At 62.0% G+C, this 230,686-nt stretch carries 207 protein-coding genes, 2 tRNA genes and 2 pseudogenes (2 of these 211 running past the window's edge); 96 read left to right on the top strand and 115 right to left on the bottom strand.

The features are described from left to right. The 6 genes in view from tssM (DZG07_RS16025) to DZG07_RS16050 are tightly spaced (at most 9 nt apart) and all read left to right on the top strand, a layout consistent with a single transcriptional unit that may run on beyond the window. Positions 1-1,903: the 3' portion of a type VI secretion system membrane subunit TssM gene (gene tssM, locus DZG07_RS16025; RefSeq protein WP_119818578.1), read on the top strand. Its footprint begins 1,628 nt before the window's first position; only the last 1,903 of its 3,531 coding nucleotides appear in the window; the start codon falls outside the window, past its left edge; the stop codon is at positions 1,901-1,903. Continuing rightward, a complete protein-coding gene (tagF, locus tag DZG07_RS16030; protein ID WP_119818581.1) occupies positions 1,885-2,418 on the top strand; it encodes a type VI secretion system-associated protein TagF in 534 nt (177 codons plus the stop codon). Before tssM (DZG07_RS16025) ends, tagF begins: the two co-directional genes overlap by 19 nt. Continuing rightward, the gene (locus DZG07_RS16035; RefSeq protein WP_119821790.1) at positions 2,418-3,515 is read left to right on the top strand and encodes a DUF2169 domain-containing protein; all 1,098 of its coding nucleotides are present in this window, start codon (positions 2,418-2,420) and stop codon (positions 3,513-3,515) included. Before tagF ends, DZG07_RS16035 begins: the two co-directional genes overlap by 1 nt. Then, positions 3,512-4,528, top strand: coding sequence for a 3-oxoacyl-ACP synthase (locus DZG07_RS16040; RefSeq protein WP_091911928.1), 1,017 nt, complete (start codon positions 3,512-3,514; stop codon positions 4,526-4,528). Before DZG07_RS16035 ends, DZG07_RS16040 begins: the two co-directional genes overlap by 4 nt. Beyond that, the gene (locus tag DZG07_RS23915) at positions 4,528-5,535 is read left to right on the top strand and encodes a PAAR-like domain-containing protein (protein ID WP_162931637.1); all 1,008 of its coding nucleotides are present in this window, start codon (positions 4,528-4,530) and stop codon (positions 5,533-5,535) included. The genes DZG07_RS16040 and DZG07_RS23915 overlap by 1 nt, the downstream gene beginning before the upstream one ends. Positions 5,536-5,544: 9 nt before the next feature. After that, positions 5,545-6,396, top strand: coding sequence for a hypothetical protein (locus tag DZG07_RS16050; protein WP_133304754.1), 852 nt, complete (start codon positions 5,545-5,547; stop codon positions 6,394-6,396). Here the strand turns inward: DZG07_RS16050 and DZG07_RS16055 are convergent. The 4 genes from DZG07_RS16055 to DZG07_RS16070 all read right to left on the bottom strand — a co-directional run bounded on the left by DZG07_RS16055 (position 6,393) and on the right by DZG07_RS16070 (position 11,137). Continuing rightward, entirely contained in the window at positions 6,393-6,731 is a 339-nt protein-coding gene (locus tag DZG07_RS16055) for a hypothetical protein (RefSeq protein WP_091911931.1), read from the bottom strand. The two genes, DZG07_RS16050 and DZG07_RS16055, sit on opposite strands and share 4 nt — an antisense overlap. Continuing rightward, on the bottom strand, positions 6,731-7,156 hold the full coding sequence (locus tag DZG07_RS16060; protein ID WP_091911932.1) for a DUF6484 domain-containing protein: 426 nt from the start codon (positions 7,154-7,156) through the stop codon (positions 6,731-6,733). The genes DZG07_RS16055 and DZG07_RS16060 overlap by 1 nt, the downstream gene beginning before the upstream one ends. A 12-nt stretch (positions 7,157-7,168) precedes the next feature. Beyond that, complete coding sequence (gene tssI / locus DZG07_RS16065) at positions 7,169-9,493, bottom strand: type VI secretion system tip protein VgrG (protein WP_119818587.1); 2,325 nt, start codon at positions 9,491-9,493, stop codon at positions 7,169-7,171. Between the two features lie 186 nt (positions 9,494-9,679). After that, positions 9,680-11,137: a caspase family protein gene (locus tag DZG07_RS16070; RefSeq protein WP_245429495.1), complete on the bottom strand. Its 1,458-nt coding sequence runs from the start codon at positions 11,135-11,137 to the stop codon at positions 9,680-9,682. Positions 11,138-11,685: 548 nt separating this feature from the next. On the opposite strand from DZG07_RS16070, the gene DZG07_RS23920 reads away from it, so the two are divergent. The 8 genes from DZG07_RS23920 to DZG07_RS16105 all read left to right on the top strand — a co-directional run bounded on the left by DZG07_RS23920 (position 11,686) and on the right by DZG07_RS16105 (position 27,024). After that, the gene (locus DZG07_RS23920; RefSeq protein ID WP_162931638.1) at positions 11,686-15,399 is read left to right on the top strand and encodes an autotransporter; all 3,714 of its coding nucleotides are present in this window, start codon (positions 11,686-11,688) and stop codon (positions 15,397-15,399) included. A 38-nt stretch (positions 15,400-15,437) separates the two neighbouring features. Beyond that, entirely contained in the window at positions 15,438-15,971 is a 534-nt protein-coding gene (locus DZG07_RS24360) for an invasion associated locus B family protein (protein WP_162931639.1), read from the top strand. A gap of 198 nt (positions 15,972-16,169) precedes the next feature. Beyond that, positions 16,170-17,624: a type VI secretion system protein TssL, long form gene (tssL, locus tag DZG07_RS16080; protein ID WP_119818593.1), complete on the top strand. Its 1,455-nt coding sequence runs from the start codon at positions 16,170-16,172 to the stop codon at positions 17,622-17,624. 6 nt (positions 17,625-17,630) lie between these two features. Further along, positions 17,631-21,173 (top strand): type VI secretion system membrane subunit TssM, encoded by a 3,543-nt coding sequence (tssM, locus tag DZG07_RS16085; RefSeq protein WP_119818596.1) that lies wholly within the window; start codon positions 17,631-17,633, stop codon positions 21,171-21,173. An 8-nt stretch (positions 21,174-21,181) separates the two neighbouring features. Further along, positions 21,182-21,961 carry a protein phosphatase 2C domain-containing protein gene (locus DZG07_RS16090; RefSeq protein ID WP_091911944.1) on the top strand — a complete coding sequence of 260 codons (780 nt, stop codon included), beginning with the start codon at positions 21,182-21,184 and terminating at the stop codon, positions 21,959-21,961. 6 nt (positions 21,962-21,967) lie between these two features. Next, on the top strand, positions 21,968-24,172 hold the full coding sequence (locus DZG07_RS16095; RefSeq protein ID WP_119818599.1) for a serine/threonine-protein kinase: 2,205 nt from the start codon (positions 21,968-21,970) through the stop codon (positions 24,170-24,172). A gap of 209 nt (positions 24,173-24,381) precedes the next feature. Beyond that, the gene (locus DZG07_RS16100; protein WP_119818602.1) at positions 24,382-24,714 is read left to right on the top strand and encodes a hypothetical protein; all 333 of its coding nucleotides are present in this window, start codon (positions 24,382-24,384) and stop codon (positions 24,712-24,714) included. A gap of 45 nt (positions 24,715-24,759) precedes the next feature. After that, the gene (locus tag DZG07_RS16105) at positions 24,760-27,024 is read left to right on the top strand and encodes a glycosyltransferase (RefSeq protein WP_119818605.1); all 2,265 of its coding nucleotides are present in this window, start codon (positions 24,760-24,762) and stop codon (positions 27,022-27,024) included. On the opposite strand, the gene DZG07_RS16110 is transcribed toward DZG07_RS16105, so the two are convergent. Both DZG07_RS16110 and DZG07_RS16115 read right to left on the bottom strand, forming a co-directional pair. Beyond that, positions 26,957-27,517 carry a hypothetical protein gene (locus DZG07_RS16110; RefSeq protein WP_119818608.1) on the bottom strand — a complete coding sequence of 187 codons (561 nt, stop codon included), beginning with the start codon at positions 27,515-27,517 and terminating at the stop codon, positions 26,957-26,959. The genes DZG07_RS16105 and DZG07_RS16110 overlap by 68 nt on opposite strands. A gap of 60 nt (positions 27,518-27,577) precedes the next feature. Beyond that, positions 27,578-29,656 carry a caspase family protein gene (locus tag DZG07_RS16115; RefSeq protein WP_245429496.1) on the bottom strand — a complete coding sequence of 693 codons (2,079 nt, stop codon included), beginning with the start codon at positions 29,654-29,656 and terminating at the stop codon, positions 27,578-27,580. A gap of 271 nt (positions 29,657-29,927) precedes the next feature. Between DZG07_RS16115 and DZG07_RS16120 the strand changes: the two genes are divergently transcribed. Continuing rightward, entirely contained in the window at positions 29,928-30,365 is a 438-nt protein-coding gene (locus DZG07_RS16120; protein ID WP_245429497.1) for a DUF1036 domain-containing protein, read from the top strand. A 162-nt stretch (positions 30,366-30,527) separates the two neighbouring features. After that, positions 30,528-33,032, top strand: coding sequence for a peptidoglycan DD-metalloendopeptidase family protein (locus DZG07_RS16125; RefSeq protein WP_119818617.1), 2,505 nt, complete (start codon positions 30,528-30,530; stop codon positions 33,030-33,032). Positions 33,033-33,104: 72 nt separating this feature from the next. Here DZG07_RS16125 and DZG07_RS16130 read toward each other — a convergent pair whose 3' ends face one another. Continuing rightward, positions 33,105-33,629, bottom strand: coding sequence for an OmpA family protein (locus DZG07_RS16130; RefSeq protein WP_119818620.1), 525 nt, complete (start codon positions 33,627-33,629; stop codon positions 33,105-33,107). Between the two features lie 247 nt (positions 33,630-33,876). Here DZG07_RS16130 and tagH point away from each other — a divergent pair, with 247 nt between their 5' ends. After that, on the top strand, positions 33,877-35,100 hold the full coding sequence (gene tagH / locus DZG07_RS16135) for a type VI secretion system-associated FHA domain protein TagH (RefSeq protein WP_348626382.1): 1,224 nt from the start codon (positions 33,877-33,879) through the stop codon (positions 35,098-35,100). Positions 35,101-35,132: 32 nt separating this feature from the next. Here the strand turns inward: tagH and DZG07_RS16140 are convergent, their stop codons facing one another. The 14 genes from DZG07_RS16140 to DZG07_RS16205 all read right to left on the bottom strand — a co-directional run bounded on the left by DZG07_RS16140 (position 35,133) and on the right by DZG07_RS16205 (position 51,654). Further along, positions 35,133-36,401, bottom strand: a complete 1,269-nt coding sequence (locus DZG07_RS16140) for an RNA polymerase sigma factor (RefSeq protein WP_119818626.1) — start codon at positions 36,399-36,401, stop codon at positions 35,133-35,135. Then, positions 36,398-36,772: a YciI family protein gene (locus tag DZG07_RS16145; protein ID WP_091911962.1), complete on the bottom strand. Its 375-nt coding sequence runs from the start codon at positions 36,770-36,772 to the stop codon at positions 36,398-36,400. The genes DZG07_RS16140 and DZG07_RS16145 overlap by 4 nt, the downstream gene beginning before the upstream one ends. 155 nt (positions 36,773-36,927) lie before the next feature. Then, positions 36,928-38,892: an LTA synthase family protein gene (locus tag DZG07_RS16150; protein WP_197716863.1), complete on the bottom strand. Its 1,965-nt coding sequence runs from the start codon at positions 38,890-38,892 to the stop codon at positions 36,928-36,930. Positions 38,893-39,005: 113 nt separating this feature from the next. Continuing rightward, on the bottom strand, positions 39,006-40,274 hold the full coding sequence (locus tag DZG07_RS16155) for a branched-chain amino acid ABC transporter permease (RefSeq protein ID WP_162931640.1): 1,269 nt from the start codon (positions 40,272-40,274) through the stop codon (positions 39,006-39,008). Continuing rightward, positions 40,274-41,296, bottom strand: a complete 1,023-nt coding sequence (locus DZG07_RS16160) for a branched-chain amino acid ABC transporter permease (RefSeq protein ID WP_197716864.1) — start codon at positions 41,294-41,296, stop codon at positions 40,274-40,276. The genes DZG07_RS16155 and DZG07_RS16160 overlap by 1 nt, the downstream gene beginning before the upstream one ends. Further along, positions 41,296-42,012, bottom strand: a complete 717-nt coding sequence (locus DZG07_RS16165) for an ABC transporter ATP-binding protein (protein ID WP_119818635.1) — start codon at positions 42,010-42,012, stop codon at positions 41,296-41,298. Before DZG07_RS16165 ends, DZG07_RS16160 begins: the two co-directional genes overlap by 1 nt. Next, entirely contained in the window at positions 42,009-42,791 is a 783-nt protein-coding gene (locus DZG07_RS16170; RefSeq protein ID WP_091911970.1) for an ABC transporter ATP-binding protein, read from the bottom strand. The genes DZG07_RS16165 and DZG07_RS16170 overlap by 4 nt, the downstream gene beginning before the upstream one ends. A gap of 136 nt (positions 42,792-42,927) precedes the next feature. Beyond that, positions 42,928-44,136, bottom strand: coding sequence for an ABC transporter substrate-binding protein (locus DZG07_RS16175; protein WP_119818638.1), 1,209 nt, complete (start codon positions 44,134-44,136; stop codon positions 42,928-42,930). 378 nt (positions 44,137-44,514) lie between these two features. Further along, the gene (locus DZG07_RS16180) at positions 44,515-46,140 is read right to left on the bottom strand and encodes an AMP-binding protein (protein ID WP_119818640.1); all 1,626 of its coding nucleotides are present in this window, start codon (positions 46,138-46,140) and stop codon (positions 44,515-44,517) included. Between the two features lie 6 nt (positions 46,141-46,146). After that, the gene (locus DZG07_RS16185; RefSeq protein WP_119818643.1) at positions 46,147-47,304 is read right to left on the bottom strand and encodes an acyl-CoA dehydrogenase family protein; all 1,158 of its coding nucleotides are present in this window, start codon (positions 47,302-47,304) and stop codon (positions 46,147-46,149) included. Between the two features lies 1 nt (position 47,305). Next, positions 47,306-48,118 (bottom strand): enoyl-CoA hydratase family protein, encoded by an 813-nt coding sequence (locus tag DZG07_RS16190; protein ID WP_119821795.1) that lies wholly within the window; start codon positions 48,116-48,118, stop codon positions 47,306-47,308. Next, positions 48,111-48,599, bottom strand: coding sequence for a MarR family transcriptional regulator (locus DZG07_RS16195; RefSeq protein ID WP_119818646.1), 489 nt, complete (start codon positions 48,597-48,599; stop codon positions 48,111-48,113). The genes DZG07_RS16190 and DZG07_RS16195 overlap by 8 nt, the downstream gene beginning before the upstream one ends. After that, positions 48,596-49,357 (bottom strand): SDR family NAD(P)-dependent oxidoreductase, encoded by a 762-nt coding sequence (locus tag DZG07_RS16200; protein ID WP_119818649.1) that lies wholly within the window; start codon positions 49,355-49,357, stop codon positions 48,596-48,598. Before DZG07_RS16200 ends, DZG07_RS16195 begins: the two co-directional genes overlap by 4 nt. Then, positions 49,354-51,654, bottom strand: a complete 2,301-nt coding sequence (locus DZG07_RS16205) for a bifunctional salicylyl-CoA 5-hydroxylase/oxidoreductase (protein WP_119821797.1) — start codon at positions 51,652-51,654, stop codon at positions 49,354-49,356. The genes DZG07_RS16200 and DZG07_RS16205 overlap by 4 nt, the downstream gene beginning before the upstream one ends. Positions 51,655-51,867: 213 nt before the next feature. Between DZG07_RS16205 and DZG07_RS16210 the strand changes: the two genes are divergently transcribed. Both DZG07_RS16210 and DZG07_RS16215 read left to right on the top strand, forming a co-directional pair. Beyond that, positions 51,868-52,698, top strand: coding sequence for an alpha/beta hydrolase (locus DZG07_RS16210; protein WP_119818652.1), 831 nt, complete (start codon positions 51,868-51,870; stop codon positions 52,696-52,698). A gap of 48 nt (positions 52,699-52,746) precedes the next feature. After that, positions 52,747-52,983 carry an Lrp/AsnC ligand binding domain-containing protein gene (locus tag DZG07_RS16215; RefSeq protein ID WP_091911983.1) on the top strand — a complete coding sequence of 79 codons (237 nt, stop codon included), beginning with the start codon at positions 52,747-52,749 and terminating at the stop codon, positions 52,981-52,983. A gap of 230 nt (positions 52,984-53,213) precedes the next feature. Here DZG07_RS16215 and DZG07_RS16220 read toward each other — a convergent pair whose 3' ends face one another. The 4 genes from DZG07_RS16220 to DZG07_RS16235 all read right to left on the bottom strand — a co-directional run bounded on the left by DZG07_RS16220 (position 53,214) and on the right by DZG07_RS16235 (position 65,338). Continuing rightward, positions 53,214-53,978 (bottom strand): heme ABC transporter permease, encoded by a 765-nt coding sequence (locus DZG07_RS16220; RefSeq protein WP_091911985.1) that lies wholly within the window; start codon positions 53,976-53,978, stop codon positions 53,214-53,216. 82 nt (positions 53,979-54,060) lie between these two features. Beyond that, the gene (locus DZG07_RS16225) at positions 54,061-55,836 is read right to left on the bottom strand and encodes a glucan ABC transporter ATP-binding protein/ permease (RefSeq protein ID WP_091911986.1); all 1,776 of its coding nucleotides are present in this window, start codon (positions 55,834-55,836) and stop codon (positions 54,061-54,063) included. Between the two features lie 244 nt (positions 55,837-56,080). Continuing rightward, positions 56,081-64,633, bottom strand: a complete 8,553-nt coding sequence (locus DZG07_RS16230; RefSeq protein ID WP_119818654.1) for a glucoamylase family protein — start codon at positions 64,631-64,633, stop codon at positions 56,081-56,083. Between the two features lie 360 nt (positions 64,634-64,993). Then, positions 64,994-65,338 (bottom strand): RidA family protein, encoded by a 345-nt coding sequence (locus DZG07_RS16235; RefSeq protein ID WP_091911991.1) that lies wholly within the window; start codon positions 65,336-65,338, stop codon positions 64,994-64,996. A 282-nt stretch (positions 65,339-65,620) separates the two neighbouring features. On the opposite strand from DZG07_RS16235, the gene aztA reads away from it, so the two are divergent. The 7 genes from aztA to DZG07_RS16270 all read left to right on the top strand — a co-directional run bounded on the left by aztA (position 65,621) and on the right by DZG07_RS16270 (position 73,885). Beyond that, the gene (aztA, locus tag DZG07_RS16240) at positions 65,621-66,463 is read left to right on the top strand and encodes a zinc ABC transporter ATP-binding protein AztA (RefSeq protein ID WP_119818657.1); all 843 of its coding nucleotides are present in this window, start codon (positions 65,621-65,623) and stop codon (positions 66,461-66,463) included. A gap of 8 nt (positions 66,464-66,471) precedes the next feature. Then, positions 66,472-67,338 (top strand): zinc ABC transporter permease AztB, encoded by an 867-nt coding sequence (gene aztB / locus DZG07_RS16245; RefSeq protein WP_119818660.1) that lies wholly within the window; start codon positions 66,472-66,474, stop codon positions 67,336-67,338. A gap of 22 nt (positions 67,339-67,360) precedes the next feature. Next, a complete protein-coding gene (aztC, locus tag DZG07_RS16250) occupies positions 67,361-68,302 on the top strand; it encodes a zinc ABC transporter substrate-binding protein AztC (RefSeq protein ID WP_119818663.1) in 942 nt (313 codons plus the stop codon). A gap of 333 nt (positions 68,303-68,635) precedes the next feature. Beyond that, complete coding sequence (gene aztD / locus DZG07_RS16255) at positions 68,636-69,835, top strand: zinc metallochaperone AztD (RefSeq protein WP_119818666.1); 1,200 nt, start codon at positions 68,636-68,638, stop codon at positions 69,833-69,835. A gap of 245 nt (positions 69,836-70,080) precedes the next feature. Further along, positions 70,081-72,153 (top strand): 3-hydroxyacyl-CoA dehydrogenase NAD-binding domain-containing protein, encoded by a 2,073-nt coding sequence (locus DZG07_RS16260; RefSeq protein ID WP_119818669.1) that lies wholly within the window; start codon positions 70,081-70,083, stop codon positions 72,151-72,153. A 31-nt stretch (positions 72,154-72,184) separates the two neighbouring features. Beyond that, complete coding sequence (locus DZG07_RS16265) at positions 72,185-73,369, top strand: acetyl-CoA C-acyltransferase (RefSeq protein ID WP_119818671.1); 1,185 nt, start codon at positions 72,185-72,187, stop codon at positions 73,367-73,369. Between the two features lie 174 nt (positions 73,370-73,543). Further along, positions 73,544-73,885, top strand: a complete 342-nt coding sequence (locus tag DZG07_RS16270; RefSeq protein ID WP_119818674.1) for a TIGR01244 family sulfur transferase — start codon at positions 73,544-73,546, stop codon at positions 73,883-73,885. Positions 73,886-73,903: 18 nt separating this feature from the next. Here DZG07_RS16270 and DZG07_RS16275 read toward each other — a convergent pair whose 3' ends face one another. Then, the gene (locus DZG07_RS16275; protein WP_119818677.1) at positions 73,904-74,371 is read right to left on the bottom strand and encodes an Lrp/AsnC family transcriptional regulator; all 468 of its coding nucleotides are present in this window, start codon (positions 74,369-74,371) and stop codon (positions 73,904-73,906) included. 136 nt (positions 74,372-74,507) lie between these two features. On the opposite strand from DZG07_RS16275, the gene hppD reads away from it, so the two are divergent. From hppD to DZG07_RS16290, 3 genes are read left to right on the top strand one after another with little or no spacing between them, the layout of a single operon-like run. Then, a complete protein-coding gene (gene hppD / locus DZG07_RS16280) occupies positions 74,508-75,620 on the top strand; it encodes a 4-hydroxyphenylpyruvate dioxygenase (protein WP_119818680.1) in 1,113 nt (370 codons plus the stop codon). Between the two features lie 58 nt (positions 75,621-75,678). After that, positions 75,679-75,927, top strand: coding sequence for a type II toxin-antitoxin system prevent-host-death family antitoxin (locus DZG07_RS16285; RefSeq protein ID WP_119821799.1), 249 nt, complete (start codon positions 75,679-75,681; stop codon positions 75,925-75,927). Further along, a complete protein-coding gene (locus DZG07_RS16290) occupies positions 75,924-76,301 on the top strand; it encodes a type II toxin-antitoxin system VapC family toxin (RefSeq protein ID WP_119818683.1) in 378 nt (125 codons plus the stop codon). Before DZG07_RS16285 ends, DZG07_RS16290 begins: the two co-directional genes overlap by 4 nt. Here the strand turns inward: DZG07_RS16290 and DZG07_RS16295 are convergent, their stop codons facing one another. The 4 genes from DZG07_RS16295 to hmgA are packed head-to-tail and all read right to left on the bottom strand — an operon-like array spanning position 76,302 to position 80,075. Further along, on the bottom strand, positions 76,302-76,841 hold the full coding sequence (locus DZG07_RS16295) for a DinB family protein (RefSeq protein ID WP_119818686.1): 540 nt from the start codon (positions 76,839-76,841) through the stop codon (positions 76,302-76,304). It lies immediately after the preceding gene. 28 nt (positions 76,842-76,869) lie between these two features. Beyond that, positions 76,870-77,883 carry a fumarylacetoacetate hydrolase family protein gene (locus DZG07_RS16300; RefSeq protein ID WP_119818689.1) on the bottom strand — a complete coding sequence of 338 codons (1,014 nt, stop codon included), beginning with the start codon at positions 77,881-77,883 and terminating at the stop codon, positions 76,870-76,872. 12 nt (positions 77,884-77,895) lie between these two features. Then, positions 77,896-78,765: an MBL fold metallo-hydrolase gene (locus tag DZG07_RS16305; RefSeq protein WP_119818692.1), complete on the bottom strand. Its 870-nt coding sequence runs from the start codon at positions 78,763-78,765 to the stop codon at positions 77,896-77,898. Beyond that, positions 78,762-80,075 (bottom strand): homogentisate 1,2-dioxygenase, encoded by a 1,314-nt coding sequence (gene hmgA, locus DZG07_RS16310; protein ID WP_119818694.1) that lies wholly within the window; start codon positions 80,073-80,075, stop codon positions 78,762-78,764. Before hmgA ends, DZG07_RS16305 begins: the two co-directional genes overlap by 4 nt. A 97-nt stretch (positions 80,076-80,172) precedes the next feature. Between hmgA and DZG07_RS16315 the strand changes: the two genes are divergently transcribed. Continuing rightward, positions 80,173-80,691: a MarR family transcriptional regulator gene (locus DZG07_RS16315; protein WP_119818697.1), complete on the top strand. Its 519-nt coding sequence runs from the start codon at positions 80,173-80,175 to the stop codon at positions 80,689-80,691. A gap of 16 nt (positions 80,692-80,707) precedes the next feature. Here DZG07_RS16315 and tdh read toward each other — a convergent pair whose 3' ends face one another. Both tdh and DZG07_RS16325 read right to left on the bottom strand, forming a co-directional pair. Beyond that, positions 80,708-81,742, bottom strand: coding sequence for an L-threonine 3-dehydrogenase (gene tdh / locus DZG07_RS16320; RefSeq protein ID WP_091912020.1), 1,035 nt, complete (start codon positions 81,740-81,742; stop codon positions 80,708-80,710). 53 nt (positions 81,743-81,795) lie between these two features. Continuing rightward, positions 81,796-82,983: a glycine C-acetyltransferase gene (locus DZG07_RS16325; protein WP_119818700.1), complete on the bottom strand. Its 1,188-nt coding sequence runs from the start codon at positions 82,981-82,983 to the stop codon at positions 81,796-81,798. 167 nt (positions 82,984-83,150) lie between these two features. Between DZG07_RS16325 and DZG07_RS16330 the strand changes: the two genes are divergently transcribed. Both DZG07_RS16330 and DZG07_RS16335 read left to right on the top strand, forming a co-directional pair. Continuing rightward, entirely contained in the window at positions 83,151-84,131 is a 981-nt protein-coding gene (locus DZG07_RS16330) for a 2OG-Fe(II) oxygenase family protein (RefSeq protein ID WP_119818703.1), read from the top strand. A 118-nt stretch (positions 84,132-84,249) separates the two neighbouring features. Further along, on the top strand, positions 84,250-85,368 hold the full coding sequence (locus tag DZG07_RS16335; protein ID WP_119818705.1) for a mandelate racemase/muconate lactonizing enzyme family protein: 1,119 nt from the start codon (positions 84,250-84,252) through the stop codon (positions 85,366-85,368). A gap of 62 nt (positions 85,369-85,430) precedes the next feature. On the opposite strand, the gene DZG07_RS16340 is transcribed toward DZG07_RS16335, so the two are convergent. Further along, on the bottom strand, positions 85,431-86,636 hold the full coding sequence (locus tag DZG07_RS16340; protein ID WP_091912028.1) for an acyl-CoA dehydrogenase: 1,206 nt from the start codon (positions 86,634-86,636) through the stop codon (positions 85,431-85,433). Positions 86,637-86,879: 243 nt separating this feature from the next. On the opposite strand from DZG07_RS16340, the gene DZG07_RS16345 reads away from it, so the two are divergent. Then, positions 86,880-88,955, top strand: coding sequence for an EAL domain-containing protein (locus DZG07_RS16345; RefSeq protein ID WP_091912030.1), 2,076 nt, complete (start codon positions 86,880-86,882; stop codon positions 88,953-88,955). Between the two features lie 19 nt (positions 88,956-88,974). Here DZG07_RS16345 and DZG07_RS16350 read toward each other — a convergent pair whose 3' ends face one another. Further along, the gene (locus tag DZG07_RS16350) at positions 88,975-89,835 is read right to left on the bottom strand and encodes a DMT family transporter (RefSeq protein ID WP_119818708.1); all 861 of its coding nucleotides are present in this window, start codon (positions 89,833-89,835) and stop codon (positions 88,975-88,977) included. 105 nt (positions 89,836-89,940) lie between these two features. On the opposite strand from DZG07_RS16350, the gene DZG07_RS16355 reads away from it, so the two are divergent. Beyond that, on the top strand, positions 89,941-91,341 hold the full coding sequence (locus DZG07_RS16355; protein ID WP_119818711.1) for a PLP-dependent aminotransferase family protein: 1,401 nt from the start codon (positions 89,941-89,943) through the stop codon (positions 91,339-91,341). 7 nt (positions 91,342-91,348) lie between these two features. Here the strand turns inward: DZG07_RS16355 and DZG07_RS16360 are convergent, their stop codons facing one another. After that, positions 91,349-91,816, bottom strand: coding sequence for a MarR family transcriptional regulator (locus DZG07_RS16360; RefSeq protein WP_348626384.1), 468 nt, complete (start codon positions 91,814-91,816; stop codon positions 91,349-91,351). A gap of 80 nt (positions 91,817-91,896) precedes the next feature. Here DZG07_RS16360 and DZG07_RS16365 point away from each other — a divergent pair, with 80 nt between their 5' ends. From DZG07_RS16365 to DZG07_RS16375, 3 genes are all read left to right on the top strand, one after another. Next, positions 91,897-92,304 (top strand): hypothetical protein, encoded by a 408-nt coding sequence (locus DZG07_RS16365; protein WP_119821803.1) that lies wholly within the window; start codon positions 91,897-91,899, stop codon positions 92,302-92,304. Positions 92,305-92,335: 31 nt separating this feature from the next. After that, a complete protein-coding gene (locus DZG07_RS16370) occupies positions 92,336-92,680 on the top strand; it encodes an antibiotic biosynthesis monooxygenase (RefSeq protein WP_119818714.1) in 345 nt (114 codons plus the stop codon). Positions 92,681-92,861: 181 nt separating this feature from the next. Beyond that, the gene (locus DZG07_RS16375; protein WP_119818717.1) at positions 92,862-93,587 is read left to right on the top strand and encodes a DUF2270 domain-containing protein; all 726 of its coding nucleotides are present in this window, start codon (positions 92,862-92,864) and stop codon (positions 93,585-93,587) included. A gap of 6 nt (positions 93,588-93,593) precedes the next feature. On the opposite strand, the gene DZG07_RS16380 is transcribed toward DZG07_RS16375, so the two are convergent. Next, positions 93,594-95,639 carry an NADH:flavin oxidoreductase gene (locus tag DZG07_RS16380; protein WP_119818720.1) on the bottom strand — a complete coding sequence of 682 codons (2,046 nt, stop codon included), beginning with the start codon at positions 95,637-95,639 and terminating at the stop codon, positions 93,594-93,596. Between the two features lie 53 nt (positions 95,640-95,692). On the opposite strand from DZG07_RS16380, the gene queF reads away from it, so the two are divergent. Next, positions 95,693-96,154: a preQ(1) synthase gene (gene queF / locus DZG07_RS16385; protein ID WP_119821805.1), complete on the top strand. Its 462-nt coding sequence runs from the start codon at positions 95,693-95,695 to the stop codon at positions 96,152-96,154. A gap of 23 nt (positions 96,155-96,177) precedes the next feature. Here queF and DZG07_RS16390 read toward each other — a convergent pair whose 3' ends face one another. Together DZG07_RS16390 and DZG07_RS16395 are read right to left on the bottom strand one after the other, a co-directional pair. Further along, positions 96,178-96,651, bottom strand: a complete 474-nt coding sequence (locus tag DZG07_RS16390; protein WP_119920278.1) for a hypothetical protein — start codon at positions 96,649-96,651, stop codon at positions 96,178-96,180. Next, the gene (locus DZG07_RS16395) at positions 96,648-98,207 is read right to left on the bottom strand and encodes a trimethylamine methyltransferase family protein (RefSeq protein ID WP_119818726.1); all 1,560 of its coding nucleotides are present in this window, start codon (positions 98,205-98,207) and stop codon (positions 96,648-96,650) included. Before DZG07_RS16395 ends, DZG07_RS16390 begins: the two co-directional genes overlap by 4 nt. Positions 98,208-98,340: 133 nt before the next feature. Between DZG07_RS16395 and mutL the strand changes: the two genes are divergently transcribed. The 3 genes from mutL (at position 98,341) to DZG07_RS16410 (ending at position 101,842) form a co-directional block, all read left to right on the top strand. Continuing rightward, complete coding sequence (gene mutL, locus DZG07_RS16400; RefSeq protein ID WP_119821807.1) at positions 98,341-100,185, top strand: DNA mismatch repair endonuclease MutL; 1,845 nt, start codon at positions 98,341-98,343, stop codon at positions 100,183-100,185. 331 nt (positions 100,186-100,516) lie between these two features. Then, entirely contained in the window at positions 100,517-101,554 is a 1,038-nt protein-coding gene (locus tag DZG07_RS16405; protein WP_119818729.1) for a glycosyltransferase family 1 protein, read from the top strand. A 54-nt stretch (positions 101,555-101,608) separates the two neighbouring features. Beyond that, on the top strand, positions 101,609-101,842 hold the full coding sequence (locus DZG07_RS16410; protein ID WP_091912045.1) for a DUF2093 domain-containing protein: 234 nt from the start codon (positions 101,609-101,611) through the stop codon (positions 101,840-101,842). Here DZG07_RS16410 and lpxK read toward each other — a convergent pair. The 6 genes from lpxK to DZG07_RS16440 form a co-directional block, all read right to left on the bottom strand. After that, positions 101,839-102,864 carry a tetraacyldisaccharide 4'-kinase gene (lpxK, locus tag DZG07_RS16415; RefSeq protein ID WP_119818731.1) on the bottom strand — a complete coding sequence of 342 codons (1,026 nt, stop codon included), beginning with the start codon at positions 102,862-102,864 and terminating at the stop codon, positions 101,839-101,841. The two genes, DZG07_RS16410 and lpxK, sit on opposite strands and share 4 nt — an antisense overlap. Positions 102,865-102,866: 2 nt before the next feature. Then, entirely contained in the window at positions 102,867-104,183 is a 1,317-nt protein-coding gene (waaA, locus tag DZG07_RS16420; RefSeq protein ID WP_119818734.1) for a lipid IV(A) 3-deoxy-D-manno-octulosonic acid transferase, read from the bottom strand. Beyond that, positions 104,180-104,971, bottom strand: a complete 792-nt coding sequence (locus tag DZG07_RS16425; protein ID WP_091912051.1) for a lysophospholipid acyltransferase family protein — start codon at positions 104,969-104,971, stop codon at positions 104,180-104,182. The genes waaA and DZG07_RS16425 overlap by 4 nt, the downstream gene beginning before the upstream one ends. Further along, positions 104,971-105,222: a DUF4170 domain-containing protein gene (locus DZG07_RS16430; protein ID WP_091912053.1), complete on the bottom strand. Its 252-nt coding sequence runs from the start codon at positions 105,220-105,222 to the stop codon at positions 104,971-104,973. The genes DZG07_RS16425 and DZG07_RS16430 overlap by 1 nt, the downstream gene beginning before the upstream one ends. 80 nt (positions 105,223-105,302) lie before the next feature. Next, positions 105,303-106,109: a 3'(2'),5'-bisphosphate nucleotidase CysQ gene (locus DZG07_RS16435; RefSeq protein WP_119818737.1), complete on the bottom strand. Its 807-nt coding sequence runs from the start codon at positions 106,107-106,109 to the stop codon at positions 105,303-105,305. Beyond that, positions 106,096-107,451, bottom strand: coding sequence for a TldD/PmbA family protein (locus DZG07_RS16440; protein WP_119818740.1), 1,356 nt, complete (start codon positions 107,449-107,451; stop codon positions 106,096-106,098). The genes DZG07_RS16435 and DZG07_RS16440 overlap by 14 nt, the downstream gene beginning before the upstream one ends. Before the next feature lie 206 nt (positions 107,452-107,657). On the opposite strand from DZG07_RS16440, the gene DZG07_RS16445 reads away from it, so the two are divergent. Both DZG07_RS16445 and DZG07_RS16450 read left to right on the top strand, forming a co-directional pair. Further along, the gene (locus DZG07_RS16445) at positions 107,658-108,074 is read left to right on the top strand and encodes a VOC family protein (protein WP_119818743.1); all 417 of its coding nucleotides are present in this window, start codon (positions 107,658-107,660) and stop codon (positions 108,072-108,074) included. Between the two features lie 29 nt (positions 108,075-108,103). Next, on the top strand, positions 108,104-109,531 hold the full coding sequence (locus tag DZG07_RS16450; RefSeq protein ID WP_197716865.1) for an MATE family efflux transporter: 1,428 nt from the start codon (positions 108,104-108,106) through the stop codon (positions 109,529-109,531). A gap of 2 nt (positions 109,532-109,533) precedes the next feature. Here the strand turns inward: DZG07_RS16450 and DZG07_RS16455 are convergent, their stop codons facing one another. The 5 genes from DZG07_RS16455 to DZG07_RS16475 all read right to left on the bottom strand — a co-directional run bounded on the left by DZG07_RS16455 (position 109,534) and on the right by DZG07_RS16475 (position 115,951). Next, positions 109,534-110,379: a patatin-like phospholipase family protein gene (locus DZG07_RS16455; RefSeq protein ID WP_119818746.1), complete on the bottom strand. Its 846-nt coding sequence runs from the start codon at positions 110,377-110,379 to the stop codon at positions 109,534-109,536. After that, a complete protein-coding gene (locus DZG07_RS16460) occupies positions 110,379-111,734 on the bottom strand; it encodes a pitrilysin family protein (RefSeq protein ID WP_245429499.1) in 1,356 nt (451 codons plus the stop codon). The genes DZG07_RS16455 and DZG07_RS16460 overlap by 1 nt, the downstream gene beginning before the upstream one ends. 14 nt (positions 111,735-111,748) lie before the next feature. Continuing rightward, positions 111,749-113,155: a pitrilysin family protein gene (locus DZG07_RS16465; RefSeq protein WP_244537804.1), complete on the bottom strand. Its 1,407-nt coding sequence runs from the start codon at positions 113,153-113,155 to the stop codon at positions 111,749-111,751. A gap of 220 nt (positions 113,156-113,375) precedes the next feature. After that, on the bottom strand, positions 113,376-113,930 hold the full coding sequence (gene rsmD / locus DZG07_RS16470) for a 16S rRNA (guanine(966)-N(2))-methyltransferase RsmD (RefSeq protein ID WP_091912067.1): 555 nt from the start codon (positions 113,928-113,930) through the stop codon (positions 113,376-113,378). Next, on the bottom strand, positions 113,930-115,951 hold the full coding sequence (locus DZG07_RS16475) for a pseudouridine synthase (protein WP_119818752.1): 2,022 nt from the start codon (positions 115,949-115,951) through the stop codon (positions 113,930-113,932). Before DZG07_RS16475 ends, rsmD begins: the two co-directional genes overlap by 1 nt. A gap of 66 nt (positions 115,952-116,017) precedes the next feature. Between DZG07_RS16475 and DZG07_RS16480 the strand changes: the two genes are divergently transcribed. Then, positions 116,018-116,470 carry a nucleoside deaminase gene (locus DZG07_RS16480; RefSeq protein ID WP_119818755.1) on the top strand — a complete coding sequence of 151 codons (453 nt, stop codon included), beginning with the start codon at positions 116,018-116,020 and terminating at the stop codon, positions 116,468-116,470. A gap of 21 nt (positions 116,471-116,491) precedes the next feature. Here DZG07_RS16480 and DZG07_RS16485 read toward each other — a convergent pair whose 3' ends face one another. The 3 genes from DZG07_RS16485 to DZG07_RS16495 all read right to left on the bottom strand — a co-directional run bounded on the left by DZG07_RS16485 (position 116,492) and on the right by DZG07_RS16495 (position 121,381). Then, the gene (locus tag DZG07_RS16485; RefSeq protein WP_348272894.1) at positions 116,492-117,187 is read right to left on the bottom strand and encodes a hypothetical protein; all 696 of its coding nucleotides are present in this window, start codon (positions 117,185-117,187) and stop codon (positions 116,492-116,494) included. 162 nt (positions 117,188-117,349) lie between these two features. Next, positions 117,350-120,334: an isoleucine--tRNA ligase gene (gene ileS, locus DZG07_RS16490; RefSeq protein ID WP_119818758.1), complete on the bottom strand. Its 2,985-nt coding sequence runs from the start codon at positions 120,332-120,334 to the stop codon at positions 117,350-117,352. A 234-nt stretch (positions 120,335-120,568) separates the two neighbouring features. Next, positions 120,569-121,381 carry a MipA/OmpV family protein gene (locus DZG07_RS16495; protein ID WP_091912073.1) on the bottom strand — a complete coding sequence of 271 codons (813 nt, stop codon included), beginning with the start codon at positions 121,379-121,381 and terminating at the stop codon, positions 120,569-120,571. 193 nt (positions 121,382-121,574) lie between these two features. Here DZG07_RS16495 and DZG07_RS16500 point away from each other — a divergent pair, with 193 nt between their 5' ends. Next, positions 121,575-122,138, top strand: coding sequence for an HdeD family acid-resistance protein (locus DZG07_RS16500; RefSeq protein ID WP_119821809.1), 564 nt, complete (start codon positions 121,575-121,577; stop codon positions 122,136-122,138). A 135-nt stretch (positions 122,139-122,273) separates the two neighbouring features. On the opposite strand, the gene DZG07_RS16505 is transcribed toward DZG07_RS16500, so the two are convergent. Continuing rightward, positions 122,274-123,257, bottom strand: coding sequence for a bifunctional riboflavin kinase/FAD synthetase (locus DZG07_RS16505; protein ID WP_119818761.1), 984 nt, complete (start codon positions 123,255-123,257; stop codon positions 122,274-122,276). Between the two features lie 10 nt (positions 123,258-123,267). Beyond that, complete coding sequence (locus DZG07_RS16510) at positions 123,268-124,128, bottom strand: TIGR01459 family HAD-type hydrolase (RefSeq protein ID WP_119818764.1); 861 nt, start codon at positions 124,126-124,128, stop codon at positions 123,268-123,270. 210 nt (positions 124,129-124,338) lie between these two features. On the opposite strand from DZG07_RS16510, the gene DZG07_RS16515 reads away from it, so the two are divergent. Together DZG07_RS16515 and DZG07_RS16520 are read left to right on the top strand one after the other, a co-directional pair. After that, positions 124,339-125,544 (top strand): EAL domain-containing protein, encoded by a 1,206-nt coding sequence (locus tag DZG07_RS16515; protein WP_162931641.1) that lies wholly within the window; start codon positions 124,339-124,341, stop codon positions 125,542-125,544. 117 nt (positions 125,545-125,661) lie between these two features. Continuing rightward, complete coding sequence (locus DZG07_RS16520) at positions 125,662-126,294, top strand: LysE family translocator (RefSeq protein WP_091912079.1); 633 nt, start codon at positions 125,662-125,664, stop codon at positions 126,292-126,294. A gap of 27 nt (positions 126,295-126,321) precedes the next feature. Here DZG07_RS16520 and DZG07_RS16525 read toward each other — a convergent pair whose 3' ends face one another. The 3 genes from DZG07_RS16525 to DZG07_RS16535 form a co-directional block, all read right to left on the bottom strand. Continuing rightward, positions 126,322-127,854 (bottom strand): DHA2 family efflux MFS transporter permease subunit, encoded by a 1,533-nt coding sequence (locus tag DZG07_RS16525; protein ID WP_091912081.1) that lies wholly within the window; start codon positions 127,852-127,854, stop codon positions 126,322-126,324. An 84-nt stretch (positions 127,855-127,938) separates the two neighbouring features. After that, a complete protein-coding gene (locus tag DZG07_RS16530) occupies positions 127,939-129,123 on the bottom strand; it encodes an HlyD family secretion protein (protein ID WP_091912082.1) in 1,185 nt (394 codons plus the stop codon). After that, positions 129,120-129,590: a MarR family transcriptional regulator gene (locus DZG07_RS16535; protein ID WP_091912083.1), complete on the bottom strand. Its 471-nt coding sequence runs from the start codon at positions 129,588-129,590 to the stop codon at positions 129,120-129,122. The genes DZG07_RS16530 and DZG07_RS16535 overlap by 4 nt, the downstream gene beginning before the upstream one ends. A gap of 179 nt (positions 129,591-129,769) precedes the next feature. Between DZG07_RS16535 and DZG07_RS16540 the strand changes: the two genes are divergently transcribed. The 4 genes from DZG07_RS16540 (at position 129,770) to DZG07_RS16555 (ending at position 133,321) form a co-directional block, all read left to right on the top strand. After that, a complete protein-coding gene (locus DZG07_RS16540; RefSeq protein ID WP_245429500.1) occupies positions 129,770-130,531 on the top strand; it encodes a polysaccharide deacetylase family protein in 762 nt (253 codons plus the stop codon). A gap of 265 nt (positions 130,532-130,796) precedes the next feature. Further along, entirely contained in the window at positions 130,797-131,093 is a 297-nt protein-coding gene (gene groES, locus DZG07_RS16545) for a co-chaperone GroES (RefSeq protein ID WP_056100728.1), read from the top strand. A gap of 59 nt (positions 131,094-131,152) precedes the next feature. Beyond that, positions 131,153-132,805: a chaperonin GroEL gene (gene groL / locus DZG07_RS16550; protein ID WP_091912087.1), complete on the top strand. Its 1,653-nt coding sequence runs from the start codon at positions 131,153-131,155 to the stop codon at positions 132,803-132,805. Between the two features lie 336 nt (positions 132,806-133,141). Further along, positions 133,142-133,321: a CsbD family protein gene (locus tag DZG07_RS16555; protein ID WP_197716866.1), complete on the top strand. Its 180-nt coding sequence runs from the start codon at positions 133,142-133,144 to the stop codon at positions 133,319-133,321. Between the two features lie 134 nt (positions 133,322-133,455). Here DZG07_RS16555 and DZG07_RS16560 read toward each other — a convergent pair whose 3' ends face one another. After that, a complete protein-coding gene (locus tag DZG07_RS16560; RefSeq protein WP_119821815.1) occupies positions 133,456-134,016 on the bottom strand; it encodes a TetR/AcrR family transcriptional regulator in 561 nt (186 codons plus the stop codon). A gap of 91 nt (positions 134,017-134,107) precedes the next feature. On the opposite strand from DZG07_RS16560, the gene DZG07_RS16565 reads away from it, so the two are divergent. The 4 genes from DZG07_RS16565 (at position 134,108) to DZG07_RS16580 (ending at position 137,479) form a co-directional block, all read left to right on the top strand. Next, positions 134,108-134,935: an NIPSNAP family protein gene (locus DZG07_RS16565; protein WP_348626386.1), complete on the top strand. Its 828-nt coding sequence runs from the start codon at positions 134,108-134,110 to the stop codon at positions 134,933-134,935. Positions 134,936-135,034: 99 nt separating this feature from the next. After that, a complete protein-coding gene (fumC, locus tag DZG07_RS16570) occupies positions 135,035-136,432 on the top strand; it encodes a class II fumarate hydratase (protein WP_119818770.1) in 1,398 nt (465 codons plus the stop codon). A gap of 105 nt (positions 136,433-136,537) precedes the next feature. Further along, positions 136,538-136,960 carry a DoxX family protein gene (locus DZG07_RS16575; protein ID WP_119818773.1) on the top strand — a complete coding sequence of 141 codons (423 nt, stop codon included), beginning with the start codon at positions 136,538-136,540 and terminating at the stop codon, positions 136,958-136,960. 117 nt (positions 136,961-137,077) lie between these two features. After that, complete coding sequence (locus tag DZG07_RS16580) at positions 137,078-137,479, top strand: DoxX family protein (RefSeq protein WP_119818776.1); 402 nt, start codon at positions 137,078-137,080, stop codon at positions 137,477-137,479. Between the two features lie 37 nt (positions 137,480-137,516). Here DZG07_RS16580 and ppx read toward each other — a convergent pair whose 3' ends face one another. Both ppx and DZG07_RS16590 read right to left on the bottom strand, forming a co-directional pair. Continuing rightward, positions 137,517-139,055 (bottom strand): exopolyphosphatase, encoded by a 1,539-nt coding sequence (gene ppx, locus DZG07_RS16585; RefSeq protein ID WP_119818779.1) that lies wholly within the window; start codon positions 139,053-139,055, stop codon positions 137,517-137,519. Continuing rightward, positions 139,055-141,262 carry an RNA degradosome polyphosphate kinase gene (locus DZG07_RS16590; protein WP_119818782.1) on the bottom strand — a complete coding sequence of 736 codons (2,208 nt, stop codon included), beginning with the start codon at positions 141,260-141,262 and terminating at the stop codon, positions 139,055-139,057. The genes ppx and DZG07_RS16590 overlap by 1 nt, the downstream gene beginning before the upstream one ends. A gap of 156 nt (positions 141,263-141,418) precedes the next feature. Here DZG07_RS16590 and DZG07_RS16595 point away from each other — a divergent pair, with 156 nt between their 5' ends. Continuing rightward, positions 141,419-141,664, top strand: a complete 246-nt coding sequence (locus tag DZG07_RS16595; protein ID WP_119818785.1) for a zinc-finger domain-containing protein — start codon at positions 141,419-141,421, stop codon at positions 141,662-141,664. Between the two features lie 27 nt (positions 141,665-141,691). Then, on the top strand, positions 141,692-142,900 hold the full coding sequence (locus DZG07_RS16600) for an FAD-dependent monooxygenase (protein WP_119818788.1): 1,209 nt from the start codon (positions 141,692-141,694) through the stop codon (positions 142,898-142,900). Positions 142,901-142,903: 3 nt separating this feature from the next. Here DZG07_RS16600 and DZG07_RS16605 read toward each other — a convergent pair whose 3' ends face one another. The 5 genes from DZG07_RS16605 to DZG07_RS16625 form a co-directional block, all read right to left on the bottom strand. Continuing rightward, positions 142,904-143,572, bottom strand: coding sequence for a TIGR02117 family protein (locus tag DZG07_RS16605; protein WP_119821817.1), 669 nt, complete (start codon positions 143,570-143,572; stop codon positions 142,904-142,906). Positions 143,573-143,702: 130 nt separating this feature from the next. Further along, complete coding sequence (locus DZG07_RS16610) at positions 143,703-144,506, bottom strand: amino acid ABC transporter ATP-binding protein (RefSeq protein ID WP_091912106.1); 804 nt, start codon at positions 144,504-144,506, stop codon at positions 143,703-143,705. A gap of 16 nt (positions 144,507-144,522) precedes the next feature. After that, positions 144,523-145,680 (bottom strand): amino acid ABC transporter permease, encoded by a 1,158-nt coding sequence (locus DZG07_RS16615; protein ID WP_119818791.1) that lies wholly within the window; start codon positions 145,678-145,680, stop codon positions 144,523-144,525. A 4-nt stretch (positions 145,681-145,684) separates the two neighbouring features. Beyond that, positions 145,685-146,875, bottom strand: coding sequence for an amino acid ABC transporter permease (locus DZG07_RS16620; protein WP_091912109.1), 1,191 nt, complete (start codon positions 146,873-146,875; stop codon positions 145,685-145,687). A 62-nt stretch (positions 146,876-146,937) separates the two neighbouring features. Continuing rightward, positions 146,938-147,966, bottom strand: a complete 1,029-nt coding sequence (locus DZG07_RS16625) for an amino acid ABC transporter substrate-binding protein (protein ID WP_091912111.1) — start codon at positions 147,964-147,966, stop codon at positions 146,938-146,940. 386 nt (positions 147,967-148,352) lie between these two features. Between DZG07_RS16625 and DZG07_RS16630 the strand changes: the two genes are divergently transcribed. After that, positions 148,353-149,531, top strand: coding sequence for a cystathionine beta-lyase (locus DZG07_RS16630; protein ID WP_091912113.1), 1,179 nt, complete (start codon positions 148,353-148,355; stop codon positions 149,529-149,531). 18 nt (positions 149,532-149,549) lie between these two features. Here DZG07_RS16630 and DZG07_RS16635 read toward each other — a convergent pair whose 3' ends face one another. Then, entirely contained in the window at positions 149,550-150,065 is a 516-nt protein-coding gene (locus DZG07_RS16635; RefSeq protein ID WP_119818794.1) for a cupin domain-containing protein, read from the bottom strand. Between the two features lie 159 nt (positions 150,066-150,224). Between DZG07_RS16635 and DZG07_RS16640 the strand changes: the two genes are divergently transcribed. Then, positions 150,225-150,518, top strand: a complete 294-nt coding sequence (locus tag DZG07_RS16640; RefSeq protein WP_119818797.1) for a type II toxin-antitoxin system RelE/ParE family toxin — start codon at positions 150,225-150,227, stop codon at positions 150,516-150,518. After that, positions 150,519-150,815, top strand: coding sequence for an addiction module antidote protein (locus DZG07_RS16645; RefSeq protein WP_119818799.1), 297 nt, complete (start codon positions 150,519-150,521; stop codon positions 150,813-150,815). Positions 150,816-150,877: 62 nt separating this feature from the next. Here the strand turns inward: DZG07_RS16645 and DZG07_RS16650 are convergent. From DZG07_RS16650 to DZG07_RS16660, 3 genes are all read right to left on the bottom strand, one after another. After that, positions 150,878-150,954 (bottom strand) — tRNA-Arg (locus tag DZG07_RS16650). Between the two features lie 37 nt (positions 150,955-150,991). Next, complete coding sequence (locus tag DZG07_RS16655) at positions 150,992-151,297, bottom strand: ETC complex I subunit (RefSeq protein ID WP_091912119.1); 306 nt, start codon at positions 151,295-151,297, stop codon at positions 150,992-150,994. Positions 151,298-151,313: 16 nt separating this feature from the next. After that, positions 151,314-151,390: transfer RNA gene (locus tag DZG07_RS16660), tRNA-Pro, on the bottom strand. A 178-nt stretch (positions 151,391-151,568) separates the two neighbouring features. Here DZG07_RS16660 and DZG07_RS16665 point away from each other — a divergent pair. The 4 genes from DZG07_RS16665 to DZG07_RS16675 all read left to right on the top strand — a co-directional run bounded on the left by DZG07_RS16665 (position 151,569) and on the right by DZG07_RS16675 (position 153,033). Then, positions 151,569-151,736 (top strand): Thivi_2564 family membrane protein, encoded by a 168-nt coding sequence (locus DZG07_RS16665; RefSeq protein WP_091912120.1) that lies wholly within the window; start codon positions 151,569-151,571, stop codon positions 151,734-151,736. A gap of 87 nt (positions 151,737-151,823) precedes the next feature. Beyond that, positions 151,824-152,165 (top strand): hypothetical protein, encoded by a 342-nt coding sequence (locus DZG07_RS16670; RefSeq protein WP_119818801.1) that lies wholly within the window; start codon positions 151,824-151,826, stop codon positions 152,163-152,165. 77 nt (positions 152,166-152,242) lie between these two features. Continuing rightward, positions 152,243-152,389 (top strand): hypothetical protein, encoded by a 147-nt coding sequence (locus tag DZG07_RS23930; RefSeq protein WP_091912124.1) that lies wholly within the window; start codon positions 152,243-152,245, stop codon positions 152,387-152,389. 362 nt (positions 152,390-152,751) lie between these two features. Next, on the top strand, positions 152,752-153,033 hold the full coding sequence (locus tag DZG07_RS16675) for a hypothetical protein (protein WP_091912127.1): 282 nt from the start codon (positions 152,752-152,754) through the stop codon (positions 153,031-153,033). A gap of 7 nt (positions 153,034-153,040) precedes the next feature. Here DZG07_RS16675 and hdaA read toward each other — a convergent pair whose 3' ends face one another. Genes hdaA through DZG07_RS16690 form a run of 3 tightly spaced genes read right to left on the bottom strand, consistent with a single transcriptional unit; the run spans position 153,041 to position 155,454 of the window. Then, complete coding sequence (gene hdaA, locus DZG07_RS16680; RefSeq protein WP_119818804.1) at positions 153,041-153,742, bottom strand: DnaA regulatory inactivator HdaA; 702 nt, start codon at positions 153,740-153,742, stop codon at positions 153,041-153,043. A 13-nt stretch (positions 153,743-153,755) separates the two neighbouring features. Further along, positions 153,756-154,925 carry an AI-2E family transporter gene (locus tag DZG07_RS16685; RefSeq protein ID WP_162931756.1) on the bottom strand — a complete coding sequence of 390 codons (1,170 nt, stop codon included), beginning with the start codon at positions 154,923-154,925 and terminating at the stop codon, positions 153,756-153,758. Continuing rightward, entirely contained in the window at positions 154,897-155,454 is a 558-nt protein-coding gene (locus DZG07_RS16690; protein WP_091912133.1) for a CDP-alcohol phosphatidyltransferase family protein, read from the bottom strand. The genes DZG07_RS16685 and DZG07_RS16690 overlap by 29 nt, the downstream gene beginning before the upstream one ends. Before the next feature lie 208 nt (positions 155,455-155,662). Between DZG07_RS16690 and purM the strand changes: the two genes are divergently transcribed. From purM to DZG07_RS16705, 3 genes are read left to right on the top strand one after another with little or no spacing between them, the layout of a single operon-like run. Next, a complete protein-coding gene (gene purM / locus DZG07_RS16695; RefSeq protein WP_119818807.1) occupies positions 155,663-156,727 on the top strand; it encodes a phosphoribosylformylglycinamidine cyclo-ligase in 1,065 nt (354 codons plus the stop codon). After that, on the top strand, positions 156,724-157,431 hold the full coding sequence (gene purN / locus DZG07_RS16700; protein WP_119818810.1) for a phosphoribosylglycinamide formyltransferase: 708 nt from the start codon (positions 156,724-156,726) through the stop codon (positions 157,429-157,431). The genes purM and purN overlap by 4 nt, the downstream gene beginning before the upstream one ends. 31 nt (positions 157,432-157,462) lie before the next feature. Further along, positions 157,463-157,978: a histidine phosphatase family protein gene (locus DZG07_RS16705; RefSeq protein ID WP_119818813.1), complete on the top strand. Its 516-nt coding sequence runs from the start codon at positions 157,463-157,465 to the stop codon at positions 157,976-157,978. A gap of 13 nt (positions 157,979-157,991) precedes the next feature. Here DZG07_RS16705 and DZG07_RS16710 read toward each other — a convergent pair whose 3' ends face one another. Next, positions 157,992-158,885 carry a cation diffusion facilitator family transporter gene (locus DZG07_RS16710; protein WP_119821819.1) on the bottom strand — a complete coding sequence of 298 codons (894 nt, stop codon included), beginning with the start codon at positions 158,883-158,885 and terminating at the stop codon, positions 157,992-157,994. 42 nt (positions 158,886-158,927) lie between these two features. Between DZG07_RS16710 and DZG07_RS16715 the strand changes: the two genes are divergently transcribed. Continuing rightward, positions 158,928-159,221, top strand: a complete 294-nt coding sequence (locus DZG07_RS16715) for a type II toxin-antitoxin system HigB family toxin (RefSeq protein WP_119821821.1) — start codon at positions 158,928-158,930, stop codon at positions 159,219-159,221. Next, positions 159,221-159,601, top strand: coding sequence for a helix-turn-helix domain-containing protein (locus DZG07_RS16720; RefSeq protein ID WP_119818816.1), 381 nt, complete (start codon positions 159,221-159,223; stop codon positions 159,599-159,601). The genes DZG07_RS16715 and DZG07_RS16720 overlap by 1 nt, the downstream gene beginning before the upstream one ends. Here DZG07_RS16720 and DZG07_RS16725 read toward each other — a convergent pair whose 3' ends face one another. The 4 genes from DZG07_RS16725 to DZG07_RS16740 all read right to left on the bottom strand — a co-directional run bounded on the left by DZG07_RS16725 (position 159,602) and on the right by DZG07_RS16740 (position 165,496). Beyond that, positions 159,602-161,710: a molybdopterin oxidoreductase family protein gene (locus tag DZG07_RS16725; RefSeq protein WP_119818819.1), complete on the bottom strand. Its 2,109-nt coding sequence runs from the start codon at positions 161,708-161,710 to the stop codon at positions 159,602-159,604. It abuts the gene before it with no gap. Positions 161,711-161,964: 254 nt separating this feature from the next. Then, positions 161,965-163,842, bottom strand: coding sequence for an ABC-F family ATP-binding cassette domain-containing protein (locus DZG07_RS16730; RefSeq protein ID WP_119818822.1), 1,878 nt, complete (start codon positions 163,840-163,842; stop codon positions 161,965-161,967). Positions 163,843-164,008: 166 nt separating this feature from the next. Further along, positions 164,009-164,668, bottom strand: a complete 660-nt coding sequence (locus tag DZG07_RS16735; protein ID WP_245429501.1) for a hypothetical protein — start codon at positions 164,666-164,668, stop codon at positions 164,009-164,011. A gap of 315 nt (positions 164,669-164,983) precedes the next feature. Further along, complete coding sequence (locus DZG07_RS16740; protein WP_119818828.1) at positions 164,984-165,496, bottom strand: DinB family protein; 513 nt, start codon at positions 165,494-165,496, stop codon at positions 164,984-164,986. Between the two features lie 69 nt (positions 165,497-165,565). On the opposite strand from DZG07_RS16740, the gene DZG07_RS16745 reads away from it, so the two are divergent. After that, a complete protein-coding gene (locus DZG07_RS16745; protein ID WP_119818831.1) occupies positions 165,566-166,258 on the top strand; it encodes a glutathione S-transferase family protein in 693 nt (230 codons plus the stop codon). Positions 166,259-166,502: 244 nt separating this feature from the next. Further along, the gene (gene ndk, locus DZG07_RS16750) at positions 166,503-166,925 is read left to right on the top strand and encodes a nucleoside-diphosphate kinase (protein WP_091912154.1); all 423 of its coding nucleotides are present in this window, start codon (positions 166,503-166,505) and stop codon (positions 166,923-166,925) included. Between the two features lie 96 nt (positions 166,926-167,021). Here ndk and DZG07_RS16755 read toward each other — a convergent pair whose 3' ends face one another. The 6 genes from DZG07_RS16755 to DZG07_RS16780 all read right to left on the bottom strand — a co-directional run bounded on the left by DZG07_RS16755 (position 167,022) and on the right by DZG07_RS16780 (position 172,180). Next, positions 167,022-167,792 carry a YbaY family lipoprotein gene (locus tag DZG07_RS16755; RefSeq protein ID WP_119821823.1) on the bottom strand — a complete coding sequence of 257 codons (771 nt, stop codon included), beginning with the start codon at positions 167,790-167,792 and terminating at the stop codon, positions 167,022-167,024. A gap of 90 nt (positions 167,793-167,882) precedes the next feature. After that, a complete protein-coding gene (locus tag DZG07_RS16760) occupies positions 167,883-168,362 on the bottom strand; it encodes a molybdenum cofactor biosynthesis protein MoaE (RefSeq protein WP_119818834.1) in 480 nt (159 codons plus the stop codon). 6 nt (positions 168,363-168,368) lie between these two features. Then, positions 168,369-168,635: a molybdopterin converting factor subunit 1 gene (gene moaD, locus DZG07_RS16765; protein WP_091912165.1), complete on the bottom strand. Its 267-nt coding sequence runs from the start codon at positions 168,633-168,635 to the stop codon at positions 168,369-168,371. Then, complete coding sequence (pgsA, locus tag DZG07_RS16770; RefSeq protein ID WP_091912167.1) at positions 168,632-169,228, bottom strand: CDP-diacylglycerol--glycerol-3-phosphate 3-phosphatidyltransferase; 597 nt, start codon at positions 169,226-169,228, stop codon at positions 168,632-168,634. Before pgsA ends, moaD begins: the two co-directional genes overlap by 4 nt. Positions 169,229-169,334: 106 nt before the next feature. Further along, positions 169,335-171,419 carry an excinuclease ABC subunit UvrC gene (uvrC, locus tag DZG07_RS16775; protein ID WP_197716867.1) on the bottom strand — a complete coding sequence of 695 codons (2,085 nt, stop codon included), beginning with the start codon at positions 171,417-171,419 and terminating at the stop codon, positions 169,335-169,337. Further along, complete coding sequence (locus DZG07_RS16780) at positions 171,416-172,180, bottom strand: SDR family oxidoreductase (protein WP_119818837.1); 765 nt, start codon at positions 172,178-172,180, stop codon at positions 171,416-171,418. Before DZG07_RS16780 ends, uvrC begins: the two co-directional genes overlap by 4 nt. A 403-nt stretch (positions 172,181-172,583) precedes the next feature. Here DZG07_RS16780 and DZG07_RS16785 point away from each other — a divergent pair, with 403 nt between their 5' ends. Further along, entirely contained in the window at positions 172,584-173,240 is a 657-nt protein-coding gene (locus DZG07_RS16785; RefSeq protein WP_091912170.1) for an outer membrane protein, read from the top strand. Positions 173,241-173,307: 67 nt separating this feature from the next. Here DZG07_RS16785 and DZG07_RS16790 read toward each other — a convergent pair whose 3' ends face one another. The 3 genes from DZG07_RS16790 to DZG07_RS16800 all read right to left on the bottom strand — a co-directional run bounded on the left by DZG07_RS16790 (position 173,308) and on the right by DZG07_RS16800 (position 175,177). Beyond that, complete coding sequence (locus DZG07_RS16790; RefSeq protein ID WP_091912172.1) at positions 173,308-173,904, bottom strand: glutathione S-transferase; 597 nt, start codon at positions 173,902-173,904, stop codon at positions 173,308-173,310. Positions 173,905-173,981: 77 nt separating this feature from the next. Next, complete coding sequence (locus DZG07_RS16795; protein ID WP_119818839.1) at positions 173,982-174,722, bottom strand: ribonuclease T2; 741 nt, start codon at positions 174,720-174,722, stop codon at positions 173,982-173,984. Positions 174,723-174,736: 14 nt separating this feature from the next. After that, positions 174,737-175,177, bottom strand: coding sequence for a hypothetical protein (locus DZG07_RS16800; RefSeq protein ID WP_091912175.1), 441 nt, complete (start codon positions 175,175-175,177; stop codon positions 174,737-174,739). Between the two features lie 403 nt (positions 175,178-175,580). Here DZG07_RS16800 and DZG07_RS16805 point away from each other — a divergent pair, with 403 nt between their 5' ends. Further along, complete coding sequence (locus tag DZG07_RS16805) at positions 175,581-177,020, top strand: FAD-binding oxidoreductase (RefSeq protein ID WP_119818842.1); 1,440 nt, start codon at positions 175,581-175,583, stop codon at positions 177,018-177,020. A gap of 62 nt (positions 177,021-177,082) precedes the next feature. Here DZG07_RS16805 and DZG07_RS16810 read toward each other — a convergent pair whose 3' ends face one another. From DZG07_RS16810 to DZG07_RS16855, 10 genes and pseudogenes are all read right to left on the bottom strand, one after another. Beyond that, positions 177,083-177,505 (bottom strand): DMT family transporter, encoded by a 423-nt coding sequence (locus tag DZG07_RS16810; RefSeq protein ID WP_119818845.1) that lies wholly within the window; start codon positions 177,503-177,505, stop codon positions 177,083-177,085. Beyond that, positions 177,502-177,978, bottom strand: coding sequence for a DMT family transporter (locus DZG07_RS16815; RefSeq protein ID WP_119818848.1), 477 nt, complete (start codon positions 177,976-177,978; stop codon positions 177,502-177,504). The genes DZG07_RS16810 and DZG07_RS16815 overlap by 4 nt, the downstream gene beginning before the upstream one ends. Beyond that, positions 177,975-178,844: a 23S rRNA (adenine(2030)-N(6))-methyltransferase RlmJ gene (locus DZG07_RS16820; RefSeq protein WP_119818851.1), complete on the bottom strand. Its 870-nt coding sequence runs from the start codon at positions 178,842-178,844 to the stop codon at positions 177,975-177,977. Before DZG07_RS16820 ends, DZG07_RS16815 begins: the two co-directional genes overlap by 4 nt. A gap of 1 nt (position 178,845) precedes the next feature. Continuing rightward, positions 178,846-179,466, bottom strand: a complete 621-nt coding sequence (locus DZG07_RS16825; protein ID WP_091912183.1) for a hypothetical protein — start codon at positions 179,464-179,466, stop codon at positions 178,846-178,848. A gap of 187 nt (positions 179,467-179,653) precedes the next feature. Continuing rightward, entirely contained in the window at positions 179,654-180,235 is a 582-nt protein-coding gene (locus DZG07_RS16830; protein WP_245429650.1) for an AAA family ATPase, read from the bottom strand. Positions 180,236-180,237: 2 nt separating this feature from the next. Next, positions 180,238-180,687, bottom strand: coding sequence for a DNA polymerase III subunit chi (locus tag DZG07_RS16835; protein WP_091912184.1), 450 nt, complete (start codon positions 180,685-180,687; stop codon positions 180,238-180,240). 57 nt (positions 180,688-180,744) lie between these two features. Next, complete coding sequence (locus DZG07_RS16840; RefSeq protein WP_119821829.1) at positions 180,745-181,218, bottom strand: VOC family protein; 474 nt, start codon at positions 181,216-181,218, stop codon at positions 180,745-180,747. 141 nt (positions 181,219-181,359) lie between these two features. Next, positions 181,360-182,957: pseudogene (locus tag DZG07_RS16845) on the bottom strand (oleate hydratase). 234 nt (positions 182,958-183,191) lie between these two features. Continuing rightward, positions 183,192-183,686, bottom strand: a complete 495-nt coding sequence (locus DZG07_RS16850; protein WP_119818853.1) for a hypothetical protein — start codon at positions 183,684-183,686, stop codon at positions 183,192-183,194. Positions 183,687-183,749: 63 nt separating this feature from the next. Next, positions 183,750-185,243 carry a leucyl aminopeptidase gene (locus DZG07_RS16855; protein WP_119818856.1) on the bottom strand — a complete coding sequence of 498 codons (1,494 nt, stop codon included), beginning with the start codon at positions 185,241-185,243 and terminating at the stop codon, positions 183,750-183,752. Between the two features lie 397 nt (positions 185,244-185,640). Here DZG07_RS16855 and lptF point away from each other — a divergent pair, with 397 nt between their 5' ends. From lptF to DZG07_RS16890, 7 genes are all read left to right on the top strand, one after another. Then, complete coding sequence (gene lptF / locus DZG07_RS16860) at positions 185,641-186,837, top strand: LPS export ABC transporter permease LptF (RefSeq protein WP_091912190.1); 1,197 nt, start codon at positions 185,641-185,643, stop codon at positions 186,835-186,837. After that, entirely contained in the window at positions 186,834-187,922 is a 1,089-nt protein-coding gene (gene lptG, locus DZG07_RS16865; RefSeq protein ID WP_175544281.1) for an LPS export ABC transporter permease LptG, read from the top strand. The genes lptF and lptG overlap by 4 nt, the downstream gene beginning before the upstream one ends. Next, positions 187,923-190,325 carry an LPS-assembly protein LptD gene (locus DZG07_RS16870; RefSeq protein WP_119818859.1) on the top strand — a complete coding sequence of 801 codons (2,403 nt, stop codon included), beginning with the start codon at positions 187,923-187,925 and terminating at the stop codon, positions 190,323-190,325. A 95-nt stretch (positions 190,326-190,420) separates the two neighbouring features. Next, complete coding sequence (locus DZG07_RS16875; RefSeq protein ID WP_119818862.1) at positions 190,421-191,359, top strand: peptidylprolyl isomerase; 939 nt, start codon at positions 190,421-190,423, stop codon at positions 191,357-191,359. A 30-nt stretch (positions 191,360-191,389) separates the two neighbouring features. Beyond that, on the top strand, positions 191,390-192,394 hold the full coding sequence (pdxA, locus tag DZG07_RS16880) for a 4-hydroxythreonine-4-phosphate dehydrogenase PdxA (protein ID WP_119818865.1): 1,005 nt from the start codon (positions 191,390-191,392) through the stop codon (positions 192,392-192,394). Beyond that, on the top strand, positions 192,391-193,227 hold the full coding sequence (gene rsmA / locus DZG07_RS16885) for a 16S rRNA (adenine(1518)-N(6)/adenine(1519)-N(6))-dimethyltransferase RsmA (RefSeq protein WP_119818867.1): 837 nt from the start codon (positions 192,391-192,393) through the stop codon (positions 193,225-193,227). The genes pdxA and rsmA overlap by 4 nt, the downstream gene beginning before the upstream one ends. A 17-nt stretch (positions 193,228-193,244) precedes the next feature. Continuing rightward, the gene (locus tag DZG07_RS16890) at positions 193,245-193,571 is read left to right on the top strand and encodes an ASCH domain-containing protein (protein WP_245429502.1); all 327 of its coding nucleotides are present in this window, start codon (positions 193,245-193,247) and stop codon (positions 193,569-193,571) included. 15 nt (positions 193,572-193,586) lie between these two features. On the opposite strand, the gene gmk is transcribed toward DZG07_RS16890, so the two are convergent. The 9 genes from gmk to fabD all read right to left on the bottom strand — a co-directional run bounded on the left by gmk (position 193,587) and on the right by fabD (position 201,173). Beyond that, positions 193,587-194,231, bottom strand: coding sequence for a guanylate kinase (gene gmk / locus DZG07_RS16895; RefSeq protein ID WP_119818873.1), 645 nt, complete (start codon positions 194,229-194,231; stop codon positions 193,587-193,589). 6 nt (positions 194,232-194,237) lie between these two features. After that, positions 194,238-195,128 carry a YicC/YloC family endoribonuclease gene (locus tag DZG07_RS16900; RefSeq protein WP_119818875.1) on the bottom strand — a complete coding sequence of 297 codons (891 nt, stop codon included), beginning with the start codon at positions 195,126-195,128 and terminating at the stop codon, positions 194,238-194,240. A 216-nt stretch (positions 195,129-195,344) separates the two neighbouring features. Next, positions 195,345-196,544, bottom strand: a complete 1,200-nt coding sequence (gene mltG / locus DZG07_RS16905) for an endolytic transglycosylase MltG (protein WP_119818878.1) — start codon at positions 196,542-196,544, stop codon at positions 195,345-195,347. Positions 196,545-196,656: 112 nt separating this feature from the next. Next, positions 196,657-197,919: a beta-ketoacyl-ACP synthase II gene (gene fabF, locus DZG07_RS16910; RefSeq protein ID WP_091912208.1), complete on the bottom strand. Its 1,263-nt coding sequence runs from the start codon at positions 197,917-197,919 to the stop codon at positions 196,657-196,659. A 37-nt stretch (positions 197,920-197,956) separates the two neighbouring features. Beyond that, the gene (locus DZG07_RS16915; protein WP_019170544.1) at positions 197,957-198,193 is read right to left on the bottom strand and encodes an acyl carrier protein; all 237 of its coding nucleotides are present in this window, start codon (positions 198,191-198,193) and stop codon (positions 197,957-197,959) included. Between the two features lie 435 nt (positions 198,194-198,628). Beyond that, positions 198,629-198,943, bottom strand: a complete 315-nt coding sequence (locus DZG07_RS16920; RefSeq protein WP_119818881.1) for a type II toxin-antitoxin system YafQ family toxin — start codon at positions 198,941-198,943, stop codon at positions 198,629-198,631. Further along, positions 198,921-199,238, bottom strand: coding sequence for a type II toxin-antitoxin system RelB/DinJ family antitoxin (locus tag DZG07_RS16925; protein WP_197716869.1), 318 nt, complete (start codon positions 199,236-199,238; stop codon positions 198,921-198,923). Before DZG07_RS16925 ends, DZG07_RS16920 begins: the two co-directional genes overlap by 23 nt. A gap of 198 nt (positions 199,239-199,436) precedes the next feature. Then, on the bottom strand, positions 199,437-200,174 hold the full coding sequence (fabG, locus tag DZG07_RS16930; RefSeq protein ID WP_091912211.1) for a 3-oxoacyl-[acyl-carrier-protein] reductase: 738 nt from the start codon (positions 200,172-200,174) through the stop codon (positions 199,437-199,439). 57 nt (positions 200,175-200,231) lie between these two features. Then, the gene (gene fabD, locus DZG07_RS16935; protein ID WP_119818883.1) at positions 200,232-201,173 is read right to left on the bottom strand and encodes an ACP S-malonyltransferase; all 942 of its coding nucleotides are present in this window, start codon (positions 201,171-201,173) and stop codon (positions 200,232-200,234) included. Positions 201,174-201,469: 296 nt separating this feature from the next. Between fabD and DZG07_RS16940 the strand changes: the two genes are divergently transcribed. Beyond that, a complete protein-coding gene (locus DZG07_RS16940) occupies positions 201,470-203,317 on the top strand; it encodes an LTA synthase family protein (RefSeq protein WP_245429503.1) in 1,848 nt (615 codons plus the stop codon). Positions 203,318-203,391: 74 nt separating this feature from the next. Here DZG07_RS16940 and DZG07_RS16945 read toward each other — a convergent pair whose 3' ends face one another. Next, positions 203,392-205,044 carry a pilus assembly protein gene (locus DZG07_RS16945; protein WP_119818887.1) on the bottom strand — a complete coding sequence of 551 codons (1,653 nt, stop codon included), beginning with the start codon at positions 205,042-205,044 and terminating at the stop codon, positions 203,392-203,394. A 456-nt stretch (positions 205,045-205,500) separates the two neighbouring features. Here DZG07_RS16945 and rpsF point away from each other — a divergent pair, with 456 nt between their 5' ends. From rpsF to DZG07_RS16970, 5 genes are all read left to right on the top strand, one after another. Beyond that, positions 205,501-206,025 (top strand): 30S ribosomal protein S6, encoded by a 525-nt coding sequence (gene rpsF, locus DZG07_RS16950; protein WP_091912218.1) that lies wholly within the window; start codon positions 205,501-205,503, stop codon positions 206,023-206,025. Next, positions 206,025-206,273, top strand: a complete 249-nt coding sequence (gene rpsR, locus DZG07_RS16955) for a 30S ribosomal protein S18 (protein ID WP_019170551.1) — start codon at positions 206,025-206,027, stop codon at positions 206,271-206,273. The genes rpsF and rpsR overlap by 1 nt, the downstream gene beginning before the upstream one ends. A 211-nt stretch (positions 206,274-206,484) precedes the next feature. Further along, positions 206,485-207,060, top strand: a complete 576-nt coding sequence (gene rplI, locus DZG07_RS16960) for a 50S ribosomal protein L9 (protein ID WP_091912220.1) — start codon at positions 206,485-206,487, stop codon at positions 207,058-207,060. 155 nt (positions 207,061-207,215) lie between these two features. Continuing rightward, positions 207,216-208,511 (top strand): cyclopropane-fatty-acyl-phospholipid synthase family protein, encoded by a 1,296-nt coding sequence (locus tag DZG07_RS16965; protein WP_119818890.1) that lies wholly within the window; start codon positions 207,216-207,218, stop codon positions 208,509-208,511. A gap of 350 nt (positions 208,512-208,861) precedes the next feature. Continuing rightward, the gene (locus DZG07_RS16970; protein ID WP_119818892.1) at positions 208,862-209,185 is read left to right on the top strand and encodes a YnfA family protein; all 324 of its coding nucleotides are present in this window, start codon (positions 208,862-208,864) and stop codon (positions 209,183-209,185) included. 12 nt (positions 209,186-209,197) lie between these two features. Here DZG07_RS16970 and DZG07_RS16975 read toward each other — a convergent pair whose 3' ends face one another. From DZG07_RS16975 to DZG07_RS24250, 3 genes are all read right to left on the bottom strand, one after another. Further along, entirely contained in the window at positions 209,198-210,031 is an 834-nt protein-coding gene (locus DZG07_RS16975; RefSeq protein WP_119818895.1) for an AraC family transcriptional regulator, read from the bottom strand. Positions 210,032-210,117: 86 nt separating this feature from the next. After that, entirely contained in the window at positions 210,118-210,702 is a 585-nt protein-coding gene (locus DZG07_RS16980) for a hypothetical protein (protein WP_119818898.1), read from the bottom strand. A 74-nt stretch (positions 210,703-210,776) separates the two neighbouring features. Beyond that, positions 210,777-211,472 (bottom strand): DUF930 domain-containing protein, encoded by a 696-nt coding sequence (locus DZG07_RS24250; protein ID WP_245429504.1) that lies wholly within the window; start codon positions 211,470-211,472, stop codon positions 210,777-210,779. 188 nt (positions 211,473-211,660) lie between these two features. Here DZG07_RS24250 and DZG07_RS16990 point away from each other — a divergent pair, with 188 nt between their 5' ends. The 6 genes from DZG07_RS16990 (at position 211,661) to DZG07_RS17020 (ending at position 218,519) form a co-directional block, all read left to right on the top strand. Continuing rightward, the gene (locus DZG07_RS16990; protein ID WP_091912230.1) at positions 211,661-213,151 is read left to right on the top strand and encodes a replicative DNA helicase; all 1,491 of its coding nucleotides are present in this window, start codon (positions 211,661-211,663) and stop codon (positions 213,149-213,151) included. Between the two features lie 81 nt (positions 213,152-213,232). Then, positions 213,233-213,490 (top strand): type II toxin-antitoxin system Phd/YefM family antitoxin, encoded by a 258-nt coding sequence (locus DZG07_RS16995; protein WP_091912232.1) that lies wholly within the window; start codon positions 213,233-213,235, stop codon positions 213,488-213,490. A gap of 473 nt (positions 213,491-213,963) precedes the next feature. Beyond that, positions 213,964-215,361, top strand: a complete 1,398-nt coding sequence (radA, locus tag DZG07_RS17005) for a DNA repair protein RadA (RefSeq protein ID WP_119818904.1) — start codon at positions 213,964-213,966, stop codon at positions 215,359-215,361. 60 nt (positions 215,362-215,421) lie between these two features. Beyond that, the gene (locus DZG07_RS17010) at positions 215,422-216,042 is read left to right on the top strand and encodes a CvpA family protein (RefSeq protein ID WP_091912238.1); all 621 of its coding nucleotides are present in this window, start codon (positions 215,422-215,424) and stop codon (positions 216,040-216,042) included. A 58-nt stretch (positions 216,043-216,100) separates the two neighbouring features. After that, positions 216,101-217,570, top strand: coding sequence for an amidophosphoribosyltransferase (gene purF, locus DZG07_RS17015; protein ID WP_091912240.1), 1,470 nt, complete (start codon positions 216,101-216,103; stop codon positions 217,568-217,570). A gap of 202 nt (positions 217,571-217,772) precedes the next feature. After that, complete coding sequence (locus DZG07_RS17020) at positions 217,773-218,519, top strand: SDR family NAD(P)-dependent oxidoreductase (protein ID WP_119818907.1); 747 nt, start codon at positions 217,773-217,775, stop codon at positions 218,517-218,519. A gap of 13 nt (positions 218,520-218,532) precedes the next feature. Here DZG07_RS17020 and DZG07_RS17025 read toward each other — a convergent pair whose 3' ends face one another. Beyond that, a complete protein-coding gene (locus tag DZG07_RS17025; protein WP_119818910.1) occupies positions 218,533-219,060 on the bottom strand; it encodes an OsmC family protein in 528 nt (175 codons plus the stop codon). 191 nt (positions 219,061-219,251) lie between these two features. Between DZG07_RS17025 and DZG07_RS17030 the strand changes: the two genes are divergently transcribed. The 3 genes from DZG07_RS17030 to DZG07_RS17040 all read left to right on the top strand — a co-directional run bounded on the left by DZG07_RS17030 (position 219,252) and on the right by DZG07_RS17040 (position 224,781). Next, positions 219,252-220,139: a DMT family transporter gene (locus DZG07_RS17030; protein WP_119821835.1), complete on the top strand. Its 888-nt coding sequence runs from the start codon at positions 219,252-219,254 to the stop codon at positions 220,137-220,139. A 103-nt stretch (positions 220,140-220,242) separates the two neighbouring features. Beyond that, positions 220,243-221,097 (top strand): DMT family transporter, encoded by an 855-nt coding sequence (locus DZG07_RS17035; RefSeq protein WP_119818913.1) that lies wholly within the window; start codon positions 220,243-220,245, stop codon positions 221,095-221,097. Positions 221,098-222,561: 1,464 nt separating this feature from the next. Then, positions 222,562-224,781, top strand: a complete 2,220-nt coding sequence (locus DZG07_RS17040; protein ID WP_119818915.1) for an AMP-binding protein — start codon at positions 222,562-222,564, stop codon at positions 224,779-224,781. A gap of 4 nt (positions 224,782-224,785) precedes the next feature. On the opposite strand, the gene DZG07_RS17045 is transcribed toward DZG07_RS17040, so the two are convergent. From DZG07_RS17045 to DZG07_RS17065, 5 genes and pseudogenes are all read right to left on the bottom strand, one after another. After that, a complete protein-coding gene (locus DZG07_RS17045; protein WP_091914044.1) occupies positions 224,786-225,619 on the bottom strand; it encodes a phosphatidylcholine/phosphatidylserine synthase in 834 nt (277 codons plus the stop codon). Positions 225,620-225,621: 2 nt separating this feature from the next. Continuing rightward, positions 225,622-226,323: pseudogene (locus tag DZG07_RS17050) on the bottom strand (phosphatidylserine decarboxylase); the annotation flags it as partial. 90 nt (positions 226,324-226,413) lie between these two features. Continuing rightward, positions 226,414-228,297: an ABC transporter ATP-binding protein/permease gene (locus tag DZG07_RS17055; protein ID WP_091914040.1), complete on the bottom strand. Its 1,884-nt coding sequence runs from the start codon at positions 228,295-228,297 to the stop codon at positions 226,414-226,416. A gap of 5 nt (positions 228,298-228,302) precedes the next feature. Beyond that, positions 228,303-228,656, bottom strand: a complete 354-nt coding sequence (locus tag DZG07_RS17060; protein ID WP_119818918.1) for a metalloregulator ArsR/SmtB family transcription factor — start codon at positions 228,654-228,656, stop codon at positions 228,303-228,305. A 62-nt stretch (positions 228,657-228,718) separates the two neighbouring features. Next, complete coding sequence (locus tag DZG07_RS17065; protein WP_119818921.1) at positions 228,719-230,188, bottom strand: LysM peptidoglycan-binding domain-containing protein; 1,470 nt, start codon at positions 230,186-230,188, stop codon at positions 228,719-228,721. 115 nt (positions 230,189-230,303) lie between these two features. On the opposite strand from DZG07_RS17065, the gene DZG07_RS17070 reads away from it, so the two are divergent. Further along, positions 230,304-230,686: the 5' portion of a TIGR00730 family Rossman fold protein gene (locus DZG07_RS17070; RefSeq protein ID WP_091914034.1), read on the top strand. The gene runs 229 nt beyond the window's last position; the window shows 383 of its 612 coding nt (coding positions 1-383); the start codon lies at positions 230,304-230,306; its stop codon lies beyond the right edge, outside the window.

Here is a 230,686-nt window from a genome sequence, read left to right on the forward strand (position 1 = left end):
GCAGAACATCCTCGAACCGCGCATGGTGGCGTTGCTCGAGGCGACGATGTGGCGGCAGATCCGCGATCCGGAATTCCAGCTCGGGGCGCTGAAGACCTACCGCATGATGACCGGCCTGGCGCAGATGGATACCGACTTCGCGCAGCAATGGTGGGTGGAGCAGCTGCCGAAATTCGCGCCCATACCGCCCTTCCCCAACCAACCCGCTGCCGACCACCAGGTCGCGGCGATCGCCGCCATGGCAACCCAGGACAGCTACATCAAGCCCGACGACGCGCTGGTGGGTGAATCGCTGAAGAGCATCTGCTCGATCTCGCTGCCGCAGCGCGCCTACAACGCACTGCTGGCCGATCCGGCCGTCACGTCGCTGAAGGACTGGATACCGGCCAACTTTGCCGGCCCCAACGGCGCCAAGGTGTTCACCCGCCGTTCGGACAAGACGCTGCGCATCGGCCTGCCCGGCGTCTTCACCTATGCCGGCTTCCACGATGTGGTGTTGGACCGGCTGCAGGATACGGCAGCACAGGCCGCACTCGACCGAGCGGTGTTTGCCGGCGGCTGCACCGAAAACTCCGAAACCTCGGTGGCCGCACTCTCGGAGGATATTCTCAAGCTCTATTATGAGGATTTCATCGCCAAATGGGACGGCCTGCTGCGCGACATCCGGCTTTCGCCCCTGCCCGATCTCCAGACCGCCAACGACAATCTCAAGGATCTTTCCAGCGCCGATTCCGCCCTGCGCCGCCTGCTCAACGCGGTCGTGCGCGAGACCGAGCTTAACCGGCCCGACGATGATGGCGGCCCGGCTGTTCCGCCCAAAGGTGCATCGAAAATCCTCTCCAAGCTGGGCAAGATCGGCAAGCTCGCCTCCAGCGGGGCAAAGCTGCTGCCCAGCCTCGGGGCGTCGTCCAAGGTGGACATAACCGGCGGCCCGGTGGCCGAGCATTTCAAGCCGCTGAAGGGCGCGGTCGCAGAAGTCGACGGCAAGCCGCCGGCACTGGATGCGGCGACCGCGGCGATGACCGCACTTTCCAACGTGCTGCAGACCATCACCGCCAGCCCCAACCCGCAGGACGCCGTCAAGAAGCAAGGTGGGCTGGCCGAACTGACCGGCGCGGTGGCCAAGCAGGCGATGATACTGCCGCCACCCGTCGACGAATGGCTGTCGGGCATCGCCAGCGACACCACCGGCCTGACCGAAAAGGCGGTGACCTCCGAGCTCAACGCCATCTGGCGCGCTGACGTCATGCCTTTCTGCCAGGCAGCGCTCACCAACCGCTACCCGTTCGACCCCGCGAGCACGATCGACGTCAATGTTGCCGACTTCCAGCGCCTGTTCGCCCCCGGCGGGCTGATCGACGCCTTCATCAACACGCATCTCGTCAGCTATGTCGACACCACCGCCAAGCCGTGGAAGTGGCGTGCCGATTTCGGTCTCGATGCCTCCGCGCTCGCCGCTTTCGAACAGGCGCGACATATCCGCGACGACCTGTTTCCCGGAGGCACAGGGCCGGTGATGAATTTTACGCTGGAGCCCAAGGACCTGTCGCCGACGGTGATGCGCGTGACGCTGAATGTCGACGGGCAGAGCCTGATCTACTTCAACAACGCCACGCGCCCGCAGCCGATGACGTGGCCGGGCAAGGACGGCACCGGCGTGATTACGCTCGCCTTCCAGCCGATGGACGGTTCACCCGAAATCATGGTGAGCGAAACCGGCGCCTGGGCGTGGCTGAGAATGCTGCGCGGCGGCCAGTTCAGCCCCACCGGCCTGCCGGAAGCCTACAAGCTTCGGCTCACCACCCACGGCTTTTACGCCGACTTCGAGCTCAAGGCGGCAAGTGTCGAGAATCCCTACAATCTTCAGATGTTCGCGAGGTTCACATGCCCGACGAAGATCTGATCCTTCCGGGCTATTTCGGCAAGCTGCCGACCGCCGGCGACTTCGTCACCGGGGGGCTCGCGAGCGGCTTCGTTCAGCCCTGGGATCGCTGGCTATCCCGGCATCTGGCAAGGCACTTCGAGCCGCCGCATCCGCCGTTGCGGTTTCTGCTTGGCCCGGACGCCTTCGGGCCGATGGCCGGGGTCGTGATGCCGAGCACCGACCGTATCAGCCGCCGCTTTCCGCTGACGCTTGCAGCAGCCGTGCCGGAAGCTATCACCGGCATGACGATTGCCGCCGAAGACTGGTTCGAGGCACTCGAAGAAATCGGAGACCTGGCACGAAGCGGCAAGATCGATGCCAATGCGCTCGCGGCAAATCTGGCGACCCTGCCCTTCCCGGCGGCGACTGCTGAAGGCGAGCCGGTTCGGCGCATGGCATTCTGGAAGCCGTCGTCAGACCTCATCGACGTCGACCCCGAGGCTCCGCGCGCGGCACTCGATTATCTGCTGGCCGAATGCCGGGAGGCCGGCTGATGCAGGTATGGAACCAGAAGGGCTATCCGCACGAATTCACGATGGGGATGGACAAGGCCGGACACGAATACATCGTCATCGTGGTGAAGGGTACATTCGACTTTCCCAGCACACCGGGCGGCCCGGTGCGCAAGTCGGCCGAACAGGTGCCGCTGGTCATGGCCGACACGCAGACCGGCGAGCCCGGTTATTCGGCCACTCTGTGGGAAACCGATTTCGCCTTCCGCAAACCGCGATGCGACGTGGTTGCCAATGGCTGCGCATATGCTCCGGGCGGGCGCCCTGCCGAGCGTGTGCCGGTCGGGATCAAAGTCGGGAACTGGTCGAAGCTGTTCGAGGTCGTCGGCCACCGCGAATGGCGCGCGATCGGCGCTGTGTTTACCTCCACCGCGCCACGGCCTTTCCTCAAGATGCCGATCACCTACGACAATGCCTGGGGCGGCGTCGACAGGCTCAATCCCGAAGAACAGCTTCCCGGGGCCTATCTGCGCAACCCCGTTGGCGTCGGCTGGGCGCAGACGAAAAATCAACGTTTCATTCCAGGGCTTCGACTGCCCAACACGCAGGCTGTCGGCGAGGAGATCCGCTCGCCCTTTGGCGATTATTCGCCGATGAGTTTCGGCCCGATGGGGCGCGGCTGGCCCGGCCGCATCGAATATGGCGGCACCTACGATCAGAACTGGATCGACAACATCTTCCCGTTCCTGCCGCCGGATTTCGATGATCGCTATTATCAGATAGCGCCGGCTGACCAGCAGATCGACATGCCGCGCGGCGGCGAAGAGGTGCAACTGGTCAATCTGACGCCAGAGGGCCGCGTAAGCTTTCGCCTGCCTCCAACGGCGCTGCCGATGACGCTGTTCAAGGGCCGCGCCAAAACTTTCGAGGGCAATGTCTATCCCGACACAATCCTGTTCGATCCGGACAACCGGCGTTTCTCCCTGATCTGGAGAGTATCGCAGCGCATTCACCGCACCATTCTTGATTTTTCGGAATGTTGGGTTGGCCCACCCACGGAATCGATGCTGAGAGCGCGTGCGATGGGGCGCCGTTACATTCGCGCGCAGGCAGGGGCACAGAAGGAGGAAGACGCTTGAGCGCTTCCCTCGATATCGTCTCGATTGGCATGGTGACCGCAGTCGGCCTCGATGCGCCGTCCTCATGTGCCGCGATGCGGGCGCGGCTGGACGGTTTCCAGGAAACGCGCTTTATCGGCCCCGCCGGAGAGTGGCTGATCGGAGCACCCGTGCCGCTGCCGCGTAACTGGATTGGAGAGAAACGTCTCGCGCATATGGCGGCGGGCGCGATTTGTGAGGCTTTTGAAAAAGTTCCTGAGGCGCGTGGCCAGACGGCATTGATTCTGTGCCTGGCCGAGGAAGATCGGCCAGGACGTCCGGTGCTTGATGCTTCACGCCTGCTGCGCAGCATAGCCGAGATCGTCGAAGTCGAGCCGCATGCGCCATCGCGTATCGTGGCGCACGGCCGTCCTTCCGGACATGTAGCGCTCGACCAGGCGCGGAAGCTCCTCGCCTCGGGCGAGACGCCTTATGTCATGATCGCGGGAGTGGACAGTTACCTGACCACGAACACGGTTTCTCATTATGTTGGACAGTCCAGACTGCTCAATCAGAGCAATCCGAACGGGTTCATACCTGGAGAAGCGGCAGCCGCCGTTTTATGCTCGCGTAGTACGAGCGGTGGTTTTAGGCTTGGGGGACTAGGGCTTTCCCGGGAAACGGCGTCAATCTACAACAAACAAGACCTGCCCTTGCGTGGCGATGGTCTTGCCGAAGCCTACAAGGCAGCACTGCAGCAGACAGATCTCGGTGCTATCGGATATCGCATCTCCGACCTGATTGGAGAGCAATATTGGTTCAAGCAGAACGCCCTTGCAGTATTGCGCGTCCAGCGGGTCCGCAACGAGTTCCAGGACATTTGGTCGCCAAGCGAATCTCTGGGGAATGTTGGCGCGGCGGTTGTACCGGTCATGCTGGGGATTGCACATACAGCGGCATTGAAGGGTTACGCTGCGGGCAACCCTGTCCTCGTTGATGCTTCGAATGACTCAGGCGCCTGCGGAGCGGCGGTTTTCCTGGCAAGAGCTGCCTGATGTCTGGCGTTTTCGCAAATGGCCTCGAGATTTCGGGCAAAGCCGTCGGGGCCAAGACAATAGCGGCTCTTCCTGATGTGTGCTTCACGCCGCCTGAAAATCCAGCCACTCCACCCGGTGTTCCGATCCCCTATCCCAGTTTCGGCTTTGCCTCCGACACAGAACAAGGAACCGGGACGGTCACGATCGGCGGCAAGACGGTCAACATCAAGAACAAGTCGGACTTGACCAAAACCAGCGGTACGGAAGCTGGCTGCGCTGCCAAGAAGGGTGTCGTCACCTCAAAGAACACCGGTAAGGAATTCTTCAAATCGTGGTCACCAGACGTGAAATTCGACGGCGAGCCGGTTATCCGCATGAGCGATCTTGCCACCAACAATCACGCGTCTGACCCACCCAATGCCCCTCCATGGCCACATATTGCAGGGGTCAACCCGGCAACCGCGTCGTGTGCTGAGATTTTAGGTGCTCTCAATCTTCGGCTTCATCGGCACGAGGACAGCCCTTGTGAGCCGGAAGACCGCCTTGGCAAAACAAACAAGGATACATTCGAGCAATCCGACCACATTGTCCAAACCGCCTGCTTCACTGAGGGACGCGATGGGCCTCCGATACCCACGGCTGGGCCGAAAGCAAAATATGACATAAACAAGGCCCCCTGCGTTTGTCTAAAGGACGCCAGCAAGCGCGAGACACAGCACGGCGAAAAGTCGGCCACGCAGCGGCAATCGAAGCGCGATTGGGTGGCAAAGAAAAAGAACGACGCGTCCTGGCAGCCAACTTACAAGGATGCGCGGGAAGATAATCTCGACGCAATGAAGGACGCCCTTGATCCTCAGATCAACGATGGTCCGAATGGCGAAGAGCATCCTGCGGTAGGATGCTTGAGAACTGCTTGCGACGACTATTTCAAGGAGGAGTTGGGGATGACGGATGATACGCCCGTGAAAATCCCTCACAAGTCGTACCCCGCCCCCGCCGTACCCAGTGGCGCCCCGGTAAGCTAGAGGTGATCTATGCCCAAGTTCATTCCCAGTTGCGACTGCGCGTCTCCCGAATATGAAAACTCTGTTCTCACGCTTCTCGTTCAAACGGACTCGGAGGACTACTGGTCACGGATAATTCGAATTTCCGGTTTGCGCGAAACACCGCAGAGCTTAACGCTCACCGTGATTTCGGAAATACACTCTTGGCTCACGAGCTTCTGGAGAAGTCCCGCTGGCGTCCTCCATATCTCGGATGACACTGGCGAAGTGCACCAACAAAGCAACGCCGGCTTGGTCTCTCGCACGGTATCAGAACGTGCAATCACATATGTCTGGGGTGTTTCAGACCAAGAGGTATATGCCGTCGGCGACGCTGGAATCGTTTACCTATGGAACGGCGCGGATTGGACCGCAGTTTCGGAACCGCTCGGTCAAAAGCTTTTCGGAGTGGTACGCGCTGCCAACGGAACTCTCTATGCTTGCGGCAATAGAGGCTCCCTCTGGCGCTATGTCGCGCCCACATGGCAGCGCCTCGAACTACCGACCAACCGTCGCCTGACTTCAGTGCTCGCATTGCCTGACTCAACAATCTGGGTCTGCGGCGAGGCAGGCACGCTTTTTCGGGGCAGCGACGAAGAGTGGGAGGACTTACAGCTTACAGAAGCTGACCTTCACGGGCTTTGTTATTTCAAGAAAAACATCTACATAGCCGGCAGTACTGTGGGCGTCTATGTGTACAAGGAAGGCGGACTTGAGCTGATAAAATCAACGGTCATCAGCTACGGCGTCGTGGCGGATGACAAATATTTGGTTAGTTTCGGAGACAAGATCACCATTCGCTATGATGGCGAGACCTGGGCGGGATATCGTTTCGACAACTAGGGCTTGTTAGCGGCGAGATACTCGCGAACCTGCACCAAATTAAGATTCTCAATGCGCATAGATTTAGCCCTGGGCTGAAGCATCCGGATGACAAATAGCTCTCCTGCTTCCGGGTACTCTTGGTAGCGTTCGCCTGCTATCCTTAACCCCTCCTCGCCGGCCACCCTCAACCCATCCAAATGCGCTTCCAGCCGTTCCACCAGTCGGGCAAGGCGCACCTCATCCATTTCCGGGTTTTCATCCGGATACAGCAACGCACGGTCATAAACCGTCCACAGGAATGCCGCCTGTTCAGCATGCTGGCGGACGATCTCTTTGAGGATCGGGGCCGGCATCAGTTCAGGTTGATCGAGCCGCCGCGAATGCGGTTGGCGGCGCTGGCTTGGCTGGTCAGATAGGTACCGCGAATGGTGATGTGACCGTCTTTCTCCATGATGATAGTCGCCTTGCCGCAGCGAAGTTCGATGCGTTCTTCAGCGACGATCCTGACCGTCTCGCCGTCGCGCACGACATGAGGCGCCGATGATCTGCGCAACGGTTCCACGATTCGACCGACGATCAGCGGTCGGCCTGGATCACCTTCCTGGAAGAGCAGCGCCACTTCGGTACCGATCATTGTCGAGGTAAGTTCGGTGAGGCTGCGCGCCGGAATTGCCGTCTCTTCCGGATTGCCGGGAAAGACGACAAGTGGTGCCTCCCCATCGAAACCGAGGAACACGCCAATAACTACGCCTTCTATACGTTCCAGAACGTCGGTCATCGCCACATCCTGTCAGTTGTGATTGATCTTGCTGCCCTTCCAGGTGATCTCGCTTGAGGCCTTGCCGTTGATCTTGCCGGAAGCGGTTGTCGTAATGTCCTTGCCCTCTATCGAGATCGTTCCGTCTTTCTTTAGGCCGATCGCTGCAGAGCCGCATTTGATGATGATGGAGTCACCAGCTTCGATGATCAAATCCTTGCCGATCTTGATCAGCCCATCTTCAGTGATCTCGACCGCACTGCCTTTTTTGACCTTGACTACGCGTGAGCCACTTATCTCGGCTATGTCGTCTTCCTTGATCTTGGCGTCCCTGCCCTTGCTGACGTCGGTGCTGTGCTGGCCCTTGACCTTGAAGGTCTGGTCGCCGCCGATATCGACTGTCTGGTTCGATTTGACCTTCCAATCGTCGTTGGCGCCGATGTCGTGACTTTGCGCCGCCTTGACGGTCATGCTGCGCGTTGCGCCAATGGTATTTGTCTGGGCGAGCGCTACGCTGCGCGTCTCGGTCGCCATGACGGAATCGATGCGCGCCGCCTTGATCGTGACGGTCTGGATCGCGCCGACGGTCTGGGTGTGGTTGGAATCGATGTTTTCGGTCGAGTTCGCCTTGACGTGGATTTTTTCGTCCGCACCAACGGTCAGCGAGCGATTGATGCCGACGGTCTCGGTGTCGTTGGAGCCGATGTCCACCTTGCGGTCGACGCCGACCTTGGTCGTCTTGTTCTTGCCGACATCCTCGTCGAGATTGACGCCAACCGAGTGCTTGGCATTGTTGTCGATGCGGTCTGACTGGTCGTGCTGCACCAGCTTGTTGCGGTCGTTCTTGACCAGCAGCTTGTGGTCCTTCTGGGCCTGGAAATTGACCAGTTCGGAGCCGGCCTTGTCCTCGAACATCATCTCGTTGTAGCCGCCGCCGCCAGGCGACGAGTTGGTCTTCAAACCGGATTGTGTCGCATTGCCGGGCAACCCATAAGGCGGCATCTCGTTGGCGTTGTAGACCCTGCCGGTTATGACCGGGAGATCGGGATCGCCTTCGAGGAAATCGACGATCACCTCCTGGCCGATGCGCGGTATCTGGATGAAGCCCCAGCCGCCGCCGCCCCAGCTTTGCGAAACGCGCACGAAGCAGGAGCTGTTCTGGTCCTTCTTGCCTTCGCGGTCCCAATGGAACTGGACTTTTACGCGGGCATATTTGTCGGTGAAGATTTCCTCGCCCTTGGGCCCGACGACCGTCGCGGTCTGTGGACCGCGCATGATGGGGCGCGGGGTGATGCGGGGCGGACGATAGGTCACCGCGGTTGGCGCCACTTCCATCACGACCTGGTAGCTCTCGCCCTTGCTGTCGGTGCCGGAATGATAACTCGGGTCGTACATGCTGTAGTCGGCGCGCAATACGACATATTCCTGGTTCTGGTCCTTGCGCGGAAAGCCGTCGAGCTTGAACGTGGACCCTGAAAACAGGCCGCGAACCGTGCCGGCTGCGGCAATGCGCTGGTGCGCCGCCTGAAGCTCCTCGCGCCGGATCGCGGCTATCGCGTCGCCACGGCCGAGTTCCAGATGAGCGCCAGGCTGGCGATAGTGCTCGCCCTTCGCCCTTTCATGGGAAAATGGCTGCGCCGATTTCGTCTTCAGGTCGGCAGACGGCTTGGTGAAATCGTAGTCGGTATGCGCATAGGTTCCGGGCAGGACCGAGCGGCCGGGGATCCACTCGGTTATGTACTCCACGTCGCGGCGCGTCGCCTCGCCCTCGAAGTGATAGGGAACCGTTTCGGCGCCGGGCGCCGGCTTCAGCTTGCTCATCGCGTCCGCAAGGATCAGCGTGTGGTCGCCGTCGGCGTATTCGAAGAAATACATGATGCCTTCGTGCTCGAGCAGGCGCTGCACGAAATCCAGATCGCTCTCGTCATACTGCACGCAGTATTCGCGCGCCGGATAGGACCCCTGCAGGCGTTTTTCGAACTTTCCCGGCGCATGCTTGGCGAAAATCTTCTCGGCTATCTCGACAACGCTCAAGCCCTGGAAAATGCGGCAGTCGAATGTATGGCCGAGGAACCAGAGCCACGGTCGCACAGTGGCTTCATAATGCGCGAGCCGATCTTCGATGCGGGTCAGACGGAATTCCGAAACAATGCCGCTGAACCAGCGTTTCGGGCCGCCGGATTCGCCCTCAACGGACAAGACGCCGCCGAGCATCTTTAGGGGATCGATATCTGGATCCTTGCTGACGAAACCGACCGTGAAGGCAAAGCAGCGGCTGACCTCGTCGCGCCCGACGAGATGGGTGAAGATCAGCTTGTCCCCGCCGAGCGGTGTTCGAACGACAGTGGCTTCGGGCATTTTTGGGTGCGCCTTTCTAGAGCCTGCCGTGAGCGTCAGCCGCTATCTGCGGCAAAGGCATGGCGGCGAATTCGGCGAACCGCGTCTGACCGCACCATGCCGACGACACGTCTGACATACGAAATCGCACCCGACCTCCGATATGAAGCATGTCACACAGCCCCGCTGCCAATCGAAATCAATTCGTCAAAAAATGCCGCCAATGCCGATGCCCGCGCCGATATCCGGTGGGGGCGCAGCGGGCCTGGCCTTCTGCTGCCGCTGAACCTTCTCGCGCTGGGGCGCACGCCCCGAAGACCGGCTGGCTTTCGTACCGTCGCGAGCGCGGTCCATGGTGGCGGTCTTCACCGGCTTCGGTGCCACGACCGGCTGCCGGCAGACCCGGCCGGAGCGAAGGAACAGGTCGCCGAGAAGATCGAGATTGGGTTCGGGCACTGCATTCGCCTGCTTTGTCTGCCGGTAGTAATCGGAAAGCGCTTTCTGGGAGCCCTGCCCCCAGACGCCATCGATCGGCTTTCGATAGCAACCGAGCCTCGACAGTTCGGCCTGCACGCGGCGGCTGACGTCGGAAGCGTGCGGGTTTGCAATGTCACTGCCGGTCTGGTCGCTGCCCGATACGACCGATCCCAGGGCGGACGCCACGTTCTTTTCCAAATCCGCCGGAGCCAGGCTCGCCATCTGCTGCTGGCCGGCATCGTTCTGGCTGGCAGGATCGGCAGAACGGACAATTTCAGGCAATTGCCGGCCCAGAAGCAGGACCGTGCTTTGCAGGTCGCTGTCGGCCGATGCCAGCTGGGTCATCAGCTTTGCCTTGGCGCTCGGAATCTGGAGTATCCTGTTGAGGGTCGCACCGAGTTCCTGCGGGTCGATGACCTGCAACTCGGTGAAGTAGAACTGCTCGCGCAGGTTGGATTGATCCCACGGAACCTGATTACCGAGCGTGCTCGCCTCCGTCGCGTTGCGCACCCGGATCATCATGTCGGAGATGCTCAGGCCCGGAAACTCGATGTTCTCAAGCAAAGCCTTGGTGAACGGGCTGTTTTGCCCTGCCCCGTCGACCGTGACGTTGCCCGGTTGCGTAGCAAAGGCGATGAAGGTGTTCTCGCCGACTTCGACCTGCGCAAGACCGCGGCCGACGCCGGCGGAATCCAACCCCAGCGGGGTGTTGCGGCAAGCATCGAGGAATATGAATGTCGGCCGGTCGCGGCTGGCGAAGCGCGCAATCACGTCGTTCAGTTTCACCGCCTTGGCCGTCAGGTTGCCGACGTCGGTCGGATTGAGCGAATCCACCGGCAGCAGAAAGTTCTGGCCATCGACCTGCACGCCGTGACCGGCATAGAAGATCAGGACGGCGGTGTAGCCGTCCAGCTTGCCGTCGAAGCGTTCGAAGATCTTTTCGAATTGGTCCGATGTCTCATCGGTTCCGACCACGACTTCAAAATTCAGCCGACGCAGGCTTTCCGAGAGTTTGGTGGCGTCGTTGGCCGCGTTGGGCAGGTCCTCATAGCGGTCGCTCTGATAGTTCGAATTGCCGATGACGATAGCGAGACGCTTGGGTTGCGCGGGCGTGTTCTGGTTTTCCGCGGCGGCGAACACCGGAAGCGGAATCACGAGGCAAAGCGCCAGGAAAGACAGCAAGACCAAGAATTTCCTGGAAGGTTTCATATCAATAACCGCTTTGATGTCTCTGCAGTTAATTCCTTCAAAACAGCGTAACTTCCGCTGCTTGAAGATGATGGCACTAAATCGTTCGATTTTCTACAGAAACAATTTGCATTGACCGGCATCGCCCAGCCAGAAATGCAACGGGCGACCTTTCACCACCTCTACTCTTGGGAAGGTTATCCCCGGCGTCAAAATGCTCAACTCCCGAATTTGGTACTGAACCGATGCTCAGTATCGGCCAATTGAGGTATCCTCCGGCTAAATGTCCGTCAAAGATGATGAATGATTACTGTAAAGCATCAATTTTCAAAGAGATTTTGACACGAAGCAACCTAGAATTGTTCGTGTCTTTATTGCAACATTAAATCGATTATCTTCTCTACCTGCGGATGAGGTGTTGTAAGCAATGAGATGCTCGCCTAGCATTTCGACCATAAGCCTAACAAAAAATAGATAAGCCCGGGAGCGTTCAAAGAATCCATTTTCAGTGTGGCCGCTCCGCGTGTCGGGCCGGCCGGGATGGGCCAATGACCAGGGACACAAGAGCCGCTCACCTCGCCGGCGTTTCCATTTTAGCGCTTGCCATAGGCTATACGATCTACCCTTCCAGCGCCCAGGCGTGCGAAGCCACCCGGCAACCTGCTGACGGTCCGATCAATTCGATCGCCGTCGTTTGCGACGATGCCGAGACCGAAACCATCACCACCGATTATCCGACGTTTCTGCTCAGGCAGCTGGGCACGGAATATGACGGCGCCGGCAACGACACCTTCACGGTGACGGGCGACGTGGACATCCAGCAGGACGACAACAGCGAAGGCGAGCCGTTTTCGGACTTTTCGATCGACATGGGTGCCGGCACCGACAATTTCAGCATGAAGGGCGGAAGCTTCATCGGCCGGGACACCGAAGCTGGCGACGCCCCGATCATCCAGCTTCAGACCGGCGCGGGTGACGACATCATCACCATCGGAGCCGGTACATTTGGCGGCAGCATCTTTGCCGGATCGGGAAACGACACGATAGACGTTTCGGGCGGCACGGTGAACGGCGACATCTACGGCAACTCTGGCGTTGACACCATAACCGTTTCCGACGGAGCGGTAGACGGCAGCATCTTTGGCGGTGACGACGACGACACGATAGAGGTGTCGGGCGGCACGGTCAGCGGCTCGATCTTCGGCGACGATGCGGAAGCGACCGGCAACGATACAATCACCGTATCCGGCGGCACGGTCCAAGGCAGTATTTTTGGTGACACTGGCGACGACACCATAACCGTGTCCGGCGGAGTGGTTGAGAGCAGCGTCTTCGGCGATGATGGTGACGACACGATAGAGGTGTCCGGCGGTACGGTCGACGGCAACGTCTTTGGCGACGACGGTGTTGACACCATAACCGTTTCCGACGGCACGGTCGGGGGCAGTGTCTTTGGCGATGCCGGCAACGACAAGATAACCGTCTCAGGCGGCGAGGTCGAAGGCGTTGTATTCGGCGAGGCCGCAGTCGCCACAGACGGCGGCGTCTTTGGCGGCGCAGGCGATGACACGATAGACGTCTCCGGGGGACTGGTCGGTGGGTCGGTCTTCGGCGACGACGCGGAATCCATCGGAAACGACACCATAACCGTCTCCGGCGGCACGATCGTCGGCAGCGTATTCGCCGGCGGCGGCGCTGACACGGTTGTCGTCTCCGGCGACGCCCAAATCGGCGTGGCGGGCGATGGCCCGGATTCGGTTGGCCTCGAAGATGGAAACGACATTTTCCGCATGACCGGCGGCACGTTGGCCGGCTCCGTCAGCGGCAATGCCGGCAATGATTCAATCACGATATCGGGCGGCAGCGTCGGCACCTTCGTCGCCGGCAATGAAGGCGTCGATACGATCGACATATCGGGCACGGCAGTCATCGGCGAGCACATAACTGCCGGCGAAGGCAACGACATCGTGACCATTCGCGGCGGCACGGTGACGACTTTCATCAATGGCGAAACCGGCGATGACCGCATCACCGTCAGCGGTGGCTCCGTCGGAGGCGACATTTACGGCAATGACGGGAACGACACGCTAAACATTTCCGGAGGAACGATCGGCGGAACCGTTTTCGGCGACGGCGGCGAAGGCACAGGCAACAACACGTTTGCAATCTCGGGCGGCTCGATCACCGGTGGCGTTGTTGCCGGCAACGGCACCGACAACGTGACCGTCTCAGGCACGGCACAAATCGGCGCCCTGGATGCCACCTCCGTCGATCTCGGCGCCGGTGACGACACATTCAATATGAGTGGCGGGACGCTCACCGGATCGGTCGATGGCAATGCCGGGAACGACACCATGACGGTAAGCGGCGGCACGGTCGGCGGCGATGTTCTTGGCGGCGACGGCGACGATGCCGTCAACGTTTCAGGCGGCGCGGTAAACGGCTCGGTGATCGGCGGCGCAGGAACCGATGTCGTCACTATCAGCGGCGGAACCATTGCCGGTGGCGTGCAGGGCGAAACGGTCAATCTCAGCGGCGGCACGATCGGCGGCGACATTACCGGCATCTCCAGCGATACGCTGACGATTGAGAATGCCGGGACAAATCTCAATCTTCGTGACGGGGTGCTGTTCCAGGGCACAAACGTTGTCGGAACGATCACTGGTACCGACCTTGCGCGCGCCAGCGGAAACACTTTCCGAAGCCAGAACTTCGATAGATTTTCGAGCCTTACTCTCAGCGGTTCCAGCATCGGCTTCAGGGACAGCGTACAGACAATCGGCAATCTGGCGCTGCTGAACGGTTCGACCCTGTATGTCGCAGGCGATGTCAGTTTGCTCGCACCGGTCGACGGGGCCGCGTTGGCAGCGCTGGTGACCGGCACGGGCAATGTGTCGGCGACCAACTCCACCATATCCATGATCAACAACGACCCGACGGACCGCTTCAGTGTCGGCAATCTGACGCTCAACGGGGCAACGCTTGGCATCGACATCAACCAGCGGGACGGGCTGGGCGACCGCTTCATCCCGGCCGGGCAATTCCAGGCGAGCGGTACAAACACCGTTCTCGTCAATCTCCTGGGCACGCCGGTCTTCACCGGCGTCAGCATCATCCCGATTGCGCCGGTGGCCGGAGAGGTCGTGCCCACCGCTGGCGCGCCTTCGCCGATCTTTCTGGTTGGGGGAATACCGAACACGCCCGGCTCGCTGTTTGCCTATGACGTGATCACAGGCAGCAATGGCGGCATCTATCTGCGCGCACTGCCCTCGGATCTGGTTTCGCCGCAGGCAACGCGCGTTGCGATCGACTCGCAGCCGATCGAAACGGTGACCGCGGCCATCGAGCAGATCACCGACGACGCGCTTGCCTTTGCGCTCGATTTCCCGAAAGGCTCCGGCCGTTCGGATGCAGCGCCTGGCTTCGGCGTCTATGCGTCCGGGCAATTCGCGGCAGTGAGCCATGACGGCTTCACCGTGTCCGACGGCACCAACAGCCTTCAGGGCCCGCCGTTCACCGCGCACGACTTTTCCCTTGCCGGCAGCGTCGAACTGGACTTGGCGAAATACTACGGTTTCGACCAGACCTACGGGCTGAATGTCGGCCTCTTCGGCGGCTACGCCTCGTCCGACGTGACGATGGATTCCATTCAAGGGTTGGGGAGCATCGGCAACGCCGACAACAAGAGCGGAATGATCGGCACCTATGGCCTGTTCCGCACCGGCATGAGCTACGGGCTGGTTTCGGCCACCACCTTCATCGGCCAGACGGATATCAACAACGACATCCTCGCCTCGACGGGCAATTATGACACTGTCGGCTATGCCCTCACCGGCTCGGTCGGGCATATCTTCCCGCTTGGCGACAAATGGAAGTTCGACCTTCGCGGGGGCGCGCTCTGGGCTTCGTTCGAAGGCGACGCTTTCACCGACAGCCAGGGCAACGAGTTCGGCAAGTCGAAAGTGTCCTTCGGCGCGCTCAAGTTCGAGCCCGGTTTCTATGGCGACTTCGCCCTCGACAACGGCATGGCGATCAGCCCCTATGCCCGGCTGGAGCTGCAGCAGCGCATCGGCTACCGCAACACCGGAAGCATCGCCGGCCTGGACTTCGAGTTCGACGATGCCGATTTTTCCGTGGCCCTGTCGAGCGGCCTCAACCTCCAGCTCTCCAAGACGACGACGCTCAGCGGCGAGTTGAAGACCAAGTTCTCATCCGACAGCCAGTCGCTGGCCGGCAAGATCGGCATCAAGGCGAAGTTCTAAGCCATTGCGTCGGCATTCAATTGCGAGGGGGACAAGATTTGGCGCGAATCCGGGCAAGCAGGTTTGCGGCAATCGGCGTCGCTGCCGTCCTTTGCATTTGCGCAAGCCTGTCTTTCGCGACGGCGCAGACGAAGCCGCAAGCCAAGCCCACCGCCGATGAAAAGCCGCAGCCAGGCTGGCGGATAAGCTGCCAGGGCGACGCCGCATCAAAGAATCTTTCATGCACCCTTGAGCAATTGTTGCGGGAGAAGCAGACCGGCAAGCGCCTGCTTGCCGTTTCCATCTTCAGGAAAGACAAAAGCGCGCCCTACACGATGCGGCTGAACCTGCCGCACGGCTTGCTGCTGACAAATGGCGTCAAGGTCTGGATCGACGAGAAAACACAAACAACCTATCCGATCGTCACCGCCGACCAGCGCGGCAGCTACGCGGTCATCCCGCTCGATGCCGGAATGATCGACGGATTGAAGCAGGGAACCCTGCTGAATGTCGGCGTCAGTTCCTACACGGGCGGTGACATCATCTTTCAGTTGTCGCTGGCCGGATTTACCACCGGCCTTGCGAAAATCTGATGCAAGCCCTTGGATCATCAATAGATGATCCAGCCTGTTACCGAGCAACCCGGCAAAGATAAGAATGGGTTCAGCCTACGCCTATTTTCACCTCGACAAGTATTGTTGCTTGTGACCAGAATTTGTTCGGGCCGTTGGCGATGACCGAATATTTATGGAGGATCATCCAGATCTTAAGGCCATCATGGAAAGCCGAAGATGAGCGGAAAGAATGATCCGTTCGGAAGAGAAGGAAAAACCGTCATCGCCCCCTCCCCGGGCGGAGTGTCGAGGCGTGATTTTCGCGACGCCGCACCTCCGGCACCGGGTCTGCAGGCTTCGGCACGGCCGCCGGTCACCGGCACGATACTCAGCCCCGCATTCCCCATCGCCACTCCTGAAACGGGTGTGCGACAGCCCCAACAGGCGGCCCCGCGCTTTGCTCTCGACGTCGCGCTGAATGCAGCAAGCGGCGTAAAATTTCCATCGTCCAATCCGCTGATTGCGGCGGCGGCATCCTTGCTGATCCTGCTCGGCAGGCTGCGCCTGCACAGCACCGAAATCCAGCTGGCGCCGCTGATGAACCAGCTTTCCCGGCTGGTGACCGAGTTCGAGCAGAAGGCCACTGAGGCGGGCGTTGCGCAGGACGAGGCATCGGTCGCCAAATATGTGCTGTGCGGCACTGCCGACGAAATCGTGCAGAGCCTGCCGGGTGTCGATCGCGATGCCTGGACGCTGCACAGCCTGCTGGTGAAATTCTTTCAGGTCCGCTCCGCCAGCGTCGGGTTCTTCGAGGAACTGGACAAGGCGCTCGCCGACCCCGCGCAGCGATACGATCTGCTTGAACTGATGCATGCCTGCCTGCTGCTCGGCTTTCAGGGCCAGTATCGCGGCACACCGGGCGGAAGCGCGCTGTTGCAGCGCGTGACGGGCAACCTTCACCAGAGGATGCGGCAGATCAAGGCGCTGCCCGACGAGGAGATTTCGCCGCGCTGGCGGGGCATGGCGTTGCGCCGGGCGGGCGTTGGTCCGCGCGTGCCGCTGTGGGCGATCGCGAGCTTTGCCGGCGCCATTCTTGTCGGTGCGTTTTTCCTTTTGCGCTTCCTGATCGGCAACGAGGCCGATGCGCTGGAGACGCGGCTTGCGGGATTGAGCCCAACGACCGCGATAAAGATCGACCGGGTCGAGGCTGTTGCCTACACGCCACCGCCGCCGCAGGAAAGCACGCAGCTGCAGCGTGTTCGCACAGCGCTGGCCGACGAGATCGCCGCCGGCACGATGACGGTCGAGCCATCAGGCGACCAGATTGTGGTGAGCGTCAGCAACGCCGTGCTGTTTGCTTCCGGCAAAGTCGACGCCAGGAAGGAATTCGAGCCTATCGGCAAGAAGATCGCCGAGGCGCTGGACAAGGAGCCCGGCCCGATCAGCGTGATCGGCCACACCGACAATGTGAAGCCCAAGGTTTCGAGCCGATACAAGTCGAACCACGACCTGTCGCTGGCGCGCGCCGCATCCGTGCAGGCCGTGCTGGCAAAATCGCTGTCCGACGCGGCGCGGATCAAGGTCGACGGCAAGGGCGATCTCGAACCGATCGCAGACAACGGCACGCAGGAAGGGCGCGCGGCGAACCGGCGCGTGGAAATCATGATCCCGAAGGAAGAAACGCTGCAGTAGGAACGCATGGACCGCAAGCAACCGATATTCGCCTGGCTCGGGGCACTTCTCGCCCTGCTGGGCCTCGTTTGCTTCGGATTGGTCGTCTGGTTCGCCGGCCCGCTGATAACGTTCAACGGCTCGCAACCACTCGATTCAGTTTGGATTCGGACCGGCGTGATAGCGGCCGCCACCGTTCTGGTCGCCGGCGCTTACGCCGTCCGCGCATTGAGGGCGCGCGGCGCACAGAAGGCCATCGAGGCGGCGCTTCTTTCGAATGACGATCAAGGGAGCGACGGCCCGCTGCTCGCCAAGCGGATGGCCGATGCCATCGCGGTGCTCAAACGCGCGAGCGGCAAAAGCTCGTTCCTCTACGAAATGCCGTGGTATGTCGTCATCGGGCCGCCCGGCGCAGGCAAGACCACCGCGCTGGTCAATTCGGGACTGAAATTTCCGCTCGCCGAAAAAGAAGGGGCGGCACCCGTCGAGGGCGTCGGCGGCACCCGCAATTGCGACTTCTGGTTCACCGACGACGCCGTGCTGATCGATACTGCGGGCCGTTACACGACCCACGAATCCGACGCCGAGACGGACAAGAAAAGCTGGCTGTCGTTCCTTTCGCTGCTCAAGGCAAACCGGACAAGACAGCCGATCAACGGTGTCATTGTCGCCATCAGCGTGGAGGATTTGCTGACCTTGCCGGAATGGGAGCTGGCTTCTCACGCCAACGCCATCCGAAAACGCCTGTTCGAGCTTCTTCAGGAGCTGAAGGTCGATTTCCCGGTCTATGCTCTCTTCACAAAGGCCGATCTGATCGAGGGCTTTCGCGAGTATTTTGGCAGCTTCACCGAAGCGCGCCGCCGCAAGGTGTGGGGCGCGACCTTCCAGACCGAGAAGCGGAAGCAAAATCTCGTATCGCAAGTTCCGGTCGAGTTCGACGCGCTGGTCAGCCGCCTTACGGAGGAGCTTCCGGATCGCCTGCAGGAAGAACCGGACGCGACAGCACGCATCGCCATCTTCGGCTTTCCGGCGCAGGTCGGCGCGTTGCGGGAGCGTGTGGCCGACTTCCTCAACCAGATATTCGACCCGGCACGGCCGGAAAGCAGCGCCAGCCTGCGCGGCTTCTATTTCTCCTCGGGCACGCAGGAAGGCACGCCGATCGACCAGCTTATCGGTGCTATGGGCAGGAACCTTGCGGTCAGGCAGGCGAGCGAAAATCTCTCCGGGCGCGGCAAGAGTTTTTTCATCCACGATCTGCTGCAGGATTTGATATTTGCCGAGGCAGGATGGGGCTCTCTCGACAAGGGCATTGCCCGACGCAGCGCCATGCTGCGCTATGGCGGCATGGCGGCAATCGCATGCGTCTCAGCGCTGGTGCTCGGCACGCTGGGCTGGAGCTTTGCAGCCAACAAATCGCTGATCGCGGCGGGCGGAAACGCGATCGAGGCCTATCGCGCAGATGCCGGCCAGGAACTGACCAGACAGGACATGCCGGCGTCCGAACCGGTCACGGGAGCGGACCTCTCCGCAATTGCTGCCCTGCTCAGCCAGTTGCGCGAGATGCCGGCGGGCTATGCGCATCGCAACGAACCGACACCGGTGAACGAGACGTTTGGCCTGACGCAGCGCGAGACGTTGTCATCAGCAACGGAAGAGACCTACCGCAACGCACTGGAACGTATGCTGCGCCCGCGCCTCGTCCTGCGGACGGAACAGCAACTGGCTGCAAGCATCAACGAACCGACGGTCGCCTATCCGGCGCTGAAGACCTATCTGATGCTCGGCGGCAAGGCGCCCGGCGTCGAGGACGACTTTATCACTGGCTGGATGGAACGGGACTGGGAAGCCAACCTCCTGCCCGGTGCCGGCAACGAAGCCGCCCGACAGGAGCTTGCAACCGACCTGCGCGACATGCTGGAACTCGGGCGGTCACATGTGCCGGCAATCGAACTCGACGGCAAGCTGATCGCGCAGGCGCAGCAATCGCTCGCCGGCATGAAGCTCGCGGATCGCGCCGGGCTCGTCATGAGTTCCTCGGCCTATGCCAAGGGCTTGCGCGACCTGCCGCTCCTTAGCGGGGACGATGCCGCCAAGGTGTTTGAGACGCGCGACGGCACCCAGCTCGACCAGTTGAAAATCCCCGGCCTCTACACCAATGCCGGTTTTCACAAATTCTTCCTCGTGCAGCTCGCAGGCGTAGCAGACCGGCTCGCCGCCGAGCAATGGGTTATGGGCGATGCCGGGCAGAATGCCGAGCAGGTCAGCGGGCTTGAAGCGCTCGGCCCCGAACTCGTCGACCGCTACAGCAAGGACTTCATCGAGGCCTGGGAAAAGGTGCTGTCCAATCTCAAGCTGAAATCCATCACGCAGGATCAGCCTGACTATGGCGTTCTGGCAGCGGCATCGTCCGAGACGTCGCCGCTGCTCAAGCTGCTCGAAACCGTCGGCAACGAGACGACGCTCAGCCGGGGCGACGGCAGCCTCGACATGGAAAGCGCACAGATCTACGGCCTTGCCCGCATCGGGCTCATTCATCGGAAGTCGCAGCTGAGGGCTGGCGAAGCCGCAGGAAGCGCTGCGGGCGCGGTCAATCCCGGCGCCAATATCGAGGCCTATTTCAGGCTTTACCAGAACTGGATCGAAGGAGCCCCCGGCAGCCGCCCGGTCGATATCCTTCTGAAGAATCTCGGCGAAGTCCGGGAAAGCCTGAAGGTCATAACCGACTATCCGTCGCAATCAGGACCGGCCAACGAGAAGCTGCGGCTTCAGGTGGTCAATCTGCGCGGAACCATGTCGCGCCTTCCCAAGCCATTCGCCACGATGATCTCGGAAGTCGTCGAGGAGTTCGAGGGGGCGGAGGCCAGCAGTTCGAAATCGCAACTCAATCAGGCGCTGGCCGCAAACATCACCAAGCTGTGCCAGCGGATCGTTTCCGGCAAGTACCCCTTTGCGAGGGATGCCGATGGCGACGTCCAGATTGGCGAATTCACGCAGCTGTTCGGTCCCAATGGCCTGATGGACAAGTTCTTCGACGAGCATCTGGCGCCGCTGGCAAACATTACCGGCGATGCCTGGGACTGGCAGAAGGACACGCGGCTGGGGCGCGAGCTCTCCAGCGATACGCTTCGCCAGTTCCAGCGCGCAGCCGAAATCCGCAATGCCTTCTTTGCCGATGGCAGCCCGACACCTGCCGTGAAGGTGACGATCGCCCCGCACACCATCTCCAAGGACGCCGAGGCGCTGCTGGTGGTCAACCAGATCGTCATCCAGACCTCGATGGCCGGAAATACGCCGCAGACGATTGCATGGCCTGGCGACGGCGCCTCGAGCAGCGCCAAGCTCAGCATCTTCCCCGAAATAGCCGGGCGGGATTCGAGTATCGACAAGAACGGCCCCTGGGCGCTGATGCGCCTGATCGACACCGGCTCCATCGCCCAGGAAGGCGACGACCTGGTGGTGCGGTTCGTCGTCGGCGGCCGTGAAGTTTCCTACAGCATACGAACCGGATCTTCCTACAACCCGTTGTTTTTGCCGGCGCTTCGCGATTTCAACTGCCCCGCCGGCTTTTAGGAACCGTCATGATGAAGCATGTCTTCGACATCGACAGCGACGGCGCCACCCACACCGGCTGCATTCGCGAGCTTAACGAGGACCGCTTTCTGGTCCAGTCCGACAGCGGCCTGTTTGCGGTGGCCGACGGCATGGGCGGACACGACGGGGGCGAGCTTGCCAGCAACAGCATTGTCGAGAACCTGAAGTCGATCGGCGTTCCAAGCTCGGCGCGGGATTTGCGCGCGCGCTTCGAAGACCGGGTGACGACGGCCAATCGCGAAATCCGGGAGATCGCCTTGCGGCGCAATGCCGGCATGATCGGCTCGACGCTGGCGGCCCTTTTGACCTTCGAGCATCAATATGCCTGCCTGTGGGCCGGCGACAGCCGCATCTACATGCTGCGCGACGGAAACCTTTCACAGCTGTCTCGCGATCATACCGAGGTGCAGGACCTTCTCGATCGCGGCCTGCTGACGCCCGAGGAGGCGGCGGTATCGCCACGGCGCAACGTAATTACCCGCGCCATCGGCACGTTCGACAACCCGACACTTGATTTCACCTATGGGCGGATCCGCGCGCAGGACAAATTCCTGATCTGCAGCGACGGCCTGACGGCCCATGTTTCCGACGACGAGATGCGGCGGGTGCTCAGCCGTCATAGCGCGCGTGAAGCCTGCGCCATCCTTCTCAGGTTGACGCTCGACCGCGGCGCGGTCGACAATGTCACCGTCGTCGTCGTCCAGTTCCGCAATTCTCCGGCCAACATCACGCGCGGGCGACCGGGCGAATGGCCGAGCCAGATGTGAGTTGCCATGACTTCGGATGGAAAAACGCGCATCGCCGTCAACAGAACGACCCTTGAGCCGGGCACGCAGCTGAACGACACCTATGAGATCGACGCCCGCATCGCCTCGGGTGGGATGGGTGAGGTCTATCGCGGGCATAATATCCAGACCGGCGAGCCGGTCGCGATCAAGACCATCCTGCCCGAGCTTGCCGACGATGAGGCGATATTCGCGCTGTTCAAGAAGGAGGCGACCATTCTTGGCCGCCTGCATCATGAAACCATCGTGCGCTACTATTCCTTCTCGCGCGATCCTCGTCTTGGACGGCCCTATCTGGCGATGGAATTCGTCGATGGGCAGTCGCTGGCCGAACGCATCGCCATCAGCCCGCTGGATGCGAACGAGGCACGGCTGCTGTTCATCCGGGTGGCGGACGGGCTGGCGCTGGCGCATAAGGCTGGCGTGATCCACCGCGATCTTTCGCCCGACAATATCATCCTGCAGCATGGCGACGTCAGTCAGCCCAAGATCATCGACTTCGGCATAGCGCGCTCGGCAAATGTCGGCGGCGGGACCCTGATCGGCGGCAATTTCGCCGGCAAATACAATTTCGTCTCGCCCGAGCAACTGGGCATCAAGAACCTTGAAGTCACGGCGCGATCGGACCTCTACAGCCTCGGCCTGGTAATTGCCGCCGCCCTTCGCGGTGCGCCGCTCGACATGGGCGGCTCCCACGTCGAAGTTATCGACAAGCGCCGCACGGTTCCTGACCTGTCGGATATCGATGCCGGCCTGCGGCCACTCGTGCAGGCGATGCTGCAGCCCGAGGAGAACGACCGGCCCGACAGCGCCGAACAGGTGGCAGCATGGCTTCGCTCGGCAAGGATCGGATCGGCCAAACCGGCATCAACCGGCGCTGGATCAGCGGAGGCAGCCCCGCAGCCGCCCGATACGCTGGGCTCGCACTCGCCTTTTGGAAACTCTGCGCCCTCCTCCGGCTCGCTTGGCCGGCACGCAGCCGCGTTGGAAGGGCCTATCGCATCATCCGGCTTGGGCTCGCCACCGTCATCTGCCCCAGCTCACGCCACCGGCCGTCTGAACCTGGCCGGGAGCAGCACCGCGCCAAGACCGTCCAGAACTGCCCTGATGGGCGGCCTGCTGGTGCTGCTTCTGGCCGGCGGTGCAGGAGGCGCCTATTATCTCGGGCTGTTCGGGCAATCCACGACAAGCGAAACCACGAGCCAGCCGTCTGTGCCGCAAATTGTCGTGAAACAGGAACCGGAAAAGCAGCCGGCGGGGCCTAGCCTCGATGACATACTGAAGGAGGCGGAGTCGAAAACGCCATCGCAGAGTGTCGAGCCAAAGCCGCAGGAGGAGGCAAGAACCACGTCCGAGGAAAAGCCGGCTGAGTCTACGCCCGCCTCGCCTCCGGTCGCTATTACTCCGACTCCAACTGAAAGCGAGCCGAGCACCGAGCCCGGTGCTGCGACGCCGCCCGAAACCGGACCGGCCACCCCGCCGCAAGGCCAGCCGGCAGAGGCTGAGCCGACATTGCCCCAGCGCACGCCGACCGAAACGAAGGAAGCAGCACTCGACATGGTGGAAACCGCCGAGCAGAGCGTCTCATGGCTGCGCAACTATGATGGTGGCCGCTGCTTCTTCGCGGCCGTCACCACGGTCTCGGATCAGTCGATCGACATCAAAGGCTTCGGTCTGACGAAAGAGCCGTTCGAAAGGCTCTACAACACGCTGAAGCAGAAAAGCACCAAGGAGCCGGAGGTCAACGGGCAGTTGATAACGGACGCCCAGTGCGCCGTGACCGAGTTTCTGAATGCCGTCCAGCCAACGGCAATGGACAGCCCGTCGCTTACCTTGCTTGCCGACAGGCTGAAGCCCGGTGAAAATCTTGTCGCCACCGTCGGCAAGAAGGGAACGAGAAATCTCGACCTTCTGTTGGTCGACAGCGATGGCTTCGTCTACAACATGGGCAGCTTCGCCACCAAGGTCACCGAAGGCGACAAGGAGACCTTCGAGCTGAAATTCCAGAGCGCGCGGCTTCGGGATGTGTCTCCTGAAATGGTCATCGCGCTTGCCAGCGATCAGGACCTCGGTCTGCCGGCGGGAAGGACGGTCTCGCGAGCAGCCGACCTGTTTCCCAAACTCGCGCGAAAGATCGACGGCATGAACGGAAGCTTCGGCGTCGACTTCGGCTATTTTCTCGTGACCGAATAACCGCTCGCGGTTGTCCCACACCCCACGGTGCAGCCATCTATATTCGGCAACCAAGCGTTTATATTACCTCGATTTGCATCCGCCCTTTATTCGAAATGGGTATATCAGTTTTCTTCCGAAACTTTACAATCGACCGAAGATCAATTGATTTGACGCACTTTGCTTGCAGAGTTCTACTTGTCTTCTAATTGAAGAGGGGGCGTTGGCACATGCTCAAGCGCTTTTCTGTTCTTGGATCTGTGTTGCTTGCGGCGTGCGTGCCGTTTCAGCGCATGGCGGCACCCACCCCGGTTTCCAGGGTCGATACCTGCAATCCGGTGCCGTTCAATCTCGCGGAAAAACTCGCCTGGCATGCCGCCCTGAAGCAGAACACGTCTGCAGCCTATCGCAGCTTCATCAAGAACCATCCGCGCAGTTGCTATGTGCCCATGGCGAAAGCCAAGATGAGCAGAGCGGTCGTTGCCAAGCCGGTGACGATGCGGAACATACCCAAGGCGCCACGCCCGAAATCCCCAGCACCCCGCAGAGCGGCATACCCTTGAACTGCCCGCTTATGACACTGACAACAATGCTGGCAAGACCGATTCATGCATTTTGATATCATCCATGCCGCCGACCCCAGGTTCCCCGGAGGAACGTCCTCCGCCTTGCGGGCGGAACTGAAAGCTGCGGATCGGTTCGGACTGAGTTGTGCCTTCATTCCGTTCGTCGGCAGGCGCGGCCCTCTCATCGGCGGCTTCGAAAGGCGCACGGCAAAGCTGATCGACGAGCTGGGCGTGCCCTGGCTGACGGGCGAGGAAATCGTCACCTGCGACGTTCTGTTTGCCCATCATCCGCAGGTCTTCGAACACATGCCTGCCGCTTCGGTGAACATTCGCCCGCGCCATGTCGTCTGCGTTGCCCATCACCCGCCCTTCGACGGTGCATGGGCGCCTCAGTATGAGACAGCGATCGTGCAGCGCAATCTCGAGCGGCTGTTCGGCGCTCCGGTGTCGTTCGCGCCGGTCGGGCCCAAGGTTCGCCAACAGTTTGAGAAACTGGTCGGAGAAAAACCCCGGCTGCTGCGCCACGACCTGTGGAACATGATCGACATGGCGGACTGGCAGGATCGCCGCAGGCCGCCACCCGAACGCGACGCGACGCTCGGCCGTCATTCGCGTGCCGATCCGCTCAAATGGCCGGACACGCAGGACGATCTTCTGGCTGCCTATCCGGATGCGAAGCATCTGTCGATCGAAGTGCTGGGCGGTGTTCCCGAAGCGATCCGACCCTGGATCGGAGCCAACTGGAACGTCCTTCCCTATGCGGATGACGGTGTTTGCGAATTCCTTAGCCGGCTCGACTTCTATGTCTACTTTCACAGCCGCCGCTGGGTCGAGGCATTTGGGCTCGGCATTGCCGAGGCTATGGCTAGCGGACTGGTGACGATCGTAGACCCCTGCCACGCAGATCTGTTCGGGGAAGGCGCCATATATACCGACGTCAGGGATGTCGCGGCGGAAATCGATCGGCTGATTTCATCGCCGGCGTCCTACGCAGCACAGTCGACATTGGCTCGAAAAGCGGCTGCGGAGCGATTTTCGATAGAAACCTATCCGGCACGCATGGCCGAACTCTATGACGACCTTGAACTGCCAAGCTTGCCTGCGCTGAACGCCGCGCGGATAGCCAAGCTCAGGCGCCAGACGGCCGCAAGCGTATCTGTGACCGAGCAGCCGGCGGGAGCCCGGCGCCATGCATCGAAAAAACGCGTCCTGTTCGTCGCGACCAACGGCATCGGCCTTGGACACATTACCCGGCTGATGGCGATTGCCGAGCGCATGTCGCCGGACATCGAGCCCATATTCTTCACCCGCTCAGCGGGATCGGCATTGATCGCGATGCGCGGCCACGCGGTGGACTACATTCCCTGGGCGGTGAAAGTGGGCGTCACGGACGACAGCTGGAACATCGCCTACGCGCAGGAGCTGCTCGCCGCGATCGAAAGCATGGACATTGCGGCGGTCGTCTTCGATGGCACCTATCCATTTCCCGGTCTCGTCAACGTCGCGTCGGCGCGGCCCGACCTTTCCTGGGTATGGGTGCGGCGCGCCTTGTGGGTTCGCGGCCAGGCGCTGTCGGACGAGCTTCAATCCTGCTTCGACATGATCATCGAGCCGGGCGAATATGCGCATGACGAAGACCGGGGCCCGACCACGGACATGCCCGGTCAGGTCGCGGCCGTCTCACCGATCCTTCTCAACGATCCCGGCTCCGGCCTTTGCCGCACTGATGCGGCGGCACGGCTTGGCGTCGACCCCAAGCGCTTCACTGTCGCCATTCAGCTCGGTTCGCAACGCAATTTCGACTTCGAGGATTTGCCGGACCTGATCATCAAGGACCTGATCCGCCGGGACATTCAGGTGGTGCGGATCAACCATCCGCTCGCCCCTCCCATCGGCGATGAAACGCCGGGCGTCGTGCGCCGGAGCCTCTATCCGCTCTCGGATTGCCTGAGCGCGATCGATCTGATGATCACCAATGCGAGCTACAACAGCTTTCACGAATGCGTCTTCGGCGGCATCCCGGCGATCTTCGTTCCGAATGAAGCGCCGGAAATGGACGACCAGCATCTGCGCGCGACCTATGCCCACTCCACGCATGTCGGGCTACGCCTGCGCGCGTCCGAACTCGGCCGCGTGTCACAGACGATCGATATCGCGCTGTCGCAGGATTTTCGCGAAGAATTGCGCCGCCGCTCTGCCCGCCTCGAATTTATCAACGGCGGCCACGAAGCAGCCCGTCTTATCGAGCAGCTTGTGTTTTCGGTTCGAGCCGACGCGCCGCTTCATGCCGCTCTTGCACGGGTCTAGATGAAGAGCTTGCCTCGGCAGTGGTTTGCGCCGGCGCGGCCATCTGCGTTGCCAGGAATTCGTCGAAGGTCAGGGAGAGCTCGATCTCGCTGGCAAAATTCCACTTGGCCATGATGAGAGCCCACCGCCGCCGCACATAGCGCTGGTACTCGTCATCCCGCAACAGCCGAAGGTGACGGCGCGAGGGCATGAACTCGATCGGGGCGGCCGTGACGGCTATGAGATCCGGGCGCAGCTCCGACATGACGATCACCGGAAATTCCTGCGCCTCGCGACAGGCGGCCGCGACGGCGTCGAGGATTTCCGCAATGTTGGGCGGCGTATCTCCAAGCAGCGATATCAGGATGCGCGGCCTGGCCTCCTTGTCCCCATCGACCAGCACATAGCGAATTCCTTCCTGCCCGTCAGCGGCAGGCAGATCCGCTGGCGAAGCGGCATTGCCATGGCTCAGCCAGGGGATGGTCGTGCGGATATGATCGAACCAACGGCGCAAGAAAAAGACCCTAACCAACTGCGATGACAACGAAACTTTTCATTCCGGCGAAGCTCGCCACTACTTTCCGTTCTGCTGGATGAACAACTCGACATCCGCATCGATCTTCTTGCGTGCGTCCGCTTTCAGGCGGTCGCCTATCGCGTTCTTGATCTCCTCGGCATTGTCGGCCTTGAAGCGCACCGCCAGTGCTGCATTGAAATAGGCAAGGCGCAGATCAGGTTTTCCGCCGGAGAGGCTTCCATCCCGATAGCCTTTGGCGAGGTCGAGATAGGCGTCCTCGAAGCCGCGTCGGGCCGAGAGTTCCAGCAAGCTCAGCGCGCGCACGGAGTCGACCGGCACGCCATCGTCGCCCTTGAGGAAGACGCGCGCCGCGAAATATGGGGCGTATTGATTGCCCATGTCGGTCGCGCGCAGCATCAGGTCGAGGCCGCGCCGGACATCCTTGTCGACGCCCGAGCCACCGACATAGGCCCGGCCGAGATTGGCCATGGCGTCGATCTGCCCGGCATCGGATGCCGCCGCATAGAGCTTTGCCGCTTCAACGGGGTCTTTTCCGACGCCGACGCCTCGGTTGTAGGAATCGCCCAATGCGGTGATGGCGTTCGTCCAGCCGCTCGATGCGGCAAGCCTGTACCAGAGGATGCCCTCTTCGGGGTTTTTCGGCACGCCCTGCCCCTTGATATAGGCCGAGCCGACATTGGTGCGTGCCCGCAGATTTCCGAGTGCCGACGCCTGCATGTAAAAATCGAGAGCGCGATCGTAATCGACCTCGCGGCCCTGGCCGACGCGGGCCAAATAGCCAAGATTGACGAGTGCCGCGCTGTATTGCTGGCGGCCGGCCAGGGCGTAGAAATGCTCGGCCCAGTCGTAGCGGCCCGCGATCTCGAGCACGCGGCCGAGCTGGAACTGCAGGCGCGGATTGGTCAGATCGGCAGCGAGTGCGAAGGCGCAGGCCCGCAGGCCGTCGCGGACATTGACCATGCCGTTGGTCACGCCGGGAACCGCGCGTTGTGGATCGTTGGGATCGGCGGCGTAGAGATCGCAATCCGATACCATCGCCTTCATGCCATGCGCCGTGTCCGGCAGCTTGCGCGGCCAGACACGGAACGTCTCACTCACCGCGCGCTCGCCAGCCTGCTGAAAGACGAATTCCTCGCCGGCGGCCTCGGTGCTGGCGTCTGCCGGCGGCGGGGCGGAAATCGCCGTGGAAGCCAGCGCGCCGTTTATGTAGAGGCCGCGCTGGTTCAATTCCGCGACCTGGACGCTGCTGCGGCTTTTGGCTTCCGGCGCGTATTTGCTGTTTGGAAACACGCTGGCGAAGCGGGCGAAATCTTCCGGGTCCGGGCTTTCGCGAATGAAGGCCCAGAGCACCTCATCGACGGTCAGTTCGCTGCCCGCTTGCGGCGCTGCCGGTTCTTTGGAAGCGCTCGCATCGCCTGTCCTGAAAATGAATTTCGTTTCGATGGAGCCTGTGATCCAGGGGATCTGCGATCCGCCGGTAGCCATGCGCACGTCGCCACGCACGGTGCGGAAGGTGTCGTAGATGTCGAGATTGGGCTGCAGGAACGCATTGGCCAGTGCGGAGGAATACGGGCTGTTGACGCCGGTGCCGTCATAGGCGACCTCGCCGGCGCTGGTCGCAAAGGCAATCAGCACCTGCCCGGTACCGGACTCGGTGTTTGCCAGGCCCTGTTGCAACCCCTCCTCTGTCGCGACCGGGTTGGTGCGACAGGCATCGAGGATGATGAGCTTTATGCCGACAGGATCGTCCTTGACGATGTCGATGAGCGTGTTGAGCGCAATCGCGTCGTCAACGACCTGCTTGACCGAGCCGGTGCGCACATCGACGGGCAGAAGCAGGTTCTGACCCTTGTACTGCACCGCATGCCCCGCATAATACAGCACCGCCATGTCGGCTCCGACGAGATGCTTGCGGATCGCATCCTGCAAATCTTTCCCCGCCGCTTTGTTCACGTCGTAGAAAAGCAGCACGTCGAAACCGAGTTCGGTCAGAGTGGAGGCAATGAGCTTGGCGTCGTTCTTCGGATTTGTCAGGGGTGCGAATTTGTACTCGCCGTTGCCGACCACGATGGCCGCACGGCGCTCAGCCTGAGCCGCGCTCGCAAAAATCTGCACGAGAAATACGACAAGTATGGCGAAGCAAATTTTCGCCCGTCGAAACAAGGAACGTTCCCGTATCATGTTTCCAGGAGTCCAATTGTTCGCGGATTCAATCCAGTTCTTTTGGATAGCGCAAAAGCGCGTGGGATTCTATTGTAAAAGCGGGTTTCGAGTGTCCCCGGCAGTACCCAATCCGTAGTAATCGACGGCTTGCAAAATAGTCTGTATCAACTGCACTTCGAAGGTTGGCGATGTCGAGCCCATGAGGAACTCAGCTTCCGCCCTGTTGGCCAATGCTTTTTGGAAAGGGTGCGCCCTGCCCGCTTTCGCCGTCTTCTGTGCCAGCTTTGCCGGCGCTGCTCATGCCCAGTTCGCCATCTGCAACCAGACGATCGACGCGATCAACGTTTCGGTGGCCAAGGAAACCAGCGGCACTTTCGGCACCGAAGGGTGGTGGACCATTGGCGCCAATCGCTGCGTAGACGTCATCAAGGAGGAACTCACCGGCCGCTACGTCTATGTCTATGCCACCGACGTCTTTGGCCAGCCGATCCTGACCGGCGACTATGAAGGTCACGACATGTGCATCGGCACCAGGCGATTTTCCATTCAAGGCACCGATTCCTGTTGGCAGCGCGGCTACCAATCCGCCCGCTTCAGGCTGGTCGACACCAAGGAAATGTCGCGCTGGACTTTTTTCCTGAAAGATCCCGAGGCGAACTGAATACAAACAACGCACGAAATAACTTGGGCGTCTGTGATGTTGATCTCATCACGACACCTCCATTCATTGTAATCTAGCAATGTCACTAAGCTTTTCCGGCGGCTGTTTTGTCGTCATCACTTGTGGCGTATTCTTCGTCAGCGGCATCCAGGCCCATTTCCGATGCACCAGTTGGACGACAGCTTTCGCAAGAAGCGGAAGCAGCAGGAGGTAGAGCGCAAGCGCACGCTGCGCCGCCAGATCGCGCTTGCCGTCTCGGCTGGGCTCGTTCTTGCGGTCTCTGCCGGCACCTACTTCCTTTCCGGCAACTGGCGGCCGCAGGCAATCGAAATACCCGAGACAAAAGCGCAGGCCACGGCTCCCGAGAAGCCGCAACGTCCGGTTTTCGTCAACGCGATCGTCGATCTGGCCGGTGACCCGCTGATCATCCGGCTCGGCTCGACGGGCGGCGGCGCTTCTCAGAAATTGCACGAACTTCCGGTGCCGCCGGACCTTAACCAGCCACAAATCCCCGAGACGGTGCAGGTTCTGTCGGACACCATGCTTTCCTCCAGCCAGCGCATCATGGCGCTGCCATCCAGTCCCGAGGATTTTGCCTTCTTCCAATCGCAGAGCGGGCGTAACCAGCCGCCGACCGACCTTTCGGCACTGCCGGACCAGACAAACACTGCGCCGGTGGAGGAAATCACGAACGACGATGCGGCAGTAACACCGGACGCCGCCGGCAGCGATGAAGCATCCGACGAGGTGCTTGTGCCTGTCGCAGGCCAGGATGACCTCGAAGAAGACGGCTCGATAGCCACGGACGAAGAAGTTCCAGCTGAAGATATGCAGGCCACCCCCTCGTCGGAGCCGGGCGGCATGATCGGCGAAGACGGGGCCGATGCCGATGCCGGCTGGAGCGAGACGGCGGGGCAGCCGAAGGAAGCGCTTCCGGCGATCAAGCCGACGGCGATCGAGGACACCACGACCGTTGGCCTGGTCAATCGCGAGGCCGACCGCTTCCGCACGACGGAAGACTTCACCGTCTCGATCAAGGGCGAGCGCTCACTGGAAAGCATCATCGCCGAATATGGCTTCAGCGCCGACGACGCCAAAAAGGCAGCCGAAGCGGCGAAGACGATCATCGGAGTGGATATGCTTGGCGATCGCTACATCGTCGGTTTGCGCGGCTTTCGGCCTGACGCCCGTCAAGGCAGATACGGCCTCGCCCAGCTTTCGGTGAATGCGCCGGAAAAATACATCGGAACCATCGCGCTGGGCGATGACGGCCAGTTCGTCGCTGGAGCAGACCCGTGGATAGACGAAGACCTGTCCAGCTATTCGCAGACCGTCACGCCGGAAGCACAGAACCTCAGCTACCGCCTGCTCGACGCGGTTTACAGCACGGCGACGCGCAACCAGGTGCCGAGCGGCGTTACCGGCGAAGCGATCATGCTGATGTCGCGATCCTTCGACCTGCAGGCGATGACGACGAAGGACGACCGGCTGGTCATCATCTTCGCCAAATCCGGCCGCGATACGGGCCGCAACACCGGCCGCGTGCTCTACGCTGCCATCCGCGGACCGGACCGGAACCTGGAATGCTTCGTCTACCAGCCAGCTGCGGGTGCGGATTTTTCCTGCATGACCGAAAAGGATGCGACCCACAGCGTCACCACCACCAACGGCATGGTCAACCCGGTCAACGGCGTCCTGACCTCGACCTTCGGCCCCCGCCGGCATCCAATCCTCGGCCGGGTTCTGTTGCACAAGGGGGTGGACTGGAAGGCGCCGATCGGGACGCCGGTGATGGCAGCCTTCGACGGCACGATCGAATATGCGGGCGATGGCAAGGGCTATGGCAATGTCATCCGCATTGCGCATGGCAATGGAAAGACGACCGCCTATGCGCATCTGAGCCGGTTCGAGAATGGTGTGCAGCCGGGGCTTGCGGTCAAGGCCGGCGACACCATCGGCTTTGTCGGCACCACCGGCCTTTCCACCGGCCCGCACCTTCACTTCGAACTCTATATGAACGGCGTTCCCATAAACCCGCTGGAGACTGCAGTCGCGCAGGCCACCCCCTCCTCAGACCCCGACGGTGCGGCGGTCGAGATACTGGTGAACCGCATCATCCATGTCGAAAGCGCCGGCAACGCGCGGGCGAAGAATTCGCGATCCTCGGCGACTGGACTCGGCCAGTTCATCAACTCGACATGGATCCGCATGATGCGGACCTACCGTCCTGACCTGTTCCAGTCGATGTCCACCTCGGCCCTGCTCGCGCTGCGCTTCGACCCGACCATCTCGCGCGAAATGGTCGAGCATCTGGCGCGCGAAAACGAGGCGCGGTTGCGCTCGCATGGCCATGGCATCACCGCCGGCCGGCTCTACCTCGCCCATTTCCTCGGACCGGAAGGCGCCCATATCGTGCTGGCCGCGTCGGGCGATGCGTCACTTGCCGCCATCCTCGGCAGCCAGGTCATCAGCGCGAACCCGTTCCTGACAGGCAAGAACGCGGCTTACGTCGTTGCATGGGCCGAAAAGAAGATGACCGGCAGGGCCGTGCGCGCGACAACCGACGGCCCGACAGTGGCGCAGACCGTGGTCAGGACCTCGCCGGAATTCGTGCGCTATCGCGAGGCGATGCAGAAAGTGGTGGAGACGATCGAAACGACTTTGTGAGCGCCGATAGATCGAAAACAGAAAAGGGGATGCGCCGGCGCATCCCCTTCTTCAACGTCAATTATTCGAGCGCTACTGAACCTGCAGTCTCAGTTCCACGCGCCGGTTGATCGCGTCCATCGGATCGGCGGTGCGCGGCTTGGTCTTGCCCATGCCGACCGCGGTTACCCGGTCTCCGGCAATTCCGTTCTTCAGGAGGAAGGCGGTCACGGCCTGAGCGCGCCGCTCTGACAGGCCGAAATTATACTCGTCCGTTCCCCGCGCATCCGTATGGCCCTCGACGACGAAGTGCGCCGTCGACAAGCGCCTGTCGGAAAGCGCCTTGGCGAACTCCTTCAGGTTTTGCTGGGCCTGGCTGGTGAACTGCGTTGAATTGAGCTCGAAATTGATGAGCATGTCGAAGCCGGCGGGCTTGGGCTTGCTTTGCTCGCATTCGGCGGTGGTGCCAATGCAGATGCCGCGCGTTGCGCCCTGATTGGCGGATTTCGCGAAGAAATCAATAATCTCGTTGGCTTTCACCTGTGAGTCCGCGAAAGCAGGCGGAGCAGCAAGCGACACCGCGCCGAACAAGACGGCGGCTAAATACTTTCCATTCATCGGAATTCTCCTTCGTGGAAGGAAATCGTTTCAAGAATAAAATTACGGAATATCGCTGTCAACTTTCCATAGAGCATTTGTTGTATAAATATAGCCTGATTATATTCCACCTTAAGATGTATAAAACGGGTTTGCCTCCACCCTTTGTCGCCCAAAAATCCGTGACGCTTTCCCCCGTATGGGACCGACAAGGGCGATAGACACCGGGCCGTCGCGATTGCCATCCATCTGTCGCGGCGGTTAGACTGTGACGTTAGCTATCGGGATCGCGCGCCCCAAGGCGCTGGCCACTCGCGACGGACTTTTCCTGATGACGATCAACCTGACGATCGAGAACCTGACCGAACTGCCGAGCGGCGGGCCCACACGATTCCGGTCGCATGATCGCGGCTTCGAAATCGGGCGGGAAAATTGCGATTGGGTGCTGCCGGATCCGAACATGTTCATTTCGGGCCGGCACTGCGAGGTCCGGCATGAGAACGGCAGCTATTGGCTGCATGACGTCTCGCGCAACGGAACCTTCGTCAACGGGGCGACCCAGCGCGTCAAAAGCCCCTATCAGTTGAACAATGGCGACCGGCTTCAGATCGGCCATTATCTCGTTTCCGTGGCGATTACTGCCGACGCCGGCGTTCAACCATCACAAGCTCCGTGGGGGCCGGAAAATGTCTGGGGAACCGACGCACCGGGGACCCCATCGCGCTCGGTCCAGCCGGCAAGGGGCGAGCCCGTCCACGGAGCGCCTGCCCGTCCACTGGACGACTTTTCGTTTTCATTCGAAGGCGAAGCTGCTGCGGCTCCAGCACGGCCGTCAGCGCAAGCGGCACCGGAGCCATTTCAGCCGCAGGCTACACCACCGCCCTCACCGGCCCACGCTCCCATGGGAGCGGCGCAGTCCGGCGGCGCGGAAGCGCTGTTGCGGGCGATAGCGGTTGGCGCCGGCGTCTCGCCGGATATTTTCATGCAGCGCGATCCCTCGGATGTCGCTGCCGAAATCGGGCTTGTGCTGCGCACGGCAGTGGAGGAACTCGCTTTGCTCCTGAAGGCGCGCGCATCCGCCAAGGTGCTTGCCCGCAGCAACAGCCGCACGATGATCGGCGCGGTCGACAACAACCCGCTGAAATTCGTGCCGCGCCCCGAGGAAATACTGGAAATCATGTTCACCCGGCGCAGGGCCGGCTATCTCGACGCCAAGCACAGCATCGACGAGGCTTTTCGCGACCTCAAGACCCACGAATTCGCGACCTTTGCCGCGATGCAGACGGCGCTGTCGCGGCTGCTCGAGGATTTGTCGCCCGAGGCGATCGAGAAGAAGGTTCCGGCGTCCGCCTTCGCCTCCAGGAAGAGCCGCGCCTGGGACACATTCGTTGCGACATGGGAAGCCAAGGAAAAGCCGCATGAGAACGGCATGCTGGATGTGTTCCTGACCTATTTCGCCGACGCCTACGCGAAGGCCTCGAAGCCGAAATAGCGCACGGGCGTTCTCACGATTTGACCGAAGGCTCAGGCCCGTTTGCCGGCGCGCGGGGTGGCGTCTTTCATCAGGCGATCGATATGCATTCTGATATGCGCGGCTTCGGCGGCGGTGTTGGCCCGCGCGATCGCGCAGTCGAAGGCGACGCGGGCCTCTTCGTTGCGGCCAAGCTGCATCAGCAGGCCGCCTTTCAGGCCATGGAAATGGAAATAACCGGACAGCCGCTCTTCCAGCGGCTCGATCATCTCGAGCGCGGCGGCAGGGCCTTTTACTTTCGAAACGGCGACCGCGCGGTTGAGCGTGACGACCGGCGATGGCTGCAAGCGCTCGAGCGTCGCATAGAGCAGATCGATCTCGGCCCAGTCGGTATCCTCAGGCCGGGCAGCGCGGGCATGCAGCGCGGCAATGGCTGCCTGCACCAGATATGGTCCGACGCGACGGTGCCGCATCGCCTTGTCGATCAAGGCCAGACCCTCGTCGATCATCTTGCGATTCCAGAGGCTTCGATCCTGATCTTCGAGCAGCACGATCTCGCCGTTGTCATCGAAACGAGCGGCTGTGCGTGCATGCTGCAAAAGAAGCAATGCCGTCAGTCCCATGATCTCGGGCTCGGTCTGGAAAAGCCTGAGCAGCAGCCGCGCCAGCCGGATCGCCTCGTCGCAAAGCGGTGCGCGGGCATGCGCTTCGCCGGGACCGGCGGAATAGCCCTCGTTGAAGATCAGGTAGACCATCGCCGCGACGGCCGCCAGCCGTTCGGAGCGCTCTATGGCGCCGGGCGTCTCAAACGGCACGTCGGCGCCCTGGATGCGGCCCTTGGCGCGGGTGATACGCTGTTCCATCGCGCTTTCGCCGACCAGAAAGGCCTTGGCGATCTGCTTGACCGAGAGGCCCGAGACGATGCGCAGCGCGAGCGCGATCTGCTGGGCGGCCGGCAAATCGGGATGGCAGCAGATGAACAGAAGCCGCAGGATATCGTCGCGGTAGTCCGCCCCATCCAGCCGCTCGGCCATATGGGTCTCGGCATCCTCCAGATCCGACACCAGTTCTTCCGGCGGCAGCGGCTGCTGCTTGGCCCTGCGCCGCGCGGCATCGATGCCGGTGTTGCGCCCGACGAAGATCAGCCAGGCGGCGGGATCGCGCGGCGGGCCGTTCTTCGGCCAGGTCTTCAGGGCGCGCAGGCAGGCTTCCTGAAACGCTTCCTCGGCGGTGTCGAGATCGCGAAAATAGCGCAGCAACGCACCCACCGCCTGCGGGCGGGCCGCCGTCAATGCCGCTTCTATCCAGTGGGGGTCGGTCATGCGGGTGTCGGTCCGGGTCTGAAAATGGAAATGGGGCGGATTTCATAGGACCCCGTGCCGGGATTGGCGACGGCCAGTTCGCGCGCCACCTCGACGGCCTCGTCGAGCGATGCGCAATCGACGACATAGAAGCCAAGAAACTGTTCCTTGGTCTCGGCAAAGGGTCCGTCGATGACGAAGGGCTCGTCGCGGGTCTTGCGCAGGGTCGTTGCGGCAGTGGTCGGCATCAGGCGCGCGACCGGGCCGAGCTTGCCGGCTTTGGCAAGCTTTTCCTGCACCACGGCGAGATCGGCCATCACCTTGTCGTCCTCTTCCTTGGTCCAGGAACCGACGACATCTTCGGAATTGTAGCACAGGATGGCATATTGCATTGGGGTCTCCTTCCCTAAAGACGAATGGGCAAACCAATAGCCGACAGCGGGCAATCAATAAATGTCTGCAATTTCCGGGAGCTTTGCGCCAGAATGCAAAAAAGGCCGGAAGAATGCGGCTTCCGGCCTTTTTCATGCGGTGACGGCGGTGCGCGTCAGTTGGTCTTGGCGTACCACGGCGCAGTCAGTTCACCCGTCTTGAACGCGCGCGAAGCCGTTTGATAATAGGCGATGGCTTCCTTCTCCAGCGTCGCATCGACCGGCCCCGGCATCGTCTCGAAAGTGATCGGATCAACCGTAAAGCTCTCGACCACTTTGCCCGGCTTGAGCACTGTCAGCCTGTTGTTCTTGTAGTAGCCCAGCGATTGATAGTTACTGATGAACACGCCTTGCGGATCGGCTTTCAACTCACGCGCCGAGCGGCCATAGAAATAGGATTCACCCGGCTTGCCGAGTACGTCGAGCAGGGTCGGCGGCACGTCGATCTGGCTGATGTTGTCGGTGAAATGACCGGGTTTCACGATGCCGGGACCGTAGAAGATCATCGGGATGTGATAGCTCTCGACGGGAAGCTCGACCTTTCCGGCCACCGAAGCGCAATGGTCGGCGATGATGACGAACATCGTGTCCTTGAACCACGGCTTCTTCGATGCTTCGTCGATGAAATGGCCGATCGCATAGTCGGTATATTTAACGCCGCCTTCATGCCCGCCCGGCGACGGCACGTCGATGCGCCCGTCCGGATAGGTGTAGGGCCGGTGATTGGTGGTGGTCATGATCTGCACGAAGAACGGCTTGTCCGCCGCCTCAGGCTTCGACAGCATGGCGTCAACATTGGAGAACAGCGCCTCGTCGGCCACACCCCAGACATTGGCCGCCGGGATGGTTTCGGCCGGAAATTCGGTGCGGTCGAAGACGGCATAGTCGTTGCCGGAATAATAGGCGGCCATATTGTCGAAATAGCTGTAACCGCCATAGGCGAAGGTAGAGGCATAGCCGTCATGCGCGAGAATGCCGCCGACCGTCGTCAGATGCTCGTTGTTGGGACGGCGCACGATCGCCTGACCGGGGACCGGCGGGGTGCCGAGCGTCGTCGCTTCGAGGCCGCGCACGGTGCGCGTGCCGGTGGCGAACATGCGGTCGAAAAGCAGCCCCTGGCCGGCAATGCGATCCATGTTTGGCGTCCAGCCACGCTTGTCGCCGAGCGCGCCGACATATTCGCCCGAAAGGCTCTCGACCGTGATCATGACGATGTTTTTCGGACGCTTCAGCAGGAAGTCGGGCATGGGTCCCGAGGCATCGTTGGCCACTGCCGCTTCCGACGCCGGGCCTGTCTTCTTCACGCCGAGATCTTTCAGGATCGCCTTTGCCTGACCATCGGGGATGGTCGCATAGAAGCGGTCGTAGTCGAGCTCATTGCGGCGAAATGCTGCGACCAGGCTGAAAAGCCCGTTGCCGGACAGTTCGTTGGCGTAGTTGTTGGCCGAGGCATACATCTGGTCGAGATTGGCGAAAGTGTAGGCCGAGGCCGGCCACAGCACCATGAGAGCGGCAAGGATGACGCGGGTTTTCCTGGTGTACTCGCCGATCTCGATCTGCCGGAACCAGCCGCGCATCAGCCAGACAGCACCTGTGGCCAGCAAGCCGATGGCGGCCACCAGCGTCTTGACCGGATAGGACTGCTGGATGTTTCCGATCACTTCCTGGGTGTAGATCAGGTAATCCAGCGCAATGAAGTTGAAGCGGTTGGAGAACTCCAGCCAGAAGAAGAATTCACCGATCGCGGTGAACAGAAGCACGGCTATCAGCAACCATGCAATGAAGCGCCCGAAATAGGCGTGAAACCGGGTGTGCCGCCATTTCTCCGGTATTACGGCTGCTGCAAACAGGAACGGGATGAGGATAAAGCCGAGCGTCGCCAGATCGAACCACAGGCCGCGCAGGAAGATGTAGGGCCAGGACGACACAGGCACATTGTCGAAGCCGGTAAAGATGGTCAAAGCCAGCCTTGTCGCCAGAAAGATTGCGAAAGCCGAGATGCCATAGAGCATCGGCAACGTGTTCCAGAGATCAGACAGAGTACGATTGTGGTGGGAAGTGGTTACGGAGGTGATGGCCACGGCAGGCACGCCTTTGCGAAACGATCAGATGTCGTCAAACGCCGCGCGCCGCAGCGCCACATGGCGCTGCCAATCCGGGAAATTCGGTGCGTGCGGGTCCGGCCCGCCAGCACTCACTCGTATTTTGTGACTTTTTCGGGGAGAAGCCCTTTCGGCGCAAAACGCAGCACCAGAATGATCGTCAGGCCGATGACGAAAACCCGCATCTGAAGCGCCCGCGTCGGCAGGTCGGCAGGCGGCGCGATATCGAAGACTTGCTGGATGAGGTTCGCGCCATGCTGGAACAAGAAGAGTGCTGCCGGCTCGGACATAGTCCAGATGATGTAGACCAGAAGAGCACCGAAGATCGCGCCGAGATTGTTTCCTGACCCACCGAGCACGACCATGATCAGCACCAGGAAGGTGTGGTTGATCGGCGAAAAACCGCTCGGATCGAAGATGCCGCCGAAGGTGACGAGTGCCGCGCCGCCGATGCCGACGATGAAATTGCCGAGCACGAACATCTCCAGCCTGCGCCGGTTCACATCCTTGCCGACGGCTTCGGCGGCGAGTTCGTTGTCGCGAATGGCGCGCATCATGCGGCCCCAAGGCGAGGCCCAGCCGCGCTGCAGCAGCACGAAGATGACGACGATCATCGCAGCCGTAACGCAAAGATAGGCCGAGCGCGCGGCGATGAAGCCGATCTCGGTGGCAGTCGGCACAGGCGACGGCAGCGGCGAGACGGTGAGCGTGCCGCGGGTCAGCCAGTCGGCGTTCTTCAGGAACGCCCTGACGATCTCGGCGATGCCGAGCGTAGCGATCGCCAGGTAGTCGGAACGCAGGCCGAGCGTGATGCGGCCGATAAACCATGCAAGCACGGCGGCAAACAGACCGCCGACCAGCCAGCCCAGCCATACCGGCAGGCCGAAACCGCCGACGAAGCCGGAATTCTGCTCGATGATCGCAGCCGCCGGTTCCAGCGCGCTTTCGGCCATCAGATAGGTGGTGGCGCCAGCGATGATCGTCAGAACGGTGCGCAGCTTCTTCGGCACGCCGTAGCGGTTCGAGCGGCTGAGCAGGAAGGTGATGGCGCCGCCAATGACGATGATCAGCCCCATGCGCCCGAGCAGGCCCGGTGCTTCCGACTGCCAGAAGACCGGATTGAGCGGATAGGAGATCAGCATCGTGCCGAAGGCGGCAATGGCGATGAAGCCCATGACGCCGGCGTTGAACAGGCCGGCATAGCCCCACTGTATGTTGAGGCCGAGGGCGACGATCGCCAGGCAACTCGCCTCGACCAGCATGCGCAGGCCATAGGCATTGCCCTGCCAGATGAAGACGAGCGCGACGATGACAGCGAGGCCGCAAAGCAGGGTGATGGTGCGCAGATCGATCGATTTCATCACAGCACCTTTCCCTTGAAGATGCCGTTGGGCCGCCAGATCAGCACCGCCACCAGAATGACGAAGGGCACCACGATCTTGTACTCGGTCGGCACGAAGGCGATGCTTGCCGGGAGTTCGATCCAATCCGGCAGATGCGGTTTCAGCGGCCTGAGCAGGATCGACCAGTTGAACACCGCCACCGTCTCGGTGAAGCCGACCAGCAGCCCGCCGCTGATTGCGCCGTAAGGCTGGCCGATGCCGCCGACGATCATGGCGGCCACGATCGGGATCAGGATGTTGAAGCTGAGATCAGGCTTCAGGCTGACATCCATGGCCAGAAGCGTGCCGGCAGCAGCCGCGAGGCTTCCCCCGATGATCCATGTCGTGCGCACGACCTTGTCCGTGCTGATGCCCGAAATGCGGGCGAGATCGGCATTGTCGGACATGGCGCGCATGGCCTTGCCGGTGCGTGAGCGCGTCAGGAACAGATGCAATGCGACGATGGCGACGACCGTGAAAACGATCAGCAGAAGCTGCGGTTCGGTGACGATGATATCCTTGCCGGCAAAGGGAATGCGGTAGATTTCCTTTGGCGTGACATACATGTTGCGCGGCGTGGTGCCCCAGATGAGGCGGATGAGCCCCTGCAGCATCAGCATGACGCCGAAGGAGGCGATGACCAGCGTGATCGGCTTGGGGTTGGTCTTGCGCAGTGGCTGATAAAAGGCCTTGTCGAGGCCGATGGTTATGAGCGCTGTGATCGCCATGGCGATCGGCATGACGACGAAGGCGGTGGGCAGGCCGACCGCCGCACCCAGACCGGGCATGGCCATGGTCAGCACAAAAGCAATGAAGGCGCCGAGCGTCATCAGGTCGCCATGGGCGAAGTTGGCGAAGCGCAATATGCCCCAGACCAGCGTCAGCCCGACCGCGCCAAGCGCGTAGACCGAGCCGATGATCAGCCCCGCGATCACGACCTTGTTGATGAAGAAGACGATCTCGTTGATCGGCATGGCGGAGAGAAAACCAACCTGTTCCATCAGTGTTTTGCTCCCCCGCCGAGGAAGCTTTCGGCCACTTCCGGATTGTCGAGCAGCGCCTGCCCCGTGTCGGTGAAAGAATTCCTGCCGCCTGCGAGCACAAAACCCTTGTGCGCAATGGCGAGCGCCTGGCGCGCGTTCTGTTCGACCATCAGGATACCGACGCCCGAAGCATTTATGGCGATGACGCGTTCGAAAATCTCGCCCATGTAGCGCGGCGAAAGACCCGCGGTCGGCTCGTCGAGAAGGAGCAGCTTGGGCTCCATCATCAGCGCCCGACCTATCGCCACCATCTGGCGCTGGCCGCCGGAAAGCTCGCCTGCCGGCTGCTTCTGCTTGTCGCGCAAAGGCGGGAAGTATTCGAACATCTTTTCGATGAGATGGCGAAAATCGTCCTTGCGGACATAAGCGCCCATTTCGAGGTTTTCGCGCACCGTCATCGCCGGAAAGACGTTGAATTCCTGTGGCACGAAGGACAGGCCGCCGCGCACGAGATTTTCAGGCTTTGCGTTGGTCACGTCCTTGCCGTCGAAGACCACGCTGCCTTCCGAAACGGTCAGCAGGCCGAAAAGGGCCTTGAGTGACGTCGATTTGCCTGCACCATTGGGGCCGACGATGACGCCGATCTCGTTGGCGCCGATCTCCATATTGACGCCGTTCAGGATGTTGGCCCCGCCATAGCCGGCGTGGACATCGGTCATCTTCAGGATGCTCATGCGGCATCCCCCACCGGCGCGCCGCCGAAATAGGCCTCGATGACCTCCGGGTTCTTGCGGATTTCGGCCATCGGCCCCTGCACCATGACCGAACCTGCCGCCATGACGATGACGGGATCGCAAAGCCGCGCGATCAGGTCCATGTCGTGCTCGATGACGAAGAAGGTCAGCCCCTTGTCGCGGTTGAGCGTCTCGACCACGGAGGCCAGATCGTTGAGAAGCGTGCGGTTGACGCCGGCGGCCACCTCATCGAGCAGCACGACCTGCGGATCGGCCATCATCACGCGGCCGAGCTCCAAGAGCTTCTTCTGGCCGCCGGAGAGATTGCCGGCGCTCTCGTTCTTGACATGGGTGAGCCGCAGGACCTGCAGGATTTCCTCGGCCTTGCGCCGGGTTTCCAGTTCGTCGCGCACGACCTTGCCGCGCCGGAAGCAGGCGTCGAAGAAGGATTCACCGGATTTTCCGGCAGTGACCACCATCAGGTTTTCCAGTGATGTGAGGTGCGAGAATTCCTGCGCGATCTGGAATGTGCGCGACAGGCCGTGCTCGAACAGCTCATGCGCCGGCATGCCGGTCACGTCCTTGCCATCCAGCCAGATCGAGCCGGAGGTCGGCGCGAACGCACCTGCCACCATGTTGAACATGGTGGTCTTGCCGGCGCCGTTGGGGCCGATCAGCCCGGTGATCGTGCCGCGCTCGACCTTGAGCGAACAATTGTCGACGGCCAGCACACCGCCAAAGCGTTTGCTGACGTTCCTGACTTCGATGAGCGAGCTCACGCCACCCCCACTAGACTACATTTTTCATTCTTGGACGCTGTCGAGACCGTTCCCCCGCTATCCCCATAGCCGGCAGTCTCGCGCATCGATCTTGGAAGGAGGTCCGGGCGAGCCCGGACCTCGCGCCTCGAAAGGCTTACTTGGCCGCTTCCTTGAAGCCCTTGCCGTCGACGACCATCTCGATGACATTGCCCGGCACGTCGCCGTTCTTGTCGAACTCGTGGCTGCCGGCAGCGCCTTCATAGTTGATGTCCTTGCCTTCGGCGATCAGCTTCTTGGCCTTTTCCCATTCGCCGGGAAGGATCACCTCGCCCGGAGCCGAGGAGACTTCGCGGAGCGCAGCGCTCAAGCCTTCGCGCGAATCCTTGCCGAGCTTCTGGATTGCCAGCGCGATCATGAAGGCAGCGTCATAGGACTGCGCGCCGAAATTGGCGTTCGGGTCGAGGCCGGCATCCTTGGCGATCTTGGCATAGACTTCCGTGCCGGGGCTGACCGAGTTGCCGATGCGGGTCGCGACCATGCCGTCGACCTTGCCCTCGCCGACATTCTTGACCAGCGCGTCGCTGACCATGCCGTCGCCGCCGGCGAACTTGGAGAAGTCGCCGCCTTCGAGAGCCTGGCGGATGATGGTCGAGCCGGAACCGTCGACATAGGCGAGCACGACTAGCGTGTCTGCGCCCGAAGCCGCCAGCGAGCCGACTTCGGCGCGGTAGTCGGCCTTGCCGTCTTCATGCGCTTCCTTGGCCGAGACGGTGCCGCCGAGCGTCTTGAACGCGCCTTCCAGCGCGTCGGCAAAGCCCTTGCCGTAGTCGTTGTTGACATAGGTGATGGCGATGTTGTCGGTGCCCTTGTCCTTCAGGATCTTGGCCAGCACTTCGCCGCTGTAAGCGTCGGACGAGGTGGTGCGGAACACCAGATCCTTGTCGTCGAGCGTGGTCAGCGCCGGAGACGTGGCAGCCGGCGAAATCAGCAGCACGCCGCCGGGAATGGCGGCATTGTTGGCGGCCGCGATGGTCTCGCCCGAGCAGAGCGGGCCGACGAGAGCCGTCACCTTCTCGGAATTGACCATGCGGTCGGCGGCGTTCGATGCAGCCGTGGCGTCGGCGCAGGTCGAGTCGCCGGAGATGATCTCGAGCTTCTGCCCGTCGAGAATGCCGCCCTGGTCGTTCACATCCTTGACCGCCAGCTTGGCCGCCTCGAAGATCGGCGGCAGCATGCTTTCGATCGGGCCGGTGAAGCCGCCGAGAAAGCCGATCTTCACATCGGCATGGGCCGAAGCGGCCCCTGCCAGAATGGCGGTGCTGACCATGGCGGTTGCCAGAAGCCGTTTGGTGATGCGTTTCATGATAGTTTCCTCCGAATGTTGCGTATGAGACTTGCCGTCTTGACACTTTGATGCGCCAAACCGGGAATATGAACCGGCCGGTCAACCCGACGTCACGCCTTCAAGACATGCCCGCCGCCCATTTTCCAGCCCTGGTCCGGTCCTACAGAAGAGCGCCAATCCCGACAAGCCTCCCAGCTTGAAACGAACTGCGCCCCGTTTTCGGCAATCCTCCTTTGCCGATATTCGCCGGGCAACGGGTTTAACCCTTATTTCCGGCATCTCTAAACAACCAGCCTCAGACAGGCACAGAAATCAACAGGCTTTTACGTCTTTCGAGCCACGAAAGCCGTTGACGAAAGGGAAGCTGATCGGTGATGGCACCTACTCCTCTTCCGCTCAGTTGACGGTCCTGCCGCGCAGTGCAAAGCGCTGGATCTTGCCTGTCGCCGTCTTGGGAAGGGCGTCGACGAACTTGACCGAGCGCGGATATTTGTAGGGTGCGATCACCTGCTTGACGTGGTCCTGCAGCGCCTTGATTGTTGCGGCATCAGCCGGCACATCCGCTGCCAGCACGATATGCGCCTGCACGATCTGGCCGCGCTCCTCGTCATCGGCGCCGACAACCGCGCATTCGGAGACGAAATCGTGGCTGAGGAGCGCTGCCTCCACTTCCGGCCCGGCGATGTTGTAGCCGGCCGAGATAATCATGTCGTCGGAGCGGGCGGCGAAATGGAAATAGCCGGCCTCGTCCTGGTAGAAAGAATCGCCGGTCAGGTTCCAGCCGTCGCGGACATATTTCGCCTGCCGCTTGTCGGCGAGATAGCGGCAACCGGTCGGCCCGCGCACCGCAAGCCTGCCGATCTCGCCGCGCGGCATCTCGTTCATCTCGTCATCGACGATCTTCGCCTGATAGCCGCCGACCGGCTTGCCGGTGGAACCGGGTGCGGAATCGCCGAGCCGGTTGGAGATGAAGATGTGCAGCATCTCGGTCGCGCCTATGCCGTCGAGCATCGGTTTGCCGGTCTTCTTCATCCACGCGTCGTAAATTGGCGCGGGCAGCGTTTCGCCCGCCGACACCGCGATGCGCAGCGAACTGAGATCGGCGCCCTCCTCCATCGCCGCCAGCATGACGCGGTAGGCGGTCGGCGCGGTGAAGCTGATCGTCGCCTTGTAGGTCTCGATGATCTCGATCATCTTCGGCGGCGTCGCCTGTTCGAGCAGGGTTGCGGCGGCCCCGAAACGCAGCGGGAAGATCGCCAATCCGCCAAGGCCGAAGGTGAAGGCCAGCGGCGGCGAGCCGACGAAGACGTCGTCCGGCTGCACGTCCAGGACTTCCTTGGCATAGGCGTCGGCGATGATCAGCAGGTCGCGATGGAAATGCATCGTCGCCTTGGGTTCGCCGGTCGTGCCCGAGGTGAAGCCGAGCAGCGCGACATCGTCGCGGCCCGTCGGCACGGCTGAGAATTTCACCGGCTTGTCGAGCGCGATGCGGTCGAGCTCGGCGTCATGATTAGCGGTGCCGTCGAAGCCGATGACCTTTTTCAGGAAGCGGCTGTCCTTGGCGCAGGCGACGAGTTCGTCCTTGATGCGCGTGTCACACAGCGCGAACTCGACCTCGGCCTTGTCGATGATCTGGCCGAGTTCACCGGCGCGTAGCATCGGCATGGTGTTGACGACGACGGCACCTGCCTTGGTGGCGGCGAGCCAGCAGGCGACCATGGCAGGATTGTTGGCCGAGCGGATCAGCACACGATTCCCGGGCTTTACGCCGTAATTCTCGACCAGCGCATGGGCGATGCGGTTCGACCAATCGGTGAGTTCTTTGTAGGTGCGGCGGCGGCCATTGCCGATCAGCGCGGTATTGTCGCCAAAACCCTTGGCTACCATCGCATCGGTGAATTCGACACCGGCATTCAGGACTTGCGGATAGTCGAAGCCGTCGAGCAATAGATCCGGCCACTCATCATCCGGCGGCAGGTTGTCACGTGTGAAAGTGTCGGTATGCGCCGATGGTCCCAGCATTTGTTATTATCCCCTCGCCAGTGTTTGCCTGGCTATTATGATTTTCTGCACGTCCGAGGCGCCCTCATAGATGCGCAGCGCCCGAATTTCGCGGTAGAGGCTTTCGACGACGCTGCCCTTGCGCACGCCGTCGCCGCCATGGATCTGCACCGCCTTGTCGATCACGCTCTGGGCGCGGTCGGTGGCATAGAGCTTGGCCATCGCCGCTTCGCGGCTGACACGGGCAGCGCCCGAATCCTTCAGCCATGCGGCGCGGTAGACGAGCAGTGCCGACGCATCGATGTCGAGCGCCATGTCGGCGATGTGGCCCTGCACCATCTGCAATTCGGACATCGGCGCGCCGAACAATTCGCGCGAGGTCGAACGCGCGATCGATTCATCCAGTGCCCTGCGGGCAAAGCCGAGGGCTGCCGCCGCGACCGTCGAGCGGAATACGTCGAGCACCGACATGGCGATGCGGAACCCCTCGCCCGGTTTGCCGAGCATGGCCGACTTCGGCACGCGGCAGTTCTGGAAGGACAGCCGCGCAAGCGGATGCGGCGCGATCACCTCCAGCCGCTCGGTAATCGACAGACCGGGCGTATCGGCAGGCACGATAAACGCCGAAATGCCCTTGGCGCCTGCCCCTTCGCCGGTGCGGGCGAACACCGTATAGACATCGGCGATGCCGCCGTTGGAGATCCAGGTTTTTTCGCCGTCGAGGACGTAAGAGTCGCCCTCCTCGCGCGCGGCGAGATCGAGATTGGCGACGTCGGAGCCGGATTTCGGCTCGCTCAGCGCAAAGGCCGACAGCGCGTTGCCGGCGCGGGTTTTCGTCAGCCATTCGCGTTTCTGCCCGGGCGTACCGAACAGCGAAATCGCTCCGGTGCCGAGCCCCTGCATGGCGAAGGAGAAATCGGCAAGCCCATCGTGACGGGCGAGCGTCTCGCGGATGATGCAGAGGCTGCGGACATCGAGCCCGCTTTCGGCGTTTTCCGGATCGACGGCCGAGTGGGTCAGCCAGCCGCCTTCGCCCAGTTTTGCCACCAGTTCGCGGCAGGCGGCATCGACATCGCCGTGGTCGCCATGCCTGATGTTGGCGGCGGCCCACGCCTCGAGCTTGTCGGCTAGCGCCCGGTGGCGATCTTCGAAAAACGGCCAGTCGAGAAAGCTGCGGTCCGGCATCTCAATCGCCCTGGAAAACGGGTTTCTGGTGCGCGACGAAAGCGTCGTAGGCGCGCTTGAAGTCCAGCGTCTGCATGCAGATCGCCTGCGCCTGCGCTTCGGCCTCGATCGCCTGCTCGATCGACATCGACCATTCCTGATTGAGCATGGTCTTGGTCATCATGTGACCGAAATTCGGGCCGTCCGCGAGGCGTTTCGCCAATGCCAGAGCCTCGGCGTCGAGCGATGCGGGTTCGACGATGCGATTATAAAAACCCCAGCGCTCGCCTTCCTCCGCACTCATGGTGCGGCCGGTGTAGAGCAGTTCCGATGCGCGTCCCTGCCCGATGATGCGGGGCAGGATCGCGCAGGCGCCCATGTCGCAGCCGGCAAGGCCGACGCGGGTGAACAGGAACGCGGTCTTTGCTTCCGGGGTGGCAAGGCGAATGTCGGACGCCATGGCGATGATGGCACCGGCGCCGACACAGACGCCATCGACGGCGGCGATGATCGGCTTGCCGCAATTGACCATCGCCTTGATCAGGTCGCCGGTCATGCGGGTGAAGCGCAGCAGGCCCTTCATGTCCATGTCGAGCAGCGGGCCGATGATGTCGTGGACATCGCCGCCCGAGCAGAAATTGCCGCCATTGGAGCCGAACACCACGGCCTTGATATCGTCGGCATAGGCGAGCGCGCGGAACGCATCGCGCAGCTCGGCATAGCTGTCGAAGGTCAGCGGGTTCTTGCGCTCCGGCCGGTCGAGCGTGATGACGGCGACGCCGTCCTCGACGCGCCAGCGGAAATGTTTCGCGACGTAGCCCGCCATATCAGTCATCGCCATTCACCTTTGCTGTCAGTTTCGGCGAATTGCCGATTGTATCGAGATGGCCGATCATCTGCTCGCAGGCTTCCGGCGGCAGCTCTTCCAGAATGGCGCTGACCCACGTCGCATGCGCCGCCGCCATCCTGGAAAATTCCTCGGTTCCCTTTTTGGTCAGCCGCACCAGCGTCGCCCGCTTGTCGCCGGCCACCGGCACGCGCAGCACCAGCCCGTCGGTCACCAGGCGCTCGATGATGCCGGTGACATTGCCGTTGGACACGCGAAGGGCGGCTGAAAGCTCGCTCATCTTCAGCCCGTCCTCGAAACGGTAGAGCGCGGCCAGCACATCGAAGCGCGGCAAGGTAGTATCGAACTCGACACGCAGGTTCTCGCGTACGGTGGCCTCGACCAGCCTTGTCGCCTTGAGCAGTCTCAGCCAGACGCGCAGGCGCTGCCTCGCCATGTCGGGAGCTTCGCCCGGTTGCGGCATGCTCATATTTCGCCTCCCGAAATGGACAGGGCCTGCCCCGTGACCGAAGCCGAATGCGGCCCGCAGAGATAAAGCACGCTCTGCGCGACCTCTTCCGGCAACACGAAACGGCGCTGGGGATTGGTCTTCGTCAGCGTGGCGATGGCCTCGTCGCGGCTCTTGCCGGTCTTCTCAATGATGGTCTCGATAGAGCGTTCGAGCATCGGCGTCAGCGTGAAGCCGGGGCAGACGGCGTTGACGGTGATGCCGGTGTCGGCGAGTTCCAGCGCCAGCGAGCGCGTCAAGCCGAGGACGCCGTGCTTGGCCGCGCTGTAGGCCGATACGTAAGAGTAGCCCTTCAGGCTGGAGGTCGAGGCGATTGCGATCAGCCGGCCCTCCCTGCGCTTCATCATGCCGGCAAGTGCCTGCTGGAAGGTCAGGAAAACGCTGGTCAAATTGACGTCCAGCATCTGCCGCCACAGATCGAGGCTGGTGCGGTGGAAGGGCGCGCTTTCGGCGGCACCGGCATTGGCGACGACGATGTCCAGTTCGCCGACTTCACGGGCGATGCGCTCGAACAGTGCCTTCACGGACGCCTCGTCGGTTACATCGGCGGTCATGGCGACGATGCGTTGCGATGATGCCGCGACATCGGCAAGCGGCTCCATGCGGCGACCGGATATCACGACCGTTGCGCCGGCATCGGCAAGCGCCCGGGCGATCGTAGCGCCCATTCCCGAGCCGCCACCCGTCACCAATGCGCGCTTTCCCGTGAGGTCGGTCATACGGCGCGATCCTGTGCCGCCATCTCGGCGGCGCGTTCGGCCAGGCGGCGAATCTGGTCGCCACCGGGCTGATAGGGGTCGGGCCAGGCCTCGACGGTGTCGCCGAGCGAGGCGGCGGCGCGCAGTGTCCAATAGGGATCGGTCAGATGCGGGCGGGCGAGGCAGACGAGATCGGCACGGCCGGCAAGCAGGATCGAGTTGACGTGGTCGGGCTCGTAGATGTTGCCGACAGCCATGGTCGCCATGCCGGTTTCGTTGCGGATGCGGTCGGAGAACGGCGTCTGGAACATGCGGCCATAGACCGGGCGGGCAAGCTCGGTTGTCTGGCCGGCGGATACGTCGCAGATGTCGACGCCAGCCTGCTGGAACATTTTTGCGACCTCAACGGCTTCCTGCGGCGTCACGCCCTTTTCGCCGACCCAGTCATTGGCCGAGATGCGCACAGAGATCGGCTTTTCGCGCGGCCAGACTTCGCGGACGGCGTGATAGATTTCCAGCGGATAGCGCATCCGGTTTTCCAGCGAGCCGCCATATTCGTCGGTGCGGTTGTTGGTCACCGGCGTGATGAAGGACGACAGCAGGTAGCCGTGCGCGGCGTGGATTTCGAGCATGTCGAAGCCGCAGCGATCAGCCATCTCGGCGGCGGCGACGAACTGGTCGCGAACCAGATCCATGTCGGCGCGGGTCATTGCCTTCGGCGTCTGGTTTTCCGAAGACCAAGGCAATTCCGAAACCGACATCAGCGGCCAGTTGCCGTCCTTCAGCGGCTTGTCGGTGCCTTCCCAGCCAACGCTGGTGGACCCCTTGCGGCCGGAGTGGCCGATCTGGGCGCAGATTTTCGCTTCCGTCTCGGCATGCACGAAATCGACGATACGCTTCCAGGCGACCTCATGTTCCGGCGCATAGAAGCCGGGGCAGCCGGGCGTGATGCGGCCTTCGGGGCTGACGCAGGTCATCTCTATATAGAGCAGCCCTGCCCCGCCCTTGGCGCGCTCGCCGTAATGCACCAGATGCCAGTCGGTCGGCGTGCCGTCGACGGCCTTGTACTGCGCCATCGGCGAGACCACGACGCGGTTTTTCAGCTCCATGTCGCGCAATTTGAACGGCGCGAACATCGGCGCGCGGCGCGTGCCTTGCGGCGCACCGGCCGTTTCCTGGAACCAGCCTTCGGCGCTTTCCAGCCAGGCCTTATCGCGCAGGCGCAGGTTTTCGTGGCTGATGCGCTGCGAGCGCGTCAGCAGCGAATAGTTGAACTGGACGGGGTCGAGATCGAAATAGCGCTCGACCTCCTCGAACCATTCCAGCGAATTACGCGCCGCCGACTGCAGGCGCAGCACCTGAATGCGGCGCTCGTCCTCGTAGCGCGCGAAAGCCTGCTCGAGCGTCTTTTCCGTGTGCACCAATTCGGCAAGGGCGGCCGCACTTTCAAGCGCCAGCTTGGTTCCCGATCCGATCGAGAAATGCGCGGTCGCCGCCGCATCGCCCAGAAGCGCGATGTTCTTGTAGGACCAGCGCTTGCACAGCACGCGCGGGAAACTCAGCCAGGCCGAACCGCGAATGTGGTTGGCATTGGTCATCAGCGCGTGGCCGTCGAGATGCTTTGCGAAGATGCGCTGGCAGACCTCGATGCTCTCCTGCTGGCTCATCTCGCCGAAGCCGAACTTTTCCCAGGTCTCGGCGCTGCATTCGACGATGAAGGTCGCGGTGTCGTTGTCGAACTGGTAGGCGTGCGCCCAGACCCAGCCGTGCTCGGTCTCCTCGAAGATGAAGGTGAAGGCATCGCCGAATTTCTGATGCGTGCCGAGCCAGACGAATTTGCAGGCGCGCACGTCAATATCCGGCTCGAACTCGGCGGCGAATTCGCTTCGCGCCCTGGAGTTCAGGCCATCGGCGGCAACAACCAGATCGTACTCCTCGGCATAGGCAGCGACGCTTTCGACATTGGTCTGGAAGCGCAGCTCAACGCCGAGTTCGCGCGCCCGCTCCTGGAGCAGCATCAGAAGCTGCTTGCGGCCGATGCCGCAGAAGCCGTGGCCGGTCGAGACGGTTTTCGTGCCCTTGAAGTGGACGGCGATGTCGTCCCAATAAGCGAAATGCGAGCGGATGGCGGCGGCACTGACGGGGTCGTTGGCGGCGAGGTTGGTCAAGGTCTCGTCGGAGAGCACGACGCCCCAGCCGAAGGTGTCGTCCGGCTTGTTGCGCTCGATGACGACGACCTCGGAATCCGGATCGCGCAACTTCATGCTGATTGCGAAGTAGAGGCCGGCTGGCCCTCCCCCGAGACAGGCGATCTTCATCAGCACCAACTCCGATTGACGATGAGAGGATGGCACCGCGTCCGTATAATTTCAAGCATGAAATTTCAAGCTTGAAATTAATCGACGGTTGGCGGAAGCTGCTTCTGGTTGGATCAACGAGCCGGCAGGTTTCCGCCCTTGCGGGACGGTCGGGCAAGATGGTCAATAACGGGATGGTGCGCCGCTGAAGGCGCCAGCGCAGTGAGGCAGGGAATGTCGGCAAATTCGACCACGGACTGGAGCGACGCCTATTCCAACGGGGCTTACATCCCCGACGCCAGTGCGTTTCCCGGCAAATGGCAGGTGGCTGCGGCTTCATTCCGCGATGACCTGCGCGCGGCAAAGCGCCTGCGCGAGGACATTTCCTATGGCCCGCATCTGCGCAACCGTTTCGACCTGTTCCTGCCGGAGGGAACGCCCAAGGGCCTCGTCGTCTTCGTCCATGGCGGCTACTGGATGTCGTTCGACAAATCGGCGTGGTCGCATCTCGCGCAAGGATCGCTCGCCCATGGCTATGCGCTGGCGATGCCGTCCTACGTGCTTTGCCCGGAAGCGCGCATATCCGACATCACGAGGCAGGTCGGGGCAGCCATAACTGCGGCGGCAAGCGAAATCGCAGGGCCGATCCATCTCACGGGCCATTCCGCCGGCGGCCATCTGGTCAGCCGCATGAACACCTCGACCTCTCCGCTCGGTGCCGACGTGCTTGCGCGGCTCAAGAAGACAGTATCGATTTCCGGCCTGCATGATCTGCGGCCGCTGATGAAAACCAAGATGAACGAGACCCACCGGCTGGATATTGCCGACGCGCGGTCCGAAAGTGCCGCCCTGTTGGAGCCGCTCGACGGCATCGACATTACCTGCTGGGTCGGCTCGGCCGAGCGGCCGGAATTCCGGCGGCAGAACGCGCTTCTGGAAAATCTCTGGAGCGGTTTCGACGTCAGCGTGTCGAGCGTGGAAGACGCCGGCAAGCATCATTTCGATGTCATCGATGGGCTTGCCGATCCTGACCACAGGCTGGTGCGGACCCTGCTCGGCGTGTAAAGAAGGCTCGCGGGCATTGCCCCATCATACGAAGTATCCGGAGGTTCCATGCAAACCGTATTCGTCCAGCTGCAATGCACGCCCGGCCAGACCTATGCCGTGGCCGACCAGCTTTACGAGCGCGAGGTGGCTTCGGAACTCTATTCGACCAGCGGCGACTACGACCTGCTGATGAAGATCTATATCGAGGACGATGTCGATATCGGCAAATTCATCAACGAGAACGTCGCCAATGTGCCAGGCATCGTGCGCTCGCTGACGACGCTGACGTTCAAGGCGTTTTAGCTATCTGATTGGGGTGCGTCCTTCGAGGCTCGCTTCGCTCGCACCTCAGGATGAGGGAGGTCGGTGCGTTTCAGACCAATTTCTGAAAAGCTGGCTCATCCGGTAGGATGGCAGCGGAATCTGAGCGAAGAATAGCGCCGGCCTTCCTAATCATCATCATAGCGCCAACCTCCCTCATCCTGAGGTGCTCGCGCAGCGAGCCTCGAAGGACGCACAACCCAGACTGAAATTCAGGCAGGTTTCCGGTCGGCGCGGCGGGCTGCGATGTAGCGCATCGCGGTTACGCGGCGGCGCATGATCTCGGTGCGCATCGCCATCAGGTGCAGCGTGAAGAACAGCACGGTGAAGCCAAGCGCCATGATCATCAGCGGCCAGAGCAGGCTCGGATGGATGGTCGGGCCGCCGAGGCGGAAGACCGACGCCGGCTGATGCAGCGTGTTCCACCAGTCGACCGAGAATTTGATGATCGGGATGTTGATGAAGCCGACCAGCGTGATGATGGCGGCGGCGCGCGCCGATCGTGCGGGGTCATCTAAAGCGCGAGTCAGCGCGATGATGCCGAGATACATCAGGAACAGGATGAAGACCGAGGTCAGCCGCGCGTCCCACACCCACCAGGTGCCCCACATGGGCTTGCCCCAGATGGAGCCGGTGATCAGCGCCAGCGCGGTGAAGGCCGCGCCAATGGGTGCAGCGGCCTTGAGCGAGACGTCGGCCAGCGGATGGCGCCAGACCAGCGTGCCGAGTGCAGCCAACGCCATCAGCGAGTAGCACATCATGGCGATCCAGGCGAAAGGCACGTGGATGTACATGATGCGGACGGTGGTGCCCTGCTGGTAATCCTCGGGCGCCGCGAAGCCCAGATAGAGGCCGAACGCCAGCAGAAGAATCGAAAGACCCGCCAGCCAGGGCACGAGCCGGTCGGCAAGCGCCAGGAAGCGGGTCGGATTGGCAAGATCGATGAAGCGGCCGGGCCGCGCGCTCGTTTCACTCATGGGAACTAATTAGCCCGGTCCGAGCGTCCGGGCAATGCGGGAGGTCGCCGCAGGACGACCTCCCATAGTTCTATCCGACCAATCAGGCCGCGGCAGCAGCCTGCGAGACGTGGCTGAGGGCGCGCACGTCCTCGTCGGTCAGCAGGCCGCCGGCGCGAAGCAGGCTGGCGAAGCGGCCGTTGGTGGCCGACAGTTCGGCAAAGCCACCCATTTCCACGATCCGGCCCTTGTCCATGAAGAGGACGAGGTCGGCATCGCGAACCGTCGTAAGGCGGTGCGCGATGATGAAGGTGGTGCGGCCCTGACGAACGCCGTCGATGGCTTCCTTGACCCGCGATTCCGTCTCGACATCGAGCGCGCTGGTCGCCTCGTCGAGCACCAGGATCGGCGCGTTCTTGAGGATGGCGCGGGCAATCGCGATACGCTGGCGTTCACCGCCGGAGAGCTGGCCGCCACGCTCACCAACCTTGGTGTCGTAGCCTTCGCTCTTCGACAGGATGAAATCCTGCGCGGCAGCGGCTTCGGCTGCGGCATGAACCTCGGCGTAGGTCGCTTCCTCGCGGCCGATGCGGATGTTCTCCTCGATCGACCGGTTGAACAGGCCGGCATCCTGGAACACCGTCGCGATCGACTGACGCAGCGACTTCTTGGTGACAGTCTTGACGTCGATACCGTCGATCAGGATGCGGCCTTCCTGCGGCGTGTGAACACGCTGGAGCATATTGATCAGCGTGGTCTTGCCAGCACCCGTCGGGCCGACGATGGCAACAGTCTGACCGGCCTGGACCTCAAAGGAAACGTCCTGCAGGCCCTGCCCCGAATTCGGGAACTCGAAGCTGACATCCTCGAAGCGGATGTGGCCGGTGATGTTGTTCATGTCGCGCAGGCCTTCCGGCTCCTTGCGGTCAGCCACGGAGTCTTCCAGTTCATAGAAGGCTTCCAGCTTGGCGCGGGAGTCGAAGATCTGGTTGGCGAACTGCGAGATCTGGTCGAGACGGCTGATCAGCAGCGTTGCAAAGCCGATGAAGGCAACGATGTCGCCGATGCGCAGCTCGCCGCGGGAAACCAGCAAGGCACCGATCATCAGCACGACCATCATCGAGATCGTCGAGGCAAGGCGGTTGAGCGCGCTTGCAAGCGCCCACCAGTCGAGCACCGGATACTGTGCCTGGATCAGATCGCCGACATGCTTGCGCAGCCGCTGGGCTTCCTCGTTGAAGCGATTGTAGCTCTGCAGCACGGCAACGTTGTTGACCGAGTCCGTCACATGCGAGAACACCTCGTGATAGTGACGTTCCACCTTGGCCTGCCCGTCCTTGGTCTTGTGCATGACGACGCGGCCGATGATGAGGTATAGCGTACCGAGCACCAGCAGCACCAGCGACATGCGCAGGTCAAGCGAAACGGCGGTGGGGATCAGCAGCAGCAGCGCCACGGCTGTGGTCAGGTGCGTGCGCATGAATTCAAGCCAGAGGCTGAACAGCGTTTCTACCGCACGAAGCATCGTGTGCAGGGCGTTGGACGTACCCCGCACCTGATGCCACGACAGCGGCATGGTGATGACGCGTTCGAAGGACTCGCAAAGCACTCCGGCACGGCGGGCATGCGCCAGCCGGTCAGCGCCACGAGCGACGAGCACATAGGCGAGAATGTTGAATGCCCCGAGCCCGGCCCAGAGCATCAGCGTTGAGAAAACCTCGCGCTTGTCGGAGATGGCATCGATGACACGGCCGAACATGATTGGTTCGGCAATGGTTACGATGGCCAGGACGACATTGGCCGCGCAGATGAAAAATACACGCTTTTTTTCGGTAGAAAGATACCGAAGTGCGCGAAAGTAGATTTCAAGCAATGACACGAAACTCACTCCGTGAGAACAAAAACCGTGCAGCGCTCCATTGCTCGTCCCAACATTGTCTGCTGCACCGCAAGACAATGTTCACATACAGCCTCAGTTCCGTTTTTTCGAAACAACATCGGGCAACGCCCCGTAATCTGCCGTGATCGCCTAAGGAATTGAGTTTTAATGAAAAATGGCACCGTTGCGGCAAAATCATGGCAGATGATTTAACCTTGGTTCCGACCTGGAAATATTCTTTTCTTCAGGACGGAATCCGAACAGTCACCTCATTTTCGCCAGTCGTTCGCAACTCGAACGAGGCACCTTTCGATCGCTTTCCATTGACGTCGACCGTCACCGCTTTCACGGCTTTGTCGCGCGTCACACGGATGCGATAATTACAGCCCCCAATATGAACGGTAGCTGAATAACCATCCCATTCACTCGGCAAAACAGGATCAATCGTAAGGTGCGAGCCACGTTTGCGGATTCCGAGGATGTTTTCCACCGCCGCGCGGTATAGCCAGCCCGCCGACCCGGTGTACCAGGTCCAGCCGCCACGGCCGCCTTTCTCGCCTTCCGAATAGACATCGGCGGCGACCACATAGGGCTCGACGCGGTAGCGTTCGGCGCCATCCTCATCCTGCGCGTGGTTGACCGGATTGAGCATGCTGAAGCAGCGCCAGGCGTCGTCTGCCCGCCTCATTTCGGTCAGTGCGATGACAAACCAGGTGGCGGCATGGGTATATTGGCCGCCATTTTCGCGCACGCCCGGCGGATAACTTTTTATGTAACCGGGATTCTTTTCGGTTTTCGAGAAGGGCGGGGTGAAGAGTTTGACGATCTGGAGCTCGTCGTCGACCAGTTGCTTGATCGCCGAGTCCATGGCCGTCTTCGACCGCACGGGGTCGCCTTCGCCCGAAAGCACGCTCCAGGACTGGGCGATCGAATCGATCTGGCATTCCTCGGAACTGCGCGAACCGAGCGGAGAGCCGTCGTCAAACGAGCCGCGGCGATACCACTCGCCGTCCCAGCCAGCCGTCTCCAGCGCCTGCTTCAGGCTGCGGGCGTGCTTTTCCCACTTGTTGGCGCGCTTGGTGTCGCCCTGCTCGCGGGCGATCGGCGCAAAATCGCCAATCGTCTTCAGGAGGAACCAGCCGAGCCACACACTCTCGCCCCTGCCCTCCTCGCCGACACGGTTCATGCCGTCGTTCCAGTCGCCGCCCAGGATCAACGGCAGGCCGTCGGCTCCGGTGCGCTGGATAGCTAGATCGAGCGCGCGGGCGCAGTGCTCATAAAGCGTAGCCGATTTCTTCGACTTCTCGGGCGTGAAGAACGCATCATGTTCGCCATCGTGCAAGGCCGGCCCTTCGATGAAGGGAATGCTCTCCTTGAGGATGGATGCGTTGCCGGTGACATTGACATAATGCGCCGTCGCATAGCCCAGCCAGACCACATCGTCGGAAATCCGGGTGCGGACGCCCGCATCCGTGCGCGGCAGCCACCAATGCTGGACGTCGCCTTCCACGAACTGCCGGCGCGCGGCATTCAGGATCTGGTCATATGCCAGCTGCGGATCGTGCATCAGCAGCGCCAGCGTGTCCTGCAGCTGGTCGCGGAAGCCGAATGCACCGCTTGCCTGGTAGAATGCAGAGCGTGCGCGGATACGGCAGGCGACGCTCTGGTAAGGCAGCCAGTGGTTGACCATGGCGTTCAGCGCCGCGTCGGGCGTCTCGACCTGGATGGTGTCGAGGAAGCCGCGCCATTCCTTGTCGTTCTCGGCCAACCGCTTGTCGAAATCGCGCTTGCGATGCTTGGCGACGAAGGTGCTGGCCTCTTCCGGCGAACCGGCATCGCCGAGCAGGAAGAGGATGGTGACCTCGCCGCCCGCAGGTATTTCGATGTCACGCGCGATCGCCGCACACGGATCCGTGCCAGCTTCGACCTTGCCGGACAGCGCCAGCCCGCCAGTCACGACATGCGGCGCCTCGGCGGTGCCGTTCCTGCCGATGAACTCGCTGCGATCGGTCGTCACCGATTGCGCGTCGCCGTCACTCGCCAGGAAGGCGACACGGTCGCCGAAGTCCAGGCTGTAGGCGTTCTTCGCCAGAAGCGCGCCAGTCGCCGCATCCTGCGATGGTACGATCGTCGGGGCGGATTTCGCGCGATTGGTGCCGAGCACCCACTCGGCATAGGCATAGATGCGCAGCCGGGCCGGCACCGCACCGGAGTTGCGGAGGCGCAGCCGCGAAATCTTGACCGGGTCCGCCGGATCGACGATCTGCGTGACTTCGGCGAAAAGCGAGCCGCGGGTCGCGCTGAAAACTGAGAAGCCCTGCCCGTGGCGGGCCTCGTAGACGATCGACGGATCGCGCAGCACGCCGGCAAAGGGCGAGAACGCCTTGCCGCTGGCAAGGTCGTGGATGTAAATCGCCTCGCCGGGACGGTTGCTGACCGGGTCGTTGGACCAGGGCGTGAGCTGGAAGTCGCGACTGTTGCGGCTCCAGGTGAAGGATGCGCCTTCGGCTGAAGTGTGGAAGCCGAACGACGCGTTGGAAATGACGTTGATCCACGGCTGCGGTGTCGACTTCTGACCGCCCAACCGCACGACATAGTCGCGGCCGTCACGGTCGAAACCGCCAAAGCCGTTCCACAGAGCGAGGCCCTTGCCGTCAGCAACGACAGGCTTGCGCGACGGTGCCGTCGACTGTGCTTCTGCGGAAGCGTCGGTCAGAGCCAGAGCTTCTGTTGCCATCAGCGCATCGCGCGCCTGCAATGCGGCGGCTTCCGCCCGCTCGATCTGGTCGAAGATAGTGCCGTTGCGGGTGTGAAGCGCCACGCGCGCCGAAGCCAGCAGCGTCTTGTAGGACGTCTCGTCCATGAGATCGCGGCGCACCGCAAAGATATGCTGGCGCGGCCCGAGTTCCTTGCCGCGCATGCGGCTGTTGTCGCAGAGCCATTCGATCGACTGCTGCAGGTCCTGCACGTAGGAAGACGCCTGTTCGTTGACGATCACCAGATCGGCGACGAGACCGCGCGTGCGCATATATTCCTGGAAGCGCAGCGCCTGCGCGACGATTTCCAAATCGGCGACATCGCCGATCCTGACTGCGAAGATCGGGTAGTCACCCGAAATCGCCATCGGCCACAGGGCCGACTGACGCCCGAGGCCCGAGGCTACGGTTTCGGCCGGCACGCGCAGGAAGGGATCGGGATAGAGCAGATAGCGGGCAAGCTTCTGGACATTGGCAGCGTCGGCGAGGCTGAGGCCGAGATGGCGCGTCTGCACCTGCGAGCGCGTCCATGCCAGCATGGCCTGGCGCGAAAAGCTCTCGGCGTGATCGAGCCGGGTCATCGTGCCGTCGATCTCTTCGCGATTGGCGCCGACGATGGTCCAGAAGGTGAGCGAGACCTTCTTGTTGGCCGGCACGCGCACGCGGCGGCGCAGGGCCATGACAGGATCAAGCACGAAGCCGGAATGCCCGCCAAGCTTTGCGCCGGGATCGAAGGCAGCGGCATCGGCGATGCTGCGCCCACGGCCGATGAAGGCGCGGCGGTCGGTTTCGGCTTCCGTGTCGCGGGTCAGGCCCGAAGCATCGGTGATGAAATGCGCCGCCGCGATATCGGGCTCGCTGGCCTCGCGCTTGCGCCGCGTGGCGAAGATGGCGCTGTTGTTATCCGATATTTCGGTCTCGACGAACATCTTCGAGAATACGGGATGCGCGCTGTCGTTGGCTTCGGGCGCTAGCACCCATTCGGCATACGACGTGACTTCGATGTGGCGGTCGACATTGCCGTCATTGGCAATCGTTATGCGCCGGCCATCGCCATTGCCTTCGGAGACGACGATGCATTCGACCTCGGAGCGCAGCGTGCCGACCGACTTTATGAAGGTCGCCTTGTCGTCGCAGAAAAGCGTCTGGGCGTGCTCGGATTCGGCGCGTTTCGGCTCCGTCGTCGCCGACCACCACTCCCCCGTATCGATGTCGCGAAGGAAGAGATAGGTGCCGAACCGGTCCTCGGTCGGGTCGGCCTGCCATCTGGTGATGGCGAGATCGTTCCAGCGGCTGTAGCCCGAGCCGGTCGCCGTCACCATTACCGAATAGCGGCCATTGGACATGAGATTGGTCGAACGCAGTGCACGCGCAGGCTCGATCACCAGCCGCGTGTCGGCGCTGTGCTCGACCGTTTCGGCCTTGCCGCGCTCGTCGGCCTCGGTGCGCACCGTGGTCACCGGGATGTCGCGCGGTGCCTTTTCCTGGAGCAGCAGTTCGGCAGCCTCGATCACCGGATCGCTGTGGAAGCGGTCACGCATGCGGCCTTCGAAAATGGCGTTGGCGACCGACACGATCGACATGCCCTGATGGTGGGCCATGTAGTTGTAGACGACGGCATGGTCGGTGCCTTCCGGCACGCGCTGCGGCGTGAAGTCGACGGCATCGTAATAGCCGTAACGGCCAAGCGCGCCGATCTTGCGCAGGCGCTCGAGGTTCTGCACCGCCTCATGCGGCATGAACTGTGCGGCCAGCACCGTTGCGTAGGGCGCGATCACCGTGTTGTGCGACAGACCGCGCTTGAGGCCAAGGCCGGGCACGCCGAAATTGGTGTACTGATAGGTCATCTCGCGGTCGCGGCCATTGTAGGCGGCTTCCGAAATGCCCCACGGAATGTGCTTCGAGCGGCCATATTGCATCTGGCGGCGGATCACCAGCTTGCTGGTCTGGTTGAGAAGGCCGCCCTGCGGCTCCTTCATCACCAGCGGCGGCATCAGATACTCGAACATCGAGCCCGACCAGGAGATCAGGGCCCCCTTGAAGCCGATCTCGACCAGCGGCCGGCCAAGCCGGAACCAATGCTCGGTCGGGATATCGCCCTTGGCGATGGCGAACAGGCTGGTCAGGCGAGCTTCCGATGCGAGAAGGTCGTAGCAGCTTTCGTCGAGCTGATGTTCCTCGACTCGGTAGCCGATCGACAGCAGCTTGCGGTCCTTGCGGAGCAGGAAGGAAAAATCCATCTCGAAGGCAAAGCGGCGCGCACGTTCCTGAAGGTTCTTCAGCTTGGCGCGCAGGGCCTCGATCGACTTCTCGTCGCTGTGAGCGTCGTGGACATGCGCCTCGCATGCAGCTTCCAGCTTGGCCGCCCATTCGGTCAACACTTCGCTTTTCGAAGAGCCGACTTCCGTATGGATGGCGCTTGCCAGCTTGCGGAATTCGCCGGACAGCACTGCCAGGTTGATGGTGCGGATCGACGCCATTTCTGGCTGCTGCTTGATCGTCTCGACCGCGCGGCGCATGCCGTCGATGCGGTCGCGCAGCCGCTGGCGCAGCGGCCGCAGCTGGCGGCGATCGTCTGGCAGTTCATCGAGGCTCTCGTCGAGAACCGCGACCGCGTCGAGCAGGCCGTCGAAATCGCCCTGAAGGTGCACGGAAGGCGCTTCCGCCCATTCGGCGCAGGCGGCAGCGACGGCGACCAGATGGCCGGCGAGATTGCCGCTGTCGACGCTCGATACGTAGAGCGGATAAAGCGGACGCAGCGTCGTGGTGTCGTACCAGTTGAAGAGATGGCCCTGGTAACGGCCCATGCGCTCGATGGTGCTCATCGTCTGGTCGATGCGCTCGGCGGCATCGGCAAGGCTGATCCAGCCGAAATCGCGCGCTGAAACCACCGACAGGAGATAGACGCCGATATTGGTCGGCGACGTCCGGTTGGCGACGACGGGATGCGGCGTTTCCTGGAAATTGTCAGGCGGCAGCATGTTGTTGTCGGCATTCACATAGGTTTCGAAATAAGCCCATGTGCGCCGCGCGACGATGCGCAGCCGGTCGACATCGTGCCTGGAAATGCGAAGCCTGTCCTCGGTTTCGGCCGAACGGCTGATAAGCCAGGCGAAAGCCGGCGAGCCGGCCCAGAAGATTGCGAAGAAGAAGGCGACGAAGCTGCCGGTCGAATCCGCGGCCACCGGAATGGCCAGGCCGGCAATGGCGATGACTACCGCGCCACGCATCATCCTGTAATAAGACAGGAGATCGTTGCCGCCGGTCTTGTGCGCTTGCGAGGCCGTGCGCCATTCGAGCAGGTTTTGCCGGCTGACGAACAGCCGGTAAAGCGTGCGAACGATCGCATCGCCCATCATCCAGGCGCTATGGGCCATCAACACCACGCGCAGCGCCACCATGGCAGTGCCGAAGGCGACGTCGCGGGAAATCGCGCTGAAATGGCCGCGCGCGGTCGCATCGCGGCTCTTCGGCATCAGCGAGTTTACGATGTCGAAGGTCGGTGCCATGAACAGGCTGAGAATGAGCAGGGCCTGCCATTGAGCAGCCTGTGTGAAGGGCAGCAGCGTCCAGCCGCCGATCGACGACATGACCCAGAAGATCGGCGTCAGCGTGCGGCGCAGATTGTCGACCATCTTCCAGCGGGAAAGCGCGGGCACACCCGACTTCGGATCGAAGATGAAGCCAAGAAGCTGCCAGTCGCCCCGCGCCCAGCGATGCTGGCGCGAAGCATCGACCGAGTAGCGCGTCGGATAGTCCTCGACTACCTCGACGTCGGTAACCAGCGCGGAACGTGTCAGCGCGCCTTCGAGCAGATCGTGGCTGAGGATGGAATTCTCAGCGATACGCTCCCTCAGTGCCGCTTCCATCGCGTCGATATGGTACAGGCCCTTGCCCGTGAAGGTGCCATCGCCGAATACGTCCTGATAGAGGTCCGACACGGCAAAAACGTAAGGATCCAGGCCGCGATTGGCCGAGAATACGCGCTGGAAGAACGACGCCTCGTCGCCGCTGGTCAGCGACGGCGTCACGCGCGGCTGCAGGATCGCGTAGCCGGCGGTGATAAGACGATGGTCGGCATCGAATTCCGGCCGGTTCAGCGGGTGGCAAAGCTTGCCGACCAGACGCTTCACCGCATCGCGGGTCATCTTGGTGTCGGCATCGAGCGTCATGACATGGACGACGCCTTCCGGCAGCGGAGCGTCCGGCGGCAGGAACGTTGTGTCACCATCGCCGCGCAGCAGGAGGTTCAATTCGTGCAGCTTGCCGCGCTTGCGCTCCCAGCCCATCCACGTCTTTTGCGACGGGTTGTAGAGCCGGCGCCGATGCAAAAGATGAAACAGCGGCGCGCCTTCGACGGGATAGCGCTGGTTGAGCTTGGTGATCTCGGCGCGAGCATAATTGAGGATTTCGAGATCGCCGGAGGTCTGCTCGCTTTCGCTGTCGGGCCAATCCGACAAAAGCGCGTAATGTATCTCGCCTTCCATGTTGGCCAGGTGATGCACTTCGAGCTGTCGAATGTTTTCCTCGACATCGTCGCGCGACCCGATGAGGGATGGCACAACCACCAGCGTGCGCGCCTCGGCCGGCACGCCCTCCTTGAATTCGTAGCCGACCAGCCGCGTCGGCTTCAGGAACAGCAGAACGATGGTGTTGAAGAACGCCATCGCGCCTTCGCTCGCCGGCACGCAGAACAGGACCAGCATCAGGATGATCGCAGGGGTCGAAAGGCCGATCCCCGCCAGCGCAAAGCCCGACATCGTCAGAAGCAGGACGGTCAGCGCGAAAACCGGCACGACGATGCCCGCCCAGCCGGTGCTCTTGAAAGCACGCAGAAGCCTCAGGCCGAAGTCCGGCCTGAAGCCGATTTCCTTCTCCAGTTCGAGCCGCCGCGGGCCGACAAGGAAAAATCCGACATCGTTGCAGTTGGCAGCCTTGGGATCGCCCGGCTCGCCGGCCTGCTCGGCCATGTCGATCGCCTTTTCGGCGACGTCATACTCGCTGCGCTTGGAACGCCGCGCCAGATCCTCGATTGCCTGGCGATACTGGTCGCGCGACTGGAAATCGAGTTCGCCGAAATTGCTGCGCTCGCGCAGCAGCCCGTCGACCGGGCTGACCGACTCGAACCAAATCGTCCAGTCGACATCGTTGAGCAGCCGCAGGCCCTTGATGATGTTGCCGGTGGTGACGTTGCCGCTCGACAACGTCTGGTGTTCCTTGATGATGATTTCTTCGGCGTCGGAGCCGGATTTTTCGAGCTGGTCCTCGAGCCAGACAAGCGCCCTGCCCGAATTCTGCGAACCATCGCGCAGGCGGTGGAGAAGCTGCGTGGCGAAGGTGGTGTCGCGAGCGTGCTCGGTGTAGCTCGACAGGATCGTCTTGCGATCGTCGCCATCGACGAAAGCGAGCACCCGGTCGGCGACGTCGTTTGCGATCTGGCGCATCTCGTGCGCCCTGTTCACGCGCACGGCAAGCCGGCGCAAATTCTCGATTAGCACAAAGCGCAGCAGCGAGGGCAGCGCCCATAATTCGCCGATATGCATCGGCTCGACCGACTGATAGCCGTCGACGAGCGCCTTGAACATGTCGGCCAGAACGGTGCTGTCGGAATGCGCGACATAGACCCACGCCAGCACGAGCGCGCGCGGCACGACCACGCCGTTGGAAAGCGTCATCGTCGGCAGTTCGCGGTAGAAGCGGCGCGGCAGGTCTCGCTTGATCTGGAAGATCGTTTCCTCGACCAGATAATTGTTGTCGAGAAGCCACTGGCCGGCCGGCGTTATGGCGTCGCCCTTGGCCTGCGCTGCATTGGTGGCGCGGTAAACGGCGAGAATCTTCTCGGCGTTCTCGCGGTTGCGGGCCTGGAAGTCGAAAGGCTTGAGACCGTAGAAGTCGGTCACTTCATTTCGGGCGAGGCTTTCGCCCAATGCCCTCAGGCGGTCTTCTGGAAGGTAGTTCGAACGTATGGGTTGCTCGGCAACCGCCGGAAAAATTGCAACTGTCTTTTCCTCCAACGCGGCAGGATCAGTCTGAACGTTCATCAATATTAAATCCGCTCAACAAAAAGGGTGCCGCGTCTCGCAACGCAGCCATTATATGGCCAGAACCATTCGGAATACGATTGGTTGCATCACACGTCGGCTAAAATATTATTTTGCCTTGCAATATGGGCCTTCGTGGAAATGTGTCGGACATTTCCCTGTCAAAAAAATGTCAATTGGATCAACCGATAATGACAGGATGCGAATCCTGGCTTTTTTGCGGTTCGCGGTCCGCAATTGAGCACGCTCATGAACCCAGTCCAGGACGCGATGCCGCTCGGCGGACGCCGTAATTCGGCAAAGAGGTTTCAGGCACGTCTCACGCTACCGCAGCGGCGCGAGACGTGCCTGTCAGCCTGATCAGGCAGCGGCCGTGATGATGATCTCGACCTTGTATTCCGGGGCGGCCAGCTTGGCCTCGCCGGTAGCGCGAGCAGGCGTGTTGCCCTGCGGCACCCAGCCATCCCACACGGCGTTCATTTCGGCGAAGGTGCTCATGTCGGCGAGCCAGATGATCGCCTGAAGGATCTTCGTCTTGTCCGAGCCGGCCTTGGCGAGCAGCTCGTCGATCGAGGCCAGGATATCCTTGGTCTGCTCGGTGACGCTGGTGCCGGGCTTGCCGACCTGGCCCGCCAGATAAATCGTGTTGTTGTGAATGACGATGTCGCTCATGCGCGGACCGACATCGATGCGGCGGATGGTCATGGACTTTCTTCCTTCCTTGGTTCGTTGCCGCGCGCCTCTCCAAAGGCAGCCCGCCAACTTCGTCTTGCCCATAAGGGCGAGTTCGAACAGCCTCTTAAGTTTCGGCCCGCCGCGCGGCAAGAGCCAGCCACGGCAAATCAGTGAGATATGCCTGTCCACTGTGGACGGCGAGCGGGCGCGCCATGAATCCACCGCATTTGCCCGGCCTATCGTTGACTAATGTAATAACATCACATATCCAAGGCCATCGATCGCAAGATCGCACCAGTTCCAGATGGTTCCATGACCGACGCCTGCCTGACATTTCGCGACCTGACGCTTGGCTATAACAGCCACCCGGCGGTCCACCATCTGAGCGGAGCGGTGAAGACCGGTTCGCTGACCGCTGTCGTCGGCGCCAATGGCTCCGGCAAATCGACGCTGATGAAGGGTATCGTCGGCGTGCTGAAGCCGATGGCCGGAACCTGCCTCAACACCAAGGGCGCGCGTATCGCCTATCTGCCGCAGCAATCGGAACTCGACCGCTCCTTCCCTGCCCGTGTCGTCGATCTCGTTTCCATGGGCCTGTGGCCGCGCCGGGGCCTGCTCGGGCGCTTCACCAAGGACGACCGCGACGACGTTGCCAAGGCATTGATGGCGGTCGGGCTCGAAGGTTTCGAAAAGCGGCCGATCGACACGCTTTCCGGCGGCCAGCTGCAACGCACGCTGTTTGCCCGCGTGCTGGTGCAGGACGCCGACCTGATCCTGCTCGATGAGCCTTTCAACGCTGTGGACGCCAAGACCGTCGGCGACCTGATCCTGCTGATCAAGCGCTGGCATGGCGAAAACCGCACGGTGATGGTCGTCGTTCACGACCTTGAGCTTGTGCGGGAGCATTTCCCCGAAACGCTGCTTCTGGCGCGCCAGCCTGTTGCCTGGGGCGCAACGAAGGAGACCTTGCGCCCGGAAAACCTCTTGCGGGCGCGCCGCTTCGACGAAGCCTGGCACGACAACGCGCCCTGGTGCGAGCCGGACGGCCAAGCGCACGATCATGACCACGTGCATTCCCACGATCACAGCCACCATCATCACGACCATGGCGAGAGCCGCGAACATGACCACGAATCCGGTCCAAGGGCGGCCTGAGCAACACCATGTATGATTTCCTGATCGCCCCCTTCGTCGAATTTGGCTTCATGCAGCGCGCGCTTGCCGGCTCGCTGATGCTCTCGCTCGGGGCCTGCCCGGTAGGCGTCTTCCTGATGCTGCGGCGCATGAGCCTGACCGGCGACGCCATGGCCCACGCCATCCTGCCGGGTGCTGCGGTCGGTTTCTATATGTTCGGCCTGCAAATCCTGCCGATGACGATTGGCGGCCTTATCGCCGGCGTCGTCGTCGCACTGGGTGCAGGCGTTGTTTCGCGCTTCACCATTCAGAAGGAGGACGCCTCTATGGCCGCCTTCTATCTGGTGTCGCTGGCGCTCGGCGTTCTGATGGTTTCGATCAAGGGTTCGAGTGTCGATCTCATGCATGTGCTGTTCGGCACCGTGCTTGCCCTCAACAACGAGGCGCTGACGCTGATCGCCATTATTTGCGGAACAACCTTGCTGACGCTGGCGATCTTCTGGCGCGCCATCATCGCCGAATGCCTCGACCCCCTGTTCCTGCGCTCAGTCAGCCGCCTCGGCACGCCGGTGCACTTCATCTTTCTCGGCCTGGTGGTGCTCAATCTGGTCGGCGGGTTCCAGGCGCTCGGCACGCTGCTATCGGTCGGGCTGATGATGCTGCCGGCGGCAGCCGCCCGCTTCTGGACGGCGCGCGTCGAGCGCATGTGCGCGCTGGCGATCCTCATAGGCTTTGTGTCCTGCATCGCCGGCCTGCTGATTTCCTATCACCAATCCCTGCCCTCGGGTCCGGCCATCATACTTTCCGCCGGCGTGGTCTATTTCTTCTCGACCATCTTCGGCACGCGCGGCGTCTTCAACACGCGCCTGCGCCACCACCGCCACAGAACCGCCTGATCAACATCAAGGAGATCTATCCATGCTCAAGACCATCCGGCTTGCCGCCCTCATGAGCGTTATAACATTAACTCCTTTCGGCCTGGCTTCCGCCTTCGCCGAACCGCTGAAGGTCGTTGCCAGCTTCTCCGTCATCGAGGATTTTGCGAAGAACGTGGGCGGCGACCGCATCGAACTGACCACCATCGTCGGCCCCGACGGCGACGCCCATGTCTACGAGCCCAAGCCGGCTGACGCGGTGGCGATGTCCAAGGCGGACGTCGTTCTCGTCAACGGCCTGCATTTCGAGGGCTTCTTGCAGCGCCTAATCGAGGCCAGCGCCACCAGGGCGACCGTCGTCGAACTGACCAAGGGCGTTGAACCGATCAAGATGAAGGAGGAATTCGAGGAAGCGGAAGAAGGCGAAGCCGCCGGTCACGCCCACCATCACGGCGATACCGACCCGCATGCCTTCCAGTCGATCGCCAATGCCAAGATCTATGTGAAGAACATCGCCGACGCCTTCTGCACCGCCGACGCGGCTGGCTGCGACACCTACAAGGCCAACGCTGACGCCTACACGCAGAAGCTGACGGAGACCGAAGGAGAGGTGAAAGCGGCGATCGCCTCGATACCCGAGAGCAAGCGCACGATCATCACCTCGCACGATGCCTTCGGCTATTTCGAGCATGAATACGGCCTGACCTTCCTGGCACCCGAAGGCATTTCCACCGAAGCGGAACCTTCGGCAGCCGACGTTGCCGCGCTGATCAGGCAGGTTCGGGAAGACAAGGCCTCGGCGGTGTTCGTGGAAAACATCACCAACACGCGGCTGATCGAGCAGATCGCATCCGAAACCGGCCTCAAGGTCGGGGGAACGCTTTACTCCGATGCGCTGTCGTCCAAGGACGGCCCAGCCTCGACCTATATCGACATGATGCGCAACAACATCACCACCATCAAAGGCGCGATCCTCGGGAGCTGATACCTGTGAAACTGAGTCAGAAGGTTACTTCAACCTCCTGACAATGTGTTGCTTTTCCTGATTAGGAGCACTGCCGAACCAATCCCTCGCTACGCCACAGCCGACCCCCACTCCGTCTCGGCTTCGCCGAGCCACCTCTCCCCCTCAAAAGGGGAGAGGAAGGGTGCCTACCTTGCGACCGGCGTTTCCTCTCCCCCGTCGATCGGGGGAGAGGTGGTTTGCGACGCAAATCGGAGTGGGGGTCGAATACGCGCTAGCCCTGAAAGGCGGGACGACCTTCCGCCTTTTTTCACCCATCCAATTGTTATGTTATTACATTATGAAAGGAAGAATATGCTTCATCTGCTCAAGACGGCATCAGTCGTCGCTCTCCTCGTTGGCATCGCAGCCACTGCATCCTTCGCCGAGGAAAACACCGCATGGCGGCTCTTCATCGCCGATCATGGCGAGCCGGTCGTGCGTGCGCTCGACGCTGGAACTGGCAAGGAACTCGGCAAGTTCACGACCAAAGCACCGACCAGCCTCGCCCGCAGCGACAGCGGCAAAACGATCTTTGCCGTACAGGGCAAGGGCGACGTCGTGCAGGCGATCTCCAGCGGCATTTCCATCGGCGATCACGGCGACCATGGCGATCTGAAGGTCGAGGATGCGAAACTGCTGGACGTTGAGTTTGCCGGCAAGAAGCCCTCGCATTTTGTCGATCATGGCGGCGATATCGCGCTGTTCTTCGATGGCGAAGGCACTGCCCGCGTGACCAGCGAGAAGGATGTTCTCGACGGCAAGGCGAATACTCGCGAAACAAAAACCGACGCGCCGCATCACGGCCTTGCGGTGGCGTTCGACGGCCATGTTCTGCTGACCGAACCCAACAAGGACAAGCCCGACGAACTGCCGGTCGGCATCCGCGTCGTCGATGCTTCGGGCGCGCAAGTGGGTGACGTGCATTCCTGCCCCGACCTGCATGGCGAAGCCGCCTCCGGCAATATCCTTGCCATCGCCTGCGCCAAAGGCCTGCTGATCGCAACCAGCGGCGACAAGGAGCCCTCCATCGAGTTCCTGCCCTATTCGGGAACGCTGCCAGAGGGAAAATCAACGACGCTGGTCGGCGGCCGGGGCCTGCAATATTTCCTCGGCAATTATGGACCAAGCGCCGTGGTGCTGATCGACCCGACCAGCAAGGAAGCTTTCCGGCGGATCGAACTTCCGACGCGGCGCGTGCATTTCGCCGTCGATCCTGTGCGGCCGAAAGTCGCCTATGTCTTCACCGAGGACGGCATGCTCCACCAACTCGATGTGCTTTCGGGCGCGATCACCAACACGTTGCCGCTGACCGAGCCTTACAGCATGAACGGCCACTGGAGCGATCCGCGCCCGCGCATCGCGGTTGCCGGCGATGCCATCTTCGTCACCGACCCGCTGAAGAGCACGCTCCACGTCATCGACGCGAAAAACTTCGCGAAGACAAAGGATATCGCCGTCGAAGGCAGGCCCTTCAACATCGTCGCCGTCGGCGGTTCCGGCGAAACGCACTGATCGTCTCCCCTGCCCGACCCCTTTCCGAGCTGGGCAGGGGCGGCATGAGCGCTCGCTGAAAACTTCCACCGGCTGAATTACGCCTTCGCCCTCCCAAGGCGATTGACCGGGCCTCCCGTCTTCAACATACTCGGTAGTATGTCGTTGACGGGAGGTCACGCATCTTGTGCGCTCGCAAAAACTCCCGCAAAACGCGATCGGTTTGAGGATGAGGCGCTTGCTGCGCCGCCAGGGAGTTTCTTTGCATGACGAATGCCGTGACCATCGCCCGCGACGGCGAGATTGCCATCGTGACCATCGACAATCCGCCGGTGAATGCGCTGAGTTTTCACGTTCGCGAGCCTCTGTTCGCAGCGTTCAACGCGCTGCGGGAGGATAGTTCGGTCGCAGCGATCGTTCTTGCCTGCGCGGGGCGCACCTTCATTGCTGGTGCCGACATTACGGAATTCGGCAAGCCGATGCAGAAGCCGGAACTACGCGACCTGATCGCCAACCTTGAAACCATCGAAAAGCCGACAGTTGCCGCCATTCATGGCACGGCGCTCGGCGGCGGGCTGGAACTGGCGCTCGGCTGCCATTTCCGCGTCGCCGATGCCGGCGCGAAGCTTGGCCTGCCTGAAGTGAAGCTCGGCATTATTCCAGGCGGTGGCGGCACGGTTCGACTGCCGCGTCTCGTCGGCGCGTCAAAGGCGCTTTCCATGATCGTTTCCGGCACGCCGATCGGCGCGAAGGACGCGCTGGCAAGCGGCCTCATCGACGCTGTCATCGAGGGCGATCTGGTTGCCAACGCCGTCGCCTTCGCGCGGCAGAAAGTGGCCGAAGGCGGCATGCTGCTGGCCGTGCGCGACCGCAACGACAAGATCGAAAACGCCGATCTCGCTGCCTTCGACAGCCAGGCTGCCGAACTTGCCAAGAAAGCACGCGGGCTGGAAGCCCCGATCGCTTGCGCCCAGTCCGTCCGCAACGCCGTCACCCTGCCCTTCGACGAGGCCTATGCCCGGGAGCGAGAGTTCATCACGAAACTCATTTCCAGCGACCAGTCGCGCGCCCAGCGGCATCTGTTTTTTGCCGAGCGCGAGGCGGCCAAGGTTCCGGGCGTCGGCAAGGACGTGAAGCCGCGCGACGTCAAGCGCGTCGGCGTCATCGGGGCCGGCACGATGGGCGGCGGCATCGCCATGGCCTTCGTCAATGGCGGCATTCCCGTCACGCTGCTCGAAATGAGCCAGGAAGCGCTTCAGCGCGGCCTCGGCATGATCGACAAGAATTATTCCATCTCGGTATCGCGCGGTTCGCTGACGGAAGAAGCCAAGGCCAAGCGCCTTGCCGCCTTTTCCACCACCACGGACTACGCCGACCTTGGCGATTGCGACCTGATCATCGAGGCGGTGTTCGAGGAAATGTCGGTCAAGAAGGAAGTGTTCGGCAAGATCGATGCGGTGGCAAAGCCCGGCGCGATCCTGGCCACCAACACCTCCTATCTCGACGTCAACGAGATCGCGGCCTCGACAAGCCGGCCGCAGGATTTCCTTGGCCTGCATTTCTTCTCGCCGGCCAATGTCATGAAGCTGCTCGAAATCGTGCGCGGCGCAAAAACGGCTCCGGACGTTCTGGCGACCGCTCTTGCCGTGGGCCGCAAGATAGCCAAGGTGCCGGTGGTCGTCGGCGTCTGCCACGGCTTCGTCGGCAACCGCATGCTTGCCGCGCGCGGTCAGGATATGGAAAATCTGCTGCTCGAAGGCGCTTCTGCGGAACAGATCGACAAGGTGTTTGCCGATTTCGGCTGGCCGATGGGGCCGTTCCAGATGTGGGATCTTGCCGGCCTCGATATCGGCTGGCGCAACCGCAAGGCGACCGGCAAGACCGCGATCATCGCAGACGCGCTTTGCGAACAGGGACGCTTCGGCCAGAAAACGGGCAAAGGCGTCTATCTCTACGAAAGCGGCTCGCGCACGCCGATACCCGATCCTGAAGTCCAGGCGCTCATCGAGAGCAAGGCCAAGGAACGTGGCATCGAGCGGCGGACGATTTCGGCCGAGGAGATCAACGAGCGCACGCTCTATCCGATGATCAATGAGGGCGCGAAAATCCTCGAGGAAGGCATCGCCGCACGCGCATCCGACATCGATATCGTCTGGGTCAACGGCTACGGCTTCCCGATCGGCAAGGGCGGCCCGATGTTCTGGGCCGGGCTGGAAGGCATCTCGAAAATCGTCGATCGTCTCGAATATTGGTATGCCCGCAATGGTGACGATGCGTTCAAGCCTTCGCCGTTGCTGAAAAAGGCGGCCGAGACCGGCAAATTTTCCGACGACGCTTGATCGGCGCGACCCAGAACTCAAGGAGAAAGAAATGGCAGACGCCGTCATCGTATCCACCGCGCGCACGCCGATCGGCAAGGCCTATCGTGGCGCGCTCAACGACACGCCGGGCGCCACGCTTGGCGCCCATGCAATCGCCGCCGCCCTCGCCCGTGCCGGGATCGAAGGTGGCGAGATAGAGGATGTCGTGATGGGCTGCGCCTTGCAGCAGGGCACGACCGGGCTGAACATCGCCCGCCGCGCCCTGGTTACCGCCGGCCTGCCGGTCAGCGTTGCCGGCACTACCATCGACCGGCAGTGCGCTTCCGGACTGCAGGCGATGGCCGTTCTCGCCAATGCCATCCGCAACGATGGCGTCACGGCGGGCATCGCCGGCGGACTGGAATCTATCAGCCTCGTCCAGAACGAAAAGATGAACAATTTCCGCCTGATCGACGAGAAACTGATGGCGATCAAGCAGGACATCTACATGCAGATGATCGACACGGCCGAGATCGTCGCCAAGCGCTACGGCATTTCGCGCGAGGCGCAGGATGAATATGCGCTGGAAAGCCAGCGTCGCGTGGCCGCCGCCCGTGAAGCCGGGCGTTTCGACAAGGAGATCGCGCCGATCAGGACGACGATGGCCGTGGTCGACAAGGAGACCAAGGAAGTCTCGCACCGCGAGGTCGAGCTTGCCCATGACGAAGGTCCGCGCGCCGACACGACAGCAGAAGGGCTGGCCGGTCTGAAGCCCGTGCGCGGCGAAGGCCACGTCATCACCGCCGGCAATGCCAGCCAGCTTTCCGACGGTGCTTCGGCCTGCGTGATGATGAGCGACAAGGAAGCGGAACGGCGCGGCCTGACGCCGCTCGGCACATTGCGCGGCTTCGTTGCCGCCGGCTGCGAGCCGGACGAAATGGGCATCGGCCCGGTTTTCGCGGTGCCGCGCCTGCTCCAGCGCCACGGCCTGAAAATCGATGACATCGGGCTCTGGGAACTCAACGAGGCTTTTGCCGTGCAGGTCATCTACTGCCGCGACAAGCTCGGCATCGACCCCGAGAAGCTGAACGTGGATGGCGGCGCCATCGCGGTCGGCCACCCCTACGGCATGAGCGGTGCGCGGCTTGCGGGCCATGCGCTGATCGAGGGCAAGCGTCGCGGCGTGCGCTACGCCGTCGTCACCATGTGCGTCGGTGGCGGCATGGGGGCGGCCGGACTGCTCGAAATCAATTAGCAAACTGATTCCGGTTTCGTCGCCAACCAGCTGTCTTCGAAGGATTTTCTTCAATTAACCCGGCGGATGAAACCGTGGAGCGGTTGCAACCGAAAAAATGCAATCGCAGGAGTGTCGCGAAAAGGCAGCGCAGCCTATATGCTGCATGCAAACAAGCGTTGACGAGGGACGACCATGGAATACCGCCAGATCTCCGACGACTACTCGGTGTCGGGGCAGATCAGTACCGACGAAATCGCCACCATCAAGGCCGCCGGCTTCAAGAGCATCATCTGCAACCGCCCGGACGATGAACAGCCAGGCCAGCCTTCCGCATCCGAAATCGGCAAGGCCGCAGAGGCTGCGGGCCTGCCCTTTCGTCATATCCCGATCGTCAGCGGCCAGCCGGTGACGCCTGCCGATGCCGAAGCCATGGCCAAGGCATTGGACGAACTGCAAGGCCCGGTCTTCGCCTATTGCCGCTCGGGCGCACGCTCGACCAATCTGTTCATGGCCGCCCAGCCGTTCAGAGGCTGAGGCTCGCGCGCCCTGCCCTCAAAGCGGCAGGGCCGAAGTCTCTTTCAAAGTCTGCAAGACGATAGCCGTCTTCACATGCTGCACGGATTCGTGCGGCAGAAGCACGCCGTTGACGAAATCGGCCAGCGATTTCAGGTCCGGCGTCACCACCTTCAGGATGTAATCCATCTCGCCGGTCAGCGCATGCGCCTCCTGCACCTCGGGAAGCCTTGAAAGCAGGTCAGAGAAACGCTGCGCGTTGTCGCGATTGTGCGTGGCCAGTGTCACCGAGATGACGTTGACCAGCGAAAAACCGAGCTTGTCGCGGTCAAGCACGGCGCGGTAACCTTGGATGAACCCATCATCCTCCAGCCGCTGACGCCGCCGCGAACATTGCGACGGCGACAGGTTCACGCGCTCCGAAAGGTCGTTGTTGGTGAGCCTGCCATCGACCTGCAGCAATGACAGTATCTTGCGATCAAACTGATCAAGGCGCGTACTATCCATAACTTTCCGATCATTCTTGCATGATATACGCACATTTTCATCATTTCGGGCACCCGAATGCAAGCACAATGCACGCCATCGGGATTATCATGCATGAACACTGAGATTCCGGCTCTTGAGCCGACAGGAGGCAATCATGGGTCCCTTCCCGCACGACGCACCGCCCGCCACCATCAGCGAGGCCAATCCGGCCGGCACCGACGGTTTCGAATTCGTCGAATTCGCCCATCAGGAGCCTGAAAAGCTTTCCGAACTGTTCGAGCGCATGGGCTACAAGCCGGTCGCCCGCCACCGGACGAAAAACATCACCATCTGGCGTCAGGGCGACATCAATTACGTGCTCAATGCCGAGCCCGGATCCTACGGCATGAAGTTCGTGGAGAAACACGGCCCCTGCGCGCCTTCCATGGCCTGGCGGGTGGTGAATGCAAAGCATGCCTATGACCACGCGATCGCCAAAGGCGCTACGCCCTATGACGGCGACGACAAAACGCTGGACGTGCCGGCGATCGTCGGCATCGGCGGCTCGCTGCTCTATTTCATCGAGAAGTACGGCGCAAAAGGCTCGGCCTATGACGCCGAATTCGAATGGCTCGGCGAGCGCGACCCTCGGCCGGAGGGCGTCGGCTTCTATTATCTCGACCACCTCACCCACAATGTCTATCGCGGCCAGATGGACAAATGGTGGGCCTTCTACCGCGAACTGTTCGGCTTCAAACAGATCCATTTCTTCGACATTGCCGGCAAGATGACCGGGCTGATCAGCCGCGCCATCACGTCGCCCTGCGGCAAGATTCGTATCCCGCTGAACGAATCCACCGACGACAAGAGCCAGATCGAAGAGTATCTGCGCAAATACAAGGGCGAAGGCATCCAGCACATCGCCGTCGGCACGGACGCAATCTACGAGGCCACCGACAGGCTGGCCGGCAACGGGCTGAAGTTCATGCCCGGTCCGCCCGAGACTTACTACGACATGTCGTTCGACCGCGTGAACGGCCATGACGAGCCGATCGAGCGGATGAAAACCCACGGCATCCTCATCGACGGCGAAGGCGTGATCGACGGCGGCATGACCAAGATCCTGCTGCAGATCTTCTCGAAAACCGTCATCGGCCCGATCTTCTTCGAATTCATCCAGCGCAAGGGCGATGAAGGGTTCGGCGAAGGCAATTTCCGCGCGCTGTTCGAATCGATCGAGGAAGACCAGATCCGCCGCGGCGTGATCAAGATGGATGCGGCGGAGTAGGATCGGCATTGCGGGCCGGTCAATTATGACCTAAATTATGGTCATAAAGGATCAGCCCATGAATATTGAGCGCAAGTCTACAACCTTCAGCGCCGCCGAGGCGAAGGCAAAATTTTCAGAAATTCTGAAGCGCGCTGAAGCTGGCGAACGGTTTGTCGTGACCCGTCATGGAAAGCCGATTGTCGAAATCGCGGCAAGTGCAGATGCACTGCCAAAAAAGTCGCTACGCGGCGCCATGAAAGGCCAAATCTGGATCGCCGAGGACTTCGACGTGCTCGGTCCGGAATGGGATGAATACGTTTCGTGAGTGATCGAGGCTATCTTATCGACACGCACATCGTTCTCTGGGATCTCGCGGACGACAAGCGCATCTCCAAGGCGCATGACGAAATATTGCTGGGCGGAGCACCAAAATACATCAGCGTCGCCTCACTTTGGGAGATCGCGATCAAATCGGCTACCGGCAAACTTTCCATGCCAGGCGATTTGCTGGAAACAATTCAGGCAAGCGACGTCATGCTGTTACCCATTCTTCCGCAGCATGTCCTGCATACGGCCACTTTGCCGCGCCATCATGGTGATCCATTCGACCGCTTGTTGATAGCTCAGGCACAGCTTGAGGGTCTGACCCTGGTGACCGCCGACAGGCATTTTGCCAGCTACGACGTCGCTATCGTCTGATCAGTCGAGGCCCAGCCGTTCCACCTCTTCCCTCCGAAACCGCAGATCGTAATCGAGAAAGAACTCGTCGAGTTGCGGCGGCTTGACTGATGTGCCCGACAGCATCGCATGGACCTGGCCGCGATGGTGGATCTGGTGCAGGAAGAGATGCGCGAGCAGGTCGCCGATACGCTCGGGGATTTGACCCGCCTCGTCCCGGTCGGTTATCACCCGCCGCTCAAGATCGCTCCTTGTAAGCGCGTCGCAATAGGCGACAAGCTGGCGATCGAAGTCTGCCTGCGCGGCTGCAAGCTTGCCGGCATCTTCGAAGTCCGTGAGGCGGCCGAAGATCGCCAACCCCTCGCCCACCTCTTCGAGCATGTCGAAATAGAACAGATCGACCGCGTAGATGTGGTTCAGCGTCTCCTTGATCGAGGGGAAGAAGCTGATGCGCGGCGCTTCGAACTCGCCCGGTTGAAGCGCGACCACCGCCCGATAAAGCCGGTCGTTGGACCAGAGGTTATTGCGCGCCATCTGGCGGTTATGGCTCAGAAGGTCCATCGCTTCCTCCCTGAACAGGCTTGTCCTCTCAGCCCTCGTATCGCTGCACGGTCTGCTCGATCGCGCCGAAGATCGAACGGCCATCGGAATCCTTCATTTCGATGCGCACCGCATCGCCGAAGCGCATGAACGGTGTTTTCGGTGCGCCGCCGTCGATCGTCTCGATCATGCGGATTTCGGCAATGCAGGAATAGCCGGCGCCGCCTTCGGAAACCGGCTTGCCGGGGCCGCCGTCGAGCTTGTTCGAGACGGTGCCCGAACCGATGACCGAGCCGGCCGCCAGCGGCCGGGTCTTTGCCGCATGGGCAACCAGTTGCGGAAAGTCGAACGTCATGTCGACGCCGGCATTGGCGCGGCCGAACGGCTTTCCGTTGAGGTCAACCTGAAGCGGCAGGGTAACCTTGCCGCCGTCCCAGGCATCGCCGAGTTCGTCGGGCGTGACAGCCACCGGCGAGAAAGCAGACGAAGGTTTGGACTGGAAGAACCCGAACCCCTTGGCGAGTTCGTCCGGGATCAGCCCGCGCAGGGAGACATCATTGACCAGCATGACAAGGCGGATCGCGTCACGCGCCGTCTCGACGCTGGCACCCGCAGGCACGTCGCCAATGATGACGGCCACCTCGCCTTCCATATCCGCGCCATAGGCTTCGTCTGCGAGCAGGATAGGATCGCGCGGCCCGATAAAGGAATCCGAGCCGCCCTGATACATCAGCGGATCGGTCAGGAAACTCTCCGGCAGCGCGGCACCACGCGCCTTGCGCACCAGTTCAACGTGATTCACATAGGCCGAGCCATCCGCCCATTGGTAGGCGCGCGGCAGCGGCGAATGGGCGTCGTGCTCATGAAAGCGCTGCGAAGGAACCGCGCCCGTTTCAAGCGATTCCGCCAATGCCGCCAGATGCGGTGCGATGCGCTGCCAGTCGTCCAGCGCCGCCTGCAAGGTCGGGACGAGGAAGGATGCGTCGGTGTAGCGTGTCAGGTCGCGCGACACGACCACGAGTTTTCCGTCTCGCGAGCCGTTCTTCAGCGTAGCCAGTTTCATGCAGTCCTCCCTTTATGCGGCATGTTCGTCCGCGAATTCCACAACAAGGCCATCGCGGCCGATCGTCAAGCCGCCAGCCCATGTTTTCCTGACAGCGGCAACCCAATCGACTTCGCCGAACTCAGGATCGTCAGCCGGAATGAGATGATTGAGCACGAGCCGGCCGACATTTGCCGCCTTGGCGATCAGTCCGGCATCGGCGGCCAGCGTATGGCTCGCCATCAGATGTTCGCGCAGCCTTGCGCCATTACCCGTCCGTGCGACCAGCCGCTCGACGCCCTCCTCCAGCATCGCCTCGTGGACAAGGATGTCGGCACCCCTGGCGAAATCTGCGAGCGGCGGAAAGTAGGCAGTGTCGGCTGAGAACACGACGCTTTTGCCGCCATGCTCGAAGCGCAGCGCAAAGCACTCCGTCACCGGCGGATGATCGACGCGCAACGCGGTGACGCTCAGCCCATCGTCCGCAAGTACCGACCCTTCGCCGAATTCCACCACCTTCACCAGATCGCGGATGTCGGGCCGGCCCTCGTCAACGATGCGAATGTCGATGTCGAAAGCCATGGATTGCAGGAAGCCGCGCCAGTAGTCGGCGGTGCCGACCGGGCCGAAGACTTTTACCGGCATCGCCAGTCCGGCCGTCCAGGCGGTGTGGATCAGCGGCCCGAGTTCCAGAATATGGTCGGAATGCAGGTGCGTGATGAAAATGAGATCTAGCTGTTTCAGGCTGATGCCGGCGTCGGTCAGGCCGCGCGTAACGCCGAGCGCGCAATCGACGACGATCGTTCGCCCGCCGAGTTCGAGCAGCGACGATGTCGGCCACGGCCCGCCCGGTCTGATCGCCGGGCCGCCCTTGGTGCCGAGCAGAACCAGTCTGTTACTCAAGACCAGTCGCCCTCCGGCGTGCCGTTGAAGCGCTTCCTGAGATCCTTCCAGCAATCGATATAGTCCTGCTGCAAGGTCGGCAGTTCGGCGCCGTAGCGCGTCAGCATCTGGGGAAAGCGCGTCTCGAACATGAAGGCCATCGTGTTTTCGAGCTTATGCGGCTTCAGTTCCACTTTCGAGGCCTTTTCGAAGCCAGGCGCGTCCGGCCCATGGGCCAGCATCATGTTGTGCAGGCTGATGCCGCCGGGCACGAACCCCTCTTCCTTGGCATCGTACTGGCCATGGATCAGGCCCATGAACTCGCTCATGATGTTGCGGTGATACCAGGGCGGGCGGAACGTGTCTTCCGCCACCAGCCAGCGCGGCGGGAAGATGACGAAATCGACATTGGCCGTTCCTTCCTCGCCCGAGGGCGCGGTCAGCACCGTGAAGATCGACGGATCGGGATGGTCGAACAGGATCGCGCCGACCGGCGAAAACGTCGCAAGATCATATTTGTAGGGCGCGTAGTTGCCATGCCATGCGACCACGTCGAGCGGCGAATGGTCGAGTTCGGTGACGTGGAAGGAACCGCACCATTTGACGACCAGCCGGCACGGCGTCTCCCTCTCCTCGAACCACGCGCAGGGCGTCTTGAAGTCGCGCGGATTGGCGAGGCAGTTGGCGCCGATCGGCCCGCGATCGGGCATGGTGAATTTCGCGCCATAGTTCTCGCAGACATAGCCGCGCGCTTCCGCATCGACCAGTTCGACCTTGAACACCAGCCCGCGCGGCAGCACGGCGATCTCACCCGGTGTCAGCTCAATCACGCCCATTTCGGTGACGAAATTCAACCGGCCGACTTGCGGCACGACCAGAAGCTCGCCATCGGCGTTGAAGAAATGATCGTCGACCATCGAGCGGTTGGCGACATAGACATGCGCCGCCATGCCCGACTGCCCCAGCGTGTCGCCGGCCGTGGTCATGGTGCGCATGCCGGCGATGAAGTCCGTCGGCTCCTTCGGCATCGGCACCGGGTTCCAACGATACTGGCCAAGAGCAAGCTCATGATCGCCGACATTCGGCGCACTCTTCCAAAGCGGGTAGTCAGCCGCCTTGAACCGCCCCGTATGCTTCACGCTCGGCCGGATACGATAGAGCCAGGAGCGCTCATTGGTGCCGCGCGGCGCGGTGAAGGGCGAGCCGGAAAGCTGTTCGGCATAAAGCCCGTAGGCCGGACGCTGCGGCGAATTGCGGCCCTGCGGCAGCGCGCCGGGCAGGCTTTCGGTCTCAAAATCGTTGCCGAAACCCGGCATGTAGGAAAAGACCATGGCTTCCTCCCATGATTGACCTGAATTGGTTACAGATGTAACCATTGAAAATGTAACTATCAATGGTTGTCGGTGCGTCCTTCAAGGTGTGCAGCAAATGCCCAATGATAAGCTGGAACTAGAAAGTTTCCTCCCATATCGGCTCTATCATATCGCCGATCTGGTCAGCCGCGAATTTGCGAGGATCTACAAGGACAGGCTCGGCCTTACCCGCCCCGAATGGCGCGTTCTTGCGGGCCTCGGCCAGCACGGAGAGATGACGGCAAAAGCGATCGGGGAACAGTCGGCCATGCACAAGACCAAGGTGTCGCGCGCGGTGGCCGAGCTTGAACGCCGACGCTGGCTGACGCGTACCCCCGACGAAGCCGACCGCCGCGTCGAGCACCTGACGCTGACGAAAGCGGGCCAGACCGTCTATGCCGAAATGGTGCCGCTGGCGAAGGCGTTTGAAAGAACGCTACTCGAAAGAATGCGCGAGACTGAACGGAACGCCCTAATGGTTGCTTTGACCGGACTGGAATCGGCATACCGCAAGAACCGGGCAGATTTCGATGCGTTCGACCGCGTCATGAGCCGCCAAGGCGGGCAGACCCCGAGTGCCGACGATTCTTTGTAGGCGCGGCGACCACGCCTCACCAGTCCATCACCACCTTGCCTGAATTGCCGCTGCGCATCGCATCGAAACCTTGCTGGTAGTCATCGATGCCGATGCGGTGGGTGATCAGGCCGGAGACATCCAGCGGGCCCTGCACCAACGCGATCATCTTGTACCAGGTCTCGAACATTTCGCGGCCATAGATGCCCTTCAGAGTCAGCATCTTGAAGATGACCTTGTTCCAGTCGATCTCGAAGCCGGTGGGCGCAATGCCGAGGATGGCGATCTTGCCGCCATTGTTCATGGTATCGATCATGTCGCGGAAGGCGACCGCCGAGCCCGACATTTCGAGGCCAATGTCAAAACCCTCGGTCATGCCCTCCTCGCGCATGACATCGCGCAGCTTTTCCTTCGAGGCGTCGACCACGTGATGCACGCCGAGCTTGCGCGCAAGCTCGAGGCGAACCGGGTTGATGTCGGTGATGACCACCTTGCGCGCGCCGACGCATTGCGCCACCAGCGCGCCCATGATGCCGATCGGCCCGGCGCCGGTGACCAGCACGTCCTCGCCAACCAGATCGAATGACAGCGCCGTATGCACCGCATTGCCGAGCGGGTCGAAGATCGCAGCGATTTCGTCGGGCACGTCATCGGGGATCGGCACGACATTGTGCTGCGGGATTGCCAGATACTCGGCAAATGAGCCCGGACGATTGACGCCGACGCCCAGCGTGTTGCGGCACAGATGCCCCCTGCCCGCCCGGCAGTTTCGGCAGTGGCCGCAAACGATGTGTCCCTCGCCCGAGACGCGCTGCCCGACATGATAGTCCTTCACCGCGGCACCGAAATCGACCACCTCGCCGACGAACTCATGGCCGGTCACCATGGGAACAGGCACGGTCTTCTGCGCCCACTGGTCCCAATTGTAGATATGGACGTCAGTGCCGCAGATCGCCGATTTTCGCACCTTGATCAGCACGTCGTTGGGGCCGATCTCCGGCACCGGAACCTCTTCCATCCAGATACCCGGTTCGGCCTTGGCCTTCACCAGCGCGCGCATCATGTTGGACATGATCTTGTTCCTCGAATCTCTTGATCCAGAATCGTTTTTAGAAAGAGTCTTGCTCAGGCAATAACGCCCAATTCGCGACCGACCGCTCCAAACGCCTCAACCGCCCGGTCAATGTCTTCCGGCGAATGCGCCGCCGACATCTGCGTGCGGATGCGTGCCTGGCCCTTCGGCACCACGGGGAAGGAAAAGCCGATGACGTAGATGCCGTGGTCGAGCAGTCTTTGCGCCATTTCCTGCGCCAGTGTGGCATCGCCCAGCATCACCGGGATGATCGGGTGGTCAGCACCGGCCAGCGTGAAGCCGAGCTTCGACATGCCGGCGCGGAAGCGCGCGGCGTTGGCGTAGAGCTTTTCGCGCAAAGCCCCGCCGCTGGCGACCAGCTCCAGCACCTTGATCGAGCCGCCGGCGATCGAGGGCGCCAGCGTGTTGGAAAACAGATAGGGCCGCGAGCGCTGGCGCAGCCAGTCCACCATCACTGCCTTGCCCGAGGTATAGCCGCCCGAAGCGCCACCAAGCGCCTTGCCGAGCGTGCCGGTAATGATGTCCACCCTGCCCTCGACGCCGCAATGCTCGGCCGAGCCGCGCCCATGCTGGCCGACGAAGCCGACGGCGTGGCTGTCGTCGACCATCACCATCGCACCGTATTTCTCGGCAAGGTCGCAGACGCCCTTCAGATTGGCGATGATGCCGTCCATGGAAAAGACCCCGTCGGTGGCGATCAGCTTGAAGCGGCTGCCTTCGGCCTTCTTCAGCTCTTCCTCGAGGGCTGCCATGTCGTTGTTGGCATAGCGGAAGCGTTTTGCCTTGGAGAGCCGCACGCCGTCGATGATCGAGGCGTGGTTGAGCGCGTCGGAAATGATGGCGTCTTCTTCGCCCAACAGCGTCTCGAACAAGCCGCCATTGGCATCGAAGCAGGAGGAATAGAGGATCGTGTCCTCCATGCCGAGGAAGCCGGAAATCTTTGCCTCAAGCTCCTTGTGCTCCTCCTGCGTGCCGCAGATGAAGCGCACAGAGGCCATGCCATAGCCATAGCGATCGAGTGCGGCCTTGGCGGCATCGCGCAGTTCCGTGCTGTCGGCCAGGCCGAGATAGTTGTTGGCGCAGAAATTCAAGAGCTTCTTGCCGCCGACCGCGATCTCGGCCGATTGCGGCGAGGTGATCACGCGTTCGGATTTGTACAGCCCGGCCGATTTGAGCCCGGAAATCTCGGTTTCGAGATGGGAAAGGAATGTCTTGCTCATACCGGGTCGCCTCTTTGTATGGACCGACTCTGCCGTCGGGCGTGTCTCCGTTCTATCGGAAATACGACCGCAGGCAGTCATTCGTCCAATAGAATCCTTCGCCCGGCTCTGGAAGCCGGTTTGGCGGCTGGCTAGGATCGCATATCAGTCCAGATCTGGAGTTCACCATGGCCGCGCAGTTTCCCGTCTTCGATCTCGGACGTTTCGAAAAAGCGGACGCTGGGGAGCGCCAGCGGCTAGGTGCCGAGGTCGACGCGATCTGCCGCTCGACTGGTTTTCTGGCCATCGCCAACCATGGCGTACCGCAGCAGGTGATCGACGCCGTGTGGAGCAAGGCGCATGATTTCTTCGACCTGCCGCCTGATGAGAAACAGAAGGCCAAAGCACCTTACAAGGGTTATCCTTACGGCTATCTCGGCCCTGAACTGGAAGCGCTGGCAAAGTCGCGCGATGTCGACGGCCCGCCCGACCTCAAAGAAAGCTTCAATGGCGGGCCGCTGAGCGTGCCGGCCGGCATGACCGACGAACAGGCACTCGCCTTCTGCTATGCAGCGACGATCTGGCCCGATGCGCCGGACGGTTTCGTGCCGGCATGGAAGGCCTATTACGCGGCACTCGAAGATCTCGCCGCGCGCATCATGCGGCTGTTCGCAGTCAGCCTGAAACTGCCGGAAGACTACTTCGACGCTTTCATCGATGCGCCGATCAGTGCGCTGCGTGCGCTGAACTATCCCGAACAGACCACACCGCCAAAACCCGGCCAGCTTCGCGCCGGCGCACATACCGACTATGGCAGCCTCACCATCCTGCTGCCGCAGGAAGGGTCCAAGGGCCTCGAACTCATCACGCCCGACGGCAACTGGACGCCGGTGCCCCCGGTTCCGGGCGCCTTCGTCATCAATATCGGCGACCTGATGGCGCTGTGGACGAACGACCGCTGGGTCTCGACCATGCACCGCGTGGTCAATCCCTCGCCCGAAGATGGCGGCATGGCGCGACGCCAGTCGCTGGCCTTCTTCCACCAGCCCAATTGGGATGCCGAGATCGTCTGCCTGGAGCAGTGCCTCGCGCCCGGCGAAGCGCCGAAATACGCTCCAGTGCGTTCCGGGCCGTATCTGATGAGCAAATTCCAGGCGACGACGAAATAGCTCGCGGAGAGTGGCCGTTATCACAAAAGCGACTTGGTTATCCGGCGCATCCTTCGCTTCAAGCGGGTGCGGGCGCTAGACTGCGTGCAAAGTCCACCTCCAGCACGCAGGGAAACGCATGCCACCGGCAACCGCCATCTCAAGCATCCGCCTCTACCGCCAATGGCAGCCCTTTCGCGACGGCACCTATCGCTGCTCGGGCGGGCGCAGCGCGGAAGGGTTCGATTCGACGATCATCGAGATCAGTTCGCGGGACGGTTTTGTCGGCTATGGCGAAATGGCCCCGCTCGGCAGTTTTTATGATCCCGCCTTCGCAGAAGGTGCTCTCGCTGCGATGCGCGAGCTTGCGCCCACTTTGCTCGATCACGACGCCGCAGGCATCGAAGCGCTGAACCGGCGCATGGACCTGCTGCTCAAGGGACACCCTTACGCGAAGTCGGCCATCGACATGGCGCTGTGGGATCTGGCCGGGCGGCGCAGCGGCCTATCACTCGCATCGATGACTGGCGGAGCAGAAGGTTCAAGTCTGCCTCTCTACCGCTCGCTGGCGCAGGAAGCGACGGACGCCATGGCGGCGCGGGCGCGAAAATACATTGCCGAGGGTTATCGCCGCCTTCAGGTAAAGGTCGGCCTCGATGTGGACGAGGATATTGCGCGGCTGGAAGCGGTTCGCGGCGCGGTGCCCGCCGGCACGGTGCTGTTTTGCGATGCCAACGGCAGTTGGGGCACGGCCGAGACGCGCCGCTTCCTGATGGCGACCCGCAATATCGACTACACACTGGAACAACCCTGCGCGAGCTACGACGAAAACCTCGCCATCCGCCGTGCTTGCGAGCGCCCGCTGGTGCTGGACGAAACGATAGACAGCGTCGACGTGCTGTTGCGGGCGATTGCGGACGGGCTGGTCGACGGCATCACGATAAAACTCGCCCGCGTCGGCGGGCTGACCAAGGCCAAGCTGCTGCGCGACATCGCCATCGCGAAAAATCTCAAGATCACGATCGAGGACACCGGCGGGGCGCAGATCGATACGGCCGCCTATTCAGGCCTGCTGCTTTCGACGCCGGAAGGGCTACGGCAGCACACGGTCGATTTCCACAATTGGGTAACGGTTGCCAATGCCCGCGCCGATTTCCGGATCGCCGACGGCGCGATGACTTTGCCCGACGGTCCCGGCTTGGGGATCGAAGTGGATGTCGCGGCGCTTGGCGAACCGATCTTCGCCTGCAGCGCCTGAGAGCCAAAAAATTCAGCCGGGCACTTGGCCCGGCTGATTGATATCAAACGTCTCCGCTTTTCTCAGAAGAACGCCTGAAGTCCCGTCTGCGCCCGCCCGAGGATCAGCGCGTGGACGTCATGCGTGCCCTCATAGGTGTTGACCGTCTCCAGGTTCTGCGCGTGGCGCATGACATGATAGCCGATCTGGATGCCGTTGCCGCCGTGCATGTCGCGGGCCTGCCGAGCAATGTCCAGCGCCTTGCCGCAATTGTTGCGCTTGACGATCGAGATCATCTCCGGTGCAAACTTATGCTCGTCCATCAAGCGGCCGACGCGCAACGAGCCCTGAAGGCCGAGCGCGATTTCGGTCTGCATGTCGGCCAGCTTCTTCTGGAAAAGCTGCGTCTGCGCCAGCGGCTTGCCGAACTGCTTGCGGTCAAGGCCATACTGGCGCGCGCGGTGCCAGCAATCCTCGGCGGCACCCATCGCGCCCCAGGAAATGCCGTAGCGGGCGCGGTTGAGGCAGCCGAACGGACCTTTCAGGCCCGACACATTCGGCAAAAGCGCATCTTCGCCGACTTCGACATTTTCCATGACGATTTCGCCGGTGATCGAGGCGCGCAGCGACAGCTTGCCGTCGATCTTGGGCGCTGAAAGGCCCTTCATGCCCTTCTCAAGCACAAAGCCGCGGATCTGGTTGTCATGGGCCGCCGACTTCGCCCAGACGACGAACACGTCGGCGATGGGGGCGTTGGAAATCCACATCTTCGAGCCGGAAATCCTGTAGCCGTTGGCCGTCTTCTCAGCGCGGGTCTTCATGCCGCCCGGATCGGAGCCGGCATCCGGCTCGGTCAGGCCGAAACAGCCGATCCACTCGCCCGAAGCGAGTTTGGGCAGAAACTTCTTGCGCTGCTCCTCCGAGCCGTAGGCATGGATCGGAAACATGACCAGGGACGATTGCACGCTCATCATCGAGCGATAGCCGGAATCGACGCGCTCGACCTCGCGGGCAACCAGCCCGTAGGTGACATAGCCGGCGCCGAGGCCGCCATATTCTTCCGGGATGGTGATGCCGAGCAGGCCCGCATCACCCATTTCGCGGAAAATCGCCGGATCGGTTTTTTCGTCGAGATAGGCTTCCTCGATGCGGGGCGCGAGTTTGTCGGCGGCAAAGGCTGCTGCCGCATCGCGGATCATGCGTTCGTCCTCCGAAAGCTGATCCTCCAGAAGGAACGGATCGTTCCAAACGAAGGAGGCCGCGCTCCCCACCTTTTTTTCGACGTTCATGGCGTTTCCCAGATTTATTTGAAGCTTGAAATATTACTCTACCGCAGATCGCTTGCAAGGGCAAAAACTTTTGGTTCCCACACCTATCAAATGCGATCGCCGATCGCAAAAACTCTCTGTGCGCCCCCGTATTTTGTGTGAATAAACGAAAACTTTCACAAAGGCTTGTCCTGTCGTTAACTTTTTTGTGCGGATGATCCCACCGCACAACTGACATCGCGGGTTTAAGGGGCCATCCGGGACATGTCGCAGCCGCAGATCAATGCCGGTTCTGACCGGCTTATCCTGCTTATCAAGGGCGCATACTGGGTCGCGTTGATCATTATCGCGGCGATGGCGACGGCGTCGTTCATCATGCTGCAGCAGATGATGGCCGCCCAGGTGCGCGACCAGAGCCTGTTGATACTCGCAAACACCCAGAAAGCCCTCTCCCAACGCGTCGTTTTCCTTGCAAGCGCGGTCAACAGTGCCGCGCGCGAACAGCAGCCCGCGCTGGTCAAGGCACTGAGGGAGGCAACGACCGAATTCGAGCAGAATTACGATCTCCTTCTCGAGCGGACGGGCGCAAGCGCTGTATCCGAAGCACGCCTGGACCCCAACACGATCGAAAGCGTGCTGTTTGCCAAACCTCATCATCTCGATTTCTTTTCGGTCGGGCTTGCCGCCAATGGCTGGCGCTTCATCTCGGCCTTCGAATCCCAGCTCGGCATGGGCGGCGGTGTCGTTCAATACAAGCTGGACACCGGGCGCGCCTCGCTGGACGAGACGGTGGCAAGCGCGACACTGGCCGGCTACAGCGCGCTTGGCGACCGCATCGAAGCCTTCGCCAACCAGCGCCTCACCAGCCTGCTCGATCTCCATCGCATGCTGTACTACGCAATCATCGGCGTAATCATCATGGTGGCGCTGTTCATCTTCCAGCCGATGTCGAACATGATCCGCCGCAGGACGCTTGAGCTCGTCGATGCGCGCAACTCCATGGCCTTCATAGCCGTGCACGATGGATTGACCGGCCTGCACAATCGCACATTCCTGACGGATCATTTCGACGCACTGATCAAAGGTGCGCATAGGCGCAGCGAGCGTCTGGCCGTGATTCAGCTCGATCTCGACCGCTTCAAGCAGATCAACGATACGCTTGGCCATGCCGCCGGCGACTATGTTCTGGTGGTCACGGCGCAGCGGATGCGCGATTCCTGCCGCGCTTCGGATCTCTGCGCGCGCCTTGGCGGCGATGAATTCGTGATGCTGCTGAACGGCGCCGGCACCACGGAAGACATCCACATGGTTGCCCGGCGCATCCTCGATCGCATCAACGATCCGATCGTCTACCAGGGCAAGCTGATCAATCCGGGCGCCAGCGCCGGCATCGCCGTCTATCCGGTCGACGCCGACAATGCCGAAGACCTGATCGTGCATGCCGACCTTGCGCTCTATTCGGCCAAGAAGCTCGGCGGCGGCGGCGTTTCCTTCTTCTCGGAGGAGCTGCGGCACGAACTGGAACACCGCCGTCTGCTCGAAAGCGATCTGAAGCAGGCAATTGCCGACGAATCCTTCAACGTGTTCTTCCAGCCGCAAATATCGATGTCCAAGAACAACATCACCGGCATCGAAGCCCTGGTGCGATGGAAGCACCCGGAACGCGGCATGGTTTCGCCGGGCGAGTTCATTCCGGCGGCGGAAAAATCAGGACTGATGGTAGCCATCGGGCGCATCGTCATCACCAAGGCCATTCACGCGGCAGCCGAGTGGCATCGCGATGGCATCGATTTCGGCCGCCTCGCCGTCAATGTGTCCGGGGCCGAATTGCGCGAAATCGACTTCGACGCCTTCCTGTTCGAGACTCTGGAAAAAGCCGGCCTGCCGGCAGACAAGCTGTCGCTGGAAATCGTCGAATCCGTCATCCTCGACGACGAACAGACCGGCATAGCGGCCAAGCTGCGCCATATCCGCTCCGCCGGCGTTCATCTCGAACTGGACGATTTCGGCACCGGCTACGCTTCGCTCAGCCACGTCAATCCGAACGAGATCGACCGGCTGAAGATCGATCGCCGCTTCGTCCAGAACATCGACGCGAACGGCGACAACTCCAAGATCGTGCGCGCCATTACCGAACTCGCCCGCGGGCTCGGCATCTCGATCATCGCAGAGGGCGCGGAGACGGACGAAGAGTTGAAATCGCTTCTGTCCGTCGGCTGCGACCAGGTTCAGGGCTATTCCATCGCCTTCCCCATGCCGGACGAGACGGCGCGCGAATGGATGATCGCGCGCGGCGCCAGGAAGCCGAAACTGACGGTTCTGCAGGGAAACAGGGCGTAGCCTTCCCTCCCCAACTGCATCAGGCGAAGCGTTTCGCTCCCGCCACGCACAGCACGACCGCGCCGGTGACCGCAATCATCGACCAGCCGACCGTCTCGTGCAGCAAGGTCGCGGCAAGAACCAGCCCGAAGAACGGCTGAAGCAACTGCAACTGCCCGACCGCCGCGATGCCGCCAAGCGCCAGGCCGCGATACCAGAAGACGAAGCCGACCAGCATGCTGAACACCGATACGTAGCCCAGCCCGAGCCAGGCATGCGGACCGACGCCGGCCCACGATCCAGGCAATGTGAAGACCGCCAGCGGAACCATGATCGGCAGCGACAGCACCAGCGCCCATGAAATTACCTGCCAGCCGCCGAGCCTGCGCGACAGTTTTGCGCCCTCAGCATAGCCCAGACCGCAGAGGACAATGGCGGCGAGCATCAGAAGATCGCCGACCGGCGAGGCATCGACGCCCTGCATCAGCGCAAAGCCGGCAACCAGCGCGCTGCCGATGCAGGAGAACAGCCAGAAGGCCGGTTTCGGCCGCTCGCCGCCGCGTAGAACCCCGAAGACAGCAGTAGCCAGCGGCAACAGGCCGACGAAGACGATGGAATGGGCCGACGTTACATATTGGAGCGCAAGCGCCGTCAGCAACGGAAATCCAACCACCACGCCGAGCGCCACGACCACCAGCGAAACGAGGTCGGCGCGCGCGGGCCGCTTTTCGCGGAAGATGAGGAGGAAGGCGAGCGCAAGGACAGCCGCGATCGTCGCCCGCGCAACGGTCAGGAACACCGGATCGAAATCCGCCACCGCCGCACGCGTGGCCGGCAGCGAGCCGCTGAAAATCAGCACGCCGACAAACCCGTTGATCCAGCCGCTCGTGACCCTGTCCATTTCGCCTGCTCCGTTTGCAGGCGGGTATCGTTCGCAGCCGCTGGTATTTCCAGAGACAGGGCAGTACAATATTTACAAACTGTACTGATGACGGAGCCAGCACAGATGACTGTCCATAATCTACCGACAGAGCAAGGCGGCACGCTTGTCGAGCGTGTCATGCAAGCAATCCGCAAGCGGATCGCCGGCCGTTCGCTGGCCCCAGGGGCGAAGCTTCCCTCCATCCGCGGCTTCGCCGAGACCATGCAGGTTTCGAAATCAACGGTGGTCGAAGCCTATGATCGGCTCAGCGCCGAGGGCATTATCCAGTCGCGGCGCGGCGCGGGCTTTTACGTTGCGGGCCACCCGATACCGCTGTCGCTCGCCGAAATCGGCCCGCGGCTCGACCGCGCCGTCGACCCGCTCTGGGTGTCGCGCCAGTCACTGGAGGCCGGCGACCATGTTCTCAAGCCGGGCTGCGGCTGGTTGCCCGCTTCATGGATGCCCGATGCCGGCATTCGCCGCGCGCTTCGCACCCTCGCCCGCGCAGATCAGGCAACGCTCACCGACTACGGAACGCCGCTTGGCCTGCCGGGGCTGCGCCAGCTTCTGTCGCGTCGGCTGGCCGCGCACGGCATTGAAGCACCGGCCGGCCAGATCATGCTGACGGAATCGGGAACCCAGGCGATCGATCTCATCTGCCGCTTCCTGCTCGAGCCCGGCGACACGGTGCTGGTCGACGATCCCTGCTATTTCAATTTTCACGCCATGCTGCGCGCGCATCGCGCGAAGGTCGTCAGCGTGCCCTACAGGCCGAACGGGCCGGACATCGACCTGTTCGCGCAGGCGCTGAGCGAGCATCGCCCGCGGCTCTACATCACCAATTCCGCGATCCACAACCCGACCGGCGCGGTCCTGTCACCGGTCACGGCCCACCGCCTGCTCAAGCTTACCGACCTCCATGACCTCACCATCATCGAGGACGACATTTTCGCCGACTTCGAGCGGGAACCCGCGCCCAGGCTTGCCGCATTCGACGGGCTGCAGCGCGTCATCCATATCGGCAGCTTCTCCAAGACTTTGTCGGCCGCGGTGCGCTGCGGCTTTATCGCTGCACGCGGCGACTGGATCGACGGGCTGGCGGACCTGAAAATCGCAACCACCTTCGGCGGAGCGCCTTTCTCGGCCGAGCTTGTTTTCAACATGCTTCGAGATGGAAGCTACAGGAAGCATCTCGACGCGCTGCGTGAGCGCCTTGCCCGTGCCATGGGCGAAACCACGCTGCGCCTGAAAGCGCTCGGCCTGACACCGTGGATCGAGCCGCGTGCCGGCATGTTGCTTTGGTGCAGCCTGCCGGAGGGTCTCGATGCCGCCGAAATTGCGAAGCGCGCGCTGGCCGACAATGTCGTGCTCGCGCCCGGCAACGCTTTCAGCCTGTCGCAATCTGCCCAGGGCTTCCTGCGCTTCAACGTTTCGCAATGTCAGGATCAGCGCGTCTTTTCGGTGCTTGAGAAGGCGATGGGCTGACCGGGGATCAAACCCGCTCGCCGACATTAGCGCCCAGCTTTGCCAGCGCCTGTTCCAAAGCAGCGATCTCGTCATCCGAGAAACCGGCGCGCAGCTTCTTGTCGAAAGCTACCGCCGCGTCGCGCAGGCGCAGGAACGTGGCCTCACCCGCAGCCGTCAGTTCCACGAGATGAACCCGCCGGTTGACGGGATCGCGGCGGCGCGTGAGCAGCCCGTCCGTTTCCATCCCGTTCAGATGATGCGTCAGCGTCGCGCCCTGAATGCCAATTGCCGCGGCAAGTTCGCGCTGGTTGGCGCTCTTGTGCGTCTTCATGGTCAGCAAGGTCAGCCAGACCGGCAGGCTGCCCCCAACCTCCCCCAGCGCCTCGTCAAAAGCACGGCTCGCCTGACGCGATATCCGATGAAGCGTGAGACCAATGGGAGGGCGAAAGGGCGAAGGCATGAGCCGACGATAGCATGAATTTTCCTGAAGCATAATGATTGACTTCTAATCGTTCGATATCTATCTATTTATGAAATCTGGTGGTGCGCGGGGAACGAAACGAGGAGTTCGTCATGCAATACGTCTACATCGTCACCCTCGGCCTGCATGTCATGGCCGGCGTCTTCTGGGCCGGCACGACATACACGCTCGCTCGCGATCCCGAGATCAGGGTGGAAAGGTTCTTCGGCCCGCAAATGGGAGCGGCGGCTGTCGCCATGCTGAGCGGAGCATTGCTCTGGTATTTCTTCCACGGCGCCTATTTCGGCTCGATGGAACAGGTTCTGGCGCTTGGCATCGTCGCCGCCCTCTCCGCCGCCGGCGTGCTCGGCATCATGGTCGCCCCTGCCCGCCGCAAGCTCGCAGGCGTCAACGGCGAAGATGAAGCAGCACTTCGCGACCGAATGGCCAAGGGCGAGCGCATCGCGGCGCGGCTACTCGTGCTTACCGTCATCTGCATGGCGATCGCGCGGCTGTTTTGAATTCTTCCAACAATTCAAAAAGGAAAATCAAATGATTGAAGACAGAAGTTCCCTTGAGCGCAGACCGTTCTATCGCGTCGACAAGTTTGCGGTTCCGGAGGCAGGTCGCGACGAGTTCCTCGCCAAGGTGGCGGCAACGCACGCTTTGCTGCGAAAGCAGGAGGGTTTCGTAAACGACATCATCCTGGAACAGCAGTCCGGTCCAGGCGAGTTCAACTTCGTGACGATGGTTGAATGGGAGACGCCGGATGTCATCGAGCGTGTGACCGCCGCCGTGGCGAAGTTCCATGCCAAGACCGGCTTCGACCGCCACGAAATGATGTCCCGGCTCGGAATCCGCGCTGACATCGCCAATTACAAGCGCTTGGAAATTTAGAGCATGATCCCGAAAAGTTGCAGACTTTTCAGACAAGATCATGCTTCAAAATAATATCCTGGAGTGAGATGACAATTCTAGGAAACGTCATCTCGCTCTAGGCTTTTCGACGTTTCGCCCGGACGCAACGAACGGACTGGCGTATACTCCCACGGTGCGGCTTTGCCTGTGGGAGGAGACCATGGAAAGCGTCAAGCAACAGCAACTGAGCGAGGAGTTCATCAGCGGGTTCGCCGTTCCGCCAATGCCGGTCACCTCGACCGAATTCATCACCGTTCTCGCCCACTATCACCGCGCCGAAATCGCCCGGATGGCCGGCTGGCGCGACCGCATCGACCGCACCAGCAACTGGGCCATCACTGCCGCCGCCGCGATGCTTTCGCTTTCGCTGTCGACTTCGGCCTCGCACCATGGCGTGCTGCTTTTCGCCATGCTGCTCATGCTTCTGCTGCTGGTCATTGAGGCGCGGCGCTACCGCTTCTTCGACGTGTACCGAAACCGCGTCCGCCTGATCGAACGCAACTATTTCGCGCCGCTGTTCAGTGGCTCGGGCTCGATCGACAATGACTGGGCAAAGATACTGGGCAGCGACCTGCGCGAGCCGAAATTCCTGCTGAGCCTCAACGCGGCCGTCTCACGTCGACTGCAGAGAAACTACTCGTGGATGTTCCTGCTTCTGCTGCTGGCGTGGATCCTGAAGATTTCCTCGCCGAAACTGCAGGATTTCGGCATCAGCCACGATACGGCGACGTCGCTGGGAGAAATCGTGCGCAATGCCGCTTTGGGGCCCATCCCCGGCTGGATCATCATTGCGCTCGTCGCGGCGTTCTATGCCTGGATCGCCTATGCCAGCCTGCGCCCGACAGTTCGCCCCGGCGAGCTGTCGCACGGTACGGTGCATGTCTGACGGCACTCAAATCCGCATGGTAAAGCGAATGCCGTCATAGATTGCCGCGTGGATGTTTCTCGCCGCGACTGCATCGCCAATCCGGAACAGCGTGAACCCCCTCTTAGGGTGTGTGTTCGGAAAGATATCACCGCCGCTGACCAGACGCTCATAGTCGACGGCACCGCCATTCTTCGACAGCGGTTTCAGCGCCAGATAGAGATCGTCGATGGGCAATGTGCCGTGCTCGACCACGACCTGATCGACCCGCCGCTCCTCGCGCCAGCCTTCGGCAAAATCCGAACCAAGGGTCGCAACCAGCTGATTTCCCTCACGCCGCACCGCGACCAGCCGCGTGTTGATGGTGATCCTGACACCCTTCTCCTGAAAGGCGCGCATGTAAGGCACATGGTTCATGCCGCCCATTTCCGGCGCGAAGAAGCGCTCGGGCGAAACGAGTTCCAGCCTCGCACCGGCATTGGCGATCAGTTCGGCCGCCGTCATGCCCTGATGGCCGCCATTCTCGTCATAGACCAGCACGTTTTCGGCCGGCTTGACCGCGCCGGCGATGATGTCCCAGCTCGATGTGACCAGATTATCGCCTGCCTCCAGCGGAGGGTTCTGCGGCAGGCCGCCGGTGGCGATGACCACCGCGTCCGGCTTCAGCGCCAGCACATCGTCGGCTTCCGCCCATGTGTCGTAGCGGATTTCGACGCCAAGCCGCTCCAGCTCGGCCAGCCGCCAGTCGACGATACCGATAAGTTCCTTGCGGCGCGGGTTTTGGGCGGCGAGCCGCACCTGCCCGCCGGCCTGACCTGACGCCTCCAGCACCGTAACCTTGTGGCCGCGCTCGGCGGCGACCCGCGCCGCCTCCAGTCCCGCAGCACCCGCGCCGATGACAATGATGGCCTTGCGCGGTCCATCTGCCTTCTGGATGACATGTGGAATGGTCGCCTCGCGCCCGGTCGCGGCATTGTGGATGCACAGCGCCTCGCCGCCTTCATAAATGCGGTCGAGGCAGTAGGTGGCGCCGACGCAGGGGCGGATTTCGTGCTCGCGGCCTTCCATCACCTTCTTGATGATATGCGGGTCGGCAATGTGCGCGCGCGTCATGCCGACCATGTCGAGCTTGCCCTCGGCAATCGCGTGGCGTGCGGTTGCGACATCCGATATGCGCGCGGCATGGAATACGGGAAACTTCGTCGCCGCCCTCACCTCGCCGGCAAAATCCAGATGCGGCGAGGCTCGCATGCCCTGGATCGGGATGACGCCGGTGAGTGCTGCATCCGTCTCGATATGGCCGCGGATGATGTTGAGGAAATCGAACTTCCCCGACGCCGCCAGCCGGCGCGCGATCTCGACGCCTTCGTCCTTCGATAGCCCCTTCTCAAAATCCTCGTCCGCAACCATGCGGATGCCGACGATGAACTTCTCGCCGACCGCCTTGCGCACCGCGTCGATAACCCGCCAGGTGAAGCGCAGCCGGTTGTCGAGCGAGCCGCCATAATCGTCGTCGCGATGGTTGGTCGCAGGCGACCAGAACCCGTCCATCAAATGGCCGTAGGCTTCGAACTCGATGCCGTCGAGCCCGGCCGCCTGCATCCTCTGCGCCGCAGAGGCGTAGTCGGCGACGATGCGGTCCAGATCCCAGTCCTCGGCGATCTTGGGAAAGGAACGATGCGCCGGCTCCCGCACCGGCGAGGCCGAGAGCACCGGCAGCCAGTCGGCCTTGTTCCAACCCGTGCGACGGCCGAGATGGGTGATCTGGATCATCACCTTGCAGTCATGCTCATGGCAGGAATCGACCAGCTCGCGCATCCACGGCACGATCTCGTCGCGGTAAGCCTGGAGATTGCCGAAGGCGGCCGGGCTGTCGCGCGACACGATTGCCGAGCCCGCCGTCATCGTCAGCGCCATGCCGCCCTTGGCCTTTTCGGCGTGATATAGCCGGTAGCGCTCCTTGGGTAGACCGTCATCCGAATAGGCCGGCTCATGGCTGGTCGACATGACGCGGTTCTTCAGCGTCAGGTGCTTGAGCTGGTAGGGTTGAAGAAGCGGGTCGTTGCTCGTCATGGCCTTTTTTGTTCCCCAATGTTCTCTATAACGCCGGTCTAAAGGATGAAAAAATGACCATCACCGACAACCTCACCCAGCTCGGCGCGAAAGCCGAAACGCCGACCTCGCCGGAAGCCGCCACCCTGGAGACCGTGCCCTTCACGCGCGGCGACGGCGCGCCGGCGATCGTGCGCTTCACCTGCCCGGAATTCACCTCGCTCTGTCCGGTCACCGGCCAGCCCGATTTCGCCCATATCGTCATCGACTATGCCCCGGACGCAGCACTCGTCGAATCGAAATCGCTGAAGCTTTTCCTGACATCCTTCCGCAATCACGGCGCTTTCCACGAAGACTGCACGGTGATGATCGGCCGGCGTGTGGTGCAAGCGACGAAGCCGCTGTGGCTGCGCATCGCCGGCTACTGGTATCCGCGCGGCGGCATTCCCATCGACGTCTTCTGGCAGACCGGCACCCCGCCCGAAGGCGCCTGGCTGCCCGAAACCGGCGTCGCGCCCTATCGCGGCAGGGGCTGAGCAGGGAACAGCGGCGGTGACATTCATTCGCATTGGTACTGACTGAGCGCCCATTCGTTGGTGACCGACAGGAGGTCGGCGATCTTCCATTGGCCTTCGACCTTTTTCAGTTTCCATTGCATGCGATGCGGCTCCTTCGACGCCATGAAGGCTGCGACCACCACGGCGGTGTCGCCATTCTCGGATTCTGCCAGCTTGAGGCTCTTGTCGAATTCGGCCTTGTCGTAGGCGGCGTTGTCGAGTGCCATGTTGTCGTCCAGGCAGTCGCCCTGCCCCGATGACACCAATCGGTCGCGGGCGTCGAGAACGGATTTTGCCGGATCGACGAAGCGGGCCCGCTCAGCGGGATCCAGTTCGATGCCGATGTGGTCGTAGAACGGTTTCACCGTATCCAGTGCCTCACCGGCGGAAGCGGCTGTCGGTGAGAGCATGGCAAAGGCGGCAATCAAAACCTCGTATTTCATGACGACCTCGGAAGCGGGCATATCGACGGTCAATACCACGCGTCCGCCATCGCGGCTTTTTTCCGGTCCATGAAATCGCGCAACGCTTCGTCTGTGCCTTCATCCAGCGGCGGCGGTTGATATTCGGCCAGCATCTTTTTCCAGCGCTTGTTGGCGCGGATGGCTGCATCCTCCGAGCCCGCTGCCTCCCACTTCTCGAAAGGTTCGTTGTCAGCGACCTCCGTGTCCCAGAATGCCGTCTCGTAGTTCGCCATGGTGTGGCCGCAGCCGAAGAAGTGGCTGCCCGGCCCGACCTCCTGAAAGGCCTCCAGCGCAAGCTGATTGTCGTCCACCTTCACGCCGTCGAGATAGGTGTGCAGCGCGCCGCAAAAATCCATGTCCATGACGAATTTCTCGTAGGACATCGACAGCAGCCCATCGAGGAAGCCGGCCGAATGCAGGATGAAGTTGGCGCCGCAATGAACCGCAGCGAGCATCGACATGGTGCCTTCGTTCATCGCCTGCGCGTCCGGCAGTTTCGAGGTGGTGAAATTGCCGGAACATCTGAGCGGCAGGTTCAGCCGCCGCGCCAGCTGGCCGATCACCATCGAACCAATCGCCGGTTCAGGCGTGCCGAAGGTCGGTGAGCCAGAGCGCAGTGACATGGACGACAGGAAATTGCCGAAAATGACCGGCGCACCCGGCCGCTCAAGCTGGGTCAGCGCGCAGCCGGCCATGGTTTCGGCCAGCGATTGCGCAATCGCGCCGGCATTGGTCACCGGCCCCATGGCGCCGCCGAGGATGAAGGGCACGATGACCGCCGCCTGGTTGGCGCGGGCATAGGCGCGCAGCGCCGTCGTCATGGTCGCGTCCCAGACCAGCGGCGAGTTGACGTTGACATTGCCGAGGATGACGCAGTTCTGATCGACGAAGCTTTCGCCGAAGACAATGCGCGCCATGTCGATCGAGTCTTCGGCGCGGCTTTCCGCGGTCACCGAGCCCATGAAGCCGCGATCGGAATATTTGATGTGGCTGTAGACCATGTCGAGATGGCGCTTGTTGACCGGCACGTCGACCGGCTCGCAGATCGTGCCGCCGGAATGGTGCAGCCAGGGCGAGGACTGCGCCAGCTTCACGAAATTCTGAAAGTCTTCGATCGTGCCGTAGCGGCGGCCCTTGTCGATATCCATGACGAAAGGCGAGCCGTAAGCCGGTGAAAACACCACGCTTTTGCCGCCGATCAGCACCGAGTTTTCCGGGTTGCGCGCGTGCTGGGTGAATTGGGCGGGCGCAGTCTTCAGGATTTCGCGCAGCATGCCCGGCTCGAATTTCACCAGGTCGCCCTCGATCTTCGCGCCGGCCCGCTTCCAGTGGTCGAGAGCTGCGGGATCGTCGCGGAACTCGATGCCGATCTCGGCGAGTATGCGATCGGCCGTCGCCTCTATGCGAAGAAGATTTTCTTCCGACATGATGTCGTAGGTCGGGATGCCACGCAGGATATAGGGCCGGCCGTGCCCCTGCTGGCCATGCGAGCGCAGTTCGCGCCGGGCGACGCGTCCGCCACGTTTGCGCGCAGCGTCGGGCGCTTGCTCGATAACGGTGGGTTCCATGCGGGCCTCCCGATTACGCTACGAGACTACCCCCGGAACAACACCAAAGAAAAGCCAACCTTGCGCCTTTGCATGACGCAAACTGACGGCTTGCCGCTATCGCCGCCGCCTTCGAATCCGCTATATGGATGCCATGCCCATTCGCCAGCTTTCAGAAACGATGATCAACCAGATCGCAGCCGGCGAGGTCATCGAGCGCCCAGCCAGCGTGGTCAAGGAACTGGTCGAGAATGCTCTCGACGCGGGCGCTTCCCGCGTGGAGGTCGTGACCGCCGGCGGCGGGCTGAACCTCATTCGCGTCGGCGACGACGGCTCGGGCATATCGGAGAGCGAGCTGGAGCTTGCCGTCTCGCGGCACTGCACCTCCAAGCTTTCGACCGACATCCATGACATTCGCTCGCTCGGCTTTCGCGGCGAGGCCCTGCCTTCGATCGGCTCGGTGTCGCGGCTGACGATCCGCTCGCGCACGGCTGCCTCCGGCTCGGCTGCCGAGATCGGCATCGAGGGCGGCGACGTTTCCGCCGTGCGACCTGCCGCCGCCAACAAGGGCACTTCGGTCGAGGTCCGCGACCTGTTCTTCGCCACCCCTGCCCGGCTGAAATTCATGAAGGGCGAGCGCGCCGAGACGACCGCGATCAGCGACATCGTCAAGCGCATCGCGATTGCTTTTCCAGCGGTGCGCTTCACGGTCTCCGGGCCGGATCGCACGACGCTGGAGCTGCCGGCCAGCGATGACAGCCCGGACGGGCAGCTCACTCGCATCGCGCAGGTCATGGGCGGGGAGTTTCCCGAGAATTCGATCGCCATCGATGCCGTGCGCGAAAACGTGCGGCTCACCGGCCACGTCTCGATCCCGTCCTATTCGCGCGCCAACGCGCTGCAGCAATATGCCTATGTCAACGGCCGCCCGGTGCGCGACAAGCTGATCGCCTCGGCCATTCGCGGTGCCTATGCCGATGTCCTGCCGCGCGATCGCAACGCGGTGACAGTGCTGTTCCTGACGCTCGACCCGGCAACCGTCGACGTTAATGTCCATCCCGCCAAGGCCGATGTGCGCTTCCGCGACCCCGGGCTGGTGCGCGGGCTGATCGTCGGCTCGATCCGCCAGGCGCTTGCCGATGCCGGCGTGCGCTCCGCAACATCCGGTGCGGCGGCAATGATGGGAGCCTTCCGGCCGGGTGCGTCCGCCTATGCCCATCCTGGTCCGGCAAACGGCCACCGCAGTTTCAATCCGGGCTTCCGCGCAGCAGCCACCACAGGATTCGACGCGGCGCGTTCGCCCTATCGTCCGCTCGACGGCGGTTTTGGCGAAAGTCCGCAATCCGCCTTCGACACCGGCCCGATCGCCAGTGCGGATGCTCGTGCGGGACAGTCGGAGCTGCCGGAGGAGCTGCTTCAGGCGCAGCTGGGTGCCGCGCGCGCGCAGGTGCATGAAAACTACATCGTCGCGCAGACGCAGGATTCGCTGATCATCGTCGACCAGCATGCCGCCCACGAGCGGCTGGTCTATGAGGCGCTGAAGAACGCGCTCCATGCCCGTCCGGTGCCGGCGCAGATGCTGCTTCTGCCCGAAATCGTCGACCTGCCGGAAGACGATGTTTCGCGCCTTGCCGCGCATTCCGATATGCTGCGCCGCTTCGGCCTCGGCGTCGAGCGTTTCGGGCGGGGTGCCATCGCCGTGCGTGAAACGCCGTCGATGCTCGGTGAAACGAATGTCGCCCAGTTGGTGCGCGATCTTGCCGATGAGATCGCCGACAACGACACCACCGAAACCCTGAAAGAGCGCCTCGACAAGATCGCGGCGACCATGGCCTGCCACGGTTCGGTCCGCTCAGGCCGGCGCCTGCGGCCCGAGGAAATGAACGCGCTGCTGCGCCAGATGGAAGCGACGCCGGGCTCCGGCACCTGCAACCACGGCCGCCCGACCTATATCGAGCTGAAGCTTGCCGATATCGAGCGGCTGTTCGGCCGGAAGTAGCGCGTCACGCACCTGTCATCGAAACATGATGAAAACCCGCCATGCAAAGCGGCGGCATATTTGATTCGACCAAATTGTTTTCCGACGGGATTTCGGCGTCCTTCGCGCTGAAAATGGCTTTGTTTGCCCAAGTGAATTGCCCCTCACCCTTACCCATTCCCGGGCGAGCCACGGGTCTCGTCCGTCCTTCGGACCCCCGTGAAAAACGGGGAGAGGGAGATCGCCAACGTTGCGGCAAGCCACCTTCTCCCCGTCACTATACGGGGAGAAGGTGCCGGCAGGCGGATGAGGGGCAGCTCGGCCGGAAACAACTTCGCATCGAGTCTCGACCATGCGCATCCTGATCGTCTCCGACGCCTGGCATCCGCAGATCAACGGCGTCGTGCGCACGCTGGAACGGGTTTGCGAAGGGCTGCGCGCACGGGGCTGCACCGTCGAGATGCTGACGCCCCAGGGTTTTTCGACCATTCCCCTGCCCTCCTATGCCGATATCCGCCTGGCACTTGCCACACCCGGCCAGATCGCCCGGCGCATCCAAGAAGCTGCGCCTGACCATATCCACATCGCCACCGAAGGCCCGCTCGGCATTCTCGCCCGCCGTTTCTGCGTGAAGCGCGACCTGTCCTTCACCACCAGCTATCACACCCGCTTTCCTGAATATCTCAGCGCCCGCGCACCGATCCCGGAAAGCTGGAGCTATGCCTGGCTGCGCCGTTTCCACAATGCCGGTTGCGGCACGCTGGTCGCCACGCCGTCGCTTGCCGGGGAGCTGACCGGGCGCGGCTTCACCAATGTGCGGCCATGGACGCGCGGTGTCGACACGGCCATGTTCCGCCCCGATCGCCGGCGCAAGACTGCGCGCTCCGGTCCGGTGTTCCTGTCGGTCGGGCGCGTGGCGGTGGAAAAGAACCTTCCCGCCTTCCTCGATCTCGACCTGCCCGGCAGCAAGGTCGTTGTCGGCGATGGGCCGGCGCTGGACCGGTTTCGCGAGGTCTATCCCGATGTCACCTTCCTCGGCGTGAAGACGGGCGACGAACTCGCCGATATCTACGCCAGCGCCGATGTCTTCGTGTTCCCGAGCCGCACCGACACATTCGGCATCGTGCTTCTCGAAGCGCTGGCCAGCGGCGTGCCGGTCGCGGCCTTTCCGGTCACCGGCCCGCGCGATGTGCTGGCCGACGGCGTCGGCGGCGTGCTTTCGGAAGATCTGCGCCAGGCCTCGCTCGCAGCCCTCGGCGTCAGCCGCACCGATGCGCGCGCCAAGGCGATGCAATATAGCTGGTCGGCCTGTGCCGATCTGTTCCTCCAGCACGCGCGCGCGGCCCATCGCGAAGAGCCTCGTCTCGCCCTGCCGCAGCCTGCCGCTTGACCTCGCCCGCATTTTGTGGCGGAACAATCTCAAACAAGCTTTGAGCACGCACGCATGATGAACCGTTTCGAGGGCCCCGGCGCAAGGGAAGCCCGCATCCGCTATCTCGATGGTGATTTCCAGGTCACCAGCCCCGGCGCGTTCGTGCGCTGCGCGGTCACCAGTGAATCGATCCCGCTGGACGAGCTGAAATACTGGAGCGTCGCGCGCCAGGAGCCCTATGTGAACGCCTCGGTGTCGCTCGCGCGCGAGATCGAATCCAATCCGGAATTGCGCGTCAGGCGCTAATTACCAGATCGCCGCCGGCGCCAGGCTTCCAGCGTTTCCTCGATGATCCGCGCCGGAACCTGCTCCAGTTCGAACACGGCATCTATTTCCAGCACATTGAGCTGATCGACAAAATCCTGGGGCGCAGCACCATGGCGCAGCCTTGCTGCGTCCTTGGCTGTCGTCATCATCTCCAGCTGCCCGGCGCGCGCGGTGGCGTGCAGTTCGGCCAGTTCGTCGTCGGCAAAGACGTGATGATCCGGGAAGGACCGCGACAACGCCACGGTGCCCCCGGCCTTCACGATCGTATCGAAGAACTTGTCGGGGTGGCCGATGCCGGCAAAAGCGAGAAACCGGCGGCCGGCCAAAGCTTCAGCATTGCGCGGGCGCACGGTCGCCTCGAACACCGGCTTGCCGGCGCGTGAGGCCTTGCGCACGATGCCATCGCCGGCACTTCCCTCGCCCATCTTCAGCACCGCATCGGCGAAGCGAAGCTGCTCCAGCAGAGGCGCGCGCAGCGGTCCGCCGGGGATGACATGGCCATTGCCGATGCCATAGCGCGCATCGACGACCACCAGTGCGTAGTCGATATGGATGCGCGCACTCTGGAAGCCGTCATCCATGATGAGGAAATCGCAGCCCTGTTCCAGCAGCAGCTTGGCGCCGGCGGGCCGGTTGGGGGTTACGGCCACGGATGCATGCTCGGCCAGAAGCAGCGGCTCGTCGCCGACATGCTTTGCGCTGTCGTGATGCACATCCACGATATGTGGCTGCGAAAAGCCGCCGCCATGCCCGCGCGACAGGATGCCGGGCGTCAGGTTCATCGCCCGCGCCTGCCGGGCGAGCGCGATTGCCACCGGCGTCTTGCCGGTTCCGCCGACGGTGAAGTTGCCGATGCAAAGCACGGGCAGGTCGACCGTCTCGCGCTTCGCACTCGCCATGCGGCGCGCGGCCACCATTCCGTAGAGCGTGGAAAGCGGCGACAGTGCATAAGCCCGCCAGTCGGGCCGCTCCCACCAGAAAGGAGGCGCCTCGCTCGCCACCGCTACCGTCCGCCCGGTCCCTTGAGCCGCGATTTGACGACAAGCGGCTGGATGTAAGGCTCTAGCGCCCTCAAGGTCTTGGCCAATGCGCCGCGCATCTCGTCCACCGTCACTACGCCGGCCGCCATCATGTCGTGGCGCGCAACCTCGTTCACCAGCAGGAAGTTGACGGCGCCGGCGAGCATATCGCGGTCGCGCACCAGCTTGGCCCCACCGCGATCGATGAGACGTTGATAGGTTTCGCGGAAATTCTGGACGTTGCGACCGGCAAGCACGGCGGTTTCAAGCATCGCCGGCTCCAGCGGGTTCTGCCCTCCCTCGGAGGTCAGGGAACGGCCGACGAATGCAATCTCTGTCAGGCGCAGGTAAAGCCCCATTTCGCCGATGGTGTCGCCAAGCAGGATGTCGGTATCTGCGGTAACCTTGTCGCCGTTGCTGCGCCGCGCAACCGAAAGCCCGAGTGCGGTAAACTCCTCGGCAAGTGCGGCCGCCCGGTCAGGGTGACGCGGTACGATGATGGTGAGCAGGCCGGGATGGCGCTTGTGCAGCATGGTATGGACTTCGGCTGCGACAGCCTCTTCGCCGTCATGCGTCGAAATCGCCGCCCAGGTCTTGCGCTTCCCGATCTGGCGCTGAAGCGCATTGAGCACCTTCTCATCGACCGGTGGCGGCGCGGTGTCGACCTTCAGGTTGCCGGAAACGCTGACCGGTCGCGCGCCGAGTGCCGCGAAGCGCTGGCCGTCGACATCGGATTGCGCAACCACATGGGCGAGGTTCTCGAACAGCGCTTCAGCGATGAAGGGCCGCTTCTTCCAGTTCTTGAACGAGCGGTCGGACAGGCGGCCGTTGACCAGGACCTGAGGCACGCGACGGCGGCCCAGTTCCAGAATCGTCATCGGCCATATCTCCGATTCGGCGATGATGGCGAGGTCAGGTTGCCAATGATCGAGAAAACGGCTTACCGCCGGCTTCATATCAAGCGGCACATATTGATGAATGACGCGCCCGCCAAGCCGCTCGTCGGCGACCTGCGCGGAAGTCACGGTGCCTGTCGTCAGCACGATGTTGATGCCGTAGCCGAGTATGCTTTCCACCAGCGGCACAACCGCGATCGTCTCGCCCACGCTCGCGGCATGAACCCAGATCAGCGGGCCCTCCGGCCGGGGCTGGCTTGCCCGGCCGTAACGCTCGCGGCGCCTTGCGTGATCTTCCTTGCCGCGGCTTGAACGCCAAGCGACATAGGCGCCCATGACGGGAAACGCGACCGAGCCGGCAAGGCGGTAACCCGAAAGCAACCTGCGCGCCCAGCGTTCGCTCATAAGCGGCCACCGTCGGCGATAAGATAGGCCTGTGCCGTCGCGCGGTTGAGCGAAGCGGTCAATTCCTGGCGCTTGAACTCCATCATCGCCTCGCTGGCGCCTGCCGGCACATGGACCGGCTCGCCGACGATGACGCCGCAGCGGCCGAAAGGCAGGTTGATGGTGGTCTTGTCCCAGCTTCGTTCCAGCACCTTGCGGCGGCTGGTGGCGACGGCCAGCGGAATCACCGGCTTGCCCGAAAGGCGCGCCAGCGTGATGATGCCGAGACCGGCTTCACGCGGCGTTCCGTGGGGAATGTCTGCAATCATGGCGACGTTCTTGCCGGCATCGAGCGCCTTTTTCAGGACGATCAACGCCCGCGCGCCGCCTTTTTCCGCATGGCGCTTGTCTTCACGGCCACCGGACCCCCGCACGGCTTCGAAGCCGAATTTTTCCAGCACAAGCGCGTTGAGTTCGGCATCAGCGCTGCGCGAGACCATGGCGAGCATCTTCTGCCGCCTCGGCAACATGACCGGCGCAAGAAGATGCTGGCCGTGCCAGAGCGCGATGATGGCCGGGGTCATTTCGGCCTGAGCCTGCTTGACGTCGGTCGAACCCTTGGCGAGCGGGTTGGTAAGGCGCACGAAGCGCAGGCCGTAGGCAAGAAGGCTCGCAATCAGGCCCTTGGCAAAACTCGACTGCGCCAGCGGCTTGCGGATCTTGCGCCAGAAACCCTTCGCGCCGCCCGGTTTGCGTTTCTTCGGGGCCGCGGCCTGAACGACCGGCGACGCCACTCGTCTTTCGTCCATCAGCTCTGACCGGTCGCCTTGGCTTCCGGATCAAGCAGCCGGTGCAGGTGAACCACGAAATAGCGCATATGCGCGTTGTCGACGCTCGCCTGGGCTTTCGCTTTCCAGGCCGTATGTGCGGACTGGTAGTCGGGGAATACGCCGACAATGTCGAGCGCGTCCAGATCGCGAAATTCGGTGGAGCCGAGCTTCTTCAGCTCGCCACCGAAAACCAGATGCAAAAGCTGCTTTTTTCCGTCTTCCTCGGACATGGGAATTCCTGAATCGTGATTGGCAAAGCTGCCATTGTCTAGATGAAAACGGATTGTTTTGAAACCGCCTCGACGCGCTTTCAGCGCCCGGCACCCGCTATTACCCCGGCAATGGCGGCGAGAAGATGGCCACTGCCCGCAACCAGCGCGCCGTGCGCGGTGACGGCACCGGCATAAGACGGCAGGTTGCCTGCCGCATCCACAAGCTTTCCACCTGCTTCGCGCAGGATCAGGTCGGCAGCGGCGATGTCCCAATCATGCGAGTTGGGCTTGACGAAGGTGGCGTCGAGCGAGCCTTCGGCAATCAGCGCCAGGCGATAGGCAAGCGAGGGAACATGCGCGACGCGATGCGCCCGCTGGAGCCATTCCTCGGGCATGAGGTCGAAAAACGGCTTCGGGCCGCCGATCTCGATTTCCTCGCCGACTTCACGAACGCTGATGATCGAGCCGTTCTTGCGCGCGCCCTCTCCCGGTATTGCCGAAAAGATTTCGTGCCGCGCCGGGCAATCGAGAACGCCGGCTATCGGCTGTCCCGCTTCGACAACCGCGACGCTGACGCACCATGCATCCTGCCCGTCGATGAAGCCGCGCGTGCCGTCGATGGGGTCGACGACGAAGGTGCGGCGGGCAGACAGCCGCGCATCGGTGTCGGCTGTCTCTTCCGACAGCCAGCCATAATCTGGCCGTGCCGCCGTCAGCGTCTCGCGCAGGAATTTATCGACGGCATAATCTGCCTCGCTGACGGGCGATTGCCCGGTCTTCATCCAGACTTCCGGGCTTTTCCTGAAGTAGCGCATCGCGATGTCGCCGGCCTCGCGCGCAGCATCCAGCAGCAGCGACAGATCTTCGGCGGCGGTCGATATGCTGGCTGTCTCAGCTTCCGGCAAGCGTCATTCCTTCGATGAGTAGCGTTGGTGCGGCCGTGCCGAAATTGCGGTCGATATCGCTCGCGGGGACCATGTTGAGGAACATGTCCCTGAGGTTCGAGGCGATGGTGACTTCCGAAACGGGATAGGCAAGCTCGCCGTTCTCGATCCAGAAGCCGGAGGCGCCGCGGCTGTATTCGCCGGTGATCATGTTGACGCCCTGGCCGAACACTTCCGTGACATAGAAGCCGCTCTTCAGCGACTTGATGAGGTCTTCGGGCGAGCGGTCGCCCGGCTCGATGGACAGGTTGGTCGAGGTCGGCGAGACGGAAGAGCCGCTGCGCGCGCCGCGACCGTTGGTCTGGAGGCCGAGTTCCTTGGCGGCAGAGGTCGAGAGGAACCAGTGGTTCAGGATGCCCTTGTCGACCATCACCAGCTTCTCGCCTTCGATACCTTCGCCGTCGAAGGGCCGCGAGGCCGGGCCGCGCCGGCGCAGCGGTTCGTCGATGACGGTGATGATCCCGTTTGCCACCTGCTTGCCCATCATGTCGCGCAGGAAGCTCGTCTTGCGCGCCACCGAGGCGCCGTTGATGGCTCCGGCAAGATGGCTGGCAATGCCGCGCGAGACGCGCGGGTCGAACACCACGTCGACCGGGCCGGTCTTGGCCTTGCGGGCATTGAGCCGACGCACCGCCCTTTCACCAGCTGAGCGTCCGATCGCGTCGGGCGCATCCAGATCGGCAAAATGCTGGCGCGAGGAGAAATCATAGTCGCGCTCCATGCCGGTGCCCTCGCCGGCAATGACGCTGGCCGAGCGCGAAAAGCGCGTGCCGACATAGTGGCCGAGAAAGCCGTGCGAGGTGGCAAGCACCATGCCGCCGAGACCAGCACTCGCGCCGCTGCCGCCGGAATTGGTGACACCGGGAACCGCGAGAGCCGCTTCCTCGGCTGCCAGAGCATCAGCCTTCAGCCGCTCGGCTGAAACGACCGTGTCGTCGTAGAGATCGAGGTCGCTAACAGTCTTGGCGAGCAGCGCAGGATCGGCCAGCCCCTGATAAGGATCCTCCGGCGAAACCTTCGCCATGGCAACGGCACGCTCGGCCAGTTGATTCGGGTCGGATGCCGCCGTCGCAGATACGCTGGCGACGCGCTGGCCAACGAAGACGCGTAGCGACACATCCTCGCTTTCCGACGCCTCCGTGGCTTCAACCTTGCCGAGCCGCACGGAAACGCCGGCCGAGCGGCCACGGACGGCGACGGCATCGGCCGCATCCGCACCGGCTCGCTTTGCCGCTTCGACGAGAGCCGCGACGCGATCGGTCAGCTTTCCGGCGTCCTTGACGGCATCGAGGGTGTCATTCATGCGGATTTTCCCAAATCAGTTGGCTCGCAGGCTTGCTGCACCATCTATTGTTCCCATCCCGCTTGTGCAATGGGCGTGGTCCAGCAGAAAGACCCGTGCCGAACCAATTCCTTTGGAAACGATCCGACTCTAGTCTAGGAGTCGACCACCATAGCGCCAATAGCAACCGGGCATATCGCCTCACGCAGAATAACCGGACCCCGAACATGACCCCTTTTCACCTCGCATTCCCCGTCCGCGACCTCGAGGAAACCCGTGCTTTCTACCGTGACGTCCTCGGCTGCGCGATCGGGCGCTCGTCCGATACCTGGGTCGATTTCGATCTTTTCGGCCACCAGATGTCGGCACATCTGCGCCCGGAGACGGCCTCGGCGGCCAATGACGGACAGGTCGGCGGCAAGCTGGTGCCGATCCCGCATTTCGGCGCGGTCCTGCTGATGAACGACTGGCAGGCGCTGGCCGACCGTCTTGAAGCCCAGGACGGCATCGACTGGCTGGAGCGGCCGATGATCCGCTTTGCCGGCGAGCCCGGCGAACAGGCGACGCTGTTCATCCGCGACCCTTCCGGCAACGCGCTTGAGTTCAAGGGCTTCCGGTCGCTCGAGCAAGTCTTCGCGCACTGATCGCCGATCCGAGGCCGAAAGCAGACCGCATGAACGAAAAGTCGCAACCTGCCCAGACGGCCAAATTCACCACCGGCTCGACCATGCGCCATGTCATCACGATGACGGCGACGGGATCGGTGGGCCTGATTGCGGTCTTTATCGTTGATGCGCTGAACCTCTTCTACATTTCGCTGCTCGGCGTTCAGGAACTGGCGGCAGCGATTGGCTTTGCCTCGACGCTGCTGTTCTTCACGGTTTCGATCGCCATCGGCCTGACGATCGCCTGCGGCGCGCTGGTTTCCCGTGCGCTGGGGCGCGGCAGCCGCGAGGATGCGGCCCGCATGGGCGGGGCCTCGATGGTGTTCATGGGGATTACGACGGTGCTGCTCAGCATTGCCGTCTTTCCCTTCCTGCGCGAACTCACCGCGATGCTCGGCGCGACCGGCAATACATTGGATCTTTCCACGCGCTTTTTGCAGATGGTGCTGTTTTCGACGCCGCTGCTGGCGCTCGGCATGTGCACCACTGGCATCTTGCGCGGTGTCGGAGACGCCAAGCGTGCAATGTATGTGACGCTCGCCGCCGCCATTGCTGCCGCGATCTTCGACCCGATCCTCATTTTCGGCCTTGGCCTCGGCATCGATGGTGCTGCGATCTCCACCGTGCTTTCGCGCATCGTCATGCTCGCCGTCGGCATCCATGGCGCGCACCGCGTCCATCACCTTATCAGGCTGCCCGACCGCGAAAGGCTTGCCGCCGCGTTCCGGCCCTTCTTCGCCATCGGCCTGCCTGCCGTGCTGACGCAGATCGCGACCCCGGTCGGCAACGCCTTCGTCACCACCGAGATTGCGGCCTTCGGTGATCAGGCCGTGGCCGGATGGGCGATCATCGGGCGTATCGTGCCGGTCGCATTCGGCGTCATCTTTGCGCTTTCAGGCGCCGTCGGGCCGATCCTCGGGCAGAACTACGGCGCGCGCAGATACGACCGCCTCATGAGCACGATGCGCAACGCACTCTTCTTCACCGTCGGCTATGTCCTGGTGATGTGGGCGCTGCTGGCGATATTCGCCCACCCGATCGCCTCGATCTTCGGTGCGAGTGGGCTGTCGCGTGAACTGATCGAGTTCTTCTGCCTGTTCGCCGCCGGCAGCTTCCTGTTCAACGGCGCGATCTTCGTTTCGAGCGCGGCCTTCAACAATCTCGGCTACCCGACCTATTCGACAGTGTTCAACTGGGGCCGCTCGACGCTGGGCGTTATCCCCTTCGTCTGGGCCGGCGCGCATTTCTACGGCGCCCAGGGTGTCATCGCCGGCTGGGGCCTGGGCGCAGTGGTCTTCGGCGTGGTCTCGATGCTTGTCTGCTTCCGCGTCGTGCGCGGCATCGCCGGCCAGCCCGTGCCCGACGAGACCATGCCATCGCCGCCGCCTTCGGCGCAGTCGCCGTTTTCAACCGGCAAGGCAGCAACGCTGCAGTGAGGTTAAGCCGAGCGGCGGCGCTCGGCGCTGCGCAGAGCCACTTCGACCGCGCGCTTCAGCTCGTCCTTGATGGCAGCTGTTTCGCTCATCACCGCGTCGATCTTCAGGAAATCCAGAGCACGAAACTGGGACACCGGCGGACGCAGGAAAATCTCCGGCCTGCCCTGCTTGACCTTGCTGGCGATGATCGACTGCATCATCAGCTGGGTTGCGCCGAACATCAGGTCGATGGAGTTCGGCCTCTTGCGCCCACCATCCGTCGGGGTGCCGACGACATCGATGGCAATCACGATGTCAGCATCCTTCTCGACCAGATCGAACGGCACCGGATTGTAGATGCCGCCGTCGATCAGAATCTTGCCGTCACGCCGCACCGGGCGGAACACGGCCGGAATGGCGGCGGAGGCTGCGAGCGCCGAATTCAGTTCACCCTCGTCGAACACCGTCATCTGGTGACCGAAAAAATCGGTCGCCGTCACCCGCAACGGGATTTTCAGCTCGGCAAATGTCTCGGGAATTTGGGGCGGCAGGAACACCTGCAAAATACGCTCGATGTTGAACTGGCTGACGCGCAGGCCGCCTTCCATCATCTCCGCGAAGGTGCCCGGCCTCGCCCGCCACATGCGTGACGCCACTTCGGAGCGCTTGCCGAGCACCGAACGCGCATATTCGTGAATGTCGCGGCCGCTCATGCCGGCCGCCATGCCTGCGCCCATGATGGCGCCGATCGAGGAGCCGGCTATCGCCACCGGGCTGATGCCGAGTTCGTCCAGCGCCTCGATGACATGGATATGCGCGAGCCCGCGCGCACCGCCGCCACCAAATGCGATGGCGAAGGTCGGGCTCATCACTTGCTCCCCGCCACCAGCGAAGGCCCGACGATCAGTATCGCCGGATCGACGGTCAGCAGTTTCTTCGCAGCCGCCTTGGTGTCTTCCAGCGTTACCGCATTGATCAATCCGGCGCGTCGATTCATGTAGTCGATGCCGAGATCCTGCAGTTGCAGCTCCACCAGCGTGCTGGCTATGGCGCTCGAGGAGTCGAGATTGTTGATGGCGTAGGCGCCGATCAGGTATTTCTTCGCTGCGTCCAGTTCTGCCTGCGTCGGCCCTTCATCGGCCATCTTGCGTATCACGTCGCGGATCAGCGCCAGCGCCTCGGCCGCCTTGTCGGCGCGGGTGGAGGTGCCGATCGTCAAGGCATTGGCATGCTCGTAATTCACCAGCGACGAGGAAATGCCATAGGTCAGGCCGCGCTTCTCACGCACCTCGTCGAACAGCCGCGAGGTGAACGTGCCGCCGCCGAGAATGTGGTTCATCAGCACCGCGCCGAAGAAGTCCGGCGCCGTGCGCTCGACACCCGGATAAGCGAGCTGGATCATCGTCTGCGGCAGGTCGTATTCGACGCGGACTTCCTGGCCAAGTTTCGGCTGCACATCGGCGATGGGCGTAAGCGTCGGCTTTTCCGGCAGGCTGCCGAAGAGCTTGTCGAGATCGGCCTTCAGCGTTTCGGCATCGATCGCACCGACAACGGAGACCTTGAGCTTCTCCCGGGCGAATATCGCCTTGTGAAAAGCGCGCAGATCGTCTGCGGTTATGGTTGCGAGCGACTGCTCGTTGCCTTCGTCGCGACGCGCATATGGGTGGTCGCCGTAGAGCGCCGAAGCCCATTTCAGCCGTGCGGCGACTTCCGGGTCGCGCGCGCCGGACACGATGCCGGACACGATTTGCGCGCGGATGCGGTCGATCGGCGCCTGGTCGAACCGCGGCGCGGTGATCGCCATGCGCAAGAGGTCGAAAGCCTCTTCGCGCTGGTCGGCAAGCAGCCGCATCGAACCGTAGATGCTATCGCGCCGTGCGGTGAAACTCATCTCGGCGCCAGCATCGTCAAGCCGCGACTGGTACGTCTCGCTATCGAGATCACCGGCACCTTCGTCGAACAGGCCGGTCATGAGGTTGGCGAGACCCTCCTTGCCTTTCGGGTCCTGTGTACCGCCGCCCTCGAAGGCGAAGCGGATTGCGATGATCGGAACCGAATAATCCTCGACAAGCCAGGCCGTGACGCCACTGGAGGATTTCACTTCCTGGATGTTCATCGCCGCTCGCGCCGAGACCACGCAGGGCAGGACAAGGAAGAAAAGCGCCATCGCCAGCGTGACGATCGAGGAGATCGCCCGGGCGCGTATGTCGAATGTCGTTCTCATGGTAACCATCCGGATCAATTCGCAGGCGGTGTCTTGGCGGGGGCGGCCTCGGCAGGACCGGGCTTGCCCGTCTCGCCGTCGGTTGCGCCCACATCGGCCGGCGGAACCTGCGTTTCGTCCGGCTTGGCCGCGGCTGAAACCGGCAGCAGGTAGCCCGTCACCGAAATCTCAGGCTTGAGATATTTGGCGGCCACCGCGCGCACCTGGTCAGCTGTAACGGCCCGGATCTTGTCCGGCCACTGCTGTATTTCCTGGACTGTCCCGCCGGTGGTCAGCGTGCTGCCATACATATTGGCCATGCTGGACTGGTTGTCGCGCGCAAAGATCATGCTGCGGACATAGCGGTTCTTGGCCTTCTCCAGCTCTGCGTCTGTGACGCCCTTGGTAGCGACGCTGACGATCTCGGCATCGACCGCTGCCTCCAGCTTCTCCAGCCCGGTCTCGCCGAGCGGCGAGCCGTAGACGGTGAAACTGGTGTCATCCAATGCCGTGCCGTCGAAATAGGCGCCGGCGCCCGAGGCAATGCGAGCCTTGACGACAAGCGCCTGATAAAGCCGGCTCTGGGTGCCGCCACCGAGAATTTCCGACAGCAGGTCGAGTGCTTCGGCCTCACCCGGCTGGGCGCGATTATAGGACGGCACGACCCATCCCTTGGAGAAGCTCGGCACGCTGACGCGCGCGTCCGTCAGTGTCACGGTGCGCTTGGTGTTCTGCTCCGGCTCGGTCGGGCGGATGCGCGGCGGCAGGTCCGGGCCGCGCGCCACTCGGCCATAGGTCTTTTCGGCCATCGCCCGCACGGTTGCGGCATCGACGTCGCCGGCCACGACCAGCACGGCATTGTTCGGCGCATAGTAGCGGTTGTAGAAATCGACAGCGTCGGGGCGGTTCAGCTTTTCCATCTCATGCATCCAGCCGATTACCGGAATGCGATAGGGATGGTTCTGGAACAGCGTTGCCTGAACCTCTTCGCTCAGCAGCGCGTCCGGGCTGCCCTCGATCCGCGAACGACGCTCCTCGAGGATGACGTCGCGCTCAGGCCCGATCACGGCATCGGTGAGAATCAGGTTGCGCATGCGGTCTGACTCGAAACTCATCATGGTTTCGAGCGCGTCGGGCGTCACGGTCTGGAAGAAAGCCGTGTAATCATATGATGTGAAAGCGTTTTCGCTGCCACCGATCTCGGCGATCCTGGTACCGAACTCGCCAGCCCGGTGGTTCGTCGTGCCCTTGAACATCAGATGCTCGAAGAAGTGGGCAATGCCGGATTTGCCTGGCGGTTCGTCGGCGCTGCCGATCTTGTACCAGACCATATGCGTAACGATCGGTGCACGATGGTCGGGTATGACCACCACTTCCATGCCGTTGCCGAGGAAGAAATCGGAAACCTCCTGGTCGCCCTGGGCGGCTTGCGCTGGGGCCATCAAGGCAGGCGCGGCGGTTACCGTCAGCAACATCAGGGACGCCGCAACGAAGCGTCCTCCCCGCCGTATTGCCCACCCGGCTTCAAAAATCATCAACGGCTCCTCGGCATCACTGCAATTGTCATGAGCGGTATGGCAGCCACATGACGGCTGGAAAAATGAATTCTCCGTCATGTGTCCCCGAAAAAGAGGCCGAAGCTAGACGAAGTGCCTGAAAAGATCAGGAAAGTTCGATCAGGCGTATGATGGTTTCGCCATAACTGCGCTCGTCAATGACCGAAAAGCCTGTTCCCGGATCGAAAGCGGCGGCGGCCGATTCCTCGACCACGCACAGCGCATCGGGCGTGAGCCAGCCCCCGTCGCGGGCGGATTTAAGTGCTGCCTCGCCCAGACCCTTGCCATAGGGCGGGTCGGCGAAAACGAGACCGAAAGGCTGCACGGTGCCGGCCGGGCCAAGGCCGGTCGCATCGCGCCGGAAAATCTTGGTGCGGCCATTCAAACTGAAGGTTTCGACATTGGTGCGGATCAAGCCGCGCCCTTCAGCCGACTCCTCGATGAACATGCAGAACGACGCCCCACGCGACAGCGCTTCAAGCCCAAGCGCGCCGGTGCCGGCGAAGAGGTCGAGCACGCGCGCGCCCTCCAGCCGGTCGGAAAACCGGTGTGCAAGCACATTGAACAGCGCTTCGCGGGTGCGGTCCGTGGTCGGACGTATGGCGTTGGTGCGCGGCGTGGCCAGCGGCCGGCCGCGAAGCTCGCCGCCGACTATGCGCATCAGCCGCGATCCTTGCGCGGGCCGCGCGGCCTATCGCCGCCGCCGCGTGGTCCCTTGCCGCCCTCATCGCCTTCGCGGCGCGGCTTGCCGAAACCGGTCTTGCCACCGCCCGGCTTGTCGAAGAACGGCTTGCCGTGATGCTGCGCCTTGCTGGCCTTGCGGGCGTCCACTTCCGCCTTTTCAGCGGCTGCTCTGCCCTTGCCGATCGGCCGTGCGCCCGGAGCCATCCAGACATTGGCCTTGCGGACACCCGGCGGTTCGATCGGACGCGATTCGCGCTCGGACTTGCCGCCACGTGCCGGCTTGGGTCCGCGCGCGGGCCTGTCACCAAAATCGGGCTTGGGTCCACGAGCCGGCTTGTCGCCGAAATCGGATTTCGGGCCGCGATCACTCTTGAAGCCGCGATCGGGCTTGGTCTGCAAGCGGCCGAGCACGTCCTCGCGATGGCGTTCATTGTCGCGCTTGCGGTTCTTGATCAGCCCGCCTTCGCCGATATGCACCGGGCGTGCCTTACGCGGTGCCCTTTCGGGCTCGGCTGCCGGAACCGGCTTGTCGAAAGTGCGCCGCACCGGCTTGTTGGAGAACGGCTTTACGATATCGGCGTCGAAATTCGCGCCCGATTCCTCGATGAGCCGCTCGCCGAGCTGGTCACGCAGCGTGCGTCCGGCCATTTCCTGGACATGACCCTCGGGCAGTTCGCCAAGCTGGAACGGTCCGTAGGAAATGCGGATCAGCCGCGTCACGTCGAGCCCGAGCGCGCCGAGGATGTTCTTCACCTCGCGGTTCTTGCCTTCGCGCAGGCCGATCGTCAGCCAGGCATTGGTGCCCTGCTCGCGGTCCAGCGAAGCTTCGATCGCGCCGTAGAACACACCGTCGACGGCAATACCGTCCTTGAGCCCGGCAAGCTGCTTTTCGTCCACCTTGCCGTGAACGCGGACGCGGTAGCGGCGCAGCCAGCCGGTTGCCGGCAGTTCCAGCACGCGCGACAGGCCGCCGTCATTGGTGAGCAGCAGCAGGCCTTCGGTGTTGATGTCGAGGCGTCCGATGGTCATCAGGCGCGGCAGTTCTGCCGGCAGGAGATCGAAAACCGTCTTGCGGCCTTCCGGATCGCGATTCGTCGTGACGACACCGGACGGCTTGTGGAACAGGAACATCCGCGTGCGTTCGATCGGCGGGATAGTCTCGCCGTCAAGCTCGATTGTATCGCTCGGCATGACGTTGAAGGCCGGCGAAGCCAGGATCTTGCCGTTGACCTTGACGCGGCCAGCCGCGATCAGTTCCTCGGCGTCGCGGCGCGAAGCAATGCCGACGCGGGCCAGCCGCTTGGCAATGCGCTCGCCCTCCTCCACTTCCTCGGCAACGCGCGGCCGGGCAAACGGCTTACGCTCGCCGTCCGGCTTGAAACCTTCTGGCCGCGGGCGCTTTTCGAAACCGCCTTCACGCGCACCTTGCGGCCGGTCGAAACGCCGTGCCGGGCGCTCGCCGCCGGCATCGCCTTCGCGATCGGGCCGACGAACGAATGGCTTTCCTTCGGGCCGGGGACCAGCGCGGAAAGGCTTGTCGCTACGTTCAGGCCGCGTCGCAGCACCGTCACGCGGACGATCGTCGCGTTTGAAATCGCGCTTGGGACGCTCCGCGCCACCTGCCGCATCGTCGCGGCGCTTGGCATAGGGCTTGGCCGCGCCGTCGCGCTTTTCGAACGGCTTGCCGCCCTCGAAGCGCGGCTTTGCCGCAAAGCCGGACTTGCCCTCGGGCCGTGGCCCCTTGCGGAACGGCGCGCCACTGCGCTCGGCTTTAGCCTCACCGCCTTCGCGCGGGCGATCGTCACGCTTGAAATCGCGCTTGGGGCGCTCTGCGCCTGGCGTCGCATCGTCCCGGCGCTTGGCGTAGGGTGGTTTTGCTGCCCCTTCGCGCTTCACGAACGGTTTGCCGCCCTCGAAGCGCGGCTTTGCCGAGAAATCGGGTTTGCCGCCCTTGCGCGGACCGCCTTTACGCGGGAATTTTTTTCGATCGTCGTCCATGTGGCCTTTGCCTTTCAGGGGCGGTAGATAACAGGAACATCCTGCACTTGCGAGGGGAATAACGGATTGAAACGCCCCGATTTCATGGCGCTGGCGCTTGCAGAGGCCGAAGCAGCGGCAAAGCGTGGCGAAGTGCCGGTCGGCGCGGTGATGGCCAAAGGCGACCAGGTCGTCGCCAGCGCCGGCAATCGCACCCGCGAACTCAACGATCCGACCGCCCATGCCGAAATGCTGGCGATCCGCGAAGCCTCGCAAAAGCTCTCCGCTGAACGCCTGAACGATCTCGATCTTTACGTGACGCTGGAGCCTTGCGCCATGTGCGCAGGTGCCATTTCATTTGCCCGCATTCGCCGCCTTTATTTTGGAGCGGGCGACGAAAAAGGCGGCGCGGTGGTCAACGGTGTGCGTTTCTTCACCTCGCCGACCTGCCATCATGTGCCGGAGGTCTATCCCGGCATAGCCGAGACAAGCGCTTCGACGATTCTCAAGGATTTCTTTCAGGCCCGCCGCGAACCCTGACCATCGGCCAGGGCGCAACACTTACCAGGGCAGAACGTCGCGCCAGCTGTTGCCGGTCTTCTTTGTCGCCTGGGCCTTCAGGCGCCGCTCTTTCTTGACCTCGTCCTCACCGACATCGCCCACAGGCGCGGTTGCGGACGGCTCGCGATAGACCAGCGGCGGTTCGCTCAGGAACTTGCGCGTCGTCGGGCTGCCCTGCTTGGTTTCGGCAAGACGCTGGTTGAACAGCGTGCGCTGTTCCGCCTGCTTGCCAACCTTCTCGACGCCCGAATCCATGGTGCGTTCGGTCACGCCCGGCCGAGAAATCGACGACGACGACGGTGCGCCGAGATCGCCCAGGATCTGCGGACGCCAGCCGGGGGTGTCGCGATTTTCCGTTGCGTCGGCGCGCAGCCGCGCACGCTTCTGCTCCGGCGATTCCGGCCACTGGCTGGCATCGGCGTTGACGATGCTTTCCTGCGGTGCAGGGAGATTCAGCTTTTCGCCCGGCTTGGGCTTAACCAGATCGGGCCGCGGCTTGTATTCGATGTCGCCACGATTTTTCGGCGCCATGGAAAGGATGCCGGTGACGTCGCCGACGAGCTGCTCGGTCGAGGTCTTGTCGGTGCCGTAAGTGGGGCCGCTCATGCAACCCGAAACCGCGAGGCTGGAAGCCACGAGCGGCGCAAACACCATCCAGCGCGCACGCGTCATTTCAGTCAGGCCAGAAAATTTCACTGCAAACCGCCTCTCGCTCTATATCGGACCGCAATCCGGATATTTCCCGCAACCCTCATCCGATGGGAATCCGGCGAGATTTTGTCGCCCGGAGCCCCGCGCTTGTAACCCAAGCGGTCAGGAAGGGCAACGACCGCCGCCGCGCCCTCCCCGACATGTACCCTAAATACGGCCTAAAGCTTTCAATTCATGAAGAGCCTTGGCGTCGCGGGCAGACACTTCCGGGAACTCCGGGTCCGAACCGACGTCGTCGGTATAGCGCCAGGAGCGCGCGCATTTGCGCAGGCCCTTGTCGTCGGCCTTTTCCACCACAACCGCCACACCCGGCACTTCGCGCAGCACAAAGGCGTCTGCGGGTGCGCCCTGATGCGAAACCACCAGATCGCTGGTGATGCTGATTTCGGCCAGGTCGATGCCCGACAATGCCGCCTCGAGCGCAGCATCGTTCATGTGGACGACCGGCACGGCTTCCAGCGACGAACCGATGGTCTTCTTGGCCCGCTCAAGCTCGAGCGCACCGGTAACGACGCTGCGGACCTGACGGATTTTTTTCCACTTTTCCGCCAGCGCGTCGTTTTTCCAGTCCGCGGGCACCGCCGGGAACTGTTCGAGATGCACCGATTCGGATGACGGATAGCGCTCAAGCCACGCCTCTTCGGTGGTGAAGGGCAGCATCGGCGCCAGCCACGTCACCAGATGGTCGAACAGATGGCGCACCACCTGGACTGCCGCCTTGCGCTTGGTGCTGGAAGGCGCCTCACAATAGAGCGCGTCCTTGCGGATGTCGAAATAGAAGGCGGAAAGCTCCACCACCATGAAATCGATCAGCGCGCGCGTGACGCGCTTGAACTCGAAGGCGTCGTAGCCGGCGCGCACCAGTTCATCGAGTTCGGCCAGCCGGTGCAGCATCAGTTGCTCCAGTTCCGGCATCTCTTTCACCGGCACCACGTCGCCCTCGTCATGGGCGAGCGTGCCGAGCATCCAGCGGATGGTGTTGCGCAGCTTGCGATAGGCGTCGATATTGGTCTGCAGCACGTTCTTGCCGAGGCGCTGGTCTTCCCAATAATCGGTCGTCACCACCCACAGGCGCAGGATATCGGCGCCGGACTGCTTGATGACGTCCTGCGGCACCACCGTGTTGCCGAGCGACTTCGACATCTTGCGGCCCTCCTCATCCATGGTGAAGCCATGGGTGACGACGGTGTTGTAAGGCGCACGGCCGCGCGTGCCGCAGCTTTCCAGCAGCGACGAGTGGAACCAGCCGCGATGCTGGTCCGAACCTTCGAGATAGACATCGGCCGGCCATTTCATGTCCGGGCGGTCTTCCAGCGTAAATGTGTGACTGGAGCCCGAATCGAACCAGACATCAAGGATGTCCATGACCTGCACCCATGGCTCGTTGGCACGCGAGCCAAGGAAACGCTCACGCGCGCCTTCCGCAAACCAGGCATCGGCCCCTTCCGCCTCGAAGGCGTCGACAATGCGCTGGTTGACGGCCTCGTCCACGAGCACGGTGCCATCGGCATCGGCAAAGACGGCGATCGGCACGCCCCAGGCGCGCTGGCGCGACAGCACCCAGTCCGGGCGCTCTTCGATCATCGAGCGCAGGCGCGTCTGGCCGGCGCCGGGCACGAAGCGGGTGTCGTCGATGGCCTGCAGCGCGCGCGAGCGCAGTGTCGTGCCGTCGCCCAGTTCCTTGTCCATATAGACGAACCATTGCGGCGTGTTGCGGAAGATGATCGGCTTCTTCGACCGCCACGAATGCGGATAGCTATGCTTCAGGCGACCGCGCGCAAACAGCGCGTTGCGCTTGATCAGTTCCTCGATGACGGCCTTGTTGGCATCGCCCTTCTTGCCGTTGTCGTCGATGACGCGCGCAGGCCCGCCCTCGCGATCCGGGCCAAAGCCGGGCGCGTCCTTGGTGAAATAACCGGCGTCGTCGACGGTAAAGGGGATCGCAGGATCGATGCCGCGCGCCCGCAATTTCTTGCCGGCATCCATCCAGGCGTCAAAGTCCTCGCGGCCATGGCCGGGAGCGGTGTGCACGAAACCGGTGCCGGCATCGTCGGTGACATGGTCGCCGGCGAGCATGGGCACCGCGAATTCATAGCCACCGCCGAGGCCCTTAAAGGGATGGGAAAGCGTAAGGCTTCCAAGCTCTTCTGCCGAAACGCTGCGAAGACGATTCAACTTGACCTTGGCCTTGGCTTCGGAGTCCTCGGCCAGCGCATCCGCAAAGATCAGCTTCTCGCCTGGCTGCGGGCCAAAATCGTTCTCGGCTGCTGCGACTTCATAAAGGCCATAGCTTACGCGCGGCGAGAAATTGACCGCGCGGTTGCCAGGGATGGTCCAGGGCGTGGTCGTCCAGATGACGACGTGAGCGTTCCAAAGATCTTGTGCGGTCCGCTCGGCATGCTCTTCAATCTTTGCACCGTCTCGAACGATGTGCTGTGGAACCACCGGGAACTTCACCCAGATCGTATCACTCTCGTAATCCTGATACTCGACCTCGGCCTCGGCCAGCGCCGTGCGCTCGACCACGCTCCACATCACCGGCTTGGAGCCGCGATAGAGTTGGCCGGACGCCGCGAACTTCAACAGCTCGCCGGCTATCCGCGCCTCGGCGTGATAGCTCATCGTCAAATAGGGATCCTTGAAGTCGCCGATGACGCCGAGCCGCTGGAATTCGTCGCCCTGCACCTTGATCCATTTTTCGGCATAGGCGCGGCATTCCTGGCGGAACTCGATCATCGCCTTGGGTTCGGACAGGTCAGGCTTGGCCTTGCCCTTGGCGCGATAGTTCTCTTCCTCGATCTTCCATTCGATCGGCAGGCCGTGGCAGTCCCAGCCCGGCACGTAGTTCGAGTCGAAACCCCGCATCTGGAACGAGCGGGTGATGACGTCCTTCAGCACCTTGTTCAGCGCATGGCCGATATGGATGTTGCCGTTGGCATAGGGCGGGCCGTCATGCAGCACGAACTTCTCGCGGCCGGCCGCACTTTCGCGCAGGCGCTTGTAGAGATCCATCTTCTGCCAGCGCGCGACCGCTACCGGCTCCTTCTCAGGCAGGCCGGCGCGCATCGGAAATTCCGTCTGCGGCAGATAGAGGGTTTTGGAGTAATCGAGTTTCTCGGACGTATCGGTCATTGTCTTGCCATCGGGTTGCCCGGCGAAATGCGCCTCGGGCGTTCAACTGTCATTTAATGGAAAATGCGCGGGAAAGCGCGCAGGCAAAAAGTCCCGGACTTTCAGGCAGCCTCAAGCCACCCGGAAAGCCGGGCCCGTAATTCGTATAGCAATCGCGAAGACGGGCGCGAGACATCTCATGGCGCGCTTTTAGCGGAGGCAGCCGCGAGAATAAAGCGGATAAATGCGCAAACGCTACATCTGGAAATCGAAGCGATACGTCGCCGAGACACCGAACATCAGCTGGTCGCGCGAGCCACGCTCCTTCACCAGGCTGGAATCCGCCGCCGGGCCCTTGAGCCGCGAATATTCGCTGAACAGGGTGGCGGTGATCTTGTCGGTGGCTTTCCAGTTCACCGCGCCGCCGACGCCAACAGACTTCAACCCGCTACCGGGATCGTATCGGCTCAGGCCGGACGCTGCGGATTCGGAGGCCGAGACGCCGTAATAGGCGTCGAAATATTTGGCTGTGGCAAAGGATGCCCGCGGCCCGCCGGAAACGCGTATCGTCGGCGTGACGTCGTAGAAGGCGTCGGCGGAAATGTCGGCGACGATACCATTGTGCGCCCTGATGCCGTGGCGTACCTCGCCGCGCATGCGCATCCAGTCGGTCGGATAGATCTCGAAGAAGCCGCCGACCTCGCCGCCCCAGCGGACGGGATCAAGGCCTTTGAGGTCATTTATGTCGTTGTCGCGCGCAAACAGGAACTTTCCGGTCAGACCCGCGCGCACGGGACCATCATCGAGCAATGACATCGAGATGTTGTCGTTGCGCGAGACGAACCGGGCAGGAGCGCCGGCCTTGCCGAGCGAGATGATCGGCGAGGCGGTGAATATGCGGCTGCTCGAGCCTTCGAAACGCGGTGCCACGATGCCCGATGCGCCGACGGTCAGGTACCAGTCGCCGTGAACCCAGTCGAAGAAACCGCCTTCGGCTGCAGCGCTCTGCGAGAGCCCCAACAAGAGGGCAACCGAACAACCAACCGACATCCGATTGAAAGATATCATCAACAGCCCCACGCACGCACACACAACCAATCGTTGCCACAAGCTTTTGCGGGCTTTGCGTAAAATTTGATTTAATTTCGTAAGGTTGCCTCAACCGGCGCCACGCGCTCCCGCTGGACGACTCGTGCGGGTGGCGCTACTTTAATCATGGCGGGATTGTGGCAACGTTTATCCAAGCATGGAGATGACGGCGATGACCTTACCTTCTGAAATGCCGGAAGTTCTGAAAGACGCCATCGGCGATGCGCGGTCCAAATGGGGATGGTTCGTCGCGCTCGGGGTCCTGCTTCTGATCTTCGGCGGCATCGCCTTCGGCAATCTTTTCATCGCCACCGTGGCTTCGGTCTATGTCGTCGGCTCGCTGATGCTGATGGCCGGCGTCATCGAGATCGCGCATGCCTTTGGCGTCAAAAGCTGGAGCAATTTCTTCTGGTGGCTGGGCAGCGGCCTGCTTTATGCGATCGCCGGCTTCCTCGCCTTCTACAATCCGCTGCTGGCGTCTGCCGTGTTGACCTTCCTGCTTGCCGTCAGCCTCGTTGCCTCCGGCATCCTGCGGCTATGGCTGGGCTTCAAGAGCAGACCTGCCGCCGGCTGGGGCTGGCTCGTCGCGGCTGGTGTGGTCACGGCACTCGCCGGCCTCATCATCGCGCTCGGCTGGCCGGTGAACAGCCTTTGGGTGCTCGGCATGTTCCTGGCGATCGACCTGATCTTTCAGGGCTGGACTTTTATCGCGTTTGGCTTGGCGCTGAGGAAATAGTTTTCTTCGTCATCCCGGCCGGCCGAGCGAAGCGAGGGAAAGAGCCGGGACCCATTCCGGAATTTCAACGTCACGGAATGGGTCCCGTATAGCCTTCGCTACGCTCCCGGCTTCCGGGATGACAGTCGGCGTGCTTTAAAACGCTATCGCGCTGTCCAGTTCGGACAGCGGCCGGATGCCGGCAAGAAGCGCGCGCGCTTCTTCCTCGTCGCGCTTCATCTGGACGACCAGCGCGTCGAGCCCGTCGAACTTCACCTCGCCGCGCAGATAGCCGAACAGTGAGACCCGGCAGTTCTGCCAGTAGAGATCGCCGGAATAGTCGAACAGGAAGGTTTCGAGCAGCGGCGCGCCATTGTCGTCCACGGTCGGGCGGCGGCCGAAGCTGGCAACGCCGTCATGCAACGAGCCGTCGGCGCGGCGAAAGCGGACCGCGTAGATGCCGTGTTTCAGCATCGTGCTTTCCGGCAGCGCCATATTGGCGGTCGGGAAACCGAGCGTGCGGCCAAGCTGTTTGCCATGCGTCACCTCGGCCTCGACGGTATAGCGGTAGCCGAGCAGGCCCGCTGCTTCCGCCGGCTCGCCTTCCGACAGGAGCTCGCGAATGCGGCTGGAGGACACGATCTCGGTGCCCTCGTCGCGAAAGGCATCGACCAGCGTGACGCCAAAGCCATGGCGCTCGCCGGCCTCCATCAGGAAGGCCGGGCCGCCGCGCCTGCTTTTGCCGAAATGGAAGTCGAAGCCGGTCACGACATGGCTGATGCCGAGATTGGTTTCGAGTATCTGCGTCACGAACTCTTCGGCGCTGAGTTCGGCGAAATCGCGGTCAAAACACTGTTCCACGACTGCCGCGAAGCCTAGTTCGGCCAGAAGCCGTGCCTTCATCGGCGCGGGCGTCAGGATGAAAAGCGGCGTGTTTGGCTGGAACACCGTGCGCGGATGCGGCTCGAAGGTCAGCACCAGCGCGGGCACGCCCCGGCGGCGCGCCTCGTCCAGCGCGCGCTCAAGCACGGCCTGATGGCCGCGATGTACGCCGTCAAAATTACCGATCGCCACCACACCGCCGCGCAGCCGTTCGGGCAGCATTTCGGTGCCGTTTATGCGCTGAAACGATTGCGTCATGGTCGTCTATCTACCGGAGCCGGGGGATCACCGCCACCGGGCGATGCCCGTGCTTTTCGAGAAAGGCCGACAGGCGCTCCAGATCTGGATTAAGCGGGTCGCCATAGTCGCGGGCGTGGATGCCGCCGGAAACATAGAGCACATCGAGGCCGTTGTCGGCAGCACCCTTGATGTCGGTCAGCATGCCATCGCCGATGCCGAGTGTCTCCTCGCGGGTAACATCGCGGCCGAGCACCTCGGCGGCAGCCTTCAGGGCCACGTCATAGATCGGCTTGTGCGGCTTGCCGGAGATCAGCGTGCGGCCGCCAAGCTGCGAATAATCACGCGCCAGCGCGCCGGCGCACCAGATCAGACGTTCGCCACGTTCCACAACGATATCGGGATTGGCACAGATGAACGGCAGGTTGCGTGAACGGAAGCGCCGCAGCATGTCGGCATAATCTTCCGGCGTCTCGACTTCATCGTCGAACAGGCCCGTGCAGACCACGGCATCCGCCTCGAATTCCTCGACCAGCTCGCAATCGATGTCGTCATAGATCGGCATGTCGCGATCTGCGCCGAGATGGAAGAGCTTACGCGGTGCTTCGCGGATCAGGTCGCGCGTCACGTCACCTGAGGTAACGACCCGGTCCCAGGCGCTTTGCGGTACGCCGATCGCAGCAAGTTGCTCCTCGACGCCATCGTGAGGGCGCGGCGAATTGGTGATCAGCACCACCGCCAGGCCCTTTTCGCGCGCTCGCGTTAGCGCGGCAGCGGCTTCCGGAAAGGCATCCTCACCATTGTGAAGCACGCCCCAGACATCGCACAGGATCACGCCATAGCGGCCGGTGACGGCGTCCAGCGATCCGATCGTTTCGGGCGAACCCGTCATGGTTTTTCCTTCACTATCCGCTGTCGTGGAGTTGCCATGGATGAATGATCCGGGCGCATGGGAATTAACCGAACCTCTTCACCGTGTCACCAGCTTTCGCTTAACAGAATGCCCGCATCGTGAGAAAATGGTCGCTGCATCAGGACGCGGGGTCGGATGTGTTTGCGTACGGGAGAGCCGCGAAGGCGGGTTTTCCGAAAGGGTTTTGTGATGCAGCGTGGTTTGTCGTTCCTCGTTGCCGCCGCGGTCGTCTGCGGGGGCTTTTATTTTCTCTTGAGCGGTCTGGTCGCCGGCGGCATGCCGGAAGCCCAGGTGGTTCTGATGACGGCCGCCACGGCATTGGTGCTGGCGCTTTGTGGCGCGATCTTCGGCCTGCTCGCCTATCGTCGCTCCGCCAGCGCCTCCACCGAGATCACCCGGCTCGCTTTGTCGGTCGACGCTGCGATCCGTGAACTGTCCTCGCGCGAGAAGCCCGGCTTGGCGAGCAATACCAAACGAGTTGCCAGTGTTTCGCGCAAGATCGAAGCCGTGCCGGCAGCCGCGCGGATCGAGCCGATCAGTCAACCGGCGCCCGTCGAACCGGTCGCGCCAAGCGCCACCATCATCACGCACCCTGCCCTGCTGCGCTCGGCTCAGGACGACAAGCCGGCCGAGGCCATGGACGATGCAGCGGCTGCGATCCGTGATGCCTTGAGCGCGGGCAGGATCGAACTCAGCCTGCAGCCCATCATCTCGATCGCGCGCGGCGAAGCTGCCGGCTTCGACGTGTTCGCCCATTTGCCTCAGCGCGGCGATCGGCAGCTCGAACTGCGCCGTCCGGAAAATCCCTCCTCCGGCTTGCCGATGGCCGCCTTCGAGCGCCTGCTGGTTGCATCTTCCGTCCAGACCGCGATACGCCATCTTGGCGAGGCCAGCGAAGCTACCCCCCTGCATGTGGCGATTTCGGAAGCGTTGCTTGAAGACAGCGCGGAACTGGCCACGGTGCTGACCCTGTTTTCGCAGCACGCCAACGATGTGCGCTCAATCGTTCTGTCGATCCCTGCCACGGTGGTGGAGGGAGACAACAATCATGCGCAAGCGCTTGGGCTGCTGGCGCAGAGCGGCGTTCGAATTGCCGTCGAGGGTTGGTCGGGAAATGCCGAAAGCCTCGAACAGAGTGCCCGAGGCAAGATCGCTTTCATCAAGCTTTCGGCCAGCGAACTGCTCGACCCGGTGAATTTTCAGAAGATCGAGGCACTTCGCGAGCAGGCCGGCGCGACCGGCATTTCCGTCATCGCGACGGAAGTGGCGCTCGATGACGATGCCGTCGGCCTCATCGATCTCGGCATCGTGCTGATGACCGGCCCGCGCTTTTCGGGTCCGCGCCGCATCAAGGGCGGAACGGCACCGAACGTGACCCGCTCCGCTCATCTTTGACGTCTGAGATACTGGCGTAATCCCTTCGCCGGGGAGGACCTTGCCGCACGGCTTCGGGAGGCCTAGAGCCTGCATTGCTCGCAGAAGCGAGCATGCTTTGTTGCAGCGAGGCCAGCCATGCCCGAATTTTCCAATATCGCGACCTTTGCCCTCCTCGCGCTCGGCATGGTGCTGACGCCAGGCCCGAACATGATCTACCTGATCTCGCGTTCGCTAAGCCAAGGGCCAGTTGCGGGATTGATCTCACTTGGCGGCGTGGCGCTCGGTTTCGTCTTCTACATTCTCTGCGCTGCCTTCGGCATCACGGCCTTGGTGCTCGCCGTGCCCTATGCCTATGACGCGCTGCGCTTTGCCGGCGCGCTCTATCTGCTGTGGCTGGCGTGGCAGGCTCTCAAACCCGGCGGGCGCTCGCCTTTCCAGGTGCGCGAACTGCCCAAGGACAGTCCGCGCAAGCTGTTCATGATGGGGTTGATGACCAACCTGCTCAACCCGAAGGTGGCAGTTCTCTATCTGTCGCTGCTGCCGCAGTTCATCGATCCGAAGGCCGGCAGCGTCTTCACGCAGCTTTTGGTGCTGGGTTCCGTGCAGATAAGCATCAGCGTGACCATCAACTCCATCATCGCGATCATGGCTGGTTCGATCGCGACCTTCCTGGCCGGACGCCCTGTGTGGGTTGTCATTCAGCGCTGGATGATGGGCACCGTGCTCGCCGCGCTGGCGCTCAAGATGGCGACCGAAGCGCAGCGATAACACTGCGCCCCATTATCAAACGGTCTCTCAGTCCATGTGGGCGGCGGCGGGAGCTCCACCTGCCGGCGCTACCTTTGGCTTGCGCAGCAGAAATGCCAGCGGGATGGCGCAGAGCGAAACGATCATCATCAGCTTGAAGTCGTTGACATAGGAGATCATCGCCGCCTGCTGGTTGACGATGTTGTCGATCTGGGACAACGCGGTGGGATCGCCGGCGGCGGCAGCAGGCGACAGAGCCTTCAGCGTCTGGTTGAACGGCGTGATGTTGGCCGAAAGCTCGGCGTGGTTGACCTGAATGTTGCGGGTCAGAATAACGGACACCGCTGAAATGCCGATCGAAGAACCGAGGTTGCGGACGAGGCTGAACAAGGCCGTCGCGTCAGTGCGGAAGCCGGGAGCGAGCGTTGCGAAGGCCACCGTCGACAGCGGCACGAACACCAGCCCGAGGCCGAGGCCCTGGATGACACCGGATTCGATAATCAGGTAATTGTCCATCTGCGGCGTGAAGCCGGACATGGTGTAAAGCGACTGCGCAACCAGCAGCAGCCCGGCGACGACCAGAATCCGGGCATCGACCAGCCGCACCAGACGGCCGACGAGAATCATCGAGATCATCGTGCCGACACCGCGCGGCGCCATCACAAGCCCCGTCGTCACCGTCGGATAGCCGAAGATGTTGGACAGCATGGGCGGCAGCAGCGCCATCGAGGCCAGCAGGATGACACCAACGAAAAAGATGAAGACCAGGCCGATCGCGAAGTTGCGGTCGGCGAATATCTTGGGATCGATGAAGGTATCCCTGCCGGTCGTCAGGTGAATGATGAACACCCAGAAGCCGACGAGCGACAGTCCGAGCTCGATCCAGATCTCGATGGAAGAGAACCAGTCGACCTCGGCGCCGCGGTCGAGCATGAGCTGGAGCGCACCGACGCCGAGCGAAAGCATGGCGAAGCCGAAGAAATCAAAGCCGCGCAGGCGCTTGGCGATGGACGGCAGATAGGCGGCCGAACCGAGAAAAGCGATGATGCCGACCGGCAGGTTGATGAAGAACACCCAACGCCAGTTGAAGCTGTCGGTAAGCCAGCCGCCGAGCGTCGGGCCGATGATCGGGCCAACCATGATGCCGGCGCCCCAGAGTGCCATGGCCTGGCCGTGGCGTTCCTTCGGGTTGATGTCGAGCAGAAAGGTTTGCGACAACGGCACGATGGCCGCGCCGAAAACGCCCTGCATCAGGCGGAACAGCACCATGCTTTCCAGACTCCAGGCGATGCCGCAGAGCATGGACGAAATGGTGAAGCCGACAACCGATGCGAGGAACAGTTCCTTGCGGCCGACGCGATCCGCGACCCAGCCGGTCACCGGCGTCATGATGGCGGCGGCGACGATATAGGACGTGAGAACCCAGTTGATCGTGTCGGCCGAAGCGCCGAGATCGCCGGTCATTGACGGCAACGCGACGTTGGCGATGGTGGTGTCGAGCACCTGCATCACCGTGGCCAGCATGATCGACACCGTAATCAGCCCGCGATGCGGGACTTCGGTGTGGGATGTCGCACTCATTGGACGTGGACCTGAATGTCACGCGTCCGCCGGAGAGCGGACGCGGAGAATGTGGTTAGGCCGGCGGATTTCCCGCCGTGATATTTACTGTGCCTTGCCGTCGGCCGCGTGCGCGGTCGGCAACAGGCCGGCAAAGCCGCGGCTGACGCCGGTGTCGACCGAAACCGAGGCGCTCATGCCGGTGCGCAGCGCGACGTCGAGGCCATCGGTGTTGACCTTCAGCCGGACGGGAATGCGCTGCGTGACCTTGACCCAGTTGCCGGTGGCATTCTGGGCGGGCAGCAGCGAGAACTCGGCACCGGTGCCCGCGCCGATCGCCTGCACGGTCGCCTTCAGCGGACGGCCCGGATAGGTGTCGAGCGTGATGTCGGCTTCCTGGCCCGGCTTCATGTTGGTCAGCTGCGTTTCCTTGAAATTGGCGTCTACCCAGGTGTCACCCGTCTCGACCAGGCTGAACAGCGCCGTACCGGCGCCGACGAACTGGCCGAGCTTGAAGGACGAAGCCTGCGCAACGATGCCGTCCGCCGGGGCGCGAACCGTGGTCTGGGCCAGCGAATAGGCAGCCTGATCGCGGGCAGCGATTGCTGAAAGCACGGTCGGATGCTTGTCGGTCTGGATATCCGGATCACCGCCAAGCGCCGCACGCGCACTGGCAATGCCCTGAACGGCAGCCGCATGCTCGTCCTGCGCCTTGGTCAGGTCGCGGCGCGCCTCGTCCAGCGAAGATTTGGCGTTGATGCCCTTCTTGGAGAGATCGGCAGCGCGGTCGAACTGCGACTGCAGAAAGACGATATCGTTTGCCGTCACACGCTCCTGCGACAGGGCCTGGCTGTAGGAGGCGCGAAGCCGCTCGACATCGAGGCGGGCGGCAGCAAGGGCTGCGTCGGCCTGCGCGAGCTTTATCCTGTAAGGCTCCGGATCGACCACGAACAGAGTGTCGCCTGCCTTGACCAGCTGGTTGTCGGAAACGTCGACCCCGACGATGCGGCCGGCAATTTCCGAGGCGATCGTCACCTTGGCCTGGCGCAGATTGGCGTTCTCAGTTTCCTGATAACGGCCACCGGTGACCCAGACGTAGCCACCGCCGACGACGAGCACCAGCGGCAGGGCCGCCATAAGGAACAGGCGGCCGAAACGGCGCTTCTTGCGAGCCGGCGCAGGCACCGGCTCGACGTTCAGCGTCTGGGGAATGGTTACGGGCGGGGTGAGCTTTTCGGCCTCGATCTCCGTCACTTCTTCTTTGTCTTTAACTTTAGACACGGCGTTCATGCTGCTGCACCCTTTGGCATAGTCTCGCACGACCCTTCGTCGTCCGAGAGATTACTTACAACCGTCGTCAGGCCGTGAACCAAGGTCTGGCGCTCTTCCTGCGAGAGGCCCTCGAGGGCCTGCTCGAAAACTTCACCGGCAACTCCTTTGACCGCCCCGAAAGCCTCCCGGCTCTTTTCGGTCGGGAAGATCATGCGGACGCGCCGGTCTGCTGCGTCCGGGCGGCGTTCAATCCAGCCACTCTCTTCCATGCGGTCGAGCAGACGCGAAACGCTGATCGGCTCGATTTCGAGCAGTTCAGCCAGGCGTGCCTGGGCAATTCCCTCGCTTTTCACCACCCTTACCAGCAGGCGCCATTGCGCCGCCGAGAGCCCAAGGCCTCTGCCGAGCGTTTCGAAACGCTTGCGCATAAGCCGTGCTGCATCATGGATGAGGAAGCCGAGTTTTTCTGTGCCGTCCAAAATCATGAGCGGGATATATTATGAGCATGCTCATGATTCAAGATACCAAACCACAGTGCTCGCAAATTTGTGATGCAGTGCACAATGATCCTGACAGAGTGCTGTCAACATGCGGCCGCCCTGGCTTGACTCGATCCAGTTCAACCCTACGCTGCCATCGAAATTCGGCATTTGGAGGGGATGTCATGAGGAAAGCGCTGGCGCTCACGCTAATGTGCATGGCCGCCGGGCTGCTCTTCACCGTCGCTTCGGCCATGGCTGCCCAGCGCACCATCTATCTGACCTTTGACGACGGCCCCCTGCCCGGCACGGAAACGATCCTCAAAGTGCTCGCGGACGAAGCCGTCCCCGCCACACTTTTCATGGTCGGCTCCCATGCCGAACTCACCCCAGAGCGCGGCGCGCTGGTCGCCAAGGCAAAATCACTGCCGTTGGTGACGGTCGGCAACCACAGCTACAGCCACGCCAACAACCACTACCGGCATTTCTATTCGAACACCGACCAGGTGCTCGAAGATCTGGCGCGCGCCGACAAGGTGCTGGGCCTGAAAGGTCCGCCGATCTATGCCCGCCTGCCCGGCCGCGACGTTTTTCGCCTGCCTGAAGTCTCCCGCAACGACGTCGCCATCCGTTCGGACGAGGAAGACCGGGAGATGGTGAGCTTCGAATTCGTCTCGGCCTATGGCTACTATCTCTACGGCTGGGACCATGAATGGGTCCATTATATTGACGGCAAGCCGGTTCAGAGCGTCACCAGTCTCGTCAGCGAAATAGATCACCTGTTCGGCTATGGCCGCTTGGTCAAGAAGAACAAGCTGGTGCTCCTGATGCACGACCAGATGTTCCAGGACGTCTTTCAGGGCGACAGCAATTTGCGAACCCTGATCCGGCTTCTGCGCCAGCGCGGCTATGCCTTCGGCGACATCAAGACCTATGACGACGATTGAGCCGGCGGTCTGTCGGCGAAGGGAAGATTGAAGGGTACGATGGCGACATTTGCTTAACCACCCTCGTCTATTGGCATGAGGTTCCAACGGCGCACCGGTGACCAAAGCAAATTTTTGCCGCATCTGCCCTCCCCAACTCCTTGACTCCAAAACCATGCGGGCCTATCTCACCGGCACGTTAGCACTCACCCAAGATGAGTGCTAACTACGGTCCGGTGATCCGGACGGAGGACTAGTTTCAACATCCGCACCAAGGATATTCAAAATGGCAAAGTCGAAATTCCGGCCGCTGCATGACCGAGTGGTCGTTCGCCGCGTCGAATCCGAAGCAAAGACCGCCGGCGGGATCATCATCCCCGATACGGCCAAGGAAAAGCCGCAGGAAGGCGAAATCGTCGCCGTCGGTTCGGGCGCTCGCGACGAAGCTGGCAAGCTGGTTCCGCTGGACGTCAAGGCTGGCGACCGCGTGCTGTTCGGCAAGTGGTCCGGCACCGAAGTGAAGCTCAATGGCGAAGACCTTCTGATCATGAAGGAATCCGACATCATGGGCATCATCGGCTGATTTCCCGGTAACCGCACCATCCACTCAGAATTACGGGCTGAAGGCCCAGGAGCACAAAAATGGCTGCTAAAGAAGTAAAATTCTCCCGTGATGCCCGCGAGCGTATGCTCCGCGGCGTCAACATCCTCGCCGACGCGGTGAAGGTCACGCTCGGCCCCAAGGGCCGCAACGTCGTCATCGACAAGTCGTTCGGCGCACCGCGCATCACCAAGGACGGCGTCACCGTCGCCAAGGAAATCGAACTTGAAGACAAGTTCGAGAACATGGGCGCTCAGATGGTCCGCGAAGTTGCTTCGAAGACCAACGACATTGCCGGCGACGGCACCACGACCGCGACCGTTCTCGCCCAGTCGATCGTTCAGGAAGGCCACAAGGCCGTTGCTGCCGGCATGAACCCGATGGACCTGAAGCGCGGCATCGATCTGGCCGTGGCTGAAGTCGTCACCCACCTCGTCAAGTCGTCGAAGAAGATCAAGACCTCGGAAGAAGTTGCCCAGGTCGGCACCATCTCGGCTAACGGCGAGACGGAAATCGGCTCGATGATCGCCGAAGCCATGCAGAAGGTCGGCAACGAGGGTGTTATCACCGTCGAGGAAGCCAAGACCGCCGAGACCGAACTCGAAGTCGTCGAAGGCATGCAGTTCGACCGCGGCTACCTCTCGCCCTACTTCGTCACCAACCCGGACAAGATGGTTGCCGAGCTGGAAGACGCCTACATCCTTCTCCACGAGAAGAAGCTCTCCAACCTCCAGGCCATGCTGCCGGTTCTCGAAGCCGTCGTGCAGACCTCCAAGCCGCTCGTCATCATCTCGGAAGACGTCGAAGGCGAGGCTCTGGCCACGCTCGTCGTCAACAAGCTGCGTGGCGGCCTGAAGATCGCTGCCGTCAAGGCTCCGGGCTTCGGTGATCGCCGCAAGGCCATGCTGGAAGACATCGCCATCCTCACGGGCGGCCAGGTCATCTCCGAAGACCTCGGCATCAAGCTCGAAAACGTCGGCCTGAACATGCTCGGCCGCGCCAAGAAGGTGTCGATCTCCAAGGAAAACACCACGATCGTCGACGGCGCCGGCAAGAAGGCCGAGATCCAGGGCCGCGTTGCCCAGATCAAGCAGCAGATCGAGGAAACCACCTCGGACTACGACAAGGAAAAGCTGCAGGAACGTCTCGCCAAGCTGGCAGGCGGCGTTGCCGTCATCCGCGTCGGCGGTGCGACCGAAGTGGAAGTGAAGGAAAAGAAGGACCGCGTCGACGACGCGCTGAACGCAACGCGTGCAGCCGTTGAAGAAGGCATCGTTCCTGGCGGTGGCGTTGCGCTGCTGCGTGCTTCGCTCGCCATCAAGGCTACCGGCGTCAACGCCGATCAGCAGGCTGGCATCAACATCGTCCGTCGCGCTCTGCAGGCTCCGGCCCGCCAGATCGCCACGAACGCCGGTGCTGAAGCTTCGATCGTTGCAGGCAAAATCCTCGACAACAAGGGCGCGACCTACGGCTACAACGCCCAGACCGGCGAATATGGCGACATGATCGCCATGGGTATCGTCGATCCGGTCAAGGTCGTTCGCACGGCTCTGCAGGACGCTGCCTCGGTTGCCGGCCTCCTGGTCACCACCGAAGCCATGATCGCCGAAGCTCCGAAGAAGGAATCGGCCGGCGGCATGCCGGGCGGTATGCCTGGCGGCGGCATGGGCGGCATGGGCGGCATGGACTTCTAAGAAGTCCATAAAGCACCTGTTTCTCAGGCAACATCTACGGAAAGGGCGCCCTCGGGCGCCCTTTTTGCTTTGGAAAAAAGATTCAAAAAAATTCGCAACCGATGGAACCATCTTTGCGGCCGTGCATTTTACGGGTGTCGAAAGCTATCCAAAATGGAGAAATCCACAAGGAAAAGCCAAGACAAAAAAGCGCTCCCCCATCCTCAAACGAGATGCGGGGAGCGTTTTTGTTTTCCGCCATCATTTTGATTTCATGTAATTTTTCGATTTTTTCGCAACCAATCCGGAACAGTCTCGTTGTGGAGGGCAAACAAACCCGAAACAGGAGATGCGGCCATGGTGAACAAGGATCAGATCAAGGGCGTTGCCAAACAGGCCAGCGGCGCCGTCAAGGAAGCCGCCGGCAAGGTAACTGGCAACAAGAAGACCCAGGCCGAAGGCACGGCTGAAAAAGTCGCCGGCAAGGTCCAGAAGGGCTACGGCGACGCCAAGGAAAAGATCAAGGGCGCGCTCTGATCTCCTTCACGAGCGCCCTTTGGGAAAAGGCGGCGCCCAGCGCCGCCTTTTCCACGTTTGGGGCTCGCTTGGTAAAGTGATGCCGGGCCAATGGAGGACGTCATCGCGCTTGAACAACAGTACCTCCAAGTGCCTCACCGCATCAGTTCAAAACCTTCCATACACAGCTTCAACACGCCTGCATTCTGCGCCGCCTTGGCCATCGACATGGCGCCGGAATAAGAAGCAACAGTGAAAGCAGCAAAGCGCTCTGGATTGGTTTGCCGGTCTTCCACGCCGCTTTGCTGGTCGCGCTTGATCTTTTCGGCGATGGCCTGCTGCCATGCGTCGAAAATTTTCGCCAGTGCCGCGCGAAATTCCGGATCGGCCAGCGACAATTCATGCGCAAGATTGTTGAGCGGGCAGCCGCGCACGAAACCCTGCTGCTCAAGTTCCCCCGCCACTGCGACAAAAACCTGTCGTACCCCTTCCCGCGCCGTGTTCGCCGCCTCGACCGGCCCGATCCAGGTTTCCGCAACCGCCGTCGCAACCCTTTCGTTGATCACGGCCAGCCCGAGCGCCTTCTTGGTTGGGAAATGGTGATGCAGTGCCCCGCCCGACACGCCTGCCGCCTGCATCAGGTCGCCCAGGCTCGTTGCGTTGTAGCCACGCGCCTGAAACGCTTCTTCCGCAACATCCAGCACCTTCTGGCGCATGCCTTCGGGGTCGTTGGTGCGGGTTCTGGTTCGTACAGCTTTTGCCATTCGACTTTCTCTGGCCACGGGAAACCGGCTGCAAAATACCAGATTGACAAAACCGGGCAACCGGTTTGTTATTAAAACAGGTCAACCGGTCTGTTTTAAAGAGGGAAAGATGTCCGAGCACCCAAGCGTAACGCTCGCAACCGCCAGCGAACTATTCTCGCCAGTCGTCGAACTGCGGCAATACATGCTGCATCCGGGCAGGCGTGACGAATTGATCGACCTTTTCGACACGCATCTGGTCGAAACCCAGGAAGCGACCGGCATGAAGGTCATCGCTCAGTTCCGCGATCTCGACCGGCCCGACCATTTCGTCTGGTTGCGCGGGTTCGAAGAGATGGCCGCTCGCAAGGCGGCGCTCGAGGCCTTTTATGGCGGCCCCGTCTGGGCTGCTCACAAGGATGCAGCTAACGCCACCATGATCGATTCCGACGATGTGCTGCTGCTCAAGCCGGCGTGGCCGGCCAGCGGCTTCGATCTCTCGGGCAAGGTGCGCGATCTGCCTGGAAAGGCGCAAGCGGAAACATTGATCACTGCCACGATCTGCCACATCACGCCGGCATCCGAAGCCGAGTTCATTGCACTGTTCGAAAGCGAAACGATCCCTCTCCTCGCTCGTCTTGGCGCTCCGCTCCTTGCCGGGTTTGTCACGGAGCATGCTGAAAACACCTTTCCACGCCTGCCGGTCAGGAGCAGCGAGAACGTCTTCATCGCTTTCCAGATTTTCGAGAGCGCGAAAGCGCATGCTCTTTATGAGGCTGCATTGAATTCAGACCCATCATGGGCTGATAGCCTGCTGCCCCGGCTTCTGGGTCATTTTTCCGGACCTGTACAACGGCTTCGCCTCGTGCCGACCGAGCGTTCGCTGCTTTGAACCGATTAGGATTGGCCTTGCCTCCATTCTTCACTTGAAGCCCATTGTGCAAAGCGGTAGGCCGTTGCCGGCATTGAAAAATTTCCGGGAGACTGGTCCGTGAGCGCAGGCAAGACAAGAACCGAAACCGACACGTTCGGACCGATCGAAGTGGCGAGCGATCGCTACTGGGGCGCGCAGGCCCAGCGCTCGCTCGGCAACTTCAAGATCGGCTGGGAAAAGCAGCCGCTTTCCGTCGTGCGTGCGCTCGGCATCGTCAAGCGGGCAGCCGCCGAAGCCAATATGGATCTGAAGCGCCTCGACCCCGCGGTCGGCGAGACGATCGTCAAGGCAGCGCAGGAAGTCATCGACGGCAAGCTCAACGATCACTTCCCGCTCGTCGTCTGGCAGACCGGCTCGGGCACCCAGTCGAACATGAACGCCAATGAGGTGATCTCCAACCGCGCCATCGAGATGCTGGGCGGCGTGATGGGCTCAAAGAAGCCGGTCCATCCCAACGACCACGTCAATATGAGCCAGTCGTCGAACGACACCTATCCGACGGCCATGCACATCGCCTGCGCTGAGCGCATCGTTCACGACCTGCTGCCGGCGCTGAAGCACCTTCATGCCGCACTCGACGCCAAGGCGAAGGAATTCGACCACATCATCAAGATCGGCCGCACCCACACGCAGGATGCAACCCCGCTGACGCTCGGCCAGGAGTTCGGCGGCTATGCCGCGCAGATCGCCTCCTCGATCAAGCGCATCGAATTGACCCTGCCAGGCCTGTGCGAACTGGCCCAGGGCGGCACTGCCGTCGGCACCGGGCTCAACGCGCCGGTCGGCTTTGCCGAAAAGGTTGCCGAGCGCATCGCCGCGATCACCGGCATCGACTTCGTCACCGCTCCCAACAAATTCGAGGCGCTGGCAGCCCATGACTCGATGGTGTTCTCGCACGGCGCCATCAATTCGGCGGCTGCGGCCCTGTTCAAGATCGCCAACGACATCCGCTTCCTCGGTTCGGGCCCGCGCTCTGGCCTCGGCGAACTGTCGCTGCCGGAGAACGAGCCCGGCTCGTCGATCATGCCCGGCAAGGTCAATCCGACCCAGTCCGAGGCGCTGACGCAGGTCTGCGTGCAGGTGTTCGGCAACAACGCGGCGCTGACCTTCGCGGGCAGCCAGGGCCATTTCGAGCTCAACGTCTACAATCCGCTGATGGCCTACAACTTCCTCCAGTCGGTGCAGTTGATGTCTGACGCAGCGATCTCGTTTACCGACAACTGCGTCGTCGGCATCGAAGCGCGTGAGGAGAACATCAAGGCGGCACTCGACCGTTCGCTGATGCTGGTGACGGCACTTGCCCCGACGATCGGCTATGACAACGCCGCCAAGATCGCCAAGACCGCGCACAAGAACGGCACCACGCTGCGCGAAGAAGCGGTCGGCGGCGGTTATGTCAGCGATGCCGACTTCGACCGACTGGTGCGGCCGGAAGACATGACGCGGCCGGGATAGAGCGCAAAATCTTTCCTATCGTGAACGATGTGTCGACAAATTCGAGGCTTTGGTGAACAGCCGGGATCGTCTATCTTAGGGCCATAAACCCTTATGGAGACTCCCATGTCCACCAACTCTTCCGCCGCCGACTCCGGCATTGCTGCTAACGCCTCGGCCGCCATTCTGGTTGGGCGTGTGCTGATATCCATCCTGTTCATCCTCGCCGGCTTCGGCAAGCTGACTGCGATCGGCGGCACCGCCGGCTTCTTCGAAAGCCTCGGCCTGCCGATGCCGACGGTGACTGCCGTCGTCGTCGGTCTCGTCGAATTCTTCGGCGGCCTCGCCGTTCTGGTCGGCTTCAAGACACGTATCGCCGCGATCCTGCTCGCCGTCTTCACGCTGGGTGCAACTGCCGTCGCCCATCTCGACTTCTCGCAGGCCGGCAACGCGCTGATGCTGCAGAAGAACCTCGGCCTCGTCGGCGGCTTTATTTTCCTCGCCGTCATCGGTGCCGGCGCTTACTCGATCGACGGACGTGGCCGCTAAACCGGCTTCCTGAACTGCCAAAGGCCCGGAGCGATCCGGGCCTTTTTCTTTCGCGGCATCATTGGGTGACATTTTTCGCGTCTGAGCGCATTCTTGGCAATCGACGCGGACAGGCCCATGCCGACCAATATCGTATTGCTAATCGCCCGGCTCCTGCTTGCTGCCCTGTTTATCCCGGGCGGCTATGGCGCACTCACAAACATCGCAGGCACGGCCAGCTATTTCGGCGGGCTTGGCTTCCCCCTGCCCACCCTCGTCGCCTGGGGTGTCGGGCTTTTCGAACTCATCGCCGGCCTGCTGATCCTCGTCGGCTTCCAGACCCGCCCGGTATCACTGCTGCTTGCGGCCTTTTCAGTGGCTGCCGGCATAATCGGCCATTACGGCCAGGGTGGCGGCGATCCAGCGCTCGCTTTCATGCATTCGCAGGCGCTGATGAAGGATATCGCCATAGCCGGCGGCTTTCTGGCGCTCTCGGCTGCAGGCGCCGGCGCATTTTCGATCGACGCCAAACGCGGCTGAAAAGCGGATTGCTCTGCCTTACTTCACCGGAACGAACTTACTTCACCGGAACGAAGGGCTGCTCGCCCTCGATCATCAGTTCCAGCCTGCGTCCCGTAAGCCGGGCAAGCTGCGCCAGACGCCCGGCCGGCCGTTCGCCGGTCAGGCCGGCATGCGACTTCGGAATGACCAGCGCCAGCGCGCCATTGTCACGATTTTCCCATCGAAGCTGCGGGATCACACCCGGCATGGAGGCCGAGAACAGATAGACGACGCGCAGCATCGCGCCGAGCAGCCTCGCACGCTCGATGTAGCGCGGCGGCACCAGCGCAAGCAGTTCGGCTGCCGCTCCATCGTTGAAGATGCCTTCATGCCGGTAAAGATTGGCCAGCGCCAGGAACACTCGACCCGGATGGTCGACGCCGATGAAGGAGGCATGCGCAATGATGTTCAGCGACTGCTTGCCCCGATATTCCGGATGCGCTCGCCAGCCGATATCGGCGAGAAGGCAGGCGGCATGGCGATAACGCACTTCGTCCTCAGTCTCGTCGATGCCGAAGGCCGCGAAGGACTGGCCGGTCCATTGCACCAGTTCATGGGCATGCATGACCGACCGTGCGCGCAGCCGCGCCAGTTCCTCGGAGGCCGAAATGAGCGGGTCCGTGCGCTGTTCGCTACGCGACAGCAACGAATAGAGGAAACCTTCACGCACGCCGAGCGCCGATACCACGATCTTCGACGGCTTCATCGCCGCGATGATCTCGAGCAGCACCGCCGCGCCATAGGGCAGCAGCGCGCGACGGTTCTTCGAGATGCCCTCGATGCCCTTCATCTTGTCAATGTCGCCTTTGGCGACCTGACGCAGGAACGGCAGCGAGCTTTCGATGCCCATCTCGTAGTGGTGCATCACGTTGAGCGGATAGTTGATCGTGTTCATGTGGAGGCGGGCGAGGTTTCGCCAGGTGCCGCCCACGGCGTAGAAAACCTGGCCCTGCCCGCCTTTCAGCAGCTTGGCACGCGCAAGTTCGTCCCGCGCGATCTTCGCTGCAGCTACCGGCGAATTCTTCGACATATCCTGCAGACGCAGGCCACCGAGTGGCAGCGTTATGCCCTGGCCGATCTTTTCGCCATCGACGCCGACCAGTTCCAGGCTGCCACCGCCAAGGTCGCCGGCGATGCCATTTGCGGGATGGAAGCCTGAAATAACCCCCAACGCCGAGTAATGTGCTTCCTCGCGCCCGGTAAGCACCCTTATTTCGGTGCCCAGGATCTGCTGCGCCCGGTGAATGAAGTCCGGTCCGTTCTCGGCCTCGCGCGCCGCAGCCGTCGCGATCACATGCAGTTCCTCCGCGCCTGCCTGATCGGACAGGGCGCGAAACCGCCGGAACTCCTCCACGGCGCGGGTTACGCCCTCCGGATCGAGCTTGCCCGTCGAAACGATGCCGCGACCAAGGCCGGCCAACATCTTTTCGTTGAACAGAACCGTCGGAGAACGGGATATGCCTTCATACACGACAAGACGGATCGAGTTCGACCCAATGTCGATGATGGAAATCGGTCGGCGATCCTGAAGCCGACCCTGGGATTGTGCAATCATCAGCTACCGGTTGCGCTGGACTTCTTGCGCCGCTTGAACTGCGCGATGCGCTTGGGCGCATGCGATTTCAGTGCATCTCCCCGCCCAGACAGGCTCGGATTCGTCATGAAATATTCCTGCGCGTTGAACGGCTCTTCCCCCTCGTCCAGCACTATGCGCCGCGAGGTACCGTCAGCCAATACTTCGAAACTTTGCTGGTTGTCCATGATGTTTCCGAGCATGATCTGGCCAAGCACCTGTTCATGCACAGTTGGATTGGTGATCGGAACCATGGTTTCGACGCGGCGGTCGAGGTTTCGGGGCATCAGGTCGGCCGAACTGATGTAGACGATGGCGTCGTCCGAAGGCAGGCCATGGCCGTTGCCGAAGCAATAAATCCGGCTGTGCTCGAGGAAGCGGCCGATGATCGATTTCACCCGGATGTTTTCAGAAAGTCCCGGAACCTGCGGCCTGAGGCAGCATATGCCGCGCACGACCAGGTCGATCTCCACACCCGCCCTGCTGGCGTCGTAGAGCGCATCGATGATCATCGGATCGACCAGCGAATTCATCTTCAGCCAGATCTGCGCCGGCCGGCCTTCCAGGGCGTGAGAAACCTCATCGGAAATGTGTTTCAGAATCCGGCTCCGCAGCGTCAGCGGCGACATCGCCAGATGCATCTCGTCGGCCGGCTCGGCATAGCCGGTGATGAAGTTGAAGAGCTGCGCGACATCATGGGCGATGTGCGAATCGGTCGTGAAGAAGGACAGATCGGTGTAGATGCGGGCGGTGATCGGATGATAATTGCCGGTGCCGAGGTGGACATAGTTGCGCAGGCGGTTGTCCTCGCGGCGCACCACCAGCGACATCTTGGCGTGCGTTTTCAGCTCGATGAAGCCGAATACGACCTGCACGCCGGCACGCTCCAGATCGCGCGCCCAGCGGATATTGGCCTCCTCGTCGAAGCGCGCCTTCAACTCGACCAGCGCCGTGACCGACTTGCCGGCCTCCGCCGCATCGACCAGCGCGCGCACGATCGGGCTGTCGTTCGAGGTGCGGTAGAGCGTCTGCTTGATCGCCACGACATCGGGATCGGCAGCAGCCTGGCGCAGGAACTGCACCACCACGTCGAAGGATTCGTAAGGGTGGTGGACGATGAAATCCTTCTCCCGGATGGCGGCGAAGCAATCGCCGCGATGGTCGCGGACACGTTCGGGAAAGCGCGGGTTGTAGGGCGTGAATTTCAGGTCGTCGCGCGGCACGGCGACAAGTTCGGAAATCTGGTTCAGCGCCAGCGGCCCGGTCAGCACGCTGATGCGCGAGGAAGAAACGCCAAGTTCCGTGGCGACGAATTCCCGCAGTTCATCCGGCATCTGACCGTCGAACTCGATGCGGATCACCGAACCGCGACGCCGGCGCTTCAGCGCCGTCTCGAACAGCCGCACCAGATCTTCGGCCTCTTCCTCGACCTCGATATCGCTGTCTCGGATGATGCGGAACGTGCCGGAACCCTTGACCTCATAGCCGGGGAAAAGCTTGCCGATGAAGATGTTCACCGTCTCTTCGATAGGGATAAAGCGCACGCAGTTCTTGCGATCCGGCAGACCGATGTATCGCCTCAGCGCAGTCGGCAGGCGCAGCAGCGCCGTCATTTCCTCGCCGTTCTTGCGGTGACGCAATTGCAGCGCGATCGAGAAACCCAGATTGGGAATGAACGGGAAAGGATGCGCCGGGTCGATGGATAGCGGCGTCAGGACCGGAAAGACCTGTTCCTGAAAATGGTTTTCGAGCCAGGTCTTCTCATCCTTGGTCAGCGCATCACCGGTGATGCTCTCGATACCTTCCTTCTTGAGCAAACCGATCAGGCCGGAAAGGCTTGTCTGCTGGTCTTCCTGAAGGCGACCGACCTCGACAAGAAGCTGTTCGAGCTGCTGCTCGGGCGTGCGCCCGTCGGGGCTTTTGATGGAGATGTTTTCGCGTATCTGCCCGGCAAGGCCGGCAACGCGAACCATGAAGAATTCGTCGAGATTGGCGGCCGATATCGACAGGAAGCGAACGCGCTCCAGCAGCGGATGGTTCGGGTTCTGTGATTCTTCAAGAACGCGGCGGTTGAACTGGAGCCACGAGAACTCACGATTGACGAAACGGTCCGGATTGCCTGCGGACGCATCGCCGTCGGCGGTGCTGACGGTGGTGAATTCGGCCTGGACCGGTCTTAGCTCGTTCATGTCCCTCTTTATCCTTTATGCGACCACAGCCGCTTATTCGGCTCAGCTTATCTCCTGACAGGGTTTTGCGACAGTTTGATTTCACATGGCTTGCAAAGAGGTTGGCTATGCTTCAAACGCTTGCTAAGAGCGAGATGTAATCGACAGGAGAAAGCCATGGCCGGCGGTTCCATTCCCCACTTCCAGAACGATGCAGGTCATGCCGTGATTGAAATCGGCGTGAAGGAATTCATGTGCGTGGGCGCAAACCCGCCCTTCGACCATCCGCATGTCTTTCTCGACATGGGCGCCGACTCCGAAAAGGTCTGCCCCTATTGCTCGACGCTGTACCGGTTCAACGGCACGCTGAAGGCCAGCGAGACGCGTCCGGAAAACTGCCTCTACATCGTTCGCGCCGCCTGACGGGCGCTGCTTGCGGCGATTGATCCGGTGGATATTCCTCACCCCGGAAAGATCGTCATCGCGGGTGCCGGCATTGCCGGGCTGACAGCAGCGCTTGCCTTTGCCAGCCGCGGCTTTGCCGTGGACGTCTTCGAGCGCTCGGAAAAGCTCGAGGAAGCCGGTGCCGGTATCCAGCTTTCGCCCAACGCCACCCGCATCCTCGATGATCTCGGCGTGCTGCAATTTTTGCTGCCCAAGGCGGTGCAGCCTGAAGCGGTCATCCTGCGCGACGCAAAGACCCTTAGAGAACTCGCCCGCGTACCGCTTGGCGCAATGGCTCAGAAACGCTGGGGTGCCCCCTATGTCGTTGCGCACCGCGCCGACCTGCAAGGCGCGCTGCTGGAAGCCATATCCCTGCAGCCGGCGATACAGCTTGTCAAAGGCGCTACCGTCCGCAGCGTGACTGTGGGTGACGGTGGTGCTTCCGTCTCAGTCGATCAGTCCGGAAAAAGCGAGCCGGCAGACGCCCGCCTCGTCGTTGGCGCGGATGGCGTCTGGTCGTCGCTGCGCGGTGGGGCGAATGCAAAGAGCCGTTTTACCGGCGAACTCGCCTGGCGCACGATGATCGACAGCCAAAGCCCGCAAGGCCGTGCCTTTGCCGAAATCGGTTCGCCGGATTCGGTGATGGCCTTCCTGCATCCGGGCTTTCACCTCATCGCCTATCCGGTACGCAGCGGGGCCGCGTTCAATCTCGTCGCCTTCACGCCGGGAAAAGGCATTGCCGAGGGATGGTCGGGCAAGGCCGACATTTCCATCCTGAAACAGGCGATGCGCAACACAGCACCAGCGCTTGCGCAATTGGCCGAAAACGCCGGCCCATGGACAGCATGGCCAATCCACACCGTCGACCCAAACGCGCCATGGATCGCTCCCGGTCTCGCCCTCATCGGCGACGCAGCGCACGCGATGACGCCCTTTGCGGCGCAAGGGGCGGCGATGGCCATCGAGGATGCAGATACGCTTGCGGCATACGTGGCCGCCACACCGGACGATTTGCCTACCGCCCTCGCCGCCTGGGAAGCATCGCGCCGCCCGCGGATCGAAAAGGTCGCCCGCCGCGGCGCCTTCAATCATTTCGCCTGGCATGCGAGAGGCCCGGTCGCGCTGGCCCGCAATCTGGTTCTGAAGACGCGCCCGCCCGAAAAGCTCGCCGCCGACATGGACTGGCTCTATGGCTGGAAGCCGTCCGGTCGATAGCTCTCAATTGTGCAGCCGAAGCGAGTAACCAAGCGTGACCGGGAGTGGGTTCCACCAACCCGTCTGCAAGCCGGCCGCCCGCAACGCTCCTGCCGTCCAGGTGTTGCAGCCGACCAGAGCGTTGAAATAGCCATTGGCTTCAAAGAAGGCGTCGTAATCGCCATAGGCCGCGCCTTGGATCAGTTCGGGGCCGTTCGCTCCCTGCCGAAAGCCCTGCTCAATAAAAGCCAGCAGGCGCTGGAAACCAGCTTCACCGATTTCATAGGCGGCAACGGCCGGGTTTGGTTCCGGAATGTCGCCGGCGACTTCGACATGCATGGCCGAATTATCGAGCGTCAGCGCGCGGAACACCGGCCCGGCGCTAAGCTCCGACCATGTCGGCGTGCCGATGTAGAATGCCCGGCTGCCCCAGCCGAAGACGAGATAGCGCGCTTCAGACAGATCGACGGGCAGACCCGCCTCGCGCAAGAAGCCGAAGCGTTCCAGCAAATCATCGTCGATCGGAACGGCGATGTCGGTGTGGATCGGGTTGGTCAGCACGAGGATGCGGCGGAGCGGCCCCTGCCCTGCCTCGCCGGATTGAAACAGCGGTCGCGGCACCAGCGTTCCCAAGGCCACCGCAACGATAACCGCAAGCAGCACCAGACCGGCGAAGCGAATAAGTCGTTTCATTGAAGCCGAACCGATCCTGAGCACGACCTCGATGGCCATTGCACTTGCTTACGCAAAGAAGCCCGGCCGAGTTTCAGCCGGGCTTCTTTCATGATCGAGAGCGCGCGCATCGAATGCGCGTACCAAAAGATCAATGCAGGATTTGCGACAGGAACAGCTTGGTGCGTTCGTGCTGCGGGTGATCGAAGAACTCCGCCGGGGTGTTCTGCTCGACGATCTGGCCCTGATCCATGAAGATCACGCGGTTGGCGACTTTCCGCGCAAAACCCATCTCGTGGGTCACGCACAGCATGGTCATGCCTTCCTCGGCAAGGCCCACCATGGTTTCCAGCACTTCCTTGATCATTTCCGGATCGAGCGCCGAGGTCGGCTCGTCAAACAGCATGATGCGCGGATTCATGCACAGCGAGCGGGCAATCGCCACGCGCTGCTGCTGGCCGCCGGAGAGCTGGCCGGGATATTTGTTGGCCTGCTCGGGGATCTTCACCCGCTTCAGGAAGTGCATGGCGATTTCTTCGGCCTGCTTCTTCGGCGTCTTGCGCACCCAGATCGGCGCCAGGGTGCAGTTTTCCAGGATCGTCAGATGCGGAAACAAGTTGAAGTGCTGGAACACCATGCCGACTTCGCGGCGGACCTCGTCGATCTTCTTCAGATCGTTGGTCAGTTCCTTGCCGTCGACGATGATCTTGCCCTTCTGGTGCTCTTCCAGACGGTTGATGCAGCGGATCATCGTCGATTTGCCGGACCCGGAAGGTCCGCAAATGACGATGCGCTCGCCACGCATGACCCGGAGATTGATGTCCTTCAGGACGTGGAAATCGCCATACCATTTGTGCATGTTGACGATATCGATGGCGACGTCGGTATCCGAGATCTGCATCTTGCCGAGATCGACCTTGATCTCCTCGGCGCTGACTGCGTTTTCTATGGCCATTGGCCTTCCCCTTTATTTATCTTTTGTGGCCGGTATCGAGGCGTCGTTCCATGTAAATGGAATAGCGCGACATGCCGAAACAGAACAGCCAGAAAACGAAACCGGCAAAGACCAGCCCCGAAATCGGTGTCTGCGGTGAGGCCCAGGCGGCGTCCGAAAAGTTCTGGCGCACCACGCCAAGCAGATCGAACATGCCGATGATGTAGACCAGGCTCGTATCCTTGAAGAGGCCGATGAAGGTGTTGACGATGCCTGGAATGACCAGCTTGAGCGCCTGCGGCAGCACGATCAGTCCCGTTTTCTGCCAATAGCTCAGGCCAAGCGAATCGGCACCTTCATACTGCCCTTTCGGGATCGCCTGCAGACCGCCGCGCACCACTTCAGCCATATAGGCCGAAGCAAACAGTGCCACGCCGATAAGCGCCCGCAGCAGCTTGTCGAAGGTCATGCCGGCCGGCAGGAACAGCGGGAACATGACACTGGCCATGAACAGCACCGTCACCAGCGGAACGCCGCGAACCGCCTCGATGAAGATCACGCAGATCATCTTGACGACCGGCATCTTCGAGCGCCGCCCGAGCGCAAGCACGATGCCGAGCGGCAGCGAAACGGCAATGCCGACAAAGGACAGAACCAGCGTCACCAGCAGGCCACCCCACAGCGGGGTCTCGACATGCGTCAGGCCGAACCAGCCGCCGGTGAGCAGGAAGTAGGCGACGACAGGAAACACGGCAAAAAGCAGGATCGCGTTCAGGCCCTTGCGAGGAATGCGAGGAACCATCATCGGCACCAGCAGCACCACGAACATGATGGCTACGAGGATGACGCGCCAGTGCTCTTCGACCGGATACCGGCCGAACATGAACTGCCCGAACTTCGCGTTGACGAAGGCCCAGCAAGCGCCGGACCAGCCGTCGGGTTGCACACCGCCCTGGGCCACCGTCGCGCAGAAAGTACGGTCGGTGCCGGTCCACTGGGCGCTGATGAACGCCCAGTTGATGAGCGGCGGGATGATGTAGGCCACCACCAGCAATCCGACGAGCGTCAGCGCGGAATCGAAGGGGGTGGCGAACAGGTTCTTGCGAACCCATGCGCCAAGCCCGCTCACGCCCGCCGGCGCCGGCTCGGATGCCGCCATTTCGGCGCGGACATAGGAAAGATCGTGTTCTTGCATGACCTTACCTCTCCACCAAAGCCATCTTGGCATTGAACCAGTTCATGAAGGCCGACGTCACCAGGCTGAGGCCGAGATAGACGACCATCCAGATCACCACGACTTCAATGGCCTGGCCGGTCTGGTTCAGCACCGTTCCGCCCGTTGCAACGAGATCGGGATAGCCGATCGCGATGGCAAGCGACGAGTTCTTGGTCAGGTTCAGATACTGGCTGGTGAGCGGCGGTATGACGATGCGCATGGCCTGCGGCACCACCACCTGCCTCAGCGTCTGCGCGGGTCGCAAGCCAAGAGCAAAGGACGCCTCGCTCTGCCCCTTGTTCACCCCCATGATGCCGGCGCGAACGATCTCGCCGATGAAGGCTGCCGTGTAGAAGGACAGGGCAAGATAAAGCGCCAGAAACTCCGGCTTCACCTGGAAACCACCGGTCAGATTGAACGTGGATTGCTTCGGAAAATCAAAGGTCAGCGGAAAACCGCTGAAGATGAATGCCAAAAGCGGAAGGCCGACGATCAAGCCGATGGAGGTCCACAGGATCGGAAACGGTTGTCCCGTCGCCATCTGGCGCTGACGGGCCTTGCGCGCGACGAACCATGACATGGCGATCGCAAGCAGGAAGGCCACCAGTATCAGCCAGGAGCCCTCGCCCCAGATTGCCTTCGGAAAGTAAAAGCCACGGCCGTTGAGAAACGATCCGAACGGCAAGTGAATGCTGTCGCGCGGCGGTGGCAGAACCGAAAGCACGCCGAAATACCAGAAGAAGATGACCAGCAGCGGCGGAATGTTGCGGAACACTTCGACATAGACAGTCGAGATCTTGCGGATCAACCAGTTTCGCGACAACCGGCCGATGCCGATCAGAAAGCCGAGAATAGAGGCCGTGATGATGCCGGCGACGGCGACCACGATGGTGTTCAGCAGGCCTACGATGATCGCGCGGCCGTAGGTGGAATCGGACGAATACGCGATCAGGCTGTCGCTGATGTCGAAGCCGGCGCGTCCGCGCAGGAAGCTGAAGCCGGATGCGATATTGGCGCGACGCAGGTTTTCGACGGTGTTGCCGACGATCCAGTAGATCGCTGCCGCAAGGAGGGCCACCACGACAATCTGGAAGAATATGCCGCGGATTTTAGGATCGTTCATAAGCGAGACGCGGCTGCCTGCGTCCCGGCCAAGTATTTCCTGGGATGCCATTTAACCGTCCCCTGATGTGAGAAACCGGAAGGCGGAGAATCCGCCTTCCGGATAGTTCTCGATCAGCGGATCGGCGGAGCGTACTGCAGGCCGCCCTTGGTCCACAGCGCGTTGATGCCGCGCGCGATCTTCAGCGGGCTGCCGGCGCCAACGTTCTTCTCGAACATTTCGCCATAGTTGCCCACTGCCTTGACGATGTTGACGACCCAGTCGTTCGACACACCGAGATCGGTACCGATCTTGGTGTCTGCCTCGGTGCCAAGCACGCGCTTGATCTCGGGGCTGCCGGAGTTCTTCATCTCGTCGACATTGGCCTGGGTGATGCCGAGCTCTTCAGCCGACAGCAGCGCGAAATAGGTCCACTTGACGATGTGGTACCACTGGTCGTCGCCCTGGCGGACGGCGGGTCCAAGCGGCTCCTTCGAGATGATCTCGGGCAGAACGACGTGATCGTCCGGCGCGCCGAGCGTCAGGCGGATGCCATAGAGGCCCGACTGGTCGGTCGTGTAGGCGTCGCAACGGCCCGCGTCATAAGCGGCGTTGACCTCTTCGAGCTTCTCGAAGACGACCGGGTTGTACTCCATCTTGTTCGCCTTGAAGTAGTCGGCGAGATTGAGTTCGGTGGTCGTGCCCGATTGCACGCAGACGGCAGCGCCCGAAAGCTGGAGCGCGGAATTCACGCCCGGCAGCTTCTTGGCGTTGATCATGAAGCCCTGGCCGTCATAATAGGTGACGCCAGCGAAGTTCAGGCCGAGTGCGGTGTCGCGGTTGATGGTCCAGGTCGTGTTGCGCGACAGGACGTCGATTTCGCCCGACTGGAGCGCGGTGAAGCGTTCCTTGGCGCTGAGCGGCGTGAACTTGACCTTGGTGCCGTCACCGAAGACCGCAGCCGCCACGGCGCGGCAGAAATCGGCGTCGATGCCGGTCCAGTCGCCCTTGTCGTTCGGCGCGGAAAAGCCGGCCAGACCGGTGCTGACACCGCACTGCACGAAGCCCTTCTTCTTGACATCATCGAGCGTTGCAGCAGATGCGGCCGAAGCCAGCAGCCCCAATGCGGCAGCGCCCAAAATGATTTTTACGGAGTTTTTCATAACCCACAGACCCTTTTCTGTTGTTGTTCGGGAACTTGCCCCGTTTTTTTCCCGTGCGGAAGCAGCGTTGGCATTCCGGCCCATTTCCGAAACGCGGCATCGCAGAGGATGCGCTCGCAGCAATCACAATCACGAACTGCATCGAAAGCGATTATGTCCGTGAGGTCAAGCACAATGACCGGATGAAGGGGAAATTGAAAACCATATGCCCAAAACCGACATTTAGAGGGTATTTTCCGCCTTTGAATTGCCCTTGCGGCAGGTCTTTTTCCGCCGCGTGAACTTCGCTGGAGCAACAAAGTTCGAGGCTGGCCACGCCCCGTCTCGGTTGCGCCGTTCAGCCCGCCGCTTTATGCCTGTCAGCCTCTTATCGAAGCGGGGAAGACATGGCCAAGCGAGACTACACAGACATGGGCATCAACACGCGCCTGGCGCATGCGGGCAACGATCCGCGCGACTATTTTGGCTTCGTGAACCCACCGGTCGTGCATGCTTCCACGGTCCTGTTTCCGAACGCCGCCACTCTGGCGGCCCGCGCGCAAAAATACACCTATGGCACGCGCGGTACCCCGACCACAGACGCACTCGCAAACGCCATCGACGAGCTGGAAGGCTCGGCCGGGACCATCCTCGTGCCGTCGGGGCTGGCCGCCGTCACGGTGCCGCTGCTTGCCTTCCTGTCGGCCGGCGACCACGTGCTGATCGTCGATTCGGTCTACCATCCGACCCGCAATTTCGCCGACACCATGCTGAAGCGGCTGGGCATCGAGGTCGACTATTACGATCCCCATGTCGGCGCGGGCATTGCCGAGCTGATGAAGCCGAACACCAAGGTCGTGTTCACCGAATCGCCGGCCTCCAACACGTTCGAGATGCAGGACATTCCAGCAATCGCCAAAGCGGCTCATGAACGCGGCGCCGTGGTGATGATGGACAATACCTGGGCGACGCCGCTCTATTTCAAGCCGCTCGACCACGGCGTCGATGTCTCGATCCACGCAGCAACCAAGTACCCCGCCGGGCATTCCGACGTTCTCCTGGGAACCGTCTCGGCCAACGCCGCATCATGGGAAAGGCTGCATCAGGGTTTCCTGACGCTCGGCTGCTGTGCGGCACCCGACGATGTCTATCAGGTGCTGCGCGGCCTGCGCACCATGGGCGTGCGGCTGGAGCGCCATCAGGAAAGCGCGCTTGAAATCGCCCGCTGGCTGGAAAAGCAGCCCGGCGTCGCCCGCGTCCTTCACCCCGGCCTTGAGAGCCACCCCGGCCACGCCATCTGGAAGCGCGACTTTTCAGGCTCCAGCGGCATCTTTTCGGTCGTGCTGGCCGGTGGCGGCCAGAAGCAGGCGCATGCCTTCCTCGATGCGCTCGAAATCTTCGGCCTCGGCTATTCCTGGGGCGGCTATGAAAGCCTTGCGGTGCACGTCTTCCTCGGCGACCGCGTCGTCGCCAAGGGGCCGTATGAAGGACCGATCCTCCGGCTGCAGATCGGGCTGGAGAACGTAGAGGACATCAAGGCCGATATCGCCAAGGGACTGGCAGCCGCAGCGGCGGTGGAGGATTGAGGCGGCAACGCCTCTCCCCTACTTCGCCCTTGATGCCCGCACCCTGTCGGGCAATCCATCGTGGTCGCCCAATGGGCGCCTGGGGTGATCGTCCCACCAGTCGTCGCGCATCGCTTTGCGTTCGAGGTTGACCGGGTAGACGATTCGGTTCTCCGCCTTGGCCGTCTCGCCCACGACCAGCAGCCGGACTTCCGTCTCGGTGTTGTTCAGGAAACTGTGGGCGAGCCCCGTGCCTGCCGGAAAGCCGACGCCATCGCCCGGCTTGAGCCGATGCAGCCGGCCATCCAGCCAGACATCGGGTTCGCCTTCCAGCACATAGACGAATTCTTCTTCCGCGCTTTCGGCATGCGGAAAGGATGTGCGCCGGCCCGGCAGCAACCGCTCATGATGAATGCCGAGCCGCTCGAGGCCGAAATGCGCGCCGAAGGCAGCGTTGATGCTGCGCGCCTCGTCCGTGCCCTTGAACGTCTCGCCGTCGGGGTTTTCGATATCGGACCAGTGAGCGATGGGAAGGTCGGAATCCGTCGAGGTCATGAGCGTTTCCTGCCGATGTAATATGTCCGCTATTTCGCCGCGAGAGTTCTGCAACGGGCGCAGAACCCGACAACAGGCTACACGCATCCTTCACGAAACAGAGGCACCTAGCTAGAATGAAATAGCATCTTGTTGCTTTGTAGCCTGTAGGATACTATTTTGGTGACTGCCGTTCACTATACGACCGAGTTTGAGGAATGGCTGGATAGCTTACGAGACAGGCAGGCGCGAAGCCGAATTATGGTGCGCATCGAGCGCGTCAAAGAAGGCAATCTCGGTGACCACAAATTCTTCGACGGGATCGGCGAACTACGTTTGGTCTTCGGCCCCGGCTACCGGGTGTATTTTGTTCGACAAGGCGACAAGGTCGTGATCCTCCTGTGCGAAGGCGACAAGACTTCTCAAAGTCGCGATGTCGAGCGCGCAAAGGAACTGGCAAAAGGAGTTGGATAAATGGCTCTGCAGACGAAGAAATGGGACGTTGTCAACTTCCTCAACACCAGGGAGGATGTCGTCGCCTACCTTGATGCCGCACTCGAAGAGAACGACGCGGCTTTCTTCGCCAAAGCCCTTGGTGACGTAGCCCGCTCACATGGCATGACCCAGATCGCCAAGACCGCCGGTGTCTCCCGCGAAAGCCTGTACAAGGCGCTCAGCGTCGATGGAAACCCGGAGTTCGCCACCATCATAAAAGTGATGAGCGCGCTCGGTCTGCACATGACCATCGAATCGGCCGACAAAGCCGCATGAATCCTGCCACCTCGACTTAAAAATCCAAAAGGAAAGGCAGAAACCTAAGCTATTGAAATTATTGGCGATCCCGACAGGATTCGAACCTGTGACCATCGGCTTAGAAGGCCGGTGCTCTATCCAGCTGAGCTACGGGACCGCGCGCCCCTCAGCACACAAACCGGCTCGTGCGCGGTTCAGTGTGTCCAGGGAATCTTGCGGTCGAAGCGGAAATTCTCCGCATAGGAAATCTGGCGCCGCTTGGCTTCCTTCGGTTCCTGAACGCGAAAATCGAGGCCATGCTTCTCGGCATAGGCGACCGCCTCTTCTTTCGAGCCGAAGGTGAGGCGAATCTGGCTCTTCATGTCGCGCGAGGTGGTGTAGCCCATAAGCGGATCGATCTTTCGCGGCATGGCCGGATCGAACTCAAGAACCCAGAGACCAGTCTTGGCCTTACCCGACTGCATCGCCGTCTTGGCGGGGCTGAAGATGCGCGCAGACATGTTTCCCTCATCGTTTTGGTCGGAGTGGAGAGATTCGAACTCCCGACCCTCTGGTCCCAAACCAGATGCGCTACCAGACTGCGCTACACTCCGAACGATGCAGTCCATAGGGTTTGCCGGTTTGGAAGGCAAGCCCGGAAAACACAAAATCCCGATTTGGCGTCTCAAGAATGATCTCGAATGGAACCCGTACGGTGTCCGGGCGTTAGTCGGTGCATAGTTTATGCCTAGTTCAGACGACGGCCACGCCGTCAATCATGGAGAAGGGGTTATGGCTTCATCGGTTCTCATCGGCATCCTGATTACGTTTCTTGTAATCATACTGGTGCTCTATCTCGTTCAGCGACTTCCGATCGACGGCCGCATGCGCCAGATCGTTCAGCTTATCGTCATCGTCATCGGCATCATCTCGCTGCTGAAGTATCTCGCAGTGTTTTGATCGCGGGAAACGTTTTCGACAAAATAGTTCGGGAACGATCCGGCTTGACGACCGTTCCTGAACCTCCCCTATACAAGGAAATCCTTTATGGCCGACACACCCAGCTCAGAAGATATTCAGAAGGCGCTCGAAAAGCAGATCGCCGATCTTCGCAAGGAGATCGCGAAGATCAACAAGACCGTCTCGGCACGCAGCGCCGAACTGATGGATGACGCCCGCGATCAGGCATCCAGCTTTTACGAAAGCGCATCGGATCGCGCCTCCAAGGCAACGCAGCAGTTGCGCACGCAGGCCCAGGCCGTTTCCGAGGTGGCCCGCGAGAATCCGGGAACCACGACGGCTGTGCTCGGCTTCGTGGGCATTGTCGGCTTCCTGCTTGGCATAGCCGTCGGGCAGGCAAGCAGCGAACCTCGCCGTCGCTGGTATTGATCGTCTCGATCGAAAAACAAAAGGCCGGAATTACCGGCCTTTTTCCTATTCCAGAACGTTAAGAACGGGGCACATTCATGCAGCAAAACAGGCTTTATCTCATAATCGGTGCGCTCGTCGTCGCGGTCATCGCGCTCGGCATCTACGTCTATCGCGAAGAATCGAAGCCTTCCGGCGTCGAGCTGCGGATCGATGAATCAGGCGTGTCGGTTCAGGAAAACTGACGCGCAGGCGATAAGAGCCAACGCCTCCCGATACAGCGCGCCCTTATGGACGGGCGCGCCGCTCCATCAAGGTTTTGAACAGCGGATAGCAGAATACCGCCACGATGGCGCCGGTTACGGTCTATCCAAGCGCTGCGCCGCCCAGCAGTTCCTGGCCGATGTAAGCGCCGGCAAAACACCCGATCACAGCAGCCAAGCCTTTGAGTAGCAGTCCGTTGTTGGTCATGCCCGAATCCCTGCCCCTTTAAGAATCAAAGGTGACCAGAAATGGCGCTGACCGGCAAGCGCCGCTACAAGAGCGCCAACGCCTCTCGACATAGCGCTACAGCCTGCACATTATCGCGCGCAGTCAGGGAGGACGCATGCCAATTATCGATATCTATCTCGCCCAGTTGACCGACATTTTCAGGATCGGTCTGCTGATTGCGCTCTTGCTCACCGCAGCCAATACCGCCCAGGCGCTGAATCGCTGGATACCGATCGCGCTCGGGCTGGTCTTCGTGGCCGTGCTCATTCCGACGAGCTTCGGCGCGAAGGAGGGTCAGGATACCGTGACCGCGATTGCCGTCGGCCTGTTTTCGAACGCCACGATTCTTGCAGTGCTCCTGGCGGCGCAGCAGGTCTATCGCCGCCTCGCCCGCTGAAGCAGCCTTAAATCTCGAACTCTGCCTGTCCCTGGTCGAGCGCATTCAGCGTTTCGGCGGCCAGCGCACGGGTGATGCGCGTCTTCTGTTCGAGGGCGGCGCGGTCTAGCCTGTCGACAACGCGGATCGCGGTGGACAGCGAGCGTTCTATGCGCCTGACCAGAAACTGCACGACGTTCTGGTCGACCTCGATCTGACGGTCGGCAAAGAGCTTGGTGATGACGCCGGCCAGAAGCAGGTCGTCCGGCTCGTCGATCTCTATCGTTGCCGCAGCCTTCAGCCGCGATGCGAGGTCAGGCAAGGTCACGCCCCATGCGGCCGGAAAGCGCCGCGACGTCAGAAGCAGTTGCGTGCCGGTCGCGCGAACCTGGTTGATCAGGTGAAACAGGCCGTTCTCGTCGAGAAACCGGTCATCGGCATCATCGATCACCACCGGCCTTGTACCATCGATTTCAGCGACGTGCTTCTCGATATCGGAAGCCTTGAGGCGCAGCGCATGCGAAGCATCGCGCCAGATCGCCGCGAGATGCGACTTTCCCGAGCCTGCCGGCCCCGCGAGAACCACCACCGGCGATGGCCAGTCCGGCCACCGGTCGACCAGCGAAACGGCCTGTGCGTTGGCCTGCGACACCACGAGATCGTCGCGCGAATAGCCCGGCGTATGGCCGAGATCGAGCGGCAGCTGGCGCGGTTTTTCCGGCTCACGCATGGCAGATCACAACCTAGCCATCGGCGCGCGGAGCTCTGGCTGTGCGGGCCGGTTTTGCCTCGGCAATCTCGGGATGACCCTTGTAGAGCGGCGACTCGAGATATTGCGATATCGCAAAGCGCACCAGAACGCCGATCGCTGCCGCCGCCGGCACGGCGATAAGCAGGCCGACGAAGCCGAACAGCGCGCCGAAGGCGAACAGTGCAAACATCAGCCAGACCGGGTGCAGCCCGACACTTTTGCCGACGAGCCGGGGCTGGAGGATGTTGCCCTCGATGAACTGGCCGGCGAAGAACACGCAGGCCACGGCCACCACCATGATCCAGTCCGGCCAGAACTGCACGAAGGCAAGGCCAACCGACAGCACCAGCCCGACCAGCGAGCCGACATAGGGGATGAAGCTGATAAGGCCTGCAAACAGGCCGATCAGCGCGCCGAATTTCAAGCCGGTCAGCGTCAGGCCGGCGGCATACATAAGCCCGAGCACGAGGCACAGTGTGCCCTGCCCGCGCACGAAGCCGGCGGTGGCGGAATTGATGTCGGTGGCGATCTGGCGAACGGTCTTGACGTGGTCGCGCGGCACCCAGCGATCGACGGTTGCGACCATCCGGTCCCAGTCGAGCAGCATGTAGAAGGCGACGACCGGCGTCACCACGAACAGGCTGGCGATGGAAAAGAGCGCCATGCTGGAGCTCCAGATCGACTTGAACACCGTCGTCAGGAAGCCGAAGCCGGTGGTCGCCAGCGAATTCAGCCCTTCGCGCAGATCGTTGGCGTTGACGCCGAAGCGCTGCTCGATCCATTGCGGGTCGAAGCTGGTGATGAGGCCCTGCAACTGCGTCAGATATTCCGGCAGCTTGGTGATGAAATCCGAAAGCTGCGAGGCCAGTATCGGTATCAGGATGACGAGCCCAATCACCACGATAATGAGAAACGTGATCAGGATCAGGATCGTCGCCATGAGGCGCGACAATCCGAGCCGCTGCAGGCGGTCGGCCACGGGATCAAGGAAATAGGCCAGCACCATGCCGGCTACGAAAGGCAGCAGAACGTCGCTGAACAGATAGATCAGCAGCGCGAGCACGAGCGCCGTAATGATCCAGAAACGGATCTGCCGGCGGAACGCCGCTGCCGACGGATCCTCTTGAGTCACCTCAACCGTTTGGATTTTCGCTTTCGCCATAACCATTCATGTGCCTCAGCCAGTCCACGAGATAGGCCGCTGCCGAAGCGACGGTCAAGAGCCCGGACAGGAATATCAGGCCGAACCGAATGAGGTCGTAATTCGTTCCAAAGGCAAGCTCGCCCAACACGAAGGCGGCAAGAACGATCTGCACTGCCGTATTGGCCTTCGAAACCATCAGCGGCTTCATCGCCACGGGATTTGCCATCACGGTCGACAGAACGACCGCGCAGATGATCAGCGCGTCGCGCGAAACCGCCGCCACCACCAGCCAGAGCGGCAGTTCGCCCATGAAGCCGAGCATGACAAAGACGCTGACCAGAAGCAGCTTGTCGGCCATCGGGTCGAGATAGGCGCCCAGTTCCGTGCGCTGGTTGAAATGACGCGCGACAAAACCGTCGACGCCGTCCGACACGCCGGCGATGACGAACCCGGCAAGAGCCCAGTCGGTGCGGTTGCTCAAAAGGGCGTAGATTACGCCCGGCACCAGCACGAACCGCAGAATCGTGATCATATTCGCGACGGTCACGACGTCATTACCTCCCCGCGATCTCCCAACACCTCGAGCCTGATACATGGTCAAGCCCGACTCTGCCTGCAAGATACCAGAGCGCGACAGACTTCTGTCCACGATTTTTGCCGCCTAAAGTCGCATCGCTTTTGCCCCCACTTCTTGCAGGGCGGGGCGGTTCATGCGAAGAGCCGCCCTTGAACCGTCGACAGTCAAAGGAACAGCCATGAGCGGCCAGAAGAACGGGCTCACCTATGCGCAGGCAGGCGTCGACATCGATGCCGGCAACCTCATGGTCGAGAAGATCAAGCCACTGGTGCGCTCGACGCGCCGCCCCGGCGCCGATGGCGAGATCGGCGGCTTCGGCGGACTGTTCGACCTGAAGGCCGCAGGCTTTTCCGATCCGGTGCTGGTCGCGGCCAATGACGGCGTCGGCACCAAGCTGAAGATTGCCATCGAGGCCGGCAAGCACGACACGATCGGCGTCGACCTCGTCGCCATGTGCGTCAACGACATCGTCGTGCAGGGTGCCGAACCGCTGTTCTTCCTCGACTATTTCGCCACCGGCAAGCTCGACCCCGAACAGGGTGCGTCGATCGTCGGCGGCATCGCCGAAGGCTGCCGGCAGGCCGGCTGCGCGCTGATCGGCGGCGAGACGGCCGAGATGCCCGGCATGTACCAGGAAAAGGACTACGACCTCGCCGGTTTCGCCGTGGGTGCGGCCGAACGCGGCCAGTTGCTACCGACCGACGACATCGTCGAAGGCGACGTTCTGCTTGGCCTCGCCTCGTCAGGTGTCCATTCCAACGGCTTTTCGCTGGTCCGCCGCATCGTCGCGACAAGCGGCCTCGACTGGAACGATCCCGCACCCTTCGCCGACGACCGCACACTTGCCGAAGCGCTGCTGGAGCCGACCCGCATCTATGTGAAGTCCGTGCTCAAAGCGATCCGCGGCACGCATGGCATCAAGGCACTAGCCCACATCACCGGCGGCGGCTTCCCCGAAAACATCCCGCGCGTGCTGCCGCAGGATTTTTCCGCCGAGCTCGACCTCGACGCTATCGAGGTTCCGCCGGTCTTCTCCTGGCTTGCCAAGACGGGCGGCGTGGCTGCAAACGAGATGATGCGCACCTTCAACTGCGGCGTCGGCATGATCATGGTCGTCGCATCGGGACAGGCGGCACAGGTCGCCGCCGTGCTACAGGAAGCCGGCGAAACCGTTTCGCCGATCGGCCGCATCGTGCCGCGCCGCGATAGCGGCGTCATCTATCGAGGTGCCATCGCCCTATGACCCGCAAACGCATCGTCATCATGATTTCCGGGCGCGGCTCCAACATGGCCGCGCTGATCGAAGCTTCCGACGACCGCGCCTTTCCGGCCGAGATCGTCGGCGTGGTCTCCGACAAGGCGGACGCGCGCGGGCTGCAACTGGCAACATCCAAGGGCATCCCGACACGCGTGGTTGCGCGCGGCGATTTCGCCAGCAAGGACGCGCATGACGCGGCGATCGACAAGGAACTCGCAGGCTTCGGCGCCGAGATAGTCTGCCTCGCCGGCTATATGCGGCTCCTGACGCCAGGCTTCGTAGCGAAATGGCAGGGAAAGATGATCAACATCCACCCTGCCCTGCTGCCCGCCTTCAAGGGGCTCGACACGCATCAGCGCGCTCTCGACGCCGGCACGCGCATCCATGGCTGCACGGTGCATTTCGTGACGCCGGAGATGGATGACGGCCCGATCATCGCACAGTCTGCGGTTCCCGTTCTGATCGGCGATGACGAAAAGACGCTGTCCACGCGCGTGCTGAAGGCCGAGCACCATCTTTTCCCGCTGGCACTGCGCATGGTCTGCGAAGGCAAGGCCGCGATGCAGGACGGCAAGACGGTGTTTTCGGACATCGAGCATGTCGAGCAGATTGCAACAGCATTCGTGTCTTCGCCAAGCGCGGTGCGCGAGGCGGTCGATCTCGAGGCGCTGGCGCGCTTCACGCCGTAAGCCGCCAAGAGCCACTGGCTGGAGCCGCACGATGAAGGAACTGCTTCTCCTGCGTCACGCCAAGTCGAGCTGGGACGCCCCTGATCTCGACGATTTCGATCGGCCGCTGTCGCCGCGCGGCCTGGACGCCGCCCCGCTGATGGGCAAGGCGATTGCTGCGCGCAACTGGCTGCCGCAGATGGCGCTGGTTTCGCCGTCGGTCCGTACGCGGGAAACCTGGCAACTCGTCGCCGCCCAATCGCCGCGCTTCGTCGAGCCAACCTTCCGCGACACGCTTTACGAAGCCTCGGCAGGGCAGTTGCTGGCCGAGGTGCGCCACGCGCCGGAGGAGATCACCTCCCTGCTTTTGCTCGGGCATAATCCGGGGATGCAGGATTTCGCCACGCTGATTTCCGGCGAAGGTTCCGACGAAACCGCTATGCAGCAACTGCGCAAGAAGTTCCCGACCGCCGGATTGGCACGGCTGGAATTCGACGGCCGATGGGACGAACTGCGTGCCGGAGCAGCCCGGCTCAGCCATTTCCTGCGGCCAAAAGATCTCGACTGACTGCACGAACCTCTCAGTGAATCCGTTCGACGGGTTTGCACGGCACCCGTTCCATCTGCAGCGTCGTGTGATGCAGGTCGAAATCCGCCTGGAGGCGCGCCTCGATGGCGCGGCGCACCGTTTCCGCATCCGCGCCGTCGGAAAGCACGGCGTGCGCGGTCAGCGACGGTTTGCTCTGGGTGATCGCCCAAAGATGCAGATCGTGCACCGAGGCCACGCCGGGCACTGCCGCAATAGCGCTCTCGACTTCATCGATCTTCATGCCCGGCGGCACGCCCTCCAGCAGGATGTTGACGCACTCCTTGAGCAGCACCCAGGTGCGCGGGAAAACCATGAAGCCGATGCCGACGGCAATGACCGAATCGACCCACTGCCAGCCGGTCAGCCAGATGATCGCTGCACCGGCCATGACGCCGAGCGAACCCAGCATATCGGCCCAGACCTCGAGATAGGCGCCCTTCACATTGAGACTGTTGTCCTTGTGGCCGCTCAGGAGCCGCATCGACAGGAAGTTGACGGCAAGGCCGACGACCGCAATGCCCAGCATGCCCAGCGAGGCGATGTCCTGCGGTTCGAACAGCCGCTTGTAAGCCTCGTAGAGAATGTAGAAGGCGACACCGAGCAGCAGCAGCGCGTTGAAGGCGGCGGCCAGTATTTCGAAACGGGCATAGCCATAGGTGCGCAGCAGGTCCGCCTGCCGGCGTCCGACATGGATCGCCAGCAATGCGATCGCCAGCGCCATCGTGTCGGTCAGCATGTGCATGGCATCGGAAATCAGCGCCAGGCTGCCGGTGAAAACGCCGCCGATGACCTCCGCCACCATGAAGGCGCCGGTCAGGCCGAGCGCCATCCACAGCCGCGATACCGGCGTGTTCTGCATGTCGCCATGGTTATGATCGCCGCTCATGGCATGCTCCTCGATGGTCCGTCGCGCCTGCATAATGCGGGAATGCCGGGAAATGGGAAGGGCTACACGCTCTTGTTCCCACCACGGGAAACTCAGGAGATGCCGCTTCGCAGCTGGTATATACTGGTCGACAAGGCGGATTGGTCGAAGCCTGCCGATGTGAAGGCAATGTTTGGAACGACAGTGGATTTCGTGCGCGACAACCGGCTGATATTCAATATCGGCGGCAACAATTATCGGCTGATCGTGCACGTCGCCTACCCTTACCGGCGTGTTCTGATCAAGTTCGTCGGCACCCACGCCGACTATGATCGCATTGATCCGGAGACAATCTAGTGGATATTCGTCCGATCCGCACCGAGGAGGATTACGACTGGGCGCTGGCCGAGATCGAGCAGTATTTTGCCGAAGTCCCCGAACAGGGAACGCCGGAGGCTGATCGCTTCGACGTGCTTGCCGAACTGATCGACGCCTATGAAAACAAGCATTGGTCTATCGAACCAGCCGATCCTGTCGACACGATCCGCCATCGCATGGAAACCCTGGGGCTGGCGCAGAGCGATCTTGCTCAGGTGATCGGTTCGCGCTCACGCGCATCCGAAATACTGCACCGGAAGCGTCCGCTGACGCTGGCGATGATCCAGCGCCTGAGCAAAGCGTGGGGAATTCCGGCGGATGCCCTGATCGCGCCCTATCATCTGGATATGGCCAGCTAACTACCCCGCCGCCCGCACCCAGACCTTGTTGTCGTGCACGGCCGCGCCGCCATAGGGTGCTGGCGCGTCGGCGCCGGTCAGGACGTTGATGCCCTCGCCGCGCTCGTGAGCGGAATTCGGCCAGATGCCTTCCGCGATGACCACGCCGCGCCGGATCGTCTCGAACAGCCTGGCATGCAGCACCACCTCGCCGCGCGGGTTGCCGATCTCGACGCGGTCGCCCGTGGCGACGCCGAGTGCTGCTGCGTCCTGCGGGTGGATCAGCAATTCGGGCCGCCCTTCCTTCTCGCGCGACACCGGCGTTTCGGCAAAGGTCGAGTTGAGGAAATTGCGCGCCGGCGATGTCGCCAGCCGGAAAGGATGCTCGGCGTCGGCCACCTCGATCAGGTCGACATGGTCGGGGAATTCGGGAAGCTGCTCGACCGGGCCGAAGATGCCCATACTTTTAGGCGGCCTGTTGGGTGCGGCGCCGCCGTTCCACTGCGGCTTGAAACGAAACTTGCCGTCGGGATGCCCAAAACCATTCAGGAAATGCGCATCCTCGAACTCAGGCTGCATGTCGACCCAGCGGCTGGCTTCGAGGCTATCAAAATCGCCTAAACCGCGCTTTGAGAGCATGTGGTCGATATGCTCGCGTTCGGTCATCCCGAAGCCCGGCAAATGCGAGACGCCCAGCCGCTTGGCCAGTTCCTCGATGACATAATGGTTGGTGCGCGGCCCTTCCGGCGGTTCGATCAGCTTCGGCCCAAGCGTGACATGCTGGTTGCCGCCGCCCTTGTAGATGTCGTCATGCTCCAGGAACATCGTCGCCGGCAGCACGACGTCGGCGAGCTTTGCCGTGTCGGTCATGAACTGCTCGTGCACGCAGGTGAACAGGTCATCGCGCAGGAAGCCCTGCGTCACCAGCCGCTGCTCGGGCGCGACATTCACCGGGTTGGTGTTCTGGATCAGCATCGCCGTCACCGGCGGGCCGCCGTAAAGCGCGTCCTCCGCATTGGTCAGCACCGGCCCGATGCGGGAGTGATCAAGATAGCGGATTTTGGGGTCGCGCAGCTTCGTGCCTTCCAGCAATTCGCCGTTGAGCTTGAAGATGCCTGAATTGGAGTGGAAGGCACCACCGCCCTCATACTGCCAGGCACCGGTGACCGCCGGGATCGACAGCGCCGCATGCATGTTGACCGAGCCGTTGCGCTGGCGCGCGAAGCCGTAGCCGAGGCGGAAGAAGGTTTTCTTCGTCGTGCCAACCAGCCGCGCGAAGTCTTCGATCTCCGCGACGGAAAGCCCAGTGATCGCCGCTGCCCACTCCGGCGTGCGGCTAGCGAGATGCGCCTCCAGCCCTTTCGGATCGTCAGTGTATTTTTCGAGATAGTCGCGATCGGCGAAGCCGTCGCGAAACAGCACATGCATCACCGCGCAGGCCAGCGCGCCGTCCGTGCCCGGCTTCAGCACCAGCGCCATGTCGGCCTGCTTCATCGTCGCCGTCTCGTAGATGTCGATCACGACGATCTTCGTGCCGCGCTCCTTGCGGGCCTTCACCGCATGGGTCATCACATTGACCTGCGTGACCACCGCATTGGTGCCCCAGATCACGACGCAGTCGGACTTGGCGATCTCGCGTGGGTCCGAGCCGCGCAGCGCGCCCGTGCCCAGCACATAGCCGGTCCAGGCGAGATTGGTGCAGATAGAGGCGAAGAAGCCCGAATACTTCTTTGCATGGCGCAGCCGGTCAATGCCGTCGCGCTGCACCAGCCCCATGGTGCCGGCATAGAAGTAAGGCCAGACCGTCTCGCTGCCGAGCTTTTCCTCGGCGCGAATGAATTTTTCGGCCACCAGATCGAGGGCGGCTTCCCAGCTCGCCTCTTTCCAGCTGCCCTCGCCCTTGGCGCTGGCACGCACCAGCGGCTTCATAAGCCGGTCGGGATGATGGATGCGATCGGCATAGCGCGCGACCTTGGCGCAGATCACGCCCGCCGTGTAGCTGTTGTCCTTGGCGCCATGCAGGCGGCCGATGCGGTTGCCGTCGAGGATCTCGACATTGAGCGCGCAGGTCGACGGGCAGTCATGCGGACAGGCGGAATGGCCGATTCTGAGCTTGGCGTGCTGGTTCATGCGGCGAAACTACAGGGTTTTGAAAGCAAGGTGTAGGGCCCAGGATTGCGCGGTTTTCTTTGTTCGTAGCAATGTTGCATGGCAGGACAATCGCCCATTGCCGCAGGTCGACCCCCACTCCGTCACGCTTCGCGTGACACCTCTCCCCCGTTCGACGGGGGAGAGGTGGCTCGGCGAAGCCGAGACGGAGTGGGGGTCGAACTCTACAGCCATCTCCCCGAGGGCCATGAACGGGAAGAAGGAAGAGAGAAACCTTACTCCGCCGTGCCTTCCTCATATTCCGCCGAAAGCTTCAGCCACTTTTCCTCGTGGCCGTTGAGCGTGGCGTTCAATTGCGAGCGTTCCTTGGCGAGTTGGGTCGCGGTCGAGGGGTCTTTCTCGTAGACTGCCGGGTTGGCGAGTTCGTCCTCGATGCTGTCGATGCGCTTGCGGATGCGGTCCATCAGCGCTTCCGTCGCGCGGATTTCCTTGGCGATCGGCTCCATGGCGGCGCGGCGCGCGGCAGATTCTCGGCGACGGTCGGCCTTGGAGGCCTTGTCCGCCTCGCGCTTCTCGCGGCTGTTGGCCGAGACGCCGGTGATCTGCTGGCGGTAATCGTCGAGATCGCCGTCATAGGGGTTCACATGCCCGTCCTTGACCAGCCACAGCCGGTCGGCGGTGGCCTCAAGCAGATGGCGATCATGCGAGATCAGGATTACCGCGCCCGGAAACTCGTTCAGCGCGTGGATCAGTGCCTCGCGGCTGTCGATATCGAGATGGTTGGTCGGTTCGTCGAGGATGAACAGGTTTGGCCCCTCGAAGGCCGACAGCCCCATCAGCAGACGCGCCTTCTCGCCGCCGGACAGATCCTTGGCCGGCGTGTTCATCTTTTCCGTCGCAAGGCCGAACTGGGCGACACGCGCCCTCACCTTGGATTCCGGCGCTTCCGGCATCATCCGGCGCACATGCTCGTAGGCGTTTTCCTCCGGCCGCAGATCGTCGAGCTGATGCTGTGCAAAGATCGACACCTTCAGGCCGGGCGCGATGGTCATCGAGCCCTTTTCCTGCTTCAGCCGGCCAGCGAGCAGCTTGGCGAAGGTCGACTTGCCGTTGCCGTTGGCGCCAAGCAGCGCGATGCGGTCATCCGCATCGATGCGCAGCGTCATCTTTTTGAGGATCGGGCTTCCGGGCTGGTAGCCGACATCGACACCGTCCAGCGCCACGATCGGCGAGGCCACGGTCTTCACCGGCTCGGGAAAGTGGAATGGCCGCACGCTGTCTTCCAGCAGGGCCGAGATCGGCTTCATCTTCTCCAGCGCCTTGATGCGCGACTGCGCCTGACGGGCCTTGGAAGCCTTGGCACGGAAGCGATCGACGAAGGACTGCAGATGCTTGCGCGCCGCCTCCTGTTTGACGCGGCCCTTCTCCTGCAATTCGCGCTGCTCGGAAAGCTGGCGCTCGAACTGGTCGTAGCCGCCGCGCCAGAAGGTCAGCTTCTTCTGGTCGAGGTGGACGATCGAATTGACCGCGCGGTTGAGCAGGTCGCGGTCGTGGCTGATCAGCAGCACAGTGTGCGGGTATTTCGAAACATAGGTTTCGAGCCACAGCGTGCCTTCAAGGTCGAGATAGTTGGTCGGCTCGTCCAGCAGCAACAGGTCGGGCTCGGAAAACAGCACCGCTGCCAGCGCCACGCGCATGCGCCAGCCGCCGGAGAAGGATGAGGCCGGCCGCCTCTGCGCGGCATCGTCAAAGCCAAGGCCGGCGAGAATGGTCGCGGCGCGCGCTTCGGCCGAATGCGCGTCGATATCGGCCAGCCTTATGTGGATTTCCGCGATGCGATGCGGGTCGGTCGCCGTCTTCTCCTCTTCGAGAAGGGCTGCGCGCTCGAGATCGGCCTTCAGCACGATCTCGATCAGCGGCTCCTCGGTGCCCGGCGCTTCCTGCGCCACCTGGCCGATGCGCAGGTTCTTGGGCAGGCTGACGGAGCCGGTCTCGGCCGACATGTCGCCGGTGATCGCCTTGAACAGCGTCGTCTTGCCGGTGCCGTTGCGGCCGACAAGCCCAGCCTTCGTTCCCGCCGGCAGCGTAAGCGAGGCGTGGTCGAGAAGCAGGCGTCCGGCAATGCGGAGGGAAAGGTCGTTTATAATAAGCATTGCGGGCTTTTGCACTGGACGCCGGAAGTTCGCAAGGCCTCCGCCATATGGCAAATCGAAGCTGGACGAAAAACGGCCCGCCAGTGGCGGGCCGCTTTTCTCTTGCCTATGACGGGCTCCAGGATGTCACGGCATCCCTAGAGGCATTTTCCTCGTCTGTTCTCTGTTAGCGCGCAGCCATCTGAACTGAGCGGCAAAGTGCTACGAGGTCACCGTCATAGCTGGATGGGCTTCCCAGGATTTCGATGCAGCGGCGCTTGTAGCGGGCCAATTCCTTGGAGCTCATTCCGGCAACCACGCCCGAAGCACCGGGGGTCCCGGGGGTAACGCCCGGATTGCCGGGAGTGCCAGGCTTGCCAGGGGTACCGGGATTACCGGGCGTACCGGGATTGCCAGGCGTGCCAGGATTTCCCGGAGTTCCAGGATTACCGGGTGTCAACGCTCCACCGCCGATGCCGATACCGATGCCGACGCTCGCCAGCCCCGTCGTCCCGCCGACATTGGCGTTGACGCCGGCTCTCACGCCGTTGGCGCCGCCGATAGTGGCACCCGTACGGGAATCGACCAGGCCGGTGCGACCGGCGACCGACGTGTTGCTTTTCGCGTTAATGCCATTGGCGCCGCCTACGGTCGCGCCAACGCCGACATTCGCAAGCCCTTCGCTGCCGCCGACAGTCGCGCCGACATCCGCGTTGATGCCTCTGGCGCCGCCGACACTGACGCCAACGCCCAGGGCACCGTTCTTGCTGCCGCCGACGCTTATGCCGTTGGCGCCGCCGACATTCAGGCCGCCCTTGGAGCCGCCGAGGCCAAGGCCGTTGCTCACGCTGCTTAAGCCACCGAGGCCGCTGCGAGCGTCCTGCGCAAGAACCGGCATGCAGAATGCTAAAATGATTGCACCACTCGCCAAGGTCTTGGCGACTTTACGTATGATCGAAGCCATAACTCTCTCCTGTGGTTGACATGAGCCAGCCGACAATCGCGCCGACTAACAATGCAACTACGAATAGCAGAGAGATTAGTTTCAAAGAGCTATGAATATAGTTTCTGATCTACTTCGATATAGATCGAATTATATTAGATGTTTAGATAGTCTCGACTAACCCATAATTTTCAAAGGAAATTTTCAGCAACCCGCAATTCATGCGTAGGCTCGCCCTTCCTCCGTCCTCTGGAAGGCGATCAAATCCAGTTGCACGGATGGTTTGCCGAGCACGGTCAGGATCATATGTGCCTGGCCGCGATGATGCGTCTGGTGGTTGAACAGATGGTCGAGCGCCGGTGCCAGACGCTGCGAGATCGTACGCATGTCGCTGACGGTCATGTAGCTGAAGCGGCCGGCCAGAGCCTTCGCGTCGAGCCCGTCGATCCAGGTGAAGATGCGCTTGTCCTCGACCTCGCGGGCGGCACGCAGTTTGGTGAAATTGGCATGGATGATCGTGTCGAGCGCTGCCGGCGCATCGCCCTGGCCGGTGAAGCGCTTCATCCAGATGCGATCTGCGGCCACAAGATGGTTCAGCGTGCCCATCATCGACTTGAAGAAAGCGCCTGTATCGCGGCAGAACTCCTCCTCGGTGAGCGTTGCGGCGACGTCGTAAATGCGCCCATTGGCCCAAGCGTTATAGGCGGCCAACATCATGAAATGCTGTCTCATGGACTTCCTTTTGACATGCAAAGCAAGGAATATGTCCGCCACTCCTAACGCGCGGCAAGAGACACGCCAATGACCATTCTGCTTTACGACCTTGTCGGACACGATCAAACGCGCCCCTACAGCCCGCATTGCTGGAAGACGGCGATGTCGCTGGCGCACAAGGGCCTCGACTTCGAGACCGTGCCGACCACTTTCCTCGAGGTTCCGGCAGTCGAGGGCGGCGTTTCGAAGACCATTCCGGTGATCCGCGACGGCAATGCCGTCGTGGCGGACTCCTTCCAGATCGCGCTCTATCTCGATCAGGCTTATCCGGAGCGTCCGACCCTCTTCGGCGGCGAAGGCGGCGAGGCGATGGCCCGCTTCATCGAGCGCTGGTCGCAGATGACGCTTCATCCCTATCTGGGTGCAGCCGCACTGATGGATATCTACGGACGGCAGAACGAAGCCAACAAGGCCTATTTCCGCGAAAGCCGCGAAGCCCGCTTCGGAAAGTCGCTCGAGGACGTCGCTGCGGTTCGCGAGAGCGGCCTTGCCGCCTTTCGCGCATCGCTTGAGCCATTGCGCAACATGCTCACCTACCAGCCTTTCATCGGGGGCGATGCGCCGCTCTATCCCGACTACATCGTCTTCGGCGCCTTGCAGTGGGTCCGTGTCACGTCGCCGTTCCAGTATCTTGCTGCCGACGATCCGGTAAGCGCCTGGTTCGAGCGCTGCCTCGACCTCCACGACGGCATCGGCCGCACGGTGGACGCCGCGGCCTGAAGCCGGGCTAGGCCTGAGGCGTTTGATAACTCGTCCTGCCGGGTCATATGGCGTGGTTTTCGGGGTCGCCACAGGCGACGAGCGGAGTGGGCATTCAAATCCATAAGCACCGGAAGCGCAGAAAACTGCGTCAGATGGTCGGCAGGGTAGAGTTAGCAAATGCCTCAGGGGCCTTGGCAATGCGGCGGACGGCTTGTATAGGGACCGCCACATCTGCCCTTCCCCATTCTCAAAAGGATATACCATGGCGATCGAACGCACGTTTTCGATGATCAAGCCCGACGCGACCCGCCGCAACCTCACAGGCGCCATCACCAAGATGCTGGAAGATGCCGGCCTGCGCGTCGTCGCATCGCGCCGCGTCTGGATGAGCCGCCGCGACGCGGAAGGTTTCTACGCCGTCCACAAGGATCGCCCTTTCTTCGGCGAACTGGTCGAATTCATGTCGTCGGCTCCGACCGTCGTGCAGGTCCTGGAAGGCGAGAACGCCATCGCCAAGAACCGCGAAGTGATGGGCGCCACCAACCCGGCCAACGCCGACGAAGGCACCATCCGCAAGGTTCATGCCCTGTCGATCGGCGAAAACTCCGTCCACGGCTCCGACGCCCCGGAAACCGCTGCCCAGGAAATCAGGTACTGGTTCTCCGACACCGAGATCGTCGGCTGAGTTTCTGATTCAGTTTTCGGGCATAACTGCCTGATTGCAATGAAAAAGCCGGGGTTTTGCCCCGGCTTTTTTGTTTCCACCGATGCAAATGTCGCTTCACTCAGCACTTGCAAACCGGATCACGTCGCGCCCTTCCGCGTCGACCAGAAACATCTTGCCGTCTGCGTCGATGCGATAGGAGGATGCCTTGCTCAGCGCCGCAAAAAGCTTCTTTTCCTGATCCATGATCGCCGGCGCGCAGGCCATGAAGGTCGAGCCGATATCGCCGAGCTTGATCGTGCTGCCTTCGATTGTCGCCTTGCCGAAATAGCTGTTGCAGGCGCCGCGCCCGCTGATCTTGCCGCCGGGATCGAACTTCAGCGTCGACTGCGCATCGTCGATCACGCCGCCGCCCTCGATGTCCTCGGCCAGCCAGGTCGTGCGGAAGATCGGTGGTGGTTCGGTTTCCATCGAGCGCTTGACCATCCTCAGCACCATGGATTGCGGCTCCGCCTTCAGCGGATCGAGGCGATAGCGCACGTCATTGATGAACCAGATCGTATCGTCGACCGTAATGCGGGCCTGAAGGGAATAGGTGTGTTTTGGCTGGATCACCGCCGGATCGAAGCGGATCTCGAACTTGATCGGCACCTGGCCGGGTTCCTTGAATGTCTGCTCGCCGATAATTTTTGCGGGAGCATCGGCCAGCGACACATCCGATAGCCAAACCTTGACGACGGCGTTCGGCGGCAGGGCAATCCGTTCGCGATAAAGAATCTCGCCCGTGACGGACTTTTCCTGCGCAAATGATTGCAGCGGCATCATGAGAGTGCCGATCACCAGGGGAGCAAAACCGAAAACGAAAAATTCGGCGAGCCTGTCCAGCATGATCAAACCTCCTCTATCGACCATTGCCTTTAGAGCGAAGGAATACGGTTGTTCCGTGACAGGATGACGGAAAATTTCAGGCCGCAATACTTATGTTTGCTGCCGTTTCCAGCGCGCTGCGGCCTGATCATCGTTCTCCTTCGCGTCGACCCAGCCGCCGGTCGAGCCATCGACCCGATGCTCCTTCTTCCAGAAGGGCGCGCGCGACTTCAGATAGTCCATCAGGAAATTCGCCGCTTCAAATGCCGCCTGTCGATGTGCCGACGCGGCAGCGACGAGGACAATATTTTCGCCCGGAGCGATCTTGCCGAAGCGGTGGATCGCGGTCAGGCCAAGCAGCGGCCAGCGTTCGATCGCCTCAGTGGCGATGCGCGCAATCTCGGCCTCGGCCATGACGGGATAGTGCTCGAGTTCAAGGGCGGAAAGCGCGCCGGCCTCGTCGCGGCAGAGTCCGGAAAACGTCACGACCGCACCGATGTCGGCTCGTCCCTTCGAGAGCCGGGCGATCTCGGCGTTGACGTCGAAATCCTCCCGCTGAATGCGGATATCGGGTTTGAAGCTCGCCGACATCGTGGCTCAGCCTCCGGTCATCGGCGGAAACAGCGCGATCTCGCGCGCGCCAGCCAGCTTTTCCCGATGCTCGACATGCTCGTGGTTGATGGCGACGCGGATCACGTCGGGATATTGCAGCGCGTTTTCATATTCCTCGCCGCGACCCTTCAGCCATTGCAGAAGATCGGACACCGTCTCCACCTCGGCGGGCAGCGCCACATCCTCTTCGGCCAGGCCGATGCGCTCGCGCACCCAGGCGAAATAGACGAGTTTGGTCGGATGCTGTGTCATTCGTCGATGATATGCTTCACGCCGGCCCGGAAATAGTCATAACCGGTATAAAGCGTAACAAGGGCTGCAATCCAGAGCAGCGTCAGGCCGATCTGCGTCCAGTAGGGCACGATCTTGTCGCCGGTGGGCCCGAGAAGCAGGAAGGCGATGGCGACCATCTGGATGGCCGTCTTCCATTTGGCAAGCTGCGTCACCGGCACGCTGACCTTCAGCGCCGCCAGATATTCGCGCAGGCCCGAAACCAGTATTTCGCGGCACAGGATGATGATCGCCGCCCACAGCGACCAGCCGGCAATGCCGCCGCGCTGATCGGTGTCGGCGGCAAGCAACAGCAGGCAGGTCGCCACCAGAAGCTTGTCGGCGATAGGATCGAGCATGCGGCCGATATTCGAAGTCTGCTGCCACGCACGGGCAAGGTAGCCGTCGAGATAATCGGTGACGCTGGCGAGGATAAAGATGATCAGCGCCGCCCAGCGCGCGAAGTCGCTCGACTGCAATCTTCCTTCGAGAAAAAAGCATAGGACAACCAGCGGCACGGCAAGGATGCGCGCGTAGGTAAGCATGTTTGGAAGGTTGAATGCGCGCCTGGCCATCTCTAATCCGTTATTTCTTTCAGCTTTCGTACTCAAATCAGATGCGGATGTGGGGGGTCAATTGCGGGAAATCGATGGCCCAAGGATACATTTAGCCCGCAAATGATTAATTCTCGTGAAAATGGTTGTAGACGATCTTGGCAATCGACTCCGAAATTCCATCAACCACCATCAAATCCTCCATCGCTGCGCGGCTCACCGCCTTGGCCGTGCCGAAATGCAAGAGCAGCGCGCGCTTGCGTCCCGGCCCGATGCCGCTGATCTCGTCCAGCGGGTTCTTCACCATTTCCTTCTTGCGCCGCGCGCGATGGGAGCCGATGGCAAAGCGGTGTGCCTCGTCGCGCAGCCTTTGCACGAAATAGAGCACGGGGTCACGCACCGGCAGCGAGAAAGATTCGCGGCCCTTGACGAAAAAACGTTCACGGCCGGCATCACGGTCCTGCCCCTTGGCGACGCCGATCGCCGCCACCTTGTCCTCGATGCCGAGATCGGCCAGCATCTTGCGCACAACCGACATCTGCCCCTGCCCGCCGTCGATGAGGATGACGTCGGGCCAGGCCGGAAAGGACGAGCCAACCGCTTCGTCGTCCTCGCCGGATTGCGCATCGCCCTCCTCCGGCGCAGCATGCTCCTTGATAAGCCGCGAAAAACGCCGCTCCATCACCTCGCGCATCATGCCGAAATCGTCGCCCGGGGTGATGTCGGTCGAGCGGATGTTGAACTTGCGGTACTGGTTCTTCACGAAGCCTTCGGGACCGGCCACGATCATCGCGCCGACGGCATTCGTGCCCATGATGTGCGAGTTGTCGTAGACCTCGATGCGCACCGGCGGTTTTTCCAGCCCGAAGGTCTCGACCATGCCGGCCAGCAGCCGCGCCTGCGTCGAGGTTTCCGCCAGCCGCCGGCCGAGCGCCTCGCGGGCGTTCTGGACGGCGTTGTCGACCAGATCCTTCTTCTCGCCGCGCTGCGGCGCAGTGATCGTCACCTTGTAGCCGGCGCGCGTGGAAAGGGCTGCACCCAGCAATTCCTGTTCCGGCACTTCACTGGAAAGCAGAAGCAACCTCGGGCACGGCTTGTCGTCGTAGAACTGCGCCAGGAAAGACCCGAGCACTTCCTTTGCCTCGAGCGCCGGATCGGCCTTCGGGAAATAGGCGCGGTTGCCCCAGTTCTGGCCGGTGCGGAAGAAGAACACCTGGATGCAAACCTGCCCGCCTTCCTGATGGATAGCGAAAACGTCCGCCTCTTCCACCGACTGCGGGTTGATGCCCTGATGGCTCTGCACATGCGAAAGTGCGGCCAGCCTGTCGCGATAGATGGCGGCGCGCTCGAAATCGAGCTCTTCGGCGGCATTCTGCATGGCCGAGGAGATGTCGGTCTTCACCTTCTGGCTGCGGCCCGACAGGAAGTCCTTGGCCTCGAAGACCAGCTCGGCATAGTCGTCGGCCGAAACCTCACCGGTGCACGGACCGGAGCAGCGCTTGATCTGATAGAGCAGGCAGGGCCGCGTGCGGCTTTCGAAGACCGAATCCGTGCAGCTTCGCAGCAAAAACGCGCGCTGCAGCGAATTGATGGTACGATCGACCGCGCCCGCCGAGGCGAACGGCCCGAAATAGTCGCCCTTGCGCGATCGTGCGCCGCGATGCTTGAAAATCCCCGGCGACGGATGATCGCCGGTCAGCATGATATAGGGAAATGACTTGTCATCGCGCAGAAGCACGTTGAAACGCGGCCGCAAGCGCTTGATAAGATTGGCTTCGAGCAGCAGCGCTTCGATCTCGGTGCGGGTGACGACGAACTCCATCGTCGACGTCTCGCGCACCATGCGGCCGATGCGATTGGTGTGGAAACGCCCTTGTGCGTAGTTGGTCACGCGCTTCTTCAGGCTGCGCGCCTTGCCGACATAGAGCACATCGCCCGCCGCATTCATCATGCGGTAGACACCCGGCGCATTGGGCAGGCGCTTGACCAGCGTCTGGATCACCTCCGCGCCGACCATGCCGTCGGCATCACCAGCGTGGGGGGTCCAGTCTATGGCGGTGAAGGAGGCGTCGGCCACCGCCGGCAACACTTCGGCCTCCGTCCCCTCATCCTCTTCGACCTCATGGCCCGGCATGTAGCCGGCGACATCGTCGCTGGCCCTGCCGGCCTGCGGCCGATGGAGCGATTTGAGGTTCGGATCGTTGGGACTCATTCCACCATGCCTGTCACATCCGGCGTCTGCCACGCAAGGTGCTGGCCGCCATCGAGCGCGATCATCTGCCCGGTGACCGAGCGCGCCTCCCATAAATAGCGTATCGTTGCGCCGAATTCCAAAAGATCAGGCCCCCGCTTCAGGATCACCCCGTCGACCTGCGCGGCGAAATCCTCGGGCTGCTGTTTCGGGTTGGCCAGCGTCGGCCCCGGCCCGATCGCGTTGACGCGAATTCTTGGGGCCAGCGCCTGCGCCATGGTCTGCGTCGCCGTCCAGAGCGCCGATTTCGACAGCGCGTAGGAGAAATAGCGCGGCGTCGGCTTCCAGACACGCTGGTCTATCATGTTGACGACCAGGCCCTCGCTGCCGGCCGGCAGGGCTTCGGCGAAACGGCGCGCCAGAAGAACCGGCGTCTTCACATGAACGGCGAAATGCCGATCCCAGGTCGCCCACTCGAAATCGGTCACATCATCGTCGACGAAGAGCGAGGCATTGTTGACCAGCAGCGAGATCGGGCCGACCGCCTTGCCTGCCTGCGAAATCAGCCCGTCGACGGCGCGCATGTCGGTCAGATCGGCAGTCACGATCGCAGCCTCGCCGCCATTGGCGGCCACTGTTGCAGCCAATTCCTCGGCCTCGCTGCGCGAGCGGTTGCAATGGATGGCGACGGCGAATCCGTGGGCTGCAAGGTCCTCGACGATGGCCCTGCCGATGCGTCTGGCGCCACCCGTCACCAGCGCCGTCCTGCCCGATTTCCGCATTGTCCACCCCTAATTTTTCGACCGCAAATGGCTGTTTGGCCGATTTTGGCGTCTCACAGGTTAATTCGCGTTCGTTCCTTTGGCGGCATTGTGGCGAAGCCCTCATGCAAACCGCCTAATTTAGTGAGAACGTTCGGAAACTGATTCAATATAGGGTCCGCAACCCCTTGAACCAAGGCACTTTTTGCCTTCCGACCCGAACTCTCCTGACAATGTTGTTGCAGCGATGCAACGTCATTCTTCCGCCTTATTGGCGCCGGGCAAAGACCCAATTTCGGGTGTGGTGCAGCCGCATTTCGGCACGACATTGGGAACTGTCAGGTACCCGAGCCGTTGTTCCCCCCAGACGGCCTGGGCGCCTCCCACAGAAGAACATTGTGTGCTGTGGCTAAGGAGTAAGAAAATGGAAGCCAAATTGAAATTCGCGCGGCCTTTGGCAGCTGTGTTCGGCCTGTTGGCCTTCGCTGGTGTTGCCAATGCAGCCGACGTCGTTCAGGAAGAGCCGCCGGCACCTGCAGCTCCGATGGAGCAGCCCCCGCTCAACACGTGGTCCGGCCCCTATGCCGGTGTGACGCTGGGCTACGGCTTCTCGGGCCGTGTCAAGGAGCCGGGCAACACCGTCAACACTGATGGCTTCATCGGTGGCGGCTTTGCCGGTTACAACTACCAGATCGACAACGTGGTGGCCGGCGTCGAAGGCGACATCGGTTATGGCGGTCTCAAGGGCGACAACGCCGGTACGGAAGTGAAGGGCGGCCTCGGCGGCTCGCTTCGCGCCCGTCTCGGTTATGCCGTCACCCCGGATATCCTGCCTTACATCACCGCTGGTGGTGCAGCCCAGAGCGTCAAGCTCACCGAAGGCGGCATTTCCGACAAGAACACGATGCTCGGCTGGACCGCTGGCGTCGGCGCCGACATGAAGGTTACCGACAACGTGTTTGCCCGCGTCGAATATCGTTACACCGACTACGGCAGCAAGGAATTCACCACGGGTAGCGGTACCCGCGATGTCGATGCCACGGATCATCGCATCCAGTTCGGTGTCGGTATGAAGTTCTAATTCGCCGTAACAGGCAGTTAGACAAAAGCCGGGCCTCTTTCGAGGCCCGGCTTTTTTGCATCCTGACTCAGGACGACAGATACGGCTTCAATTCCGGAAACTTCTCGTCGAAGCGTGCTGCCCAGCGCTTGAGCCTGGCATGGCCGCGCTCCCATTTTCCGCCAAAGCGAAGATCCAGATAGCCGAGTGTTGCCCGCAGCGCGATCTGCCCGGCGGTGATCTTCTTGGGCAGCTTCGGCGGATTGGCGTTCAGGAGATCGAGCGAGCGGACGACTTTCGACCACTGCTTGTCGAGCCATGGCGCATGCACCTTTTCCTCCGGCCGGAAGCGGCGTTCATAGACATGGGCAAGCAGGCAGTCGCACATGCCGTCGGCCAGCGCTTCCAGCCGTTCGGCCTCCAGGCGCTTGGCCGGATTGCGCGGGAAAAGCGCATTGCCGGAGACGCGGTTCAGATACTGGGTGATCGCCCGGCTGTCGAACACGGCTTCGCCGTCGTCGGTGAGCAGCGCAGGTATCTTGCCAAGCGGGTTTGCGGCAATCAGTTCGGCGGGTTCGGCGTTGGTGTCGGTCAGCACGCCTTCCAGCGCAATCCCGGCATAGGCTGCGGCCATCCTGACCTTTGCACTGTATGGCGAAGCAGGGGCATAAAGAATTTTCGGCATGAAGGCGGTGTCTCCTGGATAATGCGCGAGACCGTAGTTTTGACGAGCCGGCGAAGCAACAACCAGCCGCGAAAAAACTATCCGCCACGCACCGGGGGCATCACCACCTTGTCGCGGCGGCACGAGTCCCGATCGACCTCGTCGCAGGAGCGGAAAGACAGGTCCTTGTTCATGCAGATGCGCACCTCGCGCAGATAGCGCCGGTCGCAGGTCACCGCTATGCCGTCTGCCGGCAGGCTCTGGTTGGCCTGCAGGAAAGCGCGTTCGGCATCGTCCGGGTCGAGCGTGCGATAGCCATCGAGCCGGTTGAACTCGGCCGGTATCTTCACCCGCTCGCGCGCCTGCCGCAAAACCTTGAAGTAGTTGTCCTGTGACAGTCCGGCACAAGAACCGTGCTTGCGCCATTCGTGGCGGATGAGGCCCGAAGCCGGCATGATGTCGTAGAGGGTGCGCAGCGTGTCGTTGGGAACATCGGGTTGGTTCGTGCGGCAATCCTGCGGATAGCCGCGCTCATATTGCGGCCAAAGACCGTGGACGACGAAGGCGTAGGGCCTGCCCATCGCGCATTGCTGGCGATTGGCCTCGCCGCCCTCCGCCTCGCAGTAGCTCGGCGACCATGACAGCGACAGTACGTAGAAATCGAAACCCTTGCCCAGTGCGACTGCTGGCTGGGTCGTCGTGGGCGCCTGGGTCGAGGCCGGGGCGTTCGCCGCCTGCTGGCTGTCGCCGGAAGGCTTGCAACCGGCAACGGCCACAAGCGCGGCAAGGCCGAGCACCGCCGCACCAAAACGCCAGCGACGCTCCCTCGCCCAAGACATCGGTTTGCCTAGGATTAACGCAGCACGCGGCAGCGGCCGTTATAGACCATCCAGCGGTCGAAGCCCGGCACGCAGAACTCGACGTTGTCGCCGATGCCGGCAAAGCCCATGCGGCCCTCGATCAGATAAAAGACTTCGTGCTGGCGCCCATCGGAAAGGCTGGCAGTCGCGCCGCAATAGAGCCGCGCGATCGGATGGCGCTCGTCAACCGGCTCGTAGCGCTTCGGATAAATGTTCTGGAAATCGGTGATCGCCACATCCGGCAGGTTCGGTACGTGCTTAACCTGATAACCGAAGCGATGAATGATCTTGTTGAGATAGCGCTGGTCCGAGCAGAGGCTGGTGCCCTCTTCCTGTCGCGCGACCACGTCGGCGGCATAGGAAAGATTTGGCCCCGTTAGCAGCGAACCGGCGGCGACGGCTGCGGCCATCACGAAATGAGCAATACGGGACATAGCAAAAAACCTCATGAATCATCGCCGAAGGCGAAGCTTGAGTGTTGATTGTGCGCAATGGCCGCGAAACGGTCAAGCGGGAGGAATTTCGGGCGGCGTTTCGGTTTGATTTTTCACGACGGATGCAGCCCGCCGTTCCGTTGCTCCCACGCATGCCGACGGGCGGCCTTAGGCCGAATGCCAGCACATTGAAGTGCGCCTTTTCAAATGAATTTACCGATAATCACAGTAAAACATATTTCAATCAATGGTTGTTTATCGCTTATTACCTATCCGATTTAAGTACATTTATGTTCCATCTAAGAATACGCAGGTTCAGTTTCTGAACTTGTTGACCCTCATACACAAGCGCAGGCTCCTTTATTCGCGGAGGGAAGTCCAACCTCAAATCGGGAGAAATATCATGGACGACATAAGCCTCACCGGCCTTGAATCAGGAAAGACGACGGTCAGCGCCGAGACCGTTGAAGCGCTCAGGGCGCAACTGCGCGGCAGCCTGCTTGTTGAAAAAGACGCGTCTTATGACGAAGCTCGAACGATCTGGAACGCGATGATTGACCGCAAGCCGGGCCTCATCGTGCGATGTGCCGGCGCTTCCGATGTCATCATCGCGGTGCGCTTTGCGCGAGACAACAGGCTACTCGTTGCCGTTCGTGGCGGCGGGCACAATATTGCCGGCAGCGCGGTCTGCGACGGCGGCATGATGATCGATCTGTCCCCTATGAAGTCGGTGCGCGTCGATGCAGCGGCGAAGCGAGCCTGGGTCGAGCCGGGAGCGACACTTGCCGATCTCGACAAGGAAACGCAGGCATTCGGCCTCGTGGTGCCAACAGGCATAAACTCTACAACCGGCATAGCTGGCCTTACGCTTGGCGGCGGCTTCGGCTGGACCACGCGCAAATTCGGCTTGACGATAGACAATCTCGTCTCGGCAGATGTTGTCACCGCTGATGGCGAGCTGGTGCGGGCAAGTCTTACGGAAAACCCGGACCTGTTCTGGGCATTGCGCGGCGGTGGCGGAAACTTCGGAGTTGTCACGGCCTTCGAGTTCCAGCTTCATGACCTTGGTCCGCAGGTCTTGTCAGGGCTCGTCGTTCATCCATTCACGGATGCCGAGGCAGTTCTCAAAGGATATCGAGAAGCCCTCGAAACAGCGCCTGATGAACTCACCTGCTGGGCGGTCATGCGGCAGGCGCCGCCACTTCCATTCCTGCCTGTCGAGTGGCACGGCAAGGAAGTGCTCGTTCTTGCCATGTGCTATTGCGGCGATATCCAGGCAGGAGAAAAGGCGACAGCGCGTCTGCGCGGGATTGGAAATCCGATCGCCGACGTCGTCGGTCCCAATCCATTCGCGGGCTGGCAACAGGCATTCGATCCGCTGCTTACTCCCGGCGCGCGCAATTACTGGAAGAGCCATGACCTCACCAAGCTCTCGGATGCGACGGTCGAAATCCTGCTCAAAGCGGTTCGTGAGCTTCCGGGGCCGGAATGCGAGATATTTCTCGGCCATGTCGGCGGCGCCGCCGGCCGGATCGGGGTCGAAGCAACCGCGTTTCCGCAGAGAAGCTCGCATTTTGTCATGAATGTTCACGCCCGCTGGCGCGAACCGGAAATGGACCAGTCATGCATCGGCTGGGCGCGCAATCTCTTCGAGGCGATCAAACCTCATGCCGCAGGAACGGCCTACATAAACTTCATGCCTGAAGACGAGGTGGACCGCATCGAAGCGGCTTACGGAAGCAACTATCAACGGCTTGTCGCGACGAAGCAGCGCTACGATCCGCTCAACCTTTTCCGCATGAACCAGAACGTGAACCCCGGCGTAAAGCGCCGGGCAGCATAGAGAGCAATCGACCGTGCGGGCACTTCAGAAGCCGTGTGCCCGCACTGGTCGCCGCAAGCCAGTCACCGCCGCCGCTGGGTGAGCGCCATGCCAGCGAGGATCAGCGCCACGCCAAGGGCGCTTGCCCAGACGGCCGGCGATGCGGCGCTCAAGAGGTCCAGCGCGACGCCCGAAACCATCTGGCCGCCGATCACCAGAAGCGCGGTGTTGACCGCGCCGATGCGGGCGATGAGCCAGCTGCCGGCAGCAACGAAAACCACCCCGATAGGCCCACCGATATAGACATGCCACGGTACATCGCTAGCACCCGCCGGAATCAATCCGCCGATGACGAGGCCAAGCGCGGTCAGCGCGCCGAAACCGACGGCATGGTTCCAGAACGAGGCTTGCAGCGGAGATGTCGAGAGGCTGAGCCGCCCGTTGATCTGCCGGCTGACGCCCACCAGCACACCCGCCACGCTGGCCAGCACGATCCACAGCGTCATGCGGCACCTTTGCCGAACAGGATTATGATGGCGCTGCCCGCCAGCACCAGCCCCAGGGCGGCGAAATCGCGAGCACCGGGACGGCGCATCGGCAGGCCGAACAGGCCCCAGCGATCAGCGGCAAGGCTGAAGATCATCTGGCCGACGAGGCCGAGCGCAAGCGTGCCGGAGAGCGCAAGCGGCGAATTGACCGCAGCCGACGCCAGCATGACGGTCGCCGCACCGGACAGGCCGCCAAGATAGGCCCAGAATGGCGTGCGGGCTTTCGGCGCATCGCCGGCCGGGGCGCGGCGGCGAAGAACCGCAAGAAAGATCAGGGCCGCAACGGTCCCCGTGCCATGCGCGGTCCAGGAAGCGAACAAGGCGTTGCCATAACGCGCCAGCTCGCCGTTGAAGTGGATCATCAGCGTCAGGAGACCGCCCGAGCCGAATGCGGCGAGGAGATGAAGCGGGTTTGCGCGCTGGGGGGTCATATGTCGCCCCGGCGTTCGTCTTCCCCCGCCAGCCACTCCAGAGACCACTGCGCGCCCTTCTCCTCCGCCAGCAGGGCATGCAAAGCCGGCAACATCGCCTGCAATTCCGCCTCCAGCGTGTAGGGCGGGTTGACGACGATCATTCCGGTGCCGTCGAGCCGGGGTTCGCGCGATGGCTTTCTCAGTTCAAAGCGGATGTCGAGGATTTTGGGGATGCCGCAACCGGCCAGCGCCTCGCGGAAATCCGCCACGGCCCGCCGGTCCTTGATGGGATACCACAAAGCATAGATGCCGCCCGGCCAGCGCTTGTGCGCACGCTGCAGGCCATCGACCAGCCGCTCGAACTCGCCTTCCTGCTCGAAAGGCGGATCGACCAGCACCAGCCCGCGCTTTTCCTTGGGCGGCAAATGCGCGCCGAGCGCCAGCCAGCCGTCGAGCTCGTTCACCCGCACCTGGAAATCGTCCGCGAACAGCGCCTTCAATAGCTGGAAATCCGCCGGGTGCAGCTCTATCGCCGAAAGCCGGTCCTGCTTGCGCAGCAACCGCCGCACGATCAGCGGCGAACCGGGATAGGCTGAGAGGCCGCCATCGGGATCGGCGGAGCGCACCGCATCGAGATAAGGCGCCAGCAGCTTTGCCGCCTTCGGCTCGATCTTCGCATCGAGCAGACGGCCTATGCCGCCGTGCCATTCGCCGGTCTTTTGCGCTTCCTCCGAGGAGAGATCGTAGAGGCCGATGCCGGCGTGGGTGTCGATCACCCGGAACGCCTTGTCCTTCTGCTTCAGATATTCGACCAGCCGCGCCAGCACCGCGTGCTTGACGACATCGGCAAAGTTTCCTGCGTGGTAGGCGTGGCGATAGTTCACGTCAGCGGTTCTCGCCGCCCCTGCCCCAGCGTGGCGCTGGCGGCTGCGAGTTCGGGTTACCGGGGCGACCGCCTCCACCGCGTCGCAAGGCAATGACCAGCCCGATAAAGCCGATCGCCAGCAGCGAAAGACCCAGCGGCTGCGCCCGCTCGTCCGTTGCGCCCGCATCGCTGCGCAGGATCAGGTCGACCGTCTGGATGTCGATGCCTTCGGCATCGCCCTGTCCGACGGTGAATGTGTAGGTTCCAGCCGCAATGTCATCGAGAAGGCCGCCATCGTCGCGATAGATCTTCTGGCTGGTCTGCGGCGCGTTTTCCCGCACCGCGCCGTCGGCGAAGTTGAGGACATCCGTCAGCACCGTGCGCCCGCCGGTGGCCGCAGTCAGGGTCAGCACCGCCTGCCTGCCCGCCGTTCTCGCCCCGCCCACCGCCGTCATGTCGACCAGCACGCGCACCGGCGCATCGGTCGCGGCAAGCGTCACGTCGACCGTCTTGAAGCCGGAAGCGCGCTCATAGACGCGCCAGGTGCCGATCTCATGGCCGGAAAAATTCTTGACCGCCCAGGGATAGACGACGCCAAGAGCCGCACCGGCCAGCAGGACAAGCAGAAAAAAGAAGCGCATCGAAAACTCCCTAGATCGCCGTGCGCCATTCGAACGCACAAAGAACGATCCAGCATTTTGAACGAGCATCGGAATATTCCGAAAACCGGTACCCACTTTTCGGTCCGATGCTCTAATCGGGCATTCTCTGCCACGCGGCGGGGCCGGCTGTCCATGCGGATCGGCGGTAACCGGACGCCTTCAACGATCAGCCGGCGCTTCGTTCCGCGCCCGCTCCCTTAAATCCCGCAAGAATCGCGTCGACCGTCTCGTCCACGCTCTGCGCGGAAGTGTCGATCCACCGGCCGATGCGCGGCGTCTGCTCATGCAGCACCTGCCGCATCATTTCGGCTGTCCACGATCCGTGGACGGGATCGCCATAGATGTTCTTCGTACGCCCCTTGTCGCGAGCGGTCAGCGTCTCGGCCGATGGGTCAAGCACGATCACTGCCGGGCGATAGGCCTGAAGCCGCTCCACCGTCCAGCCGAGGAATTCGCCCAGAATCACGTCCTGATAGACGACAGTAAAACCGGCCTCCGCGTATTTTGCAGCGACGTCCCAGGCGAGGTCGTAGCGCAGCCGCAGCTGTTTCACCGCTTCCGGCACCGGATCGGGGCTCATTTCGACCCGGCCGTTGATGATCAGCCGGCGAAAAAGATCGCCGCGCAGATGCACGCTTTTCGGCAACCTCTCGGCCAGCGCCTGCGCAACAGTCGACTTGCCGGCGCCCATGCCGCCAGTAATGACGATGATGCCTGGAAAATCGTCCTTTGCTTCGGATGCCTGCACGCTCAAGCCTTGCGCTCCCAGCGCCGGTCGGGCGTCTGCTGCCAGTAGGTGACGGCGTGGCCGGCAGCCTTCATCGTCTTCCAATGCTCGCGTGCGGTTTCGAGCTGGGCTGCGTCATGCCCGTCGAACATGAACACGGCACGCTCGTAAGGCGTGATATCGGGCGGTGACGCGCCATCGACCAGAAAGCGGATTTTTGAATCATTGCGGTTGTCGAGTTCGGTCGTCAGCAGAACCGGCTGCTCTTCCGGGAAAGCCTCGCGGTCGGTGGCATGGGCGAGGAAAGCATCATCGCGAAACGTCCACAGATGCGCGTCGAGCGCATCGCGCCGTTCCTCAGTGCCGGTCTGCACGACCGCCCGCCAGCCGCGCTGCACGCTCTTTTCGAGCAGGCCGGGCAGCGCGTCTTCCAGCGTCGATTCGGTCAGGTGGTAAAAGAGAACTTCAGCCATGCGGTGAAACTACGCGATCGCAGTGCGGATGGGAATGTCGCAAGACGCCACGGAGCTTCAGCCGCGCCGCGCCGCCTCGATCTTTGCCACGTCGATTTTCTTCATGGTCATCATCGCATCAAACGCGCGCTTTGCTTCGGCGCCGCCAGCCGCCATCGCGTCAGTCAGCGCGCGCGGCGTGATCTGCCAGGAAATTCCCCACTTATCCTTGCACCAGCCGCACTCGCTCTCCTGGCCGCCGTTGCCGACGATGGCATTCCAGTAGCGGTCGGTCTCCTCCTGATCGTCGGTGGCGATCTGGAACGAGAAGGCTTCGTTATGCTTGAACACGGGGCCTCCGTTGAGGCCGATACAAGGAATGCCTGCAACCGTGAAATCGACCGTCAACACATCACCCTCCTTGCCGGATGGGTAGTTACCGGGCGCGCGATGCACGGCATTCACCGCGCTGTCCGGAAAGGTCTCGGCATAGAAGCGGGCGGCAGCCTCGGCGTCCTTGTCGTACCAGACGCAAATCGTGTTCTTTGCGATTGCCATTGCGTGTTCCTCTCGCTTTGAAGCCAGGATTTCGGCCTTGTTCGCATCCGCCCTCTTTCGAAATAGGCGGCCAAGCGCCTATTTCCAGCCCAAAAAGCGTCCATTCCGACGACCGATAGCTGCCGAAGCGGAACGTTACGCGCGATGGAGCATCTTGAGCGCGTCGAACAGGATGCGCGGATCATGCTGGCCCTTGTAGAAAGGTGAGACCTTTCGCTCCAGGCCGAGCAGGCCGAAGACGGCGGTCTGCGCCGAACGCACCGAATATTCGACGGTGAACACCACGTCGTCGGGGATTTCCGCATACTGGCCGATGAAGGCCAGATTCTTCGAACCGGCCGGGATCACTTGTGGCCTATCGGTGCCGGTGCGTGGCATGAACTGGCTGGTGATGTATGGCATCATCGCCGGAATGACGATCGAAGTGTCGCGGATATGCTCCATCTTCTCCGCGAAGCGGAGGTGAAGCAGGATTTCCTCGAGAATCTCGCGTCCCGTACACTCGGACATCTTCTTCTTTACGAAATTGCCGACCTTGTCGGGAAACAGGCCATAGCCCCACCAGACCCAGGTGCCCTTCGGCTGTTCGTAATAGTGCGGCTGGTGGTTGAGCACCACGGTCAGCAGCCAGTTCGAATCCTTGATGGTGACGAGCCCGCCCTTGCCGGCCTCGCTGCCCGAAAACGCCTCGAGCAGGTCGAAGAAAGCCGAATCGTGAGCCGTGACGGTGATCGATTCCCACTTGGTCTTCGCAATATCCGTGCAGAAAGCCGCCGGATGTCCGAAGTCCGGCGATTTCGCCGCGAGACGCTGCCACAGTTTCCAGGCGCCGCCGTGCTTTTCCGTCTGCAAAGCCGGCACCGTGGTCGAGGAACCGTAGGTCGTGTCGGCGGTCATGCTGCCATTGGTGACGAAGACGAGATCGTCCGGTGACAGATCGATGTCACCTTCCTTGCCGTCGGCGAGATAGCGGATTCGGGTAGCGACCTTTTCCTTGCCGTCGATGGCAACGTCGATATCGGTGACCTCGGCCCCCGCCCGAAAGACGACGCCGTGCTCCTTCAGCCAGCCGACGATGGGCCGTACCATCGCGTCATACTGGTTGAACTGGGTGCGGTAGATGCCGGCCATCGTGTCGATGGTCGAGAACAGATGCGTGAAGCGCAGGCAATAGCGCTTGAACTCCACCGCGCTGTGCCATGGTTCGAAGGCGAAGGTGGTGCACCAGATGAACCAGAAATTGCTTTCGAAGAATTCCGGCTTGAACCACTCCTCGATTGTCCGTGTCCCGAGCACCGCTTCGGGCGTGGCGCAAAGCTCGACGAGATCAAGCCGGTCGCGCTCCCCGCAACGTCGACGATTTCGCCGCCCGAAACGAGCCTGGCCTTGTCGTTCCAGAAGAACTCCTGATGGAACTCCATCAGCTCGTCCTTGGCGGATTTCTTGGGATCGCTGATGGCCGGAATGAACGACAGCAGGTCGTAGGTGCAGTTGAACTTCTCTTCGAACATGCGGCCGCCGCGCATCGAATAGCCATCCTGCGGATTGCCGCGCGCGTCTAGGCTGCCGCCGTAATTTTCTTCCTGCTCGAAGATAATAATGCTTTCGCCCGCAAGCCCGCCTTCCTTCACGAGATAGGCGGCCGCCGCCAACGAGGCGATGCCGCTGCCGACCAGATATGCCTTCCTGCCGGTATTGCTCGCCGATCCTGTGGTTGCCTTGCTGTCGCTCATCAGATGGTCCTCCTCATGCCCGCTTTCGGCTTGGACTTTGATTTCGACTCAGGCCCCCGAACCTGACCGTGACGTGTGAGAGATGAGCATTTACAACGTATAGTTGGTCAAATTTCAATGGCTTATTGCCACCGTACGTAACTCCGGTGCGGCAGCCCTCCCCTCGTCCCTACCCCCTCGCAAGCCTCGCGCACGAGCTGGTCGAGCAGGCACGTCCAAGCTGTGCACGACCTTTCAATCGGGCGACGAGATATTTACGAGCGCTCCCGCCCCCGCCTGTGAATAATACACTTCGGACGATCCGGTTTTCCAATGTGCCGAGATCACCACTTCGTTCTTGTCGAGGCTGTCCGGCTTGCCAATACGTTGCGAAAGCGCCTCCAGAAGTCCGGCAGCATCGGATGCGGAATAGTAGCAGGCCTTGTGGCCGTTCGGGCCTTCCGCAACCCAGAACGAAAGGCTGTCACTGCGCTCCGGTTCCCCTCTGCGCCAGCCTATGACTTCCACCGAGCCGCCATTATAGTTTACGAAAGCACTGCGCCATTCATCAAATTCCGCCTCACTCAAGCGTTGCCAGCCGAGTTGCTCGCCTCTCGAAGCAGACTCCGATACCGATCGAGACTCGCAGATATTGAAAAGCTGATCCAGCGTTATGGCAGATGGATTTGCCTGTGCATGGGCGCATGGGATGCAAGCGACGAAGGCAAGCCACAAAATCGTTGTGCGCATTTGCGAATTCCAACAAGAACTTGCTACCGCGCCAACCCCGGCGCGGCAGCCGCGATCACGTCCCTACGCTTCGTAAGCGTCGCGCACGAGCTGGTCGAGCAGGCGCACGCCGTAGCCTGAGGCCCATGACTGGTTGATTTCGTTGGAGGGCGAGCCCATCGCCGTGCCGGCAATGTCGAGATGCGCCCAGGGCGTGTCCTTGACGAAGCGCTGGAGGAACTGCGCAGCGGTGATCGAGCCGCCGAAGCGGCCGCCGATGTTCTTCATGTCGGCGTTCTTGGAATCGATCAGCTTGTCGTATTCGGCGCCTAGCGGCATGCGCCACAGCTTTTCCTGCGTCGTCAGGCCCGCAGTGGTCAATCGCTCGGCAAGCTCGTCATTGTTGGAGAACAGGCCGGCATGGCTCTGGCCGAGCGCGACCATGATGGCGCCGGTCAAGGTCGCCAGATTGACCATGAATTTCGGCTCGAAACGGTCGTTGCAATACCAGAGCGCATCGGCCAGCACGAGGCGGCCTTCCGCGTCGGTGTTCAGCACCTCGATGGTCTGGCCCGACATGGAAGTTACGATGTCGCCGGGGCGCTGCGCATTGCCGTCGACCATGTTTTCGACGCAACCGATGATGCCGACGGCGTTCACCTTGGCCTTGCGTGCGGCCAGCGTGCGCATCAGGCCGGTGACGGCGGCAGCGCCGCCCATGTCGCCCTTCATGTCTTCCATGCCGGCGGCCGGCTTGATCGACACGCCGCCCGAATCGAACACCACGCCCTTGCCGACAAAGGCGACCGGCTTGTCCTTGGCCTTGCCACCGTTCCACTGCATCACGACCAGGCGCGGCGGGCGCACGGAGCCTTGCGCCACGCCGAGCAGCGCGCCCATGCCGAGCTTCTTCATTTCCTTCTCGGTCAGCACCTCGACCTTCACGCCGAGCTTTTCCAGTTCCTTGGCATGAGCCGCGAATTCGACCGGCCCCAGCACATTGGCCGGCTCGTTGACGAGGTCGCGCGCCAGTATCACGCCATCGACGACGGCCTGCGCGTCGGCGAATGCCTTCTTTGCGGCTGCCGGATCGGCGCAATGGATGGTGATCTTCGCCGGCTTGGCGGCGGGCTTGCCTTCGGCATCGTCCTTCTTCGTCTTGTATTTGTCGAACCCATAGGATCTCAGCAGGATACCGCCAGCAATGCTCGCCACTTGCGCCCCGCCAACAGCGGTTTCGGGCAGGTCGGCAACCACCGCGATCTCGGATGCCTTGCGCAATTGCGCGGCAATCGTGCCGCCGAGCCTGAACCATGAATAATCAGTGAGGTCAGCCGCCTTGCCCGTGCCGACCGCCACCACGCGGTCGAGCGGCGAGCCCTCAGGTGCCAGAACCTCGACGGTTGCACCGAATTTTCCGGAGAAATCGGCTACCGGAAAGGCCCGATCGAACGCCTTGCCCGGATCCCAGGCCCTGGCCGCATCGCTCATCGCGCCGCCGTCGGCGGCAAGTACGATCGCACTGCCCTTCTTTGGGGCGACGAATTTGGCAAAGCTGATTATGGGCATGGAAGTCATGAAGGGGTCTGCTTTCGTAAGGAGTGCGGATGTCGGATAGGCGATATTCCAGAATACCAAGGCCCGACATTTCGCGGTTTTGTCTCATTTAGCAAGGCGCAACCGGCGCCGTTCAACTTTTTGCGACATTGCCTGCACAAGGCTGTATGGCGTCGATCAACGCCTTTTTGCCTGCTAAAGAACGCCACCGATTCGCCGTTAACATCCGATTAACCAGCTTTCTTGGCTGTTTCTTAGCCACTCCCAGACGAGACTCCACCATGCCGGGAAACCGAGACGGGACGGGAACCAGATCGAACCGGTTGTGCAGCCACGATGCCGCGGATAGCTTGTATTCGGGCGTCGGCGTCGGCACATGCCGCTATGAGAAGACCACAACAATGGAATTTGGCGGCGAATGAAGGTCGTTGAACGATACATAATGCGACGTACGTTCGAGATGTTCATGGCAGCCCTGCTGTGGACATTGGCGATCGTATGGACGACGCAGGTTCTCGCCCGTATCGACCTCGTCACCGACAGCGGCCAGTCGGCCCTCACCTTCTTCGAGATTGCAACGCTTATCCTGCCGTCGATTATCCCCATCGTCGTGCCTTTCGCGATCATCATCGCGGTGGCGCAGACCCTGAGCACGATGAACAGCGATTCCGAACTGGTGGTGATCAGCGCTGCCGGAAGTTCGCGTTCGACGATAACGCGCCCGATCATCATCCTCGCTGCTCTTGCCAGCGTCTTCGCCTTCGCCGTCGACAACGGCATCGACCCCTATGCCCGCGAGCGCGGCCGTGAACTGGTGGCTGCGGCGCGCGCCGACCTCCTGTCCCTGGTCATCCAGGAAGGCACGTTCCGCAAGGTCGATGACGGCCTGTTCGTGCAGGTCGGCGAGAGGCTTCCCGACGGGCGGCTAGGAGGCATCTTCGTTGCCGATTCGCGCCAGCCGAATGTCGATCTGGTCTACTACGCCAAGAAGGGCGCGGTCGTTCAGCAGGACGGCAAGAGCATGCTCGTCATGAACGACGGCGTGGTTCACCGGAAGACGCCCGCGGGCGACGTCTCCGTCATTCGCTTCACCTCCTATGCCTTTGATCTTTCAGCATTTTCAGCGGCAGCAAGTGAAGTGACGATGTATCCCAAGGACCGCACGCTGCCCTATCTGTTCAACCCCAATCCCAATGACAAGATCTACCAGAACAGCCCGCAGCAGTTCCGCGCCGAGATCCATCGCCGCTTCACCGAATCCTTCTACGCGCTTGTCTTCGCGCTGATCGCGCTGGCGGTTGCAGGCGACGCGCGTTCGCACCGTGAAAGCCGCATCCATCCTCTGATGACGGCGGTGACGATCGCGCTTTTCGTTCGCTGGCTCGGCTTTTTCGTGACCCAGCAGTCGCAGTCCAATCCGCTGTTCAGCCCGCTTGTCTACGCCGTGCCGATCATAACGTCCCTCGTGGCAATCGGCTTTATCAGAAGCAACAGAACGATGGAGCTTCCGATCACCTGGGCCGAGCGTCTTTCAGACTTTGCATCGCAATCCGGTGACCGCATGTCCATCTTCTGGCTCCGCCTTAAAGGTCGTTTGGCCGGAGGGTCCGCATAATGGGCTGGACGCTGGGACGCTACTTCTTCAGCCGCTATGCCGTGATAACCATGTGGTTTTTTCTCGGCATTTATGCGCTGGTCTTCCTCATCGACTTCACGGAATTTTCCAGCCGCGTTTCCGGCCTGCCCAATTTCACGTTCTTTACCGCGCTTTCGGTTTCGGCACTCCGCGTGCCGATGATCATGATGCAGACCGTGCCTTTCGTGGCGCTCTTTGCCGCCATGGCGACGCTGATTTCGCTCAATCGCAAGTATGAGCTGGTGATCGCGCGGGCGGCGGGCATTTCGGCCTGGCAGTTCCTGCTGCCGGCATGCATCGGCGCGCTTCTGTTCGGCATCCTCACCGTCGGCGTCCTGAACCCCTTCGCGGCTTACGGTCTGTCGCGATCCGAATTCATCGAGACCAACCTGCGTTCCGGCGCCTCAAACGAGGTTTCGGCCTTTGCCGCTCCGTGGATCCACCAGAAGACCGGTGACAGCGACACGATCATCGGCGCGCGAGCGATTCTCAACCAGGGACTGGAACTCTCGGACGCCGTTTTCTTCGAACTCGACAAGAACGGCGAGATCGTCGAGCGCAAGGACGCCCAGCGCGCTTTCCTGCGCGACGGCTACTGGGAATTGCAGAACGTCAAGCGCTTCCGCGAAGGCATTCGCCTGGAAACGCTGGAGACCGATCGTGTGCCGACGAATCTCAAGCCGGAGTTCGTTCAGGAACGGCTCGCCAGGCCCGAAACGATCCCGTTTTATGAGCTTCCGGGCAAGATCAAGGTGGCCCAATCCTTCGGCCTCAGGGCCAACGCTTTTGCCATGCAATTCCATTCGCTTATGGCCATGCCGCTACTTCTTGTCGCGATGACTCTCATCGCGGCCACAGTCTCCATGCGTTTTGCAAGGATGGGGCAATCTTCAACGATGATTCTGGGTGGCGTCGTCGCCGGGTTTCTGCTTTATGTCGTATCGGTTCTGGTCAAAGCGTTTGGGAACGCAGGATTCGTTCCGCCTTTTGTTGCAGCGTGGCTTCCAGTGATAGTAGCAATGTTTTTTGGGGTGACCTTCCTGCTATACAGGGAGGATGGTTAGGTGGGGGTCGCGGTGATTTCAGCGCGCAAATCGGTGACGTTGACGCGCCTTTATGGTGCGACGGCGCTTGCCTGTCTGTTCGCCTATGCCCTGCCCGCCGCGCCAGCCTTCGCGCAGGACGTCCAGAGCCTCAAGCCAGACATTCCAGCCGGCTCGCAGATGCTGATGGAAGCCGACACCCTGGTCTACGACAATGACGCCAACACGGTGACCGCCGTCGGCGGCGTGCAGATCGATTACGGCGGCAACCGGCTCGTCGCGCAGCGCGTCGCCTATGATCGCAAGAGCTCGCGCCTGGTCGCCAGCGGCAATGTCCAGGTCGTCAATAGCGACGGCACCAAGATGTATTCCGAAGAGATCGACGTTACCGACGATTTCGCCGACGGTTTCATCAATGCCCTGCGCGTCGAAACCGTCGACAAGACCTATTTCGCCGCTGAGAGCGGCGAGCGAAAATCAGGCACGCTGACGACCTTCAACAATGGCGTCTATACCGCTTGCGCACCTTGCGAGGAAAAGCCCGACAAAGCGCCGATCTGGCGCATCAAGGCGCAGAAGATCATCTGGAACGGCAAGACCAAGGTCGTCCGCTTCGAGAAGTCGAAATTCGAGTTCTTCGGCTTTCCCATTGCCTATCTGCCGGCTTTCGAGATCGCCGACCCTACGGTTAAGCGCAAGAGCGGCTTCCTGATCCCGAGCATAAGCCAGAAGTCCGAACTCGGCTTTGGCCTTTCCATCCCCTATTATTTCGCGCTGTCGCCGACCTACGATCTCACGATCACCGGAACCGGCTACACCAAGCAGGGCTTTCTCGGCCAGGCCGAATGGAACCAGCGTTTCAACAACGGCCAGTACAGCCTGAAGATCGCCGGCATCCGCCAGAATGATCCGGATGCGTTGAGGGACAACGGCAGGTATACCGTCGACTCAGGCCCCAACGGTGATCCGAACAAGTTCCGCGGCATGGTCGGCACGAATGGCCATTTCGACATCAATCCGCGCTGGGCGTTCGGCTGGGATATTCTTGCGCAGACCGACAAGAATTTTGCCCGCACATATTCGATCGACGGCTACAACCAGTATGTCCGCCGCAACGAAATCTACCTGACCGGTCTGAGCGGCCGTAACTACTTCGATCTCCGGGCGATGAAATTCGACATCCAGGAGGATTATCTCGACACGTCCAGCTCAGCACGAGACGCGAAAGAAGCGTGGGCCCTGCCCTCGCTGGACTACTCCTACACGCCCGACGAACCTGTGTTCGGCGGCGAGTTGAATTTCGACGTCAATGCGCGCTCGATCTACCGCTCGGAGCTTGATGCCCGCTTGGCCACGCCGTTCGTTCGCGGCATCGACGGCAATTCAACCAGACTGACGGCGGAAGCCGAATGGAAGCGCAACTTCGTTACGGATGGCGGCCTCGTGGTCACCCCGCTGCTCGCGTTCCAGATGGATGGCACGTCGGTCAACCAGACGTCGGCCTCCGCCGCCGCAATCGAGGCCATGGCAGCTAACCCGAACATCGGTGTAGAGGCCGATGTCCGCTCCGCCTATTATCGCGCGATGGCCACGGCCGGCCTCGAACTGCGTTGGCCGGTTCTGTTCTCGTTCAGCAGCGGCTCGCATATTCTCGAGCCCATGGCGCAGGTCTTTGCCCGTCCCGACGAGCCCTATGCCGATACGCTCGGCATTCCCAACGAGGACGCGCAGAGCTTCGTCTTCGACGCGACGACGCTGTTCGAACGCGACAAGTTTTCGGGTTACGACCGCATAGAGGGTGGCACGCGCGCCAATGTCGGCATGCGTTATTCCGGCAGCTTCAACAATGGCTGGACGACGAACGCCCTGTTCGGCCAATCCTACCAGCTTGCCGGGCGCAACTCGTTCGACTCGCCGGACCTGGTCAATGTCGGCGCCTATTCCGGTCTCGAGACGACCGACTCCGATTTCGTCGGCCTCGTCGGCTTCGCGACGCCGTTCGGTTTGTCGTCGTCGGTGAGCGCACGGTTGGACGAGCAGACCGCGGAAGTGCGACGCGCCGAACTCAAGGCCGGCTATAACACAAGCGCATTGTCGCTGACGGCCCAGTACGCCTTCATCCAGGCGCAGCCTCTCTATGGCTTCGCCAACGACCGCAGGGAAGTCACGCTTGGAGCCTCGGTTCGCTTCCACGAGAACTGGCGCACCTTCGGTTCGGGAACGTATGATTTTGAATCGGGTGTCGTAACGCGCGACGCAGTCGGTTTCGCCTATGACGACGAATGCTTCACATACGCGATGACGATGAGCCAAAAACGCGATCCGTTGAAGGTACAGGAGGACGAACGGACCTTCGGCTTCAACATCTCCTTCCGTACCCTCGGTGATTTTGGCTCGACAACAAGCCAATTCGGGCAGCAGTAAGCGCTACGGCTCAAAGGTCATCGTTTCGCCGCATAGGGTGGGCATCCAAAACCATGACTATTCAGCAAGAAAATCGAGCACGGAGATCGAACGGCATGACTTCGATCAGGAAGTATCTTCTTTCCACCGGATTGGCGTTATTTGTGGCGCTAGGCTCGGCACCTTTGACGATGGCCGTTCAGCCGGCCCAGGCCAGCGAGATCAAATACGTCGTCAATAACGTGCCGATCACCACCTACGATATTCAGCGGCGCGCGGCATTCATGAAGCTGCAGCACCGCAAGGGCAATCTCAACAAGCTCGCTGCGGACGAGATGATCGACCAGACGCTGCGCACGGCGGAAATGAAGCGCCTCGGCATCAAGGTCTCGGATCAGCAGATCGAAGACGCTTTCAATCGCTTTGCTAGCTCCAACAAGATGAAGCCCTCGCAGCTCACCGGCGTGCTTCAGCAGGCCGGTGTGACGGCAGAGCATTTCAAGCAGTTCATCGGCACCCAGATGGGCTGGAACCAGGCGCTTTCGGCGCGATTCCGCTCGCAGGGCGGCAGCATGAGCGAGCAGGACGTCGTCCAGCGCATGCTTCAGCAGGGCGGCAACAAGCCGTCCGCCACCGAATACATGCTTCAGCAGGTCATCTTCGTGGTGCCCGCAAAGGAGCGCGGCAATATCGGCAAGCGCAAGCGCGAGGCTGAAGCCATGCGTGCCCGCTTCAGCGGCTGCGACAGCACCCGCCAGTTCGCCAAGGGCCTGCTGGACGTGACCGTGCGCGACCTCGGCCGCGTGCTTGCGCCTGAACTGCCGGCCGAATGGGCCGACCAGATCAAGAAGACGAAGACGGGTGGCGCGACGGGCGTCCGTGAGACGGAACGCGGCGTCGAATTCATCGGCGTCTGCAGCTCGCGCGAAGTCTCGGACGATCGCGTCGCCAAGATGGTGTTCCAGTCCGAAGGCTCGAAGGACGACCAGGCTGGAGAGCTCGACAAGAAGTACATCGCCGAATTGCGGAAGAATGCCCGCATCGTCGAGCGCTGATCCATTGTGCCGCCACGCAATGACGGCCCATTGCTGGCACTCACGGCGGGCGATCCTTCGGGCATAGGCCCCGAGATCGCCATTGCCGCGTGGCAGGCGCGCAACTTGCACAGCGTCGCGCCCTTCTACCTCCTGACCGATCCCGCTTTGCTGGCCGCCCGCACGCGGCATCTCGGCATCACCGTCCCGATCCAGGAAACGACGCCGGCAGACGCGGCAGCCGTCTTCGCGCGCGCCCTGCCCGTCGTGCCGCTCCAGCCGCGCTTCACGGATACTCCGGGCCTACCTGATGCCGCCAATGCGGCCGGCATCGTCGAAGCCATCGACCGCGCGGTCGCCGATGTCCATTCCGGCGTGGCTGCTGCCGTCGTCACCTGCCCCATTGCCAAGAAGCCGCTCTACGATGCCGGCTTCCGCTTTCCCGGCCACACCGAATATCTCGCCCATCTCGCCGGCCTGAAGGAAGGCCGCGAGATCATCCCCGTCATGATGCTTGCAGGGCCGGATCTGCGCGCCGTGCCGGTGACGATCCACATTCCGCTGGCCGATGTGCCGGGCGCGCTTACCCGGGCGGCAATCGAAGAAATCTCCCGCATCACGGCGCATGATCTCGCCGCGCGCTTCGGCATCGCGAAGCCACGTCTCGCCATCTCCGGCCTCAACCCGCATGCCGGCGAAGGCGGCGCCATGGGCGGCGAGGACGAGGCGATCATCCGCCCGGCGGTCGAGGCGCTGCGCCGCGCCGGCATCGACGCTTTCGGGCCGCTGCCGGCTGATACGATGTTCCACCCGCGCGCGCGCGCCGGCTATGACGCGGCGATCTGCATGTATCACGATCAGGCGCTGATCCCCGCCAAGGCACTGGCCTTCGACGAGACGGTCAACGTCACGCTCGGCCTGCCCTTCATCCGCACTTCGCCCGACCACGGCACGGCCTTCGACATCGCCGGCAAGGGCATTGCCCGCCCCGACAGCCTCATCGCCGCGCTGACGCTCGCCCGGCTGCTCGCCGACAATGAAAGCCAAGCCAAATGACGCTCGATGGACTGCCGCCGCTGCGCGATGTCATCGATCGGCATGAGCTTCAGGCCAAGAAGTCGCTCGGCCAGAATTTCCTGCTCGACCTCAATCTCACCGGCAAGATCGCCCGCACTGCCGGCGATCTCAGCGCCACGACAGTCATCGAGGTCGGCCCCGGCCCCGGCGGACTGACCCGGGCGCTTTTGATGAACGGTGCAAAGCGCGTCATAGCGATCGAGCGCGACGAGCGCTGCCTTGCAGCATTGGCCGAGGTTTCGGCGCATTATCCCGGCCGGCTGGAAGTGGTTTCAGGCGATGCGCTCAAAACCGATTTTGCGGCACTCGCCAGCGGCGAGCCGGTCAAGATCGTCGCCAACCTGCCCTACAACATCGGCACCGAACTGCTCATTCGCTGGCTCACGGTGCCGCAATGGCCGCCCTTCTATTCCTCGATGACGCTGATGTTCCAGCGCGAGGTGGCGCAGCGCATCGTGGCGGCACCCGACAGCGATGCCTATGGCCGGCTCAGCATTTTGGCCGGCTGGCGCACGCAGGCCAGGATCGCCTTCGACGTGCCGCCGCAGGCTTTCAAGCCACCGCCGAAGGTCACCTCGTCGGTCGTGCATCTCATCCCGCGCGAGAATCCGCTCCCTGCCGACGTACGCGTGCTGGGGCGTGTCACGGAAGCTGCCTTCGGCCAGCGCCGCAAGATGCTGCGCCAGAGCCTCAAGGGCATCGAGGGCGCCCGCCTGCTCGAAGCAACCGGGATCGACGGCACACGCCGCGCGGAGACGCTGGATATCGCCGAGTTCGTGGCGCTGGCGAATGCCGTGTCGCGCAAGGATTGACAATGCAGAGCCTCGGCGTGGTCCCTCGACTTTTCCCGCTTGTCGAGACCGGGCAGAAAACCAGCACAATCCGCTGGCGCGAAACCCGGATCGAACCGGGCTACATGCGCTATGTCTGCGACGGTGACGCCGCGAAGACAGCAATCGTCTGGGTCACTCGCTGCACCGACCTGCCGCTATCCGAGGCGGCGGCCTTTGTCGGGCGCGAGGCGGAATGGCCGAAGGATGTCATGCTGGAAGGCATGCGCGAGCACTATCCGGAAATAGAATGGACGGACATCGTCCAGATCATCGAGCACCTGACGCCCGCCGAAACAGCCAGGCGTCCGGATTTCCCGGCCTGACTTCGGCTGGGAAAACTACAATTTCTCGTCCAGCAAGCCTGAGATGAAATCGAACAGGCCGGGCCGGCGGTCGCGGCGCAGGCGCTCGGCTGCAACGATCGCTCTGACCTCGGCGTAAGCCTGGTTCAGGTCGTGATTGACGACGACGAAATCATATTCCTTCCAATGCTCGATCTCTTCGCGTGCATTCTGCAGGCGCTTTTCGATCGCCGCGTCGGCGTCCTCGGCGCGGCGCTTCAGCCGTGCCTTCAGTTCCGCCATCGACGGCGGCAGGATGAAGATCGAGACGATGTCGACCCGCATCTTGTCCTTGAGCTGAAGCGCGCCCTGCCAGTCGATGTCGAAAAGCATGTCGCGGCCTTCCGCCATCGCCGCCTCGACCGGCTCGCGTGGCGTGGCGTAATAGTTGCCGTGCACCTCGGCCCATTCGAGCAGCGCATCGGAATCGCGCAGGCGCTCGAAATCACGCTGCGTCACGAAATGGTAGTGCACGCCGTCGATCTCGCTGCCGCGGCGCGGACGTGTCGTGACGCTGACCGACAGGCTAAGTGCCGGGTCTTTCTCCAGCAGATTGCGCGCAATGGTCGACTTTCCGGCCCCGGAAGGGGACGACAGCACCAGCATGAGGCCACGGCGGCGAATATTGGTCTCAGCGGCCATAGGCCATTACTCCAGATTTTGAACCTGCTCGCGAAACTGGTCGACGACGGCCTTGAGCTCCAGCCCGATGGCTGTAACAGCGGCAGCGTTCGATTTCGAGCATAAGGTATTCGATTCGCGGTTAAATTCCTGTGCCAGGAAGTCGAGCTTGCGGCCGATAGAGCCACCGCCCGAGAGCAGCGCCCTGCCCGAAGCCACATGGGTCTTGAGCCGGTCGATCTCCTCGCGGATATCGGCCTTGGTCGCCAGAAACGCCGCTTCCTGATGCAGGCGGCCTTCGTCGAGATTACTGGCGGCATCCATCAGAAGCGCGATCTGCTCGGCGATCCGCGCGCGGATGACGGCAGGTTCGCGCGACGGATCGGCCTCGGCCTTGAGCGTCAACGCCTCTATCGTGTCGATATGGCCAAGCAGAAGATCGCCCAGCGCCTTCCCTTCAGCCTGGCGTGCCTGTTCCAGCCCGGTCAAGGCGGCGTCGAGCGCGCTCAGCACCGCTGCGTCCAGGCTGGCCCGCGTCTCCTCGGTCTCCGTCGTCTCGGGTATGTCCAGCACACCGCGCAGGGCGAGCAGCCCGTCCGCCGTTGGCGGGGAGGCTCCGAACTGCTCCTGCAGGCGCTTTGCCAGCCCCGCCAGATCCTTGAGAAGGACTTCGTTGACGACCGGAGACACCAGCATGCCGGCAGCGCGCGTGATCGTGAGCGTCACCTGCATATTGCCGCGCGAAAAGCGCTTCTGCACGGCCTGGCGCGCCTGCGGCTCCAGCCTCTCGAAACCCTGCGGCAGCCGGAACCGTGCCTCGACGCTCTTGCCGTTCACCGATTTCAGTTCCCAGGCAATCGCCGTGCCATCATGCTCGGCCGAAGCGCGAGAAAAGCCCGTCATGCTCTGCAATGTCATCCCTCGCCCCCTCTCCGTGCCTGGAGCGGTTCAGTTTTTGATAGAATCGTTGAACCGCTCTAAGTATTTGTTTTTACGTAATTCCGGACGGAAAGCCGTTTCACGCTTTTCCTGGAATTCCTCTAACGGCAAAGTCGCGGAAATCCGCTTCTGCAAATGCGGCGGGCCGGCAAGCGGCCCGATACAGACTGATCATCGTGTAGAAACAGCGGGTTCCTATTGCGCCGCAGGTGCCGGCGCGCCCTCTGTCGTTCCTTGCGTTTCCCCAGCTTTGGCGGCTTCTTCGGCCTGCTTCTTCTGTACGGCGCGCCACCGCGCCACATTCTCGTTGTGCTCGTTGAGCGATTTCGCAAAGACGTGCCCGCCGGTGCCGTCAGCGACAAAGTAGAGATCATCGGTTTTCGACGGGTTGGCGACCGCCTCAAGCGAAGCTTTGCCCGGATTGGCGATCGGCGTCGGCGGCAGGCCGTTGATGACATAGGTGTTGTAGGGCGTCGGCTTCTGGATGTCGGACTGGTAGATCGGCCGGTCGGAAGGCCGGCCCTTGCCGCCGAACAGACCGTAGAGAATGGTCGGGTCGGACTGCAGCCGCATATTCTTGTTCAGGCGGTTTATGAACACCGCGGCAACCCGCGAGCGCTCGTCGTTGCGGCCTGTTTCCTTCTCCACGATGGAAGCCAGCGTGACAAATTCGTTGATATCGGCCAGCGGCAGATCAGGCGAGCGGCGGTCCCAAATGTCTTCGACGAGTTGCTTCTGGTGGGCCAGCATTTTGTCGATGATCTGCTGGCGCGTCGCGCCCCGCATGAAACGCTGCGTGTCCGTGGCCAGGCTGCCTTCCGGCGGCAGTGTCGCCGGCATGTCGCCGGTCAGCGCGTCCTGTTCGGCGATGCGCTGGAACGCCTGTTCGACGGTCAGGCCCTCGGGAATCGTCAGCGAATACATCACCGACTTGCCGCTCTTGAGCAGTTCCATAACCTCATGCATGGAAGCGCCCGGCTTGATCTCGTATTCGCCGGTCTTCAGCGCCATGTCGTTGCCATAGGCGCGCACACCAAGGCGGAAGATGCGCGCATCGCTGATCAGACCGCGACGCTCGAGCTGGTCGGCGATGTCCTGGACACCAGTGCCGGGCTTGACCATAAAGGTCTGCGCCGTAGTCGTCGGGCCGGGGCCTTCGAATTCACGCTTGCCGAAATAGACCGCACCGCCGGCCACGATGACCGCCAGAATCACCAGCGAAAGCATGAAGTTGAGGAACACAACGAACTGATTACGCGAGGCGCGCGAGCGCGTGCGTTTCGGCGGCGGCGTGCCCTGTTCCGGGCGCAGTGCTTCGCTGGCGCTCTTCGGAACGATCGGTTTAGGCGGCTCGGGACGCCGGCCGAATTCGCCGTCGGAAGGATTGGTGTTCATAGCGCCTCAACACTTTGCAATCAGACGAATCCCCACCGAGAAAAGGGTCGAAGGCAGACCCTAGGCACGAATATGTCAAAATTCGCGGCGAAACGGCCCTATTTGGCAGCCGTCAGCCGTTATAGCGCTGGAAAACCAGCGACGCATTCGTTCCGCCGAAACCAAAGGAATTGGACAGCGCTACATCGATCTGGCGCTCGCGCGCCTTGTTCGGCACGAGGTCGATTGCCGTTTCGCGTTCTGGATTGTCCAGATTGATCGTCGGCGGCGCGATGTTGTCGCGAATGGCAAGCACCGAAAAGATCGCCTCGGCGGCACCGGCCGCACCCAAAAGGTGGCCGATCGCCGACTTCGTCGACGACATCGAAATCTTCGACGCAGCATTGCCGACCAGCCGCTCGACCGCGCCAAGCTCGATCGTGTCGGCCATGGTCGATGTGCCGTGGGCGTTGATGTAGTCGACATCCGCCGGCTGCAGGTTGGCGCGTTTGAGCGCAGCGGTCATGCAGCGGAAAGCGCCATCGCCGTCCTCGGCCGGAGCCGTGATGTGGTAGGCATCGCCGGTCAGGCCGTAACCCGTCACCTCGGCATAAATCTTGGCGCCGCGCGCCTTTGCGTGCTCGAGCTCTTCGAGCACCACGACACCGGCGCCCTCGCCCATGACGAAACCATCGCGGTCGCGGTCATAGGGGCGTGAAGCCTGTTCGGGCGTGTCGTTGCGATCGGTGGAAAGCGCCTTGCAGGCGGCGAAACCGGCAAGCGAAAGCCGCGTCACGGGCGCTTCGGCACCGCCGGCCAGCATCACGTCGGCATCGCCGAATATGATCAGCCGGGCCGCGTCGCCGATGGCATGTGCGCCCGTCGAGCAGGCGGTCACCACGGCGTGATTCGGGCCCTTCAGCCCGTGCCGGATGGAGACCTGGCCGGAGACCAGATTGATGATCTGCCCGGGAATGAAGAAGGGGCTGATGCGGCGCGGCCCACGCTCCTTGAGAATGAGCGCATTTTCCGCGATGCCCTCGATGCCGCCGATGCCGGAACCGATCATCACGCCGGTGGCGTGCTGTTCCTCGGGGGTCTTGGGTTCCCAGCCGGAATCCTTGAGCGCTTCATCGGCGGCCGCAATCCCGTAAAGGATGAAGTCGCCGATCTTGCGCAGTTCCTTCGGCTCCAGATAGGCTTCCGGGCTGAAGGTGGCGTTGCTGCCGTCGCCACGCGGAATCACATGCGCGATCTTGCAGGCAAGATCCTCGACCTCGAATTCCGTGATCTTCCTGGCGGCGCTCTTGCCGCTCAGGATTTCTTTCCAGCCATGTTCCACGCCAACGCCAAAAGGCGAAAGCAGACCCATGCCGGTGACGACGACACGCCTCATAGCGATACTCTCGGAAATGCTGACTGCTGACTAGGCGTCAGGCCGAGGCCTTGTCGATGTACTTGACGGCGTCGCCGACGGTCAGAATCGTCTCGGCTGCATCGTCAGGGATTTCAACGCCGAATTCTTCTTCGAAGGCCATGACGAGTTCGACCGTGTCAAGGCTGTCCGCGCCGAGATCATCGATGAAGCTGGCGGCTTCCGTTACCTTGTCGGCCTCGACGCCGAGATGTTCGACAACGATCTTCTTGACGCGCTCTGCGGTGTCACTCATTTGGGCATCCTCGTCTCTTGTTGTTCGTCTTCGTTAACGGCACGACTGCCGCTAATCAAGTTGAAAGATGTTCCCTCCCGGGAACGTAGCGGCAATGGCAGGAAGTTTGCCGAAATCGCCGCGTTGATGGCCGCATTACACGAAAAGACGCCCGCGTCCAATGCGAAAACGCCTGAATTGGCCGTCGTGGGGCGTGAACCCTGTTAAGAATTAGCCTGACCCGAGTCAGGCGAAGTGACTTTCGGCTCCGCCGGAAACAATAACCCCAGCGGCGTGTGAAGCAAGTGGCGCGAGGTGTGTAGAGATTCGGGTCAGGGCGAGCTGAAATGGGGTTGCCGCAGGCAACAAGCGGAGTGGACATTCAGGTCCATGAGCATCGGAAGCGGCATTAGGTAGCACAACTACCGGGGCTGCCTTACGTTCCACCCCAGCCTTTCATCGTCCGAACAACTCTGAATGTGTGCCGAGCCTGACGAATTCGACAAAATTGTCATCGGCATCATAGACCAGGAGAAAATCGCCGCCGATATGGGCTTCCCTCGCCCCTTTCCACTCGTTACCGGAAAGCTCGTGATCGGCCCACTCTGCTCCCAAAGGCTTTTTCAGGATGATCAGCGTCATCAACTCGATGGCGCGATTCATATCCATTTTCCCGGCCTTGTTGTACCGGTCCCAGTCTTTTCGAAATTCCTTGGTATAGTCAGACGCTCTCGGAAGAGGGGCTCGTCTAGCGGCGCTTGGCTTTTTCAAGTTGTTTCCCCGCAGAACTTACCTTCTTGCCGTCGAGATCAGCGAAAAGCTCGTCAGGCGTCGCAAAGCGAGCCCTGCTTGCCTTCCTGATCTCACGAGCCTCGGCAAGGGCGGCACGGGTTGTTTCGTTGGGAACCTTGAGTTCAAGAGGAAAGCTCTGGCTCACGACGACACGATGAAGAAACATCCGAACGGCGTCTGAAACCGAAAGACCGAACGATCCAAGAACCGAGGAGGCCTCGTCACGAATGTCATCATCGACCCGAACGTGAATCATTTTGGTGTTGGCAGCCATGCTAAGACTCCTTGTAGCAGGTAACTCGCTGGACGGGTCGCTCCGCAGCGACCTGACCAGCTAGCTGTCAACACAATATGTATCTCAAATGAGATGCAATCAAGGCCTACAGTTGAATCTGGCTTCCGCTACCCAATCCGGGACAGATGCGCAGAAAATGCCATTTGCAGGCCGTCATGGCGCGAAGATCAGCGCACCTCAGATCATCGCCATGCCGCCGTTCACATGAATCGTCTGGCCGGTGATATAGGCGGCTTCGTTGGACGCCAGATAGACCACCGCCGAGGCGACTTCGGCGCCCGTTCCCATGCGGCGGGTCGGGATGGCGGCCATGATCGCCTCTTTCTGCTTGTCGTTCAGCTTTTCGGTCATGGCTGATTCGATGAAGCCGGGCGCGACGCAATTGACGGTGACGTTGCGGGTGGCGATCTCCTGCGCCAGCGACTTCGAGAATCCGATCATGCCAGCCTTGGAGGCGCAGTAATTGGCCTGGCCGGGATTGCCGGTAACGCCGACGACGGAGCTGATATTGATGATGCGGCCATTGCGGCGGCGCATCATGGGGTGCGTCAGTTCACGCGTCAGGCGGAACACCGCCGTCAAATTGACCTCGATGACGGCATCCCAGTCGGCGTCGGACATGCGCACGAACAGGCCGTCCTTGGTGATGCCGGCATTGTTGACGAGGATGTCGACGCCTTCGAGATCGGCTTCTGCCTTCTGGCCAAGCGCCTTGACCTCGTCGCGATCCGACAGGTTCGCCGGAAACAGCTTTACGCGGTCGCCGAGCTCGGCAGCCAGCGCCTCGAGCTTCTCAACCCGCGTGCCATGAAGGCCGACGGTCGCGCCCTGCGCATGAAGCGCGCGGGCGACTGCCTCGCCAATGCCTCCGGTTGCCCCGGTGACGAGTGCCTTGCGGCCGGTCAGATCGAACATTTTTTGACTCTCCTTCAAGAGCACACCCTTCACACGGGTGGGGTCATTGGTTTTTGGTCAGGCCAGCGCCGCAATGACGGCATCGACATCGGCCGGGTTGTTGACGGCTGCGGTGGCGATTTCCTTGTTGATACGCCGTGCGAGGCCGGAAAGCACCTTGCCCGCCCCCACTTCATAAAGCGTGGTCACGCCGTTTGCGCCGAACCATTCCACCGTTTCGCGCCAGCGCACGCGGCCGGTCACCTGCTCGACGAGGCGGGCGGCGATCTCGTCCGGATCGCTCAGCGGCCGGACGACGACATTGGCCACGACCGGCACCGAAGGCACGTTCTTCGTCACGCCGGCCAGCGCCTCGCGCATGGCGTCAGCAGCAGGGCCCATCAGAGCGGAATGGAACGGTGCGGAGACAGAAAGCATCAGCGCGCGCTTGGCGCCCTTTTCCGTGCACAGCTTTGCCGCCAGCTCGACGGCGGCCTTGGCGCCCGAAATAACCAGCTGCCCGCCGCCATTATCATTGGCGATCTGGCAGACCGAATTTTGCGCCGCTTCAGCGCAGGCGGCTTCCACGTCGTCCTGCTCAAGCCCGATGATTGCAGCCATCGCGCCCTCGCCCACCGGCACGGCGGCCTGCATGGCATTGCCGCGAATGCGCAGCAGCCGTGCCGCGTCGCCAATCGAGAATGTGCCGGCAGCGGCAAGTGCCGAATATTCGCCGAGCGAATGGCCGGCAACGTAGGCGACCTTGTCCTTCAGCGAAAAGCCGCGCGCTTCCAGTGCCCGGATCGCGGCCATCGACACGGCCATCAGCGCCGGCTGCGCGTTTGCGGTCAGCGTCAGCGTCTCTTCGGGGCCGTCCCACATGATCTGTGAAAGCTTCTGGCCCAGCGCCTCGTCGACCTCGTCGAACACCGCGCGAGCCTCCGGAAAGGCCTCCGCCAGGTCCTTGCCCATGCCCACGGCCTGGCTGCCCTGGCCTGGAAAGGTGAATGCAACGGCCATGTCCCGCTCCCGGATTTGTTTTTCGGAAAGGCCCTGTGGCGCAGGAAAGCCGACCGAGTCAAGGCCACAGATCGTGAAGCGCGGCTGCTATCTACCTGCCGCTACATGAAAAAATGCAACAGTAATTTACCGGCGGCCTTCCCATTTTGAACACAGACGCTAGATTTTGTGACGGTTCGATGACAGTGAGATGACGGTTTTGTTTCGCGTTCGAGGTTCGTGAGTTGTCAAATCGGCTTACTGTGGCACAAGGGGATACGGAGTGTGAGAGTGCCGGCGGCCGTGCAAAACGCCGCGTGCAGGTACTCCATCTTGCCCGAACCCTGGCGCTTACCGTCATCATATCGGCACTTCTGGTATTTTGCGTCGAACTGATCGTTCGCGGCTCGCTTGAGCAGACATTGCTGTTTTTCCAGCAGCCGTTCCGGCCGGGTTGGACAACCGTCGTCATCTTTGCGCTGGTGCTGGTATTTCTCGACGCCCTGCTTGGACGCGCGCATCACGCTTTGCTGCTGGTCGCGCCGCTGGCGCTGCTTCTGGCCTTCATCGGCCATCAGAAATCACTTTATCTTGGCGATCCGCTCTACCCGACCGACTTTCTCTATGCCCGCCAGATTGTCGAACTGACGCCGCTTCTGGTGCGACAGCGCCCGATGTCGGCGGTTTTCATGGTGATCGGGGCGATCGCAGCGATTGGCATGCTGGTTTACGCCTGGAAGTTCTGGCGCCGCCGCATACCGGCGCTGTCGTGGCGCGCCCGCATCACACGCCTCGGCCTGGCGCTGCCGGCTCTGGTGTTCTTCGGCTCGATCATGGACTACGCGACCTTCTCCTGGGCGCGCGACCGGCTCCAGATCATCCCGATCATGTGGGACCAGAAGGAGAATTATAACAGTAACGGCTTCGCCATCGCCTTCGCGCTGAACGTGCCGATGGCAAAGGTGCTGGCGCCCGCCGGCTATTCGGACAAGGCGATCGCTGCGATCACGCGGCCAGAGGCCGATAACCCGGTGCTACCCGCCGAAAAGCCCGACATCATCATCGTGATGAACGAATCCTTCTGGGATCCGACCCGGCTGCCTGGCCTCGAAATCACGCCGGACCCCATCGCCAATGTGCGCTCGCTCGAATCCGGCCATATCTTCTCGCCGGAATTCGGCGGCATGACCGCCAATGTCGAGTTCGAGGCGCTGACGGGATTCTCCAACGCCTTCCTGCCCTATGGCAGCATTCCCTATCAGCAATATGTGCGCAGCCCGATTCCCTCGCTCGCCACCTTCCTCAAGAGCGAAGGCTACGCCACCAAGGCCATCCACCCCTTCGGCGGCTGGTTCTGGAACCGCACGCCCGTCTACCAGGCCTTCGGCTTCGACACGTTCCTGTCGGCCGACAATTTGCCGCCGCTCGCCTCGCGCGGGCCGCTGGTGTCCGACAAGGCCTTGACCGAAGAGATCATCCGCCAGGCCGACGCCACGCGCGATCCGTTCTTCATCTTCACCGTCACGCTGCAGAATCACGGCCCCTACGAGCCGAACCGCTATTGGGACACCAGCCACACCGTCTCGGGCAATGTCAGCCAGACGGCGCGCGATTCGGTGCTGAGCTATGCCGAGGGCGCCTCCGACGGCGACAAGGGCCTGGCGCGGCTGATCGAATGGGCGAAGAACCGCGAGCGTCCGACCGTCATCGCCTTCTTCGGCGACCACCTGCCGCCGCTGGGGCCGGTCTATATCGAGACCGGGTTCATGAAAGACCAGGTCGCACCGCGCAAGGCGCCGCTGCCCGAAATGAGCCTGCAGCATGAGACGCCGCTGGTGATCTGGTCGAACCGCAGCGGGCCGGCGGAAAACATCGGCTCGATCAGCCCGGCCTTCCTGGCGCTGCATGTGCTGCAGACGGCCGGTATCAGCCATCCCTACTACACCGGCTTCCTCGGTGGCGTGCGCGAGCATTTCCGCGTCGTCGACCGCAACATGCTGGTCACCCCGAACGACGAGGCCCTGCCCGACTGGTCGCGCGCCAAGGAGATCGACCCCGAGATCCGCGACTATCGCCTGCTGCAATACGACATGATGTTCGGCAAGCGCCATGCCGCACCGGAATTCTTCCCCGAGACGACGGGCAAGCCGGTGCCTGCGATCTGAGACTGACGGCGGCGGCAGCAATTCCAGGAAAAGCGCGCTGCGGTTTTCCGTCGGGAATTGCGTGAAGAAAACCGTCAGTTCGTGACGTAAAGGTCCGTAATCGCATAAGCGATGTTGTCGAAGGCGGCCTTGAGCTGGGTGGCATCCTTAGTCGGATAGTAGTTCGCCGGCGTCGAGGCGCAGCCGCTGTAGAGCTTGCGGTTTGCAGCCGTGTCGGCACCCAGAACGACGGTGAACACTTTGACGCCCTGGTTCTTCAGGCGCGTGCACATGGCGTCCGTCCAGGTGTTGACGTTGGTCAAGGCAACAGCCCTGGTCGAGGTGCTCATGCGATTGGTGTCGAAATATCCGTAAGCGCCGTAGTCGGACTGATTGGCCAGTTCGCTGGATGCGCCGAAAACGTTGTTCTCGCCATCGGTGAACACCACCACGACCTTGGACGTCTGGTCCGAATTGAAAGCGTCACCCTGGTCATAGGGCTCGCCTGGCGACAGGACGCGATAGCCCCACGCCAGTCCCTCGGACACGTTCGTTCCCGAACCATACCAGTAGACCATCTTGCTGATATCGGTCTTGAGGCTTTCAAGATCGGTAGTCAGCGGCGCGATCGGTGTCGGACAGGCATAGTTCGGTCCGGTCGTTGCCGGAGCCGCTGTGTTGATCACCGCAGTACTCTTGATGCTGGTATTGGAGTATTTAGCCACAGCCATTTGCTGCGTCTTTTGCGCCGCCTTCGTCGATGCTTTGTTGCCGTCGCTCAGGTAGCTATTATTGAACGCTGTGGCGCTGTTAGGGGTACCCTTTGCAGCACCGGGTTCGTCAGGCGCAAAATAGGGCACGAACACGGTCTCGGGTTTTACGTTACCCGTTTGATCGGCCGCGGTGTAGACCAGCTTCGCCGGAGGCGTGTCGTCGAGATTTAAAGCGTCAGTGATCAGGTTTGGAGTGCCGTCCGCATTGAACTTTGAAGTGCGGGCTTCCACGCAGCCTTTCCATGTCACACCCAGCCTGTTGAAAAGTTCCCAGTGGCCGTAACGTCGCTTGTCGGAAGCAGAAATAGTCTCGAAATTCACGCCGTTCGTGCTCTTGTCGTTCACAGGAATGATCGTCCGCTTGTCGATCCAGTCTTCCTTGAAGCCTACGCCCTTGATGTTCACCGCCGTCACGAACGGCACCAGCGCCACGCGGATTTCGCGCTCGGGCTTTTCCGTCTTGGCCTGCTTGAGAATGTCGACGAGCTGCGTTGCGCCCTCGCGCAGGGCCTTCATATTGGCGTCGCCCATCGAGCCGGTGTTGTCGAGCACCATCGCCACTTCCAGCTTCGCCGTCGATTCGTAAGCGCTGGCCTTGACGGAGAGATGCCCGTTCTTGCCGAAGACGAAGCTGAAATTAAGAGCCACATCGGCCGTGGCCGTCGCAGTGGTCTTGATGTAGTTGACGCCCTGCTCCACCGTCAGATGAGCAGATGGGTTGACGAGGTTGCCCTGGCCGCTTGTGTTGGCCTTGAAATAGCCGTCGAAAAGATCGTCGCGCGATGTCGACTTGTCGGCCAGCCGGGAAGCGGCGAGCACTGCCGAATCGAGCGCGTTCTGCAGATTGGATTTGGCCGTCATCAGGTTGGAGACGTCGAGCGCAAAGCCGACGCCGGTTAGCATGACGGGCAGCGACACGGCAAACATCATGGCGAAGTTGCCGCTGGTCGAGCGCCAGAACCGCGTGACGAGCATTTAAATGTACCCCCGGATTGCCCTATTACCGCGATTTCTGGGTGAACACAGTGAAGAGATCGTTGATTTCCGGGGTACCCTTGCCCGCAATTTCGCGCGGTGGTTAAGGATGCGTTGGCAGAGCGCGCGCAATTTTCTGCGTCGGATGCCTCGAGCCTGAAGACCGGGCCAGATCGGCGATCGGGCCCTACCCTTGCCTTCCAGCCAGAATGCTGTATAGACGCCCGCAATCTGCCGGTCCCAGCTGGGGGCTGAACGGAGGGCCGGAGGTTTTCCGCAAGGAAGCCGCCGTGTGAAGCAAAAAGTGCTTCCGCCTCCCGTGTCTCCGCTCTCGACCGTCTCGTCATGCTCCTTTCTTCTCCTGAGGTGGCCAACAGGCCCTCGAAGGATCAAGAGAAGTTGCAGAGGCTTTAGCCGCCGGGAACCGGACAGGGAAACGAAGAAAGGCAAAGAACAATGGCTCTATACGAACATGTGTTTCTTGCCCGGCAAGACCTCTCGCAGCAGCAGGTCGACGCACTTGTGGAACACTACAAGGGTGTCATCTCCTCGCATGGCGGGTCCGTTGGCCGGGTTGAGAACTGGGGACTGAAGTCCCTCACCTACCGCGTCAAGAAGAACCGCAAGGCGTATTACACGCTTATGGATCTCACCTGCCCGCCGGCCGCTCTCAACGAGATGGAGCGTCAGATGGGTCTTTCCGAAGACGTCTTGCGCTTCCTGACCGTCAAGGTCGAGGCTCATGAAGAAGGCGTCTCCGCCATGATGCAGAAGCGCGAAGAGCGCTCCGAGCGTGGCGACCGCGGCTTCGGCGATCGTGGCGACCGCCCGAACCGCAGCTTCGGCGACCGTGACCGCGGCGACCGTGGTCCGCGCAGCTTCGGCGACCGCGATGGCGGTGGCGATCGTGGCCCGCGCAATTTTGGTGACCGTGACGGCGCTCCGCGCCGGCCGCGTGATGAGGCAGGAGCTGCAGAATAATGGTCGACATCAATCAGATCCCGACCCGGCGCCCGTTCCATCGCCGCCGCAAGACCTGCCCGTTCTCCGGCGCCAACGCTCCGAAGATCGACTACAAGGACGTGCGTCTGCTGCAGCGCTACATCTCCGAGCGCGGCAAGATCGTGCCGTCGCGCATCACCGCCGTCAGCCAGAAGAAGCAGCGCGAACTCGCCAAGGCGATCAAGCGCGCCCGTTTCCTCGGCCTGCTGCCCTACGTGGTGAAGTAATAGCCTTCTGTGGTGGGCGGTTTGCCGCCCGCCACACTCTCCCCCCGCGACGGGCGCGGATCAGGAGCTGAGTAAAATCCCGAGTTGGGATCGGCGACGATCCCTAACTGCCGCGACAGGCAGGACAGCGACACCGGCGACAACGCCCTTTTGCTTCCTGACCTGTTCCAGATTTCCGCCCCTCGTGGCGACAACGAAAAGGAACGAAACCATGGAAGTCATTCTTCTCGAACGCATTTCCCGCCTCGGCCAGATGGGCGACACCGTCAAGGTCAAGGACGGCTTTGCCCGTAACTTCCTGCTGCCGCAGGGCAAGGCGCTGCGCGCCAACGAAGGCAACAAGAACAAGTTCGAAGGCCAGCGCGCCCAGCTCGAAGCCCGCAACCTCGAGCGCAAGTCGGAAGCCCAGGAAATCGCCGATCGTCTCGACGGCAAGAGCTTCATCGTCGTGCGTTCGGCCGGCGAAACCGGCCAGCTCTACGGTTCGGTCTCGACCCGCGACATCTCCGACATCGTCACCGCTGAAGGCTTCTCGGTCAGCCGCAACCAGGTCGAGCTCAACCAGCCGATCAAGACCATCGGCCTGACCAATGTGGCCATTGCGCTGCATCCGGAAGTCGAAGTCACCATCACGCTGAACATCGCCCGCACGGCCGACGAAGCCGAGCGCCAGGCAGCCGGCGAAAAGCTGGACTCGGCCGAAGCCATCTACGGCGACGACATCAACGAGAATGCCCGCCCCGACAACTTCTTCGACCCGAACGAGGAAGAAGGCGAGGAAGCCTGATCACGGTTTGAAAAACCGATTGTTCATTCGTGAACTGGACCAAAGCCCGGGTGAAAACCCGGGCTTTTTTGTACAAGCTGGAACATTTTCAGCCGTGGCGCTTTGACGCAGAATGATGTCGACCCCATCTTAGAATCAGCATCGGGTGCCTTGGCATGAACATTCTGCTTCAACGTATTATCGACCGTCTCGTGCGCACGGGAAACCTCTCCGTCACCGGGCCGAATGGTTCCACACACACTTTCGGCGACAGTACCGGCGAGCCCGTCCATGTCGTCATCAACACCCGCCATGCAGAACGCGCAATCGCCTTCGACCCCATGCTGGCGCTGCCGGAAGCCTTCATGGAAGGCGAACTGGACGTCGTTGAGGGCGACATTCTCGGCGTGCTGCGCATCGCTTTCCAGAACATGGGTCCGGGCGGCATCGAGGCGTCATGGACGAAAGCCGTCGAAGGCCTGCGCCATGCATTCCGCCGTTTCTATCAGCTGAACACGGCCGGTCGCTCCAGGCGCAACGTGCAGCGCCACTACGACCTCTCGGGCGAGCTCTATAAGCTCTTCCTGGACGACGACATGCAATATTCCTGCGCCTATTTCGAGCGGCCGGACATGACGCTGGAGGAAGCCCAGCTCGCAAAGAAGCGGCACATCGCTGCCAAGCTGCGCATAAAGCCCGGCCAGAACGTGCTCGATATCGGCTCCGGCTGGGGCGGTCTCGGCCTTTATCTCGCCCGCACCTTCGATGCGGACGTTCTCGGCGTTACGCTGTCGACCGAGCAGCATGCGGTCGCCACCGAGCGCGCCAATGCGGAGGGGCTTGAGAACCACGTCCATTTCGAGCTTCGCGACTACCGCCACCTGACCGAGCGTTTCGACCGCATCGTTTCGGTCGGCATGTTCGAGCATGTCGGCGTCAACCACTACCGCACCTTCTTCGACAAGGTGGCCACGCTGCTGAAGCCCGACGGCGTCATGGTGCTGCATTCGATCGGCCGCAGCGGCCCGCCCTCGGCCACCAACGCCTTCATCCGCAAGCACATCTTCCCCGGTGGCTATATCCCTGCCCTTTCGGAAGTGCTGCCGCATATCGAAAAGTCGGGCCTGATGGTCTCGGACGTCGAAGTCCTGCGCATGCACTATGCCGACACGCTGAAGGCCTGGCGCGAGCGCTTCATGGCCAACCGCGAGCGGGCCAAGGAAATCTACGACGAGCGTTTCTGCCGCATGTGGGAATTCTATCTCGCCGGCTCGGAAGCTGCGTTCCGCTGGCAGGACCTCATGGTGTTCCAGATCCAGCTCACCCGCCGCAACGACATCGTGCCGCTGACGCGCGACTATATCGGCAAGTGTGAGAAGGCCCTCTCCATGCACGAGGCGGCACACCAGCCGGAAGCCGAGACCGTGAAGAAGCCGCAGAGATCGCGGCGAATTCCCGAAGCGGGCGAGTAAGGTTTTTTCTCGTAAGGTCCACGCCCCTTCACGCGCCTACCACTGGCGCCCTCTTACGGCAGGGCTGTCGCATATGAGGAACCCCCACCCCTAACCCCTCCCCACAAGGGGGAGGGAAACCTTGTGGCATCCTCGCAAGGCGCGGATCATTGATAGTTTCGCGTCGCAAAACAGCCGCAGGAGTCCCCCTCCCCCTTGTGGGGAGGGGTTAGGGGTGGGGGTTATCACAAGCAACATTCATCGCAATTTTCATATGCAATTGCCCTGCCGTAAAGACGGGCGAGGCCCGCGACTCGCCCTGCTGTGGTAAGGGTGAGGGGCAGCGCCAACCTCAACCGGAAGCCCCACCTATGACCATTCCAATCTTCATCGCAGCCGCGATCTGTGAAATCGCTGGCTGCTTTGCCTTCTGGGCGTGGTGGCGGCTGGAGAAATCACCGCTCTGGCTCGTGCCGGGCGTGGTGTCGCTCATCCTGTTCGCCTGGCTGCTCACGCTTGTCGACACGCAGGCCGCCGGCCGTGCCTACGCCACCTATGGCGGCATCTACATTGCCGCCTCGCTTTTCTGGCTGTGGCTGGCCGAAGGCGTTCGCCCCGACCGCTGGGACGTTCTTGGTGCTGCGATCTGCGTCGCCGGCGCCTCGATCATCCTGTTCGCGCCGCGCGGGGCGTGACCGGCAAGATACTCATTCCTTGATCGGCACCCATATCTCCAGCCCACCATTTCCGCTGCGCGGATCGAACTCCGGACCATAGCGCTCGAAACTCGGCGCATCGGCGGATTTGTACTGCGATTCCGGCAGCCACTTGCTCCAGATCGTGTGCATCGTGCCGCGGATAGCCGAGATATGGTCGCGATGGGTAAACACCGCATATTTCTGCGGCGACACCCGCACGCAGCTGAATTCCTTCGGCATCTCCGAGAAATCCTTGACCTCGACGCCGCTGACATATTCGAAGCTGGTGTCGTCGAAATTGCAGCACAGGCCATACCAGGCATTCGGCACCGCGCCGGGAATGCTGCCTTCATATTCGTTGAAACGCTGCCACAGCGCCGGAATCAGATTGTTTGTCCTGTCGTATTCGTAACGCTCGCCAAGTCCGGCGATCAGCATCGCTTTGCCTTCCACGAAGCGCGGTTCTTCCAGGGTAACTGTCGGTTGGTCGGACATGATAATCGGCTCCACGAGTTCGATGTTGTCGTGATGGTGTTGCGCGCGCAGTGCCTCGGGCGTCAGCCCGAACTGGTCGCGGAACGCCCGCGTGAATGCCTCATGGGAGCCATAGCCGGCATCGATCGCGACGCCGAGAATGTCGGGCGCGCCATCCGCCAGGGCCCTCGCCGCCTCGCTCAGCCGGCGGCCGCGCACATAGCGGATGACCGACTGGCCAGTCGCGGCGACGAAGGCCCGCGACAGATGAAAACGCGAGACGCCGCCGACAAGGGCGATGTCGTCGAGCGAAATCTCCTTGGCAAAGTGGCTTTCGACAAACCAGAGCGCTTTCGATACCGGGTCCATGTCACTCCCTTCAGGCAATGGCCCGATATGCCCGTTTCCGAAACCGTCCGTTTGATCGTTTTTGCGGTGGAGCGCGTTTTGCCGTCTCAGGGCTTCGCCGGCGTCACGATCTCATAGGTGCAGGCGAAGGACGCAGCCGCGATGCGATAGGTGTCGCTGACATCGTCGGGCACCTGCACGATGGCGTCGCCCGGCCTGGCGACCATCGCCTCGCCCCAAGGTGCGGTGAAGGTGAACTCACCCATCGCCTGCGAAACGATGAAATAACCCATGTCCGAGCCTTTGGGCGAGAAAGCGCGATAACCGTTCGCGTCGGGTTCGGACTGTGCTTCGCCATAGCGGGTGGGGAACTTGGCGGCCTTGACCAGTATTTCCTCATTGCCGGTCTCCGGGCAGCGGTTGCGCACGACCCAGTCCCCCGCTTCCGCCGGCTTGGATTTCGTCTCCACGCCTTCGCCCTTGATAATGGTAACGATCACCTCTCCCGGCACGGCGGCACGGGCGTCGACGGGTTTGGTCTTGCGGGCGATGCCGGTCTTGCCCTCGCCCTTGACCGTCGCGAACAGGGCAATCTGGTCCTTGGTTGCTGCGGTGTCGGCGATTGCGGGAGAAAATCCGGCCGCGCTGCCAAGCAGCATGGCGGCGAGAAATGTGGCGTGCGTTATCTTCATTGCGTTAATCCCTGAAAGTCCTCCCAAACCATATCAGCATGAGCGGGCAGCCGAGCCAATTGCGATCGTGACCCTTAATGTATCGAAGGTAGATTGCGCTCTTCCCACTCACCCTTGGGAATGGCCTCGCCAACCAGAAACTCGAAGGCCGCGACCTTGGCGTGGTCCGGCGTCAGTTCACATTTGAATTTGAGATTGTACCATAGGCTCTTGCTGCGGAACGCCGCGCCGTCGGCCAGGATCGTGTTTTCCTCGAGTTTCGTGCCGGCCATGGCATAGGCAACGACGCGGTCTGGCTGGAGGTCGTTGCGCCACGCATGCAGCTGGTCCATCGCCTCGATATTGCACAATTGTTCCGAGCGATCGGCCTCGGCCAGTTCCCGCAGGCCTTCCCGCGCCTGCCTGCTGCGCGGATCGGCAAGGGTTGCCTCCGACATCATCCTGCTGGCCCTGACCATCACGGGCGGCTGGTCGTCCGGCTGGACCGGCAGGGGAACCGGCGCCGGGCCGAATCTGTCAGTCGACGGCGGCGAGGATGGCATGGCCGACGCCTCATCTTGCTGCTCGGGCTCTCCGGCTACTGCCGGCACTTCACTCGGCCGAACGATCTCAACAGTGACATTGTGCTCCTGCGGCACGTCCAGCGGCCTCGTTCCGGACAGGGCGATCAGAAGGACAACGACAATGACATGAAGCAGGATCGAGGCCGGGATACCCCATCCGACACGTCGCGAAGATGCGGTGAGGATAACGTCGGAAACTGCGCTCATTTTCCTGTTTTGTTCTGGCCCTCGGGGGTAAGCTTCCATCCTGATTCGCGTCAATCGAGATTCGTCCGGCTGGCCAACTAGCTGTGGACGGTTTGGCGTAATTGTGAATTGCGGGCAACACGCTGCATTTGTTCACCGCCCGCCAACGGCATCTGGTACGGCAGGGAGCAGGCAAGATCGGGGAAGTCATGGCAGAGGCAGCACAAAAGTTCGGCGTGGCCGAAACACCGCTTTATCGCGAAGCGCCGAACAATATCGAGGCCGAGCAGGCGCTGCTTGGCGCCATCCTCGTCAACAACGACGCCTTCTACCGCGTTTCGGATTTCCTCAAGGCCTCGCATTTCTACGAGCCGCTGCACCGCAAGATCTTCGAGATTGCGGCCGAGATGATCCGCATGGGCAAGATGGCCAATCCGGTCACGCTCAGGAACTTCGTGCCGGCCGATCAGAAGGTCGGCGACATGACGGTGGCCCACTATCTCGCCCGCCTTGCGGCGGAAGCCGTCACCGTCATCAACGCCGCCGACTACGGCCGCGCCATCTACGATCTGGCCACGCGCCGCGCGCTGATCACGGTCGGCGAGGACATGGTCAACATCGCCTATGACGCGCCCGTCGACATGGCCCCGCAAGAGCAGATCGAGGACGCCGAGCGCCGCCTGTTCGAGCTGGCCGAAACCGGCCGCTACGATGGCGGCTTCGAAAGCTTCACCGATGCGGTGAAAACCGCCGTCGACATGGCCAACGCCGCCTATATGCGCGACGGTCATCTGTCCGGCGTCGCCACCGGCCTGCGCGATCTCGACAAGCGCATGGGCGGCCTGCAGCCGTCCGACTTGATCGTGCTTGCCGGCCGACCGGGCATGGGCAAGACCTCGCTCGTCACCAACATCGCCTTCAACGTCGCCCACGCCTACGAGCCGGCGCAGCAGGCCGACGGCTCGTTCAAGGCGGCCAATGGCGGCGTCATCGGCTTCTTTTCGCTCGAAATGTCGTCCGAACAGCTCGCCACGCGTATCATTTCCGAGCAGACGGAAATCCCCTCCTCCAAGATCAGGCGCGGCGAGATCACCGAGAACGATTTCGAAAAGCTCGTCGCCTGCTCGCAGATGATGCAGAAAATCCCGCTGTTCATCGATTCGACCGGCGGTATCTCCATCGCCCAGCTTGCCGCCCGCGCCCGCCGGCTGAAGCGCCAGCGCGGCCTCGACGTCATCGTCATCGACTATATCCAGCTGATGCAGGGCTCGTCCGCCAAGGCCTCGCAGAACCGCGTGCAGGAAATCACCGAGATCACCACGGGCCTGAAGGCGCTGGCCAAGGAACTCAGCGTGCCGATCATCGCGCTGTCGCAGCTGTCGCGTCAGGTCGAAAGCCGCGACGACAAGCGCCCGCAGCTCTCCGATCTTCGCGAATCGGGCTCCATCGAGCAGGACGCCGACGTCGTGATCTTCGTCTACCGCGAGGAATATTACCTCAAGAACAAGGAGCCGAAGCCCGGCACCGAGGAATACATCAAGTGGGAAACCGAGATGAACGACGTGCGCGGCAAGGCGGAAGTCATCATCGCCAAGCAGCGTCACGGCCCGACAGGCACGGTCTCCCTCGCCTTCACCGGCGAATTCACCCGCTTCTCCGACCTCGCCGAAGAACATCACCTGCCGGAGAGGTTCGAGTAGGATTTTTTTGAGAACATCTAAATGTTCCGTACTTCATGCAATATATGTATAATCTGTATTGTATGGATGGAGTGATCGGAGATGATCAAGGTCAGCGCCGCTGAGTTCCAGCGCAACATAGGTCGTTATCAGGATTTGGCGCTCACGCAGCCGGTTGCCGTGACGCGAAACGGACGGGACCGAACGGTCATGATTTCGACTGAGGAATACAATCGCCTGAAGCGTCGCGACCGCGAGGTGCTTAGTCTGGATGATATCACCGACGAGCAACTTGCTGCGTTGGAAAAGGCACGCGCGCCGGAAGAGACCAAAGCCTTCGATCACGAACTTGACGATTGATCCTTGGCCCAGATTCCAGATCCCAGAGAGGGCCTTGTCTTAAACTACAGCTACCTCTGGCTATCCGAGCATAGGAAAGGACTGGAAGACGGCAGTAAGGACAGGCCATGCGCGGTTGTTCTAACCGTGGCAAATGACGAAGGGCGACAAATAGTGACCGTCCTTCCGGTGACACACAGCCCGCCGAAGCACGCTGAAGACGCTGTCGAAATCCCCACGGCGACCAAGCGCCGTCTCGGTCTCGATGACCAGCGCTCGTGGATCGTGCTGACGGAGGCCAACGAATTCAACTGGCCAGGACCTGACCTACGGCCAATAATTCGCTCAGGCTCAAAGAGCTTCTCGCACGGGTTCTTACCTTATGCTCTCTACGAAAAAGTTCGCACTGGCTTTATCGAAGCCACGATCAAGCGGCGCGCGGCGACCGTCAATCGCACTGAATAATCGGCCCATGCAGCAGCTTCGAGAAACCCATGGCTAAAACGCGCACACAGTTCATCTGCCAGAATTGCGGCACGGTCCACACGCGCTGGGCCGGCAAATGCGATGCCTGCGGCGAGTGGAACACGCTCATCGAGGAAGGCACCAACAGCGGCATCGGCAGCGGCCCGGCCTCCATGCGCAGCGCGCGAAAAGGCCGCGCCGTGGCGCTCACCACGCTGTCGGGCGATATCGAGGATGCACCGCGCATCGCGTCGGGCATCGGCGAGCTCGATCGCGCGCTGGGCGGCGGTTTCGTGCGCGGCTCAGCCATTCTGGTCGGCGGCGATCCCGGCATCGGCAAGTCGACGCTGCTGACACAGGCCGCAGCTGCCCTTGCCTCGCGCGGCCACCGCATCGTCTATGTCTCGGGCGAAGAAGCGGTTGCCCAGATCAGGCTGCGCGCCCAGCGCCTCGGCGTCGCCAACACGGCCGTCGAGCTGGCGGCCGAAACCAATGTCGAGGACATTCTCGCCACCATCGCCGATGGCAAGCGGCCCGACCTGATCATCCTCGATTCGATCCAGACGCTGTGGACCGACATGGCCGATTCGGCCCCGGGCACGGTCACGCAGGTTCGTTCGTCGGCTCAGGCGATGATCCGCTATGCGAAATCCACAGGCGCTGCGGTCGTTCTCGTCGGCCATGTCACCAAGGAAGGACAGATCGCCGGCCCGCGCGTGGTCGAGCATATGGTCGACGCCGTGCTCTATTTCGAAGGCGAAGGCGGCCACCATTATCGCATCCTGCGCACGGTAAAAAACCGCTTCGGGCCGACCGACGAGATCGGCGTCTTCGAAATGTCCGACAAGGGTTTGCGCGAAGTCGCCAATCCGTCGGAGCTTTTTCTGGGCGAAAGACACGCAAAATCGCCCGGCGCTGCGGTTTTTGCCGGCATGGAAGGCACGCGGCCGGTGCTGGTCGAGATCCAGGCGCTGGTTGCGCCCTCGCCGCTTGGCACGCCGCGCCGCGCCGTCGTCGGCTGGGACAGCCCACGTCTTGCCATGGTTCTGGCTGTGCTGGAAGCCCATTGCGGGGTGCGCTTCGCCACCCATGATGTCTATCTGAATGTGGCCGGCGGCTACCGCATTTCGGAGCCCGCGGCCGATCTTGCGGTTGCAGCCGCTCTGGTTTCCTCGCTCACTGGTCTTGCCCTTCCCGCCGATTGCGTCTATTTCGGCGAAATCAGCCTTTCGGGCGCCATAAGGCCGGTTGCGCATGCGCAGCAGCGCCTTAAGGAAGCCGAAAAGCTGGGCTTTGGACAGGCAGTTCTGCCGAAGGGCAGCGAGGAAATATCCGGAGGAATCGGGTCCGGCTCTTTCCAGCCCGCAACGCTCACCGATCTCGTGGTGCGGATTGCGGGGTCGCTTCGCCGGAACACTGACGACTGAACGGATCGCCGCCAGCGCGGCCCGGAAAGGCGCAAAGCGCCATCATGGAGTGGGAACGACATGCCGATTACGCTGCTTGACGGAATTCTCGTCGGCTTCACGCTTGTTTCCGCAATGCTCGCCATGGTCCGCGGCCTTTCCCGCGAGGTTCTTTCCATAGCGTCCTGGGTGGCTGCCGCAGCCGCTGCCTATTTCTTCTACCCGATGGTCCTGCCCTACGTGCAACCGCATCTCGACAATGAGAAGCTGGCGATGGGCGCTGCCGCCGGCATCGTCTTCATCATCGCGCTGATCGTGGTCACCGTCATCACCATGAAGATCGCCGATTTCATCATCGACAGCCGCGTCGGCGCGCTCGATCGCACCCTCGGCTTCCTCTATGGCGCGGCGCGCGGCATTCTGGTCGTCGCTGTCGGCCTCCTGTTCTTCAACTGGCTCGTCGGCTCGAACCCGCCTGCCTGGATCGCCAACGCCAAGTCGAAGCCGCTGCTGGAATCGATCGGCGCCAAGCTTGAAAACGCGCTGCCGGAAGACCCGGAAAACTCGATCCTCAAGCGCCTGAAGCCGGAAACCGGCACCGAAGCTCCGGAAGCCGGTACGGAAGCACCGCCGGCCGACAATGCCCCGGCAGAAGCACCTGCAGAGAACGCACCGGCCGAAACGCCGCCCGCCAACAATTGATGGTGGCGCTGCGAGCGCTGCTGCCCTATATGATGGCTTTCTGACGAGAGACCGCCCGATGGCACAAGCCGACGACACCTTGCTGGCCGAGGCCGACGATCATTTTCACGACGAATGCGGCGTGTTCGGCATCTTCGGACGCCCGGAAGCCGCCGCGATCACCACGCTCGGCCTTCACGCCCTTCAGCATCGCGGCCAGGAAGCCGCCGGCATCGTCTCCTATGACGGCAGCCAGTTCCATGTGGAGCGCCATGTCGGCCTGATCGGCGACACCTTCACCAAGCAGTCGGTTATCGACCGTCTGCAAGGCACCCGCGCCATCGGCCATACGCGCTACGCCACCACGGGCGGTGCGGGCCTGCGCAACGTGCAGCCCTTTTTTGCCGAGCTTTCGACCGGCGGCCTGGCCGTTGCCCACAACGGCAACATCACCAACGCGCTGACCGTGCAGCGCACCTTGCAGAAGCAGGGTTCGATCTTCTCTTCCACCTCGGATACCGAAACGATCCTTCACCTCGTCGCCACGAGCAAGGAACGCGACATCACCGCGCGCTTCATCGAGGCGATCCGCCAGCTCGAGGGCGCTTTCTCGCTGGTCGCGCTGACCTCCAAGAAGATGATCGGCGTGCGCGACCCGCTTGGCATTCGCCCGCTGGTGCTGGGCGACCTCGACGGCGCCTGGATCCTTGCCTCCGAGACCTGCGCGCTCGACATCATCGGCGCGCGTTTCGTGCGCGATCTCAAGCCCGGCGAGATGGTCGTCGTCACCGGCAAGGGCATCGAGAGCCATTTCCCCTTCGAGCCGCAGAAATCGCGTTTCTGCATCTTCGAATATGTCTATTTCGCGCGGCCGGACTCCTCAGTCGAGGGTCGCAATGTCTACGACATCCGCAAGCGCATCGGCATGGAGCTTGCCATCGAAAGCCCGATCGATGCCGATATCATCGTTCCGGTGCCTGACTCCGGCACGCCCGCTGCGATCGGATTCTCGCAGCAGGCCGGCATTCCGTTCGAACTCGGCATCATCCGCAACCACTATGTCGGACGCACCTTCATTTCGCCCGGCGATTCCATCCGCCACATGGGCGTGAAGCTGAAGCACAACGCCAACCGCCGCATGATCGAGGGCAAGCGCGTGGTGCTGGTCGACGATTCCATCGTGCGCGGCACCACCAGCCAGAAGATCGTGCAGATGGTGCGCGAAGCCGGCGCCAAGGAAGTGCATATGCGCATCGCCTCGCCGCCCACCCGCGCCTCCTGCTTCTACGGCGTCGACACGCCGGAAAAGGCCAAGCTGCTGGCGTCGCGCATGTCGGTCGAGGAAATGGCAGATTTCATCCGCGTCGATTCGCTCGGCTTCCTGTCTATCGACGGCCTCTACCGCGCCGTCGGCGAAGCGAGCCGCGTCGACGAGCAGCCGCAGTTCTGCGACGCATGCTTCACCGGCGAATACCCCACCCGCCTGCTCGACCTCGAAGGCACCGACAATGTGCGGACCTTGTCGCTGTTGGCGACCGGCGGGCAATAAGTATTGGTGCGTCCTTCGAGGCTCGCTACGCTCGCACCTCAGGATGAGGATGGTTGGCGTTTTGCGTCCCAACTCCTGGAAGCGCCGGCGTGGTAGAATTTAGCAGGCAAATTGCACCGCCTCCCTCATCCTGAGGTGCGAGCGTAGCGAGCCTCGAAGGACGCACGATAAATTTAGTTCCAGCACAGAATAAAGAATTCCCATGACCTCTGCCCCCGACCTCACCGGCCGCATCGCCCTCGTCACCGGCGCGTCGCGCGGCATCGGCTACCAGATCGCCAAGCAGATGGCGGCAGCCGGCGCGCATGTCATCGCGGTTGCCCGCACCGTCGGCGGGCTGGAAGACCTTGACGACGAGATCAAGAAGGCCGGCGGCGAAGCCACGCTGGTGCCGCTCGACCTCACCGACATGGCCGGCATCGATCGCCTCGGCGGCGCGATCAACGACCGCTGGGGCAAGCTCGACATTCTCGTCGCCAATGCCGGCGCGCTCGGCGTCATCTCGCCGCTCGGCCATGTCGAGGCAAAAGTGTTCGACAAGGTCATGGCCATCAACGTCACCGGCACATGGCGGCTTATCCGCTCGGTCGATCCGCTGCTGCGCAAATCCGACGCCGGCCGCGCCATCATCCTGTCGTCGGGTGCAGCACACTCCGCCCGCGCCTTCTGGGGGCCGTATGCCGCATCCAAGGCGGCTGTCGAGGCAATGGCCCGCTCCTGGGCTGACGAGACGAAAAACAGCGCGCTGCGCGTCAATTCCGTCGATCCGGGCGCGACCCGCACGGCCATGCGCGCACAGGCCGTGCCGGGCGAAGACCCGGATACGCTGCCGAAACCCGCCGAGGTCGCCGCAAAGATCCTGCCGCTGGCCAGCCCGGCACTGACCGAGACCGGAAAGCTCTTCCAGGTCCGGAACGACCGTTTTGTCAGCTACCGGATGCCCGAATAAGCCAGCCTGACTCCTAAAGCTTCGCCGTCGGGCGGTGGTTTTTCGCCTTCACCGATAGCTCCGGCTTGCTGTTGATGGTCTGGAACACCACGCAATAGCGTTCGGTGAGCTTGATCAGCGTGTCTATCCTGTCCTGCGGCTCGTCCGTGTCGAGATCGAAGCGCAGCCTGATCGCGCGAAACCCGACGGGCGCGTCCTTCGCCACGCCCAGCGTGCCGCGGAAATCGAGGTCGCCCTCGGCTTCCACCGCCGCACCTTCAAGGCGGAATTCCAGCGCCGTCGCAACCGCTTTCAGCGTCACGCCGGCACAAGCCACCAGCGCCTCCAGCAGCATATCGCCAGAGCAGAGTTCGAGCCCGGTGCCGCCCGTCGCCGGATGAAGACCGGCAACCGAAAGCGCCCTGCCCGTCTCCACCTTGCAGGCAATGGATTGCTCGTCGATCGAGCCTTTTGCCCGCAGCGTTATCAGCGCCTGCGCCGGGTCGTCGCGATAGCCCTGTTTCAGCGGTGCCTGCAGTGACTTCAGTTCGTCGGCGTTCATGCCAGCCTCCCGATTGCGCTTATGACCGAACCATATCACGCCAGCGCGCCCTTTGGCCCGCAAGACGTGACCGGGCCTGCCCCAACGTTCGGCTGCGGCTGGCGTAGCCGGGCGAGCCTTCCCGGCCCTATAGCTGCGGCTGCGCGCCGGCTGCTTTGCCTCGCCGCAGCGCCATTCCGCAGGACCGCTCCATGACCAATGCCGTCGTTCTCGACACGCGCGAAAATATCTACGCCGGCATCATGCTCACCGGCGTCGCCTATTTCCTGTTTTCGGTGCAGGACGCCTCGATCAAGCTCTTGGTGACGGGCCTCACCGTCTGGCAGATCCTGTTCTTCCGCAGCGCAACCGTGCTTGCCGGCTGCGTGGCGATTGGCGGACGCGAACTCCTCGTCCAGTCGGCCCGCTCGCCCATCGTCAAGGCGATGCTGTTGCGCAGCTTCCTGACGCTGCTTGCCTGGCTGTGCTTCTACAGTTCTGCAAAATATCTCCAGCTCGCCGAACTGACGACCATCTACTTCGCTGCCCCCGTCATCATAACCATCATGTCGATCTTCATCCTTGGCGAACAGGTGCCTTGGATACGCTGGGTTGCGGTACTGATCGGCTTCGTCGGTGTCTACATCGCCTGCGACCCCAGCAAGCTCGGCATAACGCTGCCTGTCGCCATGGTGCTGGCCGCCGCCTTCCTGTGGGCGCTGGCGATCGTGCTGATGCGCAAGATCGCGCTGCAGGAACGCACCATGGTGCAGCTCGTCCTCAACAATGCATTCTTCCTCGTCATCGCCGGCGTGCCGATGGCCTTCCTATGGCAGACCCCGACATGGCAGGAAGCCCTGCTTCTGGTCACCGTCGGCTCGCTCGGCGGCGTGGCGCAGTTCATGCTGTTCGAAGGCATGAAGCGCGCGCCGGTCTCGGTCATCGCGCCGTTCGAATACACCTCGCTGGTCTGGGCCTTCGCGCTCGGCTACGCAATCTGGGGCGACATTCCGCGCCGCGAGGTTTTTATCGGCGCCGCCCTCATCTTCTTCGCCGGCGTGGTCATCATCGCCAGCGAGCATCTGCGCAAACGGGTCTAGCCTCCTTTCCTCCTGACACTGCGGTGGCAGGGGCGATGCGGTAATCTGCGGCTCGCTGCCGCTTAGAGGAATAATCGTGGAACTGGATCAATCGACAGAACGCATGCTCGGCGTGACGCTCGTCAGCGCCTCGGCGGCCGTCTTCGGCCTTGCCGGCGTCCTGACCAAATCGATCCATGCCGACCCGCTGACGATCAATTGCTGGCGCGGCTTCGTCGGCGGCCTGCTGATCACGGCCTATGTCTTCTGGCGCCGCCGCCGCGAAACAGCACCAGCGCCCTTGCGCCTCGGCTGGCGTGGTTGGCTGATGGCCGTGATCGGGGCGCTCGCCAGCATCGCCTTCATCGCCGCCTTCAAGAACACCTATGTCGCTAATGTCGCGATCATCTACGCAACAGCGCCTTTCGTGGCTGCACTGCTGGCCTGGCTGCTGGTGCGCGAGCGTGTTCGCTCGCAAACCCTGCTCGCCGCCTGCCTGTCGCTCGCCGGCGTCGGCCTGATGGTGTTTTCTGGCATCGGCACCGGCCGACCATTCGGCGACGGGCTGGCGCTTCTGATGACCTTTTCCAGCGCACTCTACATGGTGCTGATCCGGAAATTCCGCGACACGCCGGTGGTCTGGGCGGGTGCGGTGTCGGCCTTCCTGCTCTTCGCGCTGGGCTGGTTCGTTGCCGATCCGCTGGCCATTTCCGGGCGTGACGCCCTGCTTCTTGCGGCCTTCGGCGCCTCTTTCGCCCTTGCCTCCGTGCTGTGGACCGAAGGCTCGCGGCTCATTCCCGCCGCCGAGGCGGGCCTGCTCGGCTCGGCAGAAGTGCCCTTCGCCATCTTCTTCGGCTGGCTGTTCCTGTCCGAACTGCCGCCTGCCGCAAGCCTCATCGGCGGCATCATCGTGCTCGCCGCAGTCTTTGCCCATGCCGGCCGCGACTGGCTGGTGGCGCGCCGGATGCGCATGGCTTAGCGCGAAAAAACTTGCGATTTCAAGTATTTGCAAGAACTCAAAAAAATCTTCAAAAAAGATTCTTTTTTGGGAACCAATTTGCGGAACGTGCGTTTTGAGGATGGACGGGCTGTCCCCTTATGCCCAACCCCCCGCCCGTCCCCCTTACTCCAAAGCCGGTCCCTCGTGGCCGGCTTTTCTTTGGAGTTGGGAGCCGTGCAGAACACGGCGTCAGCCCTTACGCGATTGGCGCAGGCATCTCTGCCTTCGTCTTCCCGGAAACCGCAGCGAAGCGGAGGTTATCCGGGATCTATTGGTCAGCGCATCGTCTGGCGTGGCCCGGCCCTGATGTCGACGCGTTCTGCACTGCTGAAGCTCTTTTGCATTCCGGCATGGATCCCGGGTCTCCGCTTCGCTCCGCCCGGGATGACGAAGAGGGGGGTATCGCCGCTAATCGCAAACGTTGTTTAAGACCAGAGACGCAATTGCCGCGCGCCAGCGCTGACGATTAGCACGCGCCAAACAATGCAGTTCGTCATCCCGGGCGGAGCATGCGCGAAGCGAATGCGCAGACCCGGGATCCATGCCGGAACATCTGTGGAGTACGCCACGGTGCAGAACTTCCAACGTTGAACGAGGGGAAAGATTTCCACCCAATTTTCACTCAACCCATTGTTTCCATTCACCCCACACATTTTTTCTCGCCCAATCTTTCCCCACCCCAAGACACTTCCCGCATAATCCCCGCATCGCTCCTGCGGGACCGGGTCTGGAACCGGGATCAAGGGGGAGTGGCGGTGACCTCCCGCCCTGGTGTGGTAGCCAGGGACCCGAGGGCCCGACACAGGCCGGCGTGGAACGAGCACGGCGCAAATGCCTCTGCCCAAAACCATGCGGAGAACCCGCGGCGTCTTGTCCATGGAATGTACATGGAGCGGGCGTTGTGACCGGCCGACTTCGGGACAGACACCGAGCGGGGCGCGGAAGCTGCGCCACGTACTAAACATTAGGAAGGCACGGCCATGCGCCCCGCTTCCCGATCTTTGACAATGGCCAGACGGTGAAAACCGGGCGTGGCGATGAACAGGTGCGTCCTTCGAGGCTCGCTACGCTCGCACCTCAGGATGAGGGAGGGTGGCGATGAAGTGCGCCGACTTATTCTCCCCCCCTCGAGGGGGGTGAGGAGCGGTTCGCGAAGCGAACGAAAAGCCAACGATTTGGCTTTTCGAGTGACGAACGCCCGGAGCCCTAGCGTAGGGCCGGAACGCGCAGCGCCAGAGGGGGTCGTTCATGCCGAACTCAACGCAAAACGAACGTCGAGCACTTCCGCAGCGACCCCACCCGGCCCTACGGGCCACCCTCCCCTCAAGGGGGAGGGAGACGCTGAGCCTCGAAGGACGCATTGACCTTCCCGCAGCATCGTCTAGTTTCCTGATCGAAACGGTCGGAAAGAGCCGTCCAAAAAACATGCGTTGGGAGTGAGGCATGATCCTGACCGCAAAGATCGCCCTTTGCCTGCTTGTGGCCTATCTGGCGGCGGCACTTTGGCAGAAGGTGCGCCTGGGGATGACGTTTCATCAGGCACTGCTCTACCTGCCGCTCAAGCTCGTCTATCGCATACGCGACGGCAAGATGCGGGCGGCGCGAGACGCGGCAGCACCCGTTGTCTACGTCATCACCCACCAGTCGCGGCTCGATCCCGCCCTGATGCTGGCCCTGCTGCCGGAAAACACCCTGCACATCCTCGATGAGCGGTCGGCCAGGTCGCACTGGCTCGAACCCTGGCGGGAACTGGGCCGCACCATCGCCTTCAACGCCGAGCATGTCTTCGTCAGCCGCCGGCTGGTGCGGGTTTTGAAGGGCAAGGGCCGGCTTGCCGTCTACATCCCCGCCGATGTCGAGCCGGACGTGAAATCCTTCCGGCTTTACCGTGCCGTGGCGCGCATCGCGCTGCAGGCCGATGCCAAAATCATCCCGGTATTTGTCGACGGTGCGCGGCACCTGCCCTTTTCGCTGACGCCGCGTGAAAAGGCGCCGCGAAGCTGGTTTCCGAGGCTCACCGTCAGCACGCTGGAGCCGATGACGATCCAGCAGATGATCGGCGATTCGGACATGCGTCCGTCCGATGCGCTGTTCGATCGCGTCGCCGAGGCGCGTCTTGCCGCCTCTGATCCCAAACGCAGCCTGTTCCAGGCCATTCGCCACGCGGCCTTCCGCTATGGCGCCGGCCACCCGATCGTCGAGGACGTGGTCAGCGGCGCGCTGAGCTACCAGCGGCTGCTTGTCGGCGCACGGGTGCTGGGCCAGCGCTTTGCCCGCCTCAGCGCGCCCGGAGAGGCCGTGGGCGTGCTTCTGCCCAACACCAACGGCATGGTGCTTTCGCTGCTCGGGCTCGTTTCGGCAAGCCGTGTGGCGGCGATGCTCAACTACACCGCCGGCCCAGCCAGCGTCACCGCCGCCGTGCGCACCGCCGTCATCCGCACCATAGTCTCCTCGCGTGCCTTCATCGAGAAGGCCGGGTTGGCCGACATCGTCGAGGCGGCGGAAAAGGGCGGCGCGAAATTCGTCTGGATCGAGGAACTGCGCGACAGCACCAGCCTGTTCGACAAGATCGCCGCAAGCTGCCTGTACTGGTGGCCGGTTCACAGCCAGGACGCAGACAAACCGGCCGTCATCCTGTTCACCTCCGGCTCGGAAGGCACGCCGAAAGCAGTGGTGCTTTCCAGCCGCAACCTCGTCGCCAACGCCATGCAGGCCGAGGCCCGCATCAATATCGGCCCGGACGACAAGCTGCTCAACGTGCTGCCGGCGTTCCATTCCTTCGGCCTGACTGGCGGCACGATCCTGCCTCTGGTGTCAGGGGTAAGGCTGTTCCTTTACCCCTCGCCGCTGCATTACAAGATCATCCCCGACATCGCCGCCAAGGTGCGGCCGACCATCATGTTCGGCACCGATACCTTCCTCGCCGGCTATGCGCGCAATGCCGACGGCGACGAGTTTTCGAGCCTGCGCTTTGCGGTGGCCGGGGCCGAGCCGGTGAAGGCCGACACGCGGCGCATCTGGCGCGAGCGCTTCAACGCCGAGATCATAGAGGGCTTCGGGCTGACCGAGGCAGCACCGGTCGTTTCGGTCAACACCGCTACCCACAATCGCGACGGCACGGTCGGGCGGCTGCTGCCGGGCATGCGGATGCGGCTGGAGCCGGTCGAAGGCATCCCGGAGGGCGGCAGGCTCTGGCTTCAGGGACCGAATGTCATGCTCGGCTACATGACCGCCGACCAGCCCGGCGTGTTGCAGCCGCTGGGCAGCGGCTGGCACGACACCGGCGACATCGTCTCGGTCGACCGCGAAGGCTTTTTGACCATTCGCGGCCGCGCCAAGCGCTTTGCCAAGATCGCCGGCGAGATGGTGTCTCTGGGTGCCGTGGAGATGCTGGTGCAGTCGCTGTGGCCGGAAGAGCATCACGCCGCCGTCGCCGTGCCCGACAAGCGCCGCGGCGAGCGCATCGTGCTCATCACCACCGCAGGCGATGCCGAACCCTCACTGCTGCGGCAGTTCGGCAAATTGTCCGGGGCTGCCGAACTGATGCTGCCGCAGGACATCGTCAAGGTCGGCGAAATCCCGGTGCTCGGTTCCGGCAAGACCGACTACGTCTCGGCCCGCAAGCTGGCAATCGAGCGGCTCGGACTAGAGGCGGCGGCGTGAAGCCTTATTCCGCCTTGGGTGTGGTTGCTGCGGCGGCAGCTTCCTTGGCCTTCGCTTCCTCGAGCCTCGAACGGCGCGAATAGGCGCTGGCGCTGAGTGGCAGGAAGCAGAGATAGGCGATCACCGAGACGGACAGCGTCTGCCATGGGAACGTCACCAGAAGCAGCACATAGAGCACGACGCCGAGGATCAGCGGCAGCACCTTGTCGCCCGGCACCCGCCATTTCTTGCCCGAATAGACCGGCCAGCGGCTGACCAGCAGGAAGGCGATCAGCACCGTATAGGCCGAGCAGATGAAGCCGAAGGTGCGGTCCGGGGCAATCGCCCCGATGAACACCAGATAGATCGGCAGCATGACGATCGCCGCTCCCGCCGGTGCGGGCACGCCGACGAAATACTCGGCTTGCCAGGCGGGCCGGTCCTGATCCTCGTCGAGCACGTTGAACCGCGCCAGCCGCAAGCCGCAGGCGATCGCGAACAGAAGGGCTGCGATCCAGCCGAACGATCCGGCGCGGTCGAGCAGATAGGCGTAGAGCACCAAGGCCGGCGCCACGCCGAAATTGACGATGTCGGCCAGAGAATCCATCTGCGCGCCGAACTTGGAAGTCGCCTTCAGCGCCCGCGCGATGCGGCCGTCGATGCCGTCGAGGAAGGCTGCGATCAGCACCATGACGACCGCCGTCTCGAAACGCGCTTCGAACGCAAGGCGGATGCCGGACAGGCCGGCGCAGATCGCCAGAACCGTGATCAGGTTCGGCAGAACCATGCGCAGCGGAATCTCCCGGATGCGCGGTCCGCCCCGGCCGTGTGGCTCGAAATGCTGGAAGGGTGCGGGCACCGTTACGCGACCCGCACGAGCGGGGTTGCGGCCCCGCCGCCGAATTCGGCCAGGATGGTTTCGCCGGCAACCGAGGTCTGGCCGACCGAAACGCGCGGCGTGGCATCGAGCGGCAGGAACACATCGACGCGCGAGCCGAAGCGGATCAGCCCGAAACGCTCGCCGACGGCGATGTTGCTGTCGGTGTCGGCCCAGCAGACGATGCGACGCGCCACCAGCCCTGCGATCTGCACGGCGGCAACCGTGCCGTGGGGGCTTTCGATGACGAGGCCATTGCGCTCGTTCTCGCTGCTGGCCTTGTCGAGCTCGGCATTGAGGAACTTGCCCGGGCGATGCTCGATGCGGGTGATGCGCCCGCGCACCGGCGAGCGGTTCACATGGCAGGAAAAGACGTTCATGAAGACCGAGATGCGGGTCATCTCGGCAGTACCAAGACCGAGTTCACGCGGCGGAACCGCGGGTCCGACAGCCGAGACCACGCCGTCCGCGGGGCTGACGACCAGCTTGTCGTCCACCGGCGTCACGCGCACGGGGTCGCGGAAGAAATAGGCGCACCAGGCCGTCAGGATCAGCCCGATCCAGAACAGGTTGAGCGAAAAATAGCCGAGAATCAGGGTGGCGGCGGCAAATGCGCCAATGAAGGGATAGCCCTCGCGATGTATGGGCACGAACGCGTTCTTGACGGTATCGACGAGGCTCATCGGGCGGGGGCGGCTCCAATTGGATTGCCGGCCTGCTTACCGGAAACGGCAGCCCGCCGCAACGCAACATTGCAGTGATGCGATTGCGCGCGGTCAGACTTCGGCAGTTCTGCGGCGCACGACGACGCCGAGTTCGTCGGTTTCGCGGGCAATGCGCAGCCGCTCCTCGGCTTCGGTCGCCTCGCGCTGGCGCGCCCACATCGAAGCGTAGAGCCCGTCCTTGCGCAGCAGCGACAGATGCGTTCCGCGCTCGGCGATCTGGCCGCCCTTGAGCACGATAATCTCGTCGGCGGTGATAACAGTCGAAAGCCGGTGGGCGATCACGATGGTGGTGCGGCCACGGCTGACGAGATCAAGCGCGGCCTGGATTTCCTGCTCGGTGTGCGTATCAAGCGCGGAGGTCGCCTCGTCCAGCATCAGGATCGGCGGCGCCTTGAGGATGGTGCGGGCAATTGCCACGCGCTGCTTTTCGCCGCCGGAAAGTTTTAGCCCGCGCTCGCCGACCATGGCTTTGTAGCCGTCCGGCAGATGCTCGATGAAAGGTCCGATCTGCGCCAGTTCGGCAGCCTTGAAGACCTCCTCGTCGCTGGCGTCGGTGCGGCCATAGCGGATGTTGTAGGCGATGGTGTCGTTGAACAGCACCGTGTCCTGCGGCACCATGCCGATGGCCGCACGCAGGCTCTCCTGCGTCACGTCGCGGATATCCTGCCCGTCGATCAGGATCGCGCCTTGCTGAATGTCGTAGAAGCGGAACAGAAGCCGCGAAATCGTCGACTTGCCAGCGCCCGATGGCCCGACGATGGCGACCGTCTTGCCGGCCGGTACGTCGAAGCTGACGCCCTTGAGGATCGGGCGGGCGGGATCGTAGGCGAAATGCACATCACGGAACTCGACCTTGCCCGCCCCGACAGCCAGCGGTTTCGCATCGGGCCGGTCGAGCACTTCCTGCTTGACGTCGAGAAGGTCGAACATCTGCTCGATATCGGTCAGGCCCTGACGGATTTCGCGATAGATGAAGCCGATGAAGTTCAGCGGCACCGAAAGCTGCATCAGCATGGCGTTAATGAAGACGAAATCGCCGATCGTCTGCGTGCCGGCCATCACCTCGCGCGCCGACATCCACATCGCAACCGCCATGCCGACACCGAAGATGGCGCCCTGCCCGAAGTTCAGCCAGCCAAGCGAGGTCCAGGTTTTTGTCGCAGCGCTCTCGTAGCGCGCCATCGAACGGTCGAAGCGCTCAGCCTCCATGCGTTCATTGTTGAAATATTTGACCGTTTCGAAATTGAGCAGGGAGTCGATCGCCTTGGTATTGGCGTCGGTGTCGGAATCGTTCATCTCCCGGCGGATCGAAATGCGCCAGTCGCTCGCCCACACCGTGAACCAAGTGTAGAGCACGACGGTGACGGCGACGACCAACACATACAGCCAGCCATAGGCGACGGCGAAAATCACCGCCGTCAGCGCGAATTCGAGAATGGTCGGCAGCGTGTTGAGGATGGTAAAGCGGACGATCGTCTCGATGCCCTTGGTGCCGCGCTCGATGATGCGCGACAGGCCACCGGTGCGCCGCTCCAGATGGAAGCGCAGCGACAGATTGTGCATATGCACGAAGGTGCGGAAGGCAAGCTGGCGCACCGCGTGCTGGCCGACCTGGGCAAACAGCGCGTCGCGCAACTGGTTGAAGCCGAGCTGCACAAGTTTCACCACGTTGTAGGCAATGACCAGCATGACCGGCGCCAGCAGGAAATCCGGCAGCGGCGGTGCCGGCGCATGGTCGCCGGCGAGCGCGTTCGTGGCCCATTTGAAGAAATAAGGCACCGCGATCAGCACGAACTTGGCGACGAACAGATAGAACGTCGCCCATACCACCCGCGCCTTGAGATCGGCGCGATCGGCGGGCCACATATAGGGCCACAGATTGAGCAATGTTTTGAACGTTGTGCCGGAATCGGCGGAGACAGTCTTATCGGCCAAGAGTTTTACGCCTTTGAATTTCGGTCGTCGCGACTGGCACAGCAATCTTCAACCAGAGCAGTCACAAGCCCGGAAAATCCGGCCAGTGCCTGCCGGTCGATCTCGTAACGCGACCGCTGCTTTTCGGGCGAAAACCGCACCAGACCCGCTTCGACCAGTATTTTCAGATGCTGCGACACCGTCGACTGCGCCAGATCGAGCTGTCCGACGACATCCTTGCAGCAGCATGCCTCGCTGCCGGAGAGGTAGCGCAGGATTTCTATGCGCGTCGGATGTGACAGCGCCGCGAACCGCAATGCCACGGCTTTCGTGGCGGCGGAACTGCAGGTCTGGAAATCGGGAGTAAGAGGAGCATTCATCGTTCATCGTCGATAGACGATGAACATGGTCCTCGCAAGGCTTTTCCCAGAGAAGGCGGTTTTTACTGCGTGGTGGTCGTTGCCTGATCGCCGATGGTCTTCATGTCGGCAGCTTCGCCCTTGTCGGTCTTTTCGGGCACCTTGAACACCTGACCCGGCCAGATGCGATTGGGGTCGCGGATCTGTTCCTGGTTGGCGAGATAGATCGTCGAATAGCGCACGCCGAGGCCATAGACGCGGCGTGAGATGCGCCAGAGCGAATCGCCGCGGCGGATGATGACCGCGCTGTCGACGCTCTGGAGTTTTGGCGACAGCGCTTCCGGTGCGGCAGCGGCGATCTCGCCGGAGCCGGCAGGCGGCGTGACTTGCGTCTCGGCCGTAGCGACGGGCGCAGTGCCCTGCGCAGGTGCTGCGGCCCCCGTTTCGGGCTGTGCGGGTTTCGGCTGTTCGGCGGAATCGGCAGGTGCTACTGCCGCCACTGCCTCGCCGGGCTCACGCGTAAACGGCACGGCCGCACGCGCCGCGACCTTGACGCCATCCGGCTCAAGCCCGTCGACACGGACGATATAATCGCCGACCGGAAGGTCGCGCTCGGTTTCGATCAGGAAGCGTCCGCCCGGCGACGTAATCACCTCACCCAGCAGAATATCGTTGGCATAGGCGCGCACCTTGCGTCCCGGATCGGCGGCACCGGCGATGAAGACCTTGCGGCCCTCGATCTCCACGGCTTCCACCTTCACCGTCGGCCCGCTTGCCGGTGCGGCAGTTGCTGCCGGCTTTTCCGGCTGAGGTGTTGCGGCCGCCTGCTGGCCGGCCGGCTGTTCGGCAGCAGGCGCGGCGGCGGTTTCCCCTGCTGGCGTGGCAGGTGGCGCCGGCGTCGTTTCCGTGGCGCCGGCTTCTGCGGGTTTCGCTGCGGGTTCAGGTTCTGGAATCGAGATCAGCTTGCTTGCAGCGCCCGGCTGCTCGACAAGAGCCAGAACCTGGCCGCTCTTGTTCTCGGGGATGGAGACGACCGCGGTTTCAGGCGACGTCGCCACGACATTGTCGGGCGTCGTCGAGCGAAGCACGATCTGATGATCGCCGGGCTTCAAAGGCTCTTCGACCACGACGGCGAAATCGCCTTCCGGCCCGGCGATACCGTTTCCGATGATCTTGGAACCGATAACGATTTCCACTTTCGAATTGGGCGCAGCCTTGCCCGCGATCACAACAGAGCCATCCGGCTCAGCGCGAACGACGTCGAAGGACGGCACGCTAATTCCGGGGGCAACCACGGCACCTGCGCCTGCGGCGGGCGCTTCGGCAGCGGGCTGTTCCGCCTTGGGAGCCGGCGTCTCGGGTGCTGCCGGCTGAGACGGCAATCTTGCCGCCTTGGTATCGGCCTCGGGCGCTTTTGTGTCGGTCAGGGAGGCAGCCATCGGCGGCGTCTTGCCCAGATAGGGATCCAGCGCTCCGGACACATAGGCCGTTCCGACCGCAGCGGCCGTGCCGCCGGCCAAAAACAATAACGCCCTGATCGCTGTAACTGCCATGTTTCCCTACCCTTTAGCCACCTAAGGCGGGTCTACTCTGTTTTCACGAAGCCGACAAGAAAAAGCCCTAAGAAGGTCTTGACCTAAGTTACGCAGGCAATCACCAATCAGTTGCATGAACCCGATTCGATCCATTTGCGTTTATTGCGGCTCATCACCGGGCCGCAGCGACGTTTACCTCAAGGCCGGTCACACGCTTGGACGCTCGATTGCTGAAGCGGGCCTGCGCCTCGTTTATGGCGGCGGCACCAAGGGCATCATGGGAGCGGTGGCCGATGGCGCTATCCGGGCCGGCGGCAAAGTCACCGGCATCATTCCGCGCTTTCTCATCAACAAGGAAGCGACGGAAAACGCTCTGGGCCGTCTCGATGAACTGCTCATCACCGAGAACATGCATGAGCGAAAGCACATCATGTTCGAAAAATCGGACGCATTTGTGGCGCTGCCCGGCGGCATCGGAACCGTGGAAGAGATCGTCGAGATCATGACCTGGGCGCA

Origin of the sequence: Mesorhizobium sp. DCY119 (assembly GCF_003590645.1) — a bacterium.
Classification (GTDB): domain Bacteria; phylum Pseudomonadota; class Alphaproteobacteria; order Rhizobiales; family Rhizobiaceae; genus Mesorhizobium_M.

Bases quoted from the DNA above. Each gene is read 5' to 3' on its own strand.
- tagF (WP_119818581.1), top strand. From the start codon at position 1,885: ATGCCCGACGAAGATCTGATCCTTCCGGGCTATTTCGGCAAGCTGCCG.
- DZG07_RS16035 (WP_119821790.1), top strand. From the start codon at position 2,418: ATGCAGGTATGGAACCAGAAGGGCTATCCGCACGAATTCACGATGGGG.
- DZG07_RS23915 (WP_162931637.1), top strand. From the start codon at position 4,528: ATGTCTGGCGTTTTCGCAAATGGCCTCGAGATTTCGGGCAAAGCCGTC.
- DZG07_RS16050 (WP_133304754.1), top strand. From the start codon at position 5,545: ATGCCCAAGTTCATTCCCAGTTGCGACTGCGCGTCTCCCGAATATGAA.
- DZG07_RS16055 (WP_091911931.1), bottom strand. From the start codon at position 6,731: ATGCCGGCCCCGATCCTCAAAGAGATCGTCCGCCAGCATGCTGAACAG.
- DZG07_RS16060 (WP_091911932.1), bottom strand. From the start codon at position 7,156: ATGACCGACGTTCTGGAACGTATAGAAGGCGTAGTTATTGGCGTGTTC.
- tssI (WP_119818587.1), bottom strand. From the start codon at position 9,493: ATGCCCGAAGCCACTGTCGTTCGAACACCGCTCGGCGGGGACAAGCTG.
- DZG07_RS23920 (WP_162931638.1), top strand. From the start codon at position 11,686: ATGACCAGGGACACAAGAGCCGCTCACCTCGCCGGCGTTTCCATTTTA.
- tssL (WP_119818593.1), top strand. From the start codon at position 16,170: ATGAGCGGAAAGAATGATCCGTTCGGAAGAGAAGGAAAAACCGTCATC.
- tssM (WP_119818596.1), top strand. From the start codon at position 17,631: ATGGACCGCAAGCAACCGATATTCGCCTGGCTCGGGGCACTTCTCGCC.
- DZG07_RS16090 (WP_091911944.1), top strand. From the start codon at position 21,182: ATGATGAAGCATGTCTTCGACATCGACAGCGACGGCGCCACCCACACC.
- DZG07_RS16095 (WP_119818599.1), top strand. From the start codon at position 21,968: ATGACTTCGGATGGAAAAACGCGCATCGCCGTCAACAGAACGACCCTT.
- DZG07_RS16100 (WP_119818602.1), top strand. From the start codon at position 24,382: ATGCTCAAGCGCTTTTCTGTTCTTGGATCTGTGTTGCTTGCGGCGTGC.
- DZG07_RS16105 (WP_119818605.1), top strand. From the start codon at position 24,760: ATGCATTTTGATATCATCCATGCCGCCGACCCCAGGTTCCCCGGAGGA.
- DZG07_RS16125 (WP_119818617.1), top strand. From the start codon at position 30,528: ATGCACCAGTTGGACGACAGCTTTCGCAAGAAGCGGAAGCAGCAGGAG.
- DZG07_RS16130 (WP_119818620.1), bottom strand. From the start codon at position 33,629: ATGAATGGAAAGTATTTAGCCGCCGTCTTGTTCGGCGCGGTGTCGCTT.
- DZG07_RS16140 (WP_119818626.1), bottom strand. From the start codon at position 36,401: ATGACCGACCCCCACTGGATAGAAGCGGCATTGACGGCGGCCCGCCCG.
- DZG07_RS16145 (WP_091911962.1), bottom strand. From the start codon at position 36,772: ATGCAATATGCCATCCTGTGCTACAATTCCGAAGATGTCGTCGGTTCC.
- DZG07_RS16155 (WP_162931640.1), bottom strand. From the start codon at position 40,274: ATGAAATCGATCGATCTGCGCACCATCACCCTGCTTTGCGGCCTCGCT.
- DZG07_RS16160 (WP_197716864.1), bottom strand. From the start codon at position 41,296: ATGGAACAGGTTGGTTTTCTCTCCGCCATGCCGATCAACGAGATCGTC.
- DZG07_RS16165 (WP_119818635.1), bottom strand. From the start codon at position 42,012: ATGAGCATCCTGAAGATGACCGATGTCCACGCCGGCTATGGCGGGGCC.
- DZG07_RS16175 (WP_119818638.1), bottom strand. From the start codon at position 44,136: ATGAAACGCATCACCAAACGGCTTCTGGCAACCGCCATGGTCAGCACC.
- DZG07_RS16180 (WP_119818640.1), bottom strand. From the start codon at position 46,140: ATGCTGGGACCATCGGCGCATACCGACACTTTCACACGTGACAACCTG.
- DZG07_RS16185 (WP_119818643.1), bottom strand. From the start codon at position 47,304: ATGCCGGACCGCAGCTTTCTCGACTGGCCGTTTTTCGAAGATCGCCAC.
- DZG07_RS16190 (WP_119821795.1), bottom strand. From the start codon at position 48,118: ATGACTGATATGGCGGGCTACGTCGCGAAACATTTCCGCTGGCGCGTC.
- DZG07_RS16195 (WP_119818646.1), bottom strand. From the start codon at position 48,599: ATGAGCATGCCGCAACCGGGCGAAGCTCCCGACATGGCGAGGCAGCGC.
- DZG07_RS16200 (WP_119818649.1), bottom strand. From the start codon at position 49,357: ATGACCGACCTCACGGGAAAGCGCGCATTGGTGACGGGTGGCGGCTCG.
- DZG07_RS16205 (WP_119821797.1), bottom strand. From the start codon at position 51,654: ATGAAGATCGCCTGTCTCGGGGGAGGGCCAGCCGGCCTCTACTTCGCA.
- DZG07_RS16210 (WP_119818652.1), top strand. From the start codon at position 51,868: ATGTCGGCAAATTCGACCACGGACTGGAGCGACGCCTATTCCAACGGG.
- DZG07_RS16215 (WP_091911983.1), top strand. From the start codon at position 52,747: ATGCAAACCGTATTCGTCCAGCTGCAATGCACGCCCGGCCAGACCTAT.
- DZG07_RS16220 (WP_091911985.1), bottom strand. From the start codon at position 53,978: ATGAGTGAAACGAGCGCGCGGCCCGGCCGCTTCATCGATCTTGCCAAT.
- DZG07_RS16230 (WP_119818654.1), bottom strand. From the start codon at position 64,633: ATGAACGTTCAGACTGATCCTGCCGCGTTGGAGGAAAAGACAGTTGCA.
- DZG07_RS16235 (WP_091911991.1), bottom strand. From the start codon at position 65,338: ATGACCATCCGCCGCATCGATGTCGGTCCGCGCATGAGCGACATCGTC.
- aztA (WP_119818657.1), top strand. From the start codon at position 65,621: ATGACCGACGCCTGCCTGACATTTCGCGACCTGACGCTTGGCTATAAC.
- aztB (WP_119818660.1), top strand. From the start codon at position 66,472: ATGTATGATTTCCTGATCGCCCCCTTCGTCGAATTTGGCTTCATGCAG.
- aztC (WP_119818663.1), top strand. From the start codon at position 67,361: ATGCTCAAGACCATCCGGCTTGCCGCCCTCATGAGCGTTATAACATTA.
- aztD (WP_119818666.1), top strand. From the start codon at position 68,636: ATGCTTCATCTGCTCAAGACGGCATCAGTCGTCGCTCTCCTCGTTGGC.
- DZG07_RS16260 (WP_119818669.1), top strand. From the start codon at position 70,081: ATGACGAATGCCGTGACCATCGCCCGCGACGGCGAGATTGCCATCGTG.
- DZG07_RS16265 (WP_119818671.1), top strand. From the start codon at position 72,185: ATGGCAGACGCCGTCATCGTATCCACCGCGCGCACGCCGATCGGCAAG.
- DZG07_RS16270 (WP_119818674.1), top strand. From the start codon at position 73,544: ATGGAATACCGCCAGATCTCCGACGACTACTCGGTGTCGGGGCAGATC.
- DZG07_RS16275 (WP_119818677.1), bottom strand. From the start codon at position 74,371: ATGGATAGTACGCGCCTTGATCAGTTTGATCGCAAGATACTGTCATTG.
- hppD (WP_119818680.1), top strand. From the start codon at position 74,508: ATGGGTCCCTTCCCGCACGACGCACCGCCCGCCACCATCAGCGAGGCC.
- DZG07_RS16285 (WP_119821799.1), top strand. From the start codon at position 75,679: ATGAATATTGAGCGCAAGTCTACAACCTTCAGCGCCGCCGAGGCGAAG.
- DZG07_RS16295 (WP_119818686.1), bottom strand. From the start codon at position 76,841: ATGGACCTTCTGAGCCATAACCGCCAGATGGCGCGCAATAACCTCTGG.
- DZG07_RS16300 (WP_119818689.1), bottom strand. From the start codon at position 77,883: ATGAAACTGGCTACGCTGAAGAACGGCTCGCGAGACGGAAAACTCGTG.
- hmgA (WP_119818694.1), bottom strand. From the start codon at position 80,075: ATGGTCTTTTCCTACATGCCGGGTTTCGGCAACGATTTTGAGACCGAA.
- DZG07_RS16315 (WP_119818697.1), top strand. From the start codon at position 80,173: ATGCCCAATGATAAGCTGGAACTAGAAAGTTTCCTCCCATATCGGCTC.
- tdh (WP_091912020.1), bottom strand. From the start codon at position 81,742: ATGTCCAACATGATGCGCGCGCTGGTGAAGGCCAAGGCCGAACCGGGT.
- DZG07_RS16325 (WP_119818700.1), bottom strand. From the start codon at position 82,983: ATGAGCAAGACATTCCTTTCCCATCTCGAAACCGAGATTTCCGGGCTC.
- DZG07_RS16330 (WP_119818703.1), top strand. From the start codon at position 83,151: ATGGCCGCGCAGTTTCCCGTCTTCGATCTCGGACGTTTCGAAAAAGCG.
- DZG07_RS16335 (WP_119818705.1), top strand. From the start codon at position 84,250: ATGCCACCGGCAACCGCCATCTCAAGCATCCGCCTCTACCGCCAATGG.
- DZG07_RS16340 (WP_091912028.1), bottom strand. From the start codon at position 86,636: ATGAACGTCGAAAAAAAGGTGGGGAGCGCGGCCTCCTTCGTTTGGAAC.
- DZG07_RS16345 (WP_091912030.1), top strand. From the start codon at position 86,880: ATGTCGCAGCCGCAGATCAATGCCGGTTCTGACCGGCTTATCCTGCTT.
- DZG07_RS16350 (WP_119818708.1), bottom strand. From the start codon at position 89,835: ATGGACAGGGTCACGAGCGGCTGGATCAACGGGTTTGTCGGCGTGCTG.
- DZG07_RS16355 (WP_119818711.1), top strand. From the start codon at position 89,941: ATGACTGTCCATAATCTACCGACAGAGCAAGGCGGCACGCTTGTCGAG.
- DZG07_RS16360 (WP_348626384.1), bottom strand. From the start codon at position 91,816: ATGCTTCAGGAAAATTCATGCTATCGTCGGCTCATGCCTTCGCCCTTT.
- DZG07_RS16365 (WP_119821803.1), top strand. From the start codon at position 91,897: ATGCAATACGTCTACATCGTCACCCTCGGCCTGCATGTCATGGCCGGC.
- DZG07_RS16370 (WP_119818714.1), top strand. From the start codon at position 92,336: ATGATTGAAGACAGAAGTTCCCTTGAGCGCAGACCGTTCTATCGCGTC.
- DZG07_RS16375 (WP_119818717.1), top strand. From the start codon at position 92,862: ATGGAAAGCGTCAAGCAACAGCAACTGAGCGAGGAGTTCATCAGCGGG.
- DZG07_RS16380 (WP_119818720.1), bottom strand. From the start codon at position 95,639: ATGACGAGCAACGACCCGCTTCTTCAACCCTACCAGCTCAAGCACCTG.
- queF (WP_119821805.1), top strand. From the start codon at position 95,693: ATGACCATCACCGACAACCTCACCCAGCTCGGCGCGAAAGCCGAAACG.
- DZG07_RS16395 (WP_119818726.1), bottom strand. From the start codon at position 98,207: ATGGAACCCACCGTTATCGAGCAAGCGCCCGACGCTGCGCGCAAACGT.
- mutL (WP_119821807.1), top strand. From the start codon at position 98,341: ATGCCCATTCGCCAGCTTTCAGAAACGATGATCAACCAGATCGCAGCC.
- DZG07_RS16405 (WP_119818729.1), top strand. From the start codon at position 100,517: ATGCGCATCCTGATCGTCTCCGACGCCTGGCATCCGCAGATCAACGGC.
- DZG07_RS16410 (WP_091912045.1), top strand. From the start codon at position 101,609: ATGATGAACCGTTTCGAGGGCCCCGGCGCAAGGGAAGCCCGCATCCGC.
- waaA (WP_119818734.1), bottom strand. From the start codon at position 104,183: ATGAGCGAACGCTGGGCGCGCAGGTTGCTTTCGGGTTACCGCCTTGCC.
- DZG07_RS16425 (WP_091912051.1), bottom strand. From the start codon at position 104,971: ATGGACGAAAGACGAGTGGCGTCGCCGGTCGTTCAGGCCGCGGCCCCG.
- DZG07_RS16430 (WP_091912053.1), bottom strand. From the start codon at position 105,222: ATGTCCGAGGAAGACGGAAAAAAGCAGCTTTTGCATCTGGTTTTCGGT.
- DZG07_RS16440 (WP_119818740.1), bottom strand. From the start codon at position 107,451: ATGAATGACACCCTCGATGCCGTCAAGGACGCCGGAAAGCTGACCGAT.
- DZG07_RS16445 (WP_119818743.1), top strand. From the start codon at position 107,658: ATGACCCCTTTTCACCTCGCATTCCCCGTCCGCGACCTCGAGGAAACC.
- DZG07_RS16450 (WP_197716865.1), top strand. From the start codon at position 108,104: ATGAACGAAAAGTCGCAACCTGCCCAGACGGCCAAATTCACCACCGGC.
- DZG07_RS16455 (WP_119818746.1), bottom strand. From the start codon at position 110,379: ATGAGCCCGACCTTCGCCATCGCATTTGGTGGCGGCGGTGCGCGCGGG.
- DZG07_RS16460 (WP_245429499.1), bottom strand. From the start codon at position 111,734: ATGAGAACGACATTCGACATACGCGCCCGGGCGATCTCCTCGATCGTC.
- DZG07_RS16465 (WP_244537804.1), bottom strand. From the start codon at position 113,155: ATGGCCCCAGCGCAAGCCGCCCAGGGCGACCAGGAGGTTTCCGATTTC.
- rsmD (WP_091912067.1), bottom strand. From the start codon at position 113,930: ATGCGCATAGTCGGCGGCGAGCTTCGCGGCCGGCCGCTGGCCACGCCG.
- DZG07_RS16475 (WP_119818752.1), bottom strand. From the start codon at position 115,951: ATGGACGACGATCGAAAAAAATTCCCGCGTAAAGGCGGTCCGCGCAAG.
- ileS (WP_119818758.1), bottom strand. From the start codon at position 120,334: ATGACCGATACGTCCGAGAAACTCGATTACTCCAAAACCCTCTATCTG.
- DZG07_RS16495 (WP_091912073.1), bottom strand. From the start codon at position 121,381: ATGATATCTTTCAATCGGATGTCGGTTGGTTGTTCGGTTGCCCTCTTG.
- DZG07_RS16500 (WP_119821809.1), top strand. From the start codon at position 121,575: ATGACCTTACCTTCTGAAATGCCGGAAGTTCTGAAAGACGCCATCGGC.
- DZG07_RS16505 (WP_119818761.1), bottom strand. From the start codon at position 123,257: ATGACGCAATCGTTTCAGCGCATAAACGGCACCGAAATGCTGCCCGAA.
- DZG07_RS16510 (WP_119818764.1), bottom strand. From the start codon at position 124,128: ATGACGGGTTCGCCCGAAACGATCGGATCGCTGGACGCCGTCACCGGC.
- DZG07_RS16515 (WP_162931641.1), top strand. From the start codon at position 124,339: ATGCAGCGTGGTTTGTCGTTCCTCGTTGCCGCCGCGGTCGTCTGCGGG.
- DZG07_RS16520 (WP_091912079.1), top strand. From the start codon at position 125,662: ATGCCCGAATTTTCCAATATCGCGACCTTTGCCCTCCTCGCGCTCGGC.
- DZG07_RS16525 (WP_091912081.1), bottom strand. From the start codon at position 127,854: ATGAGTGCGACATCCCACACCGAAGTCCCGCATCGCGGGCTGATTACG.
- DZG07_RS16530 (WP_091912082.1), bottom strand. From the start codon at position 129,123: ATGAACGCCGTGTCTAAAGTTAAAGACAAAGAAGAAGTGACGGAGATC.
- DZG07_RS16535 (WP_091912083.1), bottom strand. From the start codon at position 129,590: ATGATTTTGGACGGCACAGAAAAACTCGGCTTCCTCATCCATGATGCA.
- DZG07_RS16540 (WP_245429500.1), top strand. From the start codon at position 129,770: ATGAGGAAAGCGCTGGCGCTCACGCTAATGTGCATGGCCGCCGGGCTG.
- groES (WP_056100728.1), top strand. From the start codon at position 130,797: ATGGCAAAGTCGAAATTCCGGCCGCTGCATGACCGAGTGGTCGTTCGC.
- groL (WP_091912087.1), top strand. From the start codon at position 131,153: ATGGCTGCTAAAGAAGTAAAATTCTCCCGTGATGCCCGCGAGCGTATG.
- DZG07_RS16555 (WP_197716866.1), top strand. From the start codon at position 133,142: ATGGTGAACAAGGATCAGATCAAGGGCGTTGCCAAACAGGCCAGCGGC.
- DZG07_RS16560 (WP_119821815.1), bottom strand. From the start codon at position 134,016: ATGCGCCAGAAGGTGCTGGATGTTGCGGAAGAAGCGTTTCAGGCGCGT.
- DZG07_RS16575 (WP_119818773.1), top strand. From the start codon at position 136,538: ATGTCCACCAACTCTTCCGCCGCCGACTCCGGCATTGCTGCTAACGCC.
- DZG07_RS16580 (WP_119818776.1), top strand. From the start codon at position 137,078: ATGCCGACCAATATCGTATTGCTAATCGCCCGGCTCCTGCTTGCTGCC.
- ppx (WP_119818779.1), bottom strand. From the start codon at position 139,055: ATGATTGCACAATCCCAGGGTCGGCTTCAGGATCGCCGACCGATTTCC.
- DZG07_RS16590 (WP_119818782.1), bottom strand. From the start codon at position 141,262: ATGAACGAGCTAAGACCGGTCCAGGCCGAATTCACCACCGTCAGCACC.
- DZG07_RS16595 (WP_119818785.1), top strand. From the start codon at position 141,419: ATGGCCGGCGGTTCCATTCCCCACTTCCAGAACGATGCAGGTCATGCC.
- DZG07_RS16605 (WP_119821817.1), bottom strand. From the start codon at position 143,572: ATGAAACGACTTATTCGCTTCGCCGGTCTGGTGCTGCTTGCGGTTATC.
- DZG07_RS16610 (WP_091912106.1), bottom strand. From the start codon at position 144,506: ATGGCCATAGAAAACGCAGTCAGCGCCGAGGAGATCAAGGTCGATCTC.
- DZG07_RS16615 (WP_119818791.1), bottom strand. From the start codon at position 145,680: ATGCAAGAACACGATCTTTCCTATGTCCGCGCCGAAATGGCGGCATCC.
- DZG07_RS16620 (WP_091912109.1), bottom strand. From the start codon at position 146,875: ATGGCATCCCAGGAAATACTTGGCCGGGACGCAGGCAGCCGCGTCTCG.
- DZG07_RS16625 (WP_091912111.1), bottom strand. From the start codon at position 147,966: ATGAAAAACTCCGTAAAAATCATTTTGGGCGCTGCCGCATTGGGGCTG.
- DZG07_RS16630 (WP_091912113.1), top strand. From the start codon at position 148,353: ATGGCCAAGCGAGACTACACAGACATGGGCATCAACACGCGCCTGGCG.
- DZG07_RS16635 (WP_119818794.1), bottom strand. From the start codon at position 150,065: ATGACCTCGACGGATTCCGACCTTCCCATCGCTCACTGGTCCGATATC.
- DZG07_RS16645 (WP_119818799.1), top strand. From the start codon at position 150,519: ATGGCTCTGCAGACGAAGAAATGGGACGTTGTCAACTTCCTCAACACC.
- DZG07_RS16655 (WP_091912119.1), bottom strand. From the start codon at position 151,297: ATGTCTGCGCGCATCTTCAGCCCCGCCAAGACGGCGATGCAGTCGGGT.
- DZG07_RS16665 (WP_091912120.1), top strand. From the start codon at position 151,569: ATGGCTTCATCGGTTCTCATCGGCATCCTGATTACGTTTCTTGTAATC.
- DZG07_RS16670 (WP_119818801.1), top strand. From the start codon at position 151,824: ATGGCCGACACACCCAGCTCAGAAGATATTCAGAAGGCGCTCGAAAAG.
- DZG07_RS23930 (WP_091912124.1), top strand. From the start codon at position 152,243: ATGCAGCAAAACAGGCTTTATCTCATAATCGGTGCGCTCGTCGTCGCG.
- DZG07_RS16675 (WP_091912127.1), top strand. From the start codon at position 152,752: ATGCCAATTATCGATATCTATCTCGCCCAGTTGACCGACATTTTCAGG.
- hdaA (WP_119818804.1), bottom strand. From the start codon at position 153,742: ATGCGTGAGCCGGAAAAACCGCGCCAGCTGCCGCTCGATCTCGGCCAT.
- DZG07_RS16685 (WP_162931756.1), bottom strand. From the start codon at position 154,925: ATGGCGAAAGCGAAAATCCAAACGGTTGAGGTGACTCAAGAGGATCCG.
- purM (WP_119818807.1), top strand. From the start codon at position 155,663: ATGAGCGGCCAGAAGAACGGGCTCACCTATGCGCAGGCAGGCGTCGAC.
- purN (WP_119818810.1), top strand. From the start codon at position 156,724: ATGACCCGCAAACGCATCGTCATCATGATTTCCGGGCGCGGCTCCAAC.
- DZG07_RS16705 (WP_119818813.1), top strand. From the start codon at position 157,463: ATGAAGGAACTGCTTCTCCTGCGTCACGCCAAGTCGAGCTGGGACGCC.
- DZG07_RS16710 (WP_119821819.1), bottom strand. From the start codon at position 158,885: ATGAGCGGCGATCATAACCATGGCGACATGCAGAACACGCCGGTATCG.
- DZG07_RS16715 (WP_119821821.1), top strand. From the start codon at position 158,928: ATGCCGGGAAATGGGAAGGGCTACACGCTCTTGTTCCCACCACGGGAA.
- DZG07_RS16725 (WP_119818819.1), bottom strand. From the start codon at position 161,710: ATGAACCAGCACGCCAAGCTCAGAATCGGCCATTCCGCCTGTCCGCAT.
- DZG07_RS16730 (WP_119818822.1), bottom strand. From the start codon at position 163,842: ATGCTTATTATAAACGACCTTTCCCTCCGCATTGCCGGACGCCTGCTT.
- DZG07_RS16740 (WP_119818828.1), bottom strand. From the start codon at position 165,496: ATGAGACAGCATTTCATGATGTTGGCCGCCTATAACGCTTGGGCCAAT.
- DZG07_RS16745 (WP_119818831.1), top strand. From the start codon at position 165,566: ATGACCATTCTGCTTTACGACCTTGTCGGACACGATCAAACGCGCCCC.
- ndk (WP_091912154.1), top strand. From the start codon at position 166,503: ATGGCGATCGAACGCACGTTTTCGATGATCAAGCCCGACGCGACCCGC.
- DZG07_RS16755 (WP_119821823.1), bottom strand. From the start codon at position 167,792: ATGCTGGACAGGCTCGCCGAATTTTTCGTTTTCGGTTTTGCTCCCCTG.
- DZG07_RS16760 (WP_119818834.1), bottom strand. From the start codon at position 168,362: ATGTCGGCGAGCTTCAAACCCGATATCCGCATTCAGCGGGAGGATTTC.
- moaD (WP_091912165.1), bottom strand. From the start codon at position 168,635: ATGACACAGCATCCGACCAAACTCGTCTATTTCGCCTGGGTGCGCGAG.
- pgsA (WP_091912167.1), bottom strand. From the start codon at position 169,228: ATGGCCAGGCGCGCATTCAACCTTCCAAACATGCTTACCTACGCGCGC.
- uvrC (WP_197716867.1), bottom strand. From the start codon at position 171,419: ATGAGTCCCAACGATCCGAACCTCAAATCGCTCCATCGGCCGCAGGCC.
- DZG07_RS16780 (WP_119818837.1), bottom strand. From the start codon at position 172,180: ATGCGGAAATCGGGCAGGACGGCGCTGGTGACGGGTGGCGCCAGACGC.
- DZG07_RS16785 (WP_091912170.1), top strand. From the start codon at position 172,584: ATGGAAGCCAAATTGAAATTCGCGCGGCCTTTGGCAGCTGTGTTCGGC.
- DZG07_RS16790 (WP_091912172.1), bottom strand. From the start codon at position 173,904: ATGCCGAAAATTCTTTATGCCCCTGCTTCGCCATACAGTGCAAAGGTC.
- DZG07_RS16795 (WP_119818839.1), bottom strand. From the start codon at position 174,722: ATGTCTTGGGCGAGGGAGCGTCGCTGGCGTTTTGGTGCGGCGGTGCTC.
- DZG07_RS16800 (WP_091912175.1), bottom strand. From the start codon at position 175,177: ATGTCCCGTATTGCTCATTTCGTGATGGCCGCAGCCGTCGCCGCCGGT.
- DZG07_RS16805 (WP_119818842.1), top strand. From the start codon at position 175,581: ATGGACGACATAAGCCTCACCGGCCTTGAATCAGGAAAGACGACGGTC.
- DZG07_RS16810 (WP_119818845.1), bottom strand. From the start codon at position 177,505: ATGACGCTGTGGATCGTGCTGGCCAGCGTGGCGGGTGTGCTGGTGGGC.
- DZG07_RS16815 (WP_119818848.1), bottom strand. From the start codon at position 177,978: ATGACCCCCCAGCGCGCAAACCCGCTTCATCTCCTCGCCGCATTCGGC.
- DZG07_RS16825 (WP_091912183.1), bottom strand. From the start codon at position 179,466: ATGCGCTTCTTTTTTCTGCTTGTCCTGCTGGCCGGTGCGGCTCTTGGC.
- DZG07_RS16835 (WP_091912184.1), bottom strand. From the start codon at position 180,687: ATGGCTGAAGTTCTCTTTTACCACCTGACCGAATCGACGCTGGAAGAC.
- DZG07_RS16850 (WP_119818853.1), bottom strand. From the start codon at position 183,686: ATGCGCACAACGATTTTGTGGCTTGCCTTCGTCGCTTGCATCCCATGC.
- DZG07_RS16855 (WP_119818856.1), bottom strand. From the start codon at position 185,243: ATGACTTCCATGCCCATAATCAGCTTTGCCAAATTCGTCGCCCCAAAG.
- lptF (WP_091912190.1), top strand. From the start codon at position 185,641: ATGAAGGTCGTTGAACGATACATAATGCGACGTACGTTCGAGATGTTC.
- DZG07_RS16875 (WP_119818862.1), top strand. From the start codon at position 190,421: ATGACTTCGATCAGGAAGTATCTTCTTTCCACCGGATTGGCGTTATTT.
- rsmA (WP_119818867.1), top strand. From the start codon at position 192,391: ATGACGCTCGATGGACTGCCGCCGCTGCGCGATGTCATCGATCGGCAT.
- gmk (WP_119818873.1), bottom strand. From the start codon at position 194,231: ATGGCCGCTGAGACCAATATTCGCCGCCGTGGCCTCATGCTGGTGCTG.
- DZG07_RS16900 (WP_119818875.1), bottom strand. From the start codon at position 195,128: ATGACATTGCAGAGCATGACGGGCTTTTCTCGCGCTTCGGCCGAGCAT.
- mltG (WP_119818878.1), bottom strand. From the start codon at position 196,544: ATGAACACCAATCCTTCCGACGGCGAATTCGGCCGGCGTCCCGAGCCG.
- fabF (WP_091912208.1), bottom strand. From the start codon at position 197,919: ATGAGGCGTGTCGTCGTCACCGGCATGGGTCTGCTTTCGCCTTTTGGC.
- DZG07_RS16915 (WP_019170544.1), bottom strand. From the start codon at position 198,193: ATGAGTGACACCGCAGAGCGCGTCAAGAAGATCGTTGTCGAACATCTC.
- DZG07_RS16925 (WP_197716869.1), bottom strand. From the start codon at position 199,238: ATGGCTGCCAACACCAAAATGATTCACGTTCGGGTCGATGATGACATT.
- fabG (WP_091912211.1), bottom strand. From the start codon at position 200,174: ATGTTCGATCTGACCGGCCGCAAGGCACTCGTCACCGGGGCAACCGGA.
- fabD (WP_119818883.1), bottom strand. From the start codon at position 201,173: ATGGCCGTTGCATTCACCTTTCCAGGCCAGGGCAGCCAGGCCGTGGGC.
- DZG07_RS16945 (WP_119818887.1), bottom strand. From the start codon at position 205,044: ATGCTCGTCACGCGGTTCTGGCGCTCGACCAGCGGCAACTTCGCCATG.
- rpsF (WP_091912218.1), top strand. From the start codon at position 205,501: ATGGCTCTATACGAACATGTGTTTCTTGCCCGGCAAGACCTCTCGCAG.
- rpsR (WP_019170551.1), top strand. From the start codon at position 206,025: ATGGTCGACATCAATCAGATCCCGACCCGGCGCCCGTTCCATCGCCGC.
- rplI (WP_091912220.1), top strand. From the start codon at position 206,485: ATGGAAGTCATTCTTCTCGAACGCATTTCCCGCCTCGGCCAGATGGGC.
- DZG07_RS16965 (WP_119818890.1), top strand. From the start codon at position 207,216: ATGAACATTCTGCTTCAACGTATTATCGACCGTCTCGTGCGCACGGGA.
- DZG07_RS16970 (WP_119818892.1), top strand. From the start codon at position 208,862: ATGACCATTCCAATCTTCATCGCAGCCGCGATCTGTGAAATCGCTGGC.
- DZG07_RS16975 (WP_119818895.1), bottom strand. From the start codon at position 210,031: ATGGACCCGGTATCGAAAGCGCTCTGGTTTGTCGAAAGCCACTTTGCC.
- DZG07_RS16980 (WP_119818898.1), bottom strand. From the start codon at position 210,702: ATGAAGATAACGCACGCCACATTTCTCGCCGCCATGCTGCTTGGCAGC.
- DZG07_RS24250 (WP_245429504.1), bottom strand. From the start codon at position 211,472: ATGAGCGCAGTTTCCGACGTTATCCTCACCGCATCTTCGCGACGTGTC.
- DZG07_RS16990 (WP_091912230.1), top strand. From the start codon at position 211,661: ATGGCAGAGGCAGCACAAAAGTTCGGCGTGGCCGAAACACCGCTTTAT.
- DZG07_RS16995 (WP_091912232.1), top strand. From the start codon at position 213,233: ATGATCAAGGTCAGCGCCGCTGAGTTCCAGCGCAACATAGGTCGTTAT.
- radA (WP_119818904.1), top strand. From the start codon at position 213,964: ATGGCTAAAACGCGCACACAGTTCATCTGCCAGAATTGCGGCACGGTC.
- DZG07_RS17010 (WP_091912238.1), top strand. From the start codon at position 215,422: ATGCCGATTACGCTGCTTGACGGAATTCTCGTCGGCTTCACGCTTGTT.
- purF (WP_091912240.1), top strand. From the start codon at position 216,101: ATGGCACAAGCCGACGACACCTTGCTGGCCGAGGCCGACGATCATTTT.
- DZG07_RS17020 (WP_119818907.1), top strand. From the start codon at position 217,773: ATGACCTCTGCCCCCGACCTCACCGGCCGCATCGCCCTCGTCACCGGC.
- DZG07_RS17025 (WP_119818910.1), bottom strand. From the start codon at position 219,060: ATGAACGCCGACGAACTGAAGTCACTGCAGGCACCGCTGAAACAGGGC.
- DZG07_RS17030 (WP_119821835.1), top strand. From the start codon at position 219,252: ATGACCAATGCCGTCGTTCTCGACACGCGCGAAAATATCTACGCCGGC.
- DZG07_RS17035 (WP_119818913.1), top strand. From the start codon at position 220,243: ATGCTCGGCGTGACGCTCGTCAGCGCCTCGGCGGCCGTCTTCGGCCTT.
- DZG07_RS17040 (WP_119818915.1), top strand. From the start codon at position 222,562: ATGATCCTGACCGCAAAGATCGCCCTTTGCCTGCTTGTGGCCTATCTG.
- DZG07_RS17060 (WP_119818918.1), bottom strand. From the start codon at position 228,656: ATGAATGCTCCTCTTACTCCCGATTTCCAGACCTGCAGTTCCGCCGCC.
- DZG07_RS17065 (WP_119818921.1), bottom strand. From the start codon at position 230,188: ATGGCAGTTACAGCGATCAGGGCGTTATTGTTTTTGGCCGGCGGCACG.